The 230,686-nt window shown below is 64.9% G+C and carries 199 protein-coding genes, 2 tRNA genes and 1 pseudogene (1 of these 202 running past the window's edge); 108 read left to right on the forward strand and 94 right to left on the reverse strand.

The features are described 5' to 3' along the window. A protein-coding gene (gene lipA / locus ACWPWT_RS17535; RefSeq protein ID WP_261269521.1) for a lipoyl synthase crosses the window boundary here: on the forward strand, positions 1-582 show its 3' portion. It extends 342 nt beyond the left edge of the window; 582 of the gene's 924 nt are visible here — the last part of the coding sequence; its start codon lies off the left edge, out of view; its stop codon occupies positions 580-582. Further along, positions 582-1,040: a type II toxin-antitoxin system RatA family toxin gene (locus ACWPWT_RS17540; RefSeq protein WP_261269522.1), complete on the forward strand. Its 459-nt coding sequence runs from the start codon at positions 582-584 to the stop codon at positions 1,038-1,040. Before lipA ends, ACWPWT_RS17540 begins: the two co-directional genes overlap by 1 nt. Here ACWPWT_RS17540 and ACWPWT_RS17545 read toward each other — a convergent pair. The 3 genes from ACWPWT_RS17545 to ACWPWT_RS17555 are packed head-to-tail and all read right to left on the reverse strand — an operon-like array spanning position 1,001 to position 3,200. Continuing rightward, positions 1,001-1,501 carry a CinA family protein gene (locus ACWPWT_RS17545; RefSeq protein WP_454280762.1) on the reverse strand — a complete coding sequence of 167 codons (501 nt, stop codon included), beginning with the start codon at positions 1,499-1,501 and terminating at the stop codon, positions 1,001-1,003. The two genes, ACWPWT_RS17540 and ACWPWT_RS17545, sit on opposite strands and share 40 nt — an antisense overlap. Continuing rightward, positions 1,501-2,031, reverse strand: coding sequence for a hypothetical protein (locus ACWPWT_RS17550; protein WP_454280763.1), 531 nt, complete (start codon positions 2,029-2,031; stop codon positions 1,501-1,503). The genes ACWPWT_RS17545 and ACWPWT_RS17550 overlap by 1 nt, the downstream gene beginning before the upstream one ends. Next, positions 2,028-3,200 (reverse strand): bifunctional 2-C-methyl-D-erythritol 4-phosphate cytidylyltransferase/2-C-methyl-D-erythritol 2,4-cyclodiphosphate synthase, encoded by a 1,173-nt coding sequence (locus ACWPWT_RS17555; protein WP_454280764.1) that lies wholly within the window; start codon positions 3,198-3,200, stop codon positions 2,028-2,030. Before ACWPWT_RS17555 ends, ACWPWT_RS17550 begins: the two co-directional genes overlap by 4 nt. A gap of 90 nt (positions 3,201-3,290) precedes the next feature. Between ACWPWT_RS17555 and dusB the strand changes: the two genes are divergently transcribed. The 7 genes from dusB to hflX all read left to right on the forward strand — a co-directional run bounded on the left by dusB (position 3,291) and on the right by hflX (position 12,396). Continuing rightward, entirely contained in the window at positions 3,291-4,292 is a 1,002-nt protein-coding gene (gene dusB, locus ACWPWT_RS17560; RefSeq protein WP_261269526.1) for a tRNA dihydrouridine synthase DusB, read from the forward strand. Then, positions 4,276-5,343, forward strand: coding sequence for a two-component system sensor histidine kinase NtrB (locus ACWPWT_RS17565; protein WP_454280765.1), 1,068 nt, complete (start codon positions 4,276-4,278; stop codon positions 5,341-5,343). Before dusB ends, ACWPWT_RS17565 begins: the two co-directional genes overlap by 17 nt. Continuing rightward, positions 5,340-6,782, forward strand: coding sequence for a nitrogen regulation protein NR(I) (gene ntrC / locus ACWPWT_RS17570; protein WP_454280766.1), 1,443 nt, complete (start codon positions 5,340-5,342; stop codon positions 6,780-6,782). The genes ACWPWT_RS17565 and ntrC overlap by 4 nt, the downstream gene beginning before the upstream one ends. A 61-nt stretch (positions 6,783-6,843) precedes the next feature. Beyond that, positions 6,844-9,090 (forward strand): ATP-binding protein, encoded by a 2,247-nt coding sequence (locus tag ACWPWT_RS17575; protein ID WP_454280767.1) that lies wholly within the window; start codon positions 6,844-6,846, stop codon positions 9,088-9,090. 6 nt (positions 9,091-9,096) lie between these two features. Beyond that, positions 9,097-10,473, forward strand: a complete 1,377-nt coding sequence (gene ntrX, locus ACWPWT_RS17580; RefSeq protein ID WP_261269530.1) for a nitrogen assimilation response regulator NtrX — start codon at positions 9,097-9,099, stop codon at positions 10,471-10,473. Between the two features lie 31 nt (positions 10,474-10,504). Continuing rightward, positions 10,505-11,107 (forward strand): RNA chaperone Hfq, encoded by a 603-nt coding sequence (hfq, locus tag ACWPWT_RS17585; RefSeq protein ID WP_261269531.1) that lies wholly within the window; start codon positions 10,505-10,507, stop codon positions 11,105-11,107. Further along, on the forward strand, positions 11,104-12,396 hold the full coding sequence (gene hflX / locus ACWPWT_RS17590) for a GTPase HflX (protein ID WP_454280768.1): 1,293 nt from the start codon (positions 11,104-11,106) through the stop codon (positions 12,394-12,396). The genes hfq and hflX overlap by 4 nt, the downstream gene beginning before the upstream one ends. Here hflX and mazG read toward each other — a convergent pair. From mazG to radA, 10 genes are all read right to left on the reverse strand, one after another. Continuing rightward, positions 12,377-13,117, reverse strand: coding sequence for a nucleoside triphosphate pyrophosphohydrolase (gene mazG, locus ACWPWT_RS17595; RefSeq protein ID WP_454280769.1), 741 nt, complete (start codon positions 13,115-13,117; stop codon positions 12,377-12,379). The two genes, hflX and mazG, sit on opposite strands and share 20 nt — an antisense overlap. A 43-nt stretch (positions 13,118-13,160) precedes the next feature. Next, positions 13,161-13,736, reverse strand: a complete 576-nt coding sequence (locus ACWPWT_RS17600) for a retropepsin-like aspartic protease family protein (RefSeq protein ID WP_454280770.1) — start codon at positions 13,734-13,736, stop codon at positions 13,161-13,163. Continuing rightward, positions 13,733-14,497 carry an MBL fold metallo-hydrolase gene (locus ACWPWT_RS17605; protein WP_454280771.1) on the reverse strand — a complete coding sequence of 255 codons (765 nt, stop codon included), beginning with the start codon at positions 14,495-14,497 and terminating at the stop codon, positions 13,733-13,735. Before ACWPWT_RS17605 ends, ACWPWT_RS17600 begins: the two co-directional genes overlap by 4 nt. Then, a complete protein-coding gene (locus ACWPWT_RS17610; RefSeq protein ID WP_261269536.1) occupies positions 14,494-15,270 on the reverse strand; it encodes a TatD family hydrolase in 777 nt (258 codons plus the stop codon). The genes ACWPWT_RS17605 and ACWPWT_RS17610 overlap by 4 nt, the downstream gene beginning before the upstream one ends. Beyond that, on the reverse strand, positions 15,270-16,826 hold the full coding sequence (gene metG, locus ACWPWT_RS17615; protein ID WP_261269537.1) for a methionine--tRNA ligase: 1,557 nt from the start codon (positions 16,824-16,826) through the stop codon (positions 15,270-15,272). The genes ACWPWT_RS17610 and metG overlap by 1 nt, the downstream gene beginning before the upstream one ends. Before the next feature lie 51 nt (positions 16,827-16,877). Further along, positions 16,878-17,207 carry a DUF423 domain-containing protein gene (locus tag ACWPWT_RS17620; protein WP_261269538.1) on the reverse strand — a complete coding sequence of 110 codons (330 nt, stop codon included), beginning with the start codon at positions 17,205-17,207 and terminating at the stop codon, positions 16,878-16,880. A 2-nt stretch (positions 17,208-17,209) separates the two neighbouring features. Then, positions 17,210-18,958, reverse strand: a complete 1,749-nt coding sequence (locus ACWPWT_RS17625) for a cation:proton antiporter domain-containing protein (protein ID WP_454280772.1) — start codon at positions 18,956-18,958, stop codon at positions 17,210-17,212. Beyond that, positions 18,948-19,394, reverse strand: a complete 447-nt coding sequence (locus tag ACWPWT_RS17630; protein WP_261269540.1) for an iron-sulfur cluster assembly scaffold protein — start codon at positions 19,392-19,394, stop codon at positions 18,948-18,950. Before ACWPWT_RS17630 ends, ACWPWT_RS17625 begins: the two co-directional genes overlap by 11 nt. After that, entirely contained in the window at positions 19,391-19,957 is a 567-nt protein-coding gene (locus ACWPWT_RS17635; RefSeq protein ID WP_261269541.1) for a CvpA family protein, read from the reverse strand. The genes ACWPWT_RS17630 and ACWPWT_RS17635 overlap by 4 nt, the downstream gene beginning before the upstream one ends. Positions 19,958-20,049: 92 nt before the next feature. Then, positions 20,050-21,423, reverse strand: a complete 1,374-nt coding sequence (radA, locus tag ACWPWT_RS17640; protein ID WP_261269606.1) for a DNA repair protein RadA — start codon at positions 21,421-21,423, stop codon at positions 20,050-20,052. Between the two features lie 98 nt (positions 21,424-21,521). Here radA and ACWPWT_RS17645 point away from each other — a divergent pair, with 98 nt between their 5' ends. Beyond that, on the forward strand, positions 21,522-22,667 hold the full coding sequence (locus ACWPWT_RS17645; protein WP_454280773.1) for a glycosyltransferase family 4 protein: 1,146 nt from the start codon (positions 21,522-21,524) through the stop codon (positions 22,665-22,667). 1 nt (position 22,668) lies between these two features. Here the strand turns inward: ACWPWT_RS17645 and ACWPWT_RS17650 are convergent, their stop codons facing one another. Further along, a complete protein-coding gene (locus ACWPWT_RS17650) occupies positions 22,669-22,959 on the reverse strand; it encodes a DUF2218 domain-containing protein (RefSeq protein ID WP_454280774.1) in 291 nt (96 codons plus the stop codon). Beyond that, positions 22,956-23,585, reverse strand: coding sequence for a PadR family transcriptional regulator (locus ACWPWT_RS17655; protein ID WP_454280775.1), 630 nt, complete (start codon positions 23,583-23,585; stop codon positions 22,956-22,958). Before ACWPWT_RS17655 ends, ACWPWT_RS17650 begins: the two co-directional genes overlap by 4 nt. Before the next feature lie 118 nt (positions 23,586-23,703). Between ACWPWT_RS17655 and ACWPWT_RS17660 the strand changes: the two genes are divergently transcribed. The 13 genes from ACWPWT_RS17660 (at position 23,704) to ACWPWT_RS17720 (ending at position 35,694) form a co-directional block, all read left to right on the forward strand. After that, positions 23,704-25,050, forward strand: a complete 1,347-nt coding sequence (locus ACWPWT_RS17660) for a replication-associated recombination protein A (RefSeq protein ID WP_454280776.1) — start codon at positions 23,704-23,706, stop codon at positions 25,048-25,050. Further along, positions 25,025-25,894, forward strand: a complete 870-nt coding sequence (locus ACWPWT_RS17665) for a hypothetical protein (protein WP_454280777.1) — start codon at positions 25,025-25,027, stop codon at positions 25,892-25,894. Before ACWPWT_RS17660 ends, ACWPWT_RS17665 begins: the two co-directional genes overlap by 26 nt. A gap of 17 nt (positions 25,895-25,911) precedes the next feature. Further along, a tRNA-Thr gene (locus tag ACWPWT_RS17670) sits at positions 25,912-25,987 on the forward strand. A gap of 64 nt (positions 25,988-26,051) precedes the next feature. Then, the gene (locus tag ACWPWT_RS17675) at positions 26,052-26,747 is read left to right on the forward strand and encodes an endonuclease/exonuclease/phosphatase family protein (RefSeq protein ID WP_261269547.1); all 696 of its coding nucleotides are present in this window, start codon (positions 26,052-26,054) and stop codon (positions 26,745-26,747) included. Next, positions 26,747-29,029, forward strand: a complete 2,283-nt coding sequence (locus tag ACWPWT_RS17680) for a patatin-like protein (RefSeq protein WP_454280778.1) — start codon at positions 26,747-26,749, stop codon at positions 29,027-29,029. The genes ACWPWT_RS17675 and ACWPWT_RS17680 overlap by 1 nt, the downstream gene beginning before the upstream one ends. Positions 29,030-29,127: 98 nt before the next feature. Continuing rightward, the gene (locus ACWPWT_RS17685) at positions 29,128-29,445 is read left to right on the forward strand and encodes a hypothetical protein (protein ID WP_261269549.1); all 318 of its coding nucleotides are present in this window, start codon (positions 29,128-29,130) and stop codon (positions 29,443-29,445) included. Positions 29,446-29,452: 7 nt separating this feature from the next. Continuing rightward, positions 29,453-30,127 carry an orotidine-5'-phosphate decarboxylase gene (pyrF, locus tag ACWPWT_RS17690; RefSeq protein ID WP_261269550.1) on the forward strand — a complete coding sequence of 225 codons (675 nt, stop codon included), beginning with the start codon at positions 29,453-29,455 and terminating at the stop codon, positions 30,125-30,127. A 40-nt stretch (positions 30,128-30,167) separates the two neighbouring features. Continuing rightward, positions 30,168-30,809, forward strand: a complete 642-nt coding sequence (locus tag ACWPWT_RS17695) for a phosphoribosylanthranilate isomerase (protein WP_261269551.1) — start codon at positions 30,168-30,170, stop codon at positions 30,807-30,809. Positions 30,810-30,856: 47 nt separating this feature from the next. Next, complete coding sequence (gene trpB, locus ACWPWT_RS17700; protein WP_261269552.1) at positions 30,857-32,089, forward strand: tryptophan synthase subunit beta; 1,233 nt, start codon at positions 30,857-30,859, stop codon at positions 32,087-32,089. Continuing rightward, positions 32,086-32,898, forward strand: a complete 813-nt coding sequence (gene trpA / locus ACWPWT_RS17705; protein ID WP_454280779.1) for a tryptophan synthase subunit alpha — start codon at positions 32,086-32,088, stop codon at positions 32,896-32,898. Before trpB ends, trpA begins: the two co-directional genes overlap by 4 nt. Next, complete coding sequence (gene accD / locus ACWPWT_RS17710) at positions 32,895-33,749, forward strand: acetyl-CoA carboxylase, carboxyltransferase subunit beta (protein ID WP_454280780.1); 855 nt, start codon at positions 32,895-32,897, stop codon at positions 33,747-33,749. The genes trpA and accD overlap by 4 nt, the downstream gene beginning before the upstream one ends. A 103-nt stretch (positions 33,750-33,852) precedes the next feature. Then, entirely contained in the window at positions 33,853-35,172 is a 1,320-nt protein-coding gene (locus ACWPWT_RS17715; RefSeq protein ID WP_454280781.1) for a bifunctional folylpolyglutamate synthase/dihydrofolate synthase, read from the forward strand. Between the two features lie 93 nt (positions 35,173-35,265). Continuing rightward, positions 35,266-35,694, forward strand: a complete 429-nt coding sequence (locus ACWPWT_RS17720; protein ID WP_261269556.1) for a DUF6628 family protein — start codon at positions 35,266-35,268, stop codon at positions 35,692-35,694. Here the strand turns inward: ACWPWT_RS17720 and ACWPWT_RS17725 are convergent. Together ACWPWT_RS17725 and ACWPWT_RS17730 are read right to left on the reverse strand one after the other, a co-directional pair. Beyond that, positions 35,684-37,012, reverse strand: coding sequence for an AmpG family muropeptide MFS transporter (locus ACWPWT_RS17725; protein ID WP_454280782.1), 1,329 nt, complete (start codon positions 37,010-37,012; stop codon positions 35,684-35,686). The two genes, ACWPWT_RS17720 and ACWPWT_RS17725, sit on opposite strands and share 11 nt — an antisense overlap. Before the next feature lie 72 nt (positions 37,013-37,084). Further along, positions 37,085-37,471 (reverse strand): response regulator, encoded by a 387-nt coding sequence (locus ACWPWT_RS17730; RefSeq protein WP_454280783.1) that lies wholly within the window; start codon positions 37,469-37,471, stop codon positions 37,085-37,087. Positions 37,472-37,625: 154 nt separating this feature from the next. Here ACWPWT_RS17730 and ACWPWT_RS17735 point away from each other — a divergent pair, with 154 nt between their 5' ends. Both ACWPWT_RS17735 and rsmD read left to right on the forward strand, forming a co-directional pair. After that, complete coding sequence (locus ACWPWT_RS17735) at positions 37,626-38,867, forward strand: pseudouridine synthase (protein WP_454280784.1); 1,242 nt, start codon at positions 37,626-37,628, stop codon at positions 38,865-38,867. After that, a complete protein-coding gene (gene rsmD, locus ACWPWT_RS17740; RefSeq protein ID WP_454280785.1) occupies positions 38,867-39,403 on the forward strand; it encodes a 16S rRNA (guanine(966)-N(2))-methyltransferase RsmD in 537 nt (178 codons plus the stop codon). The genes ACWPWT_RS17735 and rsmD overlap by 1 nt, the downstream gene beginning before the upstream one ends. On the opposite strand, the gene ACWPWT_RS17745 is transcribed toward rsmD, so the two are convergent. Both ACWPWT_RS17745 and ACWPWT_RS17750 read right to left on the reverse strand, forming a co-directional pair. Beyond that, positions 39,394-40,665 carry an MFS transporter gene (locus ACWPWT_RS17745; RefSeq protein WP_454280786.1) on the reverse strand — a complete coding sequence of 424 codons (1,272 nt, stop codon included), beginning with the start codon at positions 40,663-40,665 and terminating at the stop codon, positions 39,394-39,396. The genes rsmD and ACWPWT_RS17745 overlap by 10 nt on opposite strands. Positions 40,666-40,734: 69 nt before the next feature. Then, positions 40,735-42,375: an inorganic phosphate transporter gene (locus tag ACWPWT_RS17750; RefSeq protein ID WP_454280787.1), complete on the reverse strand. Its 1,641-nt coding sequence runs from the start codon at positions 42,373-42,375 to the stop codon at positions 40,735-40,737. 213 nt (positions 42,376-42,588) lie between these two features. Here ACWPWT_RS17750 and ACWPWT_RS17755 point away from each other — a divergent pair, with 213 nt between their 5' ends. Both ACWPWT_RS17755 and ACWPWT_RS17760 read left to right on the forward strand, forming a co-directional pair. Beyond that, complete coding sequence (locus ACWPWT_RS17755) at positions 42,589-44,880, forward strand: ATP-dependent helicase (protein ID WP_454280788.1); 2,292 nt, start codon at positions 42,589-42,591, stop codon at positions 44,878-44,880. A gap of 115 nt (positions 44,881-44,995) precedes the next feature. Next, positions 44,996-45,556 (forward strand): glycine zipper 2TM domain-containing protein, encoded by a 561-nt coding sequence (locus tag ACWPWT_RS17760; protein ID WP_454280789.1) that lies wholly within the window; start codon positions 44,996-44,998, stop codon positions 45,554-45,556. Positions 45,557-45,607: 51 nt separating this feature from the next. On the opposite strand, the gene ACWPWT_RS17765 is transcribed toward ACWPWT_RS17760, so the two are convergent. Both ACWPWT_RS17765 and ACWPWT_RS17770 read right to left on the reverse strand, forming a co-directional pair. Next, a complete protein-coding gene (locus tag ACWPWT_RS17765) occupies positions 45,608-45,967 on the reverse strand; it encodes a hypothetical protein (RefSeq protein ID WP_261269565.1) in 360 nt (119 codons plus the stop codon). A gap of 92 nt (positions 45,968-46,059) precedes the next feature. Continuing rightward, positions 46,060-48,177, reverse strand: a complete 2,118-nt coding sequence (locus ACWPWT_RS17770; protein WP_454280790.1) for a prolyl oligopeptidase family serine peptidase — start codon at positions 48,175-48,177, stop codon at positions 46,060-46,062. Positions 48,178-48,415: 238 nt separating this feature from the next. Here ACWPWT_RS17770 and ACWPWT_RS17775 point away from each other — a divergent pair, with 238 nt between their 5' ends. Next, entirely contained in the window at positions 48,416-49,240 is an 825-nt protein-coding gene (locus ACWPWT_RS17775; protein ID WP_261269567.1) for an alpha/beta fold hydrolase, read from the forward strand. Between the two features lie 37 nt (positions 49,241-49,277). Here the strand turns inward: ACWPWT_RS17775 and ACWPWT_RS17780 are convergent, their stop codons facing one another. After that, on the reverse strand, positions 49,278-49,568 hold the full coding sequence (locus tag ACWPWT_RS17780) for an FtsB family cell division protein (protein WP_261269607.1): 291 nt from the start codon (positions 49,566-49,568) through the stop codon (positions 49,278-49,280). Between the two features lie 56 nt (positions 49,569-49,624). Beyond that, positions 49,625-50,905, reverse strand: coding sequence for a phosphopyruvate hydratase (eno, locus tag ACWPWT_RS17785; protein WP_454280791.1), 1,281 nt, complete (start codon positions 50,903-50,905; stop codon positions 49,625-49,627). 156 nt (positions 50,906-51,061) lie between these two features. Between eno and ACWPWT_RS17790 the strand changes: the two genes are divergently transcribed. From ACWPWT_RS17790 to ACWPWT_RS17810, 5 genes are all read left to right on the forward strand, one after another. Beyond that, positions 51,062-51,601 carry a hypothetical protein gene (locus ACWPWT_RS17790; RefSeq protein WP_454280792.1) on the forward strand — a complete coding sequence of 180 codons (540 nt, stop codon included), beginning with the start codon at positions 51,062-51,064 and terminating at the stop codon, positions 51,599-51,601. Beyond that, entirely contained in the window at positions 51,598-51,951 is a 354-nt protein-coding gene (locus ACWPWT_RS17795) for a phage holin family protein (protein ID WP_454280793.1), read from the forward strand. The genes ACWPWT_RS17790 and ACWPWT_RS17795 overlap by 4 nt, the downstream gene beginning before the upstream one ends. Further along, positions 51,948-52,199: a DUF3618 domain-containing protein gene (locus ACWPWT_RS17800; protein ID WP_454280794.1), complete on the forward strand. Its 252-nt coding sequence runs from the start codon at positions 51,948-51,950 to the stop codon at positions 52,197-52,199. The genes ACWPWT_RS17795 and ACWPWT_RS17800 overlap by 4 nt, the downstream gene beginning before the upstream one ends. A 53-nt stretch (positions 52,200-52,252) precedes the next feature. Beyond that, positions 52,253-52,708, forward strand: a complete 456-nt coding sequence (locus tag ACWPWT_RS17805) for a hypothetical protein (protein WP_261269572.1) — start codon at positions 52,253-52,255, stop codon at positions 52,706-52,708. Between the two features lie 138 nt (positions 52,709-52,846). Next, a complete protein-coding gene (locus ACWPWT_RS17810) occupies positions 52,847-54,670 on the forward strand; it encodes a DUF885 domain-containing protein (protein WP_454280795.1) in 1,824 nt (607 codons plus the stop codon). A 17-nt stretch (positions 54,671-54,687) separates the two neighbouring features. Here the strand turns inward: ACWPWT_RS17810 and ACWPWT_RS17815 are convergent, their stop codons facing one another. Genes ACWPWT_RS17815 through cyoA form a run of 7 tightly spaced genes read right to left on the reverse strand, consistent with a single transcriptional unit; the run spans position 54,688 to position 61,489 of the window. Then, positions 54,688-55,221 carry a response regulator transcription factor gene (locus ACWPWT_RS17815; RefSeq protein ID WP_454281003.1) on the reverse strand — a complete coding sequence of 178 codons (534 nt, stop codon included), beginning with the start codon at positions 55,219-55,221 and terminating at the stop codon, positions 54,688-54,690. Then, positions 55,221-56,534, reverse strand: coding sequence for an ATP-binding protein (locus tag ACWPWT_RS17820; protein ID WP_454280796.1), 1,314 nt, complete (start codon positions 56,532-56,534; stop codon positions 55,221-55,223). Before ACWPWT_RS17820 ends, ACWPWT_RS17815 begins: the two co-directional genes overlap by 1 nt. Continuing rightward, positions 56,531-57,241, reverse strand: a complete 711-nt coding sequence (locus ACWPWT_RS17825; RefSeq protein WP_454280797.1) for an SURF1 family protein — start codon at positions 57,239-57,241, stop codon at positions 56,531-56,533. Before ACWPWT_RS17825 ends, ACWPWT_RS17820 begins: the two co-directional genes overlap by 4 nt. Next, the gene (cyoD, locus tag ACWPWT_RS17830) at positions 57,241-57,648 is read right to left on the reverse strand and encodes a cytochrome o ubiquinol oxidase subunit IV (protein ID WP_405051360.1); all 408 of its coding nucleotides are present in this window, start codon (positions 57,646-57,648) and stop codon (positions 57,241-57,243) included. The genes ACWPWT_RS17825 and cyoD overlap by 1 nt, the downstream gene beginning before the upstream one ends. After that, positions 57,645-58,283 (reverse strand): cytochrome o ubiquinol oxidase subunit III, encoded by a 639-nt coding sequence (gene cyoC, locus ACWPWT_RS17835; protein ID WP_007403230.1) that lies wholly within the window; start codon positions 58,281-58,283, stop codon positions 57,645-57,647. Before cyoC ends, cyoD begins: the two co-directional genes overlap by 4 nt. A gap of 3 nt (positions 58,284-58,286) precedes the next feature. Further along, positions 58,287-60,281 carry a cytochrome o ubiquinol oxidase subunit I gene (gene cyoB, locus ACWPWT_RS17840; protein WP_261269577.1) on the reverse strand — a complete coding sequence of 665 codons (1,995 nt, stop codon included), beginning with the start codon at positions 60,279-60,281 and terminating at the stop codon, positions 58,287-58,289. 11 nt (positions 60,282-60,292) lie between these two features. Next, entirely contained in the window at positions 60,293-61,489 is a 1,197-nt protein-coding gene (gene cyoA / locus ACWPWT_RS17845; RefSeq protein WP_261269578.1) for a ubiquinol oxidase subunit II, read from the reverse strand. 171 nt (positions 61,490-61,660) lie between these two features. Here cyoA and ACWPWT_RS17850 point away from each other — a divergent pair, with 171 nt between their 5' ends. From ACWPWT_RS17850 to ACWPWT_RS17860, 3 genes are all read left to right on the forward strand, one after another. Beyond that, a complete protein-coding gene (locus tag ACWPWT_RS17850; RefSeq protein ID WP_261269579.1) occupies positions 61,661-62,995 on the forward strand; it encodes an MFS transporter in 1,335 nt (444 codons plus the stop codon). A gap of 123 nt (positions 62,996-63,118) precedes the next feature. Further along, complete coding sequence (locus tag ACWPWT_RS17855; protein ID WP_454280798.1) at positions 63,119-63,550, forward strand: DUF2147 domain-containing protein; 432 nt, start codon at positions 63,119-63,121, stop codon at positions 63,548-63,550. Between the two features lie 64 nt (positions 63,551-63,614). Next, positions 63,615-63,887 carry a DUF1488 family protein gene (locus ACWPWT_RS17860; protein ID WP_454280799.1) on the forward strand — a complete coding sequence of 91 codons (273 nt, stop codon included), beginning with the start codon at positions 63,615-63,617 and terminating at the stop codon, positions 63,885-63,887. Between the two features lie 529 nt (positions 63,888-64,416). Here ACWPWT_RS17860 and ACWPWT_RS17865 read toward each other — a convergent pair. Next, positions 64,417-66,222, reverse strand: a complete 1,806-nt coding sequence (locus tag ACWPWT_RS17865) for a glycoside hydrolase family 15 protein (protein WP_454280800.1) — start codon at positions 66,220-66,222, stop codon at positions 64,417-64,419. A 133-nt stretch (positions 66,223-66,355) separates the two neighbouring features. Between ACWPWT_RS17865 and ACWPWT_RS17870 the strand changes: the two genes are divergently transcribed. The 10 genes from ACWPWT_RS17870 (at position 66,356) to ACWPWT_RS17915 (ending at position 80,906) form a co-directional block, all read left to right on the forward strand. After that, positions 66,356-67,492 (forward strand): Gfo/Idh/MocA family protein, encoded by a 1,137-nt coding sequence (locus ACWPWT_RS17870; RefSeq protein ID WP_454280801.1) that lies wholly within the window; start codon positions 66,356-66,358, stop codon positions 67,490-67,492. A 91-nt stretch (positions 67,493-67,583) separates the two neighbouring features. Next, the gene (locus ACWPWT_RS17875) at positions 67,584-67,865 is read left to right on the forward strand and encodes a DUF2934 domain-containing protein (protein WP_454280802.1); all 282 of its coding nucleotides are present in this window, start codon (positions 67,584-67,586) and stop codon (positions 67,863-67,865) included. A 119-nt stretch (positions 67,866-67,984) separates the two neighbouring features. Then, positions 67,985-70,087, forward strand: a complete 2,103-nt coding sequence (gene glgX, locus ACWPWT_RS17880) for a glycogen debranching protein GlgX (RefSeq protein WP_454280803.1) — start codon at positions 67,985-67,987, stop codon at positions 70,085-70,087. Further along, positions 70,084-71,778 (forward strand): malto-oligosyltrehalose trehalohydrolase, encoded by a 1,695-nt coding sequence (gene treZ, locus ACWPWT_RS17885; RefSeq protein ID WP_454280804.1) that lies wholly within the window; start codon positions 70,084-70,086, stop codon positions 71,776-71,778. Before glgX ends, treZ begins: the two co-directional genes overlap by 4 nt. Further along, positions 71,775-73,673 (forward strand): 4-alpha-glucanotransferase, encoded by a 1,899-nt coding sequence (gene malQ, locus ACWPWT_RS17890; protein WP_454280805.1) that lies wholly within the window; start codon positions 71,775-71,777, stop codon positions 73,671-73,673. The genes treZ and malQ overlap by 4 nt, the downstream gene beginning before the upstream one ends. A 28-nt stretch (positions 73,674-73,701) precedes the next feature. Next, positions 73,702-76,107 carry a malto-oligosyltrehalose synthase gene (gene treY / locus ACWPWT_RS17895; RefSeq protein ID WP_454280806.1) on the forward strand — a complete coding sequence of 802 codons (2,406 nt, stop codon included), beginning with the start codon at positions 73,702-73,704 and terminating at the stop codon, positions 76,105-76,107. Between the two features lie 3 nt (positions 76,108-76,110). Beyond that, a complete protein-coding gene (locus tag ACWPWT_RS17900; protein ID WP_454280807.1) occupies positions 76,111-76,698 on the forward strand; it encodes a DNA-3-methyladenine glycosylase in 588 nt (195 codons plus the stop codon). Positions 76,699-76,792: 94 nt separating this feature from the next. Continuing rightward, positions 76,793-76,981, forward strand: a complete 189-nt coding sequence (locus ACWPWT_RS17905; protein WP_261269590.1) for a hypothetical protein — start codon at positions 76,793-76,795, stop codon at positions 76,979-76,981. Positions 76,982-77,073: 92 nt separating this feature from the next. Then, positions 77,074-77,700, forward strand: a complete 627-nt coding sequence (locus ACWPWT_RS17910; RefSeq protein WP_454280808.1) for a retropepsin-like aspartic protease family protein — start codon at positions 77,074-77,076, stop codon at positions 77,698-77,700. 89 nt (positions 77,701-77,789) lie between these two features. After that, positions 77,790-80,906, forward strand: coding sequence for a PAS domain-containing protein (locus ACWPWT_RS17915; RefSeq protein WP_454280809.1), 3,117 nt, complete (start codon positions 77,790-77,792; stop codon positions 80,904-80,906). Positions 80,907-81,270: 364 nt separating this feature from the next. On the opposite strand, the gene ACWPWT_RS17920 is transcribed toward ACWPWT_RS17915, so the two are convergent. Genes ACWPWT_RS17920 through ACWPWT_RS17935 form a run of 4 tightly spaced genes read right to left on the reverse strand, consistent with a single transcriptional unit; the run spans position 81,271 to position 85,987 of the window. Then, positions 81,271-82,602 (reverse strand): ATP-binding protein, encoded by a 1,332-nt coding sequence (locus ACWPWT_RS17920; RefSeq protein ID WP_261269593.1) that lies wholly within the window; start codon positions 82,600-82,602, stop codon positions 81,271-81,273. Then, the gene (locus tag ACWPWT_RS17925) at positions 82,599-83,309 is read right to left on the reverse strand and encodes a response regulator (protein WP_230480527.1); all 711 of its coding nucleotides are present in this window, start codon (positions 83,307-83,309) and stop codon (positions 82,599-82,601) included. Before ACWPWT_RS17925 ends, ACWPWT_RS17920 begins: the two co-directional genes overlap by 4 nt. Before the next feature lie 9 nt (positions 83,310-83,318). Then, the gene (locus ACWPWT_RS17930; RefSeq protein WP_454280810.1) at positions 83,319-83,888 is read right to left on the reverse strand and encodes a gamma carbonic anhydrase family protein; all 570 of its coding nucleotides are present in this window, start codon (positions 83,886-83,888) and stop codon (positions 83,319-83,321) included. Continuing rightward, on the reverse strand, positions 83,888-85,987 hold the full coding sequence (locus ACWPWT_RS17935) for a malate synthase G (RefSeq protein WP_454280811.1): 2,100 nt from the start codon (positions 85,985-85,987) through the stop codon (positions 83,888-83,890). Before ACWPWT_RS17935 ends, ACWPWT_RS17930 begins: the two co-directional genes overlap by 1 nt. 115 nt (positions 85,988-86,102) lie before the next feature. Here ACWPWT_RS17935 and ACWPWT_RS17940 point away from each other — a divergent pair, with 115 nt between their 5' ends. Together ACWPWT_RS17940 and ACWPWT_RS17945 are read left to right on the forward strand one after the other, a co-directional pair. Next, a complete protein-coding gene (locus ACWPWT_RS17940) occupies positions 86,103-86,975 on the forward strand; it encodes a LysR family transcriptional regulator (RefSeq protein WP_454280812.1) in 873 nt (290 codons plus the stop codon). 78 nt (positions 86,976-87,053) lie between these two features. Continuing rightward, positions 87,054-87,989 carry a DUF808 domain-containing protein gene (locus ACWPWT_RS17945; RefSeq protein WP_454280813.1) on the forward strand — a complete coding sequence of 312 codons (936 nt, stop codon included), beginning with the start codon at positions 87,054-87,056 and terminating at the stop codon, positions 87,987-87,989. Positions 87,990-88,012: 23 nt separating this feature from the next. On the opposite strand, the gene ACWPWT_RS17950 is transcribed toward ACWPWT_RS17945, so the two are convergent. After that, positions 88,013-88,222 carry a DUF5818 domain-containing protein gene (locus tag ACWPWT_RS17950; protein WP_454280814.1) on the reverse strand — a complete coding sequence of 70 codons (210 nt, stop codon included), beginning with the start codon at positions 88,220-88,222 and terminating at the stop codon, positions 88,013-88,015. 45 nt (positions 88,223-88,267) lie between these two features. Beyond that, the gene (locus ACWPWT_RS17955; protein ID WP_454280815.1) at positions 88,268-91,300 is read right to left on the reverse strand and encodes a ligand-binding sensor domain-containing diguanylate cyclase; all 3,033 of its coding nucleotides are present in this window, start codon (positions 91,298-91,300) and stop codon (positions 88,268-88,270) included. 165 nt (positions 91,301-91,465) lie between these two features. Here ACWPWT_RS17955 and dinB point away from each other — a divergent pair, with 165 nt between their 5' ends. Then, positions 91,466-92,596 (forward strand): DNA polymerase IV, encoded by a 1,131-nt coding sequence (dinB, locus tag ACWPWT_RS17960; RefSeq protein WP_454280816.1) that lies wholly within the window; start codon positions 91,466-91,468, stop codon positions 92,594-92,596. Positions 92,597-92,612: 16 nt separating this feature from the next. On the opposite strand, the gene ACWPWT_RS17965 is transcribed toward dinB, so the two are convergent. The 4 genes from ACWPWT_RS17965 to glmU form a co-directional block, all read right to left on the reverse strand. Continuing rightward, a complete protein-coding gene (locus ACWPWT_RS17965) occupies positions 92,613-94,394 on the reverse strand; it encodes an ATP-binding protein (RefSeq protein ID WP_454280817.1) in 1,782 nt (593 codons plus the stop codon). A 65-nt stretch (positions 94,395-94,459) separates the two neighbouring features. After that, entirely contained in the window at positions 94,460-96,361 is a 1,902-nt protein-coding gene (locus ACWPWT_RS17970) for an EAL domain-containing protein (protein ID WP_454280818.1), read from the reverse strand. Positions 96,362-96,435: 74 nt separating this feature from the next. Beyond that, the gene (gene glmS / locus ACWPWT_RS17975; protein WP_454280819.1) at positions 96,436-98,259 is read right to left on the reverse strand and encodes a glutamine--fructose-6-phosphate transaminase (isomerizing); all 1,824 of its coding nucleotides are present in this window, start codon (positions 98,257-98,259) and stop codon (positions 96,436-96,438) included. 5 nt (positions 98,260-98,264) lie between these two features. Further along, positions 98,265-99,629 carry a bifunctional UDP-N-acetylglucosamine diphosphorylase/glucosamine-1-phosphate N-acetyltransferase GlmU gene (glmU, locus tag ACWPWT_RS17980; protein ID WP_454280820.1) on the reverse strand — a complete coding sequence of 455 codons (1,365 nt, stop codon included), beginning with the start codon at positions 99,627-99,629 and terminating at the stop codon, positions 98,265-98,267. Positions 99,630-99,692: 63 nt separating this feature from the next. On the opposite strand from glmU, the gene ACWPWT_RS17985 reads away from it, so the two are divergent. Beyond that, the gene (locus ACWPWT_RS17985; RefSeq protein WP_454280821.1) at positions 99,693-100,385 is read left to right on the forward strand and encodes an HAD-IA family hydrolase; all 693 of its coding nucleotides are present in this window, start codon (positions 99,693-99,695) and stop codon (positions 100,383-100,385) included. Here the strand turns inward: ACWPWT_RS17985 and ACWPWT_RS17990 are convergent. The 4 genes from ACWPWT_RS17990 to ACWPWT_RS18005 are packed head-to-tail and all read right to left on the reverse strand — an operon-like array spanning position 100,345 to position 102,926. Then, a complete protein-coding gene (locus ACWPWT_RS17990) occupies positions 100,345-101,373 on the reverse strand; it encodes a nucleotidyltransferase domain-containing protein (RefSeq protein ID WP_454280822.1) in 1,029 nt (342 codons plus the stop codon). The two genes, ACWPWT_RS17985 and ACWPWT_RS17990, sit on opposite strands and share 41 nt — an antisense overlap. Continuing rightward, complete coding sequence (locus ACWPWT_RS17995; RefSeq protein ID WP_454280823.1) at positions 101,358-102,203, reverse strand: HprK-related kinase A; 846 nt, start codon at positions 102,201-102,203, stop codon at positions 101,358-101,360. Before ACWPWT_RS17995 ends, ACWPWT_RS17990 begins: the two co-directional genes overlap by 16 nt. Continuing rightward, positions 102,200-102,484: an HPr-rel-A system PqqD family peptide chaperone gene (locus tag ACWPWT_RS18000; protein WP_454280824.1), complete on the reverse strand. Its 285-nt coding sequence runs from the start codon at positions 102,482-102,484 to the stop codon at positions 102,200-102,202. The genes ACWPWT_RS17995 and ACWPWT_RS18000 overlap by 4 nt, the downstream gene beginning before the upstream one ends. Positions 102,485-102,488: 4 nt before the next feature. Continuing rightward, positions 102,489-102,926, reverse strand: coding sequence for a hypothetical protein (locus tag ACWPWT_RS18005; protein ID WP_454280825.1), 438 nt, complete (start codon positions 102,924-102,926; stop codon positions 102,489-102,491). 111 nt (positions 102,927-103,037) lie between these two features. Here ACWPWT_RS18005 and ACWPWT_RS18010 point away from each other — a divergent pair, with 111 nt between their 5' ends. The 8 genes from ACWPWT_RS18010 to ACWPWT_RS18045 all read left to right on the forward strand — a co-directional run bounded on the left by ACWPWT_RS18010 (position 103,038) and on the right by ACWPWT_RS18045 (position 110,636). Next, positions 103,038-104,282: a sensor histidine kinase gene (locus ACWPWT_RS18010; protein ID WP_454280826.1), complete on the forward strand. Its 1,245-nt coding sequence runs from the start codon at positions 103,038-103,040 to the stop codon at positions 104,280-104,282. A gap of 72 nt (positions 104,283-104,354) precedes the next feature. Continuing rightward, positions 104,355-105,401, forward strand: a complete 1,047-nt coding sequence (locus ACWPWT_RS18015) for a substrate-binding domain-containing protein (RefSeq protein ID WP_454280827.1) — start codon at positions 104,355-104,357, stop codon at positions 105,399-105,401. Then, entirely contained in the window at positions 105,398-106,774 is a 1,377-nt protein-coding gene (gene pstC / locus ACWPWT_RS18020) for a phosphate ABC transporter permease subunit PstC (protein ID WP_454280828.1), read from the forward strand. The genes ACWPWT_RS18015 and pstC overlap by 4 nt, the downstream gene beginning before the upstream one ends. Further along, positions 106,767-108,023 carry a phosphate ABC transporter permease PstA gene (pstA, locus tag ACWPWT_RS18025; RefSeq protein WP_454280829.1) on the forward strand — a complete coding sequence of 419 codons (1,257 nt, stop codon included), beginning with the start codon at positions 106,767-106,769 and terminating at the stop codon, positions 108,021-108,023. The genes pstC and pstA overlap by 8 nt, the downstream gene beginning before the upstream one ends. After that, positions 108,017-108,781 (forward strand): phosphate ABC transporter ATP-binding protein PstB, encoded by a 765-nt coding sequence (gene pstB, locus ACWPWT_RS18030; RefSeq protein ID WP_261268221.1) that lies wholly within the window; start codon positions 108,017-108,019, stop codon positions 108,779-108,781. The genes pstA and pstB overlap by 7 nt, the downstream gene beginning before the upstream one ends. Before the next feature lie 11 nt (positions 108,782-108,792). Next, entirely contained in the window at positions 108,793-109,476 is a 684-nt protein-coding gene (phoU, locus tag ACWPWT_RS18035) for a phosphate signaling complex protein PhoU (protein WP_454280830.1), read from the forward strand. A 13-nt stretch (positions 109,477-109,489) separates the two neighbouring features. Beyond that, complete coding sequence (phoB, locus tag ACWPWT_RS18040) at positions 109,490-110,182, forward strand: phosphate regulon transcriptional regulator PhoB (RefSeq protein ID WP_261267735.1); 693 nt, start codon at positions 109,490-109,492, stop codon at positions 110,180-110,182. A 106-nt stretch (positions 110,183-110,288) separates the two neighbouring features. Then, positions 110,289-110,636: a hypothetical protein gene (locus ACWPWT_RS18045; RefSeq protein ID WP_454280831.1), complete on the forward strand. Its 348-nt coding sequence runs from the start codon at positions 110,289-110,291 to the stop codon at positions 110,634-110,636. Between the two features lie 55 nt (positions 110,637-110,691). Here ACWPWT_RS18045 and ACWPWT_RS18050 read toward each other — a convergent pair whose 3' ends face one another. Then, positions 110,692-111,024 carry a DUF2794 domain-containing protein gene (locus ACWPWT_RS18050; protein ID WP_261267737.1) on the reverse strand — a complete coding sequence of 111 codons (333 nt, stop codon included), beginning with the start codon at positions 111,022-111,024 and terminating at the stop codon, positions 110,692-110,694. Next, positions 111,024-111,707 (reverse strand): serine O-acetyltransferase EpsC, encoded by a 684-nt coding sequence (gene epsC, locus ACWPWT_RS18055; protein ID WP_261267738.1) that lies wholly within the window; start codon positions 111,705-111,707, stop codon positions 111,024-111,026. The genes ACWPWT_RS18050 and epsC overlap by 1 nt, the downstream gene beginning before the upstream one ends. A 157-nt stretch (positions 111,708-111,864) precedes the next feature. Between epsC and ACWPWT_RS18060 the strand changes: the two genes are divergently transcribed. Next, complete coding sequence (locus ACWPWT_RS18060; protein WP_454281004.1) at positions 111,865-112,629, forward strand: sulfite exporter TauE/SafE family protein; 765 nt, start codon at positions 111,865-111,867, stop codon at positions 112,627-112,629. A gap of 120 nt (positions 112,630-112,749) precedes the next feature. On the opposite strand, the gene ACWPWT_RS18065 is transcribed toward ACWPWT_RS18060, so the two are convergent. Beyond that, positions 112,750-113,271, reverse strand: a complete 522-nt coding sequence (locus tag ACWPWT_RS18065) for a carboxymuconolactone decarboxylase family protein (protein WP_261267740.1) — start codon at positions 113,269-113,271, stop codon at positions 112,750-112,752. 118 nt (positions 113,272-113,389) lie between these two features. After that, entirely contained in the window at positions 113,390-113,935 is a 546-nt protein-coding gene (locus ACWPWT_RS18070; protein ID WP_042488670.1) for a peroxiredoxin, read from the reverse strand. A gap of 155 nt (positions 113,936-114,090) precedes the next feature. On the opposite strand from ACWPWT_RS18070, the gene ACWPWT_RS18075 reads away from it, so the two are divergent. The 3 genes from ACWPWT_RS18075 to ACWPWT_RS18085 all read left to right on the forward strand — a co-directional run bounded on the left by ACWPWT_RS18075 (position 114,091) and on the right by ACWPWT_RS18085 (position 116,420). Next, positions 114,091-114,993 carry a hydrogen peroxide-inducible genes activator gene (locus tag ACWPWT_RS18075; RefSeq protein ID WP_261267741.1) on the forward strand — a complete coding sequence of 301 codons (903 nt, stop codon included), beginning with the start codon at positions 114,091-114,093 and terminating at the stop codon, positions 114,991-114,993. Between the two features lie 74 nt (positions 114,994-115,067). Then, a complete protein-coding gene (locus ACWPWT_RS18080; RefSeq protein ID WP_454280832.1) occupies positions 115,068-115,691 on the forward strand; it encodes a fasciclin domain-containing protein in 624 nt (207 codons plus the stop codon). Further along, a complete protein-coding gene (locus ACWPWT_RS18085) occupies positions 115,692-116,420 on the forward strand; it encodes a fasciclin domain-containing protein (protein ID WP_454280833.1) in 729 nt (242 codons plus the stop codon). Between the two features lie 47 nt (positions 116,421-116,467). Here ACWPWT_RS18085 and ACWPWT_RS18090 read toward each other — a convergent pair whose 3' ends face one another. Genes ACWPWT_RS18090 through pgsA form a run of 3 tightly spaced genes read right to left on the reverse strand, consistent with a single transcriptional unit; the run spans position 116,468 to position 117,722 of the window. Beyond that, positions 116,468-116,920 carry a molybdenum cofactor biosynthesis protein MoaE gene (locus ACWPWT_RS18090; RefSeq protein WP_454280834.1) on the reverse strand — a complete coding sequence of 151 codons (453 nt, stop codon included), beginning with the start codon at positions 116,918-116,920 and terminating at the stop codon, positions 116,468-116,470. Continuing rightward, positions 116,917-117,168 carry a molybdopterin converting factor subunit 1 gene (gene moaD, locus ACWPWT_RS18095; protein WP_454280835.1) on the reverse strand — a complete coding sequence of 84 codons (252 nt, stop codon included), beginning with the start codon at positions 117,166-117,168 and terminating at the stop codon, positions 116,917-116,919. The genes ACWPWT_RS18090 and moaD overlap by 4 nt, the downstream gene beginning before the upstream one ends. Then, the gene (gene pgsA / locus ACWPWT_RS18100) at positions 117,168-117,722 is read right to left on the reverse strand and encodes a CDP-diacylglycerol--glycerol-3-phosphate 3-phosphatidyltransferase (RefSeq protein WP_261267746.1); all 555 of its coding nucleotides are present in this window, start codon (positions 117,720-117,722) and stop codon (positions 117,168-117,170) included. Before pgsA ends, moaD begins: the two co-directional genes overlap by 1 nt. A 114-nt stretch (positions 117,723-117,836) precedes the next feature. Between pgsA and ACWPWT_RS18105 the strand changes: the two genes are divergently transcribed. Next, on the forward strand, positions 117,837-119,147 hold the full coding sequence (locus tag ACWPWT_RS18105; protein ID WP_454280836.1) for an MFS transporter: 1,311 nt from the start codon (positions 117,837-117,839) through the stop codon (positions 119,145-119,147). Here the strand turns inward: ACWPWT_RS18105 and ACWPWT_RS18110 are convergent, their stop codons facing one another. The 5 genes from ACWPWT_RS18110 to ACWPWT_RS18130 all read right to left on the reverse strand — a co-directional run bounded on the left by ACWPWT_RS18110 (position 119,148) and on the right by ACWPWT_RS18130 (position 124,632). Then, complete coding sequence (locus ACWPWT_RS18110) at positions 119,148-119,315, reverse strand: hypothetical protein (RefSeq protein ID WP_261267748.1); 168 nt, start codon at positions 119,313-119,315, stop codon at positions 119,148-119,150. Positions 119,316-119,413: 98 nt separating this feature from the next. Then, the gene (locus ACWPWT_RS18115; RefSeq protein ID WP_454281005.1) at positions 119,414-121,084 is read right to left on the reverse strand and encodes a cation acetate symporter; all 1,671 of its coding nucleotides are present in this window, start codon (positions 121,082-121,084) and stop codon (positions 119,414-119,416) included. A 29-nt stretch (positions 121,085-121,113) separates the two neighbouring features. After that, entirely contained in the window at positions 121,114-121,419 is a 306-nt protein-coding gene (locus ACWPWT_RS18120) for a DUF485 domain-containing protein (protein WP_261267750.1), read from the reverse strand. A gap of 73 nt (positions 121,420-121,492) precedes the next feature. Then, positions 121,493-122,809: a sigma-54-dependent transcriptional regulator gene (locus tag ACWPWT_RS18125; protein WP_261267751.1), complete on the reverse strand. Its 1,317-nt coding sequence runs from the start codon at positions 122,807-122,809 to the stop codon at positions 121,493-121,495. Further along, the gene (locus tag ACWPWT_RS18130; RefSeq protein ID WP_454280837.1) at positions 122,806-124,632 is read right to left on the reverse strand and encodes a sensor histidine kinase; all 1,827 of its coding nucleotides are present in this window, start codon (positions 124,630-124,632) and stop codon (positions 122,806-122,808) included. Before ACWPWT_RS18130 ends, ACWPWT_RS18125 begins: the two co-directional genes overlap by 4 nt. Positions 124,633-124,804: 172 nt before the next feature. Between ACWPWT_RS18130 and ACWPWT_RS18135 the strand changes: the two genes are divergently transcribed. From ACWPWT_RS18135 to ACWPWT_RS18145, 3 genes are all read left to right on the forward strand, one after another. After that, complete coding sequence (locus ACWPWT_RS18135; protein WP_454280838.1) at positions 124,805-126,127, forward strand: dicarboxylate/amino acid:cation symporter; 1,323 nt, start codon at positions 124,805-124,807, stop codon at positions 126,125-126,127. A gap of 104 nt (positions 126,128-126,231) precedes the next feature. Further along, on the forward strand, positions 126,232-127,722 hold the full coding sequence (locus ACWPWT_RS18140) for an alginate export family protein (protein WP_454280839.1): 1,491 nt from the start codon (positions 126,232-126,234) through the stop codon (positions 127,720-127,722). 37 nt (positions 127,723-127,759) lie between these two features. Then, on the forward strand, positions 127,760-129,052 hold the full coding sequence (locus ACWPWT_RS18145) for an MFS transporter (RefSeq protein ID WP_454280840.1): 1,293 nt from the start codon (positions 127,760-127,762) through the stop codon (positions 129,050-129,052). A 3-nt stretch (positions 129,053-129,055) separates the two neighbouring features. Here ACWPWT_RS18145 and mtnP read toward each other — a convergent pair whose 3' ends face one another. The 4 genes from mtnP to ACWPWT_RS18165 all read right to left on the reverse strand — a co-directional run bounded on the left by mtnP (position 129,056) and on the right by ACWPWT_RS18165 (position 135,940). Beyond that, positions 129,056-129,934, reverse strand: coding sequence for an S-methyl-5'-thioadenosine phosphorylase (mtnP, locus tag ACWPWT_RS18150; protein WP_454280841.1), 879 nt, complete (start codon positions 129,932-129,934; stop codon positions 129,056-129,058). A 115-nt stretch (positions 129,935-130,049) separates the two neighbouring features. Further along, positions 130,050-131,519: an efflux transporter outer membrane subunit gene (locus ACWPWT_RS18155; protein ID WP_454280842.1), complete on the reverse strand. Its 1,470-nt coding sequence runs from the start codon at positions 131,517-131,519 to the stop codon at positions 130,050-130,052. Next, a complete protein-coding gene (locus ACWPWT_RS18160) occupies positions 131,512-134,730 on the reverse strand; it encodes a multidrug efflux RND transporter permease subunit (protein WP_454280843.1) in 3,219 nt (1,072 codons plus the stop codon). Before ACWPWT_RS18160 ends, ACWPWT_RS18155 begins: the two co-directional genes overlap by 8 nt. A 19-nt stretch (positions 134,731-134,749) precedes the next feature. Further along, complete coding sequence (locus ACWPWT_RS18165; protein ID WP_454280844.1) at positions 134,750-135,940, reverse strand: efflux RND transporter periplasmic adaptor subunit; 1,191 nt, start codon at positions 135,938-135,940, stop codon at positions 134,750-134,752. Between the two features lie 129 nt (positions 135,941-136,069). Between ACWPWT_RS18165 and ACWPWT_RS18170 the strand changes: the two genes are divergently transcribed. The 4 genes from ACWPWT_RS18170 to ACWPWT_RS18185 are packed head-to-tail and all read left to right on the forward strand — an operon-like array spanning position 136,070 to position 140,455. Continuing rightward, complete coding sequence (locus ACWPWT_RS18170) at positions 136,070-136,702, forward strand: TetR/AcrR family transcriptional regulator (RefSeq protein WP_261267759.1); 633 nt, start codon at positions 136,070-136,072, stop codon at positions 136,700-136,702. A 38-nt stretch (positions 136,703-136,740) separates the two neighbouring features. Further along, entirely contained in the window at positions 136,741-137,856 is a 1,116-nt protein-coding gene (locus ACWPWT_RS18175) for a glycoside hydrolase family 130 protein (RefSeq protein WP_454280845.1), read from the forward strand. Beyond that, the gene (locus ACWPWT_RS18180) at positions 137,853-139,448 is read left to right on the forward strand and encodes an alpha-amylase family glycosyl hydrolase (RefSeq protein ID WP_454280846.1); all 1,596 of its coding nucleotides are present in this window, start codon (positions 137,853-137,855) and stop codon (positions 139,446-139,448) included. Before ACWPWT_RS18175 ends, ACWPWT_RS18180 begins: the two co-directional genes overlap by 4 nt. Next, positions 139,445-140,455, forward strand: a complete 1,011-nt coding sequence (locus tag ACWPWT_RS18185; protein ID WP_454280847.1) for a glycosyltransferase family 4 protein — start codon at positions 139,445-139,447, stop codon at positions 140,453-140,455. The genes ACWPWT_RS18180 and ACWPWT_RS18185 overlap by 4 nt, the downstream gene beginning before the upstream one ends. On the opposite strand, the gene ACWPWT_RS18190 is transcribed toward ACWPWT_RS18185, so the two are convergent. After that, positions 140,444-140,908 carry a MarR family winged helix-turn-helix transcriptional regulator gene (locus ACWPWT_RS18190; RefSeq protein ID WP_454280848.1) on the reverse strand — a complete coding sequence of 155 codons (465 nt, stop codon included), beginning with the start codon at positions 140,906-140,908 and terminating at the stop codon, positions 140,444-140,446. The two genes, ACWPWT_RS18185 and ACWPWT_RS18190, sit on opposite strands and share 12 nt — an antisense overlap. Positions 140,909-140,971: 63 nt before the next feature. On the opposite strand from ACWPWT_RS18190, the gene hppD reads away from it, so the two are divergent. From hppD to ACWPWT_RS18210, 4 genes are all read left to right on the forward strand, one after another. Then, positions 140,972-142,036: a 4-hydroxyphenylpyruvate dioxygenase gene (gene hppD, locus ACWPWT_RS18195; protein ID WP_454280849.1), complete on the forward strand. Its 1,065-nt coding sequence runs from the start codon at positions 140,972-140,974 to the stop codon at positions 142,034-142,036. Between the two features lie 106 nt (positions 142,037-142,142). Beyond that, a complete protein-coding gene (hmgA, locus tag ACWPWT_RS18200) occupies positions 142,143-143,417 on the forward strand; it encodes a homogentisate 1,2-dioxygenase (protein ID WP_454281006.1) in 1,275 nt (424 codons plus the stop codon). Then, the gene (maiA, locus tag ACWPWT_RS18205; protein ID WP_454280850.1) at positions 143,414-144,046 is read left to right on the forward strand and encodes a maleylacetoacetate isomerase; all 633 of its coding nucleotides are present in this window, start codon (positions 143,414-143,416) and stop codon (positions 144,044-144,046) included. The genes hmgA and maiA overlap by 4 nt, the downstream gene beginning before the upstream one ends. Beyond that, positions 144,043-144,402 carry a Rieske (2Fe-2S) protein gene (locus tag ACWPWT_RS18210; RefSeq protein ID WP_454280851.1) on the forward strand — a complete coding sequence of 120 codons (360 nt, stop codon included), beginning with the start codon at positions 144,043-144,045 and terminating at the stop codon, positions 144,400-144,402. The genes maiA and ACWPWT_RS18210 overlap by 4 nt, the downstream gene beginning before the upstream one ends. On the opposite strand, the gene ACWPWT_RS18215 is transcribed toward ACWPWT_RS18210, so the two are convergent. Beyond that, positions 144,392-145,255, reverse strand: coding sequence for a PEP-CTERM sorting domain-containing protein (locus ACWPWT_RS18215; protein WP_454280852.1), 864 nt, complete (start codon positions 145,253-145,255; stop codon positions 144,392-144,394). The genes ACWPWT_RS18210 and ACWPWT_RS18215 overlap by 11 nt on opposite strands. A 108-nt stretch (positions 145,256-145,363) precedes the next feature. Between ACWPWT_RS18215 and ACWPWT_RS18220 the strand changes: the two genes are divergently transcribed. From ACWPWT_RS18220 to ACWPWT_RS18230, 3 genes are read left to right on the forward strand one after another with little or no spacing between them, the layout of a single operon-like run. Next, positions 145,364-145,639, forward strand: a complete 276-nt coding sequence (locus ACWPWT_RS18220; protein WP_454280853.1) for a metal/formaldehyde-sensitive transcriptional repressor — start codon at positions 145,364-145,366, stop codon at positions 145,637-145,639. 18 nt (positions 145,640-145,657) lie between these two features. Further along, entirely contained in the window at positions 145,658-146,599 is a 942-nt protein-coding gene (gene dmeF / locus ACWPWT_RS18225) for a CDF family Co(II)/Ni(II) efflux transporter DmeF (protein ID WP_454280854.1), read from the forward strand. Positions 146,600-146,634: 35 nt separating this feature from the next. Further along, entirely contained in the window at positions 146,635-147,270 is a 636-nt protein-coding gene (locus ACWPWT_RS18230; protein WP_454280855.1) for a L,D-transpeptidase family protein, read from the forward strand. 40 nt (positions 147,271-147,310) lie between these two features. Here ACWPWT_RS18230 and ACWPWT_RS18235 read toward each other — a convergent pair whose 3' ends face one another. Then, a complete protein-coding gene (locus tag ACWPWT_RS18235; RefSeq protein WP_454280856.1) occupies positions 147,311-150,199 on the reverse strand; it encodes a TonB-dependent receptor domain-containing protein in 2,889 nt (962 codons plus the stop codon). Between the two features lie 580 nt (positions 150,200-150,779). On the opposite strand from ACWPWT_RS18235, the gene ACWPWT_RS18240 reads away from it, so the two are divergent. Beyond that, positions 150,780-151,871 carry a TonB-dependent receptor plug domain-containing protein gene (locus ACWPWT_RS18240; RefSeq protein ID WP_454280857.1) on the forward strand — a complete coding sequence of 364 codons (1,092 nt, stop codon included), beginning with the start codon at positions 150,780-150,782 and terminating at the stop codon, positions 151,869-151,871. Here the strand turns inward: ACWPWT_RS18240 and ACWPWT_RS18245 are convergent. Together ACWPWT_RS18245 and ACWPWT_RS18250 are read right to left on the reverse strand one after the other, a co-directional pair. Continuing rightward, positions 151,868-153,039 (reverse strand): IS3 family transposase gene (locus tag ACWPWT_RS18245; protein ID WP_454280858.1). Its coding sequence is split into 2 segments (ribosomal slippage): positions 151,868-152,775 and positions 152,775-153,039, totalling 1,173 coding nucleotides; the frame shifts between segments, so codons are not numbered across the junction. The genes ACWPWT_RS18240 and ACWPWT_RS18245 overlap by 4 nt on opposite strands. 60 nt (positions 153,040-153,099) lie before the next feature. Beyond that, a complete protein-coding gene (locus tag ACWPWT_RS18250) occupies positions 153,100-154,173 on the reverse strand; it encodes a hypothetical protein (protein ID WP_454280859.1) in 1,074 nt (357 codons plus the stop codon). Between the two features lie 74 nt (positions 154,174-154,247). Between ACWPWT_RS18250 and ACWPWT_RS18255 the strand changes: the two genes are divergently transcribed. Next, a protein-coding gene (locus ACWPWT_RS18255; protein WP_454278138.1) for an IS5 family transposase occupies positions 154,248-155,005 on the forward strand; the annotation gives its coding sequence in 2 pieces (ribosomal slippage) (positions 154,248-154,581 and positions 154,581-155,005; 759 coding nt in all). A gap of 711 nt (positions 155,006-155,716) precedes the next feature. Here ACWPWT_RS18255 and ACWPWT_RS18260 read toward each other — a convergent pair. The 5 genes and pseudogenes from ACWPWT_RS18260 to ACWPWT_RS18280 all read right to left on the reverse strand — a co-directional run bounded on the left by ACWPWT_RS18260 (position 155,717) and on the right by ACWPWT_RS18280 (position 163,964). Then, positions 155,717-157,750, reverse strand: coding sequence for a DUF6538 domain-containing protein (locus ACWPWT_RS18260; protein ID WP_454280860.1), 2,034 nt, complete (start codon positions 157,748-157,750; stop codon positions 155,717-155,719). Between the two features lie 146 nt (positions 157,751-157,896). Continuing rightward, positions 157,897-157,970 (reverse strand) — tRNA-Gly (locus ACWPWT_RS18265). A 276-nt stretch (positions 157,971-158,246) separates the two neighbouring features. Then, positions 158,247-159,720, reverse strand: a pseudogene (locus tag ACWPWT_RS18270) (glucoamylase family protein). Between the two features lie 91 nt (positions 159,721-159,811). Further along, positions 159,812-162,895: a TonB-dependent receptor gene (locus tag ACWPWT_RS18275; protein ID WP_454280861.1), complete on the reverse strand. Its 3,084-nt coding sequence runs from the start codon at positions 162,893-162,895 to the stop codon at positions 159,812-159,814. A gap of 4 nt (positions 162,896-162,899) precedes the next feature. Then, complete coding sequence (locus ACWPWT_RS18280) at positions 162,900-163,964, reverse strand: LacI family DNA-binding transcriptional regulator (protein ID WP_454280862.1); 1,065 nt, start codon at positions 163,962-163,964, stop codon at positions 162,900-162,902. A gap of 246 nt (positions 163,965-164,210) precedes the next feature. Between ACWPWT_RS18280 and ACWPWT_RS18285 the strand changes: the two genes are divergently transcribed. Beyond that, positions 164,211-166,466, forward strand: a complete 2,256-nt coding sequence (locus ACWPWT_RS18285; protein WP_454280863.1) for a glycoside hydrolase family 3 N-terminal domain-containing protein — start codon at positions 164,211-164,213, stop codon at positions 166,464-166,466. A 17-nt stretch (positions 166,467-166,483) separates the two neighbouring features. Here ACWPWT_RS18285 and ACWPWT_RS18290 read toward each other — a convergent pair whose 3' ends face one another. The 5 genes from ACWPWT_RS18290 to ACWPWT_RS18310 all read right to left on the reverse strand — a co-directional run bounded on the left by ACWPWT_RS18290 (position 166,484) and on the right by ACWPWT_RS18310 (position 175,458). Next, positions 166,484-168,016 carry a tryptophan halogenase family protein gene (locus tag ACWPWT_RS18290; protein ID WP_454280864.1) on the reverse strand — a complete coding sequence of 511 codons (1,533 nt, stop codon included), beginning with the start codon at positions 168,014-168,016 and terminating at the stop codon, positions 166,484-166,486. Beyond that, a complete protein-coding gene (locus tag ACWPWT_RS18295) occupies positions 168,013-169,050 on the reverse strand; it encodes a cupin-like domain-containing protein (RefSeq protein ID WP_454280865.1) in 1,038 nt (345 codons plus the stop codon). The genes ACWPWT_RS18290 and ACWPWT_RS18295 overlap by 4 nt, the downstream gene beginning before the upstream one ends. Continuing rightward, positions 169,043-169,747 carry a SapC family protein gene (locus tag ACWPWT_RS18300; RefSeq protein WP_454280866.1) on the reverse strand — a complete coding sequence of 235 codons (705 nt, stop codon included), beginning with the start codon at positions 169,745-169,747 and terminating at the stop codon, positions 169,043-169,045. The genes ACWPWT_RS18295 and ACWPWT_RS18300 overlap by 8 nt, the downstream gene beginning before the upstream one ends. Before the next feature lie 59 nt (positions 169,748-169,806). Beyond that, entirely contained in the window at positions 169,807-173,058 is a 3,252-nt protein-coding gene (locus tag ACWPWT_RS18305; RefSeq protein ID WP_454280867.1) for a TonB-dependent receptor, read from the reverse strand. 138 nt (positions 173,059-173,196) lie between these two features. After that, entirely contained in the window at positions 173,197-175,458 is a 2,262-nt protein-coding gene (locus ACWPWT_RS18310) for a beta-glucosidase (RefSeq protein WP_454280868.1), read from the reverse strand. Between the two features lie 316 nt (positions 175,459-175,774). Between ACWPWT_RS18310 and ACWPWT_RS18315 the strand changes: the two genes are divergently transcribed. After that, complete coding sequence (locus tag ACWPWT_RS18315) at positions 175,775-176,785, forward strand: LacI family DNA-binding transcriptional regulator (RefSeq protein ID WP_454280869.1); 1,011 nt, start codon at positions 175,775-175,777, stop codon at positions 176,783-176,785. Positions 176,786-176,953: 168 nt separating this feature from the next. Here the strand turns inward: ACWPWT_RS18315 and ACWPWT_RS18320 are convergent, their stop codons facing one another. Beyond that, on the reverse strand, positions 176,954-177,931 hold the full coding sequence (locus ACWPWT_RS18320) for an SDR family NAD(P)-dependent oxidoreductase (RefSeq protein ID WP_454280870.1): 978 nt from the start codon (positions 177,929-177,931) through the stop codon (positions 176,954-176,956). A gap of 176 nt (positions 177,932-178,107) precedes the next feature. Then, complete coding sequence (locus ACWPWT_RS18325; RefSeq protein WP_454280871.1) at positions 178,108-178,878, reverse strand: competence/damage-inducible protein A; 771 nt, start codon at positions 178,876-178,878, stop codon at positions 178,108-178,110. Between the two features lie 50 nt (positions 178,879-178,928). On the opposite strand from ACWPWT_RS18325, the gene map reads away from it, so the two are divergent. The 3 genes from map to purL are packed head-to-tail and all read left to right on the forward strand — an operon-like array spanning position 178,929 to position 183,559. After that, positions 178,929-179,756 carry a type I methionyl aminopeptidase gene (gene map, locus ACWPWT_RS18330; RefSeq protein ID WP_261267790.1) on the forward strand — a complete coding sequence of 276 codons (828 nt, stop codon included), beginning with the start codon at positions 178,929-178,931 and terminating at the stop codon, positions 179,754-179,756. A 7-nt stretch (positions 179,757-179,763) separates the two neighbouring features. Next, positions 179,764-181,275 (forward strand): ABC1 kinase family protein, encoded by a 1,512-nt coding sequence (locus ACWPWT_RS18335; RefSeq protein ID WP_454280872.1) that lies wholly within the window; start codon positions 179,764-179,766, stop codon positions 181,273-181,275. 58 nt (positions 181,276-181,333) lie between these two features. Continuing rightward, complete coding sequence (gene purL / locus ACWPWT_RS18340) at positions 181,334-183,559, forward strand: phosphoribosylformylglycinamidine synthase subunit PurL (RefSeq protein ID WP_454280873.1); 2,226 nt, start codon at positions 181,334-181,336, stop codon at positions 183,557-183,559. Here the strand turns inward: purL and nhaA are convergent. Next, positions 183,556-184,962 carry a Na+/H+ antiporter NhaA gene (gene nhaA / locus ACWPWT_RS18345; RefSeq protein ID WP_454280874.1) on the reverse strand — a complete coding sequence of 469 codons (1,407 nt, stop codon included), beginning with the start codon at positions 184,960-184,962 and terminating at the stop codon, positions 183,556-183,558. The genes purL and nhaA overlap by 4 nt on opposite strands. Positions 184,963-185,038: 76 nt before the next feature. Here nhaA and ACWPWT_RS18350 point away from each other — a divergent pair, with 76 nt between their 5' ends. Further along, positions 185,039-186,280, forward strand: coding sequence for a DUF418 domain-containing protein (locus ACWPWT_RS18350; RefSeq protein ID WP_454280875.1), 1,242 nt, complete (start codon positions 185,039-185,041; stop codon positions 186,278-186,280). A gap of 91 nt (positions 186,281-186,371) precedes the next feature. Further along, a complete protein-coding gene (locus ACWPWT_RS18355; RefSeq protein WP_261268223.1) occupies positions 186,372-186,542 on the forward strand; it encodes a (2Fe-2S)-binding protein in 171 nt (56 codons plus the stop codon). A 28-nt stretch (positions 186,543-186,570) separates the two neighbouring features. Here the strand turns inward: ACWPWT_RS18355 and ACWPWT_RS18360 are convergent, their stop codons facing one another. Together ACWPWT_RS18360 and ACWPWT_RS18365 are read right to left on the reverse strand one after the other, a co-directional pair. Further along, complete coding sequence (locus ACWPWT_RS18360; RefSeq protein ID WP_454280876.1) at positions 186,571-187,035, reverse strand: PilZ domain-containing protein; 465 nt, start codon at positions 187,033-187,035, stop codon at positions 186,571-186,573. 156 nt (positions 187,036-187,191) lie between these two features. Further along, positions 187,192-187,488, reverse strand: a complete 297-nt coding sequence (locus tag ACWPWT_RS18365) for a hypothetical protein (RefSeq protein ID WP_454280877.1) — start codon at positions 187,486-187,488, stop codon at positions 187,192-187,194. Positions 187,489-187,662: 174 nt separating this feature from the next. Here ACWPWT_RS18365 and ACWPWT_RS18370 point away from each other — a divergent pair, with 174 nt between their 5' ends. From ACWPWT_RS18370 to ACWPWT_RS18380, 3 genes are all read left to right on the forward strand, one after another. Then, complete coding sequence (locus tag ACWPWT_RS18370; protein WP_454280878.1) at positions 187,663-188,253, forward strand: polysaccharide biosynthesis/export family protein; 591 nt, start codon at positions 187,663-187,665, stop codon at positions 188,251-188,253. A gap of 14 nt (positions 188,254-188,267) precedes the next feature. After that, on the forward strand, positions 188,268-189,815 hold the full coding sequence (locus tag ACWPWT_RS18375) for an outer membrane beta-barrel protein (RefSeq protein ID WP_454280879.1): 1,548 nt from the start codon (positions 188,268-188,270) through the stop codon (positions 189,813-189,815). A gap of 109 nt (positions 189,816-189,924) precedes the next feature. After that, a complete protein-coding gene (locus ACWPWT_RS18380) occupies positions 189,925-191,295 on the forward strand; it encodes an O-antigen ligase family protein (protein WP_454280880.1) in 1,371 nt (456 codons plus the stop codon). On the opposite strand, the gene ACWPWT_RS18385 is transcribed toward ACWPWT_RS18380, so the two are convergent. The 5 genes from ACWPWT_RS18385 to ACWPWT_RS18405 all read right to left on the reverse strand — a co-directional run bounded on the left by ACWPWT_RS18385 (position 191,178) and on the right by ACWPWT_RS18405 (position 199,060). After that, entirely contained in the window at positions 191,178-193,253 is a 2,076-nt protein-coding gene (locus tag ACWPWT_RS18385; protein ID WP_454280881.1) for an acyltransferase family protein, read from the reverse strand. The genes ACWPWT_RS18380 and ACWPWT_RS18385 overlap by 118 nt on opposite strands. Before the next feature lie 256 nt (positions 193,254-193,509). Continuing rightward, a complete protein-coding gene (locus tag ACWPWT_RS18390) occupies positions 193,510-195,498 on the reverse strand; it encodes a right-handed parallel beta-helix repeat-containing protein (protein WP_454280882.1) in 1,989 nt (662 codons plus the stop codon). Between the two features lie 297 nt (positions 195,499-195,795). Continuing rightward, a complete protein-coding gene (locus ACWPWT_RS18395) occupies positions 195,796-196,536 on the reverse strand; it encodes an Ig-like domain-containing protein (RefSeq protein ID WP_454280883.1) in 741 nt (246 codons plus the stop codon). Positions 196,537-197,228: 692 nt separating this feature from the next. Then, positions 197,229-198,803, reverse strand: a complete 1,575-nt coding sequence (locus ACWPWT_RS18400) for a hypothetical protein (protein ID WP_454280884.1) — start codon at positions 198,801-198,803, stop codon at positions 197,229-197,231. Continuing rightward, a complete protein-coding gene (locus tag ACWPWT_RS18405; protein WP_454280885.1) occupies positions 198,800-199,060 on the reverse strand; it encodes a spike base protein, RCAP_Rcc01079 family in 261 nt (86 codons plus the stop codon). The genes ACWPWT_RS18400 and ACWPWT_RS18405 overlap by 4 nt, the downstream gene beginning before the upstream one ends. 174 nt (positions 199,061-199,234) lie before the next feature. On the opposite strand from ACWPWT_RS18405, the gene ACWPWT_RS18410 reads away from it, so the two are divergent. The 5 genes from ACWPWT_RS18410 to ACWPWT_RS18430 all read left to right on the forward strand — a co-directional run bounded on the left by ACWPWT_RS18410 (position 199,235) and on the right by ACWPWT_RS18430 (position 206,542). After that, complete coding sequence (locus tag ACWPWT_RS18410; RefSeq protein ID WP_454280886.1) at positions 199,235-200,740, forward strand: lipopolysaccharide biosynthesis protein; 1,506 nt, start codon at positions 199,235-199,237, stop codon at positions 200,738-200,740. A gap of 255 nt (positions 200,741-200,995) precedes the next feature. Then, on the forward strand, positions 200,996-202,708 hold the full coding sequence (locus ACWPWT_RS18415) for a type I secretion system permease/ATPase (RefSeq protein WP_454280887.1): 1,713 nt from the start codon (positions 200,996-200,998) through the stop codon (positions 202,706-202,708). Continuing rightward, on the forward strand, positions 202,705-204,060 hold the full coding sequence (locus ACWPWT_RS18420) for an HlyD family type I secretion periplasmic adaptor subunit (protein ID WP_261267807.1): 1,356 nt from the start codon (positions 202,705-202,707) through the stop codon (positions 204,058-204,060). Before ACWPWT_RS18415 ends, ACWPWT_RS18420 begins: the two co-directional genes overlap by 4 nt. A gap of 17 nt (positions 204,061-204,077) precedes the next feature. Then, positions 204,078-205,739 carry a TolC family protein gene (locus ACWPWT_RS18425; RefSeq protein ID WP_454280888.1) on the forward strand — a complete coding sequence of 554 codons (1,662 nt, stop codon included), beginning with the start codon at positions 204,078-204,080 and terminating at the stop codon, positions 205,737-205,739. 41 nt (positions 205,740-205,780) lie between these two features. Next, positions 205,781-206,542 (forward strand): glycosyltransferase family 25 protein, encoded by a 762-nt coding sequence (locus tag ACWPWT_RS18430; protein ID WP_454280889.1) that lies wholly within the window; start codon positions 205,781-205,783, stop codon positions 206,540-206,542. A gap of 6 nt (positions 206,543-206,548) precedes the next feature. On the opposite strand, the gene ACWPWT_RS18435 is transcribed toward ACWPWT_RS18430, so the two are convergent. Further along, positions 206,549-207,508: an endonuclease/exonuclease/phosphatase family protein gene (locus ACWPWT_RS18435; protein WP_454280890.1), complete on the reverse strand. Its 960-nt coding sequence runs from the start codon at positions 207,506-207,508 to the stop codon at positions 206,549-206,551. Between the two features lie 141 nt (positions 207,509-207,649). Between ACWPWT_RS18435 and ACWPWT_RS18440 the strand changes: the two genes are divergently transcribed. Beyond that, entirely contained in the window at positions 207,650-209,377 is a 1,728-nt protein-coding gene (locus ACWPWT_RS18440; protein WP_454280891.1) for a type I secretion system permease/ATPase, read from the forward strand. A 68-nt stretch (positions 209,378-209,445) separates the two neighbouring features. Here ACWPWT_RS18440 and ACWPWT_RS18445 read toward each other — a convergent pair whose 3' ends face one another. Together ACWPWT_RS18445 and ACWPWT_RS18450 are read right to left on the reverse strand one after the other, a co-directional pair. Further along, positions 209,446-209,886, reverse strand: coding sequence for a DNA polymerase III subunit chi (locus ACWPWT_RS18445; RefSeq protein WP_454280892.1), 441 nt, complete (start codon positions 209,884-209,886; stop codon positions 209,446-209,448). Between the two features lie 17 nt (positions 209,887-209,903). Then, positions 209,904-211,370, reverse strand: a complete 1,467-nt coding sequence (locus ACWPWT_RS18450) for a leucyl aminopeptidase (RefSeq protein ID WP_454280893.1) — start codon at positions 211,368-211,370, stop codon at positions 209,904-209,906. A gap of 181 nt (positions 211,371-211,551) precedes the next feature. Between ACWPWT_RS18450 and ACWPWT_RS18455 the strand changes: the two genes are divergently transcribed. The 4 genes from ACWPWT_RS18455 to rsmA are packed head-to-tail and all read left to right on the forward strand — an operon-like array spanning position 211,552 to position 217,068. After that, positions 211,552-213,792, forward strand: a complete 2,241-nt coding sequence (locus tag ACWPWT_RS18455) for an LPS-assembly protein LptD (RefSeq protein ID WP_261267814.1) — start codon at positions 211,552-211,554, stop codon at positions 213,790-213,792. Positions 213,793-213,850: 58 nt separating this feature from the next. Then, positions 213,851-215,233 carry a peptidylprolyl isomerase gene (locus tag ACWPWT_RS18460; RefSeq protein ID WP_454280894.1) on the forward strand — a complete coding sequence of 461 codons (1,383 nt, stop codon included), beginning with the start codon at positions 213,851-213,853 and terminating at the stop codon, positions 215,231-215,233. 13 nt (positions 215,234-215,246) lie between these two features. Beyond that, positions 215,247-216,242, forward strand: coding sequence for a 4-hydroxythreonine-4-phosphate dehydrogenase PdxA (pdxA, locus tag ACWPWT_RS18465; RefSeq protein ID WP_454280895.1), 996 nt, complete (start codon positions 215,247-215,249; stop codon positions 216,240-216,242). 1 nt (position 216,243) lies between these two features. Continuing rightward, complete coding sequence (rsmA, locus tag ACWPWT_RS18470; RefSeq protein ID WP_454280896.1) at positions 216,244-217,068, forward strand: 16S rRNA (adenine(1518)-N(6)/adenine(1519)-N(6))-dimethyltransferase RsmA; 825 nt, start codon at positions 216,244-216,246, stop codon at positions 217,066-217,068. A 128-nt stretch (positions 217,069-217,196) separates the two neighbouring features. On the opposite strand, the gene ACWPWT_RS18475 is transcribed toward rsmA, so the two are convergent. Genes ACWPWT_RS18475 through guaB form a run of 3 tightly spaced genes read right to left on the reverse strand, consistent with a single transcriptional unit; the run spans position 217,197 to position 220,396 of the window. Beyond that, positions 217,197-217,700: a tetratricopeptide repeat protein gene (locus ACWPWT_RS18475; RefSeq protein WP_454280897.1), complete on the reverse strand. Its 504-nt coding sequence runs from the start codon at positions 217,698-217,700 to the stop codon at positions 217,197-217,199. Positions 217,701-217,732: 32 nt separating this feature from the next. Further along, a complete protein-coding gene (locus ACWPWT_RS18480) occupies positions 217,733-218,920 on the reverse strand; it encodes an RsmB/NOP family class I SAM-dependent RNA methyltransferase (protein WP_454280898.1) in 1,188 nt (395 codons plus the stop codon). Positions 218,921-218,938: 18 nt separating this feature from the next. Next, positions 218,939-220,396 (reverse strand): IMP dehydrogenase, encoded by a 1,458-nt coding sequence (guaB, locus tag ACWPWT_RS18485; RefSeq protein ID WP_454280899.1) that lies wholly within the window; start codon positions 220,394-220,396, stop codon positions 218,939-218,941. A 125-nt stretch (positions 220,397-220,521) separates the two neighbouring features. Between guaB and ACWPWT_RS18490 the strand changes: the two genes are divergently transcribed. Both ACWPWT_RS18490 and ACWPWT_RS18495 read left to right on the forward strand, forming a co-directional pair. Further along, the gene (locus ACWPWT_RS18490) at positions 220,522-221,496 is read left to right on the forward strand and encodes an SPFH domain-containing protein (RefSeq protein ID WP_454280900.1); all 975 of its coding nucleotides are present in this window, start codon (positions 220,522-220,524) and stop codon (positions 221,494-221,496) included. After that, positions 221,493-221,942: an NfeD family protein gene (locus ACWPWT_RS18495; protein ID WP_454280901.1), complete on the forward strand. Its 450-nt coding sequence runs from the start codon at positions 221,493-221,495 to the stop codon at positions 221,940-221,942. Before ACWPWT_RS18490 ends, ACWPWT_RS18495 begins: the two co-directional genes overlap by 4 nt. 140 nt (positions 221,943-222,082) lie before the next feature. Here the strand turns inward: ACWPWT_RS18495 and ACWPWT_RS18500 are convergent, their stop codons facing one another. Then, on the reverse strand, positions 222,083-223,690 hold the full coding sequence (locus tag ACWPWT_RS18500) for a phosphoenolpyruvate carboxykinase (RefSeq protein WP_454280902.1): 1,608 nt from the start codon (positions 223,688-223,690) through the stop codon (positions 222,083-222,085). 213 nt (positions 223,691-223,903) lie between these two features. Between ACWPWT_RS18500 and ACWPWT_RS18505 the strand changes: the two genes are divergently transcribed. Genes ACWPWT_RS18505 through ACWPWT_RS18535 form a run of 7 tightly spaced genes read left to right on the forward strand, consistent with a single transcriptional unit; the run spans position 223,904 to position 229,017 of the window. Beyond that, complete coding sequence (locus ACWPWT_RS18505; protein ID WP_454280903.1) at positions 223,904-224,611, forward strand: response regulator; 708 nt, start codon at positions 223,904-223,906, stop codon at positions 224,609-224,611. Then, positions 224,580-226,145, forward strand: coding sequence for a stimulus-sensing domain-containing protein (locus tag ACWPWT_RS18510; protein WP_454280904.1), 1,566 nt, complete (start codon positions 224,580-224,582; stop codon positions 226,143-226,145). The genes ACWPWT_RS18505 and ACWPWT_RS18510 overlap by 32 nt, the downstream gene beginning before the upstream one ends. Continuing rightward, positions 226,145-226,594, forward strand: coding sequence for an HPr kinase/phosphorylase (locus tag ACWPWT_RS18515; RefSeq protein WP_454280905.1), 450 nt, complete (start codon positions 226,145-226,147; stop codon positions 226,592-226,594). The genes ACWPWT_RS18510 and ACWPWT_RS18515 overlap by 1 nt, the downstream gene beginning before the upstream one ends. 2 nt (positions 226,595-226,596) lie before the next feature. Continuing rightward, positions 226,597-227,508 carry an RNase adapter RapZ gene (gene rapZ / locus ACWPWT_RS18520; protein WP_454280906.1) on the forward strand — a complete coding sequence of 304 codons (912 nt, stop codon included), beginning with the start codon at positions 226,597-226,599 and terminating at the stop codon, positions 227,506-227,508. An 18-nt stretch (positions 227,509-227,526) separates the two neighbouring features. Continuing rightward, positions 227,527-227,934: a PTS sugar transporter subunit IIA gene (locus tag ACWPWT_RS18525; RefSeq protein WP_042482384.1), complete on the forward strand. Its 408-nt coding sequence runs from the start codon at positions 227,527-227,529 to the stop codon at positions 227,932-227,934. After that, positions 227,931-228,203: an HPr family phosphocarrier protein gene (locus tag ACWPWT_RS18530; RefSeq protein ID WP_454280907.1), complete on the forward strand. Its 273-nt coding sequence runs from the start codon at positions 227,931-227,933 to the stop codon at positions 228,201-228,203. Before ACWPWT_RS18525 ends, ACWPWT_RS18530 begins: the two co-directional genes overlap by 4 nt. A gap of 1 nt (position 228,204) precedes the next feature. Continuing rightward, the gene (locus ACWPWT_RS18535) at positions 228,205-229,017 is read left to right on the forward strand and encodes a TrmH family RNA methyltransferase (RefSeq protein WP_261267829.1); all 813 of its coding nucleotides are present in this window, start codon (positions 228,205-228,207) and stop codon (positions 229,015-229,017) included. Positions 229,018-229,186: 169 nt separating this feature from the next. On the opposite strand, the gene rmuC is transcribed toward ACWPWT_RS18535, so the two are convergent. Continuing rightward, entirely contained in the window at positions 229,187-230,656 is a 1,470-nt protein-coding gene (rmuC, locus tag ACWPWT_RS18540) for a DNA recombination protein RmuC (RefSeq protein WP_454281007.1), read from the reverse strand. Between the last annotated feature and the right edge of the window lie 30 nt (positions 230,657-230,686).

The raw sequence follows: 230,686 nt of genomic DNA on the forward strand, positions 1-230,686 counted from the left end.
CGCGACGACCTTCCCGATGGCGGCGCGTCGCAGTTCGTGAAGGTGATTCAGGCTCTGCGCCGGACGACGCCGGACACGACGATCGAAATCCTGACCCCGGACTTCCGCAACAAGGCGCAAGCGGCAATCGAGTCGATCGTCGAGGCGCGGCCTGACGTCTACAACCATAATCTGGAGACGGTTCCCCGGCTCTATCCGACGATCCGTCCGGGTGCGCGCTATTATGCGTCGCTTCGCCTGCTCGAGAGCGTCAAGCGCCACGATCCGTCGATCTTCACCAAGTCGGGCGTGATGCTGGGCCTGGGCGAAGAACGGCTCGAGGTCCATCAGGTGATGGACGACATGCGCTCCGCCGACATCGATTTCCTGACCATGGGCCAGTATCTCCAGCCAACTCCGCGCCACGCCAAGGTCGCCGAGTTCGTGACGCCCAAGGCATTTGACGCCTATGCTTCGATCGCCCGGGCCAAGGGCTTTCTGCTGGTCGCCAGTTCGCCGCTGACGCGTTCCAGCTACCATGCGGGCGACGATTTCGAGCGGCTGCGGTCGGCGCGTGAGGCGAAGCTGGCTGCCACGCGCTGATGCCCAAGCATAGCGAAACACGGCACCTGCCCTATACGCCGGAGCAGATGTTCGATCTCGTCGCCGACGTTGCGCGCTATCCGGAATTCCTGCCCTGGGTGTCGGCGATGCGCGTGCGGTCGGACTCGGACACCGAGACGGTGGCCGACATGATCGTCGGCTTCAAAGGGTTGCGAGAGACCTTCACCAGCCGGGTCACCAAGACGCGGCCGGAAGCGATCGATGTCGATTATCTCGACGGACCGCTAAAATATTTGCGTAACAACTGGCGCTTCCGCCCGGAGGGGCAGGGGTGTGCCGTCGACTTCACCGTCGACTTCGCGTTCAAGAACCGGGTGTTCGAGATGCTGGCGGGGCAGGTGTTCGGCACCGCGCTCCGCCGCATGATCGGCGCGTTCGAGGATCGCGCCGCCAAGCTTTACGGCAATAGCAGTTCCAGCGCCAACAGCGCCGCCTGAAGCCGAATCGCGCCCCGGCCGATATCGCCAAACTCATGGCGTTCGGCCTTCACATCCTCGGGATCGCCGTTACGTAGCGCCTGAGCGAAGACGACGGTCCCGACCGGCTTCTTCGCCGTCCCGCCGCCCGGACCCGCCACGCCGGTGATCGCCACCGCCACATCCGCTTCGCTGGCCGCCAACGCGCCCTGTGCCATGGCCCATGCGGTGGCGGTCGATACCGCTCCGAACGTCTCGATGACTTCGGGATTGACCTTGAGCAGACCGATCTTGGCCTGGTTCGAATAGGTCACGAACCCCGCCTCGACCACATCGGACGAACCCGGAATTTCGGTCAGGGCAGCCGAGACGAGCCCCCCGGTGCAACTCTCGGCGAGCGCGACTCGGCGACCGGCTGCACGGTTTTCGGTGACGACCCGATCGGCGAGTTCGACCAGTTCACGGGGCAGGAGCACGTCCATCAGCGGTTTCCGTTGGCGCAGAGCGGCAGGTCGGGCACGGCCACCTGCCGTCCTCGCGCCTTTTCCGTCTTGAGATATTGAAGCGCGGTCACGACGACCGATGCCATGTTGCGCGGGGGGAGGGGGGCAAGCTGGGTCACCAGCCGGTCGATCGTTCCGCAATCCTCCAGCCCGATCCGCCCAACGATGAACGGGACGAGCAGCGAGGTCAGCAGCGGCCGGGCATAGTCCGACTGTAGCAGCGTATCGATTGCCGGGTCGGACAGCTTGACGATCGCCGCGCGCGCGGCCGGCCAAGCCTGATCGGCCGCCCCTTCATATTTCGAGATCAGCGTGCCGCCACCCCGGATCAGGCTGGTGGCGGGCAGACGGCCCGCGCAGACGCGCCCAGTCTCGCGCAATATGTCGGGCATGGCGACCAGGGTCATCGCCTCGGCTTCCGGCGCGGTGATGCAGGCGTGCTGCTGGGCGCCGGCCACTTCCGGGACGGCCAGACCAAGAAGGGCGACGATCAGGCCGAAGCGCCTCATGCCGTCGCTCCGCTGGGCAGCCGCACCGTCGCGACCGCCTGGGTGGCGATCCCCTCACCGCGTCCGGTAAAGCCCAGGCGTTCCGTCGTCGTCGCCTTCAGACTGACGCGGCCCTCCTCGATATTCAGAAGCCCCGCGATACGCTTGACCATGGCGGCGCGATGCGGGCCGATCTTGGGGGCTTCGCAGATGATGATCAGGTCGACGAAATCGATCCGCCCGCCCTTCTCGGCGATCAGCTTGGCGGCATGCTGCAGGAACTGGCCCGACTCCGCGCCCTTCCATTGCGGATCGCTGGGCGGAAAATGCGTCCCGATATCACCCGCCGCGATCGTGCCCAGCAACGCGTCGGTCAGGGCGTGAAGCGCGACATCGGCGTCGCTATGCCCTGACAGCCCCTGATGATGGGGGATCAGTACCCCGCCCAGCCACAATTCCTCGCCATCTTCCAGCCGGTGGACGTCGAAGCCCATCGCGGTACGGGTCTCCCATGACAGTCGCATATCGGCTCCGGCCAGGTCGTCGGGATAGGTGATTTTCTCGAGCATGGCATCGCCCTGCACCAAAGCGACGCGTCCGCCAAGACGTCGCACCATCTGGGCATCATCGGTCGCCTCCGCATCGGCAGGCCAGGCGGCATGGGCGGCGATGACCGATTGCAGGTGGAACCCCTGAGGTGTCTGGACCCGAACGACGCCATCGCGGGGGACCACATCGCCAAGATAGAGGCCGTCCGCCCGGTCATCCGTCCTCGCCAGCGTATCGGCCACCGGCAGGACCGGCATGGCACCGTCCGCTGCTCCCAAACCGGCGAGCACGCGATCGATCACGTCGGCGGACAGAAAGGGACGCGCGGCGTCGTGGATCAGCACCTTCGTGACGCCCGCCACCGCCAGGTGACGAAGTCCGTTCGCCACCGACTCGCGACGGCGGCCCCCCCCGGCCTCGCACCAGGCACCCGGCAGCATGTCTCGGACCGTCTCTATCTGGTCCGGCGCGACCATGGTCAGAACGAGGTCGACCGCCGGGTGGCGGACCAATGCCGCGTGGCTCCAGGCGAGCATGGGCCGACCGCCCAGATCGCGGAACTGCTTCGGGACGCTACCGCCCATGCGGCTGCCGCCCCCCGCCGCGACGATCAGGGCCGCGACCTTTTCATTTTCGCTCATGCCCGGTGTCTAGCCGCTTTTCGCCACGCCCGCCAACCTTGCCTCCTGGCCCGTGTTCGCGTACAGGCTGCTCATTTTTCAGGCAGCATGATGCGTAATCTCGCCCCCATTCAGGTCGGTCCGGTGACGATCGACAGCCCCGTGGTCTTGGCACCGATGACCGGCGTCACTGATATGCCGTTTCGGACCCTGGTTCGCCGTTACGGATCCGGGCTGAACGTCACCGAGATGATCGCCAGCCAAGCCGCCATCCGCGAAACGCGCCAGTCGATCCAGAAGGCCGCATGGCACCCTCTGGAAGAGCCGGTGTCGATGCAGCTCGTCGGTTGCACCCCGCGCGAGATGGGCGAAGCGGCGAAGCTGAACGCGGATCGGGGCGCGGCGATCATCGACATCAACATGGGCTGCCCGGTCCGCAAGGTCGTCAACGGCGATGCGGGTTCGGCTTTGATGCGCGACCTGAAACTGGCCTCGGAGATCATCCGAGCGACGGTGGAGGCGGTCGATGTGCCGGTCACGCTCAAGATGCGGATGGGCTGGTGCCATGACAGCCTGAATGCTCCGGAACTGTCGCGGATCGCCGAGGATATTGGCGTCAAGATGATCACCGTCCATGGCCGGACCCGCAATCAAATGTACAAGGGGCAGGCGGATTGGGCCTTTATCCGCCAGGTCAAGGATGCGGTCTCGATCCCGGTCATCGCCAATGGTGATATCTGCTCGATCGACGATGCGGACATGGCGCTGGACCAGTCGGGTGCAGATGGGGTGATGATCGGACGTGGCGCCTATGGGCGGCCCTGGCTGCTCGGGCAGGTCATGCACTGGTTCGCAACGGGCGAACGGCGCGAGGACCCGCCGCTCGACGAGCAATATCGCGCCGTGACCGAGCATTATGATGCGATGCTCGATCATTATGGGACCGAGACGGGCGTCAACATGGCCCGCAAGCATATCGGCTGGTACACGCGCGGCCTCCATGGCTCGGCGGAATTCCGGAACAAGGTCAATCAGGAAGCCAGCGCGGATCGCGTAAAGGCGATGCTGTACGACTTCTATATGCCGCAGATCGAGCTTGCAGCCGCAGCCTGAGCCGACGCGCCACGGCAGGCCGGGCTTTGGGGCGCTGTTCGCCGCATTGCCGGTTGCGGTCGTGGTCGTCGATCCGGAGGATCGGATCGCCCACGCGAACGGTCTGGCGGAACAGTTGCTCAACCTGTCCGAGCGCCTGATGGTCGGACAGCCGCTGGCTGCGATCCTGCCGCCGCCGGATGCACCGCGCAGCCGCGACGGGCATGGGTTCGCCGTCTACGACACGGTCATCGCCACCCCACGAGGCCCCAAGATCCGCGTGGATTTCGTCGAGGCCCAGATTCCCGATCATCCGGGCTGGCGCGCGATCACGCTGCACAGCGCAGGCCCGTCGCGCCGTCTGGCCCATTCCTCGGAGCGCTCGGCCGGTGCAAGGGCGGCGGTGGGTGCGGCCGCGATGCTGGCGCATGAGATCAAGAACCCCTTGTCGGGGATCAGAGGCGCGGCACAATTGTTAAATGGCGGTGAGTTGACCACGCTGATCACGACCGAGGTCGATCGAATCGCCGCCCTGATCGATCGCATGCAGGATTTCAGCGATACCAGACCCTTGCCGCTCGCATCGGAGAATATCTATCCGCTGCTGACCCATGCGCGAAGCGTCGCGCTGGCGGGTTTCGCGAGGGGTATCCAGATCGAGGAGCGGTTCGATCCGTCTCTGCCGCCCGCGCGGATCAATCGCGACGCTCTGTTACAGATCGTCATCAACCTACTGAAAAACGCGCGCGAAGCGGTGCGTGTGGTCCGCAATCCCCGGATCATCCTCACCACCGCCTATCGGCATGGCATGTCGGTCAGCATCGGCGACGGGCAGGAGCGCCTGCCATTGCCGATCGAAATTTGTGTGATCGACAATGGACCGGGTGCTCCCCCCGACATCGCCGACCATTTGTTCGACCCCTTTGTGTCTGGCCGGCATGAAGGGCAGGGCCTGGGCCTCGCGCTCGTCGACAAGCTGGTTCGCGACATGAGCGGAATGGTTCAATATGCAAGAGAGGGTTCTCCCGAAATGACGGTCCTGCGCCTTTTGCTTCCTAGGGCCGTCCTATGAGCCATGTTCTGGTCGTCGACGACGATGCCGCCATCCGTACCGTGGTGGGGCAAGCGCTGCGCCGCGCGGGCCATGAGGTCACGGCGGTGGAGACGCTGGCCCGGCTCGACCGCGTATTGGCGGGCGGCGCGCCGGACATTCTGGTCACCGACGTCATCCTCCCCGATGGCGACGGCATCGACCATATCCGCAGCGTCGCCGATCGGTTTCCGGCGTTGCCGATCATCATCCTCTCCGCCCAGAATACGCTGACCACCGCCGTTCGTGCGGCGGAGGTCGGTGCGTATGAGTATCTACCCAAGCCTTTCGATCTCGACGCACTCACCAATGCCGTGGCGGGCGCGCTGGCGCGAGGGGGCGTGCTGGTCGAGGACGGACTGGCGGACGATGACCGCGCCCTGCCATTGATCGGCCGGTCGCAGGCGATGCAGAGCGTCTACCGCGTCATCGCTCGTGTCGTTTCGACCGACCTCACGGTGCTGATCTCGGGCGAGTCGGGGACAGGCAAGGAACTGGTCGCCCGCGCGATCCATGATCTCGGCCCACGCCGCGCCGCGCCTTTCGTGGCGATCAACATGGCCGCCATCCCACGCGAATTGATCGAGGCCGAACTGTTCGGCCATGAACGCGGCGCATTCACGGGCGCTGCACAACGCAATGCCGGGCGGTTCGAGCAGGCGGCGGGCGGCACGCTGTTTCTCGACGAGATCGGCGACATGCCGATGGAGGCCCAGACCCGGCTTTTGCGCGTTCTTCAGTCGGGCGAATTCACCACTGTGGGCGGCGCCCGGACGATCCGCACCGACGTTCGCATCGTTGCGGCGACCAACCGGGATCTCGCTCAGCAGGTTACATCCGGCCAGTTTCGTGAGGACCTGTTCTATCGCCTGAACGTCGTGCCGATCGCCTTGCCGGCCCTGCGCGAACGGCGGCAGGATATTCCACTGCTCGCGCGCCACTTCCTGGAGAATGCGGCGCTGCAAGGTCTGCCCAAGCGGCGGATCGACATGCAGGCGATCGATGCACTGGTAGCGCATGATTGGCCCGGCAATGTTCGCGAGTTGGAGAATATGATGCGCCGCCTCGCCGTGCTGGCGCGCGACGAGGTCATCGATGCCGACGCGATCCGCGCCATGATGGGCGAGGCTCGCCCGTCTCATGGCAGTGCGGCAGGGGCGAACGAGGGCGATCTTGCCACGGCGGTGCGTAGTTACCTGGCGCGACTTGCGGTAGAGCGTCCAGCGATCCTGGATGACGGCTCGCTCTATGACCGGGTCATCGGCGAAGTCGAACGGCCGCTGATCGAGGCGATGCTCGCCCGACACGGCGGCAATCAGTTGCGCACTGCCCGTGCGATGGGGATCAATCGCAACACGCTGCGCAAACGCCTGGACACGCTGAACATCATGGCCAGCAGTGGCGATGAGGCTGGCGACTGACCAACCAAATTTCTACGAATTGTGGCTTGCAGGTCACGCTTCACGTTGTACGATTGCAACGATGTTGGCGTTTCTAAAGCCTGCTGTTCCTGCCGAACCACCGCGATCCCGCTTCGCGGTGACGCCGGTGATGGAGATCGCGATCATCATCGGCGCGGTGGCGATCGCGGCAGGGACCTATTGGTTCATCGAACAGCGGCACGATGCGCAGGGATTGATCGCGCCGCCGGTCATCGCGGGGCTGCTGGCGCTTAACCTGGTTCCTGCCATCCTGTTGCTGATGCTGCTCGGCCGGCGGGTCGCGATGCGACGTGCGGCGGAGTCCGCCGTGGGCGGGGGCGGAAGGCTGCATGTCCGGCTGGTCGCCATCTTCTCGCTCACCGCCAGCGTCCCGATCCTGCTGACGGTCGTCACCGCGTCGATGATGTTCCAGTCGTCCGCCGAATTCTGGATCTCCGATCGGGCGCGCAAGGCGTTCAGCGACGCGATGGACATAGCCCGCCAGTCGCAGCAGCAGATCATCAACCGCTGGGTCTTTGCCGGGCGCGCCATGTCGCAGGACCTGGGCCGCAATCTTCCCGTGCTACGCGAGAATCGGCGCGACTTTCACGACTATCTGGTTCAGCAGACCATCGTGCGGGACATGGAGGAGGCGGTGCTCTTCTCCTATGATCCCAAGCAAGGCTTTAAATTCTACGACTTCTTCAATCAGCCGACCGACGCCAGCTTTCGTGAGCTGGTGACGCCGGAGATGATGGGCCAGGCCAGCCGTTCGAACCGCCCAGAGGTCGGCATCAACGAACAACGCGTCTGGGTGGTCACCCCCTTGCCCGACAGCAGCGGTATCATGCTCTATGTCGGGACCAGCGTGAACGCCGCGTTCCTCAGCAAACAGCATTTCGCCGCCGAGGATGTGGTCGAGGGGTATCGGGCGCTTCAAGGACGAGCACGGTCGCTCCAGCTCAAGTTCAACATCGCCCTGTTCTTCGTCGCCCTGCTCATCGTCGGAATCGCCGTCTGGATCGCGCTGGCGGTCGCCGATCGCCTGGTGCGCCCGGTAGGCGAATTGGTCGACGCGGCGCGACGCATCGCAGGCGGCGACCTGACCGCGCGCGTCCCCGACCCCCGGACCCGGGACGAAGTCGGTACGCTGGCCAATGCCTTCAACCAGATGACGGGACAGTTGGAGCAGCAAAATACCGAACTGGTGACCGCGAACGCGCAGCTCGACAATCGTCGCGCGCTGATCGAGGCGGTGATGGCAGGCGTGTCCGCGGGCGTCGTCGCTATCGGCGCCAATCGGCAGGTCCGCATCGCCAATAGTTCCGCCGACATGCTGCTGGGCACCGAGCCGGGCGGGTTGATCGGCCACCGGCTGGTCGAGGTCGCGCCCGAACTCGATGCGTTGCTCGATCAGGGCCGCCGTGAGGCGACGGTTCAGGTGGCGCTGCACGGCGACATGCGCACTCTGGCGGTTCGTATCGCACAAACCGCCGACGGACCGATCCTGACCTTCGATGACATCACCCAGCAACTGCTCGACCAGCGCCGGGCCGCCTGGTCCGACGTGGCGCGTCGTATCGCGCATGAGATCAAGAACCCGCTGACGCCCATCCAGTTGGCGGCCGAACGGCTTCAGCGCCGCTATGGCAAGGTCATCGATCCCGAGGATCAGACATTCGGACGCCTCACCGAGACGATCGTCCGCCAGGTCGGCGACCTGCGCCGCATGGTCGATGAATTCTCATCCTTCGCCCGGATGCCCAAGCCGGTATTCCGCGAAGAGGCGATTGCCGACATCTGCGCCCAGGCCATGTTCCTCCACGAAGTCGCGCACTCCGAGATCCGCTTCGAAATGGATCAGGACGATCCTGCACCGATGATGGTGTGCGACCGTCGCCAGATGAGCCAGGCACTGACCAACATCGTCAAGAACGCGGTCGAGGCGATCGAGGCGCGGCCCGAGGGGATGAAGGGCGGGCACGTCATGATGACCGTGGGGCAGCAGGGCGGCATGGTGACCATCACTGTCGCGGACAATGGCGTCGGCCTGCCACCCGAGCGCGATCGGATCATCGAACCCTATATGACGACGCGGGCGCGGGGCACGGGGCTGGGCTTGGCCATCGTCAACAAGATCATCGAGGAACATGCCGGCACGATCGGCTTTTCCGACAATCCTACCGGCGGCACCATCGTTTCGATGATGTTCGATGCCGGCGCCCTGGCGGCGCTGGATCAGGGTGGCGCCGAACCCGAACTGGCTGGGGAGGGCCAGCTCACCGCTTTGACTCGTACTCGGACGTAAAGAATCATGGCTTTGGACATTCTCGTCGTCGATGACGAACTCGATATCCGCGAACTCGTCGCGGGCGTGCTGGAGGATGAGGGCTATGACGCCCGCGTCGCGGCGGACAGCGATTCCGCTCTGGAGGCGGTGGCCGTTCGCCGTCCGTCTCTCGTGCTGCTCGACGTTTGGCTGCAAGGCTCCAAGCTGGATGGCCTCGAACTGCTGGACGAGATCAAGCGTCGCGATCCCTCGATCCCTGTTCTGGTAATTTCGGGCCATGGCAATCTGGACACGGCCGTGGCCGCGATCCGCAAGGGCGCTGCGGACTTTATCGAAAAGCCGTTCGAGGCCGAACGCCTGCTGCTGATGGTGGGTCGCGCGACCGAGACGGAGCGGTTGCGGCGAGAGAACGCCTCGCTGCGGGCCAGCGCCGGACGCGAAACCGATCTGACCGGTTCGTCTAGCGCCATCAATGGCATTCGCGCTACCCTGAAGCGGGTGGCCGCCACCGGCAGCCGCGTGCTGATCATGGGCGCGGCCGGGGTCGGCAAGGAGGTCGCGGCGCGGCTTCTGCATGGCTGGAGCAATCGATCCAGTGCGCCGTTCGTCGTCGTCAGCGCGGCGCGAATGACGCCCGAACGCGTCGACGAGGAATTGTTCGGGGTGGAGGAGGGGGGGGACCTCGTCCGAACCGGACTGCTCGAACAAGCGCATGGCGGCACGCTGTTTCTGGACGAGATCGCCGACATGCCGATCGCGACCCAGGCCCGCATCCTGCGTGTGCTGACCGACCAGAGCTTCACCCGTGTCGGGGGAACGCGCGTCGTCAAGGTCGATGTCCGCGTCGTCTCCGCCACCGCACGCGACCTGACTCAGGAGATCGCCGAGGGGCGGTTCCGCGAGGACCTCTATTATCGCCTCAACGTCGTGCCAGTCACCATCCCTTCGCTCTCCGAACGGCGCGAGGATATTCCGCCGCTCGTCGAGCACTTCATGGCGCACTACGCCACCGAACGTCGCGTCCGCACGCCCGAAATCGCACCTGACGCGATGGTGGCGATGCAGTCCTACGACTGGCCGGGCAATGTCCGTCAGCTACGTAACGTCGTCGAGCGTACCATCATCCTGGCGCCAGGAGACCGGGTTGGCCGGATCGACCTCGACCTTCTGCCCGCCGAGGTACTGGGCGAGGGGGCCGACATGGGGGGTGGGGGCGCCACCGCGATCATGGGGGCGCCGTTGCGCGAGGCGCGGGAGAGTTGGGAACGCGAATATCTGCGCGTCCAGATTCGCCGCTTTTCGGGCAACATCTCCCGTACGGCGAGCTTCATCGGGATGGAGCGCTCGGCGCTCCATCGCAAGCTGAAGCTGCTGGGGATCAGCGAGACGCGCGACGAATGATCGACATGCCCACCCCATCGCCTCTGGACGAATGGGTGCCGAAACCATAGATATTGGCCGCGCCCGGTCCACGGGCGCGGTTCCGACGCCGGGAAACGGCGCTATTCGCGGGCACGGACCCGCCAAGAACAAGGGCTCGACCATGGCCGACAAGACGGGTTCGCTCCAGGACCTCTTTCTCAACGCGCTGCGCCGTTCCAAGGCGCCCGTTACCATGTTCCTCGTCAAGGGTGTGAAGCTCCAGGGCATCGTGACCTGGTTCGACAATTTCTCTGTGCTGCTACGCCGGGATGGGCAGTCGCAGCTGATCTACAAGCACGCCATTTCCACCATCATGCCGTCCGGTCCACTGGATGTCGCCGCGATCGTAGACGGCGTCAACGAACAGCAGCGCAAGAACCCGCTTTTGCAGGAAATCTTCCTGAACGCGGTGCGGAAGTCGGAAGACCCCGTCACCATGTTCCTGATCAATGGCGTGATGCTGCAGGGGCAGATTGCGGGTTTTGACCTGTTCTGCATGCTGCTCCAGCGTGAAGGGATGGCGCAACTCGTCTACAAACATGCCGTTTCGACCATTCAGCCGGCACGTCCGCTGAACCTGGCCGAAGAGCAGGCAGGATCGGCCGAGGATTGAGCGCCGGTTTCGATCGCGATCGCGGTGAATTCACGCGCGGCGCCCGCACCGTTATCGTCCTGCCGGATCAGGGTGATGCAGCGCGGGACGCCGATGCACGCCTCGATGAGACGACGGGACTCGCCATGGCGATCGGCCTCGACGTGGTGGAGCGCATCGCGTTACGCGTCCGCGCGCCCAAGCCCGCGACCCTGATCGGTAGCGGCCAGGTCGAACAGGTCGCGCAACAGGTGCGGATGGAGGAGGCGCAGCTTGTCGTTTTCGACGGCGCACTGACCCCCGTACAGCAACGCAATCTCGAGACCGCGCTCGAGGCCAAGGTCATCGACCGGACCGGCCTGATCCTGGAAATCTTTGGCGAGCGTGCTGCGACGGCCGAGGGGCGGCTCCAGGTCGAACTGGCGCATCTGGACTATCAGGCAGGCCGTCTGGTTCGCAGTTGGACTCACTTGGAGCGTCAGCGGGGTGGCTTCGGTTTCCTGGGCGGTCCTGGCGAAACGCAGATCGAAGCCGACCGTCGGATGATCCGCGACCGCATGGCGCGGTTACGGCGCGAACTCGATCAGGTAAGCCGGACGCGCGGCCTTCACCGTGACCGACGGCAACGCGCCCCATGGCCGGTGATTGCGCTGGTAGGCTACACAAACGCCGGGAAATCGACGCTGTTTAATCGCCTGACGGGCGCTGACGTTATGGCGAAAGATCTACTGTTCGCAACTCTGGATCCCACATTGCGACAGATCAGCCTGCCGGGGATCGATAAGGCGATCCTGTCCGACACGGTCGGTTTCGTATCCGACCTGCCGACCCAACTCGTCGCCGCGTTCAAGGCGACGCTGGAAGAGGTCGTATCCGCTGACTTGCTGATCCATGTCCGCGACATCGCACATCCGGATAGCGAGGCGCAGCAGGCGGATGTCGAGGCGGTGCTGACCGAAATCGGCGTCGATCCCGAAACGCCGCGTTTTGAGGCCTGGAACAAGATCGACCTTGTTGAGGGCGATATCCGCGACGATCTGCTCGTTGAGGCGGAGCGCCGTTCTAATATCGTCGCGGTTTCGGCCATGACGGGGGAGGGCATCGACGATCTGGTCGAGCAGGTGGCGGCAGCGCTGACCTCCGGGCATCGTCGTTACCGCGTCACGCTGGATGCGGGCGATGGGGCCGGGGCCGCCTGGCTACATGCGCACGGCGAGGTACTGGATCAGACGATCGAAGGCGAGCAGGCCGTCTATGATGTCCGCCTCTCGCCGCCCGATTATGACCGGTTCAGCCGTCGCGGCGCTTGACGCGCTGCCATAGGGCTTCCTTGCCTTCCAGATCGAGCGCCGCGAAGCCTTCACCCGCTTCCTGTTCCATGGCGCGGAACCGGCGCTCGAACTTGCGATTGCCCGCCTGCAGGGCCGCCTCGGCATCGACTCCGCAGTGACGCGCCCAATTGACCACCGCAAACAGCAGGTCGCCAAACTCTTCCTCGATCGTGTCGGGCGTGGCTTCGGCGATTTCCCGCATTTCCTCGTCTATCTTTGCGCGGGGACCTTCGGTATCGGGCCAATCGAAACCGACACGTCTAGCGCGCTTCTGCAGTTTCTCTGCCCGCATCAAAGCCGGCAGCCCCAGGGCAACGCCGTCCAGCGTACCGCCCGCCGCCTTGGCCTGACGCTCCTCCGCCTTGATCTGCTCCCAAAGGTGATGGCCGCCCTCGGCCACGTCACCGAAGATATGTGGATGGCGGCGCTCCATCTTGTCGCTGATCGCATTGACGACATCCGGGAATGCAAATTGTCCCGCATCTTCCGCGATTTGCGCATGGAACACGACTTGGAGGAGGAGGTCGCCCAACTCGTCCTTGAGGTCCGCCATGTCGCCACGTGCGATCGCATCCGCCACTTCATAGGCCTCTTCGATCGTGTAGGGCACAATGCTTTCAAAGCTTTGTGCAACGTCCCATTCGCAACCCGACTGGGGATCGCGCAGGCGTTTCATGATCGTCAGAAGGCGGTCCACCATCCATGCTCCTTCCATTCGATAATATATATTATGTAAAACTACGTCACTTAGGAGCGTTGAGGATGAGCACCCCTTGCTCCACCTTCCAAGATCGAAGCCGACGCAGGACGTTCATACCGATCACATCCTGATCGCCGAAACTGGGCGATACGATTGCCCCCACATCGTTCAAGGTGATCGGTCCGATGACGAGATGTTGGACGCTGACATGGTCGGCGATGACCCTGCCATTGGCCGTTTCCACCATGCTAGCGAACGGACTTTCGCCCAAGTCGAGCCCGGCGGCCTTGGCCGTCGCCTCGGACAAAGCGGTCGTCGTTGCGCCGCTGTCGACCAGCATGTGGCGTTCAACGCCGTTGATGCGGACATCCGCCCAGAAATGTCCGTCGGCACCGATCGCGATCCTGACCGTCCCGTCTGGCGCCGTATTGCCCGGCATCATTTTCACGAGCCGATCGCGTTGCGCGATAACGAGAAACGCGACGCCGAAAATCCCAACCCAGATCAGCCCCATGCGCAGCGTCCGACCGATCGGGATGCGTCGCGCGACCAAGGCGCTGAGCGGCAGCAACGGGATCAGGCCATAATAGAGGAAGTCCATGGCCTGATCGCCGCTCATGGCGCGACTTCCATCCCGTCATAGCCCGGCCGAACGCGATTGGGGAGTTCTTGACACAAGGTGGTATAATCCATCGACTGATCCATATGGATCAGCACGCTTTCTCGGGGCCCTAACTCTTCGATCCAGGTCAGAACGGCCGAGAGATCGGCGTGGGCCGGATGCGGATAGCGGCGAAGCGCGTCGACCACCCACAAATCCACGCCGCGATACAGCTCAGCCATCTCCGGTGTTAAATCATGAAAATCCGTGGCATAGCCGACACTTTTATCACCGCAATCAAAGCGTAGGCCGGCGGAAAATATCCGCCCATGCGGCTGGTCAACCGATCGGATGCGGATGTCCCCGATGACGAGTTCGTCTCCCAACGTGGTCATCGTCGCGGTCGGCGGATAGCCGGTCTTGCCCTGAAACACATATCCGAAGCGACGTTCCAGCGCCTCCGCGGTACGCGGCCGCGCATAACCGGCTACGGGATGTCCGAGTGCGTGATAAATCTGCCGTACATCGTCGATGCCGTGGCAATGGTCGGCATGATCATGCGTCCAGATGATCGCATCGACCGTACCGATATTCGCCGCGAGCAATTGTTCACGCATATCGGGCCCCGTATCGATGAGAATGCGGGTCCCCGCATGCTCGATCAGGGCGGAGCAACGCATCCGTCTATTTCGCGGATCGCTCGGATCGCACAGGCCCCAGTCATTACCGATCCGGGGAACGCCCGACGAGGTTCCGCAGCCCAGGATCCGGATCTTCACGCGAGGGTCTTGGCGAACAGACGGTGAAAATTCTCGGCGGTCGCACGGGTCAGTGCGTCCAGCGATTCCCCTCGCAGGTCAGCCAGAAAAGCGGCGGTGTCCGCCACGAAAGACGGCTCGCCGGTTTTGCCACGATGCGGCACGGGCGCGAGGAAGGGCGCGTCCGTCTCGACCAGCAATCGGTCCAGCGGCAACCTTGCCGCCGTCGCCTGCAGCTCCTTGGCATTCTTGAATGTCACGATACCCGAAATGGATATATAAAAGCCTAATGACAGGGCCTTATCGGCAAAATCTCCACTGGCGGTGAAACAGTGGATGACGCCGGGAAAGGCCCCCTTCCCCATCTCGTCGGCAAGGATCGCAGCCGTATCTTCCTCGGCATCACGCGTATGCACCACCAGCGGCAGGCCTGTTTCCCGACAGGCGGCGATATGTGCGCGAAAGCTCGCCTGTTGGCGTTCGCGGTCGCTATGGTCGTAATAATAGTCCAGCCCGCTTTCGCCGATGCCGACGACGCGGGGATGCGCGGCTCGCTCGACCAGCTTGGCGGTGTCGACATGGCTATGCGCATCGGCTTCGTGCGGGTGAATGCCGATCGTGGCCCAGACATCTGCTTCGCGCTCGGCGGTGGCGATCACCGCATCCCATTCGCTTTCGCGCGTCGAGATGTTCAGCATCGCGGTGACCCCACGGTCCCGGGCGCGGCTCAAGATCGCAGCCTGGTCCTCAACCAGTCCCTTGTAATTGAGGTGGCAGTGACTGTCGGCGAGCATCAGGCTTCCGCCTCGGCGGGAATTTCCAGACGCGGGAAAGCCGGCGTAGGGGGCGAGAGTGCGATGCCGCTCGCCGCTCGCCGCGCATACCAGCCGTCATCATCGATGGCGGCATGATCGCGCTCGTCGACGCCCAGCGTATCGAGCACGAGCCCTGCCCCACGCGGCGTGACCGGCAAGATCGCGATCGCCAGCATTCGGATGGCGCGCACCAGCGTGCCCAATACCGCATGCATCCGCTCGGGATCGGTCTTGCGCAACGACCACGGTGCCTGCAGGTCGATATACTGGTTGCAGGCATAGACGCCGCGCATCCAGGCTTCGATCCCCTGGCTCAGCATCAGGTCCTCGAACGCCGACTTCAAACCGGCACAGGCGACCACGACTTCCTCGATCAACACCGCATCCGCGGGGTCGCTGCGCCCCGGCTCGGGAAGAGCACCCTCCAAGTTCTTCGCAATGAACGACAATGTCCGTTGGGCCAGATTGCCGAAGCTGTTCGCCAGTTCCGCATTGACGCGGGTCACGATCGCCTCTGCGGAATAGGAGCCGTCCTGGCCGAAGCTGACTTCGCGCAGGAAGAAGTAACGCAGGGCATCTACGCCGAACGCATCCGCCAGACCCATCGGATCGACGACATTGCCGACCGACTTCGACATCTTCTCGCCCCGGTGCAGCAGGAAGCCGTGGCCGAAGACCGATTGCGGCAAGGGCAAGTCCGCCGACATCAGGAATGCGGGCCAATAGACCGTGTGAAAGCGCACGATGTCCTTGCCGATCAGGTGCAGATTGGCTGGCCAGAAGCGCGCCAATTCGCTGTCCTTATTCGGATAACCGGTACCGGTCAGATAGTTGGTCAGCGCATCGACCCAGACATACATGACATGGCCAGGACTGTCGGGAACCGGCACGCCCCAGTCGAAGCTCGTGCGCGAGACGGACAGGTCGGATAGCCCGCCCTCGACAAAGCGCATCACTTCGTTCCGCCGGCTTTCCGGACGGATGAAGTCGGGATTGTCGCGATACAGGTCGAGCAAAGGCTGTTGATATTTCGACAGGCGGAAGAACCAGGTCTCCTCGGCCGTCCATTCCACCGGCGTTCCTTGCGGCGACAGCTTGGTGCCGTCTTCGCCGGTCGTCAGTTCAGCCTCGTCGTAGAAAGCTTCGTCGCGGACCGAATACCATCCTTCGTACCGGTCGAGATACAGGTCACCCTTGTCCTGCATCGCCTTCCAGATCGCTTGGCTCGCCGCATAATGATCGGCGTCGACCGTGCGGATGAAGCGATCGTACGAGATATCAAGACGATCGGCCATCACATGAAAATGGCTGGACATTTCGTTCGCGAACTCGCGCGTCGAAATGCCGCGCGCGCGCGCCGCCTGCGCCATTTTCAGGCCGTGCTCGTCGGTTCCTGTCTGGAACAGCACGTCACGCCCTGCCTGACGCTGAAAACGCGCAATGACATCCGCCGCGACCATTTCATAGGCATGGCCGATATGCGGACGGCCATTGGGATAGTGGATTGCGGTGGTGATATAGAATGGATCGGCCATACCCGGTCCCTAGAACATCGCTTCGTGCAGGTGAAGCCCGGCTTGCTTCGCTCAGCCGCGAAGCGTCCATGCCAGCCACAGCCAGCCGAGGATCAGGATGGTGCCGCCCAACGGCGTCACCGCCCCCAGCCAACGGGGTGCACCAAGCGCCATGGCGTAAAGCGTGCCCGCGAAAATGGCGGCACCGATGACGAAAGCCCAGGCCACACCGCGCGTATCCAGCCGAAGCGCGACGAGCGCGGCGACGGCATGGATCAGTTGATACTGCCCGCCGGTCCGCAACCACTCGACCGCGACCCCCTCCGCCCGGTGTGCGCCGAATGCCCCCGCCATGATCGCGATCGCACCCGACAGCGCCGCCAATACTCCCAGCAACCCCATGGTCAGCCCTTTCGTTCGTCCTGCGTGATGATCCGATCATTGGCGGCACGCAGATCGCCGGACGCCGCCTGCGCCGCCAGTCGTTCCTTGTCTCGCGAACGGTACATGGTCTCGACGCGATCGATCTCTGCGCCGTCGATCTGCAGGCTTCCCAACGCCAGCCGCGCCATCTTCACAGCGGATTCGAGGACCTCTCGGACGACATAGGACGCCGGACCGCCCTTTAACCTCAAGACCGCACGGCGATCATAGGCACGCACGACAAGCGAGGCCTTGGGAAAGGCCGCATGGACGCTTTCCAGCAGCTCCAACGAAATCTGGTCTTCATCCAGGCAGAACAGGATCAGTTCCGCCTCCGCCGCGCCGGCCTGTCGTAGCAGGTCCAGCCGGGTACCATCGCCATAATAGACTTTCGCCCCGAACTCGGCGGCGATGTCGATCATCTCGATGTCGCGGTCGATCAGGGTCACCGGAATGTCGCTGGCGATCAGCATCTGCGCCACCGTCTGGCCGAAGCGGCCATAGCCGACGATCAGGGCGTTGGCGCCGTCGGTGACGGGCCCTTCCCGCTTTTCGCCGCGCATGATGACCGGTTCTTCGCGAATACGGCGGGTTGCGCGCATCAGGAACGGCGTGGTCGCCATAGACAAGGTGATGATCGCTCCGAACAGGCTCGCCGCCTCCGGCGCGACCAGATAGCCTGCCTGCGCCTGCGCGAACAGCACGAAGCCGAACTCACCGCCCTGGCTCATCAGCAAACCCAGCGCGAAGGCGGAGCGCCAGTTCATCCGGAAGGCCAGCCCGATCAGAAAGATGACCAGCGTCTTGGTCGCGATCAGGGCCAGCGCCATCACCGCCACGAAGACCGGCCGCTCAATGATCGCCGGCAGGTTGAGCATCATGCCCACCGCCAGGAAGAACAGGCCGAGCAGGATCGAGCGGAACGGCTCCACATCGGCCTCGAGCTCGTGGCGATACGGACTATCGGCCAGCATTACTCCCGCGATGAAAGCGCCCAGCGCGGTGGATAGGCCCAGCAACTCCATCACTGCCGCACTGGCAATGACCGTGAACAGCCCGGCGAAGACGAACATCTCCCGCTCGCCCATATTGCCAATCAGGCGGAACAGCGGCCTCAGGAGGAACCGCCCCGCCACGATCAGACCGACGATCGCTCCCACCGTCTCCAGCGCCAGGATCCATCCCGGCGGCCCGGCATGATCTGCGGGATTGCGCGACATGGCGGCGACGATGGTGATCAGCGGGACGATCGAAAGATCTTGAAACAGCAGGATCGAAAAGGCCCGCTCGCCAAAGGGCGTGCGCAACCGGCCCGAGGATTGCAGCATCGGCAGCACCTGCGCCGTCGAAGACAAGGCCAGCGGCAGGCCGAGCGCCAGGGCAGCCTCCATCGAGAAGTGCGCAAGCAGCACGATACCGCTGATCGCCAGGCCGCAAGCCGCGACCTGGAGCAAGCCTAGGCCGAAAATCTCATGCTTCATGCGCCAAAGCCGGGCCGGATTGAGTTCCAGCCCGACGATGAACAGCAGAAGCGTAATACCGATCTCGGCGATACCCAGCTTCGACTCGGCGTCGCCGACCAGCCCCAGCACATGGGGGCCCACCGCCGCACCCGCGACGAGATAGCCCAGCGTCGCGCCCAGGCCCAGCCGACGGAAGACGAGGACAAAAGCCAGTCCGAAGCCGAGCAGGATCGCCCCGTCCCGCAACAGCGAGATTTCACCGTGCATCGGCGCAGGCCTTTGCGGCGGCTTCGTCGACGGCCTCGGCCGCGGCCTCGAATGCAAGGCGGATCGAGGGGTGACGAGCGCTATAGGTCAGAGCCGGTGCGAAGACATCCAGACCGGGCCATTCGGGCGCTTCGCCCCGCGTGCCCGCCAGCCAGCCGGCCAGAGCGTCGCGCGCTGCCGCCAATTCGCGAGCGTCACGCCCAATGATATGGTTCGACAGCAACGCCGCCGACGCTTGGCCCAAGGCACAGGCCCGGACGAGCATCCCGACCTCGCTCACCCGCCCGTCCGCATCCAGATTGACGTCGACCGTCACCCGGCTACCACAAATGGGTGAGCGTCGCTCGATGCTGCCCATCGGGTCGGCCAGACGCCGATCATGGGGAATGGCCGTGGTGAGACGCAGGATTTCGGCATTATAGAGGGGAGCGTTCATGATGGGGTCTCGCTGGCATTGGCGGGGCCGCTGTCCGTGGAGGGGGTCGGCGCGCCGAACACCGGCAGGCCGCGACGGCGACGATCGACAAAATCGGCAATGCCCGCACTGGTTGCGTTGAGCAGCTTGTAGGTCCGGCTCTTCACCATCCATTCGGGCCGCCGCGCCGGGCCGCCGCCGACCGTGTCGATCATCAGCGCGACCACGAGGAAGACGAGGCTGGCCAAGATCAGCCCCTTGAGCGCGCCGAAGCCGAAGCCGAGCGCCCGGTCGACCGGCCCGAGGATTGAGGTCCGCGTCCGGCTGCCGATCGCGCGGGCGACCATGCGGCCGCCGAGATAGGTAACGGCGACGATCAGGGCAAAGGCCAGAACGGCCGCGCCCGAGACCGTCCCGACGACCCCCGTCAGCGCTTGCGCCAAAGGAATATGGAATAATTTGAGCGCCGCGACGATCGCGATCCAGGCGAATAGCGCCAGAACCTCGGTCACGAAGCCACGCAGGAAGCCCTGAATGGCTGCTCCGAAAACCGCAATGAGGACAAGTATATCGAGGGCGGTCAATGCTTTATGTCCAATACCTTATCCCAAGCATGACGAGCGGCCATGTTCGCCATCAGGCGAGGGACGGACATGGCGGCACGCGCCCCTCTTCGCTACCCCCGCCCCAGCATATGGTCAACGAACTCGGCCAAGGTCCGAAACCCGGTCATTCGTAGCCCCCCTTCGTCCCCAGCCATTGCGCGCGGGACCATCGCCTTTTCGAAGCCGAGCTTGCCCGCCTCCTTCAAGCGCAGCGGCCCATGCGCGACGGAGCGGATTTCACCCGACAACGCGATCTCGCCGAAGACGATCGCATCGGCCGGCACTGGACGCTCCGACAGGGCGGATATCAGCGCCGCCGCCACCGCCATATCGGCGGCGGGGTCCTGCACGCGATAGCCGCCCGCAATGTTCAGATAGACTTCCGCAGAGGAGAAGCTCAGCCCGCATCTCGCCTCCAGCACTGCCAGGATCATGGCGAGGCGACCATTGTCCCACCCCACGACCGCGCGTCGCGGTGTCGCGCCCGATGCGAGCCGGACGGTCAGCGCCTGGATTTCCACCAGCACGGGCCTTGTGCCCTCGAGCGCGGGGAAGACGGTGGCTCCGGTCACCCCCTCTTCCCGGTTGGTCAGGAACAGAGAGGACGGGTTGCCGACCTCGGTCAAACCCTCGGTCTGCATGGCGAACACGCCGATCTCGTCGGTGCCGCCGAAACGGTTCTTGATCGCACGCAGGATACGATATTGATGGCTACGCTCACCCTCGAAGGCGAGGACCGTGTCCACCATATGTTCCAGCACCCGAGGGCCGGCGATCGATCCGTCCTTGGTAACGTGGCCGACCAGCACGACGGCGGTTCCACGTTCCTTCGCAAAGCGGATCAGTTCCTGACCCGACGCTCGGACCTGACTGACGGTGCCGGGCGCACCCTCGATCAGGTCCGAGTGCATCGTCTGGATGGAATCGATGATAAGCAGCGCAGGCGGCGTGCCGATCGATAGCGTGGTCAGGATGTCGCGAACCGATGTCGCCGCCGCCAACCGGACCGGCGCTTGCCCCAGCCCCAGCCGCCGGGCGCGCAGCCGGACCTGATCCGCCGCCTCTTCGCCCGACACATAGGCGACAGGCTTTCCCGCCATCGCCAGCTTCGCCGCCGCCTGGAGCAGCAACGTCGATTTGCCGATGCCCGGATCGCCGCCGATCAGTGTTGCCGATCCCTCGACAAAGCCTCCGCCCAGCGCACGATCGAGTTCGGCTATCCCCGTGGCCATCCGATCGGGCAGCGGAATATCCGCATCCAGCCCGACCAGTTGGATCGCACGGCCGCCGCCCTGAAGATTATGCTTCGCGGCAAAGGGCGTGACCTGCACCGGCGCTTCTTCCAACATCGTGTTCCATTCGGAGCAATCGGGGCATTGCCCCTGCCAGCGAGAGGAAACCGATCCGCAGGATTGGCAGACATAGCGCTTTTGAACCTTGGCCATGACGTGCATCTAATAGCCGTGGAACGAAAATGGAACATCGTTCATGGACAGGCAGTGGGATAGTTTTTGAGCGCCATGCCCGCTATGGGCCGACCGCCATGACCCCAGACCCGTTTCGCGTCGCCCTGTTCAGCGGCAACTATAATTATACGCGCGACGGCGCGAACCAGACGCTGAACCGGCTCGTCGGGCATTTGCTCGATCGCGGAGTGGCGGTGCGCGTCTATTCGCCGACCTCTTCCACGCCCGCATTCCCACCTGTCGGCGACCTGGTCGATGTGCCCGCGATCCCGCTGCCCTTCCGGGCCGATTATAAGCTGGCGCGCGGGCTACCGGCCAAGGTCCGGGCCGATCTGGAAGCGTTCGCGCCCAATATCGTCCATGTCTCCGCTCCGGAATTTCTGGGCCATGCCGCGGTTCGCTGGGCGCGGGAAAATGGGGTCGCGTCGATCGCCTCGGTCCATACGCGGTTCGAGACCTATCCCGCCTATTACGGGCTGGGCTTCCTCGAGCCCGCCATCATCCGGTTGCTGACGCGCTTCTATAACAAGTTCGACCGTGTCGTGGCCCCCAGCCCCAGCATGATCGCGCTACTTCGTGGATGGGGCGTGACGCCACCCATGGGTATTTGGTCACGCGGGATCGACCATGACCGGTTCCGCCCCTCGCGTCGCAGTGTCGAATGGCGGCGTTCGCTGGGGATCGCGGACGACGAGGTTGCGATCGGCTTTTTGGGAAGGCTGGTCAAGGAAAAGGGCCTCGACGTCTTTGCGGATGCGCTGGCCGAGCTTCGTCGGCGCGGGGTTCCGCACAAGGTGCTGGTGGTCGGCAAGGGCCCCGCTCAGGACTGGTTCGCCAAGGCGACCCCGGATGCGATCTTCGCGGGCTATCAGACCGGCAACGATCTGGGCCGGGCGGTCGCGTCGATGGACATCTTCTTCAACCCCAGCGTCACCGAAACATTCGGCAATGTCACGACAGAGGCGATGGCGGCGGGCGTTCCCGTGGTCGCGGCCCATGCGACGGGCGCGATGGATCTCGTGGTGAATGGGGAAACGGGCTATCTGGTCGGCGCACGGGACATTCGCGGCTATGCCGACGCACTCGAGCGGATTGCCAGCGATGCCGCGTTGCGCCGCCGGTTCAGCGAAGCGGGACATGCCCGCGTCGCCGATTACCGGTGGAACAAGGTGAACGACGCGGTGATCGAGGCGTATCGCGCGCTCTTTACCGGAAACTCCTGACCTAAGCCTCGCGCCAGTCGAAGGTCAGCGGTGCTTCGCGAAAGGCGAAGCGGTCGAGATGGCTCGAAACGACTTCGCGCATCCGCGCGATGTCCTCGGCTTCCGGCACCGTCAGCACGATGTCGAGCGTGTCGCTGTCGGCACGCATTTCCAGCTTGGAGCCGTTGGGAAACAAGATCGTCCCCTCCTCCGGTGTGAAATCCACCTCCATCTTGTGCAACCAATGTTTGGCAAGTTGCTGAAGATAGCGGCTGGCCGAGCGGGTCGGCACGCGGGCGACGGACTGGTTCATTTTAGGCGTTCCACTTTCTGGGCAAGCTCATCGATCATCGCGGCGATGTCGTGCAGACTCTCCTGCGACAGATCACTCCGGGCGAAGCGTTGGCCGAGGGCGACCTTAAGACTGCCCATCGCACGGCGGATCGGCGCGGCGTCGATGCGATCCCGATGCTCGCCCAACGCCCGCAGACGGGCAATCAGGGCCTCGACCCGTTCGCTATTCTGCGTCAGGTGCGCGCGGCCCTCGTCAGTCGCGGCGAACCGTTTCTTGGAGCCTTCGGAATGCTGCTCCGCGATGAAGCCCATCTCGTCGAGAAGGGTCATGGTCGGATAGATGACGCCCGGGCTCGGGGCATAGGCGCCGCCGGTCATGGCCTCGATCTCGCGGATCAGATCATACCCATGCCGGGCCTCGTCGGCGATCAGCTTGAGCAGAACGAGACGAAGCTCGCTTCCGTCAAACATGCGCGAGCGACGCCCGCCGCCGGGACGTTCTCCGCCTGCAAACCAGTCGCCGCCAAACGGGCCTCGCCGCCCGCCGCGCGGCCCCTGCATCCCGACGTCGAGGTCATCCCAGCCGAAGCCAGGCGATCCCGCATGCCTGTGGCCGTGCATCCGGCCCAAATGATGATGTTGCATGAAATCTCCTATTGCGATAGCATCAAGATATATCGCAGAGGGCTTAAGTCAAGATAGATTGAGATATATCTTAAGACGGGTTGGTGACGATCGAGCTTCGATCTCCTACATGATGGGCATGGCCGATCTCTTTGCGGGTATGGACCCCGCCCCTGTCGCTCCTCCCCTATCGCCGGACGCGCCGCTGGCGGATCGGCTTCGGCCGAACCAGTTAAGCGATGTCGTCGGGCAGGATCATCTCACCGGGCCGGAAGGAGCAATCGGACGGATGGTCGCGGCACAGCGTCTATCGTCGATGATCCTGTGGGGACCACCAGGCACCGGAAAGACCACGATCGCCCGCCTTCTGGCCGCAGCAGTAGGCTTGCGGTTCTCGTCGATTTCGGCTGTGTTTTCGGGTGTGGCGGACTTGAAAAAGGTCTTTGCCGAAGCTCGCGACCATGCCCGACTGGGACAGCGCACCCTGTTGTTCGTAGACGAGATTCACCGTTTCAACCGCGCGCAACAGGATGGGTTTCTGCCCTTTGTCGAGGACGGCACCGTAACGCTGGTCGGCGCGACAACCGAGAATCCCTCCTTCGAACTCAACGCCGCGCTGCTCAGCCGTGCGCAGGTCCTGATCCTGCACCGTCTCGGTCAATCTGCGCTGGAACAATTGCTGACCAGGGCGGAGACGGAGATGGCCCGCCCCCTACCCCTCCAGCCGGCGGCGCGTGAAGCCTTGCTCGCCAGCGCTGATGGCGATGGACGGTTCCTACTCAATCAGGCTGAGACGCTGTTTGCGGTCGATCTACCCGAACCGCTCGACGCCGCCGGGCTGTCCGCCTTCCTACAGCGACGGGTCGCGGTCTATGACAAGGATCGGGAGGGGCATTACAACCTCATTTCTGCGCTTCACAAGTCGATCCGGGGGTCGGACCCGCAAGCCGCGCTTTACTACCTGGCGCGGATGCTGACGGCGGGCGAGGAACCGCTCTATGTGCTGCGCCGGCTGACACGCGCCGCCGTCGAGGACATCGGGCTCGCCGATCCACAGGCCTTGAGCCAATGCCTTGCCGCTAAGGACGCCTATGACTTTCTAGGCTCACCGGAGGGTGAATTGGCGATCGTCCAAGCCTGTCTCTATCTCGCGACCGCGCCCAAATCGAATGCCGCATATATGGCCCAAAAACGGGCCTGGCGGTCGGCGAAGGAAACCGGATCGCTGATGCCGCCAACCAATATCCTGAATGCCCCGACCAAGCTGATGAAGCAGATCGGCTATGGTGCGAATTATCAATATGATCACGATGCGGACGGCGGCTTTTCGGGCGCGAACTACTGGCCGGACGAACTGCCGCCCCAGGATTTTTACGAGCCGTCCGGGCGAGGGCTGGAAAAGCGCATCGCCGAACGGATGGCATGGTGGGAAGAGCGTAGGCGCGCGTTGCGCCGACAGGATGGAGAAGACAGCCATCGCGCCTGACCGCTTTACCGGCTTCGTCGCAATCGACTGGTCCGGCGCGCATGGCACGTCCCATCCGGGTATCCGCATGGCGATGTGCGGGAGTGGCCGGGCGCCGCCCGAACTCGTCATGCCGCCTGGTCGAGCCTGGTCGCGTGAAGGCGTCGCGGCCTGGTTGCTGGAACGCGCCGCCGAGCCGCTGTTGATCGGTTTCGATTTCAGCTTTTCCGCCCCTTTCGTCGCCCGTGGCGCGCATCTGCCCGGCGACCGGCCGACCGTGGATGCGCGCGCGCTATGGGATTATGTCGATGATAGCAGCAACGATCCCGACCTGGGCGCTCGCAGCTTTCTGGAGGCCCGGCGCGGGCGGCATTTCTATTTCGGGGCGGCGGATGGGCAAAAGGCCGACTTCCTTCACTGGCGCGCATGCGAGATCGCGCCGGATGGCGGTCGCAAACCGTCGACCGTCTATGATGCGATCGGCGCGTCGCAGGTCGCCAAGGCGAGTTTCGCTGGGATGCGTCTGCTTCGACGGATCGATGGCCATGTCGCGATCTGGCCGTTCGATCCCATCCCCTCCACTGGGGCGCTGGTCGTCGAAATCTACACTTCGATCGCCGCGCGCGACGCCGGGCGACCGCGCGGGCGAAGCAAGATCAGGAGCGCCGAAGCTCTGGACGACGCCCTCATGGCCTTGGGGAGCGAGCGGCATCGCCCCCTCGACCGCTATGACGATCATAGCACCGATGCGATCCTGACCTCGGCTTGGCTACGCAAGATGGCCGTTCGCGATGATCTATGGCACCCAACCGGGCTTTCTCCGCTGATCGCGCGAACGGAGGGCTGGACCTTCGGCGTATCTTGACGCATGGGGACGGCAATGCCGGTTTAGCACAGTTGGTAGTGCACCTGATTTGTAATCAGGGGGTCGGGGGTTCGAGCCCCTCAACCGGCACCATTTCCCGCCGGTCGCGCTTGATCCATGTGGCACCAAAGCCGTTGGGGTGCGTTACATTCGCGGAATGATCAAGGTCGCCAGCTATAATATCCGGAAGGGGATCGGTGCCGATCGACGCCGCAATCCCGACCGCATCCTCGATGTCCTGCGCGAAGTCGATGCCGATGTCATCGCGCTCCAGGAAGCGGACCGTCGCTTCGGTGACCGGGAGGGCGTGATTCCCCTTCACATGCTCGACGATCACAGCGACTGGAAGCCGATCGTCTATGGTATGAAGGCCAGGTCCCTGGGCTGGCACGGCAATACGATCCTCGTCCGCAAATCGACCCAGATACTCGACTTCGAGGCGATCCACCTTCCGTCGCTGGAGCCGCGCGGGGCCGTGATGGCCGATCTGCGGACCGCAGGCGGCGTGATCCGCGTCGTCGGCATGCATCTGGACCTGTCCGGGCTATGGCGGCGACGCCAGGCGGCGGCGATTCTGTCCCATTTGGCGAGTTGCCTGCATCGCCACCCCACGGTGATGATGGGTGACCTGAACGAGTGGACCCGCGGTTCGGGCTGCCTGCGCGATTTCTGCCGCGACTTCACCATGGCCGATACCGGCCCGAGCTTCCACGCGCGTCGCCCGATCGGACGGCTGGACCGGATCATGGTGTCCCCCGATCTCCGCATTGCCGAATGCGGGGTTCATGCCAGCCCGACCTCTCGAAAGGCATCGGATCACCTGCCCATCTGGGCGAGGATCGGACCGCGCTGATGCGGGAGAAAGAGTTACGGCTGGCGCTGGTCTGTTATGGCGGGATCAGCCTGGCCGTCTACATGCACGGCATCACCAAGGAGATCTGGCGCGTGGTTCGCGCCAGCCGAGCCTCGCATGAGGGGGATCCACCCGCCTCGGCCGTCGATGCGGTCTATCATGAATTGCTCGACGAAATGGCCGCTCGCGGCGGCGTGCGGGTTCGCATCCTGGCAGACATTATCGCAGGCGCAAGCGCGGGCGGCATCAACGGCATCTTTTTGGGGCAGGCACTGTCCACCGGCCAGTCGCTCGATCCCCTGACCGATTTGTGGCTGGAAGCAGCCGACATCGAGTCGCTGATCGCACCGGATGCCGCGCCGACGTCGCGCTTCTCCAAGATGTGGGCGCTCCCCATCGCCTGGATGGCCGCCGGGCGCAGCGGGGACAAGATCGAAGGGCTGGACGAGGAAACCCGCGAGGAGGTTCGCCGCAAGCTGGGCCATCTCATCCGCTCACGCTGGTTCGAGCCGCCCTTTGCCGCCGACGACTTTACCGGTCGGTTGCTGGAGGCGTTCGACCGGATGGCCGCAGCGCCAGCGGGCAAGCGGCTTCTGCCGCCCGGCCAGCCGCTCGACCTGTTCGTCACCGTTACCGATTTTACCGGCCAGCCGCAGCGGCTCCGGCTGCATTCGCCCGGCGAGGTGGTGGAGACCGAGCATCGCATGGTGGTCGACTTTACCGACAGCGGAGACGGCAAGCTGGCGGCCGTCCCCGAACTCGTCTTTGCCGCGCGCGCGACCTCCAGTTTTCCGGGGGCCTTCCCGCCGTTCACTGTGGCCGAACTCGACCGCGTCCTCGAAGCACGCGATCAGTCCTGGCCCGAGCGGGACGCCTTTCTGCGCCGGGTGCTGCCACGCCATCATGCCGCCGGAGCAGCGGACAAGGCGGTGCTGATCGATGGTTCGGTGCTGGTCAACGCGCCCTTTCGTCCCGCTATCGACGCACTCGGCCGCCGCCCGGCGCGTCGGCAGGTCGATCGGCGTTTCGTCTATATCGACCCTTTTCCGGGCATGCATTTCCGCCTTCCCGGCGGCGGCGGTCATCCCGGCTTCTTCCAGACGATCATCGGCGCGATCAGCGAACTTCCCCGACAACAGCCTATCCGCGACAATCTGGAAGCGATCGCCGCCCGGTCCGGGCGGATCGACCGGATGCAGGCGATCGTCGCCGCGATCCGCGAGAATGTCGAGCAGGAGATCGAACAACTGTTCGGCGGCACCTTCTTCCTCGATCGCCCGACCGCCGCCCGTCTCGCCTCCTGGCGGGTGCGAGCGCAAGCGGCCGCCGCCGCGAAGGCTGGGTTCAGCTATGCCGCTTATGGTCATCTGAAGATCGCGGGCGTCGTCGATATGATTGCGACCATGCTGGCGGAGGCCACCGGCGACGACGGGACCGCGAGGCGCAGTCGGCTTCGCGCGATGGTCGAGCGGACGTTGGCCGCGCGAAGCGGCAATGGCGAAGCGATTGGCTTCACCGGCGGCCCCAGTGAAGGGGCAAAGGCATTCCTTCGTGGCTTCGACCTGGGTTATCGCATCCGCCGCCTGCGGCTGCTTGCCCGCCGCCTGACCGAACTCGAGGGTGAGCATAGCGAGACGGAACTCGCTCCCGTTCGCGACGCCCTCTACGAATCGCTTGCCGAATTTCTGGAACGGCAAAATGGCGGCGCCTATGCCGACATGGCACATGACGTCCGTTCCGTACGGAGCGACGGCGGACGGGTCCTCGAGGAATTGCGGACAAGGCTCGACCTGACACGCCTGGACGGCGAAACGGATGCGCGGTTGGCGAGCGCCTTTGCGGGCCTACCCCGCGCGGCGCGGCGCACATTGTTGCTGACCTATCTTGGCTTCCCCTATTTCGACGTGGCGACCCTACCGCTTCTGCAGGGCGAGGGTCTGGACGAGTTCGACCCGATCAAGGTCGATCGCATATCCCCCGACGACGCGACCGCGATCCGCTCGGGCGGCGCGGAAGCGACGCTGAAGGGCATTCAATTCCTGACCTTCGGGGCGTTCTTCAGTCGCAGCTACCGCGAGAACGACTATCTCTGGGGACGGCTGCATGGCGCGGAGAGGATGATCGACATCGCCGTTTCCACCCTCCCCCCGACCATCCGCCTCAAACCCGGTGCGGTCGCGGCCTTCAAGCGGCGAGCTTTCGTGGCGATCCTGAACGAAGAAGAGGATCGCCTCACCGCGATCGCACCGCTGATCGCCTCGCTTCGCCGCGAGATCGGCTGAAGGCTGGTCATGCCGGACCAACGCGGCTAGACCGCGTCGCGCAAGCGATGTCCGGCCGCCTCTTGCGCGGTTCGGTTATAGGTTAGGCGGAGAAGCGCATGCAGTTCCTGAAAATGCTGTTCTGGTGCCTGCTGGCCTTCCTGGCCGCGGCCTTCACGCTGGGCAATTGGACGACTGTGCCGATCCGGCTGGTTGGCGGCCTGGTGGCGGATGTGAACCTGCCGCTTCTGCTGTTCCTGACCTTTCTGCTCGGGCTGGTCCCCACGCTCATCTGGCAGCATGCGGCGCGCTGGCGCTTGCGGCAGCGGTTGAACGCAACCGAACGCGCGCTGGCGACCGCCACCTCCTCGACCGAGACCGGCCTCTATGCCGCCCCGGTCGAGCCCGCCCCCCTTTCCACCCAGCCCATGGTCTGATCCCCTTATGAGCAATCGCATCTATGTCGCGATCGACACGCCCGATCTGGCCCGCGCGCAGGCGCTGGCGCAAAAGGTGCGTCATCATGTCGGCGGCCTGAAGCTCGGCCTGGAGTTCTTCTGCGCGCATGGCGCCACGGGCGTGCGGGAGATGGCGCATATCGGCCTGCCGATCTTCCTCGACCTGAAGCTGCACGACATTCCCAATACCGTCGCTAAGGCGGTGCAGTCGCTGGGTCCGCTCGCGCCTGCGATCCTGACGGTTCATGCGGCGGGCGGTCGTGCGATGCTGGAGGATGCCAAGGCGGCAGCACCGACGGGAACCAAGGTCGTGGCCGTCACCATGCTCACCAGCCTGGATGCCACCGACCTGACCGATACCGGCGTGACCGGGAGCCCCGCCGATCATGTCCGTCGCCTCGCCGATCTGGCGGCGGAGGCGGGCGTAGACGGCATCGTCTGCTCCGGCGAAGAAGTCGCAGCGGCACGGAAAGCTTGGCCGAAGGGCTTCTTCGTGGTCCCGGGCGTCCGCCCGGCCAATGGCGTGGTCGGCGACCAGAAGCGGGTGGTTACCCCGCGTGCTGCGGTGGACGCGGGCGCGTCCATCCTGGTCATCGGTCGCCCCATCACCCAGGCCGATGATCCCGACGCCGCCGCACGGGCCATTGCCGCCACGCTTTGACGCCTTTCTCCGTCGATTTCCTCTCATCCCGGAACAGGCCATGCCGACCACTGCCAAGATTTGCGGACTGACCACGACCGCGACGCTCGACGCGGCACTGGGCGGCGGGGCGAGCCATGTCGGCTTCGTCTTCTTCCCGGCCTCGCCCCGGCATCTGACCTTCGATGCCGCCGCCGGGCTCGCGGGGCGGGTGCCGGATCACGTCCGACGAGTCGGCGTCTTCGTCGATCCCGACGACCAATTGCTCGAAGCCGCCGTTCGGGCAGGGACTCTCGACGCCATCCAGCTTCATCGCACGGCCCCCGCCCGCGTGGCGGCGATCCGTGCCCGGTTCGATAAGGAGGTCTGGGCCGCGGTCGCCATCAAGGTGCGTGACGATGTGGACAAGGCGCGCGACTATGCCGGTGCCGCCACCCTGATCCTGTATGACGCGAAGACGCCGGACGAGGCCTCGCTGCCCGGAGGCATGGGATTGCGGTTCGACTGGAGCCTGCTCGACGGCGTTCGGCATCCCTTGCGCTGGGCGCTGTCGGGTGGACTGGATGCGGGCAACGTTGCCGAAGCCATACGCCGTACGGGCGCGCCGCTGGTCGATGTTTCGTCCGGCGTGGAAAGCGCGCCCGGCGTCAAGGATATGGACAAGATCGCCGCGTTCCTTAAAGCCGTTGCGACAAATCAGTGACAGGATCGTTTGCAGGGCTCGCCCCGCAAATGCTCAAGGGATACGAAATGAACGCCCCCAACTCCTTCCGCGCCCAGCCCGACGAGCGCGGCCATTTCGGTGAATTCGGCGGCCGCTACGTCGCCGAGACGCTGATGCCGCTGATCCTCGACCTCGAACGCGAATATCGCGCGGCGCAGGTCGACCCGGCTTTCCAGGCCGAATTCGACGGCCTGATGACCCATTATGTCGGGCGTCCCAGCCCGATGTATTATGCGGAACGGCTGACCGCGATGCTCCGCGAGACCGCGCCCGAAGGCAAGGGGCCCAAGGTCTATTTCAAACGCGAGGAACTGAACCACACCGGCGCGCACAAGATCAACAACTGCATCGGCCAGATCCTGCTTGCCAAGCGGATGGGCAAGACGCGGATCATCGCCGAGACGGGCGCCGGCCAGCATGGCGTCGCCACCGCGACGGTCGCCGCGCGCTTCGGCCTGCCCTGCACCATTTTCATGGGCGCACGCGATATCGAGCGGCAGGCGCCCAATGTCTTCCGCATGAAGCTGCTCGGCGCGGAAGTCCGCCCGGTGACGTCGGGCGCACAGACGCTCAAGGACGCGATGAACGAGGCGCTGCGCGACTGGGTCGCCAATGTCCACGACACGTTCTACATCATCGGCACGGCGGCGGGACCGCATCCCTATCCGGAGATGGTGCGCGACTTCCAGTCGGTGATCGGAACCGAATCGCGCCGTCAAATCATGGAGGCGGAGGGCCGCCTCCCCGACCTGCTCATCGCGGCGGTCGGGGGCGGGTCGAATGCGATCGGCCTTTTCCATCCGTTCCTCGACGATCCCGACGTCGCGATGCTCGGGATCGAGGCGGCAGGCCATGGCCTTGCCACCACGCAACACGCCGCCAGCCTGACCGGCGGCAAGCCCGGCATCCTGCACGGCAACAAGACTTATCTGCTTCAGGACGAGGATGGCCAGATCACCGAGGCGCATTCGATCTCGGCAGGTCTCGACTATCCGGGCATCGGGCCCGAGCATAGCTGGCTGAACGATACCGGCCGCGTGGTCTATGAGGGGATCACCGATACCGAGGCACTGGAGGCATTCCAGCTTTGCTGCAAGATCGAGGGGATCATTCCCGCTCTCGAAAGCAGCCATGCGCTGGCGGGTCTGATCAAGCGCGCGCCGTCGATGGATCGCGACCAGATCGCACTCGTCAACATCTCGGGTCGCGGCGACAAGGACATCTTCACCGTTGCCGATGCCATGGGAGTGAAGATGTGAGCCGGATCGCCGACCGCTTCGCGCGCTGTGCCCAGTCTGGCCGCGCCGCGCTGGTGACCTTCGTGACGGCGGGCGACCCGACACCGGGCGATACCGCCGCGATCCTCGACGCCCTGGTCCAGGGCGGAGCCGATGTGATCGAACTCGGCATGCCCTTCACCGATCCGATGGCGGACGGGCCCGCCATTCAGAAGGCGAACATCCGCAGCCTTGGCGCTGGCACCCGCACCGCCGACGTCCTGTCGATCGCTTCGGCCTTTCGCGAACGCCATCCGGACGTGCCGTTGGTCCTGATGGGCTATGCCAATCCGATGACGGTGCGCGGCCCCGAGTGGTTCGCCAAGGCTGCAGCCGAAGCTGGCGTGGACGGCGTGATCTGCGTCGACGTTCCGGCCGAGGAAGACGATGCATTGGGCGTCGCGTTGCGCGCCGAGGGTGTGGCGTCGATCCGGCTTGCCACCCCGACCAGCGACGCCGCCCGTCTGCCGACGATCCTGACCGGCGCCGATGGTTTTCTCTATTACGTCTCGGTCGCGGGGATCACCGGACAGCAACAGGCTGCGCAATCCTCGATCGAAGAGGCGGTTGCCCGGTTGAAGGCGGCGACGCAGTTGCCCGTCGCGGTCGGCTTCGGCGTCCGCACGCCTGAACAGGCCGCGGCGATCGGTCGCGTGGCGGACGGCGTCGTGGTCGGTTCCGCCATCGTCGATCTGGTCGGCGAACATGGCGCCGCTGCACCGGCGCCGGTCCGGGCCTATATTGAAACTCTGTCGTCGGCACTGGCCGATGCACGCAAGGAACTCGCATGAGCTGGCTCAACAGCGTCCGTAACGTCATCCCCTTCGTCGCCAAGCGGGAAACGCCCGACAATCTCTGGCACAAGTGCAAGGGATGCGGGCAGATGGTCTTCACCAAGGAATTGGAAGACAATCTGAACGTCTGCCCCAAGTGCGACCATCATGATCGCATCGGTCCAAAGGCACGCTTCCGTCACCTGCTGGACGAAGGGAGCTGCAACGAGCTTCCCCCCGCCAAGGTACCGGAAGATCCGCTCAAGTTCCGCGACTCAAAGCGCTATGCCGACCGGTTGAAGGCCGCCCGCGCCAATGCGGCGGAGAATGACGCGCTCGTCAATGCGCGTGGCACGATCCTGGGTCACAAGGTCGTGATCGGGGTACAGGATTTCGCCTTCATGGGCGGGTCGATGGGCCTTGCGGTGGGTGAAGCCTTTGTGCGCGGGGTCGAGGCGGCGATTGCCGACCAATGCCCCTATGTCATCTTCACCGCATCGGGCGGCGCGCGGATGCAGGAGGGTATCCTCAGCCTGATGCAGATGCCGCGCACCACTGTCGCGATCCAGATGCTGCACGATGCGGGCCTGCCCTATATCGTCGTGTTGACCGATCCGACCTCGGGCGGCGTGATGGCCGCCTATGCCATGCTGGGCGACGTCCAGATCGCCGAGCCGAAGGCGACCTTGGCCTTCACCGGCCGCCGGGTGATCGAGAACACGATCCGCGAAAAGCTACCCGATGATTTCCAGACGTCGGAATATTATCTCGACCACGGCATGCTCGACATGGTCGTCCACCGCCACGATCTGCGCGAGCGTCTGGCGACCGTCATCGGCTATCTGACGGGATCGCGCAAAGCCGCCTGATCCGAACAGTCGCGAGCGTCGCCTTTGAAGGGCGATGTCTTTAGAAGGGCGGGCCGAGAGGTCCGCCCCTTTCATATCCCCCGCCCCTATGCGAGACCGGCCGATGCCCGATCATGCCCGCTCCCAAAACCCGGCCGTACAGGCACAGCTCGATCGCCTGTGGTCGCTGTCGCCCGGAGCGGACATATTGGGGCTGGAGCGGATCACGCAATTGCTGGCACGGTTGGGCGATCCGCAGAACCATCTGCCCCCCGTCTTTCACGTTGCCGGCACCAACGGCAAGGGTTCGACCTGCGCCTTTCTGCGTACCGCGATCGAGGCGTCCGGTCGGCGAGTCCATGTCTATTCGAGCCCGCATCTGGTGCGCTTCAACGAGCGTATTCGCATCGCAGGCGATTTGATCGAGGACGACGCCCTCGCCGCCCTGTTGGATGAGGTGCTTGGCCAGGCCGAGGGGATCGGGGCCAGCTTCTTCGAGGTGACAACGGCGGCGGCCTTTTTGGCCTTCGCGCGTACGCCAGCGGCTGCGACGATCGTCGAGGTCGGTCTGGGCGGGCGTCTGGACGCAACGAACATCCTGCCTCCGCCCGCCGTCTGCGGGATCGCGGCGCTCGGCATCGATCATGAGGCGTTTCTGGGCCGCAGTCTGATCGGCATCGCGCGGGAGAAGGCGGGCATCGCCAAGGCCGGGACACCGCTCGTCACGATGGACTATCCACGATCTCTTCGCGAGGCGATCGCGCAGGTGGCGGCAAACGCCGGTGCGCCTTTGGTGTCGCGTGGTCGGGATTGGTTCAGTCGTTCCCGGCCGGGCAAGGTCGATTATCGCGACGAGCAGGGAGAAATCACCCTGCCCCGCCCCGCCCTGATCGGCGGGCACCAAGCGCGGAATCTCGCGCTGGCAACGGCGATGATCCGGCACCAGGACAAGCTGTCCATTCCCGACGAGGCCTTGCAGGCTGCCGCGACGCAAACGCACTGGCCTGCCCGCATGCAGCGCCTGGGTGATGGCCCTCTGACCGCCCGCCTCCCCAGCGGGAGCAACTGCTGGCTCGATGGCGCGCACAATCCCTCGGCGGCCGGCCCCGTCGCCCGTGCCATGATGCACTGGCAATCGCAGGGGCCGAGCGCTCTGGTGTTGGGAATGCTGGCGAACAAGGAAGCAGGGCCGGTCCTGCAGAAGCTGGGCGCGATGGTCGATTTCATCGTGACGGTACCAGTCCCCGATCACGCCACCCACGCCCCCGAGGAACTGGCAAGCCAAGCGCGGCAACTTGGTATCGAGGCGCTCGCGGCAGCCGATCCGGCAGAGGCTCTGAAGGTGATCGCCCATCGCTTTCAGAAGCCGGTCCGTGTTCTGATCGCCGGGTCGTTGTATCTCGCAGGGCATGTGTTGGCGCTCAATGACGAAGTGCCGCAATGATGCGACGAAGCGCCGCAGCGAACCCCTTCATTTGCGATTGACTATCAATAGCGAGCAATTAGCATGGGCTCCATCATCACGGAGTCCCAGCCGATGGCCGAAACCACGACCCTTTCCACCACGCTTCCCCACATGCTGCCGGCCTGCCCCTATGCGCGGATAGCGTTGTTCGCGGTACGTCGAATGGGCGCCCACGGCCTGGGGGATGCACGCGCCGCGCATACGCTGTTCACCGTCTTTGGCCAGGACTTCCGGCGGCCCTTGTTGCTCATGCGGACGTTGATGGCCGATCTCGCCGCGCATGCTTCGGGCCAGATCGCGATCGCGCCGTGCTGCTGCGCCCGAATGACCGCTGCCGAAGCCGCGCTCATCACCATATTGGCGCAGATGGAAAGGGCGCCGGACAAGGCGCGCTATCTGATGAGCGACCTGCTCGGCGTGCGGCGGGTGGACGGCGTACTCGCCAGCGCAGCCGCCGTCAGCGCCGCCTTTGCCGATGAGGGGCGCCCGATCACTGGGTAACGGGCACCTCGCGACGGGCGTCGCCCTCTCCTTCGACGCCCGCGCTACCGATTGAACGGTCAACCAGGCCGGAGCGCGCCATCCACCAGAACAGGATGACCCCCGGCACCGCGGCGACGGTCGTAAGTAGATAGAAGTCGACATAACCGAACCGCTCGACCAATGCCCCGGCGGTCGTCCCGCTGAGGATTCGCCCAACGATGCTGGCCGCCGCGGAGATCAGGGCATATTGCGCGGCGGTGAAACGCAGATCGGTCAAGGCGGAGAAATAGGCCACCACCGTCACGCCACCGATCCCGCTGGAGAAATTCTCGAACCCGATCGCGCCCGCCATGCCCCAATTGGAATGGCCGAGCGCCGCAAGACCGGCAAAGGACAGGTTAGACACCGCCATCAGGATCAGGCTGATGATGACCGACCGCTTCATGCCCAGACGCGCGTATAGCAAGCCGCCGACGAAGACACCCACCAAGAGCGCCCAGAAACCGACCCCGACGTCATAGAGCGCAATCTCGTCCTTGCTGAAACCCAAGTCGTTGAACAGCAGCCGAAACGTCAGATTGGCCAAGGTGTCGCCGATCTTGTGGACGAGGATGAACGCCAGGATGATGGCCGCGCCCTGACGCCGGAAGAATTCGGCGAATGGGCCCACCACGGCCCGGACGATTCCTTCGGTCGGGCGTTTCGCCGTGATCTCGCTATGACGCGCGGGCTCACCCATGACGAGGGCCGTCAGGATCGCGGGCAAGGCGAAGGCGCAACTGACGAGATAGGCGACGCTCCATCCCGCCCGCGTCGCCACGACCAGCGACAGCGACGCCACCAGCGCAGAGCCGATGCGCCAGCCATATTGGCCCATGCCCGCCCCTACGCCGAGCTGACGGGGTTCGAGGAGTTCGATGCGATAGGCGTCGATCACGATGTCGAAAGTCGCGCCCGCAACCCCCAGTGCGATTGCGGCCAAGGCCGTTTGCGCCAGGGAAACGCGCGGATCGGTCAGCCCCAGGCCGACCGCCGCAAGACAGACCAGTGCCGCGACGACGAACAGCCAGGACACACGCTGGCCGAGCCGATGCAGCACGGGGATTTTAACGCCCTCGACGATCCAGGCCCAGAGAAATTTGAAATTATAGGCCAGGATGACGAGCGCGAAGGCCGTGACGCTCTTCTTCTCGATCCCCGCTTCCGCCAACCGGCTGGCCAGCGTCGCGTTGATCATCGTCAGCGGGAAGGCGGAAGATATGCCGAGTGCCAGAGAGGCCAGCGGGGCTGCCTCAACATACGGCCGCACTCCGTCCAGCCAACGCGCACTCGCCATATGAAACAGACCCGCCCTATCGCAAAGCGCGGACCGTAGTGCGCTTGCCGTCGCCGGGCAACGGGGCGCGGATCAGGCGCGGGCGAACAATCGGAAACCGGCGGGCAAGCGACTGGGCGCCTTACCGGTCCGCCGTTCCTCGATCGCGGCAATGGCGCCAAGCAAGTCCCGCGCGCCATAAGGCTTCATCAATATTCCCTCGGCGAGATTCTCCACGCCATCCGGCGGCGTGCCCGTAAGGAACAGGACGGGAATATCGCGTTCGTGCGCCGCCCTGGCGACATCGACGCCACTGCCGTCCGCCAATTGCACATCGGCCAGGACTAGGTCGATCGCGGTACCGCCCTCGATCAGCGTGATGGCCTTGCTGACCCGGTCGACCGTCCCCACCACTTCGTAATCGGCATCGCTCAGCACATGCTCGGTGTCGAAGGCGACCAGCGGTTCGTCTTCGACCACAAGCAGCCTGACCAGCTGCCGCTTTTTCCGCCCGAAGAATTTCATCCCTCTATCGGCCCGTCTTTCTTGCCCCACTCATCGCCGTAACGCTTTGTCCGGCGGAAACGACGCAATTAATTTCCTTTGGCCTACACCCTATGTATCAGCGTCGATCATGACATCAGATCAACGTATCGCCAAGCTGCTGGCCCGGGCCGGTGTCGCATCGCGTCGAGAGGTCGAGCGGATGATCGCCGAGGGGCGTATCGCCCTGAACGGCGTCGCGATCGACACGCCAGCGACCCTGCTTTCCTCGCTCGACGGCATCACCGTCGACGGACAGCCGGTCGCCGCGCCCGAGCCGACCCGACTGTTCCTCTATCATAAGCCCAACGGCCTGCTGGTGACGGAACGCGATCCCAAGGGGCGGCCGACCATCTACGACCGGCTGCCCGCGGACCTGCCCCGGCTGGTGCCGGTCGGACGGCTCGATCTGAATACCGAGGGGCTGCTGCTGCTGACCACCGATGGCGGCTTCAAGCGCCAGTTGGAGTTGCCCGCCACCGGCGTCGAGCGGACCTATCGCGCGCGCGCCTATGGCGACATCACGCAGGCGCAGCTCGAGGAACTGATCCACGGGGTCGAGATCGACGGGATCCGCTATGGCCAGATCGACGCCAATCTGGAACGACGGACCGGGGCCAATGTCTGGATCGAGATGACCTTGCGAGAGGGCAAGAATCGCGAAGTCCGCCGCGTTCTCGAACATCTGGGGTTGCAGGTCAGCCGGTTGATTCGGCTACGCTATGGCCCGTTCCTGCTCGGCGATCTCCCGGCCGGTGAGATCGGTGAGGTGAAGGGATACGAGATCGTCGAGTTCCGCAAGACGTTGGAGGGCGGCATCCCTGCCGATGCCGTACGGCCGGCACCACGCGCAGGCTTCCGCACGCCCCCGACACGAACCGCACCGGCGCGTGCCCGCACGGAGCGGGACGGCGAGGTACGCCGGGACGCCGTCCCCGCGCGCAGCCCACGCCCCTCCGCAAACCAGGGCGACCGGGCGAAACCCTTCGCTAAGCGCCCCCCACGGGCCGATGATCGCCAGGACCGCAGCGAGCGTCCGGGACGCGCCGCCGCCTCGCCGAACGCACGTCAAGGGCGGTTCGCCCCGAATGAGCGCGGTGGCGACCGCCCGACGGGCCGAGCAAATTCCGGCGAACGAAAGCCATTCGGCAAGCGGCCGACGGAAGGTCGTATGGAGCGTGGGGACCGGACCGAGCGCGGCGCTTCCCCCACCCCACGGGGTCCAGCGCGTCCCAGATCCGACGGGCGGAATGGCGATCGGCCTTCCGGGCGGCCGGGTGGTCGACCGGGCGGCGGCGGATCGCGGCCTGGCCGCCCGCGAGGAGATCGTTGATGCGGGTGATTGCTGGACAATGGCGGGGTCGCCCGCTCGTCGCGCCAAAGGGTGACGTCACCCGCCCGACCGCCGATCGGACGCGGGAGGCCTTGTTCTCGATGCTGACCGCTCGGCTGGGTGATTTCGACGGGCTGGCCGTGGGCGATTTCTTCGCGGGCTCGGGCGCGCTGGGGATCGAGGCCTTGTCGCGCGGGGCGGCGTCCTGTCTGTTCGTCGAGCAGGATCGCGGCGCGCTGGACGCTCTCCGTGCCAATCTCGAAAAGCTGGGTGCCAAGGCGGACGTCCGCGCCGCCTCGGTCATGGCGCTGGGGCCCGCTCGCCAGCCGCTGGACCTGATCTTGATGGACCCACCTTATGGCACCGGTGCGGGGAGCGTGGCGCTCGACAAGCTGGCGCGGCTCGGCTGGGTCGGCGCCGGAACGTGGATCAGCATCGAAACCGCCAAGCAGGAGGAAATCGAGCTGGCGGGCTTCACCGTCGACGCCTCACGCGTCCACGGCAAGGCTCGGCTGACCCTGCTGCGTCAGGCCTGAACGCTTTTCCCGCGCATCAGGGCAAGCCCGGCGAGGCTGAGCAGACCGGCGGCGACCAGATAGCCGCCGACAAAGTTCAGCCCGCCACGCTCGGTCAGGGCCTGCGCGGCGATGGGGGCGAGCGCGCCGCCGATGATCCCACCCAGATTGAACGTCATCGACACCCCCGTATAGCGCACACCGGCTGGGAACAGCGCGGGCAGCCATCCGCCGAGCGGACCATAGGCAAAGCCCATTACGAACAGCGCGAGCGCGAGCCAGACGAACACCACGACCAGCGATCCTGCACCCAGCATCGGCCCCATGACGAGGCCGACCAGAACGCAACCCGCAAAGCCAAGAGTCAGCATGGCGGGGGCTCCACGACGGTCCGCCATCACGCTGGAGATGATGACCCCCAGCGCTAGGAACAGGATCGCGATGAGCTGAATGCCCAGAAAAGCCTCGCGCGGATAGTTCAGGACGGTCGTGCCATATCCAAGCGCGAAGGCGGTCGCGAGGTAGAAGATCGCGAAGCAGGCAACCACGCCGCCGGTCCCGACCAGCAGCGCGCGGCCATGATCCTGCACCAATGTCGCGAAAGGAATGCGGGGCAAGGCTTCGGACCGCTTGGCCTCGGTAAAGTCATGCGTTTCGGTCAGACGAAGCCGAACCCAAAGCCCCAGTATCACCAGCACCGCGCTTGCCAGGAACGGCAGCCGCCAGCCCCAGGCGCGGAACTGCGCGTCGGTCAGGACAAGGCCCAGCAACAAAAAGAAGCCATTGGCCAGGATGAAGCCTACCGGCGCGCCGAGCGGAGGAAACATGCCCCAGGTGTTGCGACGCCCCGGCGGCGCGTTCTCGACGGCCAGCAGGGCAGCACCACCCCATTCGCCCCCCAAACCGAGCCCCTGCCCCAATCGCGCGATGCACAAGAGTAGCGGGGCGATCCAACCCGCCTGCGCATAGGTCGGCAGGAAGGCGATGGCGACGGTGGATCCCCCCATCAGCATCAGGCTGACGACCAAGGTCGACTTGCGGCCCACTCGGTCGCCGAAATGACCAAAGGCAATCGCACCCACGGGGCGCGCGACAAAGGCCAGGCCGAAGCTGGCATAGGATAGCAGCAACTGGGCGGTCGCGGATGACGCCGGAAAGAATAGCGGTCCGAAGACCAGCGCCGCCGCCGTCGCATAGATGTAGAAGTCATAGAACTCGACCGCCGTACCGGTCAGGCTGGCCAGCAGGATATGGCGGTGCGACGGGGGCGATGCGTGAGTCATGCTCCGCCCGTGCAGAAACGAAACGAATACGTAAAGGCCTATCCCGACCAGAACGCTTCGATCGCGGACTTAGCGCACGACCACGCCAGCCAAACCCAGCAGCATCCAGTAGAGCAAGCCGGAAAGCAGCATCGCGGCCGGCAGGGTCAGGACCCAGGCCAGGATCATGTTGCGGATCGTACGAACCTGAAGCCCCGCTCCGTTGGCGACCGACGCGCCCGCCACGCCGGACGTCAGGATATGGGTGGTGGACACGGGCCGCCCCATGAACTCCGCGATCATGATGGTCGCGGCGGTGGTCAACTCGGCCGCGGCTCCCATGCCATAGGTCAGATGCGTCTTGCCGATCCGTTCTCCGACCGTCGTCACGATCCGTTTCCATCCCACCATGGTGCCAAGGCCAAGTGCCAGCGCGACGGTCACCTTTACCCACAGGGGAATATAGCGCGTGCCGCGCTCCAGCTGTGTGGCATAACCGTTGAGCGATTCGATCTCGGTTGCGGTGAAGCGGCTCTTGGCCGTCTCGCTCTTCGTGATCATGCGCGTCGTATCGAGGACGAGATACATGTCGTTGCGCAAATTGGGTACGATTGCGGCGGGCACGCGGCTGAGCGCCCCGTAATTGCCGATCCGCTCGCCAATGTCGCGGGAAAGGACGGAAAGGCCGGTATAGACTTCGGGCTTGTCTACCGCCTTGGCGCGGACGCCGGCGACGACGATCGCACGAGCCTGGTCGATGGTGGGATTTCCGCCCGCGCCATGGGCGGCATAGGCAGCGGAGCCGGTCTGCGCGCTTCGTACGAATGCGGGCATAGCGCTTTCCGGCAACGTCCGGTTCAACGCATAGGCGGTCGGCGCGCAGCCGATAAGGATGAGCATAATGAGGCCCATGCCCTTTTGCCCATCATTGCCGCCATGCGCGAAGCTGACCGCCGTACAGGTGAAGATCAACAGTGCGCGAATGCCACGCGGCGGCGGCGTATCGCCTTCCGGCTCACGATACAGCCGATCGTTGCGCAGGAAACGCTTCATGACAAGGAGAAGCAGCAGCGCAGCGCCGAAACCGATCAGCGGACTGAACAGCAGCGCGGAGAGCACCTTCTGCACCTGTGCCATGTCCACCCCCGACGTGCCGGGAATGGTGGACAGCATCTGGTTGGCGAGCCCCACGCCCAGGATCGATCCGATCAGCGCATGGCTGGACGAATTGGGCAGGCTGACCGCCCATGTCGCCAAATTCCACAGCACTGCCGCCAACAGCAGCGCGAAGATCATCGCAAAGCCCGCCCCCGACCCGACGTGCAGCATCAGATCGATCGGCAGGAGCGTGATGATCGAATAGGCCACTGCCCCCGTCGAGCAGAGCACCCCAAGGAAATTGAAGAAGCCGGACCAGACCACCGCCAGCGGCGCGGGCATGGAATGGGTATAGATCACCGTCGCGACCGCATTCGCGGTGTCGTGAAAGCCATTCACGAACTCGAAACCCAGCGCGATCAATAGCGCAAGGCCCAAGAAGGCGAAGACGCCGATCGCCATCGGCTCTCCGACCCGCGCCGTGTCCAGCGCGATGCTGTAGCCCGCATAGGCCAGCCCGCCGACCAACAGGCCCGCGAATATCCAGCGCCCCATGGGATGAAGGCTGGCATCGAGACGGGGACCACGAGCGCGCGATTCGGATTGGCCACCGGCGAGTGCAAAGGATGTCATGGTGATCCCCCGTTGCGCTTCTCTGGTGACAATTTGATGACGCCAGACTTGGCGTATTCCCATCCCGGAACGTGCCGCGGAGTTTGCAGGTCGCATTCTGAGGCGGCGGTGCCCAGAAGGATCGGGTTCGGTAAGGCTCGCAGCCGGGGAAACAATTCTTCCGATGCACACTGGATGGTTGCCCCGCCTGCAAACGTTCCCTAACTGTTCGCGATGACTCCTGCCCACCCCGATCCCGCCGCCCAGCTCGCCGATTATCCCTATCTGCGGACACTCAATCCGGCGCAGCGAGAGGCGGTCCTGACCACGGACGGGCCGGTCCTGGTTCTGGCGGGGGCGGGTACGGGCAAGACGGCGGCGCTGACCGCGCGGCTGGCGCATCTGCTCTACACGCGCAAAGCCTGGCCTTCCGAGATCCTGTCCGTCACCTTCACCAACAAGGCGGCGCGCGAGATGCGGGAACGGGTCGGTCGGCTGGTCGGCGACGCGGTGGAGGGGATGCCGTGGCTAGGCACCTTCCACGCCATCGGTGCCAAGATGTTGCGACGCCATGCCGAACTGGTCGGGCTGCAATCCAACTTCACGATCCTGGACACTGACGATCAGCTTCGTCTGCTCAAGCAGTTGATCGTCGCTGCGGACATCGACGAAAAGCGCTTCCCCGCCCGCGCGCTGGGCGGCCTGATCGACGAATGGAAGAATAAGGGGCTGGTGCCCGGCGACATCGATGCGGGCGAGGCAGAGCGTTACGCCAACGGGCAAGGCGCCGAACTCTACCGGCAGTATCAGGAGCGGCTGCGCAGCGTGAACGCCTGCGACTTCGGCGATCTGCTGCTCCACATGTTGACCATATTGAAGACCCATCGCGACGTGCTGGAGCATTATCAGCAGCGTTTCCGCTACATCATGGTCGACGAGTATCAGGACACCAACAGCGTCCAATATCTCTGGCTGCGGCTGCTTGCGCAGGCGCGCAAGAATATCGCCTGTGTGGGCGATGACGACCAATCCATCTATTCGTGGCGCGGTGCGCAGGTCGAGAATATCCTGCGGTTCGAGCGGGATTTTCCCGGCGCAAAGGTCATCCGGCTGGAACAGAATTACCGTTCCACGCCCCATATCCTGGGCGCAGCATCGGGCGTGATCGCCAACAATGGCGGGCGTTTGGGCAAGACCCTCTGGACCGAATTGGATGTCGGTGAAAAGGTTCGCGTGCTTGGCGTATGGGACGGCCCCGAGGAAGCGCGGCGTGTCGGTGAGGAGATCGAGGCGGCGAAACGCTCCGGCACATCCTATGGCGACATCGCCATTCTGGTTCGCGCGTCGCACCAGACCCGCGAATTCGAAGATCGCTTCATCGCGATCGGCATGCCGTACCGCATCGTCGGAGGCTTCCGCTTCTACGAACGCGCCGAAATCCGCGACGCGCTCGCCTATTTACGCATCGTCAACCAGCCTTCGGACGATCTGGCGTTCGAACGGATCGTCAATGTTCCCAAGCGCGGCCTGGGTGACAAGGCTTTGGCAAAGATTCACCAACTTGCCCGGGCGGAGGGATTGCCGTTGACGATCGCCTCGGCCCGTATCCTTGATACCGACGAACTGACGCCGCAGGCGCGCCGCAGCCTGGGCAACCTGGTCGGCGACATCGCCCGGTGGCGCGACATGGCCCGCGACCTCGCCCATCCCGAACTTGCCCGGCAGATGCTGGACGAGAGCGGCTACACTGCGATGTATCAGAACGAAAAATCCGCCGAGGCGGCCGGGCGGCTGGAGAATCTGTCCGAACTCGTGCGCGCCATGGAGGATTACGAGTCGCTCGGCGCCTTTCTGGAGCATGTTTCGCTGGTCATGGACCGGGACGGCGACCAACAGGAACCCGAGGTGACGATCATGACGATCCACGCCGCCAAGGGCCTGGAATTTGATACCGTTTTCCTGGCGGGATGGGAGGAAGGGCTGTTTCCTTCGCAACGCGCCATTGACGAAGGCGGCACCCGCAGTCTGGAAGAGGAACGACGGCTCGCTTATGTCGCCATCACTCGCGCGCGTCGCAAGGCGGTGATCCTGCACGCGGCCAACCGCCGCATCTATGGCCAGTGGACCTCCAGCCTGCCCAGCCGGTTCGTCGGCGAACTCCCGCCCGAGCATATCGACAGCGAGACCAGCATGACCGGGGGCGAAAGCCTGTGGCGGGCCAACTGGTCCGAACATGCCGATCCCTTTGCCGATGTCGCACGAGGGACCGGCCGGGGGCCGGGGTGGCAGCGCGCCGCCGCCAGCCCGCAGGGGGTGCCGGGCCGTAACGCGCGCGTGGTTGAGTCGCGGGCGCCCTCCGTGGGACTGGGCCAGAAGGGCCGCGACGATCTCAGCCTGGGCGAACGGGTCTTCCACCAGAAATTCGGTTACGGCCAGATCGCGACGATCGAGGGCAACAAGCTGGAGATCGATTTTGAACAAGCGGGCCGCAAGCGCGTAATGGATAGCTTCGTCACCAAGGGATGAGCGATCGGCGTATGGTATCTTCGGCGACCGGGGCGGAAGCCCGTTCAGGAACCATATCAATTCGCAGCCGTATCGGTCGCATCGCCCGATTGTCCGGGCATGGAGGATAGGATCGATGGGCTTTCGTCATTTGGCCATCGCTGCAATCACGACTGCCGTCATCACCACGGCCGTTCCCGCCGCCGCGCAATCCGCCGCCGACGATGCGCGGTTCCGCGCGGCGCAGGCCCGTTTCGATCGCGAATATCAAATCTATCGGCAAGAGGTCGACCTATACCAGTCCCGTCGCGACCGGGGCGGCTATGATGACGGCGACTATCGCCCCGCCCCGCCCCCCGGCGGGCCCGGCGGCCATCGTGTCGCGCCCCCCATCCCCGCCCGAGGGTATAGCAGCAATGCGGAGCCCTATTATGATCCCGTGGGCGATTATCGCGACGGTCCACAATATCGCGAACGTGTGCTGCAGCCGCAGGACCGTGTCTATGCGGGAACCGATGGACGCTATTACTGCCGCCGTTCGGACGGGACGACCGGCCTGATCATCGGCGGTGCTGCGGGCGGCATCCTGGGCAATCTCGTCGGCGGGCGGAGCAGCACCATTGCGACGTTGCTCGGCGCGGCAGGCGGTGCGCTGGCCGGACGTTCGATCGACCAGAACCAGGTTCGCTGCCGCTGACGGGATCGGCGCCGCTCCCATCATGTGTGGGGCGGCGCTGCCCGGAAAAAATTAGGCGGGCTCTACCATCATCAGTGCGGCGTCACGATATTTGTCCGCATCGCGCTCGAACAAGGCGCTGGCGGTGAAGCGGCGCGGTGTCAGCCGCAACGAGCCCAGCCCCGCCAGCTTGAAGGTCCCCATTTTTTCCTCGCGCGGCGGCTTTCCATCACGCTCGATGGTCGTCGCATCGACATATAGCTCATCGTGACGCGTAAAGATCACATGAGGCGCGAGCACCACTTCCCCGCGATTGTACATGGCAGACACTGCCTGCATCTTGACGATCGCTTCGAAGATGATGGCGGGAGCGCCTGCCGCCGGCTCAGCCGGACGGCGCTCGGTCGTCGTCATATCGGTCATGCCTTGCATTTGCCCATCCTGCCGCACCGCAGCAAGACCTATATTTACGCATAGGTCATACAGGCAAAGGCCGAGCGGCTCCAGCGCCCGGCCTCCGGCCCTTACCGCTTCGGCGTATCCATCAGTTTTTGCGCGAAATAGACCATTTGCTGGGCGCTCAACCGGGCACCCTGCGCGATGTCGGCGTCGCCCGAATGACCACCCGCCGTATCCTCGTAGAAAAGATAGGGGATGCCATATTCAGACAGGCGCGCGGCGAATTTGCGCGCATGCTGCGGCCCGACCCGGTCGTCCTTGGTCGTCGTCCAGATATAGGGCTCGGGATAGGCCACGCCTTTGCGGATATTGGCATAGGGCGAAATTTTGCGGAGGAACGCCGCCTCTTCGGGCACGTCGACCGAGCCATATTCGTCCTTCCACGAATCGCCCGCCGCAATCTTCTGGTACCGCACCATGTCGAGCAGCGGGACCTGGATCGTCACCGCCTTCCACAATTCGGGATGCTGGGTCAGTTCGACCCCCATCAGCAGGCCGCCGTTCGAGCCGCCATAGATGCCCAGCTTTTGGGGACTGGTGATCTTCCGCGCGAACAAATCCTTCGCCACCGAGGCGAAATCGTCATAGATGATCTGCCGCTTGGTCTTGCGACCGGCATCATGCCATTTGGGCCCGAACTCGCCACCACCCCGGATATTGGCCAGCACATAGGCGCCGCCCCGTTCCGTCCAGATTTTGCCGGTCGATCCCAGATAGGTGGGCAGCCGCGCAATTTCGAAACCGCCATAGGCGGTCATCAGCGTCGGCGTGCTGCCGTCCAGCTTCGCACCCTTGGGCAGCACGACGAAGTAGGGGATTCTGGTCCCGTCGGTCGAGGTCGCTTCATATTGGTGGACCGTGGTGCCGGCCGCGTCGAAACGGGCAGGAAGAGTCTTCAGCACCTGCAATGCGCCAGGACGGCTGGCGTCGAAGCGTGACAGGACGGTCGGCGTGGTGAAGCCCGCCGTGGACAGGTAGACGATGTCGGAACGATCGCTGGTGCTGACCACATCGACCGCCATATTGTCCGGCACCTGCACCGTCGCCGAAGACCATCCGCTTTCCTGCGGCGCGAAGACGCTCGCGCGGCCGCGGACATTGTCGATATAGGTGATGACCACCCGATCCCTGGTGGTGGAGACGCCTTCCACCGCCTGACGGTCGGTAGGCGTGAACAACGCCTGCGGTGCGATCGTCCCGGACTCCAGTTCCGACAGCGGCGCCCAGACGACCGCCCCGGCGGGATGGTCACCCCAGGCGTCGCTGGTCTGGAAGATCACGCGGCCATCGACCATGCCTGCGGGGAACGCGCGCGCCGGCATCGTGAGCGGCTTGGCGCCGCCCTTGGGCGTCCAAAGCAGCTTGTCGCCGCCGAAGAAGGTCTGCCGCCGCTCGATCACCACGGCACGGTTGCCCTTGGCGTCGATGAGCACACCCGCATAGGTGCCCAGTTCGTCCGTCGGCGCGCCCCGGAAGATTTCGGTCGCCTGCGACAGCGGCGTCCCGCGCTTCACCATCTTCACGACAAAGGGATAGCTGGACTTGGTCAGCGTGCTCTCTCCCCAGTCGCGGCTGACCAGCAGCGTATCCTTGTCGAGCCATGCCGCTCCTTGCTTGGACGTCGACAGGCGGAAGCCACCCGGTACGAACTGCCCGGTCTGCATGTCGAACTCACGATATTCGATCGCGTCCTCACCGCCTTCCGACAAGGCGACCAGGCACAGGCGATCTTCGGGACTGAGGCAATTGACGCCCTTCCAGACCCATTTCTTCCCCTCCGCCTTGCTGAGCGCGTCGAGGTCGAGCAACGTCGTCCAATGTGGATTGGCCGAGGCGTAATCCTCCTCCGTCGTCCAGCGCCACAGACCCTGCGGATGGTCCGCATCGCGCCAGAAATTGACGATCCGGCCATACATCTGGCCCGGCATTGGAATGCGATCCTTGGCGGATGCGATGGCGAGCGCCTCGCCATAAAAGCTGTGGTAGCGCGGATCGTTCTGAAGACGCGGCAGGGTTTTGGCATTCTCCGCCTCCACCCAGGCGAGCGATTTGGGCCCGTCCTTGTCCTCCAGCCAGACATAGGGATCATTCTCGGTCATCTGGTTCGTCTGCGCCATCGCCGCTCCCGTCACAAGCTGGCTGGCCAGCATCGAGCCCGCCAGCATCCACCGCCATCCCCGCATTCGCTACGCTCCGTCCTACGCTCTAGTGGGCGGAATGTGACTTCATCACGCGAGGCTGGCAATGCTTCCCCAAGGCTTTTCCCAATTATGTCGCTCGCTGGCGTTCCGTTATTCCACAGGCGAAGCCGCTGAAATCGATGGCATTTGGGGCAGTGTGCTTCCGTCACGCAGACGGAACGGCTTACCCACCGGTCCGTTCAGCCTGCTCATTCCCCGCACGAATGCTCAGGAGCAGACGATGCCATATGTAAAAACCCGCGACGGCACCGACATCTATGTCAAGGATTGGGGCGAAGGTCGTCCGGTCGTCCTTCTCCATGGCTGGCCTCTGTCCGCCGATATGTGGGATGCGCAGATGATGGCGCTTGCGGAAGCCGGTTTCCGCGCCATCGCCTATGACCGGCGCGGCTTCGGGCGTTCGGGACAGCCTTGGTCGGGCTATGACTATGACACGTTGTCGGACGATCTGGCCGATGTTCTGGAAGCGACCGGCGCGCGCGACGCGGCGATCATCGGCTTCTCGATGGGCGGTGGCGAAGTCGCGCGCTATATGAGCCGTCATGACGGAAAGGGCGTCATCGCCGCAGGACTGATTGCCTCGGTCGTGCCCTATATGCCCAAGACCGACGATAATCCGCAAGGTACCGACCAGTCGGTGTTCGACCAGATCGGCCAGGGCCTGCGCGACGATCGCGCACATTTCCTGCGCCACACCTTCTTCAAGCAATTCTTCGGTGTCGGTTATATCACCAGCCCGGTGAGCGACGAGGTGCTGGACTGGGCGACCAGCGTCGCGATGCAGGCGGGCCTGAAGCCTACCCTAGCCTGTGCCGAAGCGTTCAGCCAGACCGATTTCCGGCCGGACCTGTCGGCCTTCCGCGTGCCGACGCTGATCGTTCACGGCACGGGTGACCAGACCGTGCCCATCGATCCGGCGGGCCGGGCGGCGGCGGCCGGGATCGCCCATTCGCAATTGGTCGAATATGACGGAGCGCCGCACGGCCTGAACGTCACGCATAGCGATCGCCTGACCGGCGATCTGCTGACGTTCCTGGGCCGCTGACAGGAAAAGGGCGGCCCGGATAACCAGGCCGCCCTTCCTATTTCAGTGGGACGATCACTTCGTCCGGATGGGCGACATTCAGTTCCTTGCGCACCATTTCGTCGACCATGTCGGGATTGGCATGGTCCGGGTCGAGCAAGGCGACGCGGTTCTTCAGGATCGTCCGCTTCTTGTCGAGCGCGGCATAATCCTGTTCGCGTTTCACCAACTGGCGCTGATACTCGCCATAAGCGAGCAGACCGTTGCGCCCCAGCACCGCATAGGCGCCAAAGAACGCAACGATCGTCAACCCAAGGGCGGGCAGGGCTGCCCGCCGCATGGTCCGCATGAAGGGCGTCGGCTTTCTGGTCACGATCGCCATTGTCGTACCGACACCCTTCAATTTCAAGCGCGTATCAACACGTCACGGCCCGCATAGCGCGCCGAATCGCCCAGCTCTTCCTCGATACGGATCAGTTGGTTGTACTTGGCGAGCCGGTCCGAGCGAGCGAGCGAGCCCGTCTTGATCTGGCCGCAGTTCGTGGCCACTGCCAGATCGGCGATGGTCGCATCCTCGGTTTCGCCCGAACGGTGCGACATGACCGCCGTGTAGCGCGAACGCTGCGCCAGCGACACCGCCTCCAGCGTCTCGGTCAGCGTGCCGATCTGGTTGACCTTGACCAGCAGCGAGTTGGCGTAGCCGCCGTCGATGCCCTGCTTCAGACGCTTGGGGTTGGTGACGAACAGATCGTCGCCGACCAGCTGAACCTTGTCGCCGATCATGTCGGTCAGCGCCTTCCACCCTTCCCAATCGTCCTCGGCCATGCCGTCCTCGATCGACAGGATCGGGTAGTTGCGGGTCAGGTTGGCGAGATATTCAGCCATCTCATGGCTCGACAGGATCTTGCCTTCGCCCGAGATATTATACTTGCCGTCCTTGAAGAACTCCGTCGCGGCGCAGTCGAGCGCGATCATCACGTCGTCGCCGGGCTTGTACCCGGCCTTCTCAACCGACGCCATGATGAAGTCGAGCGCTTCGGTAGTCGAGGCGATGTTCGGGGCGAAGCCGCCCTCGTCGCCCACGCCGGTCGCCAGACCCTTGTCGTGCAGCGCCTTCTTCAGCGTGTGGAAGATCTCCGAACCGCAACGGACCGCTTCCACGATGCTGGTAGCGCCGACCGGCATGATCATGAATTCCTGGAAGTCGATCGGATTGTCGGCATGCTCGCCACCGTTGATGATGTTCATCATCGGTACGGGCAGCAAGTGGGCCGAGACGCCACCGACATATTTATAGAGCGGCAGGCCGCGTGCCTCGGCCGCCGCCTTGGCCGCCGCCAGGCTGACGCCCAGGATCGCGTTCGCGCCCAGCCGGCCCTTATTCTCGGTGCCGTCCAGCTCGATCATCGTGCGGTCCAGATCGGCCTGGTCTTCTGCGTCCAGCCCGATGATCGCATCGGCGATCTCGTCGTTCACCGCCTCGACGGCGGCTTCGACGCCCTTGCCCATCCAGCGGCTCTTGTCGCCGTCGCGCTTCTCGACTGCTTCATGCGCGCCGGTCGACGCACCCGAGGGGACGGCGGCGCGGCCGAAGCTGCCATCGTCGAGCAGAACGTCCACTTCAACGGTCGGATTGCCCCGGCTGTCCAGGATTTGCCGCGCATGGATGTCGATGATTGCGGTCACGTAACGATGCTCCTACATCAGCCTTGAAGGTCCCGGCGGGCTCTATCGTGTGACCGCGCGAAGGGCAATTGCGGGAAAGCATGGAACCGTGGTTCCGCTGCCGGGGTTAAGAGGCGCACTGCCCGGTCATCCGGGCCAAAGAGGAAAGGGTTTCCCATGGCCGACACGGACAATAACTTCCCACTGTCGCAGGACGTTACGCCCAACTTCGGCGGCAACGTCGCGGTCGCGCCCGAAGTGGCCGCGCCCGACGCGGCGCCCGGCACGTTCGACGCCGAAGATTCCACAAAGAGCAAGGCGACCCTGTCGGATGCCAAGCAGCAGGTGAAGGACGGCGCCACCAAGGTCCAGCAGCAAGCTGTGGACAAGGTTTACGCACTCGCTGGCGACGGCAAGGCCAAGGCCGGTTCCGCGCTCGATCAGGTCGCGCAGCTCTTGAACGATGCCGCTGGTCAGGTGGATGAAAAGCTGGGCGCCCAATATGGTCAATATGCCCGTTCGGCCGCCGATACCGTCACATCCTTCTCGGGTGCGATTAAGGACAAGGATGTCGAGGAACTGATCGGCGACGCCCGCGCCTTCGTGGCGAAGAGCCCGGCGGTCGCGATCGGCATTGCCGCCGCGCTGGGCTTCGTACTGGCGCGCGTCGTTCAGTCGGGCGTGGAAGCCCGCCCATCGGCCGACACTGCGGCGTGACCAGGGTCACCACCCCCTTGTCGGCAACGCGACCGGACCCGGAAACGCTAACGTCGCTGGTGTCACAGCTGGTCGATGACGGCCGGTCCTATATCACGGCGGAAATCGATCTGGCCAAGGCACGGGCCTCGGACAAGATCGGGCGTTATCGTAGCGCCGCGATCTTCATTGGGGCCGCGGCCGTATTGGCATTGGCGGCACTGATCGCCCTGCTCGTCGGGCTGATCTTCGCCTTGGCACCGGCGACCGGTCCGCTGGGGGCGACGTTGATCGTCGTCGGCGTGGTGCTGGTCGCGGCGGGTGTGCTGGCCATGGTCGGCAAGTCCCGCCTGACGGGAGGAGCCGCATGACCGTCGTCGAAGCCGAGGTTCGCGCCGCTGCCGCCCGTGAACGGATGAACCAGACCGCCTCTCGCTTGCAGGCCCGGTTGGAACCCCATGCCCTGGCGTCGCAAGCCAAGGAAGCCGGGATGTCCGCCGCAAAGTCGAGCCTGGACTGCGCGAAGAGCAACCCGGCGGCCGTCGCCAGCGGGGTCGCGGTTCTTGGCCTGTTGCTCAATCGTCGGCGGATCGCCCGCCTGTTCAAGCGCAAGCGCTGATTTGGCCCGCCGATGGGCAACCATCGGCGACATAGCCCAGAAGGATGTTCGCAATGACCACCGAAACCCAGAACGAACAGCAAAATGACCGCTTCCGCGAGAAGCTGGATCATGGTCGCGAAACGGCATCGCAGGCCTATCACGATGCCAAGGACAAGGCGGGTGAACTGGCGCATAAGACCGCGCAGACCATCGAAGCCAACCCGCTCGGCATTCTGGTCGGCGGTCTCGCCGTCGGTGTGATCGCGGGGGCATTGCTCCCCCGTTCGTCGCGCGAGAAGGAATTGCTGGCCCCGCTCGGCAAGAAGCTGGGCGAGACCGTGCGTCAGGCGACGCAGGCGGCACGCGAAGCCGGCCTGCGCGAGCTGGAAGATGCAGGGCTCACCAAGGACGCCGCGAAGGATCGCGCCCGTTCGCTGTTCGACGATGTCGTCAAGGCGGCAAGCAACGCCGGTTCGGCCGCGGCCAAGGCGGCGACGAACAAGTCGTCATCCGAACCGGCCATCTGATGATGCCATGAAGGGCGCCCCGCGATCCATGACGGACGCGGGGCGCCCTTTGTGACATTGGGCGGCAGACGGTGGCTTGCGGGCGACGGACGGGCTTTCTACCAAAGCGGTTCGTCAGCTTTTGAACGGGATACTCGTTTGCGCCACCTCCCTCTCGCCGCCCTTCTCGCCTCCTTGGCGCTGCCTGCCACGCCGCTTGCGGCGCAAGCCATTCCCCCCTCTCCCGCACAGCCCGGCGAAGGTCAGCAGGACGCCCGGCTGAAGCAGCTTTTCCATGACAGCGACGAGGCCAGCCTGGCGCGCAACCCGATCAACGGGTTGTTCCGGGGCGATATGCGGCGGGCCGATCGCATCGGCGACTTTTTCTCGGACGCGTATATTGCTGCGGAACGCGCGGCGGCCGAGAACGACCTAAAGCGCCTGGATCAGATCGATCGGGCCAAGCTCACGCCGACGAACCAGATCGCCTATGACGTATTTCGCCAGCAGACCGAGACGACGCTGAAAGGCTTTGACCCCGCCCTGGTCGCGCTGACCATCGTGCGGCCGATGGACCATTTCTTCGGCATCCAGACCTTCTATCCCGAATTCGCATCGGGCCAGGGCGCGGCCCCGTTCAATACGGTGGCGGACTATGACAATAATCTGAAGCGCAATGTCGAATATGCTAATCTGCTCGACGAGGCGATCGGGCGGTTCCGGCAGGGCATGGCGACGGGCGTCGTCCAGCCCAAGCTGGTCGTGCGCAACATGATCGCCCAGTTCGACAATCTGCTGGCGGGAACGGTCGAGGATTCGACTTTCTATGGCCCGGTCAAGCGCTTCCCCGCCGCCATTCCAGCGGGCGAGCAGACGCGCCTCAAGGCCGCCTATGCCGCTCAGATTCGCGACGTCATCATTCCTGCCGAGAAACGGATGCGGACGTTCCTGGCCGACACCTATCTTCCCGCCGCCAGAGAGTCGGTCGGTCTCGTCGGAATGCCGGGTGGTGCCAAGTTTTATTCATATCTGATCGAACAGAACACCACCCTGCCCCTCCAGGCGGACGCGGTACATCAGCTCGGCCTGTCCGAAGTCGCCCGCATCCTGAAGGCCATGGAGGTCCAGAAACAGACGGTCGGGTTCAAGGGCAGCCTGCCCGAATTCTTCACCTTCCTGCGCACCGATCCGCGCTTCCAGCCCAAATCGGCCGCACAGCTTCGCGAGGGTTACGAGGCGATCGGGCGGCGGGTCGACGCGCGCATTCGCGAGCAATTCTCACTGATCCCCAAGACGCGGCTCGAAATTAGCCCCGTTCCGGCTTTCAAGGAAAAGACCGACGCAGGCGGCTCCTATCAGGGCGGCACGCCGGACGGTACACGGCCCGGTGTATTTTACTATAACACCTACGACCTGCCCTCGCGCTATATGTGGGAAATGGAGACCCTCTATCTGCACGAGGCAGTGCCGGGGCATCACTTCCAGATCAGCCTGGCGCAGGAGAATGCGGCCCTTCCCGCCTTTATGCGGTTCGGTGGCAATACCGCTTATGCGGAGGGCTGGGCGCTTTATGCCGAAACCCTATGGCCGGAACTGGGTATGGAGACCGACCCCTATCAGCGTATGGGAGGCCTGAATGACGAGATGCTGCGCGCGATGCGCTTGGTCGTCGATACGGGTATCCATGCCAAGGGTTGGACGCGCGACCAGGCGATCGACTATATGCTCGCCAACTCCCCCATGGCACGAACGGACGCGACCGCCGAGGTCGAGCGCTATATCGCCATCCCCGGTCAAGCGCTGGCGTATAAGATCGGCCAACTGACGATCAGCCGCCTAAAGGCGCAGGCCGAGGCGGAACTCGGTTCGGAATTCGATCCGCGTCGCTTCCATGCGGAGGTACTGGACACGGGTGCACTGCCGATGCCGGTCCTGGAAAAGAAGATCGCGGACTGGATCGCGGCGGAGAAGCGGCGCGGCTGATCGGCAAAAGCGCCACGTCAGGGGACGTGGCGCTTTTCCAGCTTCCGAGCCAGCGTCCGCCGGTGCATCCCGAGCCGCCGCGCGGTTTCGGAGATATTGAAGTTGGTTTCGGCCAGCGTCTCGTTGATCCGCTCCCATTCAAGGGTCTTGATCGAGCTCGGGCGGTCGGTGATCGCCGTGGTCGTATCGCCCGCCGCCTTGTGAAAGGCCGCCTCGATGTCGTCGGTATTGGACGGTTTGGCGAGATAGTGGCATGCCCCCAGCTTGATCGCCTCGACAGCCGTCGCGATGCTCGCAAAGCCGGTCAGGACCACGATCAACATTTCCGGATCATGCGCGTGCAATGTCTGCACGCAGGCAAGGCCCGACGCCTGTCCAAGCTTCAGATCGACCACGGCATAACGCGGTGTCGTCTCCGACAGGATGGCGACCAGCGCATTCGGGCTCTGCGCGACCCAGACACGATAGCCGCGCCGCTCGAAAGACCGCTGCAGCGTGCGCGCAAAGGTCTCGTCATCCTCGACGATCACGAGCGATCGTTCTTCGTCCATCATGCCTCCCGATCCGATAAGCCGATCATACTCAGAGGTAGGGTCAGCGTGACGACCGCGCCACCCTCCGGGCGATTGCCGGCTTCCACCCGCCCACCCAGCTTGCGAACGACGCTCGACACCAGGAACAGGCCGACACCATGTCCCTCGCCCTTGGTCGATTGCTGAGGGCGTCCGACCTGCGACAGTGTCGTGGAGGTGAATCCCGGCCCGCGATCGGTAACCCGCACGGCCACCGCGCCGCCTTCGCGCGCAACGGTCAGGCCGACCCAGCGCGGCGATGCCTCCGCCGCATTGTCGAGGACGTTCCAGACTGCCTGTTTGATCGCCGGGTCGGACACGATCGTGGCATCGTCGTCAGTCCGCTGATAGTCCAGCACAACCTGTGCATGGCTTTGCCGCCATTCGCCGACGATCGCGTCGATGAACCGCCCGACCTCCGACAGTTCCGCAGCCTCGCCGCGCGGCTCCCCGGCCGATTGCAGGATGCGGGTCACGATCGCCTTGCAGCGCTGCACCTCCGCCTGCATCTCCGCAATCTCTCCCATGAGTTCGCTATCGTCGCGAAGCTTGGGCACTCGTCGCCAGTCGCTCAGGATCACCGACAGGCTGGCGAGCGGCGTGCCGAGCTCATGCGCCGCGCCCGACGCGAGCAAGCCCATGCGTACGATATGCTCCTCCTCCGACGCCTGTTCGCGCAGATCGGCAAGGCGTGCCGCGCTCTGGCGCAGATTGTGGCTGATCCGGGTGACGAACAGGATCAGCAGCCCCGCCACCAACGCAAAGCCCAGCCAATTGCCCAGCGTGTGAAGCCCAGCAATATCCCCGAACAGCCATGGCGGGAATGCCAGTGGCCGATGATGGAGCGACAACAGCCCGAAGCAGACCCCGGTAATCCCCGCCAGCGCCCAGGCGGACCATGTCTCCAGCAGGACGGCACCGAGTACCACCTGGATCAGATAGAGCGAAATGAAAGGGTTGGTTGCACCGCCCGCGAGGAAGAGCTGCAACGTCAGCGTGCCCACATCAAACATCAGCGCGAACAGCAATTCGGTATTGGTGATGCGGTGGAAGCGAAGGCGAAAATGGCTGAGCAGGTTGATCGCCACCGCCATGGCGAGCACGCCCATCATCGCCGCGACCGGAAGCTGAACCCCCATGACCCGGTTGACGATCAGGATCGTCCCCAACTGTCCCACCACCGCCATCCAGCGCAGGTGGATCAGCTGCCGCATATTGGCCGTCCCGGCCGTCACGTCCGGTTCCCGCGGGCGGACCGTGAAGGGCAGGAACGGCGGGACGCCGGGTGTCACTCCCGTCCTCGCCGCCAAAAGATGACCAGACCGACACCGGTCAGGATGGCCAGCGCAAACCAGGTCAGCGCGTAGGAGAGATGGCTGTTGCGAAAGGCGACGACCGTAAGCCCGCCGACCGGATACCCGCCGGGATTGGCCGTCGAATCGGCATCAATGAAGTAGGGCGCGACCCGACCCAAATCCTTGGCCGCCGCGATGGCCGGAACATCCCGCGAATACCAGCGATCGGCAGCCGGATCATTCGAGCGGAGAAACGCGCCCTTGGGCTCACTCATCCGGATCAACCCTGTGACGCGAACCGTTCCGCCGGGCCGGTCATGCGCCTTGCGGTGCTCGGCTGGCACAAAACCGCGATTGACGAGGATGGTGAAACGCGGGGTCACCAGCGGCGTCAGGACCCAGTAACCTGGGCCCCGCTCGGTCACTGCCTGAACGAAGCTTTCCCGATCATTGCGAAAGACGCCTGTTGCGGTCACCCGTCGATAAACGTCTTCAGGATCAGCGAAAGGGGGCGCCATGACGGCGGGTGCGTGGAGCCGTGCATCGACCTTGGCGATCAGGTCCAGCTTCCATAGCCGGCGCTGCAACTGCCATACGCCGAGAGAAACAAACGCCGCGATCAGCGCAACGCCGATCGCGGTCAGGATCGCCAACACCAGCGGCGAGCGGCCGCGCCGCTCACCACTCGTGCCGGCATCCGTCATTACATGCCACCGCCCATCTGGGCGGCCATGTCCGGCATCATGTTGCTGTTCATGTGATACATGACCCAGATCGACCCGCTCAGCGTGATGACGACCAGCACGGCGGTAAACACCAGCGCCATCATCGTCCAGCCACCCTCCGACTTGGTGTTCATGTGGAGGAAGTAGATCATGTGGACGACGATCTGGACGAAGGCCAGACCCATGATGACGAGCGCGGTCGTCTGGGTATCGCCCAGCGCGCCGGTCATGACCGCCCAGAACGGGATGGCCGTCAGGATCACCGACAGCACGAACCCGATCATATAGCCCTTCATCGAGCCGTGACCATGCGTGTCGCCATGTGCGTGGAGGTCATGGTCCAGATTGGCGTGGTCGCCATGACCATGGGGAGGATGAGCGCTCAACGGAGAACTCCCAGCAGATAGACAAAGGTGAAGACGCCGATCCAGACAACGTCCAGGAAGTGCCAGAACATCGACAGGCACATCAGGCGCCGCTTGTTCGCCTCGATCAGGCCGAAGCGGCCGACCTGGACCATCAGCGTGACCAGCCAGATCGAACCGAAGGTGACGTGCAGACCGTGCGTGCCGACCAGCGTGAAGAAGGACGACAGGAAGGCCGAACGCTGCGGACCCGCGCCCTCATGGATGAGGTTGGCGAATTCGTAGAGCTCGATCGACAAGAAGGCGAGACCGAACAGGCCGGTGATGCCCAGCCAGATCAGGGTGTTCGACTTCTGGTTCTTCTCCATCGCGATCATGGCGAAGCCATAGGTTATCGACGACAGCAGCAGCATCGAGGTGTTGAGCGCAACCAGCGGGAGCTCGAAAATCTCCCGCGGGGTCGGCCCGCCCGCATAGCTGGTGCCCAGCACGCCATAGGTGGCGAACAGGATGGCGAAGATGAGGCAGTCGCTCATCAGGTACATCCAGAACCCGATGGCGGTCGAGCCACCGGATTCGTGATGATGATCCTCGTCCTCGACCAGATAATAGGTCGGGTTCTTTGCCGGATCGGCGCTTAGAACGTCGGTCGACATGGATCAGGCCCCCTGACCGAGCAGGCGACGCCGCTCGTTTTCCGTTGCCACGACTTCATCGACGGGGATGTAGTAATCGCGGTCATAGTTGAACGTGTGCCAGATGGCGACGACGACGACACCGATCAGGCCGAGAGCGGCGAGCCACCACATGTACCAGATCATGCCGAAACCAGCGGCGGTCGACAGTCCGGCGATGATGACGCCGGTGCCCGTGTTCTTGGGCATGTGGATCGCCCGGTAGCCTTCGATCGGCGCCTGCGCCTTCTTGTCCTTCATGTCGTACCAGGCATCCAGCTCGTGGATGACAGGCGTGAACGCGAAGTTGTAATCCGGCGGCGGCGACGAGGTCGCCCATTCCAGCGTGCGGCCGTCCCAGGGATCGCCCGTCACATCGCGCAGTTCTTCCTTCTTCCAGATCGACACGCCGATCTGAACCAGGAAGGCCCCGATGCCGCCCGCGATCATCAGCGCACCCAGCAGCGCGACGACGAAGTAGATCTGCAGCGACGGATCGTCGAAGTGATGGAGGCGACGCGTCACGCCCATCAGGCCCATGATGTAGAGCGGCGTGAAGGCGACCCAGAAGCCGATGACCCACAGCCAGAACGACACCTTGCCCCAGAACTGGTTGAGCTTGAACCCAAAGGCCTTGGGCCACCAGTAGTTGATCGCGGCGAAGGCACCGAACAGCACGCCGCCGATGATCACGTTGTGGAAGTGCGCGATCAGGAACAGCGAGTTGTGCAGAACGAAGTCGGCGGGCGGAACGGCCAGCAGAACGCCGGTCATGCCACCGATGGTGAAGGTCAGCATGAACGCGATGGTCCACATCATCGGCAGCTCGAACCGGATGCGCCCCTTATACATGGTGAACAGCCAGTTGAAGATCTTTGCCCCCGTCGGGATCGAGATCACCATGGTCGTGATGCCGAAGAACGAGTTGACGCTGGCCCCCGAGCCCATGGTGAAGAAGTGGTGCAGCCAGACGAGGTACGACAGGATCGTGATGACGATCGTGGCGTAGACCATCGAGGTGTAGCCGAACAGACGCTTGCCCGAGAAGGTCGAGGTGACCTCCGAGAACACGCCGAACAGCGGCAGGATCAGGATGTACACCTCCGGGTGGCCCCAGATCCAGATCAGGTTCACGTACATCATCGGGTTGCCGCCGAGATTGTTCGTGAAGAAGTTGGTGCCGACATAGCGGTCGAGCGACAGCAGCACGAGCGTGGCGGTCAGCACGGGGAAGCTCGCGACGATCAGGACGTTCGCGCACAGCGAGGTCCAGCAGAACACCGGCAGCTTCATCATGGTCATGCCCGGCGCGCGCATCTTGATGATGGTCGCGATCAGGTTGATGCCCGACAGAGTCGTACCGACACCGGCCACCTGGAGTGCCCAGATATAATAATCGACGCCGACATCGGGACTGAAGTCCAGTTCCGACAGCGGTGGGAAGGCCAGCCAGCCGGTCCGCGCGAACTCGCCGATGAACAGCGACGCCATGACCAGCACAACGCCGCCCGCGGTCATCCAGAAGCTCAGATTGTTGAGATACGGGAAGGACACGTCGCGCGCACCGATCTGGAGCGGTACCACATAGTTCATCAGGCCGGTGATGATCGGCATCGCCACGAAGAAGATCATGATGACGCCGTGCGCGGTGAACACCTGATCATAATGGTGCGAGTTCAGGAAGCCCTGATTGTCGCCGAAGGCGATCGCCTGCTGCCCGCGCATCATCAGCGCGTCGGCAAAGCCGCGCAGCAGCATCACGATGCCAAGGATCATGTACATGATCCCGATGCGCTTGTGATCGACGGTGGTGAACCACTCCTTCCAGAGATAGCCCCACAGCTTGAACTTGGTGATGAGCGCCAGGACCGCGATACCCCCGACCGCGACACCCAGGAAGGTGCCGACGACGATGGGCTCGTGGATCGGTAGCGACTCGATCGATAGCCGTCCGAAGATGGTCTTTATGATGTTGTCCATGATGGCGTGCCTCAGCCGCGACCCGCGCCGGCATGGCCGGGGGTCTGCGGGATGGAAAGGAAGGACATGCGGCGATTCTTCATCTCGCCCGGTTCCTGCACGCCGTTCGAGGGCACAGGCTCCTTGCTCTGATGCGGCGAGGTCTGGATTTCCTCGGGCGACTTTTCGAGTGCGCCCTTGGTCCGCTCACCATGCATCGGCCCGGTGTTGTTGACCGGCGGATTGCCCTCACCGACTTTCATCTTGTGGGGATCGCCGCCACCGGTCATCCGATCGTGCATCATCACGTCCGACATGCACGGCGTGTTGTCCGCGACGCAGCGATTGACCACGCGGTCGAACAATCCGCCCTGCACGCCGTTGAAGTACATGGCGGGCACATATTCGCTCGGCTTTTCGATGGTCAGGAAGGACGCGCGGGTCAACTGCCCCTGCCCCTTCTGCTGCCCTGCCTGCGAAGACCGGACCTTGTCGACCCACTGGTCGAAGCCGCTCGACTGCAATGCGTAGACCGGGAAGTGCATGCCAGAGAAGCCCGCGCCGCTATAGTGCGACGACAGACCCTTGAACGTGCCCTCGCGGTTCAGGACCGCATGAAGCTTCGTCTCCATGCCGGGCATGGTATAGATCATGCCCGCCATCGCCGGGATGTAGAAGGCGTTCATGACCGAGGTTCCGGTCAGGCGGAACTCGACCGGGCGATCGACCGGCAGAGCCAGTTCGTTGACCGTCGCGATACCCTGCTCCGGATAGATGAACAGCCATTTCCAGTCGAGCGCGACGACCTGAACCTCCAGCGGCTTGACGCCCGCAGCGATCGCCTGGCCTGGCGCGGTCCGCTCGATCGGGCGATAGGGATCGAGCAGATGGGTGCTCGTCCACGTCACTGCGCCCAGGCAGATGATGATCAGCAGCGGGGCCGACCAGATCACCAGTTCGAGCATCGTCGAATGGTCGAATTCGGGATCATATTCGGCTTGCGTGTTGCTCTTGCGATAGCGCCAGGCGAACAGCACCGTGAGCGCCATCACCGGAATGATGATGAGCAGCATCAGGGCAGTTGCGATCAGCACCAGATCGCGTTGCTGCACGGCGACGTCACCGGCAGGGTTGAGCACGACCGCGTCGCATCCCCCCAGCATGGCCAGGAGGGGCAAGGCGGCCCAGCGAAGAGGGCGCAGGCGCGCAAGGCTCGACGAATGAGACATATGGGAAGGGCCGCTACGCCTTTGCTGCACCTGCGCACATTGGACAGTTTGTCCAATCCCCCCGGACGATCGAAAGGCGCATAGGCGCAGCAGAATGGCGGTCATGCGCGGTCTTTTTGCACCGCAACCGACCTGCCTCAATAACTTGGAAGAAGTCAGGACTGGCAGCCGATGAGCGCAGAGTTAACCGCATCGACCTCGACGCCCCTTGAGCGGGACGCGCGGCTGGTCAATGCCCGCGATCCGCACCATGTCGCACCGGGCGACATCGCCATCGGCGTCATCATTGGGCGTACGTCGGAGTTCTTCGACTTCTTCGTCTATGCCATCGCCTCGGTGCTGGTGTTCCCGTCGCTCATCTTCCCCTATGTCGATGCGCTGACCGGCACGCTCTATTCGTTCGCCCTGTTCTCGCTGGCGTTCATCGCGCGTCCGATCGGCACCTTCATTTTCATGGCGGTCGACCGTAATCTGGGACGCGGGGTCAAGTTGACCATCGCGCTGTTCCTGCTGGGCGGATCGACCATGGCGATCGCCTTCCTGCCCGGCTATGCGCAGATCGGCACATCGGCCGCCGTCCTGCTCGGTATCTTTCGGATCATGCAGGGGCTGGCGCTGGGTGGCGCCTGGGACGGCCTGCCGTCGCTCCTGTCGTTGAACGCGCCGGAGCGCCGTCGCGGCTGGTATGCGATGATCCCGCAGCTGGGCGCCCCCCTTGGCCTGCTGGTCGCCAACGGGCTGTTCGCATTCTTCCTGACGACGCTGAGCACCGCAGACTTCCTGGATTGGGGCTGGCGCTATCCGTTCTTCGTCGCCTTCGCGATCAACGTCGTGGCGCTGTTCGCCCGCCTGCGGATCGTGGCGACGCCGGAATTCCAGCGCCTGTTCGAGACCCGCGAGCTTCAGCCCGCGCCGGTCGGCGAGACGCTGAGCACCGAGGGTCGCACCGTCATCCTCGGCGCGTTCGCGCCGCTCGCCAGCTTCGCGATGTTCCACATCGTGACGGTGTTCCCGCTGTCCTGGGTCGTGCTGTTCAACCGCGAAAAGCCGCAAGACTTCATGATGATCGAGATCATCGGCAGCATCGTCGGTGTGTTTGCGATCCTCGCCTCGGGCAAGATCGCCGACCGTGTTGGGCGTCGCACGCTGCTGGGCTTCTCGGCCGCCGCGATTGCCGCCTATGCGGGCTTCGCGCCGCAGCTTCTGGATCAGGGCGGCATCGGCGAGACGATCTATATCGTGCTCGGCTTCCTGCTTCTTGGTCTGGGCTTCGGTCAGTCTTCGGGCGTCATCAACTCGGGCTTCTCGCCGTTGCGTCGCTATACCGGTGCCGCGATCACTTCGGACCTGGCATGGCTGCTGGGTGCCGGCTTCGCCCCGCTGGCCGCGCTGCTGCTGTCAAGCAATTTCGGTTTGCTGTCGGTCGGCGTCTATCTGCTGTCGGGGGCCGTCGGCACGTTGGCCGCGCTGGGCATCAATAAGGAACTGGCCAAGCGCGCTTCCTGATCAGGTGCCTCTAGCCTGCTTTCCAACGAAACGGCCGGTGGAGCGATCCACTGGCCGTTTTGCTTTGTGCGTTTCGCTTCCTACATTCCTGACGAATGGGATTGGGCTGGGAGTAGAGCCGATATGAGGATAAGCAACTGGCGCAGCGCCTTGCTCGCCGTGGCGACCACCGGTGTAGCGATGATCTCGGGCGTGGCGGATGCGCGTGTCCCGGCCGGTATCTGGGCCAACCCTTCCAAGACTGTACAGGTTCGCTTCGCGCCATGCGGGCGTGGTCGGGACGCGCAGCGGATGTGCGGAACAGTCGTCTGGGCCAGCGAGCAGGCCAAGGCCGACGCCGCGCGTGGCGGCACCGACCGGCTGGTCGGTACACAGCTATTCGCCGACTTCGAGGAGGAGGAACCGGGTCGTTGGGCCGGGACCGTCTTCATCCCAGACATCGGGCGCGAGGTCGAGGGCACCATCACCCAGATCGACGCCAGGACACTGGTCGGCGAGGGTTGCCTTTTCGGCCGGCTGGGATGCCGCGAGCAACGTTGGCAGCGCGTCAAATGATGAAGGCGATGGAACCGGAGCCCGTCTGCCGCGTCCCGGACCCAGGCAATAGGGAAGGAACGCCATGGCTGACGATGCGCTAACGGTCATCAAGGATACGGTCGAGGACAATGTCTCCGAACGGCAGGTCGAATTCGTCGGAGAGGTGGAGGGCGAGGAATACCAGTTCGCCGTGCAATATGATCTGCTCGAAGCACTGAGCGGCGACGTCCCGGATGGCGATGCCGTTGAGCTGTTTGAACGCTATTCCGATGACATATTGGAGGCAGCCCTGACAGCGCTCGGGCGCGATATGGAGCAAACGTTGATCGTCGTCAGCGAGAACGATCTCGACTGACGCACGTCCGCCGGGCCAGCGGGTCGATCAAGACGCGGATGACGGCCAGCAAATTGCGGCAAATGTGCGCGATGCTGGTCGTCAACTGGTGATAGCCCTCTGTTTTAGACGGTGTTACAGTTGGTTTTGGGTCGCGCGCAGCGCGCCCTCGTTGCCCTTTATCGGATGATGTGCCGACCGACCGCGAGGACTTTGGATGCGGTGATCCGATGATCCAGGCCCTTCACACGGCATCGCTTCGCACGGCGCGTGCGAGGTTCGATACGCGAGATTCCGCTGCCGACCGACATGACCTGCGTATCGAGAGAAGGCCAGCGCATCCGCCCAGATTGAGTCGAAGCGGGTGGAAGGGGCCAGAGCGCGCGGTGGCCTAGATCAGAAACATCGATTCCGGCCAAATGGGACGCTAAATCCGAGGTTGACCAGTCGCGCGAGGCTTACGCATGCGGCCTCTCCCTTCGTCCGGAAGGGCTTGTTCCCGACGATTGTGAACTCGGTTCGCTACTAATCCACGGCCGACCGCCATATCTCAGAGCTCTTCGCCAGCCAGAGTCGCGGCCGCCTGGATGACGGCGAGGTGGGTCAGTCCCTGCGGCATGTTGCCCAGATAATGGCCGGTCCCGGCATCGATCATCTCCGCATAGAGCCCGCAGCCGCGGCTATCGAGCGCCTCCGTCGCGGCATCGAACGCAGCCTTCGCTGCGTCATGCTGGCCCAGGATCGCACGCGCCTCGATCATCCAGAAGGTGCAGGCGAGGAAGCACGCTTCCTCCTTATGGACGCCGGAATAGCGATAGTGGAACGCCCCCTCGCCCAATTCCCGGTCGAGTGCGTCGAGCGTCCGCGCCAGACGGTCCTGCCCGTCGAAGCGAAACCGTACCGCCAGCGCCAGGCTGGCGTCGAGCGCGTCGCTGTCGGGATGCATCAGATAGGCGCCGCGCTTTTCCGACCAGCAATATTCGCCGATCCACGCTTCGATCCGGTCGCGTTCGCGTGCCCATCGGTCGCGGCATGTCGTGGGGATTTGCCCGTCGTCGGCCAGTTCCACCGCGCGCGCCAGCGCCTGCCAGCAACTGATCTTCGACATGGTATAGTGACGCTGCTCGGGCAGTTCCCATATGCCCGCGTCGGGCAGGCGCCAGCGATCGGCGCAGCTGTCCGCCAGGTGCGACAAGGTCTCGGCGCTGGAAGTGTCGAGAAAATTGCCGCACGCCACGAAACGGCTCGCCGTCTCGAAAATATCGCCGTAAATGCCGTGCTGATGCTGGCTGCCAGCCAGATTGCCAACCCTGACGGGGCGGGAATGGCGATAACCGGATACCGCAATCTCCTGCTCGGCGGGGACGGGCTGCCCCTCCAGCGTGTAGCAGACCTGCGGCTCGCCCTCTCCCAGCCGCTTGAGCAACCAGGTGAATGCCGCCTTCGCTTCGCCATAAGCGCCGATGCGCAGGAACGCCTTGATCGTATAGCCCGCATCGCGAACCCATGCGTAGCGATAGTCGTAGTTCTTCGAGCCCCCGATCCCCTCCGGCAATGAGGTCGTCGCCGCCGCCGTGATCGCGCCGGTCGGTGAGTAGAGAAGCAGTTTGAGCGCGAGCGCGCTCCGCAGGATGCGGTCGCGGTGCAGGTCCGGTACCTTCAAATTGCCCGACCATTGCCGCCATTCGAAGTCCGAGAGGTCGATCCGTGCGTCGATCTGTTCGATGTCCTGACAGACCAGGGGCTCGTCCTCGCCCGCGATGATCGCGATGCGGGCCCGGTCACCCGGCCCGACCGCCGCCGTGCCGGTCACCAACCCATCCTCGACCCGGTCGATGGTCACATGCGCACAGTGGCGAAATATGCCGAGCACCCGGTCGACGTGAAAAACATTATGCCCACCCGCCGGCGCGAAATAAGGGCTGACCGTGTCCGCCCTTCGGCTGAAGCGCAGCGTGATCGCGAAGCGGACATGTCCGTCCAGCCCTTCCACCCGCCGCGCCAATTCCGCCCAAGGCAAACGCCCCGCCGGCCCGCTGTTGATCGACTCGACCAGCTTGGCGCGGCCGCTTGCGGTGGTGAAGATCGTCTCCAGCACATTGCTGTCGGGGCGGTAGGTGCGCGCGACGGTGAAGGGCTCGACCGGGGTAATCGAAAAGCATCCGCCACGCTCACCATCCAGCAGTCGGTCGAACAACGGCGCGGAGTCCATATTGGGCACGCACCACCAGTCGATCGAACCGTCCGCACCGCTCAAGGCGACGCTGCGCCCATCGCCCAGCGCGGCATAATTTTCCAGATCCAGGAACCCGTCGGCGTCGCGGAGCGGATCGGCATGCTGATCGGGCAATGTCACGGGGATGCTCGCTCCAGATATGGGTAATGATGCAGGTTAGTCTGTGGAAACTCGCCAAATGCATTAAGTCTCCGTGGGACCTTCCCGGCATTTGCGCGTTGCAGCATCCGTATCGACATTTGGGAGCATCGGCATGAGCCTGGCATCGGCATTGGGATTCGGTTCGAAAAAAGTTCGCTATGCCGTTGTCGGCGCGGGCGACATCACTCAGTCGGCGATGCTCCCCGGCATCAGCCACACCGGCAATTCCGAACTGACCGCCATCGTCACCGGCGACGCCGAAAAGGGTCGCCTTCTCGCCAGGAAATATGGCGTCGAGCATGTCTACTCCTATGCCGAGTTCGACAAGCTGCTGACCGCCAATGTCTGTGACGCCATCTATCTCGGCACTCCCAATTGGCGTCATGCAGAGTTCGCGATACCGGCGCTGGAAGCTGGCATTCACGTCCTTTGCGAAAAGCCGCTCGACATTTCGGTCGAGAAGGCACGCGCCATTCAGGATGCAGAGCGCCGCTCGACCGCAAAGCTGATGACCGCCTATCGCCTCCACTTCGAGCCCGGCACGCTGGATGCGATCGAGAAGATCCGGAACGGCGAACTGGGTGAATTGGTCGGCTTCACTTCCTGCTTCGGGCAGAAGCTCGATCCCGACAATCACCGCGCCAAGCATGGGCTGGAAGCCGGGCCGTTGTTCGACATGGCGCCCTATCCCATCAACGCCATCCGCTATCTCTTCGGTGCCGAGCCCGTCGCGGTCGAGAGCGCGGTCGCCACGCGACAGCCGAGCGCCGGGCTGGGCGACCTCGACGATACCTTTGCGGTGGTATTGCGGATGCCGGGCGACAAGCTGGCCAGCTTCACCGTCAGCTATGTGATGAACAATATCGACAGCCTGATCGTGGCGGGCATGAAGGGCTCGATCCATATGAGTCCCGCCTATGGCTTTCAGTCGGCGATCGAACAGAATGTCACGATCGGCGACAAGCAGAGCCATGAGAAATTCAAACATACCGATCACTTCGGCGGCGAGATGCGCTATTTCTCCGATTGTATCCTAAACGACCGCGATCCCGAGCCGGACGCCGAAGAGGGATTGTCGGACCTTCGCGTGATCGAAGGCATCGTCAAGGCGTTGCAAACCGGTGGGCGCGTGGAGCTGCCGCCGTTCACCCGCACCCGCCGTATCGACCCGGCGAGCCAGCGCCAGACGCTCTCGGCGGTCAGTGCGCCGGAGCCCGTGAAGGCGAAATCGCCGACCGGCGCGCATTGATCGTATTTAGGCCATTTCAGACGGAGCGGAATGACGGCATCAATCGTTACGCTCACGATGACATATCTGGTGTTACGTTAGGGAGGTGACGGTGGAAGATCGGGACGAAAAGCTTCGCCAACGGGCCTATGACATCTGGCAGGCTGAGGGCGAGCCGCATGGGCGCGACCGTGAACATTGGGAGATGGCCGAACGCGAGTTCACGCCGGCTTCCGACGACGCGTCTGCACCGGTGACGGAGGATGCCGCCAAGCCAAAGACGACCGCGCCACGTCGGAAGAAGGCCGTCTCGTCCGCCCCGTCGGAGGCGGAAACTTCGGAACCTGCCGCCAAGCCCAGGACGCGAAAGCCACGGGTCGCCAAACCGGGCTGACGATTTGCCCCGATGATGCGCCACCTTAACGGCGGTCGTCGGGGCCCCTCCCCGCGTGTTCCGCAATCCTGCCGTGTTGACCTGTCGCATAGTCGTCCGACTTTTGCCGGAGAGCTTCCTTGACCGCATTGCCCGACCAGATTCTTTCCGGTTCCGCCCATCCGCTGGGCGCCACCTTCGACGGTGAAGGCGTGAATTTCGCCGTATTCTCGGCCAATGCCGACAGGATCGAGCTTTGCGTGTTCGATTCCCAAGGCAAGCGCGAACTCAAGCGCTACACGCTTCCCGAGTGCACCGATGAGGTATGGCACGGCTATCTGCCCGATGTCGGCCCCGGCCTATTATACGGATACCGCGCGCATGGCCGCTATGAGCCGGAGGCGGGCCATCGTTTCAACCCCAACAAGCTGCTTCTCGACCCCTATGCACGCAAGCTGCATGGCGAGATCAAGTGGACCGATGCGCTGCACGGCTATCAGATCCGGTCCAAGAAAGAAGATCTCAGCTTCGACAAGCGGGACAGTGCCGCCGCCATGCCCAAGGCGGTCGTGGTGGACGATCATTTCGACTGGTCGCGCGACGTCAAACCGAACACCCCCTGGTCCGAGACGGTCATTTACGAAGCGCATGTCAAGGGCCTGACTAAGCTGATGGAGCTTGTGCCCCCGCGTGAGCGCGGCACGTATGCCGGGCTCGGCCACCCGGCGGTCATCAAGCATCTGAAGCGGATCGGCGTCACGGCGATCGAGTTGCTGCCGATCCATAGCTTCACTCAGGATCGCTTCCTTCAGGAAAAGGGGCTGCGCAACTATTGGGGCTATAACACGCTGGGCTTCTTCGCTCCCGAGCAGGCCTATTTCGCGAGCGATACCCAGGACGAGCTGCGCCGGGCGGTGCACCGCCTCCACAAGGCGGGGATCGAGGTGATCCTCGACGTCGTCTACAACCACACCTGCGAAGGCTCGGAAAAGGGCCCGACCCTTTCCTGGCGCGGCCTCGACAATGCCAGCTATTATCGGCTGGTACAGGATCAGCCACGCTACACGATCAACGATACCGGTACCGGCAACACGCTGAACCTGTCCAAGGCGCGCGTTATCCAGATGGTGGCGGACTCGCTGCGTTACTGGGCGACCAGCTTCGGCGTGGACGGCTTCCGCTTCGACCTTGGCCTGACGCTGGGGCGTGAGGTGGACGGGTTCGACCCCGGCTCGGCCTTTTTCGACGTGCTTCGGCAGGACCCGGTCCTGGGTCGTCTCAAGCTCCTGACCGAGCCATGGGATGTGGGCCCCGGCGGCTATCAGCTCGGCAACTTTCCGCCTGGCTTCTCGGAGTGGAACGACAAATATCGCGACACCGTCCGTAAGTTCTGGCGCGGCGATGCGGGGCAGCGCGGCGAACTCGCGGCGCGGCTGTCCGGCTCGGGCGACCTGTTCGACCGCCGGGCGCGGCGCCCCTGGGCCAGCCTCAACATGCTCGCGGCGCATGACGGTTTCACTTTGGCCGATACCGTGATGTACGAGGAGCGCCACAACGAAGCGAACAAGGAAGACAATCGCGACGGCCATTCCGAAAACTATTCCCGCAACTGGGGCGCCGAAGGGCCGACCGAGGACGCAAGCATCAACGCCGCACGCGGGCGCGTGATGCGGTCGATGATGACCACCTTGTTCGTGTCGCTCGGAACGCCGATGATCGTGGCGGGGGACGAGTTCGGCCGGACTCAGCAGGGCAACAACAACGCCTATTGCCAGGATAACGAGATCAGTTGGCTCGATTGGAAGGCCGCGGCGTCGGAAGAGGGCGAGACGATGATCGCCTTCACCGCCAGGCTGGCCGAATTACGCCGCCGCTATCAGGTCCTGCGCGCGCCGCACTTCCTGTACGGTCAGGATACGCCGGGCCATGGCATCAACGACATCGAATGGTGGGACGAGCGCGGCGAACAGTTGAGCCCTGGGGATTGGGACAATCCCGATGGCCGCGCGCTGATGATGCGGCGCGCCACCGCGACCGAGGATGGATCGGTGGAGGCGGTATCGCTGCTGCTCAACGCCTCGCCCGATCCGATCACCTTCACCCTGCCCCCGCCCCACGCCACCCGCACCGTCCTGATCGACAGCGCCAAGCCCGAACAGGGCGAGGTCGAGATTGACGACAGCTATGAAGTCGGGCCGCAGAGCGCGGTGCTGATCACCTGGCGCGATGTGGTCGCGGCATGACGCATTGGGGCCCCCAACTACGCGAGGGCGCGGACACCGTCTTTCGCCTCTGGGCGCCGGACCGGGATGCGGTGACGCTGGAAATCGATGGTGCTCCCTCGGTTCCCATGCGCCGCGATGGCGAAGGCTGGTTCCACGCCGACGCGCCTGCCGGAGCGGGGACGCGCTATCGCTTCCGGCTGGACGCCGAGCTGGCGGTGCCCGATCCCGCCTCGCGCCTTCAGTCCGGCGGCGTCCATGGCTGGAGCGTGGTCGTCGATCCGGCCTTTGCCTGGAGCGCGACCGAATGGCGCGGACGGCCGTGGGAGGAAACGGTCCTGTTGGAGGTCCATGCGGGCGCGCTAGGCGGCTTTGCGGGCATCCGCGATAGCCTGCCCGCCATCGCCGCGTCCGGGATCACCGCGATCGAACTGATGCCGGTCAACGCGTTCGGAGGCACGCGCAACTGGGGTTATGACGGCGTGCTGCCTTATGCCGTGGCGGAGCCTTATGGCTCACCCGCCGAGTTGAAGACGCTGGTGGACAGCGCCCATGCGCTGGGCGTCTCCGTCTTCCTCGATGTGGTGTATAATCACTTCGGGCCCGACGGAAATTACCTGAACGCCTATGCCCGTGCCTTTTTCGACCCGGACGTGGACACGCCCTGGGGCGGGGCGGTGGCGGTGGATGCGGACCCGGTGCATCGCTTCTTCGTCGATAACGCGCTGATGTGGTTGCGCGACTATCGGATCGACGGACTGCGCTTCGACGCGGTTCATGCCATCGCCAATGACGGCTTTCTCGATCGCATGGCGACCGAAATCCGTGCTGCCCTGCCCGAACGCCATGTCCATCTGGTGCTGGAGAACGAGAAGAACGATGCCGAGCGGCTGGGGCCAGGACGCTATGACGCGCAGTGGAACGACGACTTCCACAATGTCCTGCACGTCCTTCTGACTGGCGAGACGAGTGCCTATTATGGCGACTTTGCGGATCGCCCGGCGGAACGCCTCGCACGCTGTCTGAAAGACGGGTTCATCTATCAGGGCGAAGGCTCGGCCAATCATGACGGCGCGCCCCGTGGCAAGCCTTCCGGCCATTTGCCGAGCACGGCCTTCGTCGCCTTTCTGCAAAATCACGATCAGGTCGGCAACCGGGCCATGGGCGAGCGGCTGATCCACCTGACCGATCGTGACAAGCTGCGCGCCGCCACGGCCCTGCTGCTGCTCGGCCCACAGATACCCCTGTTGTTCATGGGCGAGGATGAAGGGAGCGAGAGCCCGTTCCTGTTCTTCACCGATTTCCACGACGAACTTGCCGACGCGGTGCGTGAAGGGCGACGCCGCGAATTCGCCAAATTCGACGCCTTTGCCGACGCGGAAGCGCGCGAGAAAATCCCGGACCCCAACGCCCTCGCCACCTTCGAGGCGTCGATCCCCAAACCGGGTCCGGCCGCCGGCGAATGGCGTGCATTGTATCGCGAATTGCTGAGCCTGCGTTGCGCCCACATCGTACCACGCTTGCAAGGCGCGGTCGGTCTGGTGGCGGACGTCCATGGCACCGCAGGGGTCAAGGCGCGCTGGCGAATGGCGGACGGCGCGATCCTGACCATCGCCATCGACCTCAGCGATACGCCCGTCCTCCCCGACGGCGAAGACGGTGACCCGATCTTTCGTGAAGGCGATCGCTTCGCGGCATGGATCGCGACATGAGCGATCTCCTCGCCCGCGCAGAGGCGGCAGGACTGTCGCTCGAATGGGAAGACGCCAAGGGAAAGACCCAGCGCGTGTCTGACGATGTGCTGTCGGCCATCCTCGAACGGTTGGACATCGAAACGGGGGAAGTGACCTTCGTCTCGGGCGATGCGGAACAGAGTGTCGCACTGCCGCATGGGTGGCGGGCCGGAGCCGCGCAGTTGACGCGGGAAGACGGCGTGACCCTGTCAGTCATGCTGGAAGAGCATCGAGATGGCGTTCGCCCGCCGGCGCAGGCCATATGCGGCTATCATAGACTGGAACAGGCGGGGCGTGCGCTGACGCTCGCCATCGCGCCGCCGCGATGCCCCGCTCCCCCGTCGGGACGGCATTGGGGAAGCGCGGTCCAGATCCCTTCCCTGCGCGAAGGGGGCGGGGCTTATGGCGACTTCGCCAGCCTCGCCGCCGCCGCCTCGACATTGGGGCGGGCCGGGGCCGCCGCGCTGGCGATCAGTCCGGTTCATGCGTTGTTCCCGGCGGATGCGAGCCGGTTCAGCCCCTATGCCCCGTCGAGCCGCCTGTTCCGTAACATCTGGCTCGCGCCCGCTGGCGAGCCCGTCCCGCAAGACGATGACCTGATCGACTGGCCCAGCACCGCGCCCGACCGGATGCGGGATTTGCGATTGGCCTATGATCGGCTTTCCGGGTCGGAAGAGCAGGCCTTTGCCGAATGGCGGCGACAGGCGGGCGAACGGCTGGCGGCGCAGGCGCTTTACGACACGCTGCACGCCTATTTCCATCAGCGCGACCGCGCCGCCGGCTGGCCCGACTGGCCAGTCGCCTATCGCGATCCCAACGGGGACGCCGTGGCGCGCTTCGCCGAGGAGCATCAGGATGCCATCCGCTTCCATGCCTTTGCGCAGTGGCATGCGGAGCGCGCGCTGGAGGCAGCGGCGGAAGCGGCACGACAAAGCGGCATGGCGATCGGGCTGATCGCCGACCTTGCGATCGGGGTCGCGGCCAACGGCGCCGACGGCTGGAGCCGACCACAGGATTTGTTGACCGGCCTGTCGATCGGCGCCCCCCCCGATCCTCTGGGGCCGGACGGGCAGAATTGGGGGATTACCGCCCTCTCCCCCTTCGCGCTGCGGCGTCAGGGTTTCGCGCCCTTCATCGACACCCTCCGCGCCGTCTTAGCCCATGCTGGCGGCATTCGTATCGATCATGCGCTGGGGCTTTGTCGCCTCTGGGTCGTTCCCGATGGAGCCCCTGCCGATCAGGGTACCTATCTGGCGATGCCGTTCGCCGACATGCTGCGCATCCTGAAGATCGAGGCGCACCGGGCAAATGGCGGGCGCGGCGCGATCGTGATCGGTGAGGATCTGGGCACCGTCCCACCCGGCTTCCGCGACGTGATGGCGGGTGCCGGGATGCTGGGCATGCGCGTCCTGCCGTTCGAGCGCGATCAGCATGGCGGGTTCACGCCCCCCGAACGCTGGGACGAACAGGCGATTGCGATGACCGCGACCCATGACATCCCGACCGTTGCGGGTTGGTGGCAGGGCCGCGACCTGACGTGGCGGGCTCGGATTGCCGGAAAGCCCGTTTCTCCCGACGACGAACAAAATCGCGGCAAGGAACGAACGTCACTCTGGGACATGGTTGGTCAGGGCACACCTCAGCCCGACGATGCGACCCCGGTCGTCGAAGCGGCGATCCACGCGGTGGCCTCGACGCCCTGTCCACTTGCCATCGTGCCGGTCGAGGATTTGCTGGCGCTGGAGGAGCAGCCCAATCTGCCCGGCACCACGGACGAACATCCCAATTGGCGCCGTCGCCTCCCCGGCGATCTCGCCACTCGCCTGGCCGACCCCGATGCGGCGCGCCGTATCGCCATTCTCAACGCCCGCTGATCCGCTTCTTGCCCAAAGGATTGCGCCCATGACGCCGCGCGCCACTTATCGGTTCCAGTTCCACAAGCGCTTCCCCTTCGCCAGGGCGGAGGCCTTGCTACCCTATCTGGATCGGCTGGGAATCAGCCATGTCTATGCCTCGCCGATCACCACCGCGGCGGCCGGGTCGATGCATGGATATGACGTGATCGATCCGACACGGATCAACCCCGAACTGGGTGGCGAAGCGGCGTTCCGCAGCCTGTCCGAAGCGGCCCGCCGCCGCGCTATGGGCGTCATCATCGATATCGTTCCGAACCATATGGGCGTGGCGGGCGGCGGCAATCGCTGGTGGAACGACGTGCTGACCCATGGCCAGGCCAGCCGCTATGCACGCTTCTTCGATATAGACTGGTCGAGGAAACTCGTTCTGCCGATCCTGGGCGACCCTTTGCCGAAGGTCATCGACGACGGACAGATCATGGTCGAACGCCAGGACGGACGCGCCTGGATCGTCGCCTATGGGGAACATAGACTGCCGATCCGCGACGAGGATCAGGACGGGGCGGAGACGGCGGATCTGGCTGATTTGCTGGAGCGCCAGCATTACCGCCTCGCCTCGTGGCGGGTGTCGAATGACGAACTCAACTGGCGGCGCTTCTTCACGATCAACGATCTTGCCGGACTGCGCGTCGAAGATGACGAGGTTTTCGAGGAAAGCCACGCTCTGTATTTTCGCCTCTATCGCGAGGGGCTGATCGATGGCGTGCGGATCGATCATGTCGACGGGCTGACCGATCCGATCGGATATTGCCGAACGCTGCGTGCACGCTTCGACGCCATCGATCGAGACGACGGCAATCGCGCCTATATCGTAGTCGAGAAAATCCTCGCCGCCGACGAGGCGATGGGCGATGATTGGGGCGTCGACGGAACCAGCGGATACGACTTCATGGAAGAGGTCGCCGCGCTTCTCCATGCCCCGGAAGGGACGCGCCCGCTCGGCGAATTATGGGGCCAGTTGAGCGGTCGACCGGTCGAATTCTGGCCCGAGGAACTTCAGGCGCGGCAGGATCTGCTGGCCTGGCAATTTGCGGGGCAGATGGATCAGTGCGTCGCCTCGTTCGCGGCGCTGCTTGCCTCTGTGCCCGATCTGACCGGCACGATCACTACTGCGATGTTGCGTCGGGCGATCGAACGATTGCTCTGGGTTTTTGCGGTCTATCGCACCTATGGCCCGAACGCCCCCGCCACCGATGAACCCGTTCGTGCCGCAGTTCGCCAGCGCGTCGAGCGCCACGTGCCGCCGGGTGAGGGGTTTGTCGTGGACCGCGTGCTGGAATGGCTGTCCGGTCGCGGGCCGGGCGACCGCGTCCTGCTGGCGGAGGCCGTCAGGCGGTTCCAGCAATTGTCCGCGCCCATCGCGGCGAAGGCGGTAGAGGACACCGCCTTTTATCGCCACGCCATTCTGCTTTCGCGAAACGATGTGGGCTTCGACGCCGGGCGGTTGAGCCTGTCCGTCGCCGCCTTTCATGAACGCATGGCGGGTCGGGCCAAGCGCTTTCCCCACGCCATGCTCACCACCGCGACCCATGACCATAAGCGCGGCGAGGATGTTCGCGCACGACTGGCAGTGCTGAGCGCGATACCCGATACATGGCGCGAGCAGATCGAGCTTTGGCAGCGACAGACCATGTCGCTTTCGGAAGGGGTCGATCCCGCCGACTGGTATATGCTGATCCAGACACTGGTCGGCGCATGGCCTGCCCCCAAGGACATGGGCGATTTCGCCGAGCGTATCGCGGCATGGCAGGAAAAGGCGCTGCGCGAAGCCAAGCTGCGATCATCCTGGGAAGCGCCCGATACCGATTATGAGGCCCGCTGCAACGCGCTCGCCAAGACCTTGATCGAGGACGAGGCGGGTGCCGCTTTCCGAGAAGGGGTTGAAGCCCTGCTGACCCGTATCGGTGCGGCGGCGGAGGCAAACTCGTTGGTTCAAGTTGCCTTGCGCTATACGGCGCCCGGCATTCCCGATTGCTATCAGGGAACCGAATTCGCCGACCTGAGCCTCGTCGATCCGGACAATCGCCGACCGGTGGATTATGAAGCCCGCGAAGCCGCGCTGACGGATTGCAGCGTCGCCAAGCAAGCGCTGATCGCCGATCTTCTTGGCTTGAGGGGCAAGAACCCCGACCTCTTCACCACTGGCGAATATCGGCCTCTTTCGATCACCGGCCATGGTCGCGACCGCGCAATCGCGTTCGAACGGCGGCTTGGAAATAGCACGCTTCTCTGCGTCTTCGGATTGCGGCTGGCTGGATTGGCGGACGCGGATGGATTTGTGGATTGGCGCGATACGGAGGTCCTGCTGCCCGAAGGGTCGAAGCGTATCGCTGACCTTTTGAGGGACAAGCCCGTGTGGTACGAAATGCGCTCGCTCTCCAATCCAGGCTAAGTCGTGCAGGCCCTGCCCCCGAATTTCTATACGCAGGATGTCGACGCCGTGGCCCAGGCGTTGATCGGGGTGACCCTGACCGTCGATGGCGTTGGCGGCCCGATCGTGGAGACCGAAGCCTATGACGCGGCCGATCCTGCCTCGCACAGCTTTGTCGGCCGGACACGGCGCAATGCGGCGATGTTCGGGCCGGTCGGCCGCGCCTATGTCTATCGCATATATGGCCTGCACCGCTGCGTGAACATCGTTTGCGGCACGCCGGGTAGCGCGGTCCTCATCCGCGCGATCGAGCCGCGTTTCGGTCTGGACGTGATGCGGCAACGACGGGGCCTGGAGATGGCGTCCCGGCTCCTATGTTCCGGTCCCGGACGGCTTTGTACCGCGCTGGCTATTGATCTGACGCTCGACGGTGCCTCGCTGAACGAGCTGCCGTTCCTCCTGACGGATGCCGGTGAATCGCCCCAGATCATGACCGGACCGCGGATCGGGATTTCCAAGGCCGCGGACCGGATGCGACGCTATGGTCTGAAACATTCGCCTTGGCTTAGCCGCCAGTTTCCTGATGAAAGCGCTGCATTGCACCATGACTGAAGCCATATTTTGGCCGCACTGCAAAAACTTATTTTCTTGATACCGACCATATTTCCAATCAGCCTCGCTCCATAACAAGAAAAAGGGCGAGTCGATGGAGTGGATCAAGGTCCTGGCAGTGGTCGCCATGGTCTATGGCATTTGGGCAGCCTATCGTTCTCTCGGCGCACCGGTCCGCCATGACGGTGCCCTATATTACCGGCAGCCGGATGGAAGCTTTCGCCGCTGGTACGGGGGGCGTCGTTTCAGCGCGTCGGAAGTGGGCATGCACGATCAGGGCTGATTTTCCCGCGGTCAGCTATTGTACACACAGGATCGGCTAAACATCTGTCCTCAGGGCCCGGTCTTCGGGTCGATCAAGGACTTCGGACAATCATGTTTGCCGATCTGGGCGTTCCGACGCCCCTGGTCATCATCGTCATCGCGGTCGTCGTCGCCGGTATCGTCGCGCGCCGTGTGCCGGTCCTCCGCGTGGCGATCAATCTGGTCAGTTGGGTGTTGCTGGCGGGCCTGCTGTTCGTCGTGCTGCAACAACGCGAGCAGTTCGATCCCTATATCCAGCGGGCGATGCAGATCCTCAATCTTCAGGATCAGAGCGTCGTCGGGGATACCGTGCGCATTCGCATGGCGCCGGACGGTCATTTCTGGGCGCGCGTGACGATCGATGGCGTGACCCGCCGGATGCTCGTGGATAGCGGCGCGACCCTGACCGCGCTGTCGACGGAAACCGCGCGCGCCGCCGGATTGCGCCCCTCCGCGCCCGTCTTTCCGGTGGTGCTCAATACCGCGAACGGCATGATCCGGGCGCAGACGGGGCGCGTCCAGTCGCTACGTATCGGGACGATCCGCGCCGATAATGTGCCGGTGGTGGTGTCGGCGGCATTCGGAGAGACGGATGTCCTGGGGATGAACTTCCTTTCCCGACTGAAAAGTTGGCGGGTGGAGGGATCGACCCTGATCCTGGAGCCCCATCGTCCCCAAATGCCCGCCGAGCGCGCATGAGGTTCACCGGGCTGAAATCTGACGGAAATCAGCGTGATTGGCCTCCGTGCCGATTGACTTGAAGATGTAGCTTTCTCATGCCGGAAACCATGACCACTTCCCAGTCGCGCATGCTGTCGCTCCCGCCGCAGCTCGACCGATATGTTACCCACGCCTTGGATACGGGCCAGTTTCCGAGCGAGCAGGCGTTGCTGCTCGCCGCGATCGACCGGCTGCGCGCCGAAAGCGTGCCCGCGGACCTGAAGGCCTGGCTGGTCGGTGGCGGCGAATGCGGGCAGCGGGTGCGCGACCTTGATTGGTCGACGACGCCGCTCGGCTCGATGTGCGAATGGCCGGGTGAATTGCGGACTACGGTCGCCAACATCGTGCATTCGCCCATCGCCAAGGTACTGATGTGGGGTGACTCCCATGTCATGATCTATAATGACGCCTATCGGGCCATCGCAGGTGCCCGTCACCCGGCAGCGTTCGGCGGCCTCGTGGCGGATGTCTGGCCGGAAATCTGGGACTGGAACCGTGACATATTGGAGCGCGGTTTCCAGGGCGAGGAGATCGCCTATCGCGATCAGAGGATGATCGTCACGCGAGCGGGCGTTCAGGAAGAGGTGGTGTTCGACCTCTATTACACGCCGGTCTATTTCAACGAGGGTGATGTCGGCGGGGTTATGTGCACCGTCGTCGAGAATACGGGCCGGGTCGCGGCGGAGCGACGGCTGGCCGAGAGCGAAGCGGAATTGCGGACGATCACCGATTCGATGCCGGTGCTGGTCGCGTTCGTGGACCGGGACCAGCGCTATCGCTTCGCCAACAACCATTATCGCGAATTTCTCGGCATCGATCCCGAGGCTATGATCGGCACGCGGATCGGCGATGTCCTGACAGATGCCGATTATGCCGATCGTCTGCCGCTGATCGAGCGTGCGCTTGCCGGCGAAGAAGTGGTGGCCGATGTGCATCTGCATCACCGCGACGGCAGTCGGCGGCGCGCAGAGACGCGCTACATCCCGCGCCGCGATGCGGCGGGCAGCGTGATCGGCTTCCATATCCTGGTCTTCGACGTGGACGAACGGATGCGCCACGCCGAAGCGATCGAGCGCAGCAATCGCCGCTTCCGCGCGGCCATGGACGCGGTGCACGGCGTGCTGTGGACCAACAGCGCGGATGGTCGGATGGTCGGCGAACAACCCGGCTGGGCGGCGATCACCGGGCAGACCTATGAAGACTATCAGGGCTTCGGCTGGGCGAACGCGGTTCACCCCGACGATGCCGAGGCTTCGATCGTCGCCTGGAATGAGGCGGTCGCGGTCAAGGGCATGTTCGTCCACGAACATCGCGTCCGCCGTCACGATGGCGAATGGCGTACCTATGCGATCCGTGCGCTGCCGATTATCGGGGCGGACGGCGAGTTGATCGAATGGGTCGGCGTCCATACCGACATCACCGAACAGCGCGCCGCCGAGCAGGCGCTTCGCGATCAGGCCAATGTGCTGGCCCGACAGGTCCATCACCGCGAGCGTGCCGAGGCGCAGCTTCGCCAGCTCAACGAGACGCTGGAGACCCGCGTCATCGAGGAGATCAGCGAACGCCGCCAGGCTGAACAGGCGCTGGCCCAGGCCCAGAAGATGGAGACGATCGGCAAGCTGACCGGCGGCGTCGCGCACGACTTCAACAATCTGCTCCAAGTCGTCTCGGGCAATCTCCAACTGCTGGGCAAGGACGTCGCCGGCAACGACCGCGCCGAACAGCGGGTCGCCAATGCGATGGCCGGCGTCTCGCGCGGGTCGAAGCTCGCGGCGCAATTGCTGGCCTTCGGACGGCGGCAGGCCTTGGAGCCCAAGGTCGTCAACGTCACCCGTTTCGTTCAGGGGATGGACGATATGCTCCGCCGCGCAATCGGCGAGGGCGTGGAGATCGAGACGATCGTCGGTGGCGGTCTGTGGAACACCTTTATCGATCCCAACCAGATCGAGAATGCGCTGCTGAACCTCGCGATCAACGCACGCGATGCCATGGAGGGTCAGGGCAAGCTGACCATCGAGTTGAGCAATGCCCATCTCGACGACGAATATGCCCGCAGCCATGACGAGGTGACGCCGGGGCAATATGTCATGCTCGCCGTGTCCGACACAGGCAGCGGCATGTCGGACGACATCATCGAAAAGGTCTTCGAACCCTTTTTCTCGACCAAGGGCGAGGGCAAGGGATCGGGGCTCGGGCTGTCGATGGTCTATGGCTTCGTCAAACAGTCGGGCGGCCATGTGAAGATCTATTCCGAGATCGGCCATGGCACGACGATCAAGCTCTATCTGCCCCGCGCGATGGAAGCGGAGGATGTCGAGGTCGCGGTCGACACCGGCCCGATCACCGGTGGATCGGAAACAGTGCTGGTCGTCGAGGACGATGCGGAAGTGCGCGCCACCGTGGTCGAATTGCTGTCCGACCTGGGCTATCGCGTCTTGAAGGCGGTGGACGCACAAAGTGCGCTCAACGTCATCGAAAGCGGCATTCCGATCGACATGCTCTTTACCGATGTCGTCATGCCCGGCACGCTCAAAAGCCCCGAACTGGCCCGCAAGGCGCGCGAACGCCTACCCGACATCGCGGTTCTGTTTACCTCTGGCTATACCGAAAATTCGATCGTTCATGGCGGTCGCCTCGACAAGGGTGTCGAGCTGCTGTCCAAGCCCTATACCCGCGAAGCCCTGGCGCGGAAGTTCCGCCATGTGCTGGGCAACCAGAAGCAGCGCCGGATGGCCTCGCTTGGCGTATCGCAGGACAAGAGTGCGCGTGAGGTCAAGGGTCCGGAAGAACCCTCCCCCCGACCAATGCACGACGGGCGCACGATCCTGCTGGTTGAGGATGACGATCTGATCCGCGCCAGCACCGCCGAGGCCTTGCAGGATGCGGGTTTCGTCGTGGTGCATGCGGTCACGGCGGAAGAGGCGATGACCGCGCTTCAGACCGCGCAGATCGACGTGCTGGTGACCGATCTCAACCTGCCCGGCGAGTCGGGTATCGAGCTTGCCAAGCGCTCTCGCCAGCTCCGGCCGACCTTGTCGGTGGTCTTCGCGACTGGGGATGGCGGCATGGCGGTGGAAGCGGCGGACATGGGCGCCGCATTACTGACCAAGCCCTATTCGTCGCATCGGCTGATTGCCGCCATTCGTGGTCAGTTGGAGATTATGGAGCAGACGACCCGGCCATGAGCCGGGTCGCCTACCCCTTTCCGGTCGGGTTCATGCCGGAGGGGGGCGGCAGCGGAACCCTTGCGAAACCTTGAAGTCGGTTAGCGGGCCTTCCAGCCCTCGATAGCGGCGAAGGTGATGATCACCGCCAACACGAGCAGGGCACCCTGCAATTCCAGCGCGGTCAAATCGAACTCCATCGTCATCGGCTATCTCCCGAGTGATGTCACAACCCAAAACGCTGTCCGTCACCGTTTCGTTGGCGGGCGGCGAACACCTATCCGGCGAAGCCGGACCTTCCATCGCGCCATTGCGACGGCGTCCAGCTTCTGCACTCAGTAGATACGCTGCGAGTTTTGCTGTCGTGCAGCGAAAACGTGACAAATCATGTCCGACAATGCGGAAGTCGAATTTCCGCGCAAAGCCCCCCCTCCGGGCGGTTGGCGAGGGTCAGTTCGCCGCCTTCCGCCGCGACGACCCGCGCGACGATGGACAGACCTAAACCAAACCCCACGGTGTCGCGCCGCCGCGCGGTATCCAGCCGGACGAAGGGTTCCAGCACCAGTTCGAGCGACTCTTCCGGGATGCCGGGGCCGTCGTCTTCGACACGGATAGATACATCGTCCGCCGGATCGGCCCTTAAGGTGATGATCGCGTGCTCCCCGTAATGGAGTGCATTCTCGACCAGGTTGGTGAGCGCGCGCTTCATGCCGAAGCGGCGCAGGCGACAGTCGAAATGGTCGGGACCGACATAGCGAACGTCCCGGCCATGATCCGCGGCATCATCGGCGAGATTGGCGCAGAGGATCGCCAAGTCGGTCAGTTCGGGTTGCTCGGCATCGCCCTCGCCGCCCAGAAAGGCCAGAAGCGAGGAAACCATCGCCTCCATCTCTTCGATGTCGGTACCGATGGCCTCGCGAACGTCGTCGTCTTGGATCGCGTCGGCGCGAAGACGCAATCGTGCGAGCGGCGTGCGCAGGTCATGGCCGACCGCCGCCAGGGCACGGGTTCGCTCGTCGATCAACCGACCGATTCGTGCCTGCATCCGGTTAAACGCGCGGGTGACGTGACGAACCTCGCCGGGCCCACGTTCGGGGACGAGAAGGGCCGCTCCCTGGCCCCCGCTTTGTCCGCGTCCCAATGTGTCGGCGGCGCGGGCGAGCGTTCGCAGCGGATGAAGGATACGCCCGATCAGCGCCCCGCTGAGCAACATCAACGCGATCGCGGGAATGAGCGCGAGCAGCACGCGCCCGAAGGCGAGGTCGAGGGTGCGAACCCCCTCCCGCATTCGGAAGCTGAGCAACGAGCCATCGTCCAGCCGCAAATCCCCTGACACGACCGAGGTTCGTCCCGGCGAGGTCAGGCGCAGGTGAATGTCGGTCGCCGCCAGCGACGGTTCCCAGTCGACGATCTGGCGTCGCATAGAGTCCATCGCCGGCGCGATGGTGGGCCGGGGCGGCGCCTCCGCCGACCAACTGACGATATAGCGGTCGGTGGTCAGCTCCCCGGCCACTTCGGGGCGCTCGATCCGGGGACGCTCGTTCAGGACGCGGCGCGCGACGATCAAATGCTCCGCCAGACGCCGTGCCTCGTCGTCACGGACCGAGACATGGCTGGCGCGCTCGTAGAGATAAGTGGAGACCGCAAACTCGATCGTCACCGCCAGCAGCAGGATCGCGACGATCCGGCCGAGCAGGCCGACCGACGGGCGGATCACCGCCGCTCCACCGGCACGTTGAGCATATAGCCGACCCCGCGGACCGTGACGATGGGGGCGGCTCCCCCAGCCCCCGACAATTTGCGACGCAGACGGCTGACCAACACGTCGATGCTGCGATCCGAGCTGTCCCCAATCCGCGCGCGCGACAATTCGATCAGCCGCTCGCGCGCCACGACCCGCTGCGCATTGTCGAGGAAGGCGACCAGCAGATCGAACTCGGCACCGGTCAATTCCACCTGCGCGCCCGAGGGCGACATCAGCTCGCGGCGTGGCAGGTTCGCGGTCCAGCCGTCAAAGCCCAATATACCCGCTTCCCGCTCGCCCGGTGCATTCTCCAGGCCGCCGCGACGCAGCACCGCCCGGATTCGCGCCACCAGTTCGCGCGTGCCGAACGGCTTGGCGAGGTAATCATCCGCCCCCAGTTCCAGCCCGACGACGCGGTCGACCTCGCTGCCCTTGGCGCTGATGAAGATGATCGGAACGGCATTCTTCTGACGCACCTGCCGACACAGATCGATGCCGCTGGTGCCGGGCAGCATGATGTCGAGCAGGATCAGGTCGATCTGCCCGACCTCAAGCGCCTGCCACATTTCGGGCGCGGCATTGGCCAGCTTCACGGCGAATCCGTTCTCCTGAAGCGCGCGCGCGGTCAGGGTGCGAAGGGCGGGATCGTCCTCGACGATCAGGATGGTAGGCGGGGTCACCCTGCTTGGCTAGGCAGCCGAACCGCGCACGTCAACGACCGGCTCGGCCTGATCCGCGTCAAGCCGCTGCAGATGCACGGCATATCGCGCGGCGCGGGCGGCATAGCCCTCCGCCGACAGACCCAGCCGGGCGACTTGATCGGGCTCCAGCGCCCGAACCGCGCGGGCCGGCACACCGACGATCAGGCTATGGGGCGGAAATATCTTTCCTTCCGTGACCAGCGCGCCGGCCCCGACCAGCGACCCGCTGCCGATCACCGCATCGTTCAATATGGTCGCCCCCATGCCGATCAGGCAGCCATCCTCCACCGTGCAGCCATGCAGGATGGCGCGGTGCCCGATGGTGCAGTCCGCCCCGATGGTCAACGGGCTACCCGGATCGGAATGGAGGACCGCGCCGTCCTGCACATTGCTGCGTGGGCCGATGTGGATCGGGCCATTGTCGGCGCGCACGATCGCACCGAACCACAGGCTGACCTGCTCGGCGACAATCGCCTGTCCGACGACATCGGCAGACGGGGCGATCCACGCTGATGGATCGATGACCGGGCGTTGTTCGCCCATGACGTAAAGCGGCATCAGCCTGTTCCCTGCTGCTTGGCGAGCTGACGATAGCGATGAAGCAGCGGCTCGGTATAGCCGTTCGGTTGCTCCCGCCCCTCGAAAATCAACGCGCGGGCGGCCTGCAAGGCCAGGCTGTCACCCTGGGAATTGAGCAGCGGACGATAGCCGGGGTCGTCACGATTCTGCTCATCGACCTTCGCCGCCATTCGGGCCAGCGCCGCCTCGACCTGATCGGACGTGACGATGCCGTGATGCAGCCAGTTGGCGATATGCTGGGACGAGATGCGCAACGTGGCGCGATCCTCCATCAGGCCGATGTCGTGCAGGTCGGGCACCTTCGAACATCCCACGCCCTGATCGATCCAGCGGACGACATAGCCGAGCAGCCCTTGCGCATTATTGTCGAGTTCGTCGGCAATATCCTGCGCGGCCCAGTCGGGCGCGAGCGCCACCGGCGGGGTCAGCAGACGTTCGATCGCCGCCACCGGTTCGGCGCCTCGCGCGGCTTGGCGGGCCGAAACGTCGACGCGGTGGTAATGCGTCGCGTGGAGCGTCGCCGCGGTCGGGGACGGCACCCAGGCGGTGGTCGCGCCGGAACGCGGATGCGCCTCCTTCTGCGCCAGCATATCGGCCATACGGTCCGGTGCCGCCCACATGCCCTTACCGATCTGCGCCCGCCCCGCAAAGCCGCACGCCAGACCGATTTGGACGTTTCGGTCCTCATAGGCCGCGATCCAGTCCGCCTCCTTCATCGCGCCTTTGCGGATCATCGGCCCGGCCTGCATCGCGCTATGGATCTCATCCCCGGTCCGGTCGAGGAAACCGGTATTGATGAAGACGACCCGGTGCCGCACCGCATGGATGCACGCCGCCAGATTAGCGGAGGTCCGGCGTTCCTCATCCATCACGCCGATCTTGATCCGATGTCGATCGAGCGCCAGCATATCCTCGACCGCATCGAACAGCCGATTTGCAAAGGCCGCCTCTTCGGGGCCATGCATCTTGGGCTTCACGATGTAGATGGAACCGAAGCGCCCGTTGCGGGGCGGCTGGCCGCTCCGCCCATCGCGCATCGCGATCAGGCTGGTGACGACGGCGTCGACAATACCCTCCGGGGCCTCGCCACCGTTCGGAAGGCGAATGGCGGGCGTGGTCATCAAATGCCCGACATTGCGCACGAACAACAGGCTGCGGCCAGGCAATGTGAACGCTTCGCCATCCGGCCCGTGATAGGATCGATCCGGTGCCAGCCGCCGGATCACGACTTTGCCGCCCTTCTCGACCGGGGCGGTGAGGGTCCCCTCGATCAGGCCGAGCCAATGCGCATAGCCCGCGACCTTGTCCTGCGCATCGACCGCCGCCACCGAATCCTCCAGATCGCAGATGGTGGTCAGCGCAGATTCCAGCAGGACGTCGGCAACACCCGCCGGATCGGTGCTTCCGATCGGGTGCGCTACATCGACGACGATCTCGACGTGCAGGCCATGATGGCGGAACAGCCATCCTTTCTCGTTGCGCCCGCGAAACTGTGCGGGCTCGCGCAACAGGCCGATCGCGGTTTGCAGGTCGGATATGGTCGCCCAATCCCCCTCGATCGGCAGAGCGTCATTCAGAAAAGCACGTGCCCAACGAATGACGACGGCTCCCCGATCCGGGTCGTATCCCGGAGCACGAGATGGCGGTGCGATCGCATCGGTGCCGTAAAGCGCGTCGTAAAGACTGCCCCAGCGCGCATTGGCCGCGTTGAGAAGGAACCGGGCGTTCAGCATCGGCACGACAAGCTGAGGTCCCGCCAGCCGGGAGACTTCGTCATCAACCCCGGTCGGCGAAATGACGAAGGGTTCGGGTTCGGGCACCAGATAGCCGATATCGGTCAGAAAACGCCGCTGCGCCTCGCCGTCGGTGGCGCCATCCAGTCGATACCAGTCGTCAATCTGTTGCTGGAGAGCATCGCGACGGCGCAGAAGCTCGGCGTTTTCGGGCGCGAAGCGCTCCAGGATGCTGGCCAGTCCTTCCCAGAATTGCCGCGGTTCAATTCCGCTGCCCGGCAGCGCCTTATCCTCGAGGAACCGGACCAGCGCGGGTGCGACGGACAGGCCGTAGCGATCGATCATGTTGCTCTCCTCAACCATGGCTTCACTCCGCCCTGCTCTCATGCCGGTGATAGGGAGTCGCCATACCCTCCGGTAGTGGGCATAATCGAACCGCTGTCGATCGCCGGAGGAACGAATGGACCCGGACATTGCGCTGTTCGTGGATGTGGTGCGGGAAGGGAGTCTGGCGGCGGCGGCGCGGGTGTGGCGGCTGTCCCCGGCGATGGTGTCGAAACGGATCGCACGTCTGGAGGAGCGGTTCGGCGTGCGCCTGCTCCACCGAACGACCCGCAGGCTGGCGACGACGCCCATTGGCGCGGCCTTCCATGCCGAGGTCGCGCCGCTGGTCGCGAATTTACGCGCTGCGCAATCACGCATGATGCAGGCCGCGGCGGAGCCATCGGGCCCGTTGCGCATCAGCGCGCCAACTTCTTTCGGTCGGCTCTGGATCGCGCCTTATCTTCCCACCTTTCTGCGACGCTATCCGGCCGTTCAGTTGCAGATCGATCTGGCCGATAATTTCGATGATCTGATCGGCGGACGGATCGATGTCGCTTTTCGTATCACCGCGACACCGCCGGGCGGCGTCGCCGCCCATCGGTTGATGGCCAATCGTCGGATCCTTTGCGCCAGCCCACGCTATCTTGCCGAAGCGGGACGACCGGAAAGCCTGGAAGACCTTGCCGGACACCGTCTGCTTGCCGCGTCGGGGCAGTTGCCATGGCACCTGGCGGGCGTCACCGTGCCCGGCCGGAGCTGGATCGAGACCAATTCCAGCGAAGTCGTGCGGGAACTGGTTATGGCGGGGGCGGGCATCGCGTTGCGTTCGCTATGGGACGTGGCGGACACACTCGCCGATGGGCGGCTGGTGCGGGTCCTGCCCGAGCATGAGGGCGCGCAGTCCGTGGCGCTATGGGCCCTGCATGCCCAAGCCGGAGCCCCCGCCGCCGTGGCTGCCCTCATCGATCATCTGATCGCGATCTGGCGCGCAGCGCCATGGGCGACATGACGACTTCGTCATTTTTCCGTGCATCGCCCGGCGTCCGGCTCTAGGCAGAACAAAAGCTTTACAGGGAGTAGAAGGTCGATGGCAGGGGGTCTGGTCGCATTGCTCGACGACGTGGCGGCGATCGCCAAGCTGGCGGCGGCGTCGCTGGACGACGTGGCGGGCGCATCCGCGCGCGCCGGTGCCAAGGCTGCCGGGGTCGTCATCGACGATACGGCTGTCACGCCGCGCTATGTCGTCGGCCTGGCACCACAACGGGAATTGCCGATCATCGGCAAGATCGCCTTGGGTTCGCTTCGCAACAAGCTGCTCTTCCTGCTGCCCGCCGCCCTGTTGCTGAGTGCCTTCGCACCATGGGCGATCACCCCGATCCTGATGGCGGGCGGCGCATTCCTGTGCTTCGAGGCGAGCGAGAAGATTCTCGAGAGCCTGATCGGCGGCCATGCCGAAGCCGAAGAGGCGGGGGCCGTCGATCCCAAGACGCTGGAGGACCGGCAGGTTTCGGGCGCGATCCGGACTGACCTGATCCTGTCGGCGGAGATCATGGCGATCGCCCTGTCGGAGCTGCCCGACCTGTCGATCGGAACACAGGCGATCGCGCTGGCGCTTGTCGGGATCGCGATCACGGTCGGCGTCTATGGGCTGGTCGCGGCGATCGTGAAGATGGATGACATCGGGCTCCACCTGGCTCAGCGGGAGAGCAGCGCGGCGCAGGCGATCGGGCGCGGCCTCGTCAAGGCTATGCCGGTGGTCCTGCGCGTGCTGGCGGTCGTCGGCACTGCCGCGATGGTCTGGGTCGGCGGCGGGATCATCGTGCATGGCATGGAGGAGTTCGGCCTCACCACCCTGCCCCACCTCATCCACGACACCGCGCATCACGCCGGAGAAGCAATACCCGTCGCGGGGTCGGCCGTGGCCTGGATCGTCGGCGCCATCGGGTCGGCCATTGTTGGTCTGATCGTCGGGGCGGTGATCGTGGGCATCCTGCACCTCATTCCCCGTAAGACCGCCCACTAAGCATGTCGGAAGGGGGCGCGCGGTCAGGCGCCGCGAACCCCCTCCGCCTCCATCAGCGTCGGGCCGAGCATCCGCCCCACGACGCACACCGACTTGCCGACATGATCGACCGGTACGCGCGGCAGGCGCAGCTCCAATTCCCCGCCTTCGTCGCATTGCAGAATGAAGGCACCGTGGCGACGCAATAGGCGACCCGTGACGGCCCGCTGGGCTTGGGAATGATCAATATCCATGACGCTCTGCAATCGCCCGCTAGTCTCTCGGGTTCCGGCAAGCCGTCACATCGCCAGTCCTACCCGGTCGCGGCCCAACCCCTTGGCGTGATACAGCGCATGGTCGGCGCGCCGGATGGTCGTCTCGATATCCTCGCCATCGCGCCATTCCGCCACGCCCCCGCTGAACGTGACCGGAATCGACCGGCTCTCGACGACGATCGGTCGCTCCGCCACCGCCTTGCGCAACCGCTCGACCACGCCCGCCGCCGCATCGATCGAGGCCGCCGGGAAAAGGATGGCGATTTCCTCGCCGCCATAGCGCGCGATCATGTCCCGACCGCGAACGCCCTGTCGCAACCGGGCGGCCGTCTCGATCAGCACCTCGTCACCGGCGCCGTGGCCATATTCATCGTTGATCCGCTTGAAATGATCGAGGTCCAGCAGCGCGAAGGAAAAGGCCTCTCCCTCTTCCACCGCATGGTCGCGCGCATCCTGGATCGCGGCCATCAGGGTTCGGCGGTTGGCCAGCCCCGTCAAGGGATCGGTACTTGCCAATAGATCGAGCTGTGCGTTCGCCGCGCGAAGGGCTCCGGTGCGCTCTTCGACCATCACTTCCAACATCCGAGCCCGGCGGCGAATGACCGCCGTCACCAGCAGGATCACCCCCCCCAACGAAACGATCGCGAGGATGGCGAGCCCGACCCGGGCGGGCCAGCTTTCATACCATTGCGGCTCGACGATCAGGCGTAAGCGGCGGCTCACCACCTTGGCGGCAAAGCCGGGAACATTGGCGCGCAGGTCCAGCCAATATTGGCCTGCGGGCAAATTGGTGTACGTCGCACTGGCGGGTGTCCCCGGGGGCACGATCATCCATTGCCGATCGAAACCCTCCAGCCGATAGCGATATCGGATCTCATCCGGTGCGGCGTAATCGGTCAGCGCAAAGCCGACGCGGAGCGTCCGCTCATCCCCGTTCAGCCGCAGGGCGAAGTCCGGCGAGACCGGATCACCGGGCAGCGCATGCCCATCCAACTCCGCCCCGCTGACGATCATTCGCGCGGGATCCACCGCCGCCTTCTGCCCCAGCAAAAGATCGGGCTGCAGCACCAAAAGCCCATCCGGAGAGCCGAACAGCAAAGAGCCATCGGCGGTTCGCGCTGCCGCACGCTGATTGAACGCGCCCATGGTCAGGCCGTCGCGGCGGCTCATCACCCGGACATGACGACCCGCAGGATCGATCAGCGAAATGCCGCCCGTACTCGCGACCCACAAGCGGTCCCGGCGATCCCGGACGAGGGAGGCGACATTGTCCCCCGCCAATCCTTGCGCCTCGGTAATCGCACGAAACCGCCAGCCGCCGGGCACCGCCTGGCCATATCCCACGCCCCCATAGGTGCCGACCCAGATGTCGCGGCCAAAGGGAATGATCGATCCCGCATAGTCCTGCGGCAGGCTGGTCGCGTCCCCCGCACGGCTGGCGAAATTGGTGAAGCGCCCCGTTCGCAGGTCGAGCCGGCCAATGCCCCCCGGCGTGGCGATCAACGCCACGAACCCCGGTTGGACGACGATATTGATCACTTCGTTGTTGGGCAGGCTGTTCGGATTCCCGGCGTCATGCTGCAAATGCCGGACCACGCCGTTGGCCCGCCGCCGGACAAACAGTCCCTTGTAAGTACCGATCAGCAGCAAATCCGGCGTCTCCGCCAGCGAAATGACGGGAAGATCGTCCAAGCCCGTAACCGGGACGGGCCGCTGGCGCAGGCTTTTCGGGTCGATCGCCACCACGCCGCGCGCACCTACCAGGATGGTGCCGTCATCGGATTCGAGCAGCGCTTTTATGTCCTGTCCGGCATGACGGCCCTCTAGTGCGATACGGCGCACTTCGCCCGCTGCCCGGTCTAGCCGGTCGACCCCGCCCTTGCTCAAGCCCAGCCAGATCCGGTCGTGCCGATCGACCATGATCCCCCGCACATTCTCGTCGGACAGCGACATATGCGGGTCGGGCATGGCCGAACCGATGCGAAGTACGCCGCCGCCCGGCCCCTGCGTCCGCGCCGCCCCCAGTTCGGTCGCTGCCCATATCCCGCCCGATCCGTCCAGCGCCAGAGAACGAACCGTGTCTCCCACCAACGAAAACGGATTGGCGGCCAGATGTCGAATCGGCTTTCCGGCAAAGTCCTGAGCCGGATCGATCAGGATGATCCCCATGCCGTCGGTGCCGACCCATATCCGTCCCCGCCCGTCCTGAACGAGCGCGCGGACGGTACGGTGGCCGACCAGCGCAGACGCACCGTCCAATCCGGGCAAGACGCGAAATGGCTGATCGCGTCCGGTCGAAAGATACAGGCCATCGGCCCCCGTCCCGATCCAAAGCCGTCCCTGGCCATCGCGCAAGATCGACCATATGTCGCTTTTGCCGCGATCTTTGCCCAGTTCCACGAGCTCGAAGCGGCTCGCCCCGGGGCGACGCATCCACAACCCTTCTTCGCATCCTGCCCATAGCGTGTCGTCGGAATCGCGGTGGATGGAGAAAGATCCTTGCGGCCGTCCATCCTGCGAATGGATCGCCTGCTCGGCCATCGGGTCGATCGCGTCGGCCTGGCGGACATAGTGATGCACACCGCCATCGGACCCGATATAGGCCCCCCCGCGACCGTCCGGCGTGAAGCCATAGACTCGCGCTCCGATCCGCCCCCTTATCGCTTTCAGGCGTCGAAACTGGCCGGTACCAGGGTCGTAACGCGCGGTTCCGCCGACATTGGTGCCGACCATTATGCTGCCATCTGGCAGGGCCAGCAGCGAGCGGATATAATTGTCGGGTAGCGAATGCGGGTCGGCCAAGCGCTGTTTGAAGCTCCGGAGCCGCTGCCCGTCATAGCGGACCAGTCCGCCACGCGTCCCGATCCACATCGTCCCATCCGGCGCGCGGGTGATCGCGGTGGCGGTGACATGGGGCAGTCCCGCATCGCCGCCTATCCGCGAGAATGCCGCCCATTGCCATTTCGCCCATGCATCGCCCCCCTCGCCCCATGCCAATGACGGCAACAGAGCCAGGAACAGAAGGGCGACGGCGCCAAAAGATCGAGCGAGGGTCAAAGGGTTCGTCCAACCGCCTTTTTGCCATCCGACAGGTGAAAGTGTCGTTAACCCTGGTGCGGCAGGACGCAATGATTTTGAGACCTCTCGCCTCGTGCAGGCTTGACCTCGCCTTCATGTTCCTGTTTCGTTTCAGAGCTCGCAGGTCGCGGGCCACGGGACGATATGGGCTTGCCGGTGCCACCCCCTACCTCAGACGCCGATCCGTCATCGGCACATGATGGTCGCAAGATCATCCATGTCGACATGGATGCCTTTTACGCATCGGTCGAACAACGCGATGACCCGTCGCTTCGTGGGCGGCCGGTAGCGGTCGGCGGGTCTCGCGCGCGGGGCGTCGTGGCCGCAGCAAGTTACGAAGCCCGTGCGTTCGGCGTCCGCTCCGCCATGCCCTCCGTCACGGCATCGCGGCGGTGCCCGAAACTGATATTCGTGCCGCCCCGGTTCGAGGTCTATCGCGAGGTCTCGGGCCAAATCCGCGCGATCTTTGCCCGCTATACCGAATTGATCGAGCCGCTGTCGCTCGATGAAGCCTATCTGGATGTGACCGAGGATCGCGCCGCCATGGGCTCGGCAACGGCGATCGCCAATGCCATTCGTACCGCCATTCTGGACGAAACGGGCCTGACGGCATCCGCCGGGGTGAGCTACAATAAGTTCATCGCCAAGCTCGCCTCGGACCAGAACAAGCCCAACGGCATCTGCGTCATCCCACCCACTCTTGGCGCGTCGTTCGTCGCCGGGTTGCCGGTCAAACGCTTCCACGGGGTCGGACCGGTTACCGCGCGCAAGATGGAGGCACTTGGCATCCTGACCGGCCAGGATTTGCGCGATCGGCCTCTGGCGTTCCTGCAACGCCATTTCGGCAGCTATGCCGACTATCTGTTCGGCGCGGCGCGGGGGATCGACCATCGCCCGGTCCGCGCCCAGCGCATCGCCAAGTCGGTCGGCGCGGAACGGACGTTCGAGAACGACCTGACCGAGCCGGACGCACTCCACGCCGCCCTCGAACGGGTGGTGGACGCGGCCTGGACCCGGATCGAGCGGAGCGGCGTGGCGGGCCGCACGGTAACGCTGAAATTGCGGCACAGCGATTTCCGGACCATTACACGGGCCCGATCGATCACGCATCCAATCATGGACCGGACATCCTTTGCGAGCATCGGGCGCGAATTGCTCGATCTGCAATTGCCGGTCGTCGGTGGCGTCCGCCTCCTGGGCCTGACCTTGTCGGCGCTGGCCAAGGCGGATGAGGCAGGCAAAGCCGCCGCCACACAGGCGGAATTGCCGCTTTAAGGGCAGGACACCGGGATCAGGCCGCCAGCCCGGCAGCTTCGCCTGATCCGGCATCCGCATCCAAGGTCAGGATCGCCATGGCGCCCGTTCCGGGCCCCGCGCTGCGGAGTTCCAGCGTCCCACCCATCGCCGCTGCCGAGTTCGCGCACCAATGGAGACCGAGCCCCCCGGACTTGTCCGTCCGCGTCGAATATCCGGGCTGGAAAAGTCGCGTCACGACAGCGGGATCGAACCCTTCGCCATCGTCGACGATCCGCGTCGCGATGCGTCCTCCGACGGGGGCCAGCAACTCGACCAGGATCGCGCCATGGCCGCGCCCGGTCGCCACGATCGCCTCGACCGCATTGGACAGGAGGTTGCCGATCACCTGGCTCAGGATCACCCGATTGGCCAGGACATAGGTGGAATGCGCCGGAAAGGTGAAGCCGATCGATACCGACTGGGCATAGCGCGCGATGGTCGCGTTGCGTGCGACGATGTCGGTGATGTCGCAACGCTCGCGAGGCGGCCGTTCATGGGCGCGGGCCTGCTGTGCGCCGATGATCTCCAGCGTCTGGCGCATGGCGTCGCGTCCGACCTCCAACTGACGGCGGACAGCGTCGCGCGCCATGGCGTCCGCCCCCAGCGCGGCGCGGACGAATTCCACCAGCTTCGCACGGCGATCAGGCGCGACATCGCCCCGCGCCAGTTCGGCCAGCGCGCGTTCTACCAAATGACGATCGGCTGGACCGTTCGGGACCATACCCGCGCTCAGGATCGTACCGAGCGGCGCCAATGCGTTGCGGACATTGTGAAGCACCGCGACCGCGCTCTCCGATCGCCCGAGCGCGAAGCTTTGAATTTCATTCTGTTCGCGCAAATCCTTCAACTGACTGAGCATCGCATTGAAGCTTTGGCCGAGGGCACCGAACTCGTCATCGCGCCGCTCGTCATACTCGAAGGCATGTAGCGCGCCCGAGGCCTGCACGCGCCGCATATGGCGCTCCACACGGTGGAGCGGCGCCAGCACGAGCCTGCCCAGTGCGCGGCGCAGCATCAGCAGCATGAAGACCAGCAGGAAAATTGACCCCGCGACGGCGAGCAGAAGAACTCGGCGACCAAGCAGCACGACTTCCCGCGACACTTGAAATATCGTCGTGGCAAAGGGCCGCCCATCGGGTCCCCGAACCGGAACGGCGATCTCGATGACGCGCGAATGGCGGCGGATCGTATCGACCGCATCTGTTGCAGGCTGTTCGATCCGCGCAAGCTTCCCCAGCGCCGCCGATAGAAGCTCTGGGGTCAATTGGCGCGCGACAACGAGATGGCCGAGCAGATGCCCCTCCCCGTCCTTCATCGCGACCAGTCCCAGCGCCACGACATCGCCGTCAACCGGCAGGTAGAAATGGCTCGCCCCCTTCAGTCGGTCGAACCCTATCCGGGCAAGTGCGCGCGCCAGGCTCGTTTGCCGGATCGCATGTCCGCCTTGCCTGGCGGCGGGTCGCATTCGGACGATCCATGAATTCGCCGACACCGGACGATACGCAATCGCATCGACCGGATGCGCGTCGAAGATCGCCTGTGCCCAGCGATCATATGCGCGGCTCGAGCCTGCCGAAAAAGGAGGGCTGGCGGCGTGGGCGGCCGCAATCCCGCTCATTGACGCGGAGAAATTGGCAAGGGCGCCCCGCAGGCGGTTCTCATAGCCGGCGGTAGCCTGCTGTTCCAGTTCGGAGAAGCCTGGCGAGATGACGAAGGCGAGCAAGGTCGCCAGCGCTACCGCGCCGCCTATGCCCGCCAGCGTCAAGACCGAGACCATGGTATCGCGCAGTGACCGCGGCCTTATCCGCGCGCCGAACCATCGCCGCAAAGGGTTCACGCCGTTCAGGCCTGTACGCTTTCGGCCATGTCCTCGGTGCTGCCGCCGCTCGACAGGGACAGCCATTGCTGTGCGGCCAGCGCCCGTGCCTCCTCGGCGGGAACCGGGTGAGAGAAGAGGAATCCCTGCAAATGGCTGGCCCCAGCGACGCGAAGGGCCTGGGCCTGCGCCTCGGTCTCGACACCTTCCGCCACGACGCCCAGACCCAGGGCACGGCCGAGATGGATGATCGAGTGCACGATCGCCGCCGACTCCCGTTCACGTCCCATGCCGTCGATGAAGCTGCGGTCGATCTTCAGACAGTCGAGCGCGAATTTGCGGATATTATAGAGGCTGGAATAGCCCGTGCCGAAATCGTCCAGCGCGATGCGGAACCCCAGATCCCGCAAGTCGCACAGGGTCTTCGATGCCCGCTCCGCATCGTCGAAGATGGCCGTTTCGGTGATTTCGATCTGGACCCGCCCCGGATCGATACCCGCGCGCTTCACGCTGTCCATGATATGACCGACAAAGTGCGAACGGCGGAACTGGATCGGGCTGAAATTGACCGAGACATATTGGCCGGGCCAGTGGCGCAGTTCCGCGAGCGCATGGTCGAGCACCCAATCGCCCAGATCGTGGATCAGGTGACTTTCCTCGGCGATGGGGATGAAGATTGCCGGGCTGACCGCGCCATGCTCGGCAGTGTGCCAGCGGACGAGCGCCTCGAAGCCCACGACATCCAGGGCACCGCGACCGACGATCGGCTGGAAGCATAGGCTAAGCTCGTCGCGCGCAAGCGCCTGGGTCAGCCCCTCCTCGATCTCCCGCCGGATTCGAATGCCCTCATCCATGTGCGTGTCGAATACCCGGACCACGCCGCGCCCCGATCGCTTGGCATCGTTTAGCGCCATGTCGGCCCGGCGGACCAAATCGATCGGGTCGCGCTCACCGGTCGCGCCGCCCATCACCAGGCCGCACGACGCGCCACAACGCACCGCGTGCCCCAAGATGTTGAAGCTGGTCGCGCAGGCGTGGACCACCTTCTCGCATGCCGCGACCGCGGCTGCTTCGTCCTCGCTATCGAAGAACAGGCCGAACTCGTCACCACCCAGTCGGGCCACCATCGTGCCCTGCGGCACTGAGCGTTGGATAGTCCCGCACACCTCGCGAATCAGCTCGTCCCCGGCCAGATGGCCGAGCGTGTCGTTGACCAACTTGAACCGGTCGAGATCGAGCATCGCGGTCGCGAAACCCCGCGCCTGCCGACAGCGCTCGGCCAGTGCGCGGAGGAAGGCGACCCGGTTCGGCGCATCGGTCAGGGCGTCGTGCATGGCGATGTGCATCGCCAGACTTTCGTTCGCGGCCAATTCCGCGCTTTTTTCCTCCAGCGTTTCGACCTGGGCGGCCAGGAGCGCACGGGCTGCGGCCAATTCCCGATCATTTTGCCAACGACGGCAAAGGGCGAGCGCCATCTGGGAGATTTCCGCGACCTCGAAGGGCTTCGGGATATAGAAGATCTTGTCGGCGGGCCCGGCGACCTTGCTGATCTCGACGGGCGAGAAATCCGAATAGCCGGTGACGATCACCAGATGGATGTCCGGGTCCAGCGCCCGGATACGCCGCGCCGTCTCGCGCCCGTCGATCCCCGGCGGCATGCGGATGTCGATGAAGGCGACGGCAAAGGGGTGATCGTCCACAATGGCACGCTCGACCGCCGCCACCGCATCAATACCCTGATGGCAATGATGGGGTTCGAAGGCGAACGCCGCGTCGTCGGCAGCATCCGGCTCGCCCGCCCCGAACAAGTCCGTCGCCATTGCATCCAGCGCATCGCGCGTTTCCGCAGGCACACCGCGCCCGCCTGAGAAGCAGAAACGATAGCTGTCATGAACCGCTGGTTCGTCGTCGACGATCAGAATGCGCATCGGGTTACCATCGGTCCATCCATATTTGGCGACCGATGGTAAGCATCCATGCTTAATCTGATGTAAACGGCCCGTTATTCGACCGTGACGCTCTTCGCCAGATTGCGCGGCTGGTCCACGTCGGTACCCTTCGCCACCGCCACATGATAGGCCAGAAGCTGCACCGGCACGGCATAGACGATCGGTGCGATCAGCGGATGCACCTTCGGCATGGTGATCGTCGCGATACAGCCCTCGCCCGCCGCCTCGATCCCGTCATAGTCCGAAATGAGCACAACCTTGCCGCCGCGCGCCTGCACTTCCTGCATGTTCGACACGGTCTTTTCGAACAGCGGGCCCGACGGCGCGATGACGATGACGGGCACGGATTCATCGATCAGGGCGATGGGGCCATGCTTCATCTCGCCAGCGGCATAGCCCTCGGCATGGATATAGCTGATTTCCTTGAGCTTCAGCGCACCTTCCAGCGCCAGCGGATAATCGGTGCCACGCCCGAGATATAGCACGTCCCGAGCACCCGCGATGGCACCCGCCATGCCCTCGATCGCTTCATCATAGGCCAGTGCGCCGTTGATCGCGGCGGGTGCCTCGGCCAGATGGCGGACAATCTGCCTTTCCTCATCGGCGGTCAGGCGCCCCTTGGCCTTCGCCAGATTGGCGGCCAGCGCGGCGAGCACGCTCAACTGACAGGTGAATGCCTTGGTCGAGGCGACGCCAATTTCCGGCCCGGCATGAGTCGGCAGCAGCAGGTCCGCTTCGCGCGCCATCGAACTGGTCGGCACATTGACCACCGCCGCGATCGTCTGCCCCTCCGCCTTCGCATGGCGCAGGGCGGCCAGCGTGTCGGCGGTCTCGCCCGACTGGCTGATGACGATCATCAGCCCGCCCGACTCCATGACCGGCGCGCGGTAACGGAATTCCGAGGCGACATCGAGGTCAACCGGCACGCGCGCGAATTGTTCGAACCAGTATTTGGCGACCATGCCCGCATAGAAGCTGGTCCCGCAGGCGACGATGGTGACGCGCTTGATCCCCGACAGGTCGAAGTCCGGGATCGGCAGCGCGATCCGGCCCTCCAGCCTGTGCAGATAGGAGCGCAGCGTCTGGGCGACGACGATCGGCTGCTCGTAAATCTCCTTCTGCATGAAGTGGCGGTGATTGCCCTTGTCGATCAGCGCACCGGTGACGCCCGACAGGGTGACCGGCCGGTCGACGGGATTGTTGTCACGATCATAGACCTGAGCCCCTTCGCGCGTGCAGACGACCCAGTCACCCTCGTCCAGATAGGCGATACGCTGAGTCAGCGGCGCGAGCGCGAGCGCGTCGGACCCCAGATAGGTTTCGTCATCGCCATAGCCGACCACCAGCGGCGAGCCGAGCCGCGCGCCGATCAGCAGGTCGGGCTGGTCCCGGAACAGGATGGCGAGCGCGAAGGCGCCGTGCAGGCGGGGCAATATCTCGCGAACGGCGGCGACGGGATCGAGGCCCTGCTCGACCTTTTCGCTCACCAGATGCGCGACGACCTCGGTATCGGTTTCGCTGGTGAAGACACGGCCGCGTCCGATCAGTTCGTCACGCAGGGCCTTGAAATTCTCGATGATGCCGTTGTGGACGACCGCTACGTGATCGGTCGCATGAGGGTGGGCATTGTTGGTCGTGGGGCCGCCATGCGTGGCCCAGCGGGTATGGGCGATCCCGATCGAGCCTGGCAGCGGATGCACCGCCAATTCCTTGGCGAGATTGACCAGCTTGCCCGAAGCGCGCCGCCGTTCGATCTCCCCATGATCGATGGTCGCGATCCCGGCAGAGTCGTAACCGCGATATTCCAGGCGGCGCAGACCGTCGAGCAGCCGCTCCGCCACATCGTCTCCGCCCAGGATCCCTACGATACCGCACATAAGCCTTACTCCCCGCCCTTCTTCGCAGCCTTCTTGGCCGTCATCATCTCACGAAATCGTTTCGCCCAGCCGGGCTTGCTCCGCCGCTCCGCGCGAACGAGCGCGAGGGCATCGGCCTCCACATCGCTGGTCACCACGGACCCCGCGCCGACGATCGCGCCCGCGCCGATATTCACCGGCGCGACGAGCGCGGAATTGGAGCCGACAAACGCCCCCTCCCCGATGGTCGTGCGATATTTGAGGAAGCCGTCATAATTGCAAGTGATGGTACCCGCGCCGATATTCGCACCGGCACCCACCTCCGCATCGCCCAGATAGGTCAGATGGTTGGCCTTCGCGCCCGGGCCGAGCACGGCCTTCTTCATCTCGACGAAATTGCCGACCCGCGCGCCCTCGCGCACGTCCGCGCCGGGCCGCAGCCGGGCATAGGGGCCGATGTCCGCACCAGTCGCGACGGTCGCGCCCTCCAGATGGCTGAAGGCGTGGATCGTCACCCCGTCCGCGACGTGAACGCCAGGGCCGAACACGACATGGGGTTCGATCACCACGTCGCGGCCGATCCGGGTGTCGTGCGAGAACCACACCGTATCCGGCGCGATCAGCGTCGCACCGTCCGCCATGGCGCGGGCGCGGCGACGGACCTGCCACTCGCCTTCGACCCCCGCCAGCTCGGCGCGGCTGTTGACTCCGGCGACTTCGCCCGCATCGGTTTCGATCACGGCGGAGTGATGCCCGTCCTCCGCCGCCAGCGCGATGATGTCGGGCAGATAATATTCGCCCGCCGCATTGTCGTTGCCGACCCGGTCGAGCAAGCCGAACAATTGCGCCGATGGCACAGCCATCAGACCCGAGTTACAAAGCTTTACGGCACGCTCTTCAGCATTCGCATCCTTATACTCGACGATCCTGTCGAGCCGTCCGCTCGCATCGGCGATCACCCGGCCATAGGCGGCAGGATCGGCAGGACGGAAGGCCAGCACAACCGCCGCAGGCTCGTCCGCCTCGCGCAATCGGTCGATCATCCGCCGCATCGTCGCCACCTCGACCAGCGGCACATCGCCGTACAGGACCAGCACATCGCCATCGAAGCCCTTGAGCGCCTCGCGGGCCTGCGCGACCGCATGGCCGGTGCCCAGTTGCTCGGCCTGAAGCGCGGTACCGATGCCCAACGGCGCAACCGCTGCCTCCACCTGCTCGCGCCCGGCCCCGGTCACCACGACGACGCGTTCGGGGGACAATTGCCGCACATTGTCGACCAGATGGAGCAGCATGGGCCGCCCCGCGATCGGATGAAGGACCTTGTGGAGGTCAGATTTCATGCGGGTGCCCTTGCCCGCGGCGAGAATGATGGCGGCGACCGGTCTTGTCATGATGGTTGCGCCTGCCATGCTTTTCTTGCCAAGGCCAGATACAGAGTGGCACCGGAACAGATCATGGACGCAATTTCACCTCGTGGTTTCCCCTTTTCCATCGTCGGGTTCGATCTGGACGGTACGTTGCTGGACACCAGCGGAGACCTGGCCGCAGCGGTCAACCATGCGCTCGCCTCGATCGGGCGACCATTGCTCAGCGTCGAGGCGGTGAAGCCGATGATCGGCGGCGGGGCACGGGCGATGCTCCGCCATGGCCTGGATGCGACGGGCGGATGCGATACGGAGACACTCGACGTGCTTCATCGCCGGCTGCTCGATTATTACGAAGCCAATCTGGCCGTCCATACCGCTCCCTTTCCCGGCGCGCTGGACGCGCTGGACGCGCTTGCGGCGCGGGGCGTGACCATGGGCATCATGACCAACAAGCTGGAACGGTTCGCGTGCGGCATTCTCGAAACGCTGGGGCTGACCGATCGCTTCGCGACGATCATCGGGGGTGACACGCTGGGGGTCGCCAAGCCTTCACCGGTGCCGATCCAGGCACTGGTCGATCGATGCGGTGGTGGCCCGGCGGCGTTTGTCGGCGATTCGATCTTCGACGTGCAGGCCGCAAAGGCCGCCGGACTGCCGGTCGTCGCCTGCGCCTTCGGCTTTCTCAGTCAGCCGGTCGAGACGCTGGGTGGGGATGCGATCATCGACGGCTATGATGATCTCATAGCGACGCTGGAGCGTCTTTCCGTTTCCGCCATTTGATCCACAAATGCCGGGCGAGCAGCGGCGCGGGCATTCGGATGGCATGGGAACGCAGATAGAAAATCGCTCGCGTCAGGGGCTTGCACCCCCGCCCCCAACCGTCCCGTGCGATCATTCGGCGGCGATAAAGCCGGTCGGTCATGGTCAGTCGTCGACAAGCGGGCGGAACCGGCGTCCCATAGATGGCATAGCTGAGCCGCAATGCCCGAGCGACCGCGCTCGACAGATCGTGATGCGCGGCATGGCCTTCCACAGCGTCGTATCCCCGCTCTTCTATAAGGGCGTGAATATCCCACAGATTGCGCAGGCCGCCGCTGAGATCGCCGTCCGCGAACAAATGTGCGGCGGCGTGGACGATCATGTCGGGATGCGACAACACCGCCAACCCGCCGCCCAGCGGCTCGGCCCCCGCGATCAGCGCCGCGGCATCCGGCCGGGACTTCGCGGTCGGCGGCAGGATGGTGTGATGCACATCGAGCATCCGGTCGCGCTCTCGGTGGATCAGCGGGGGGAGTTCGTGCATCCACTGACGATAATAGAAATCGTCATACGGGTCGGTCTTCACCCATTCCCACCCGGCTTGCGCGAGCAGCGCCTCAGCCTGCGCCAGCATTTGACGGGGAACGAGAATATCGCAATCGCCGATCGACCGCCCGATGCCCGCCGACAGTCCCGCCGCGACAAAGGCCGTGCCCTTCAACAGGATCACGGGCATGCCTAGCGGCGCCAGTGCGCGAGCCACGCGATTGGCTTCCCAAAGGGCAACACGCCGCGTTTCCATCGCTTCCGCGCGGGCGTCGTCCAGGACCTGCCGAACCGGCTGCGGCAAATCCAGCCCGTCGAGTCGATGTGCCAGCGTCCCCAACAGCAACTCCGCCCGCGCCACGGTCAGCACATTGGACCAATCGGCGACCGCAATAGTCCGTGCATCGCCCGGATCGCGCAGCAGGCCGATCAGCCGCTCGACCGCCGTCACAGTGCGTCCCATAACGCCTCGACCGCTGCCACGCCTGCCTCGCCGTCAGGATAGTCGAGGGCGATGGCCGGGACCTCCGCCCGCAACCTCGTGATTGCTCGAAATCCGGCCTCTCCCATCGCGACATAATTGGTCGACGCCTGGGTCAGGCGGACAAAGGCTTCCGCCGGGGGAAGGACACGGGTGGCCGCCGGAAAGCCAAAGCGGGGAAAGACCAGCAGGACCGGCCTGGCCGCGCGGCCCATAGCCGCAATGTCGTGCGCGCCGGGGGCGACGTGGCGGATGTCACCCTTTGGCGTGCCCGACAGATGCGGTCCAACTACACTGTCGAGCGGAATGGCGGACAGACTTTCATTCTTCAAGCTGATCGGGCGGGGAAAGGGACAGGCCAGGCCACTCTTTGGGTCGATCAGGGCGAACTCGTCGCCCAGGAATCGCCATCCCCGTTGCGCCAGCAACAATGAAAGCGTCGACTTGCCCGCTCCCGAAATGCCGCTCAACAGCAGGGCCCGATCCTCCCGCGCCACGACCGCCGCGTGGAGCAGCAAATGGCGGCGATGCCCCAGCGCCATCTGGAGGTTCATTCCCAGCTCCGCCGCCAACAGCCCCTGTGCCAAAGGCAGCGGCGCGGCTTCGGGCAGCCGGTAATCGCCCGCAATATGGATGGACGGCCGAAACCAGCGTCGCAGCATCGACTTCGCCTCCAACCGAACCGTGTAATCGGCAAAGTCGGCGCGCGGATAATCACGATAAAGAGACGAGATCGCCTCGATCGGACTGGCCCAATCCGATCCGATCCGGAAGCCGACCGGCCCGACGCGCACGGCAATATGATGCCTCACCGCGCCTCGATCAGCCCGGCTGCCTCCAATTCTTCCAGCCGTGCCCGCAGCATGGCCGGGCCCTCGTCCTGCGCATCGCCCAGATCATAGTCTTGCGACAGCCGCTGGAGCAGCCGGTCAGCGCTCATCGCTTCGGTGGCCAGCACCTGCAATATCTGGGGTGCCGGCTCAGTCAGCAAATGCGTTATGCCGGAGGGGCGATGGAAGACCGCCGTGAACAGATCGAGCGGCTCGACGATCAACAGATCCGGCCCCGCCGCGCGGTAGCACGGACCCGTCATCGCCTCAATTGCCGGGCATCTGTAACGAGGCATAGCAGGTAAAGCCGCCCTGTCCGCGCTGCAGTCGCCGGATATAGTTTAGATAGGCCCGGTTGCTCAGGAAGTTCGAATTGGGCAACATCCCGCCTTGCAGCGCCTGCTTCACCTCTTCGCCGGTATAGGGGCGGCTGGGCGGGGCAAATGAACCGAGCGTTCGCGCTGGAACGGTCGATCCATCTAGAGCGATATAGCTGCCCGCGCGACCGGGATCGGGCACGGGTATCTGGCAGGTCAGAACCGATCCTGCCGTCTGCGCCAGGGCCGGGCGGATCGCCACTACGGCGCTCGCTCCCACCGCGCCGAGCATCAGCATCCGCCGACTGGTCGTGGTGCGCGTTACGGGATCCGGCGCGGCCCCATCGGCGGAGATCGGAGGTTCGGGGGATGGAAATATGTCATCCATGACGGCGTGATGTCCCATATTCGCGCCCGCTCGACAAGCGCTCGCAGGGCGAGCCGCTGACCCAAGCTGGGAGGAAGACAGGCCGCGCGTCGCCCGCTACATCGGCAAGCCATGGGATTCGGCATTCGCACCTTATGGGCTATCGTCGTCGTCGTCGTCGCCGCGGTCGTGGTGTTCCTGACCGGCGGCCCAGCCCCCGCGATCATTACCCTTGTCGGCGGGATCGCGGCCGCGCTGGTCGCGAGCGAGGGCGTCGCGGACGCGGATGACGACGTGCCCCAGGCGGAGGATAGCCGGGGTCCGCTCTCCCCCCTTCTCGAAGAGGCGCTGGACGCGATCGTCGAGCCGGTATTGGTGATCGAAAAGGGACAGGTCGTCCTCGCCAACCGCTCGGCCCGGACGCTGCTGGGCGCACATATCGTCGGCGAGGACGCCCGCATCGCCATTCGCCACCCCGCCGCCGCCGAGCGCCTGTTGGCCAAGGAAGCGGCGACCGAGCCGGGGCAGCCCATATCGCTGGTCGGGCTGGGGTCGCTGGAGCAGCGCTGGGAAATGCGCGTCGCGGACACGACCGGCGGCCAGCGCATCGTCCATCTGATCGACCAGACCGCGCATGACGCGGCGGAGCGCATGCGCGTCGATTTCGTGGCCAATGCCAGCCACGAGCTCCGCACGCCCCTCGCCTCCATCCTGGGGTTCATCGAGACGCTCAGCGACGAGGCGGGGGAGGATGCCGAAATCCGGGCCCGCTTCCTGAAGGTCATGTTCGACGAAGCGCGACGGATGCAGCGTCTGGTTGAGGATTTGATCTCGCTCAGCCGGATCGAGGCGGACAAATATCGCCAGCCCGCCCAGCCCGTCGATCTGGTCGACCTGATCCACGATGTGCACGAGGAATTCCTCGATTCGGGCTCATCCCGCGCGGCGGACATCGTCTGCGACCTGGACGAGGATTTGCCGGAGGTGGTGGGCGACCGGGCGCAATTGTCGCAAATGCTGCACAATCTAATCGGCAACGCCATGAAATATGGCCGACCCGACACCCCCGTCCGCGTGACCCTGAGCCGCGACGACGCCCGGCTGCGACTGACCGTTGCGGACAAGGGCGAGGGAATTCCGGCCAACCACCTGCCCCGGCTGACCGAGAGATTCTATCGGGTGGATTCGGGGCGGAGCCGCAGCATCGGCGGAACCGGCCTGGGTCTCGCGATCGTCAAGCATATCGTCGAGCGGCATCGTGGTCGGCTGGAAATCGCCAGCGAGGTCGGCTTGGGGACGACTATCACCGTGCGAATTCCGATCGTGAAGGGCCCGAACAAATCCGCTTCGGAGAGCACTGTCACAAAAGCGCAATAGAAATGTCACACGGGGGTATGGCGAGCATGGCAGCGCCCGGTTCGCACCCGTTTCGGTGGCCTAAGGATTTCGATGCGTCTGCCCTGCCTTCTCGCCGCGATGTTCGCGCTGGCGGCCTGCCACGATCAGGCCAATGGCGGCGGCGCGGGCGTGCGCGAGCAGATCACGGCGGTGGGATCGTCGACCGTCTATCCCTTTACGACCATCATCGCCGAGCGTTTCGTCGCCAGTGACCCGCAGGCCAAGGCACCCGTCATCGAGTCGACCGGCACCGGCGCGGGGATGAAGCTGTTCTGCGCGGGGATCGGGGCGGCGCATCCCGATATCGAGGACGCCTCGCGCCGGATGAAGGCCGGCGAGTATCGTGATTGTGCGGCGCACGGCGCAGCGGAGATACTGGAGATCCCGATCGGTATCGACGGTATCGCCTTTGCCGAGTCGAAGCGCGGGCCGCGCATGGCCCTGTCCACCGTGGACCTCTACCGCGCGCTGGGCGCGCATCCCGGCGGCAAGCCCAATCGCGCACGGACCTGGCGGGACGTGAACCCCGCGCTACCCGCCATTCCGATCCAGGTCTATGGTCCGCCCGCGACCAGTGGCACGCGCGATGCCCTTGCGGAACTGATCCTGATGCGCGGCTGCGATCAGGTCGAGCCGCAGGCGCATGCGCTGTCGCTTCGCGATCCCGACGCGCACCGGCTGCTCTGCACCCCCGTCCGCGAGGATGGCGCCTATATCGACGCGGGCGAGAACGATAATCTGATCGTCCAGAAGCTACAGGCAAATCCGGACGCGCTCGGCGTCTTCGGCTATTCCTATCTGGAGGAAAATCGCCAAACGGTGAACGGCGTCACCATCGACGGCATCCCGCCGACCTATGACGCCATCGCCGCCGACCGTTATCCGGGATCGCGGCTGCTCTATATTTACGTGAAAAAGGCGCATCTGGACGCCATTCCCGGCCTCAGGCGCTTTCTGGCGCTCTATGCGCAGAATTGGGGTGCAGGCGGACCGCTGACCCGGCGCGGGCTGATCGCATCGCCCGCTCCCGTCCAGGCCCGTGCGCAAGCGATCATCGCGAACGAAATCGCGCTCGACCCGGCCAGGCTGCCGTCGTGAACGGCATCATTCTCCTGATCCTGATCCTGGGGCTGGGCATCGTCGCCTGGGCCTCGACACGGATGCGCGCGCTCGGCTTTCGGCGACGGTCGAGCGTGCGGGTCAGTTCGCTGCCCCATCATCATGGCTGGTATGTCGCATTGTGGACGGCAGTGCCGCCGCTGATCTTTCTTATCATCTGGTCCGCCACCTCGCCTGCGCTCGTGACCGACATGGTCCTGCGCGTACCCGCCGCCGCGCAACTACCCGCGCCAGGTTTCGAGCGGGCGGCGATCCTGTCCGAAGCGCGAGCGCTGGCCGCCGGGCGCGCGCAGGGCGCGTTCCATGCTCTGTCCCGCACGCTGGCCCCGGCCTATGACCGGGCGCAGACCCGGTTCGACTGGATCGCGACCGCCATCGTCCTGCTCCTCGCGCTGGCGGGAGGCGCCTATGCCTATCTGCGTGTGAAGCCCGACTTCTCCGCGCGAACCCGGATCGAGCGGGTGGTGCTGGGATTGCTGCTTGCGGCGTCGTTGATCGCGATCCTGACCACCGCCGGCATCGTGGCGTCGCTACTGTACGAGGCGGGGCGCTTCTTTTCGGTGGTGCCCGTCACCGACTTTCTGTTCGGAACGCATTGGAGCCCGCAGGTCATCGACCCGCGCGATCCGGGCGCGTCGTTGGGCGCGGTGCCGCTATTCTGGGGCACCTTCTTCATCGGCGCGGTGATCGCCATGGCGGTCGCCATTCCCTTCGGCCTGATGAGCGCCATCTACCTGACGCAATATGCCCAGCCGCGCGCGCGCCGGATCATGAAGCCGGTGCTTGAGGTGCTCGCGGGTATTCCGACCGTGGTCTATGGCTATTTCGCCGCGCTGACCGTCGCGCCTGCTGTCCGCCAGTTCGCGGTCGCCATTGGCATCGACTGGGCATCCTCCGAAAGTGCACTGGCGGCGGGACTCGTCATGGGTGTGATGATCATCCCCTTCGTCTCCTCCATGGCTGATGACAGCCTGGCTGCGGTGCCCAGCGCGATGCGCGACGGCAGTCTGGCGATGGGCGCGACGCCGTCCGAGACGATCACCCGCGTCATGCTGCCTGCCGCATTGCCCGGCGTCGTGGGCGGCGTATTGCTGGCCGTCAGCCGCGCGATCGGCGAGACGATGATCGTCGTCATGGCGGCGAGCGGCGTCGCCACTCTGACCGCCAATCCCTTTGCGAGCACGACGACGGTGACGCGCCAGATCGTCGATCTGCTGACCGGAGAAGCCGAGTTCGACAGCCCCAAGACGCTGGCGGCCTTCGCGCTGGGCCTGACGCTGTTCGTCATCACGCTGCTTCTCAACATCGTCGCGCTGAGCGTGGTGAAGCGCTATCGGGAATCCTATGAATAGGCCGTCCTCCCCCAAAGGTTGGGACAGCCCGGCGATGGAGCGCCGGTTGCGCCGTCGCCATGCCGCAGAGCGTCGCTTCCGTCGGATCGGCGCGGCCGCCGTCGCGCTGTCGGCGGCGTTCCTGGCCTTTCTGTTGGTCACGATGATCGCACAGGGTTACCGCGGTTTCACCGAGACGCGGGTGACCGTGCCGATCGACCTGGCGAAAGCCCGACTGCCGATCGAGCCCGCCCGGCTGAAGGGGCGCGGGGCGGATCTGGCGCTGGCGGGCGCAGGGCTGGAGGATGCGGTCGACCGGGCCGCGACGAGCGCCTTCGGGCCGGACGGGGTCGACCTGTTGTCGCCGGGCGCGTGGATCGTAGTGCGCGATGCCGTCAAGGCCGATCCCTCGCTGCTTCATCGCACAACCAGCTTCGCCCTGCCCGTCGCAAGCCCCTATGACGTCGCCGCCAAGGGCGAAGGCACGCCGGAGGCCGAGCGCGTCATAGGGCGGTTGCAGGCGCGCGGATGGGTGTCGAGCGGCTGGAATAGCGGCTTTCTGCGCAATGCCGACGCCACCGATCCGACCCGGGTGGGCATTTGGGGCGCGGCCAAGGGCTCGTTGCTGACCATGCTGGTCACGCTGGCGCTCGCCTTTCCCATCGGCGTGCTCGCGGCCCTCTATCTCGAGGAATATGCACCCAAGAATCGGTGGACCGACATGATCGAGGTGTCGATCAACAATCTGGCCGCGGTCCCCTCGATCATCTTCGGCCTGCTGGGGCTGGCGGTGTTCCTCGGCAGCTTCGGCCTGCCGCGCTCGGCACCTTTGGTCGGGGGGCTGACGCTAGCGCTGATGACGATGCCGGTGATCGTCATCGCGGGGCGCAACGCGATCAAGGGCGTGCCGCCGTCGATCCGCGATGCCGCGCTGGCGGTCGGCGCGTCGCGGGTGCAGGTGATCTTCCACCATGTCCTTCCCCTCGCCTTGCCCGGCATCCTGACGGGCACGATCATCGGCATGGCACGCGCATTGGGAGAGACCGCTCCGCTGCTGATGATCGGGATGCGCGCCTTCATCGCCGCCCCGCCGCAGGGGCTGACCGACCCCGCGACCGTCCTGCCGGTCCAGATTTTCCTCTGGTCGGATCAGGTCGATCGTGGCTTCATCGAAAAGACCTCTGCCGCGATCATCGTTCTTCTCGTCTTCCTGCTCGCGATGAACGGGCTGGCCATCTATCTTCGCAATCGGTTCGAGACACGCTGGTGACCACCCCCAAGATTAGCGCGCGCAATGTCAGCGTCTCCTATGGCGCCAAGCAGGCGATCCACGGCATTTCGATCGATGTTGATATGGATCACGTCATCGCCTTTATCGGCCCCTCGGGCTGCGGCAAGTCGACCTTCCTGCGCACACTGAACCGGATGAACGACACCATCGCATCGGCGCGGGTGACGGGCGACGTCCTGCTCGACGGCCAGGACATCTACGCGCCCGAGATGGACGTGGTGCAATTGCGCGCCCGTGTCGGCATGGTGTTCCAGAAACCCAATCCTTTCCCGAAGTCGATCTTCGAGAATGTCGCTTATGGCCCGCGAATCCACGGCCTGGCATCATCCCGGGCCGAGCTGGACATGATCGTCGAGCGCTCGCTGACCCGTGCCGGCCTGTGGAACGAGGTCAAGGACCGGCTGTGGGAAAGCGGCACCGCCTTGTCGGGCGGCCAGCAGCAACGGCTTTGCATTGCGCGCGCCATCGCGGTCGACCCGGAAGTCATCCTGATGGACGAGCCGTGCAGCGCGCTGGACCCCATTGCGACCGCGCGGATCGAGGAACTGATCCACGATCTTCGTGGCCGCTATGCCATCGCGATCGTCACCCATAACATGCAACAGGCCGCCCGCGTCTCCCAACGGACAGCCTTTTTCCACCTCGGCACCTTGGTCGAGTACGGGAAGACGTCCGACATCTTCACGAACCCGAAGGAAGAGCGGACGAAGGACTATATTACCGGCCGTTACGGCTGAGGACGAGGATCATGGATCACACCGTAAAGGCATTCGACAACGATATCGGCCGCTTGCGCGGGCTGATCAGCCAGATGGGCGGATTGGCCGAGGAAGCGATCGCCAATGCGATCCGCGCGCTGCAACGCTCCGACCTGGAGCTGGCGCGCAAGGTTCGCGAGGACGACAAGGCGATCGACCTGATCGAGGCGGAGGTCGAGCGGCTGGCGGTGCGCACCATCGCGCTGCGGGCGCCGATGGCCAACGACCTGCGCGAGGTCGTCGCCGCGCTGAAGATCGCCAGCGTCGTCGAGCGGATCGGCGATTATGCCAAGAACATCGCCAAGCGCGTGCCGATGATCGAGAGCGAGGACCGGATCGAGCCCGTCTCGATCCTGCCCGCCATGGCCAAAATCGCCTCGGCGATGGTGCATGACGTGCTCAACGCCTTCGCCGCGCGCGATGCCGAGGCGGCGGTCCGGGTCCGCGACAGCGACAACGCACTCGACGATTTCTACGATTCCATTTTCCGCACGCTCGTCACCCATATGGTCGAGAATCCCAAGACGATCGGCCAGGTCGCGCACCTGCTGTTCATCGCCAAGAATCTCGAACGCATCGGTGACCATGCGACCAACGTCGCGGAAATGGTCTATTTTGCCGCCACCGGCACCCAGATGGGTGAGCGGGACCGCGGCGGCACTTGGCCTTCTTGAGGGAACAGGCACGATGGCACGGGTAAAGATGTTGCTGGTCGAGGACGACGCCGCGCTCGCGGAGCTGCTCGTCTTCCATTTCAAGCGCGAGGATTTCGAGGTTGCCCACACGCCCGATGGCGAGGAGGCGCTGTTGCTGGCGCGCGAAAGCACGCCCGACATCGTCCTGCTCGACTGGATGGTCGAGGGGATTTCGGGGATCGAGGTGTGCCGCCGCCTGCGCCGTTCGCCGGAAACCGCGAACGTACCCATCATCATGCTGACCGCGCGCGGCGAGGAAGAGGACCGGGTGCGCGGGCTGGAGACGGGCGCGGACGATTATGTCACCAAGCCCTTCTCCCCGCGCGAACTGGTCGCCCGCGTCGGCGCGGTGCTGCGCCGGGTCCGCCCGGCACTGGCGGGCGAGGCGCTGACCTATGCCGATATCGAGATGGACACGGTGGGCCACAAGGTGCGCCGCGCGGGCGAGGTCGTCTCGCTCGGGCCCACCGAATTCCGGCTGCTCAAGCATTTTCTGGAGCATCCGGGCTGGGTCTTCTCGCGCGAACGGTTGCTCGACGCCGTCTGGGGGCATGACTCCGACATCGAGAGCCGGACCGTCGACGTGCATATCCGTCGCCTGCGCAAGGCGATCAATATCGGCGATCGTCCCGACATCATCCGCACGGTCCGCTCGGCAGGTTACTCGCTCGACGCGGGCGGCTGAAAAAAGTGTCAGGATCGGGTCGCAAGCGAAACGAGGGAGCCAAGTGGGGTATGAGGCGTTCTGCCCCACGCGCTAACGCACTTGCGCTTCCGAACAGGAGATACGCATGAAGCTCGTTTTTCTGGCCGCCACCGCGCTGATGGCCATGCCCGCCGTGGCTCAGACCACGCCCCAGACCGACACCACCACGCAGGCCGGGGTGCAGGCCGGAGCCTCGACCGACACCTCGGGTTCGATGCAGGCGAACGCCGCCGCGTCCGCCGCGACGATGACCGCCGGTGGCTATCAACCCGCGCAGCCGCCCATGGCCTCGCCGCCGGTCCCGGGTGCGCCGGTCGTGTTCCAGCAGGCGCCGAGCCCGTCGCAGGCCTATCCGGCCCCGGCTCCGCTCAAAAGCTATCCGATCTGTAAAAAGGGTCAGTTTGACCAATGTCGCCAGCGCGGCGGCAAGTAACCGCCCCGCACTGTCGCGACAAAGCAACGCCGGTCCCTCGCGGGGCCGGCGTTTTCTATTCCTCGACCAATTTCATCAATCGCCGCTCGACCGGGGCCAGGACCGGCCCGAGTTCGTGCCCGCGCTTGAGTACCGCCCCGCCCTCGCCGATCAAGGCCCACATGCCCTGGCGATTGCGAAGCGCGGGCCGCTTCTCGATCCGATACTCGGGACGCTCGGCTGTTCGGCGAAATGCAGAGAATATGGCGGCGTCGCGGCCCAGGTCCATGGCGTAATCGCGCCAATGTCCGGCTGCCACCATCCGGCCGTACAGGTCCAATATGCGGTTCAGTTCGCCGCGGTCGAACCCGACCTGACCGGGCGACTTGGGGAAGGGAACGACTCCCATCAGGCGCGGTCGCGCTCCTCTTCCCGCTCGGCCAGTACCGCATCCAGCCGCCGCCGCATGGTATCCAGTTCGCAGCGCAGCATCTCGATCTTCTGCGTCTGCGGGTCGAACATCTCGGAGCATGGCGTGCCATAGGGGACGAAGCGCCGCTCCGGCGCCACCCCGCCCTCGACGACGGTCGGACGCGCGGGGATGCCGACCATCACCGCGCCTTCGGGCACATCGCGAGTGACGACCGCATTGGCCCCGACACGCGCTCGCGGCCCGACGGTGATCGGGCCCAACACCTGCGCACCGGAGCCGACAATGGCTCCGTCCATCAATGTCGGGTGGCGCTTGCCCGCCACGCCATTGTCGGGGCTGGTCCCGCCCAGCGTGACACATTGATAGATGGTGACGTCATCACCGATCTCCGCCGTTTCCCCGATCACGACGAAGCCATGATCGATGAAGAAATTGCGACCGATCTTGGCACCGGGGTGGATGTCGATCGCGGTCAGGAAACGGGTGAAGTGATTGACCAGCCGCGCGAGAAAGAAGGCGCGGGCGCGGTACAGCCGATGCGCGACCCGGTGACCCGCCAAGGCCCATACGCCCGGATAAAGCAGGATTTCCGCCCGCGAATGCGGTGCAGGGTCGCGGGCCCGGATCGAATCGAGATAGGCGGCCAAACGGCTCGGCATGAGCATGTCCCCAGATGCGATAGGTGCATTTAAGCACAGCATTCCCTGAAATCCAGATAGCCGGTCGAGACATGGCTTCGCGACAAACTCTATCTTTGTTGCAGCGTTGGTTTCGACACGGCATGGCCTCCCAGCCGCAAACCCCCTAGGAGACATGATGGACCCGACCAGTAGCGAACTGATCCACATCCTGCCGTTCGTGGCTGTCGGCTTTGCCGCGCAGGTGGTCGACGGTGCATTGGGCATGGCGTTCGGCGTGATCTCCAACACGCTGCTCATCAGCCTGGGCGTGCCGCCCGCTGCCGCCTCGGCCGGAGTCCACAGTGTCGAGACCTTTACCACCGCTGTGTCGGGGATCAGCCATGCGGTCCAGCGCAACGTCAACTGGCGGCTGTTTCTGCGCCTGATGATCCCGGGCGTGATCGGCGGGGCGCTGGGTGCCTATGTCCTGTCCAATGTCGACGCGGCGGTCGTAAAGCCCTTCATCCTCGCCTATCTGACCGGCATTGGCGTTTATCTGCTGATCCGCGCCTGGCGGCACAAGACGCATGTCCGGGAGCCCAAGGTGGTCGAGCCGCTGGGCTTTCTCGGCGGTTTTCTCGATGCGGCGGGCGGCGGTGGCTGGGGGCCGGTGGTGACGTCCAACCTGCTGGCGCAGGGCGCCGCGCCCCGAACGACTATCGGTACGGTCAACACCGCCGAATTCTTCCTGACGACCACGATTTCGGCGACGTTCATCAGCCAGTTGGGATGGGGAGCCTTCACCATGGCGACGGTCGGGCTGCTGATCGGGGGTATTTTCGCCGCGCCGTTCGGGGCGATGCTGGCCAAGCGCGTCCCGCCGCGCGTGCTGCTGGCGCTGGTCGGGATCATCCTGACGCTGACCAGCTTCTGGGGATTGTATCAGGCGGTCAGCGACTGAACCGTTCGTCCGGTCTCGCCCGCAGACAGGACGAAGGGGCGGACCGATCGCGGAGCCGCCCCTCCAACCACCGCTTTGCGGAATCCGCGCTCCCCAAGCACCGCTTGGGAAGGATCGGGTTCACGCGATGGCCGAATGGACCGTCGCCACGGCCTGCATCACCGCTGCGATGCGCACCGCGGTCTGGATGATCTCCGCCGAGGCGCCCGCCTTCTTCAGCACCGCCTCATGCGCGTCGATGCACATGCCGCAGCCATTGATCGCCGACACGGCCAGGCTGAACAATTCGAAGTCGATCTTGTCGATGCCCGGTGCGCCGATCACATTCATGCGCAGCTTGGCGGGCATGTTGCGATATTCCTGGTTTCCGGCCAGGTGGGTGAAGCGATAATAGACGTTGTTCATCGCCATCACCGCCGCCGCCGCCCGCGCGGCGTTCGCCGCCTCGGGCGACAGCTTCGGCGCGCATTCGGCTTCGGCGGCCTCGACCAGCGGCTTGTGACCCGTGCCGTGCGCACAGGCGAGCAGCAGGCCGTATTTGCGCTGATCGTTGAGCACCGGCTCATTCAGCAGCGAGCCGACATTCAGGCGAATGTCCTTGGCGAAATCGGGCAACTGCCCGGCGAATTCCTTGAGAGACATGGGATTGCTCCAGATACACGACGCCCCAGTCCGGGCCGCCGATCGCAATGGATCGGCAACCCTCGCCGGGGCGTCGGAGATAAGGGCCGGACGGCGATCGCGCCCCCGGCCCTGGTGATTACTCGGCGGCCAGCTGGAGGACGTCGTCGCCCTTGTTCCAGTTGCACGGGCAGAGTTCATCGGTCTGCAGCGCGTCGAGGACACGCAGCGTCTCGGCCGGGTTGCGACCGACGTTCAGGCCGTTGATCGTCACGTGCTGGATGACATTGTCGGGGTCGATGATGAAGGTCGCGCGATAGGCGACATGCTCATTCTTGTCGACGATGCCCAGCGCGTCGGCCAGAACGCGGCCATTGTCCGCGATCCAGGGGAAATCGGCCGCGGCGAGATCCGGGTCCGACTTGCGCCATGCCAGGTGGACGTGCGCGGTGTCGGTCGACGCGCCGATCAGCACGGCGTCGCGATCCTCGAAATCGCCCTTCAGCTCGGAATAGCCGACGATCTCGGTCGGGCAGACGAAGGTGAAGTCCTTCGGCCAGTAGAAGAGAACCTTCCACTTGCCCTCGTACGAGGTGTCGCTGATCGTCTCGCCGGCGGGGAGCGCGTTGGTCCCCTGCTGGACGGGGACGGTGAATGCGGGGAGCTTGTCTCCAACGGTCAACATGGCAATATGCCTCCTTTTCTTCAAAAGTTCGGCTTCAGCCATCCTCTCACGCGATCGGCGGTAACCCGCCTGTATTCGTTGCACCGACGGATATGGGGACTGGCGCGTTCGATCCAACAAGCTATTTGTCAAAACGCAATCGACTGAGACGATCAATGGCCGCGACCTACCTACCGACGCTGAAACAACTCCAATATCTCGTGGCCTTACAGGACCATGGGCATTTCGGCCGGGCGGCCGACGCTTGCTTCGTGACGCAATCCACTTTGTCGGCGGGCCTGCGCGAGCTGGAGACGCTTATCGGCGTGACGCTGGTCGAGCGGACCCGGCGCGTGGTGCGCTTCACGCCGCTGGGTGAACGCATCGCCGACAAGGCGCGGCGCGTGCTGCGCGAGGCGGACGAACTGGGCGACATGGCGCGCGCCGCCGGGCGCCCCTTGTCGGGGGAGATGCGCATGTCGGTCATCCCGACCATCGCTCCCTTCATGCTGCCGCGTATCCTGCCCCGCTTGCGCCGCGACTATCCGGACCTCAAGCTGTTCCTGCGCGAAGAGCCGAGCGGCCCGGCCTGCGAGCGGCTGCATAATGGTCGCACCGATTGCGTCCTGCTCGCCCTGCCCTTCGCCTGTGGCGAGGTAACCGCCGAGCCTTTGTTCGACGACCGGCTATTCGTCGCCTTCCCCACCGAGGACGATCTCACGCCACCACCCGCCATCGCGGCGGCCGCGATCGATGAGAATCGCCTGCTGTTGCTGGAAGACGGCCATTGCCTGAAGGATCATGCGCTGGCCGCGTGCAACCGCCCCGAATTACGGGCGGAAGCGACGATGCTCGGCACCTCGCTCCACACGATCGTCCAGATGGTCGATAACGGTCTGGGCATGACGATGCTGCCCGAGATGGCGTTGAAATCCGGCATTTTGGACAACACCCATATCACCGCGCGTCCGCTGGATGCCGAAAATGCGATGCGAAAAATCGCGCTCGTCTGGCGCCGGGCGAGCCCGCGCGAAAAGGATTTCCGCCTGCTCGCGCAGGTTCTGGCCGAGGCCGGCTAAACCCCGGTCGTCCATGGAGCGTGCACCCCGGGCTTTGCGTTCCGCCCCCATTCCACCGTTCGAGGAGATATTCCATGACCCTGACCGCACGACGCCTGCTGGCCGCACTGCCGCTCGTCGCCCTGATCGGGTTGGGTGCCTGCGGGCGCGGCGGGGACCAGCGGGAGGCGCCGGCCACGCCATCGACCGCCGCGGCATCCGCTCCCGCCGAGCCGCCGGTCACCCCGGACCAGGCCATGGCCCCGACCCGGACGATCCTGGACAATGCCGCCGCGACGCCGTCGCTTTCCTCGCTGGTCGCAGCAGTGCGCGCATCGGGGCTGGCCACCACCTTGGCGGGTCCCGGCCCCTATACGCTGTTCGCCCCCTCGAACGAGGCGTTCGGACGGCTGGCGCCCGGCGTGCTGGAGCAATTGCTGCAACCCGCCAACCGCGACTCGCTCGTGCGGCTGCTGCGCTTTCACATGGTGCCGGGAACGCTCGGTGTCGCCGAGTTGCAACGGCGGATGGCGGCGGGCGGCGGCACCGCGCGGATCATGACCGTGCAGGGTGAACCGCTGACCGTCACCATGTCGCAGTCGGTGATCACCCTGACCGATGGGGGCGGCAACAAAAGCTATATCGAGGCGGGCGATCTGGCCCAGGCCAATGGCGTGATCCACATCGTGAACGGCGTCTTGGTGCCAAAACTGGATTAAGTGCGTTACTCCCGACAGACCAGCCGTTTCGCCTGCGCATCGGCCGGTCTGCCCTTCACCATGCGGCGCGACGCGAACCCGCTCCGCCGCCAGAAGAACGGGAGTAACTATTCCATGCTGAAGACCTTCGCGATTCTCGCCACCGCCACCGCTTTGACCGGCGCCGGGATGGCGATGGCGCAAACGACGCCGGCCCCGACGCAGAGTGCGCCCGCCCAGACGATGACCGCACCAGCCACGCCTGCCGCCCCGGCACAGGCGACACCGGCTGCCAGCGGCACGATCCTTCAGGTGCTTGCCGCGACACCGGACCGCAGCACGCTAGCGCGGCTGGTCACGACGGCGGGCCTCAATACCGATCTGGCGGGCCCCGGCCCCTTCACCGTCTTTGCTCCCAGCGACGAGGCGTTCAGCCGTATGCCCGCCGGTGCACTCGACACGCTTAGCCAGCCGGCGAACAAGCCGACGCTCGCCACGATCCTGAAATACCATGTCGTTTCGGGCAAGCTGACCGCCGAGCAGTTGAAGGCCCAGATCACCGCCGGAAACGGCACTGCGACGCTGACCACGCTGGCGGGACAGCCGCTGACCGCACAGATCGGCCCCAACGGGAATATCATGCTGACCGATGTCAACGGTCAGAAGGCCTATGTCGACAAGGCCGACGTGAACGCCACCAACGGCGTCGTCCACCTGACCAACGGCATCAACGTACCGAAGATCGGCTGACCTCTCGTCGATGATAGAAGGAAGGCGGGGCTCCGGCTCCGCCTTTTCTACGACGCTTCGTCGTTCTGCCAGCGCTCGGACGCGGCATGATCGCTGTCACGCGCTTCGACCCATCGGGCCTGGTCGCCGCGCGTCTCCCGCTTCCAGAAGGGGGCATCGGTCTTGAGCCGGTCGATCAGATAGGCACAGCCATCGAGCGCGTCGCGGCGATGGGGCGCGGCGGTGACGACGAGGACGATCCGCTCGCCCGGTCGCATCGGACCGACGCGGTGAACGATGGTCGCTGCCTGCAACGACCAGCGCTGTGTCGCGGTCTGTGCGATCCGTTCGAGCGCAGCCTCGGTCGCGCCCGGATAATGCTCCAGTTCCAGCACATCGACGCCATCGTCCGCGCGAACGAGGCCGCAGAAGCTGGCGAGTGCGCCGACATGGCTTCCTTCGACGCGCGCCATTTCCTCGGCCAGATCAATCGGATCGGTTGAGACGCAAATCCGGATCATCCGCCCGTCACCGGCGGAAAGATCGCGACTTCGCGCGCGCCGTCAAGCGACGCGTCGAGACCGACGAACGTCTGGTCCACCGCCGCGCGCAGCCGTTCGGGTTCGGCCAGCGCCTCGGCATAGCCGTCGCCGCGCGCCGCCAGCCAGCGGATCAGCTCGGCTACGCTCGTCACGCCATCAGGCAGGGTCAGCGCTTCCTCGGCCAGACCGATCCGCTCCCGGACCCAGGCGAAATAGAGAATGGTCATCAGCTATCCATATGCTTGAGGCCGACGCGCAGATAATCCCAGCCGGTGATCAGCGTCAGCACCGCCGCGCCCCAAAGCGCCGCAAGCGAGGCGATGTGCACCCAGGCCCAGCCCGGCAGCGCGCCACCGAGGATCAGCCCGCCCAGCGCGATCAGTTGCAGCGTGGTCTTCCATTTGGCGAGCCGCGAAACCGGCACCGACACCTGCAACTGCGCCAGAAACTCGCGCAGGCCCGACACCGCGATTTCGCGCAACAGAATGATAAGCCCCGCCACCACGCTGAGCCCGCTGATGACCTGCACCGCGACAAGGACGAGGATGACCGAGGCGACCATGATCTTGTCCGCGATGGGATCGAGGAAGACGCCCAGTTTCGACACCGCCCCCTGCGCACGTGCGAGATAGCCATCGAAATAATCGGTGATGCCCATCAGGCAGTATAGCGCGAAGGCCACGCCGTAACCCCATTCCCAATGGGGTTGCCATAGTAGCCCCGCGAGCAGGGGTACGGCCACAATTCGCGAGAGCGTCAACAGGTTGGGCAGCGTCAGCATGACGCCTTCTAACCGCTCGCCCGTCCATGACAAACCGCTTTAAGCGGTTGGCGATGCGGACGGGGGTGGCTATGTTGTCGTCATCCTATTGCCACGATCGGGCCATTTTTCGTTATGCTCAACGCCCTCGGGCTTCTCAAGCGGCGGCGGTTCCTGCCGTTGTTCACCACCCAGTTCCTCGGCGCGTTCAACGACAATCTGTTCAAGACGTCGATGGTGCTGTTCGCCACCTATGCGATCTTCAACGACGCCCATGCCGAAGCGAACTTCAACGCGCTGGCGACCGGCCTGTCGATCGTGCCCTTCGTCCTGCTCTCCGCGCTGTCGGGGCAATTGGCGGACAGTCATGACAAGGCGCGGATCATCCGCATCGTCAAGACGGCGGAGATCGGGATCATGATCATCGGCGCGCTGGGCCTGATGGTCGCGAAGGCGGGCTATACCAATATCGGGCTGGGCATGATGCTGGGCACCGTCCTGGCGCTGGGCGTCCATTCGACCTTTTTCGGACCGATCAAATACGCGATCCTGCCACAGCATCTGGAGCCCGACGATATTCTGGGCGGGACCGGGCTGGTCGAGGCGGGGACGTATCTCGCCATCCTGCTGGGCACGGTCACGGCAGGATGGGTCCCGATCGAGGCCGCCGCCGCCGGTGTCCTGATCGTCGCGGGTCTGGGCTGGTTCACCGCGCGTCAGGTTCCCCCCGCCCCGCGCGAGGGGCCGCCGCTCAAGCTGAACTTCAATCCCTTCACCGCCTCCTGGCGACTGATCGCCGCCACGCTGCATATCCGGCGGCTGTTCCTGGCGATCGTCGCCATCAGTTTCTTCTGGACGATCGGATCGGTGCTGATCATCGTCTTCCCGCCCCTCGTGAAGAACGTGCTGACCGCCGATAAGGAAGTCGCCAGCCTTGCCATCGCGATCTTCTCGATCGGCGTCGCGATCGGATCGGTGGTCATCAATACCATGTTGAAGGGCGAGATTTCGGCGCGCTATTCGCCCGTTTCGGTCATTGCGATGGGCGCGTTCGTGGTCCTGTTCTCGATCCTGTGCCGCAACTGGGCCCCTGCCCCCGATGGCGGCCTGTATAGCTGGCAGGCCTTTCTCGCCGAACCGCGCGCGATCGGCATTTTGGCGACGCTGCTCGCCATCGCGACGACCGGCGGGATGTTCGTGGTGCCGCTCTATGCCTTCCTGACGACCACGGTCGGCAAGGATCAGACGGCACGGACGGTGGCGGCCAACAATATCGTCAACTGCTTCGCCATGACGATAGGATCGGCGGCGGTCCTGGCCATCAGTGCGGCGGGTGTGACGCCGGAGGATATGCTGTTCCTCGTCGCCGCCATGTGCCTGGTCTCCGCCTGGCTGGCGCTCAGGTTGCACCGGGCCTGCGACGACGGATGCGTCGACCCGGCCTGATCAGAGCAGGAAGCTGTAGATACAGATGAAGAAGGCGGTGAAGCTGAGGACGAACAGGCGGAGATCCTGATCGTCCCGGCGCCGCTTCGGCATGATGGCGGGAGGCGGAAGCGAACGCCGAAAGGGGTGGCGGGCGGCTTCGTTGGTGAGGATGAGGCGGCGTCTCATGATGAGAATGTTAACGCCGCGTTCACCATTTCGGCATCCGTCGATATTGCCGCTGGAACCGCCTCGCTGCCCCGTTCCGAGACAGCGAGGACAGTTGGTCAGTGCTGGTGCGCCGACGCGGCACCGATTCCGGTTTCGGACCGGATGCGCTGGGCCGGATAGCCCGCCTTGTCGATCGCAGCGCGCCCGGTGCGATCTGTGATCGACACGATCCATATCGTCAGGAAGGCCAGCGGCATCGAGAAGATGGTCGGCGATCCATAAGGGAAGATCGGCGCGTCATAGCCCAGCACCTTCACCCAGATCGCGGGCGACAGGATGGTCAGGACCAGAGCGGTCAGCAGGCCGACCAGTCCCCCCGCGACCACGCCCCGCGTCGTGCATCCCGACCAGAGCAGCGATAGCAGCAGCACCGGGAAATTGGCCGACGCCGCCAGTGCGAAGGCCAGGCTGACCATGAAGGCGACATTCTGCTTCTCGAAGACGATGCCCAGCAGGATCGCCACCACCGCCAGTACCAGCACGGTGATCCGGGAAACCCGCAATTCGGACGCCGAGTCCGCCTTCCCCCGCTTGATGACCGTCGCATAAAGGTCATGGCTGACCGCCGACGCGCCCGACAGGGTGAGGCCCGCCACCACGGCCAGGATGGTCGCGAAGGCCACCGCCGAGATGAAGCCCAGGAACAGATTGCCACCGACCGCCTGCGCCAGATGGATCGCGGCCATGTTGCTGCCCCCACGCAACGCCCCATCGGCGTCGAGAAAGCCCGGATCGGTGGCGACCAGAACGATCGCGCCGAAACCGATGACGAAGGTCAGGATATAGAAATAGCCGATCCAGCCCGTCGCCCACAGCACCGAGCTGCGTGCTGCCTTCGCATTGGGCACGGTGAAAAAGCGCATCAGGATATGCGGCAATCCCGCCGTCCCGAACATCAGCGCCGCCCCGATCGAAATGGCAGAGATGGGGTCCTTGATGAAACCACCAGGGCCCATGATCGCGCTGCCCTTGGCGGCGGCCTCCTCCGGCCCCGCCCCGGCCAGCGCGGCGAGCGCAGTCTTGACGTCGACCGCGCGCGCGAACAGCGCCTCCGGACTGAAATGGAAACGGGCGAGCACGGCGATCGCCATGAAGCTGGCCGCGCCGAGCAGCATCATCGCCTTGACGATCTGTACCCAGGTCGTGGCCGTCATGCCCCCGAACAGCACGTACAGCGTCATTAGCACGCCGACGATCACCACCGCATAGCCATAAGGCAGGCCAAAGAGCAGCCGGATCAACTGCCCCGCCCCTACCATTTGCGCGATCAGATAGAAGAGGACGACGAGCAGGGTCGAGCACGCCGCGACCATCCGAACCGGCGTCTGGGCAAAACGGAACGAGGCGACATCGGCAAAGGTGAACCGTCCCAGATTGCGCAGCCGCTCCGCCATCAGGAACAACAGGATCGGCCAACCGACCAGAAAACCAATCGAATAGATCAGTCCGTCATAGCCGTCGGCGTAGATCTGTGCGGAGATACCCAGGAACGACGCCGCCGACATGAAGTCGCCCGCGATCGCCAATCCGTTCTGAAAGCCGGTGATCCCGCCACCCGCGGTGTAGAAGTCGGAGGCCGTCCGCGTGCGCCGCGCCGCCCATCGGGTGATTGCCAGGGTCAGCGCCACAAAGGCCGCGAACATGCCGATCGCGGTCCAGTTCGTCGCCTGCTGCACAGCCGGGCCGATCGCATGGGCGTTCGCCCCCGAGACGGGAAGCATGGCCATGGGCAGGGTGAGCGCCAGAATAGCGCGCCTCATGCCTGTTCCTCCGAGCGCAATTGGTCGATGACGGGATCGAAGTCCCGGTTGGCGCGCCAGACGTACAAACCGGTCAGAAAAATGGCGAGCGCGATGACGCCCAGTCCGATCGGAATACCCCAGCTTGTCGCGCCACCGCTGATCGACCGGGCGAGCAGCGCCTTGTCGAAGGCGATGGTCAGGATGAACCCGAAATAGGCGATCAGCATGATCACCGTTAAGATGACGGTAAATCGTCCACGCCTGCGCACCAGCGCCAAATAGCGCGGATCGCGAGCCAGCCGGGCGGCGGCATCCTCCATGGCATTCTCCTAAACCCCGTCGCGCCGGTTGTCGGCGTCGTCCGGGCCATGCTCCCCCGCCCCCGGCGCGGCGTCAAGCGCGATTGGGGCGATAGGCGTTCAAGTCGATGCCGTGGCGGGCGACCTTGTCGTAAAAGGTCTTGCGCGGAATGCCCAGAATGGCGAGCGCGGCGCGGACGTCGCCCGCCACCTCCTCCAGAACGCTGCGGATCGTCGCGCCTTCGAACTGTTCGACCCGCTCGGGCAATGGCAGGGGGTCACCCGTCTCCGCCACCTCGCCGCTCAGGCCCAGGGCGACGCGATTGGCATAGTTGCGTACCTCGCGGACATTGCCCGGCCAGTCGTGCGACAACAATCTTGCCTGGATACCGCCATCGATCATCGGCACCGGCCGCCCGAAGCGCTCGGCCGCTTCGCGCAGGAAATGGGCAAAGAGCAGCGGCACATCGGCGCGTCGCTCGCGCAAGGGCGGGACGCGCAGACGCACGGCGTCGAGCCGGTACAGGAGGTCGGCGCGGAACCGCCCCTCCTCCACCGCGCGCGCCAGATCGGACTTGGCCGCCGCGACGATGCGCAGATCGAGCATTTGCGGGTCCTCTGCGCCGATCGCCCGCACCTCGCGCTCCTCGACGACGCGCAGCATCCGCCCTTGAAGAGCCGGGGCCATGCTGTCGACCTCATCCAGGAATAGGGTGCCGCGATGCGACGCGGCGATCCGGCCCGGCGTTCGGCCATGCGCCTGGCCGAACAGCTCGTCCTCGGCGATTGCCTCGGGCAAGGCGGCACAATCGACCGCAACGAAGGGCCGCGTCCGCCGCGCGCTCCAGCGGTGGAGCAACAGCGCGACCAATTCCTTGCCGGTCCCCGTCTCGCCCTCGACCAGCACATCGACATCCGCCTGCGCCACTTGTCGCACCGTATCGCGCAGCCGCATCATCACCGGCGTTTCGCCGATCAGTGGATAGGCCCCCTGTGCCTCTTCCGCCGCCAGGCGCAGCCGGCGATTGTCTAAGATCAGCCGCCGCATTTCCAGCGCCCGCTCGGCACTGGCGATCAGATGGTCGGCGGCAAAGGGCTTGGCGACGAAATCAAAGACCCCCTGCTTCAACGCGGCGACCGCCATCGGTACATCGCCATGACCGGTCATCAGGATGACCGGAATTTCCGCGTCGATCGCCGCGATCCTCTTGGCAAGTTCGATCCCATCGATCCCCGGCATCCGGATGTCCGAGACGACCATGCCGGGAAATTCGGGCGAGATCGTCGCCAGTGCCGCCAGCGGATCGCCATGCGCCTCGACATCGATGCCGGCGAGTTCGAACGACTGCGCCAGCGCCTGACGAAGCACGGTATCGTCATCGACCAGGAGAACACGCTGCCCCTCGCTCATGCCCGGCGCATCCCGATCCGGAAGCCCGCGCCGCCCAGCGAAGACGCTGTGGTTTCCAACATGCCCCCAAACTCCGTCATGATGTCCCTCGCAATCCCCAGCCCGAGCCCCAGCCCATCGGGCTTGCCGGTCACGAAGGGGGTGAAGATGTCCGATGCGATCGCGGGGTCCAGCCCCGGCCCATTGTCCTCGACCGTCAGTTCGACCCGGTCCGCATGTTCGGTGACGGTCAGGCGCACCCGCGGGTCCGGCCGCCCCGCGACCGCATCCAGAGCGTTCTGCAAGAGATTGACCAGCACCTGCTCCAACCGGACCCGCCCCGCCAGCACGATGGGCAGCGCGCCACCCATGGGTCGCTCCAGCGCGACGCCCGCGCTACGGAACCGGTCGCCGATCAACAGCATCGTGCCGTCCAGCACCTCGTCCAGCGACACCTGCCCCAGCCCCTGCGTGCCCCGCCTCGCAAAACGTCGCATTTCCTGAACGATCGAGCCGATCCGCTCGGTCAGCGAGACGATGGTGGTCAGATTGCCGTCGGCCTTGTCCGGCTGGCTGCGCGACAGGAAGGTTCGCGCATTGTCGGCCAGCGTCCGGATCGCCGCCACAGGCTGGTTGATCTCGTGCGCGACGCCAGCGGTGATCGAACCCAGCGAGCCCAGCCGATTGGCCTGAGCCAGCTCCTCGCGCGCGGCGCGGAAGCGCTGGTCCGCGCGGATGCGCTCGGCGATTTCGACCGTCAGGCGGTCATTGGTGGCGCGCAATTCGGCGGTACGCCGGGCCACCTCGGCCTCGAGCGACTCTCGTGCCAGCGCCGCGCGCTCGGCCCGCGTGCGTCGCCAGATGGCGAGCAGCGTCAAGCCGATCAGTCCGACCGCGATCAGCGCCGTGGCGGACCGGACCCAGCTATCGGCCTCGCGAAGCGCTTGGGCGGAGGGCAGGATATGGACCAGCTGCCAACGCGGCAGCGGCGCCGCGATCGCGCCGACCACATAGCGGGTGCCGTCACGATCGACCGCGCGCTCGCCGGTGATACGGAATGGGCTGGGCCGGAGCCTGCGCTCCCCGAATTGCTGGCTTTCTGCGATCTCGCCTCGCGCGGTCGGAGTGAGCGGGCGCATGATGGTGAATTGCGCCTGGGGATCGGTCGTCACCACGACGACGCCGTGATCGTCCAGCAACAAGGTCTGCCCCGGATCGCTGGTCCAGGCCTGGACGATCCGCGCGAACTCGACCTTCACCACCACCACGCCGTCCGGCGCTTCGGCGGGCCCGATGCGCCGCGCGAGGAACAGGCCCGGCCTGTGGCTGGTGTTCCCCAGCGCGAAATATTCGGATGTCCCGGCACGCAGAGCCTGCCGGAAATAGGGGCGGAAACTATAGTCGCGGCCGACGAAACTCTCGCGTTCGCCCGCATTCGAGGCCGCGATGGTGCGCCCCTGGCGATCGATGGCGTAGATCACCGGCGCGCCGGTCCGCTCCGCCAGGCCCCGGAGCTTTTCATTCAGCCGTTCGACCGCCTTGCTCGACCCGTTGCGCAGGGCCGCGCCCACATCGGGATATTCGGCCAGCACGATGGGCAGGAGCCGAAAGCGTTGTAGTTCGCTGTTCAGCAGGCGCTCCTGTTGCCGGGCGATACGCGCCGCGTCGGAGCGGAGCCCCGTCATCGCCTGTCGATGGGCATAGACGCGCAGTGCCAGCGACGCAGCCATGGCAAGCAGCAGGACTGCCAGCATCGGCATCGCATAGCGCCGCACATAGCGACGGGTCAGGGAAGGCGTGTCGGCCATATGTGCGGAATATCGCAACAGGCCATGCGACGCCATGCGGAATTTCGCGCGCAATCTATGACTTTCAGATTCTTTATCATTTATTATCAATGTCTTATGAGCGATTTAGGGAGATTTGGATTCCCGTACGCTTGCCCGCACACTGTGCTCAACTCGGAGCGTGGCCCACCACGCCCGGAGCCCATTTTTGCAGAGGATGACGAAAGCGATGATCGCTCAGGATTATGCCGTCGCGGAGGCCCCCAAGCGGGCCCGCGTCTGGTCCCATCTCTACGTACAGGTTCTGTTCGCCATCGCGCTGGGTGCGATCATCGGACATTTCTGGCCCAGCTTCGGCGAGGCGCTGAAACCCCTGGGTGACGGCTTCATCAAGCTGGTGAAGATGATCATCGCCCCCGTCATCTTCCTGACGGTGGTCACCGGCATTGCCGGAATGCGCGAGCTCGGCTCGGTCGGTCGGGTCGCGGGCAAGGCCTTCTTCTATTTCATCAGCGTCTCCACCCTGGCGCTGATCGTCGGCCTGATCGTCGCCAATGTCGTCCAGCCGGGTGCGGGCATGAATGTCGACCCCGCCACGCTGAACGCCGGGTCGGTCACCGAATATGCCGCCAAGGCGCATGACACGACCATCACCGGCTTCCTGCTGGGCATCATTCCCGATACCTTGGTCAGCGCCTTCACCCAGGGTAACATCCTGCAGGTGCTGATGGTGGCGATCCTGTTCGGCATCGCCATGGCGCTGGTCGGCGAACCCGCCAAGCCGCTGCTGACCAGCCTGGAGCGGCTGAGCATCGTCGTTTTCCGTCTCGTCGGCATCCTGATGCGCGCCGCGCCCATCGGTGCGTTCGGTGCCATCGCCTTCACCATCGGCAAGTATGGCGTAGGCAGCCTGGTCAGCCTCGGCGCGCTGGTGGCAACCTTCTACCTCACCTCGATCCTGTTCGTCTTGGTCGTGCTGGGCACCATCGCCCGCCTCAACGGCTTTTCGGTCCTGAAGCTGATCCGTTATCTCAAGGCCGAGTTGCTGCTGGTTCTCGGCACCTCGTCCTCCGAGGCGGCGCTGCCCAGCCTGCTGCAGAAGATGGAGAAGGCCGGTTGCGAAAAGTCGGTGGTCGGCCTGGTCGTGCCGACGGGCTATTCGTTCAACCTGGACGGTACCAACATCTATATGACGCTGGCGGCGCTGTTCATCGCGCAGGCGTGCGGCGTGGACCTGACGCTGGGTCAGCAGTTGATGCTGCTGCTGGTCGCGATGCTCAGTTCGAAGGGCGCGGCGGGTGTCACCGGCGCGGGCTTCATCACGCTGGCCGCCACCCTGTCGATCGTGCCGACCGTGCCGCTGGCGGGCATGGCGCTGATCCTGGGCATCGACCGGTTCATGTCGGAATGTCGCAGCCTGACCAACTTCATCGGCAACGCGGTCGCCACCGTCGTCGTCGCTCGCTGGGAAGGCGCGCTGGACAAGGACGCACTGGACGCGGCACTGGAGAAGAAGCCCGCCCTTCCGGCGGCTCAGGCGGTACTGGCCTGACACGCATCCTGATCCAGCCGATCCCGGTCGGCTGGATCGGCCGTCTACACGGATGCGAAAGAAGACCGACTGTATGACAGATCGGTCCGATTGAGGGGATTGTTATGAAGAAGTTTCTTGGGCTCGCTGGAACGGCCGTCATCGCCGTGATGGCGCCGCTCGCCGCGCCAGCCCAGGCCCAAACCGCCACGCCAAAGGCCGCCGCCGAACCCGCAAGCCTGGCCAGCACCGCCTATCCCAGCACGGCGGCGGGCGATGGCAATACGGTGGGTGGCTATAACCAGTCTCGCTGGGCGGAGGACTGGCGCAAATTGTGCGATCCGGCCAAGCGCGACGATCCCATCGACGCGCTCAAATGCGTGAAGCTGACCCAGGATGGCAAATCCTATATCACCTTCTCGGGCGAGTTGCGGACGCGGGTGAACCTGACCACCAACCCCAATCTGCGCGAGGTCGAGCAGCAGCGGCAGGATATTGCCCGCATCGTCGGCGGCGCCGACGTCCATCTGGGCGATCATTTCCGCGTCTTCGGTGAATTGGGCCGGGCCGAACTACAGGGCATTAACCTGGGCTCACCGGCCGGCAATCTGCGCAACCAACTGACCGTGCAGCAGCTTTTTGCAGAGGTGAAGGGCAAGGCCCTGGGGTTGGACGTGGGCGTTCGTGCGGGACGCCAGGAGTTTTTCGACGGGCCGCAGCTTCTGACGGTCGGTCGCGACAACAACACGCTCTACTTCGTGCTCGACGGGGTGCGCGCCTATGCGCGCGGCAAAAATGCCCGCGTCGACCTATTCGACCTGAATTACGTCAATTACGGTTTCGGCGGCATCAGCGACGACAAGACCAATCCCGATGTTCGATTCACCGGCGCCACTTTCGGCTTTCGCCTGTCGCCCAAAGTGTTCGGCGGCTCGAAGCTGTTTCTCGACCCCTTCATCTGGCGGCTGCGCAATCGCCGCGCGACCTGGGGCGGCGTGATCGCGCCGGAGGAACGGTATTTCCTCGGCCTGCACGCCTATGGCGATGCCGGGCCGGTCAATATCGACTGGACCCTCAACAATCAGCGCGGGACGTTCGGCAATCGCGACATCTCCGCCTGGCAGGCTTTCATCGCGCAGACCTATCGCCTGGGCAAGAAGCCGGACGCGCCGCGTGTGGGCTTCCATGTCGACTATGGGTCGGGCGGCGGCTCCTATGACCGCAGCGGCGACCTAAACACCACCAGCGGCCTCTTCGGCAACAATATCTATTACAGCTATGGCCTCTTCCTGACGCCGACCAACCTGCTGTACGCCGCGCCGAATTTCACCTTCACCCCGTTGAAGGGCGTGCGCCTCGCGACCGAATATGGCTTTGCCTGGCGGCCCGACGAGTTCGACGCGGTCTACCGTGCCAGCGGCGCGGCGTGGCCGGGTACGCAGAATGTGCGCGGGAAGAAAATCGGCGAGGTCGCGCGTTTGCAGGCGGTATGGACCATCACACCGCGCCTGTCCTTCACCGGCCGCTACGAGCATTTCCAGGCGGGCGAGGTGCTGGACCGCGCCAATCTGAAGAGTTCCGACTTCTGGGCGGGCTGGCTCAGCTTCCGCTTCTAAGTCCTTCACCATCGACACGAACATAAGGGAGAGCATCATGTCGAACAGCACGACCGATCCGGGACGGCAGAGGCTGAAGTCCATCATCGGCGGATCGACCGGCAATCTGGTCGAGTGGTTCGACTGGTATGTCTACTCGGCCTTCACCCTCTATTTCGCGCCGCACTTCTTTCCGTCCGAGAACCGCACGGCGCAGTTGTTGAGCGCCGCGGCGGTGTTCGCGGTCGGCTTCGTCATGCGTCCGGTGGGCGCATGGGTGATGGGCATCTATGCCGATCGCAAGGGGCGTAAGGCGGGTCTCAGCCTGTCAGTCACGCTGATGTGCATGGGATCGCTGATCATCGCGGTCACGCCCGGCTATGGCAGCATCGGCATCGCCGCGCCCGCGCTGCTGGTCATCGCGCGTCTGATGCAGGGTCTGTCGGTCGGCGGCGAATATGGCGCCAGCGCGACCTATCTGTCGGAGATGGCCGGCAAGGATCGACGCGGTTTCTTCTCGTCCTTTCAATATGTCACGCTGATCTCCGGCCAGTTGCTGGCGATCTGCGTGCTGCTGATCCTGCAATCGACGTTGAGCGAGGCGGCGCTCGACGAATGGGGCTGGCGCATCCCCTTCGCACTGGGTGCGGTGCTGGCGGTCGTCGTCTTCTACATTCGGCGCGGCCTGTCGGAGACCAAGAGCTTCGAGAACGTCAAGAAGGAGGGGCAGCCGCAATCGGGGCTGATCCAGCTCTTCACCAAGCATCCCAGGGAAACGATGACGGTCATGCTGCTGACCGCCGGGGGTACGCTCGCCTTCTATGCCTATTCGATCTACATGCAGAAGTTCCTGGTCAACACCAGCGGCTTCAGCCGCGAGGTGGCGAGCCAGATCAACGCCGTCACCCTGTTCGTCTTCATGCTGCTGCAGCCGGTGGCGGGCGGCCTGTCGGACCGGATCGGTCGCAAGCCGTTGATGGTCGCGTTCGGCATTGCGGGCGTGCTGTTTACCTATCCGATCTTCTCGACGCTGGAGACGACGCGCGATCCGATGGTGGCGGGCGCGCTGGTGATGGCGGCGCTGATCATCGTGACCGGCTACACCTCGATCAACGCGGTGGTGAAGGCGGAGCTGTTCCCGGCCCATATCCGGGCTCTGGGCGTCGCCCTTCCCTATGCGCTGGCCAACACCATCTTCGGCGGCACGGCGGAGTCGCTCGCCCTGCTGTTCAAGAAATGGGGCTTCGAACAGGGCTTTTACTGGTACGTCACCGCGATGATCGGCATCTCGCTCATCGTCTATCTGCGGATGCGCGATACCGGCAAGAACAGCCAGATCGTCGAGGACTGATCCTCACCCACCCCGCGTGGCCAGGAGCCGCGATACGATCGGGCCAAGGCTTTCCACCTTGGCCCGATCCATATGGGAGACATGGGTGATCAGCGCCTGGTCGAGCACGGTGTCGATCGGTGACGGCGTTCGCCCCTCGGGCAATAGGCGCGCGAGTTCCACCACCAGCGCACGGGCGGTCGCCGCATTGGCCGATAGTTGCGCCAGCACCGCATCCACCTCGACATGCGCCTCGCCCTCGCGCCAGCAATCATAGTCGGTCACCATGCCGATCAGGGCGTAGGGCAGCTCCGCCTCGCGTGCGAGCTTGGCCTCGGGCATGGCGGTCATGCCGATCACGTCCGCGCCCCATTGACGATAGAGATGGCTTTCCGCCCGCGTCGAGAATTGCGGCCCCTCCATCGCCAGATAGGTGCCGCCATGCGCGACCGACGCCCCTGCCCGCTCCGCCGCAGTGGCCGCAAGGCCGGACAGGCGCGGGCAGACCGGGTCCGCCATAGAGACATGAGCGACCAGACCCGCTCCGAAGAAGCTGGTATCCCGGTGCACCGTCCGGTCGATGAACTGGTCCACCGCGACGAAACGGCCCGGCGGCAGTTCCTCGCGCAACGATCCGATGGCGGAGATCGCCAGCACATCGGTACAGCCCGCCAGCTTCAACGCATGGATATTGGCGCGTGCATTGACCTCGGTCGGCGACAGCCGGTGTCCGCGACCATGGCGTGGCAGGAAGACGAAGCGCACCGCCCCGATCCGCCCCCGGACCAGCGTGTCGGACGGCGCGCCCCAAGGCGTGTCGACGACCAAGGGCTCGACATCCTCCATCATGTCGATCGCATAAAGGCCCGAGCCGCCGATGATCCCGATCGTCCAGCCCGTCATATCATGTTCCTGTTCCACCGGGCGTCGGTTAGACTCTTCGCCCCGCAAAGCAAAGGGGCGTGAACGGTTGCCCGCCACGCCCCTTCTCCAACAGGCCGACCAGGGAGGGGGGGATTCAGCCGGCCGTCGGAACCGTGGTCGCCGAACCCGTTTCGCGAAGGCCGCCGCCCAGCGCGACATAGAGCGTCACGTCGTTCTGGAGCGCGGCGCTGCGCAGGGTCAGCAATTGCTGTTCGGCGGAGAACAGATTGCGCTCCGCGTCCAGCACTTCGAGATAGATGGCTATGCCATTGGTGTAGCGAAGCCGCGCCGTGCGAGCCAGGCGGCGCTGAGCCTCGACGGCGCGGTTCTGCGCCTCGATCTGCTCGGCATAGCGACGACGGGCGACCAGGGCGTCCGCCACCTCGCGGAAAGCGCCCTGAACGGTTCGCTGATAGGCGGCGGTCAGTTCCTCGGCCTGCGCGCGGCTCAACCGCAGCTGGGCATTGCGGCGGCCCCAGTCGAAGATGGGCAGCAGCGCGGCCCCCTGAACCTGATATTGCTGCGAATTGCCGTCGATCAGGCTGCTGAGCGCGGGCGAGACGAAGCCCGCCAGACCGGTCAGCGAGATGCTGGGCAGGAATGCCGCGCGCGCCGCGCCGATATTGGCATTGGCGGCGAGCAATTGCTGCTCGGCCTGAAGCACATCGGGCCGGTTGACCAAAAGCGCCGAAGGGAGACCGGGTTCGATCGCGGCAAACTGGTTCTGATCGCCCAGGCGCCGTCCGGCAGGAAGCGCGTTCGTGATCGGGCCGCCGACCAGCACCGTCAGCAGATTCTGCGATTGCGCCACCGTCCGGCGAAGCTCGGCCAGTTGCGTTTCGGCCTGGGTCAGCAGAGCCGCCGCCTGATCGTAATCGACGCTGGAGGTCACGCCCGCATCCATGCGCCGCTTGGCGATGCCCAGCCCTTCGCGGCGGCTGGCCACGGTGCGTTCGGCCAGCGCAATCTGTTCTTCGGCAGCGCGAATTTGAAGATAGGTCGCGGCGACCTGGCCGACCAGAGACAGGCGGAAGGCGCGCTCGGCCTCCACCGTCGCCAGAAACTGCCGCCGCTGCGCCTCCGCGAGATTGCGGACCCGACCCCAGAAATCCAGTTCGAAGCTGGAGACGCGGGCCCCCAGCGAGAACTGGTTGTAGGTGATCGAGGTCGGGCTCTCGGAATCGCCCGCACCCGGAATCGCATTGCCGAGGCCCAGCGAATTGAGGGGAACCCGTGTCCGCGACGCCCCGGCCTGCGCATCGAGCGCCGGCAGGCGTTGCGCGTCCTGAATGCGATATTGCGCGCGCGCCTGCTCCACCCGGGCCACGGCCTGGGCGAGATCGCGGTTATTGGTCAGCGCGGCGGCGATATAGGCCTTGAGTTGTTCGTCGGCGAAGAACTCGCGCCAACCGATCTCCGCCGCCGTGCGGCTGCCGGTCCCGGCATCGGGATAGGTGGCGGAGACGGGTGCGATAGGCTGACGATATTGCGGTGCCAGGTTACAACCCGACAGCGCGCTCGTCAGCGCCAGGGCGGCAGCGACGCGGGGGAACGACTTACGCATGGGCCGGGCCCTCCTCGTCGCCCCTTCGTTCATTCGCCTCGCGCTGCCGCGCTTCTTCCTCTGCATCTTCGGCCTCATGGTCGTTTTCGCGCGCCAGCCACTTCTTGGCGGCAATGTAGAAGACCGGAGTGAAGAAGATGCCGAATGCGGTGGCCGCGATCATGCCGCCCATCACGCCAGTGCCCACAGCACGGCGGCTGGCCGCACCGGCACCCGTCGCGATGAACAGCGGCACCATGCCCAGGATGAAGGCAAGGCTGGTCATCAGGATGGGGCGCAGTCGCTGGCGTGCGGCCTCGACCGTCGCCTCGAAGGGGGTGCGGCCCGCCTCCTGATCCTCGATCGCGAATTCGACGATCAGGATGGCGTTCTTGGCGGCCAGACCGATGATCGTGATGAGACCGACGTTGAAATACACGTCCGCCGAGAAGCCCCGGAAGATGGTCATCAGCACCGCACCCAGCACGCCGAACGGCACCACCAGCAACACCGCGAGCGGGATCGCCCAGCTTTCGTACAGCGCCGCGAGCAGCAGGAACACGACGACCAGCGACAGGCCGAGCAAGAGGCCGATCTGGCCGCCCGCCTGTTGCTCTTCATAGGCGGTGCCGGTCCATTCGAAGCTCATGCCCGCCGGCATCACCTCCCGCGCGATCTTTTCCATTTCCTTCAGGGCCGTGCCGGTCGACTGGCCCTGTGCCGCCATGCCCGAGACGGTAAGCGACGGATAACCGTTATACCGCTCCAACTGCTGCGGGCCGTTCTGCCAGCGAACCTTCGTGAAGGCCGAGAAGGGCACCATGTTGCCCTGCGCATTGCGGACACGAAGCGCCAGCACGTCCTCGGGTGACATGCGCTGCGGCGCATCGGCCTGAAGATAGACGCGCAAGACATTGCCTTCGCGGACGAAGTCGTTAGCATAGGCCGAACCGAACGCGATCGATAGCGTCTGGTTTACGTCCGCGATCTGGAGGCCCAGCGCGCGGGCCTGAATGCGATCGATGTCGACATAGAGCTGCGGCGCGGGGCCCAGCCCTTCGGGACGAACGCCCATCAGCGCCTTGTTCTGCGACGCCTTGGCCAGGATCGCCCCCTGCGCCTGTTGCAGCGCGGCTTCGCCCAGACCGGAGCGATCCTCGATCTTCATCGAAAAGCCGGTCGCATTGCCCAGCGCCTGGATCGGCGGCGGGTCGAGCGCGAAGATGGTCGCTTCGGGGATCGACTGGACGAAGCCCATCGTCTTGCCGACCAAGGTAGTGGAATTATTCTCCGTCCCCTTGCGATCGTGCCAGGGCTTGAGATTGACGAACGAGATGCCCGCCGCCTGGCCCTGACCGAAGAAATTGAACCCGGCGACCGACACGATGTCCGACACCTGCGGCTGGGCATGGAGGAACTTCTCGACCTTGGTGATCGCCTCGCCGGTCCGTTCCAGCGTCGCGCCGGGCGCCGCGTCGTAGGACACGAAGATATAGCCCTGATCCTCGGTCGGCAGAAAGCCACCGGGGATGCGGGTGAACATCAGGCCGGTGATGACGACGACCACCGCGAACACCGCCAGCCAACGGACCGGGCGCGCCATCATCCGCTTGACGCCGCCGCTATATTTATCCGTTCCCCGGCGGAAACGGTCGTTGAACCCGTTGAAGAAGCGTTGCGGCAGGCCCCGAATGCCGGGCTTCGGCTCGGGGCGATCCTCCAGATGCGCATCTTCCTGCTTCAGCAAGGTCGCGCACAAGGCGGGCGTCAGGGTCAGCGCGAGGACCGCCGAGAAGAAGATCGACACCGCCAGCGTCACCGAGAATTGGCGATAGATGCCCCCCGTCGATCCGGGAAAGAACGCCATGGGGATGAACACGGCGACCAGCACCAGCGTGATGCCGATGATCGCACCGGTGATCTGCCCCATCGCCTTCACGGTCGCGCGGCGGGGACTCAGCCCCTCCTCGGACATGATACGCTCGACATTTTCGACGACCACGATCGCGTCGTCGACCAGGATGCCGATCGCCACGACCATGCCGAACAGCGACAGGGTATTGATCGAGAAGCCGAAGGCCAGCAGGCCGATACAGGCACCGCCCAGCGCGATCGGCACGACGATCGCGGGGATCAGCGTCGCGCGCCAGTTCTGAAGGAACAGGAACATCACCAGGAAGACGAGGATCATCGCCTCGACCAGCGTATGGATCACGCTGTCGACCGAGGCGGTGATGAACGGGGTGGTGGTGAAGGGCACGCTCCACGTCACATCGGCGGGGAAGCTGGATTGCAGTTCCTTCATCCGCGCCGCGACCGCGTCCGCCGTTGCCAGCGCGTTGGCGCCGCTCGCGAGCTGGACCGCCAGACCGACCGTCTCCTTGCCGTTCAGGGTCAGGCGGAAACCATAATTGTCCTTGCCCAGTTCGACCCGCGCGACATCGCCCAGCCGGATCGCCGACCCATCAGGATTGGCGCGGATGATGATCTGGCGGAACTGCTCCGGCGTGGCGAAGCGGTTCTGGGTAATGATCTGCGCGGTGAACTCGGCGGTGCGGGTGATCGGCTGCGCGCCGATCGAGCCGCCTGCCGTCTGGCTGTTCTGCTCCTGCACCGCCGCGAGCGCTTCCGACGCGGACAGGCTGTAGCCCGCCAGCTTCTGCGGATCGAGCCAGATCCGCATCGCATAGGGCGAACCGAATAGCTGCACGTCGCCGACGCCGTCGATACGCCGCAGTTCGTTGCGGATATTATTCTCGGCGAAATTGCCCATTTCGACCGGGCTCGTCTTGCCCGACTTCGAACTGAGCGTGATAACCTCCAAGAAGCCCGCCGAGCCCTCGGTCACCTGGATGCCCAGCGCGCGAACCTCCTGGGGCAAGCGCGGCTCGGCGCGGCTTAGCCGATCCTGAACCTGCGTGCGCGCAACGTCCAGGTCGGTGCCGGGCTTGAAGGTAACGGTAATCTGCGCAGTGCCGTTCGATCGGCTGGTCGACGCCATGTAGAGGAAGTTGTCGACGCCGTTCAGTTCCTTTTCGATGACGGCGGTCACCGACCGGTCCATCACCTCGGCATCGGCGCCGTTATAGCTGATCGCCAGGTTGAGCGCGGGCGGCGCGACCGACGGGTAATTCTCGATCGGCAATAGGCGCAGCGCGATCACGCCGAACAGCGCGATGAAGAGCGCGATCACCCAGGCGAAAACCGGGTGATAGACGAAAAAGCGGTTCATGATGATGTGACTCCGGCGATCAGCGGGCCGTGACGGGCTGACCGCCCGGTTGCCCCTGTCCCTGCGCCTGTTGACCGGCCTGTGGCTCGGGTGGCTGGATGCGGACCTTCTGGCCCGGCTGCACCTTCTGCCACCCCTCGGTCACGACCTTTTCGCCGGGCTTCAGACCCGACAGGATCACCCAATTGCTGCCGACCTGTCCGCCCAGCGTCACCGGGCGGGACTGAACCGTACCCGATCCGTCGACCACCATCACCGACGCGGCTTGGTTGCTCAGCTGGACCGCCCGCTGCGGCACCGAGATGCCGTTGCGGATCGTCCCGGCATTGACATGCGCGCGCACGAACTGCCCCGGCAACAACATGCGGTTCTGATTGGGGAAGCGCGCACGCAGCTGCTGGCTGCCCGTCGTCGGATCGACCGTCTGTCCGGCAAAGTCGAGCTGCCCCGTCGGCCCATATTCGCGACCGTCCTCCAGCGTCAGGCGCACGGTGATATGCGACAGGTCGGGCAGCGCCAGCCCGCCCGAGCGCGCCTGCTGGATCAACGCGCTCAACGCCGCGCTCGACTGGGTGAAGACGGCGTAGATAGGCGACATCTGGTCGACCTGCGTCAGCGGCGTCGCCTGGGTCGCGCTGACCAGCGCACCTTCGGTCACCTGCGCACGGCCCACCCGGCCCGCAATGGGTGCGCGGACGATGGTATAGCTCAACTGCAACTGTGCCCGCGACAAGGCTGCGCGAACATCGGCGACGCTGGCGTCAGCCTGTCGCAGCTCCGACTGGGCGGCATCGAATTCCTGCGCGCTGACCGCCCGTTCGGCGACCAGCGGCTGATAGCGACGCACGATCGACGCGGCATTGGCGCGCGCGGCCTGGGCGCGGGCCAGCGTCGCCTGCGCCTGGACGACTTGCGCGCGATAGTCGCGCTGGTCGATGCGGAACAGCGGCTGCCCCTCGGCGACGTCGGAGCCTTCGCGATACAGTCGCGCCTCGACGATGCCATCGGTCCGCGCGCGCACCTCGGCGGTGCGAATCGCCTCGATCCGGCCGGGTAGTTCGATGACATTGGGGACGGCGCCCGCATGAACCGTGATGGCGGCGACGACCGGTGGCGGGGGCGCGGCCGGTTGCTGCTGATCCCCTTGCCCGCACGCCGCGAGCGCAAAAGCCATCGCCAAAGACGACCCGAAGCCGGAAAATTTGAACACCCGGTAAAACCCCCTGAACCTGATGACGTTTAAGTCATTCATATTCCCTGTACCTCGCACCTGCAAAAAAGCAACGATAGGGTGCAATAAAATTTGACCTATGCCGCGACTGGTCGCAGAGAGGGGATCATGGCCACGATCAAACGGACCGCTGGACGCCCGACGCGAGAGCAGGCCCAGCATATTGACGATATTATCCTGACCGGCGCGCGGGCGGCGTTTTGCTGTCGCGGGATCGAGGGCACCTCGATGGAGGAGATCGCCCTGTCGGTTGGGGTCAGCAAGCACACCATCTATCGTCGCTATGCCGGCAAGATGGCGTTGCTGGATGCGGTGGTCAGTCGAGATCTGGAACGGTTGAGCCGTGCCGTACTGGATGTCGCCAGCGATCCCGATCCACTGGAGCGGCTGCATACCGCGGCCCGGCGATTTTTCTTTTTCTGTGTCGAGCCGGAATCAATTCGGTTCATGGCATTTCTGACATCCGAGGCGGTCTTCTCGGACGAATTGCGCGAGCGCTTCGCCACCTGGGACCGGATCATTTCCGACCCGTTGATCGCCTGCATGCGCGACGCGCAACAGGCTGGCGCGTTGCGACAGGATGAAACCCCGCTCAGCCTGTTCAACCTGCTGACCGACATGCTCGACGGCCCCAGCCGCCGCATGCAGTTCTCCCTGCCCGATCCGTTCGGCGGATTGGATCCCGCCGCCTTCTTCGAGCATCGCTGGTCGGTGTTCCTCAAGGTCGCCACGGCGGCTTGAGCGGGAACGCGACAGGCGGCGCGGACGTTGGCGGGCCCATGGCCGACGACCTGCTGATCTTTCGCCCCGATGATGTCGATCTTTCGCGATCCCCGCTGCGGCGCGGGATAGCCGAGCCCACCTATGTGCTGGGCGCGTTCAATCCTGGGATGACCCGGCTGGCCAATGGCAATCTGCTGCTGATGGTCCGCGTCGCGGAGGCATTGAGCCAGCCCGTCGATGGCGCCCATGTCCGCGCGATCCGCTGGACGGCGGCGGGTTATGTGCTCGATCGTTACCCGCTGGACGCCGTCGATATGACCGATCCCCGGCAATTCGCCATCCGGGGCAGCGCGCATCGTATCCTTGCGCTCACCTCGCTATCCTGGCTGTTGCCGGTCGAGCTCACCCCAGACGGAACGCGGATCGTCGCGGTCCATTACGACAAGGCGATCGAACCCGCCGCCACCTATCAGGATTACGGTGTCGAGGACGCCCGGATCAGTCGCGTCGGGGACCGCTGGTACATGACCAGCTGTTCGGTATCGGCGGAGCGGCATTCGACGACGCTTCACATTTCCGACAATGGTCTGGACTATCGGCTGGCGGGGATCATCCTCGACCATCAGAACAAGGACATGCTGTTCTTCGAAGGGCTCATCGATGGGCGGTTCATGGCGCTGACCCGGCCGCTGGGCGAAGTCTATTTCGCCTATCCGGACGACAGCCCCTTTGTCGGCGGCCCGTCGATCAACTTCGCGACCTCGCCCGATGCGCTGCATTGGAAGCCGGTCGAGACGCCCGGCATCCGTGCTCGCAAGACATCGACCTCCGCGATGAAGGTCGGCGGGGGCACGCCGCCGATCCTGACCGAGCGAGGCTGGCTCACCTTGTATCACGGCGTCGAGCGGCGCGAGGCGGTCGGTATCTATCGCAGCTTTTGGGCCTTGTTTGACAGGGAAGATCCCACCCGTATCCTGCGACTGGAAGACAATCGCCCGGTTCTGGAGGCCGACCCCGGCCTGACCGCCTCGATCGCGCATCAGATGTATCTGCCGACTCCAGTCGTCTTCTCGACGGGCATCGTCGACATGGGCGACCATTATCTGGTCGCGAGCGGGGAAGCTGACCTGGCCTGTCGCATGACCCGCCTGCCTAAGAGCGCCTTCGCATGACGGCGCGCCCCTGGTGGCAGTCCGCCGTCCTCTACCACATTTATCCCTGGTCCTTTCAGGATAGCGATGGCGACGGGATCGGCGACCTGAGCGGGATCGAGGCGCGGCTAGACTATCTGGTCGAACTGGGCATAGATGCGATCTGGCTTTCGCCCATCTTTCCGTCACCTATGGCTGATTTTGGATACGATGTCGCAGATTATTGCGGGGTCGATCCGCGATTTGGAAGCCTTGCGGACTTCGAATCCCTGCTCGCATCGGCGCATGCCCGCGGATTGAAGCTGCTGCTGGATTTCGTGCCCAATCACAGCTCTGACCAGCACCCCTGGTTCGTCGAAAGCCGATCCTCGCGCGATAATCCCAAGCGGGACTGGTATATATGGCGCGATCCCGCTCCCGATGGTGGGCCACCTAACAACTGGATCAGCGATTTCGGGGGCCCCGCCTGGACTTGGGACGCCGAGACCGGCCAATATTATTACCACGCCTTTCTAAAGCAGCAGCCCGATCTCAATTGGCGCAACCCGGAGGTGCGCGCGGCGATGCTTGACGTGCTCCGCTTCTGGTTCGCGCGCGGGGTCGACGGGTTCCGGATCGATGTACTGTGGCATATAGTCAAGCATGCGGGCTTTCCCGACAATCCGCTCAACCCAGACTGGGACCCGGCGACCGGCGAGATGAACCGGGTGTTCCAACTCCATTCCACCGACCAGCCCGAAGTGCACGACATTGCCGCCGACATGCGCGCCATTGCGGACGCGTTCAGCCGCGAGGGGGATGACCGCGTCCTGATCGGCGAAATCTACCTGCCCGTCGAACGGCTGATGCGCTATTATGGACAGGCAGGCGAAGGGGTGCATCTGCCCTTCAACTTCCAGTTGATCGACGCGCCCTGGGATGCACGCCATCTGGCGCGCATGATCGCCGAATATGAAGCCGCCCTGCCCCCCGGCGGCTGGCCCAATTGGGTGCTGGGCAACCATGACCGCCCCCGTAGCGCCACCAAGCGTGGCGCGGGCCAGGCACGGGTCGCGGCAATGCTTCTCCTGACGCTACGGGGCACGCCGACGCTTTATTATGGCGACGAACTCGGTATGGAAAATGGCAACATTCCCGCCGACCGGGTCCGTGATCCCCGCGAACTGCGCGAACCGGGACTGGGGCTTGGCCGCGATCCGGTACGTACACCTATGCCGTGGGACGACAGCGCGAATGGCGGTTTTACCAATGGCGAACCTTGGCTGCCGCTGGGGCAGGACTGGCAGCATCGCAACGTGGCGACCGAGTTGGCGGAGCCTGGCTCGATGCTCGCGCTGCACCGCGAACTCCTAGCGCTGCGCCGGGTTACCCCCTCGCTGGCTACGGGTTCGATCCGGCTGATCGAGGCGACAGGCCCTGTTCTGGCCTATGAACGTGAGCAGGATGGCGCGCGCTTCGTGATCGCACTCAATCTCGGTCACGAGCCTGCTGCCGTCGATCTGCCGCATGGGCGTCCGCTGCTTTCCACCCTGCCCGGCCCGCTGCCGGATACCAGCCCTGCCCTGCTTCGCCCCGACGAGGGGCTGATCCTGAAAGTCGACAATCCCGCATGAAAATCGCGATGATCGCCCCGATCGCGTGGCGCACCCCGCCGCGCGCCTATGGTCCCTGGGAGTTGGTGACGAGCCTGTTGACCGAGGCATTGGTCGAACGCGGTGTCGATGTGACGCTGTTCGCAACGCAGGACAGCGTGACCCGCGCGACGCTCGCCGGGACAGTACCCGCACCCTATTCCGAGGATCCGAGCATCGATGCGAAGGTCTGGGAAATGCGCCACCTCGCGGCCGTGTTCGAGCGGGCGGACGAGTTCGACTTGATCCACAACCAGGCGGATTTCCCCGCCCATGCCTTTGCCGGTCTGGTCGATACGCCGATGGTCACGACGATCCACGGCTTTTCGTCCGAGCGGATCGTCCCGATGTACGAGCCCTATCAGGATCGGGTTCACTATGTCGCCATATCGGACGCCGATCGCCATCCGCGCCTTCGCTATGCCGAGACCATCCATCACGGCATTCCGATCGACGATTTCCCGTTCGATCCCGCGGGCAGCGACGACCTGCTCTTCTTCGGACGCATCCACCCCGACAAGGGTGCTGTGGAGGCGATCGCGGTGGCGCAGGCCACCGGCCGGAGGCTGGTCATGGCCGGGATCGTCCAGGATCAAGGCTATTGGGAGCGAGAGGTCGCGCCGCATGTCGATGGCGATCGGATCGTCTATCGCGGGCCCGTCGGTGGCACGGACCGTGTCGCCGCGCTGGGCCAGGCAAAGGCCTTGCTCCATCTCATCAATTTCGACGAGCCGTTCGGCCTGTCGGTGGTGGAGGCCATGGCCTGCGGCACGCCGGTGATCGCGATCCGGCGCGGATCGATGCCGGAGCTGATCGAAGACGGGGTGAACGGCTTTCTGGTCGACACCGTGGACGAGGCCGTCGCGGCGCTGGCACGGATCGACACGATCGACCGCGCCGCATGCCGAAATATCGCCGCGACCCGCTTCTCGGTCGATCGAATGGCCGATCGCTATCTGGCGCTGTATCGCTCCATCCTAGGCCGATAGTCGGCCGCGTAGCGACAGCGCGATCGCGTCGATCCGCTGGAGCATCGTGACGAAACGGTCCAGTTCCTCGGGTTCGAATCCGGCGAAGAGTTGCGCCTCCAACTCCAAAGCCTTGGGCGCGACATCGGCGTAGAGCGTGCGTCCGGCGTCGGTCAGGACCAGCAAATGCGATCGCCGGTCGCCGTCATGCGCCGTGCGCTCCAGCAACCCGCGCCCGACCATGGCGATGGCGGCGCGTGAAACCGTGACCTTGTCCATCCGGCTCCGCTCGCACACCCTCGACTGGGCGACCCCGCCCTCCTCCGCCACGATGGCGATCAGCCGCCACTCGGGGATCGTCAGCCCGAAAAGCTGTTGATAGGCGCTGGCGATATGGTCGCTGACGAGGTTCGAGGTGATCGACAGGCGATAGGGAAGAAAGGCGTCCAGCCGCAATTCGCGAGATCGTAACATTTGACACCAATTCTCCGTTCTGCGATCTAGTTTCTCACGATACTGGATCAGGAGTTGGACGTCATGGCAACCACCCCGAACAATCCGCTGGGGCTGGACGGCTTCGCTTTCTGCGAATTCACCACCCCAGAGCCCGATATGCTGGCGCGTCAGTTCGACATGATGGGCTTCGTGCCCACCCATCGTCATCCGACCAAGGCGATCACCCGCTACAAGCAGGGGCGGATCACGCTGTTGCTGAACACACAGGGGGGTGGACAGGCCGCCGATTTCCGTGCGGAGCATGGCCCCTCGGCCAGCGGCATGGGCTTTTACGTGGCCGATCCCGCCAAAGCCTTCGACCATGCGGTGCGCGGCGGTGCGGTGCCGGTCGATGCGTCGCGAGGATGCCTGACCCCCGACGCCAAGGCGATCGAAGGGATTGGCGGCAGCTATCTCTACCTCGTCGAGGCAGGCCGTGACCTGTTCGCCGATTGGAACGAGATCAGCGGATGGCAGCAGGCGGAGGCCGAGAAGAATGTCGGGCTCGATCTGCTCGATCACCTGACCCACAATGTCCGGCGCGGCGAAATGCGGACCTGGTCGGGCTTCTACTCCAAGCTGTTCGGGTTCGAGGAGCAGAAGTATTTCGACATCAAGGGCAAGGCGACGGGCCTGTTCAGCCAGGCCATGATCGCCCCCGACAAGGCGATCCGTATTCCCCTGAACGAAAGCCAGGACGAGAAGAGCCAGATCGAGGAGTTCATCCGCGAATATAATGGCGAGGGCATCCAGCATCTCGCGCTGACCACCGACAATATCTACGAAACGGTCGAAAAGCTGCGCGCCAACGGCGTCCGGCTTCAGGACACGATCGAGACCTATTACGAACTGGTCGACAAGCGGGTGCCCAACCATGGCGAGGACCTCGACCGGCTGAAGCGCAATCGTATCCTGATCGACGGGTCGGTGGAGAATGGCGAGGGCATTCTGCTCCAGATCTTCACCGAAAACATGGTCGGCCCGATCTTTTTCGAGATCATTCAGCGCAAGGGCAATGAGGGCTTCGGCAACGGCAATTTCCAGGCGTTGTTCGAAAGCATCGAGCTGGACCAGATCCGGCGCGGCGTGATCCAGGTCGACGCATAGGCGTCGACCGATCCGCACGCGAAGATGCGCAAGCGCGCCCGGCCGGTGCGCAGGACAGAAGCTGTCCCGTCCTACGCGCCGGCCTGTCGTGGAGAGGAGAGACATGATGACGTCCTACATCCCCGGCTTCGGCAACCATGTCGCGACCGAAGCAGTCCCCGGCGCCCTCCCCATCGGTCGCAACGCGCCGCAGCGCCCGGCCTATGGCCTTTACGCCGAACAGCTGTCCGGCACCGCCTTCACCGCGCCGCGGCACGAGAATCGCCGATCCTGGCTCTATCGCTTGCGCCCCACCGCCGAGCACCCGCCGTATCGGCCGTATGACGGTGCCCCGCGCTTCGCCCCCGGCACCAGCGGCGCGCCCCTGCCCCCCAACCGCTTGCGCTGGGACCCGATGGCGATGCCGCAGGCGGGGACGGACTGGATCGACGGGATGACGACGATGCTCGCCAATCGCGATCCGGCCGATCTGGAAGGCGTGGCGGTGCATGTCTATGCCTGCAACCGCGACATGGATCGGGTGTTCGTCGACGCGGACGGCGAGCTGGTGTTCCTGCCCCAGGCGGGTCGGCTGACCATCCTGACCGAATTGGGTCGCCTCGACATCGCGCCGGGCCAGATCGCGCTGGTGCCCCGCGGCGTTCGCTTCCGGGTGGTACTGCCCGATGGCGAAGCGGCGGGCTATGCCGCCGAAAATCATGGCAGCCTGTTTCGCCTGCCCGATCTGGGGCCGATCGGCGCGAACGGGCTGGGCAATTCGCGCGACTTTGAGACGCCGGTCGCGTGGTTCGAGGATCGTGACGAGCCCACGCCCGTCGTGCAGAAGTTCCTCGGCTCGCTCTGGACGATGACGCTCGACCACAGCCCGCTCGACGTGGTGGCGTGGCACGGCAATCTGGCACCGTGGCGTTACGACCTGTCGCGTTTCAACACGATCAACACGGTCAGCTTCGATCATCCCGATCCGTCGATCTTCACCCTGTTGACCTCGCCCAGCGACGTGCCCGGCCGCGCCAATGCCGACCTGGTCCTGTTCCCGCCCCGCTGGATGGTGGCGGAGGATACGTTCCGCCCGCCCTGGTTCCACCGCAACGTCATGTCGGAAGCCATGGGGCTGATCACCGGCGCCTATGACGCCAAGGCCGAAGGCTTTCGACCCGGCGGCCTGTCGCTCCACAATCTGATGGCGGGCCACGGCCCCGATCATGCCAGTTGGCAGGCGGCGAGCGCCGCCGAGTTGAAACCGCACCGGATCGAGGGGACCATGGCCTTCATGGTCGAAAGCTGCTGGCCCTATCGCCCGACCACGCACGCGCTGGCCCATGCGCAACTCGACTATGACGCGGTGTGGAAGGACTTCCCCAAGGCGCGATTGCCATGAGCCTGACGCTCCATGGTTATTGGCGGTCGAGCGCCGCCTATCGCGTGCGCCTGGCGCTGGCGCTGAAGGGGCTGCCCTATGCCGGTATCGCGCACGACCTCCGGACGGGTGAGCAGCGGACGGATGCGTTTCGCGCGCTGCAACCCCAGGGCCTCGTCCCCGTGCTCGAAGGCCCCGATGGCGTCCTGATCCAGAGCCCCGCCATCCTCGAATGGCTGGAGGAACGCTATCCGGATCCGCCACTGCTCCCCGGCGATGCCGCCGGGCGGGCCATGGTTCGGGCCATGATGGCGATTATCGCCTGCGACATTCATCCGATCAACAATCTGCGCGTGCTGACGATGTTGCGGACGGAAATGGGCGCGGGCGAAGACGGCATCCGCCGCTGGATAGCGCATTGGGTGGAGCAGGGCTTCGCGGCGCTGGAGACGCTGATCGCGCGTCACGGCGCAGGCTATGCCTATGGCGATATGCCGACCCTGGCGGACTGCATCCTTCTGCCGCAGGTCTATAATGCCGAGCGTTTCGTGATAGACCTGTCCCCCTATCCCCGCCTGACCGCCGTTGCGGCGCAATTGCGCCGACTTGTGCCCGAAGCGGCGCCCGAGGCGCAGGGAGACGCAGGGTGAGCGACCAAAGGCTGACCGTGACCCCGCCCGGCATCACGCTGGGCCCGCTCGAGACGATCGCCGATGGGGCGGCGCGCAACTTCGTCCTGCAAATGCGGGCGGGGCGTTTTCATGGGTTCGTCGTGCGGCGTGGTGATGACGTGTATGGCTATGTCGACCGGTGCCCGCATATGGGATTGCCCCTCGCGCAGGTGCTCGACGGTTATCTGACCCCCGATGGCGAGCGGATCGCCTGCTCGTGGCACGGCGCGATCTTTGCGGTAGAAGACGGCGCATGCCTGGGGGGTCCCTGCATGGGTCAGCTTCTTACTCCATGGCCGGTCACCGTGTGCGACGGGGCCGTCGTCACGGCGTGACGTTCGTCACCTCGGCATGCGCGATCGCCTGCAATCGCCGAACGAGCTGGGGGTCCAGCCCCAGGTCGCGTGCCGCCCGCTCCTGTTCGCCCAGCCGCCGCACGTCGAAGCCGGTCACCTTCCCGAAGATCACCAGCGCCTCCAGATAATATCCCGCCGCGCTGGCGTGATACTGGTCCCAGGTCCACAGATCGACCTGGCCGAATGCGATGCCGTCATAGGGATTGGGATCGGCGACCCGCTCCGCCCAGGCGCGGTTCCATGCCTGCCCCACCGGGATGGTGCCCGAAATCTCGGGGAAGCGGCGCACCGCCCCGACATTCGCCGCCGCCAGATCCTCGGCCATCGCGGCGATCGGCTTGCCCCGCCACGGGCTGGGCGACCGATAGGTCAGGTCGGCGCGGCTCCAGGTCGACACCAGCTCCACCCGGACATTCGGATTTGCGCGGCGCAGCATGGCCGCGATCAGCCCGGCCGCCTCGGCGTGACGGGCCGGGTCGCCAGGGCGCTTCGCGTCCAGGGTGCTATACCCCTGAAGGATGACCACATCCCACCGCGCATCGATCTCACGCCGCTTCTGCTCATAATGATAGGCCAGGTCGCGACCGCCAGCGGTCTCCAGGCTAACGGTCCAATCCTGCCCCGCTTCCTCGGCGAAAGTCTTGAACAAGGCGGGCACGCCGCCAATCCCCTCACGATTGAGATCGCGGACCAGATCGGGGCGATAGCGCATGACCGGCGAATTCGCGCCGAAGGTGAAGCTGTTCCCCACGAACAGGATCGACTCGGCGCTGGCGGGCACCGCCATCGCCAGCGCCAAACCCATTCCGATCCAGCTTAGTGCCGTCCGCATCCCATCTTTCCCCTAATCGCCTTGTGGCCGCCATGTGGCCCAAGCGAACCGGGGCAGGCAAGCCGCCTCTTGTCGGCCATAGGAATATACCCTATACCCCTATCCATTATGGCGCACGTCACCACCAGCAAGGAAAAGATCATCGCGCGGGTCCGGCGTATCGCGGGGCAGGTCGCCGCGATCGAGCGATCGGTCGGCGCGGATGCTGATTGCGCCGAGACGCTGCACCTCGTTGCGGCGGTGCGCGGTGCGGTGGCCGGCCTGATGGACGAACTGGTCGAGGATCACCTCCACGCCCATGTCGCCGCGCCTGGCCAAAGCGATGCGGAACGCAATGCCGCCGCCACCGAACTCGCCAAGCTGCTCCGCCGCCATTTCCGTTGATCCCCGAAGGACGAAGTCGTGATCACCCATAGCCATGATTATCTGGGCCATGCCCATGACGAAAATGCGCGCCGCACTCGGTTGGTGGTCTGGCTCTCCGCCGGAATGATGGTGGGCGAGATCATCGCCGGATACCTGACCGGATCGATGGCGCTCCTCGCCGACGGCTTCCACATGGCGACCCATGTCGGGGCGCTGGGGATTGCGGCCATCGCCTATTCCTATGCCAAGCGACACGTCGCCAATCCGCGCTATAGCTGGGGCACCGGCAAGGTCGGGGAACTGGCCGGGTTCGGGTCGGCGATGGTGCTGGGGCTGGTCTCGCTCGGAATCGCCTATGAATCGATCGTCCGGCTCGGCGATCCGCATCCCGTGGCGTTCGGAGATGCGATCTTGGTTGCCGTGCTGGGCCTGCTTATCAACCTGGTCAGTGCCTGGATGCTGGGCGGTGGACACGGGCATAGCCATGCGCATGACCATGGTCATCATCATGGTCATGCGCACGACCATCATCACGGCCACGGCCATATTCATGATCGCCATGGCGGCGATACCAATATGCGCGCCGCCTATATCCATGTGCTGGCCGATGCGCTGACCTCCGTGATGGCGATCCTCGCGCTGGTGGCGGGACGCTATCTGGGCTGGCTGTGGCTCGATCCTGCCGTGGGGCTGCTCGGTGCAGTCGTCATCGCCAACTGGTCGGTGGGGCTGATGCGGCAGGCTTCGTCGGTGCTGCTCGACGCCGCCGACCCCGTGCTGGCAAGCGAGGTCCGGAACCGGGTGGAGGGACCGGGCGACCTGCGCATCCATGACTTCCACATCTGGCGGATCGGGCCGACGGCGCATGCCGTGGTCCTGGCGGTCGAGGGCCTGGGCCATGTTCCCAGCAGCACCAGCGTCCACCAGCGACTCGACGGGATGAGCGCGCTTGGCCATGTCACTATCGAAGTGCGATAACGCTTCGTTCAGCGCGGGACGGTAAGAGGCTGGTCATGCGAGCCTTGCAACTTTTGGCGGGCGCCATTCTTATCGGCGCAGTGGGAGGCGGCGTGATGTTGTCGCGCCATGCCGGGCGACAGGACACGGCCATCGACCGCGCACAACCCCCAAGGGCCGCACCCTCGCCGACGCCACCCGCGCCCTTCCCCGCGCCCACCCCGACCCCGACGCCCTTCGTCGTCCGGCACATCCTGCCGCTGACCAAGCCGCTGCATCATGGTGATTATGTCTGGGACGAAAGCGGCGCACCGCAGGGGCCGATCGTCATCACCGTCGATCTGGCGGCCCAAGTCGTGTCGATCTTCCGCGACGGGTATGAGATCGGGACGGCGGCGATGATCTATGGCGCGGACAACATGCCGACGCCGCTGGGCGTCTTTCCGATCCTTCAGAAAGATGCCGATCACGTCTCCAACCTCTATGACGCGGCGATGCCCTATATGTTGCGGCTGACCAACGATGGTGTCGCCATCCATGCCAGCGACGTCCGCTACGGGAACGCCACCCATGGCTGTATCGGCGTACCGCTGGGCTTTGCGCGCAAGCTGTTCGCCGCGACCCGCCTGGGCGACCGGGTCATCGTCACCAACGGCAAACGGCTGGAAATGGGGCAGAGCATCGTCGGCTGACGATGGAAAGGCGGCCGGGTTGCCCCGACCGCCCCAATTCTTAGAACTTGAAGCCGATACGGGCATAACCAAACTGGCCCGGCAGATCATAGGTCGTCGGATCAAACCCGCCGCAGCTCAGGCAATCCGGCGCACGCTGACCCAGCAGATTGTTGACGCCGGCGGTCAGCGTCAGGCGCCGGTCCATCCACGGCAAGGTCCACCCGACCTGCGCGTCGAGATACAGGATCGGTTTCATCTCGCGATTGTCATAGGCGGGCTCGGTCACCTTGCCGATATAGCGACCGGTAAGCGACGCCAGGAAGGTCTCGCTCGACCAGTCGATCGTCGCCACGCTCTTGAAACGCGGATAGGCCTGATCGCCGCGCTCCGTGCCCTGGCGTTCCAGCTTCTCGCTGCCCGTCGCGGACGGCAGCGTCGTGGAATATTCCAGCAGGACATTGCTCGCCCAGGTCAGCCCGATCGTCCCCGCTCCCACACGTGGACTGCGGTAGGTCAGCGTTACGTCGATACCCTCGCTCTTGAGCGAAGCGATGTTCTGCAACAGGCCACGGATTTGCGTGATCTGTCCGCTGCCCGTGGCCGACCGGGTGATCGCACCGCAACTCGCGGCGTCGTTCTGATTGATGCAATTGGCGAGCAGCACGTCGGCGCCGATCGACGAGATCGCGTCATCGACCCGGATGGTGTAATAATCGGCCTCCAGACTCAACTGGCTGGCCAAGCCACCCTCTCGCGCCCAGCTTGGGCTGTACACGCCGCCCAGTACCCAGCTTTCCGACCGCTCGGGCTTCAGCGCGCGGTTGCCGCCGGTCAGGATCGGCAGTTGCAGGCCGTTCTGGACATAGTTCAGCGGTACCCCCTGGGCGAGGCAGTTCTGACGAACCGTGCTGTTCGCCGGCAGGCTGGCCAGGCCCGAACAGGGATCGATCACGCCGCCGTCGAAGCGCGACGGCGTGCCGAACAACTCGCCGATGCTGGGCGCGCGGAAGCCTTGCGCCCATGTGCCACGCAGACGCAGATCCTCGAAAGGCTTCCAGCTCAATCCGCCCTTCATCACCGTCCGGTTGCCGCTGGTCGAATAGTCCGAATAGCGGGCGGCGAAGCTGCCCTCCAGCAGGCGGAAGAAGGGAACGTCCTTCAATACCGGGATGCTGAGTTCGCCATAGACCTCGTTGACGTTGAACGCGCCGGAGGTCGGCTGCGCCGGAATGTCGGAGCCCAGGCCGGCCGCGACGATGGCGTCAGGTGTGAAGGAGCCTGTCTGGCGGCGAAACTCATAGCCCGCCGCAAGCCCCAACGGCCCCGCGGGAAGCTGCAAAAGCGTGCCGGTCAGGTTCAGCGTCGCGTCGGTCATCGTCTGTTCCGACCGGTCGCGCTGGGTGAAGGTGACGTAATCGATCATCGCCTGCGTGATCGAGCCCGCCCCGCCGAAGATGTTGAACGGAACGCAGGTACCGGTGCAATTGGCGACCGGGCCCAGCGCCAGCGCAAGATTGGCCGCGTTCACATTGCCGTGCGCCACCTGCTTGGCCTGATTTTCGGCATAGATGAGATTGGCGTCCCAGTACCAGGTCCCCTCGCCGATCCCGAACTGCCCGTCGAGGGTGCTCGACATGTACATGGTGTCGACGCGCTGGCTGTAGTGGCGCGGTCCGTTCTCGACGAAGCGGCGGCCGATAAAACCGTAATTGGCGGGCGTGCCGTTATTGCCGGCGCTCAACGTCACCCCGAACGGGTTGAACGGATTGGTCCGGTCGATCGAGATGGTATCGAGCAGATTGCCGTTGCCCGCATCCGGCCCGACGAACAGCGGCAGCGGTGCCGCCTGATTGTCCGACGTCCGGCGGTTGTAGATCAGCTTGGTGCTGAGGCGGACACGATCCGACAATTGCCCGGTGAAGTTGACGAACGCGCCGACGCGTTCCTGCGGCGTGAGAAGATAGTTATAGGGTCGGAAGTTGAACCGGTCCGCCACCGTGAAGGATTTGAAATCGCTGTTCGCACCCGTGGGATCGCTGGGGTCGAAACGGGGACGGCTCAGCGGATTGCTCTTCAGCGTCAGGTTCATCGACTCCCCCGTCACCGGGTTGTTGATGATGAACCTGCCATTGGGCGTGCCCGAGCTACAACTGCTGGTGCAGGCCGTCGCGCCCGGATCGGGGAAGGCGTAATAGGGGCGATCCCCGGCGAAGACCGAGCCCTGCTTGATGTAATTGGCCCCTACGACCAGTGATACCCGCTGATCCTCGGAACGATGACCCCAGCTCAACTGGTAGTTCTGGGTGACGCCGTCGCCCTCGTCATAGGCACCGAGTTGCGCGGTCGCCAGAAAGCCGTTCTGCCGCTTCTTGGTGATGATGTTGACCACGCCTGCGATCGCGTCCGAGCCATAGATGGTGGATGCGCCGTCACGCAGCACGTCGACCCGCTCGATCATGCCATCTGGAATGGCATTGAGGTCGACCGCGCCAGGCACGCCGCTGGCCGCGCTGCCGTTGATGAAGCGCAGGCCGTCGACCAGTACCAAGGTCCGGCGGCTGCCCAGATAGCGCAAGTCGATTTCGGCCGAACCGGCACCCACGCCGCCGCCATCGGGGGGATTGCCGTTGTTGCCGGACCGATTGAAGCGGGAATTGAGGCCGCCCGCCGCACCGGGCAGCCTTTGCAGCACGTCGCCGATCGAGGACAGGCCGGTGCGAGCGATGTCCGCGCTGTCGATCGCGGTCAGGGGTGCACTCTGGTCCAACGGATCGCGACGAATACGCGATCCCGTCACCACGATCGTCTCGTCGCTGGTCGCCGCGGTGGTCGCGCCGCTTCCCTCCGTCGGCGCGGTCTGCGCCTTTGCCTGCGCACCCACGATCAGCGCACCGATCGCCACGCTCGCCAGCCGCCAGTGTCGCAGACGACCCGTTCCATTAGCCATGATCTGTCCCCTTCTTATCTTTCCTGATCTGCCCCCGTTCCTGCTGCGGATTTTCGACGGTCTGTTTATGCCGCCTTGAAATGACTTAAGTTCGTCGTTGAGGTTGGTGGGTCAGCCCAAGCCGATTTCAGGCCAGGCCCCATCGACATTCCCGAAATTCCCCGGTGAGATGGAAAGTCGCGTCCCGTGCGCGCCGATCCGGCCTAGCACCCCCACCCGTCCGTCACGCCGCGATTTCCGGCCCAATGCAACGAATCGATCGCTGACACCCAAGGGGCACCAATACGGCGAAGTAACAGGTTCGATGCGCCATGCGTCCCTCATAGCCCCTGACGATTTGTATACGATATTATGCCGTGATGCTTGTCAATCGGGATGATGTCTGTTCGCGAAAATGCCCGGCGCGTGTTGCTCATATACGCCACCTGATCGGCAGAGAGAGCAGGAGCGGTAGCGTTGAGCCCCATACCCTCGCCTCCTCACATCCTTGCCCTTTAGGTAATGCGAGTCATTTGCATATTTATGAATGCAGTACTAAAGGGCGTTGCGAATGATTATCGATAGCTGAAAGGGGTTTGAGATGCTTTTGACGCTTGCCATGGTGGCAGCGCTCGGAGAGCCTGTCCGCGAGCCTAAGGATGCGGGGGATCAGAAAGAGGTCGTAGTGACCGCCACCCGCGCGCCGATCCAGGCACAGGACGCGCCGGTCACCATTTCGGTCAAGAATGCCGATCAGATCGCGGACGAGCTGGCGACCGACATCAAGGACCTGGTTCGCTTCGAACCGGGGATCAGCGTGCGCCGGGCGCCCACCCGCTTCGGCGCGGCGGCGGGGTCGACCGGTCGCGCGGGCAATGAAGGCTTCGTCGTCCGGGGGATCGGCGTCAATCGGGTGCTGATCCAAGTCGACGGCGTCCGCATACCCTATGGCTTCAGCTTCGGCGCACAGGATGTGGGGCGTGGTGACTATGTCGATCTCGGCCTCATCAAGTCGGTCGAGTTTCTGCGTGGCCCCGCCTCCGCGCTTTATGGCAGCGATGGTCTGGCGGGCGCGGTCAGTTTCACGACGAGCGACCCTGGCGACATATTGGGCGACGCGTCCGTCGGTGGATCGCTTCGCACCCAGTATAATTCGGCGGATGACGAGTTCACCCAGTCGGGCATCGTCGCCGCGCGTTCGGGGACGGTCTCGGCGATGCTCGCCTATACGCGGCGCGACTTTTCCGAGCTGAAGAACCAGGGCGATGTCGAAGGCACCGGCGTCACCCGCACCGCACCCAATCCGCAGGACGGCCAGTCCAACGCGCTGCTCGGCAAGTTGGTGTGGAACGTCGCACCTGGGCATCGTCTTCGCGCAACCGGCGAGTATCTCGACAACCGGGTCGAGACCGACGTGCTGACCGGCATCAACACCAGCGTCGCGGGGTTGCAGGCACGCGATACCGGCAAGCGCTGGCGCGGTGCGCTCGACTGGACCTATGACGGTGCAGGCCTCGTCCAGTTCGCACGCGCGGCCGCCTATATCCAGGATGCCGACGATCGCCAGTTCAGCGCGGAGGATCGCCGGACGCTGGCCGACCGCACCCGGCTGAACACGCTGGAGAACCGGGTCTATGGCGGATCGGGCGAGATACTGAGCAGCCCCCACCGGGTGGTCCGGCTTGTTAGTTAGTGCATTGTCGTCTCCGCCGCCATTGCCGGGCGTAGGTGGAGCGAAGCGGAACCGGAGGCCGGTAATGGCGGTGTCACCGCTTCCGGGGCCGGCGGGCGGTAGCCCAGGCTGCTGTGCGGCCGGACGGTGTTGTAGTGACGGCGCCACGCCTCGATCAGCACCCTGGCCTCCGCGAGGCTGTAGAAAATCTCGCCATTGAGCAGTTCGTCGCGAAGCGACCCGTTGAAGCTCTCGTTATAGCCGTTCTCCCATGGCGAGCCCGGGGCGATGTAGAGCGTCTTCACGCCGATCTGGCCGAGCCAGGTCTGGACGGCGGTGGCGATGAACTCGCTGCCGTTGTCCGACCTGATGTGCGCTGGCGGACCGCGTTCGATGAACAGGTCGGCCAACGCGGCCAGCACGTCTTCGTGGCGCAGCTGACGTGACACGACCAGTGCCAGGCACTCGCGACTGGCCTCGTCGATGATGGTCAGGATGCGGAACTTGCGCCCATCGTGGGTACGCTCCTCGACGAAATCATAGGCCCAGACATGCCCCGGATACTCTGGTCGAAGCCGGATGCAGGAGCCGTCATTGAGCCAGAGCCGACCGCGTTTCGGTTGGCGCTGCGGCACTTTCAGCCCCTCGCGCCGCCAGATCCGCTCGACCCGCTTGTGGTTCACCGACCAGCCCGCCGCATGCAGCAGTGCGGTTACCCGACGGTAACCGTAGCGCCCATACTGCTTTGCCACCGCGACGACGTCGTCGGTGAGCGCCTGCTCATCATCTGCCCCGCACGGCACTTTGCGCTGCGTTGACCGGTGCTGGCCAAGCACGCGGCACACGCGCCGCTCGGACACGGCCACCACCTCCCGGACCTGGTCGATGCAGCGCCGGCGCCGTGCGGGGCTCAGAAGTTTCCCTTCGCCGCCTCCTGCAGGATGAGCTTGTCCAGCGTTAGATCCGAAATCGCACGCCGCAGCCGGGCGTTCTCCTTCTCCAGATCCTTCATCCGACGCGCCTGATCCGTCTTCAGGCCACCATATTCCTTGCGCCAGCGATAGTAGGTCTGCTCGCTGACCGCGATCCGCCGGCATGCCTCCGCGGTCGTGCCGCCCTGGCCCAGCACGATCTCCACCTCACGCAGCTTGCCGATGATCTCCTCCGGCTTGTGCTTCTTCGCAGGCATTCGTTGTCCCTTCCTTGGTCCAGACTGTCATAGTCGATGGACCACTCAGAAGGGGGCAGCTCAATCAAGGCCGCCCACCTCGCTGCTCCTGAAGTCAAGCCCCCCCTTCGCCGACAGGTTTGTGCCATACATCCTGCCTTCGACGTGCAAATTACTCATCGAGAGGCTGCCGCCGAACTTGCCGTGATCAAGCCTCACTGAGGCACCCGATCTGTTAGCGTCGACCGCTAGCTTCTGAGCGACAAGATCGTTTGCCACGGTCAGATGCGGCAAATTGATCGGCCCCCGCACACGTGCTTCGCTCAGGAACAGGTTTCCGCGGCACTCGACCCCAACGCCGTGTATCGCGTTCCCTTCATCGCAGGCGACTTCCACTTGGGCAAACTCGATATCGTTGGCGACGTTCAAACGATTGAGCACCACGCGACCGAGGGCGTCGAGTCCATTGGCGATCAGACGACCTTTCACAACTGTGTCGACGACACTCAGCGACGCCTCGCGCCGCGCCCTGATCCTGGCTCCATTGATGTCGAGGTGCTCACCGACGATGCTCCGGTGAACGGTGATACCGCGCACGCTGCGCAGCGGTTTGCCCGGCTTGTGGTGATGATCCCGGTGCAGGAGCAGCGAACGCCCAATATTAGTTCCAACTACGATTAGCGCTGGACCCGTGTGAGCGTTTAGATGCGCGCCTTGGAAGTCGAGCGATCCGCCAATGGTAGTTTCAAAAATTCTCACGCGCCCAAGTGCCCGAAATGGCGCCCGTAGCAGCACCGATCCCGATACGGATGCTTGTTCGAGCATCAGTGCAATGCCTTTCCGGGCAACGACACTGCCCATGCATTCGATTCCCCGCGCAGAGATGCCGAACAGCCGCAACATGCCCTGAGCTAAGAACTGCGAGCCGCTAAACTGTAAAATACCTTGAACGTGCGCGCCTTCAAGGTTGATCGCGATCTCGGCATCGGACAAGACTCGGCTGTCGGCGAAGCGTACGTTGCCGCCCGCGCGCATGCCTTGGAAGTTCACCGGGCCTCGAAACACCGATTTGCTTAGAATTATCGAGCCGGTCACCTGCAGCTGAGGGGCTTCCAACGACAACAACTCGCATTGGAACAGTCTCAGCGTCGGCATACGAGCGAAGCTTAGGGTCAGGACCCATTGATGTGAGCGTCGCGATCTGATTCAGGCTCCGCAAGGAGACCGAGATGAGTGACCTGTTTTGGCTGACGGACGAGCAGATGGAGCGGCTGCGGCCCTTCTTTCCCAAGAGCCATGGCAAGCCGAGGGTGGACGACCGGCGGGTGCTGAGCGGCATCGTATTCGTCAATCGCAACGGGCTTCGCTGGCGAGATGCGCCTAGCGAGTATGGCCCCCACAAGACGCTGTACAATCGGTGGAAGCGTTGGGGCGAGGCCGGCGTGTTCACGCGAATGATGGAAGGTCTGGCTGCAGCTGGCGCCGAGCCGCAGACGGTCATGATCGACGCAACCTATCTGAAGGCGCACCGCACGGCATCAAGCCTGCGGGTAAAAAAGGGGATCTTGGCCGCCTGATCGGCCGCACCAAAGGCGGTATGAATACCAAGCTACATGCCGTCGCCGATGCAAACGGGCGCCCCTTAAGCTTTTTCATGACCGCGGGCCAGGTCAGCGACTACACCGGCGCGGCAGCGCTGCTGGATGACATGCCGAAGGCGCAGTGGCTGCTCGGCGACCGCGGCTACGACGCCGACTGGTTCAGGGACGCCCTCCAGGCCAAAGGCATCCAGCCCTGCATCCCGGGCCGGCGATCACGCAACGAGCCGGTCAAATACGACAAGCGCCGCTACCGGCGCCGCAGCCGCATCGAGATCATGTTCGGCCGCCTCAAAGACTGGCGTCGGGTCGCTACCCGCTACGATCGCTGCCCCACTGCCTTCTTTGCCGCCGTCACCCTCGCTGCCACCGTCATCTTCTGGCTGTGATCAACGAGTCCTGACCCTAGGTTGATATGGGTGTTGAATACGCAATGCTCGAAAATGAGCGGGAAACCGCAGTCGACATACTGCAGGTCGAGCTCGCCGGAAATTGATGCGCCGAATATTCGAATGCCACGTGCGGTCACTAGCTTGCGCACGTCGCTTGAAGTGCACAGGCAGCTTAATACTTTGGACCTGATCGTCGGGCGTACGTCTGCCTCGCCTGCGGCAGGGCGAAAATCCTTGCCCAATACTATGCTACACAACAGGTTTCGTTCGTCATCCGAAAGGTCGGGGACTGCTTGTACAACTACATCTACTAATTCGTCCCTGCCCAAAACGCACCTCCTTGTTCAGCTTCGTTGATCAAGCAGATAGAGGCAATATGCAACTGCGAGTATCCGGTAGAGCACTGACCCTGCCTCTGCTTCAGCAATTCACCCTGCGACCGAGCAGATTGGTCCGTGAGCACGACCGAGACGGTGACATCGTACTCATCGAGAAGTCTTCCATGCCTAAACAATCGTCAAGAATGCCGACGCACCGTCTATTCTGCCGCGAAGCTGCCGTTCGCGGGTTCCGTCGGAAACGATAGCTAAGCCCCACTTCTTCCTATCCAGCAACCGTCTGCGGTCCGACAGAGAGGAATCGCACACATGAACGGGTGTCCGCTTCCGGGATGGGTCGCACGGGCTCCGAATGACCGGATATGGGTCATCACGCCTTCCGCCGCGATGCGCATTCCCTGTACGATCCCGTCCGCGACCGTTTTTCGAGCGGCAGCAGGGCCAGCGGTGCAGGCGTGAGATGCGCAGTCAGGTTCGGCGTCGCGTCGCACATCAGACTCAGCCGCTTCTGAATGATCGCCGCACCACCCTTCACGAACCATGCCTTGCAGTATTTGCGCGGCCCCGTTCCCTCACGGACATGGCCCAGAATGTCATCCATATAGACCTGCTTCGCGTCTGAATCCTCCAGGAAACTCGCCCCGGCGGTACGCATCGAATGGAGGTCTGCGCGCTTGCCCGAGGAGGTTCGCAGGAGCGGTACATTCTGATCGACATAGTCGAGCAGGTACCGACCAGCGCCCGCGTAGAAGCGGGTTCCACCACGCTTCTTGAGATCACCCCGGTACAATTCCGGGAACAGCATACAGTGACCTTCTGCCTCGATCGCTGTGACGTACTCCTGGAAGCCGAGCCGCAGCAGTTCCGGATGCAGAGGGATGATACGGTGGCGCGAACGGCGTTTCAGGCCCGCCGCGGTCTCGCCATTCTTGCTTTTCGTCATGTTGGCTTTGACGATTAGGAAGGGCGTCTCGACGTCGAACACGATCTCGCTGCACTCGAGCCCGCACGCCTCTTCGCGGCTCATGAAGGTGTAGGCCAGCAGCAGCGGAACCCAGTATGCAGCGTCCTGCCACACCTTGTTGTCGGAACCGGTCTTGAACCGTCGGCTGCACCCGCCGCCGCCCGTATAAATCGGAGCCTTGAAGGCGCAGACCAGTTGCTCCTCCGTCCACGGCATCCGGTCAGGATCGGTGGGATCATCTTGGACCTTGGCGGTGTGCTCGTTGAAGTCGACGATGAGGTCCTTGCCGAATCTCGGCCGCCACGACGCCTTGGCCAGTTCCCGCGAGAAGCGCGCCATGATCGTCAGATCGCGATTGTACGTGCGATCGCTGCGCGGCGTCTTCTTCGCCATTGCATCGACCTCCGCAAGTACCTCCTTCAGCGGACGACTCATGGCGCCCGCCTCGGGCGTTCCCCAGCGGAATTCGGTCGGTAGTTTCCTGAGTGTCTGAGCGTAATGCAGGGCATCGGCGGGGCCATAATCGCATAGGCGCTTGTCGCCGGTGATCCACCCGAAGCTGCGTATCACACGCCGGCGCTGGTCCAGATCCTCGTCCCAGTCGCCCGCGCTCTGGATCATCTTGATGGTGTCCTCGATGATCTCGCTGAACCGTCGGGTGTCCTGGGTGAGAAACGGGGAGTCGACCGGCGCCGCGCTGGAGAACCGATGCGGATCAGCCTGATCGGATGGCGCTAGGGCCGAAGGCGCAGCCGGCTGACGCCGGATCGCAGCGACCACATCGTCGTCGAGCAGTGCCGTGTACGGATCGCCCCGGCTGGCCGCGTGCGGGTGATCGGCAAGCGCTGCGCGCGCCTGCGCCTCTGCCCGTGCCCGGAGGAGTTGGACGCGCGCGTCATCGATCGCGCGCGTGGTCGTCGGTGCCGACATCGCCGTGAGGGCGCTCTCGGCATCTCGTTGCGCACTTTTATGGGGCGCCAGCGACCGGAGCATCATCACGACGGCTGTACGATCTTGATCCGAGAAGCCGTCGGTCATTTCGTTGACGACGGTTTCCGGCACGCTGTCCGCATCGGCGGGCAGACGCGCGGCGATGCGATAGGCCGCCTCGAGCACCCGCAAGGTGCGGCGGTTCCCTTCCAGCGCGTCGGGGGCATCGAAATGGCAGGCCATCGCCAGCCCCAACTCCTCATCGAGCCCTGCGCGGAAGATGCGCGTCAACTCCTGCGCATGGAGGAAACCGCGGCTGGTCCGGTTGAACATCTGCATCGCCATCATCTCCCATCGGGCGGACAGCCGGGGGACGAGGCGACGTGCCTCGACCGGATCGGCCGTACCGAGCGAGATGCTTATAGGATGATTGACGACGCTCCGCTGGTACAGGCGGCGGCGGTAGTAATAGCGCGCACCACGCCGGCACAGATAGGTGATAGAGGCCACGTCCCACGTCTCGTCCGGTCGCCGGCACGGGCTTCGATTGCGGGCGGACGACGGCGGCGTGTGTGCAGCTTGGTGCTACAGCCAAGTGTCCCGCGAAGCGCGGCCGGACGCCGGAATGGCGGAAATCCGTGGGTTCAGTGCGGAGATGGAGCGGGTGAAGGGAATCGAACCCTCGTCGTAAGCTTGGGAAGCTTCTGCTCTACCATTGAGCTACACCCGCGAAACAACGACTTATCGTTGCTCTCATCGCTCGCGACGCCCCGGGCCAGAATCCCGGTTTGCAGACCCGCTTGCGATCTGACGGCCGAGTGCCACATTCCTGGCGTGGTCGTCAACGCAGTTCGTCCCAATTCACCGGATTTCCTCGAATGACCAGATCAGCGCCGCATCGATGCCTCCCACAGGCAAAATTGCAGAGCTGCGAACCGCTGGAGGCAAGCTCTACCTGTTCGTCGCCGTCGACCGCAGCCGAAAATACACCATGGGCGCCAATCACCTATGCCGATGAAAGCCAGCCGCCCGTAAACCCGGCACGCGTAAGCCCGGCGCGGATATACGGGTTTTTCTGCATCGTCTTCCAGATCAGCCCGCTGCGCCAGTTTTCGATCATGCACGCGATCGGTCCTTGGTCGATGCCAAGATAGTCATCCGCGACCCAGCCGATATAGGGCACGACCTTACCGTGTTGCAGCTTGACGTCTCTCAGCGTCATCGTGGGATTGAAGCTGTCGCGAACCGTAGCGATCGTAGATCGCGGTGCCATAGGTGGAATACATCGCACGCGCCGCAGGCAGCACGATTTCCGGCGCGAACGCCACCGAACCGAGCGCGGCGGTGGGTGCGATCGTCCCGTCGTCGCGGTCGCCGGGGCCGCGAGCCGAATAGGAAAAAAACTCCCGGTTCCGGCCGTCGATCTTCCGGACGAAATCCCCCGGCCCGTCGCATGCGGTCAGCCCCCAGACATTCTCGCCATAGCCGCGCCAGCCCGCCGGATTGTTGATCGCATAGCGGCGCTGCGCATAGGTCGCCCGGCGGCTATTCTCGAAATAATCGAACCCGCGCCGCTTGGAATAGCTATCCATCAAGCCACGAAAATCGATCCACACCTGGCTGTACTGATGCCCGAACAGCGGCGGGAAAGCCGTAAACGGATTGTCGTATTTCTCGTCCCAGGACGGGTCGAACTTGGCGGTCCACTCGTCCCATGTCGTGGGCGGCAGCGCATGCGTCGGCGAGCCGAGCGCCAAAACGTACAGGATCAGGCTTTCGTTATAGATATTCCAGTCCGAACCGATGAACCCGCTTTCCGGATGCCAGCCCATCGAGACGAACGGCTTGCGCGGCGTGATCCAGTCCCATTCGACCGCACGGTAGAGTTGGTCGGCCAGCGCCCGGATTTCCCGCTCCGCAGGGTCGGTCTCGTCGTCGAACCATGTCTGCGCGAAGAGGACGCCGCCCAGCAGCAGCGCGGTGTCGATCGTCGACAACTCGGTCCTGGCGAAGCGATGCCCCTTGGTGACGCCCAGGAAATGGTAGAAAAAGCCCTTATAGCCGCTCGTGCCGTCCTTCGCCGGGCCTTGCGGCGCATTCGCAAAGAAGCGCAGTGTCGCCAAAGTGCGTTGCGCGGCGGCGGCCCGCGTGATCCAGCCACGCGTCGCCGCGATAGGATACGTTGTAAGCGCAAAGCCGACCGCGGCGATCGATGCGAAACTCGGCGTCGGCCACCGATCGGGCGCGAGCCCCGTAACCTGATCGGTGGTATTCCAGAAATAGCTGACGGTGCGCCGCTGAATGTCGTCCATCAGCGGGTCGCTGGCACTTGCCGGGGTGGTGCCCACCTTCGGCAGCACGCCAGGAAACGCCATTGGCGGCGCTCGTTTGGGCGCAAGCGGCCCGGCGGTACACCCCACCAGCCACCCTGCCCCGCCAAGCGCGGCGGCGCGCACGATATCGCGTCGGTCGAACGTCATGCGGTCAGCCGTCCTCTCCTGTCATTATCGACCGTCTCTGCGGCCTGTCAGGGCCGTCACCCCGGCCCTAGGCCGGGATGACGACGGATCATCAGAAGTTGAAGCCGGCCGACAGCTTCACCGTGCGCGGCGGATTGCCGCCGATGCTGTAGGTCGACACTTCACGGTAGATGCTCGGCGAGCCCGACGTGCGCGTCGTATCGCTGGGGTCGTTGTTATAGTCGACATAGTTGCGGTCGTTCATCGCGTTGATGATGTCGACGCGGAAGCGGATGCGCGTCGCATCGCTGATGAACTTCAGCGGCACATATTTGGTGAATGCCAAGTCGAGCTGGCGACGGCCCCAGCGATCCCCCAGCCCGAACACTTCCGAGCCGACCAGCGTCCGCTGATACGGCGTCGACGTATCGAGCAGGGCGCGCTGGAAGGTCGGGCTCTCGATCTGGAACTTCGCCGACATCGTCACGCCCAGCGGCGTGTCGACGCTGCCCGCGACTACAAACCGATGACGCGGGACCACGCCCGAACGCAGCATCGGATAGTCCGAGGCCTTGGGGAAATCGAGCAGGAAGTAGGACGACTGGTCGTTGTTCGGCCGGTTGTCGACCGCGGCCGTGAAGGTATAGGTGGCGTCGATGCTCCATGGCGAGGCCGCCGAATAGGCCTTGGTCAGCTTGGCATAGGCCGAGTCCGCGCGCGTCTCGAGCCCATTGTCGCCCAGGATGATCGCGCCATAACCCGAAGGTGCGAAGCTGGTGTTCGGCCCCTGCGGCGCGCCTGTGGTCGGCGACGGCGCGAAGAACGACCCGTCGGGGCGACGGGTGCCGAGCAGATAGACGAACCCGTCCTTGCTGACGATCCGGGTATAGCCGACTTCCAGCTCGACCGGGTTGAACCGCCCGCGTACCCCCAGGCTGAACTGGTCCGAATAAGGAACCTTGAGGTCGTTCTTGATGAAGCGGAACTCGCGCCCGCCAGGACCGCCATTGCCGATCAGCTGCTGACGGCCCGCATCGGTCAGATAGATCGGATTCCAGGGAATGCAGTTCGGTCCGGGCGTGCACGGATTGATCGTGTCGGCGCCCTGGAAAAGGAACTCGCGACGCTGGAAACGGCCATTGGCCAGTTCCTGCTGCAGGAAGTCGAACTGGTTGCGATCGTACGACCGGCCATAGCCGCCGAACACCGCGAACCGGCCCTGTTCGTCCAGGCGATAGGTGAAGCCGACGCGCGGCTGCCACGCCCCCTTGAACGCCTTCCGGTTGCTGCCGGTCGAGATATAGTCGCCGATCTTGTAGTCGGCATTCACAAGGTTCGGATAGTTTGCGGGCGACACCGCGTTGACGTTCTCGGCGGACGTTACATAGTTGAGGAACGCCGGGGTCCGCTCATAATCCCAGCGCAGGCCGAGGTTCAGCGTCAGCCGGTCGGTCACGTCCCAGTCGTCCTGCGCATACAGGCCGAGCTGGAAGTTCTTCGAACGGATGCGCGGATCGCCCAGGCTGCCATTCGCGCCGAATTGCAGGCTGTACGGGATCTGGTCGTTGAAGCCGCTCGCCGACGGCAAGGTGGTGTCGTAGAGATAGAGCGGGTTGATCAGATTCTGCTCGAGCGAGTTGAGCGTCACCCATTTCGCCTTCGCCCCGACCTTGAACGTGTGGTTCTCGACGCCGGTCCAGGTGAAATCGTCCTGGACGGTCCAGCCCTTCTGCCCCTTGTCCTGGAAGCCAAGCCCGGCACCGGTGCGGAACAGGTCGAAAGTCGACACGCTGTTGCCGTTGCGGGTGGTGGTCCGGAACTGCTGCCCGATGCCGTTCTCGGCGGGCTGCGGCGACCAGGCGACATCCTCATAGGAGACGCGCACGTCGTTGATCCACTTGTCATCGGTATGCTGCCAGCGCAGCATCCCACGCTTCTCGTTGACCTTGCTCAACGTGCGGGTCGAGAAGGCGGCATTGCCGTTGCCGATCTGCACGCCGGTCTCGTTGCGGTATTTGCCGGTGAGCTCGACCAGGTCCTTGTCGGTCGGCTCGAGGTCGATCTTGCCGAAATACAGGTCTTGGCGGAAGCTGGAGTTGTACGAGCCGAAGATGTCGCGATACTGCGCGGGCAGGCTGGACACCGCCACGCCGTTGGTCGGCAGGATATCGATCGGGACCTGCCGCCGCTTGCCCTCATAGCTGACGAAGAAATGCGCGACGTCCTTGACGATCGGTCCGCCCAGCGCGACGCCGAACTGCTTGTCTTCCGAGGGGATCTTGGTGATCTTGGTGGGGAAGATCTCGGTCGGGCGACGGTCGCGAAGATTCTGGTTGGTGAAGTCGAAAAAGCCTTCGCCGTGGAATTCGTTGGTACCCGACTTCGTGCCCGCGATGATCGCGACCGAGCTGACCTGGTCCAGCTCCGCCTTATAGTTCGACGACAGCACCTGATATTCGCCGATCGCGAGCTGCGGGAACGGGTTGCCCGGCGAGCTGTCCTGCCCGGTCAGGCCGCCGCGCAGCACGTAATCCTTCTGGCTGACGCCATCGATGAAGACGTTGACCGAGTTCGACCCCTGCGCGCCGCCCTGGATGCGCGAGCTGCCGTCCGAGCTTTCGATGAAGCGGACGCCGGGCGCGAGATCTGCAAAGGCCAGGAAGTTGCGGCTGTTCTGCGGCAGCTGCTCGATCAGCCTGGGGGTGATGTTGACCCCAACCTGCCCGCCGGACAGCGAGCGGATGCGGCTGCCGGTGACGATGATGTCGCCGGCCTGCGCTTCGGCCGGGGGCGGCGTGGTCTCGCCTGCGGTGTTGTCGCCGGGCGCGGGTTGCGCGGGTGCCGGGGCGGTGGTCAGGTCGAGGTCGAGCCCGGCATTCTGCCCGACGCGCAGCGTGAACTCGTCCGAATTGCGCGTGCCCTTCTGAAGGCGGATTTCCAGCCGATATGCACCGGCTCGCAGCGACGGGAAATTATAGCTGCCGTCCGCGCCGGGCACGACGGTACGCCGAAAGCCGGTGTCGACCTCGACCAGGGTCACATCCTGCAAGGGGTTGTCGGGCGCGGTACGGATCACGCCGCGCAGCGCCGCCTGCCCGGCCTGCGCCGATGCAGGCGCGCTCCACATCGCCCCGGCGCCCAGCCCCGCCAGCATCGTCGCCCCGGCAAGCGCCAGCCTGAATGCGTTCCTTTTCATAATCCTATCCCCTGTCTGCTTCTCTTGTTGTTTCACGCACCATCAGATGCGGGACGATCACCTCGTCCGCTTCGGTCGTTGCGTCTCCCGAAGATCCCTCGCGGAAACCTTCGATCTGCCTTGCCAGCCGGGCCACCGCGCGGGCGCCCATCGCCGCGATATCGACCGCGACGCTGGTCAGCGCCGGGCTCACCAACCTAGCCAGCGGAATGTCGTCGAAACCGGCGACCGCGACCTGCCCCGGCACCGCGACGCCGTGGCGCTTCAACGCCGTCAGCGCGCCGATCGCCATCATGTCGTTGGCCGCGAAGATCGCATCCGCCTCCAGCGTCCCCGCCCCGATGCGGTCGCCGACCGCAACGCCGCTCGCCTCCAGGAAATCGCCCTCGATCACACTGAGCGCGACGCCCGCTGCGGCGGCGGCGTCCTGCGCGCCCGCACAGCGCTCCTGCGCGTCGAGATTGCCCAGGGGGCCGGAGATGTGGACGATCCGCTTCGCACCGCCCGCCGCCAGATGCGCGACCGCCGCGGCAGCCCCGGCGCGATTGTCGATACGCAGGTTCGGACTGCCCTTCTGCGGCACGCAGGCGAGGAACACAGCGGCCAAGCCGCGCGGCATATTGTGTGCAAGCACATCGGGATCGAGTTCGGGCGCCATCACCAGCAGCCCGTCGACCTGCCCCCGCAGCGCCGCCAGCGTATCGAGCCCGCGCCCGTCATGGAGCACGGTCAGCAACAGCCCCAGTCGACGCGTGCTCGCCTCCCTGTCCATGCCCCGTAGCAATTCGGAGAAGAACTCGCCATGCAGATCGGGCAACACCACCCCGATCGCCCCGGTCCGCGCCATGCTGAGACTGCGCGCACCGGCATGGGGGACATAGCCAAGCTGCGCCGCCGCCTCCTCGACGCGGGCCCGCATTTCGGCGCGCACATGGTCCCGACCGTTGAACACCCGCGACACCGATGCGACGGAGACACCCGCCACCCGCGCGACGTCGTGGATCGTCGCATGCGCACCCCGCGCCGCCGGGGCGGCAACGGGCGCAGAATCGGGTTTGTCGGGCAACATGGCCGTCGAAGCATCCTCTCTCGATCGCGGGCTTGTAACCGCTTACAGAAACCGCTTACATGAACTAGGAATGACAATCAATCGGTCGATTGTTCGGCTGGGCGCCATTCCGATCGGCGGCTGGAAAGTGATCCAATGCCCTATACGTGCTGACCGCAGCGATCGCGGTGGAGACAGGGTAGAAAGTCGGATCGCCTTCCCGGTCACGACGTGAATGACGTATAAATGAGAACGAAAGGGAGCAGGATGAACGGTCAGGATCGACGGATATCGCGGCGTGCATTGTTGGCGGGAGCTGGTGCGGCACTGGCATGGTCGGCTAGTCCGGCACGGGCTCTGCTCGCCATCGTCGGCGAACGCCCACTTCCCGCGGCGGTCGAGGCGCTGATCTCCCGAATGACGCTCGTCGAGAAGGCCGGGCAACTCAATCTCCTCGCGGCCGCCTGGGCGGGGGGAGCGGCGATTTCGCTCAACCCGGCGGGCGCGGCGTCGAGCTTCGATGCGCAGTTGCGCATGGTCCGTCGGGGCGAGCTGACCGGCGTGTTCAACGGCAATGGCGCAGAGATGGCGCGGCGGATGCAGACCGAGGCGGTGCGCCATTCGCGGCTTAAAATTCCGCTGCTATTTGCCGCCGACGTCATCCACGGCCTGCGCACCGTCTTTCCGGTGCCGCTCGCCGAAGCGGCGAGCTTCGATCCCGATCTGGCGCGCCGGACCGCTCGTGCCGCGGCGGTCGAGGCGTCGGCCTCGGGGATCGACTGGACCTTCGCGCCGATGGTCGACATCGCCCGCGATGCGCGCTGGGGGCGAGGCGTCGAGGGATCGGGGGAGGATGTGCTGCTCGGCCGCTTGATGGCCGCAGCGCGCGTCGAGGGTTTTCAGGGCAGCGGTCTTGCCGCGCCGGATGCCGTTGCGGCCTGTGCCAAGCATTTCGTCGCCTATGGCGCGGGCGAGTCCGGGCTCGACTACAACAGCGTCGACGTATCGGAACGCACGCTGCGCGACGTCTATTTCCCGCCCTTCCAAGCGGCCTTCGCGGCGGGTGCGCCGACCGTGATGGCATCGTTCAACGATCTGTCGGGGGTGCCCGCGACGGCGAACCCATGGCTACTCGACACGATCCTGCGCAAAGAATGGGGCTTTGGCGGGCTGGTCGTCTCCGATTATACGGGTGACGAGGAACTGATCGCACATGGCTTCGCCAAGGATGGCCGTGATGCCGCGCGCCTTGCCTTCCTCGCGGGCGTCGACATGTCGATGCAAAGCGGGCTGTATCTCCAACACCTCCCCGATCTGGTCGAGAAGGGCGAGGTGCCAATGGCACGGCTCGATCAGGCGGTGCGTCGCGTGCTCGCCCTCAAGGTCGCGCTCGGGCTGTTCGACGATCCCTTCCGCCGCATCGACCCGGCGCGCGAGAAAGCCCGGCTGCGTACCCCCGAGACGCTGGCGCTTGCGCGCGAGGCGGGCGGGCGCAGCATCGTCATGCTTCGCAACGAAGGCGACGTGCTCCCCCTGCCCCGCTCGGGAAAGAAGATCGCGCTGATCGGGCCGTTCGCGGGCGGCGGCCATGATCTGATCGGGCCATGGAATGTCTACGGCACCGATCGCGAGGCGGTGGACCTCGTTACTGCGGTGCGTGAGACCGTCCCCGACGCGACCCTGGACGACGGCAGCGATTTGACGCGCGCGGTCGCCGCAGCGCGTGCCGCCGACATCGTCGTGCTGGCGATCGGCGAAACGCAGAACATGTCGGGCGAGGCGCAGTCGCGTACCGAGATCGTCGTGCCCGCCGAGCAACAGGCGCTGGCCGAGGCGATCGCCGCGACCGGCAAACCCTATGTCGTGCTGTTGCGCACCGGGCGGGCGCTCGCGCTGACCGGTGCGGTGGCGAAGGCACCCGCCTTGTTGGTGACGTGGTTCCTGGGCTCGCAGGACGGCCCGGCCATCGCCGACATCCTGTTCGGCGCGGTTTCCCCCTCCGCGCGGCTGCCGGTATCCTTCCCCCGCGCCAGTGGGCAGGTGCCCTATTATTATGCGCATCGCAGCACCGGCCGCCCCAACCCGCCTGGACCGCTACAGCCCTATAAGGCGCACTTTCGCGACTATCCGAACAGCGCATTGTTCGCGTTCGGTCACGGCCTGACCTATGGCAAGATGGACTATTCGGACCTTCGGCTGAGCACTGCCACGCTGGGCGACACGCCGCTGACGATCCGCGCGACCATCGCCAATACGGGCCGCATGACGGCGACGGAAGTCGTCCAGCTCTATGTCCACGATGTCGTCGCCAGCGTGACCCAACCGGTGCGTGTGCTGAAAGCGTTCACCCGCGTCACCCTTGCCCCGGGGGCGCGGCAGGATGTGACCTTCACCCTCACCCGCGCCGACCTGTCCTTTATCGGCCGCGACCTGACGCCGACGACCGAACCCGGCACTTTCCGCTTATGGGTCGCGCCATCGGCCGAAGCCGAAGGACTGGCGGGCACATTCACGCTGACGTGAACTCCAGCGACGTCAGGTCAGAGGGCCGTGTTCGCCGGCTCCGTCCTGACGTCCGCCCGGACCGGCGCGGCACAATAGCCCTTGATGAACGCCAGGTGGTCCGGGATCTGCTGCAATTGCCGCGAAAGCTGTTGATCGAGGCCGTAGAAGGAGTCGCGCAGGGCGGGCGGACCGATCATTCCCGGAATGCGGTGATGGGCCGTGGGAACAAGTCCCTGCCCCAGCATGACCGAAACCCACGAATCGATCTTGAACAGATCATCCTGCCCCTGCCAGGCCCCCGCGCTTTCGACGAATAGTGCAATGCGTTGCGCGAGCGCCTCGGGCACGTCCATCGTTGAACGGCGTTGCCAGAATACCGAGTCCGTCCGCCCGGTCTGCGCATAGTGCAGGATTATGAAGTCGCGGATATGCTCCCATTCGTGACGCGACTGGGCGTTGAACCGTGTCCGCAGCGCCGCGCTGTCTTGCCCCTGAAACGGAAAGCCTTGGATCAGGCGCATCACCGCGATCATGACCAGATGGATGCTGGTCGACTCCAGCGGCTCGATAAACCCGGCGGCAAGTCCAAGTGCCACGCAATTGCTGTTCCAGGCCTGCCGACGCATTCCGGCGCGGAATTGCAGAGCACGCGGCTCGAATAGCGGCGTGCCCTCGATCCCGGCGAGTAGCGTGGCGGCCGCCTCATCCTCGCTCATGTCGGCCGAGGAATAGACCAGCCCGTTACCCACCCGCGTCTGAAGCGGGATGCGCCAGCGCCAGCCCGCCCGATGCGCGATGGCGCGGGTATAGGGAACCGGCGCAGAGACGGCTTCGGTCTGAACCGCCAACGCGCGGTCGCAGGCCAGCCATTCGCTCCAGTCCTCGAAGCCCGTCTCCAGCGCACCCTCGATCAGCAGCGCACGAAAGCCGGTACAGTCCAGGAACAGGTCCCCCTCCACCCGGTCGCCCGATACCAGATGCAGCGCGGCGATATCGCCGCCCTCGCCATGACGCTCGATGCGGGCGATGCGGCCCTCGACCCGGCGCACCCCCGCCGGTTCGGCGACACCGCGCAGGAAGCGGGCATAGGCCGTCGCGTCGAGATGATAGGCATAGGCCAGGGTCCCTGCCTCGTCCCGTCCGAACCGGCTCGCCTCCGCTGCCCGCGCCTCGAGCGAATAGTCGGTATACGCGCCGCCGAACCCGTGACGCTTGGCCTCCAACCAGAAATGCTGGAAATCGGCGATCGCCACTGACCGACCGACCGTTCCGAACGGATGGAAATAGCGCGCGCCGTCCGGTCCCCAATTCTCGAACGCGATACCGAGCTTGAAGGTCGCCTGGGTCGCTTTCATGAATTCGGCTTCGTCGAGCCCAAGAAAGGCATGGAAGCTGCGCGCCGTCGGGATGGTGGACTCGCCGACGCCGACCGTGCCGATCTCGTCCGATTCGACGAGCGTGACGTCGACCAGCGGTCCCAACTGCCGAACCAGCGCCGTCGCCGCGAGCCACCCGGCCGTCCCACCCCCGGCAATGACGACACGGGTCGCCGGATAGGGCTCGCTCATCGGTTCAACCTTTGCAGAAGATAGGCGCGAAGCCGCCGCGCCATGGCCTCGTCGAGCGGCGCTAGCGGGCCGTGCGCCGCCGGCGGCAAATGGTCGGTGACCGCGTCACTCTCGCCGAAGATATAATGGTCGAAGATCGCCCGCCAGGCCTGTTTCTCCGCCGCCGGGCGGTCGCGCAGCGACAGCATGGCATGCATCACACTATCCATCGGCGTGTCGAGATAGTCCGGTGCGGCGTTCCACCAATAATTGACGAGGATGTTGAACGCCTCCAGCGCCTCGACATGGTGCCACCACAGCGCCGGGTAGATCAGCAGATCACCGGGCTCAAGGTCGGCCACCACGGCCTGGCCCATGGCATCGGCAAAACGGGGATAGCGGTCGAGATCGGGCCGGGCGAAATCGACCATGCTGACCACCTGCCCGCCCGGCGTCGGGGCAAGCGGACCGGGATAGAGATTGCCGATCTGGTCGGGCGGAAACAGCGTGAAACGACGCCGGCCAACGGCGCAGATCGCCGCATTGTTCGCCATGTCATAATGCGCCGAGGCGATGGTCCGGTTGCCGATCCAGATACTGGCCAGTGGCGGGTGTCGGTCGAATAGCCCGTCGGACGGGACCAGATCATTCTCGACGCGAAAGCCCGGCAGATAGGCGTCGAGATCGGTCGACCCCATGTAGAGCGCGGGCATATCCTCCGACCCGTCGCCTCCATCCAGCAGGCGCGCCATGAAGTCGCGCAGGGACAGGGTCTGTGTCTGGAAATTCAGTCCGGTGACGCTTTCGTCATAGTGAAAACGTCCGCGTATCGCCGCGTCACCCACATAGCCGGTCACCGGTCGCCCACGGTCGAAGCGCAGGAGATAGTCGGCTGCCGCACGGTAGGAAACTTGCCCTGCCTGGACCAGCGGCCAATGCGCCGCATAGCCTCGCAGGATGACCGGTTCGTTGCCTTCGACGAGCGAAGCCAGGTCGGGCGCCCCCGTTTCCGCCAGTTCGCGGGCATGACGCCCGGTGGGCAGATGGTCAGCCATGGGGATCCAGGCTCAGCTTGCGGTCGATCAGATGGCGAAGATTGCCCAGCGAAGACGCGATCCAGAATGCCGGTCGCAAATATTCCTGCGCATGGAGATCGCCCAGGGCCCCGGCCTCCATTGCCGCCAGCCGAGCGGTGTCGATCGTCAGGCAATCCGGCACATTGTACCGCCGCCCCTCGTCCAGATCGAGTTGCAGGACGGCGGGCGTCAGCAGGTCGAGCGCGGCCCAGCTCTCGTACATGGCCTGCTCGGTCTGCACGCCTGCATAAATACGTTGCAGCATGACCGAGACATGATCGAGCAGCGGCGCGTTGCCGCCATGCTCGCGAAACACGGGAATGCCCTCGGGGGACAGTCGCGGATGCTCGGGATCGATGAAGACCATGGGCTCCCCGGTCGGGTCGTGGCCGATCGAAAACGGCCCGCGCGAACGGGTCGCCGGAACGTAGCGGGCCTCCCAGCGATCGCCCTTCAGGAACAGGTTTTCGTCCGGGTCGAGGCCGAGCAGAACGGTAGCGTAAAGCGCTCCACCCTCGTCGCGCCGCAGCACGATGGCGTATTCGCGCTGAAGCTCCTCGAACTCGGTTGGAAACACCCGCGTCTGGTTGATGGCATCGCCGAAGCGGGCGTGATGACCGATCGCAACACGAAGGTCGCGATGGTCGACATTGTTGAGCAGTACAGGTGCGGCCATGATCGCCCCATGTACCCGGAAGACCGCAGGGGGGACAGCGGCCTTCCGAGTTTCAGAAATCAGAAGCGATAGCGTGCGCCGACCAGATAGCGGGCGGAACCTTCGGCCAGATACCAGGTGTTCATGCGATCGCGGCCATAGGTCTGGACACCCTCCTCGGTCAGGTTGATCGCCTCGAAGCCGAGCGCGAAGCGTGGCGTCAGGTCGAAACTCATCGACAGGTCGAACTGGCCATAGGGCGCGGTGAAGACCGGATTGCGATCGCCGCCGCGGTTGATATCGCTCAGGAACTTGTCGCGCCAATTGTATGACAAGCGGACCGAAATGCCGCTCTTGTCATAGATCAGCGTGGCATTGGCGGTGTCCGACAGGCCGACCAGCGCAAAGGTGTTCACGCTGGGATCGGCCGCGATGTCGATGCCGATATTGCCGCGAACCAGCGTATAGCTGGCCGCGACGCCGAAGCCCGTCTCGCCCAGGAAATACTGCCCTGCCAGCTCGACGCCATAGATATGCGCGTCGCGGTTATTGATCGGCGTGTTCACCGCAAAGTTGAACAGCGGGTCGCTGGCATTCGGACTGATGTCGACCTGGCTGAGGATCGAGTCGACGAAGCCCTGGTTCAGGGCACGGCTCTGCGTGTTGTAATTGGCCGCGAACTGCGCGTTCGCCGCCGCAACATTGCCGTTATTCTGCTGAAGCAGCGCGGTATAGGTGAACAGATTGACGTCGGTGATGTCGGCGCCGAACGTGTTGGTCAGTTGCTCGCGCGCTGTGCCCGACCGCGTGCCGGCCTGACCCGATGTGGCGTCGCGCAGGCCGAACAGGTTGCGGTTCACAACGGTGTTGCCGATGAAGTTGTGCACCCGCTTGTCGAAGAAGCCCGCCGACAGGAAGACGTCCTTGCGCGGATACCATTCGACCGACAGGTCGATATTGTCCGACGACAGCGGCAAGAGGCCGGTATTGTTGGACGAGCCCGTCGCGATGCCACCGATCGCGGTCGGGCGTCCGGGCGCACCGACGCCGGTCGAGGCGAACAGGTTGCCGTAAGGGGCACGCGAGATCGTCTTGCTGTACGAGGCGCGGGCGAACAGATTGTCCAGCACCTCGATCTTGGCGTCCACCGCGGGCAACCAGTTGCTATAGGATCCGCGCGCGGAGATCGCCTGCTGATCGGTGCTGTTCTGGACGACGAAGTCGTTGTCCGCCGTCCACACGATCGCCAGCGGCACGGGTTGCAGCGACACCGCTCGCACCTTGGTATTCTCGTAGCGCAGGCCGGCGACGATCTGCACGTTGCGGCCGAAAACTTGCCCGTTCCAGCTGCCCTGGAGGTATCCGGACCAGATATTCTCGCGCACCGAATTGTCGCTGTTCGCATCGATATTGTTGCGGTGATCGACGCCGTCGTTCGTCACGCCGGAATAATAGTCGAACAGCGTGTTGTAGAGCTTGGTCGCATCCTCCGTGCGGAAGGCGATTTGCGTGTTTGGATCGGCGTTCGGATTGTTATGCTCGAACTTGCAGGTGTTGCAGAACTGGAAGACCTGCCCCGGTGCCAGCCGCGCGATGTCGGGCGGCAGCGAGTTGCCCCAGTCGCCCAGCACCTGACGCGTGTTGAACTGGGTCTGGCGAGTGGTGGTGGTGCGGTAATCGGCGCCTGCGTCAAAGCGGATCTGGTCGGTGAATTCCCAGGCGGCATCGGCGCGCAGCTCGCGGATCCGCTGCGTCTGGTTCGAAGCGAATTGGCGCTGCACCGCGCTCGCCAGGTCGCCGACGTCCAGTATACCGTTGTTGTTGCCCTTGATGAAGGACTGGCCGGTCGGGGTCGTGCTTTGCGTACCATCGTTGATCGTCAGCGTCTGCTGCGGAAAGCCCTTATCGGTCCAGCGCAGCGTATGCCCGGTGACGACCGGCGCGTTGATCGCGACGGTGGTCGAGGTCTGGCCATTGGGATTGTCGGGCAGGCTCTGCGCCTCGCCGATATGACCGTCGATCGACAGGGTGAAGCGGTCGCTCGGCTTCCATTCGATATTGCCGCCGACATCGTACAGCCTGTTCTTCTGCGCGCGATAGGCCTGTTCGAAGGCCGCATCCTTCACGCCGTTGATCGTCTCGGCCAGGAATTGGGTGGTGGCGATGCCGTTGCTGGCATCGTCGAACGTCACCTCGCTGAACGGCCGGTTGAACCAGTTGGACTGGCTCGAGCGTCGCTCGGACTGGCGCAACTGGGCATAGAGACCGTCGGCGGTGAAGGTCAGCGTGTCAGTCGGGCGGAATTGCAGGATCGCCTGGCCGTTGATCCGCTCGCGGCTGGCCTCGGAGAAGTGATAGCGGAAGTCGTTGGGCACCGAAACCAGCGGGTTGCCCGTCGGACGGTTGTTGATCTTGGTCGCGCCGTTCACGAAGCCGTTGGCCGGGTTCAGGAAATCGTTGAGCGAGCGGATATTCCAATTGTCCGGCGCCACGCTCGCAAAGCTGAAATTGCGCTTCTGGTAGCTGCCGAACAGCGACACGCCCACGCGCTTTTCGCTGTCGGACCAACTGACCGTGCCCGAGGCTTCGGGCGTGACGCGCGCGCCGCAGTCTATGCAATCAGCGGAGCTGTTGTCATAGCTGCCCTTGACGCCCATCGACCCAACCAGCCCGGTATCGGCATTGTCGAGCGGGCGGCGGCTGACCACGTTGACCGTCGCGCCGATGCCGCCCGAGGGGATCGCCGCGCGCCCGGTCTTGTAGACCTCCAGCGTCTTCACCCCTTCCGAGGCGAGGTTGGAGAAGTCGAACGAGCGCCCGAAGCCGCCCGCACCGTCACCGCCTTGGTCGCCGCCGACCGCGACGATGTTGGATGTCGCGAGCTGGCGGCCGTTGAGCGTGACGAGGTTGTACTGCGCGCCGAAACCTCGGACCGTGACGGTCGAGCCCTCGCCGTTGCGTCGGTCGATCGAAACGCCGGTGATGCGCTGCAGCGACTCGGCGAGATTGGTATTGGCGAACTTGCCGATATCCTCGGCGCTGATCGCGTCGACCACGCCGTTCGAATCGCGCTTGATCGCGATCGAGCGTTCCAGTGACGCACGAACGCCGGTGACGACGATGTCCTCGGAACTGGTTTCGGGCTGGGGATTGGTCGGGCTGGCCTCACCCGGCGGGAGCGTCTGACTGCCCGTATCCGCCTGGGGAGTGCCCTGTTGCGGGTCGATCGGCGCGGTCTGCGCCTGGCCCTGCGAGGCCAGCAGCAACCCCGCCGTCAGGCTCAAAACTGATGTCGAGCGCACGAGCACGCGCGCAAGCGTCTTCCCCTTCATCCCACCTCTCCCATTTACGGCAATGTCACGCCGCCTGTTCGCCGACTATTTCGGCTAATTATTTTCTTTATAGTTCATTGCTATACCGACCGACATCGGTGTCAATCAAAATGCCGTGACGGCGTGGCGCCCGATCAATCAACCGGGCGACTGTGCTTCTGCCGCAACACTCACCTCTCCATTCGCGACCGGGCTCTGGGCATCGGTGGCGAGCGTCAGGCGGTAGCGGCCGGGCGCGATTGCCCAACCACGGCCTGCCGTCCAGCGCGACAGGATCCGGGGATCGACGGGGATCGCCAATTTCCTCGTTTCGCCCGGTGCCAGCGAAACCCGCTGGAATCCCGCCAGACGCATGGGCCCCTGCCCCGTGCCCGTCAGATAGAGTTGCGGGACGATCACGCCCTGCCGCTTGCCGATATTGGTCACGGCGACCTCGACGGCCGGGGCCGCGCCGCCCGTGAACCGGGCATCGCCGAAGCGAAAGCGCGTATAGCTGAGGCCATAGCCGAAATGATAAAGCGGCCGGTCACCGCGTGCGGCGTACCAGCGATACCCGACGTTGCTGCCTTCCGAATAATCGACCGGGAACGGGGCGAGATCGCCGGTGTCGACGACGCCCGCGTTGCTCGACGCGTCTGTCAAGGCGGTCACGCCAGCGGGCAGCACCGGGTTCGGTCGGGGCAGTTGGGCGGCACGGACCGGAAAGCTGATCGGCAGACGGCCCGAAGCGTCGACCTGACCCAATAGAACACGCGCGATCGCTTCTCCCCCGCGCTGGCCGGGATACCAGGCCTGGACAATCCCCGCGACCTGATCGGCCCAGGGCATCAGGACCGGCCCGCCTGTCTCCAGCACGACGACGCTGCGCGGGTTGGCCTTTGCGACCGCCGCGATCAGCGCGTCCTGATTATCCGGCAGCGACAGCGAAGTCGCGTCCTGCGCTTCGGTCTGCCACTGGGTCGCGAACACGATCGCGATGTCGGCCGACTTGGCCGCCGCAGCAGCAGCAGCGGGATCGCGTCCATCGACGAAGGTGACCTGCGCACCGGGGACCAGCGCCCGCATCGCACGCAGCGGTGAGGAGGCGTGATAGGTGATCCGCGCGAACGACGCCGCCGCGCCCTTGGTCAGCGGAATCTCGATCGGCGCGCCGCCGACCGAGCGAACCTGGCTCGACCCGCCGCCCGACAATACGCCGACATCGGCATGACCGCCGATCAGCACGATCCGCCGCGCCGTCGCCGCCAGCGGCAGGACCTCGCGGTCGTTCTTTAGCAGCACGATTCCCGCCTCCGCCGTGCGCTGTGCGACATCGGCATGGGCGGCATAGTCGATCGCCTGTGCGGTCGTGGGCGTCGGATCATCGTACAGCCCGCTGGCGATGACGCCGGTCAGGATCCGCGTGACCATCTCATCCAGCCGCGCCTCGGGCACGCGACCGCTGGCAATCGCATCCGCCAGCGGCTTGCCGAAATAGATCTGCTTGTCGAGTTCCTGTCCCGATTCCTGGTCCAGTCCGGCCAGCGCCGCCTTCTCGGTCGAATGGACGCCGCCCCAGTCGCTCATGACGAAGCCGGGATAGCGCCATTCGTCGCGAAGGACCTGAGTCAGCAGGAAACGGTTCTCGCAGGAATAGTCGCCATTGACCTTGTTATAGGCGCACATGACCGATCCGGGCCGCCCCCCGTCAATGGCGATCTTGAACGCGAGCAGATCGCTTTCGCGCAGCGCCTTCTCGTCGATCCGCGCGTCCAAGATGTTGCGCCCGGTTTCCTGCGCGTTCAGCGCATAATGCTTGACCGTGGACACGATGTGCTGGGACTCGACGCCGCGGATCGACGCGCCCGCCATGATTCCGGCCAGCAGCGGATCCTCGCCCAGATATTCGAAGTTCCGCCCGTTCCATGCATCACGCGTCAGGTTGACGCCGCCTGCCAGCAGCACGTTGAAGGTCTTGGCGCGTGCTTCCGCTCCGATCGTCGCTCCCCCGGCATAGGCGATGGCGGGATCGAAACTGGCCGCCGTCGCCAGGCTGGAGGGCAAGGCGGTGGCGGTGTCGCCCTTTCGCTGTTCGACCTGATTGGCGACGCCCAGGCTTGCATCGCTTTCCCGCAACGTCGGGATGCCCAGGCGCGGCACGCCGGGCACGTAGCCAGCCGAGGGTATCATGTCGGCATGACGTTCCTTGGTCATGGGCGGGAACAGGCCATGGACATAGGCCAGCTTTTCGGCGCGGGTCATCGCCTTGACCAGCGCGCGGGCGCGTTCGACCGCCGGAGCCGCCTTGTCACGCCATACGCCCTCAGTTGCCTGAGGCTGCGACGAGCTTTGCTGCGCCGACGCGACAACCGGCGCGGCCCCCGCAAGGAGCGCGACGACAAGGGCGTGACGATAGGACATGGTGGCGCTCCGAACAGGGGTTCGGGAAACCCGGCCGAGGCATATGGAGCACGGCCCGATGCGCGGCGCGCATCGTCGGCGTGACGATCCTCTCCCGGTCTTCCCGTTTTCAGCGCCTGTTGTCCGCAAGACTGACAACGATGTCAACGGTCAATCCTCCGCCGTCGCCTTCGACCGCCCGTAGCGACCCGTAATGGCACCCTGCACCCGATTGCATAAGATCGCGGCATGTGGGACGCTTTGCCGTCGTTCCGCACCTCTCATCGGCTAGGCCGATCCAGCATGCCGCTTTTTTGTCTTTCGACCGGATGTTTCCATGAAGGCGCTTACCATCAAGGACGTGGCCCGACAGGCCGGCGTTTCCCCCAAGACCGTTTCCCGCGTCATCAACGGCGAAGCGCATGTCCGACCGGCGGTACGAGAGGCTGTCTCGCGCGTGGTGGCGGAGATGAATTACCAGCCGAACGCCTTTGCCCGTAGCCTGTCAAGCGCGCGCTCATTCCTGATCGGCCTGTTCTTCGACGATCCGGCATGCAGCTATGCCAATGACGTGCTGCTCGGCGCGATCGACCGCGCGCGGTCGCTGGGCCGCCACGTCGTCATCGAGACCGTGGCGCTCGACCGTCCGGATTGGCAGGCTCGGCTGGAGGAAAGCCTGGTCGGGTTGAAACTGGGTGGGGCGATCTTGACGCCGCCGATCTGCGACTGCGAGGACCTCATCGCCATTTTCGAGCGGCACGGTGTGCCGTTGGTACGGATTGCTCCGGGTACCGACGTTGATCGCACGCCCCATGTCAGAATTGACGACCGCGCGGCGGCGCGCACCATGGCGGAGCATCTGATCCATCTCGGCCACCGCGACATCGCTTTCATCAAGGGCAACCCGACCCATCATTCCGCCCATCGCCGTTGGCTCGGGTTTCAGGATGCCTTGGATGCTGCCGGTATGACGCTCGATGACCAGGCGGTGTTGCAGGGGGATTTCACCTTCCGATCCGGCATCGTCGCCGCCGAGGCACTGTTACATGGTGCACGCCCACCGAGCGCCATTTTCGCGAGCAACGATGAAATGGCCCTGGGCGTGCTGGTGGCTGCGATGCGGGCACAGATCGCGGTACCCCAGAAATTGGCCATTGTGGGGTTCGATGATGCCCAGCTGGCACGCATGGCCTGGCCACAGCTGACGACGATCCGGCAACCCAATAGCGAGATGGCGGCTGCCGCCGTCAGCCTGCTGGCAGAACGAAGCGATGGTCCCGATGGCGCAAGATCCTCGATCGAACTCCCCTATGAGCTGATGGTCAGAGCGAGTTCCTGTAGCCCGTGATTGGGTAGCGCGAATGCCAGTATCGCTATGTAGTGCAGGCCGGGTGGAAGCTGGCCGGAACGAGGCCGAAGCAGTCGGACAAGCTATTTTCCGCATCCGGCCCGAGCCCGGAGAGCTGGTTCCCGTTTTGCGGGAAGGCAAGGGCCCATCCTTGCCATCTCGCTTGCCTCAAAGCCGGTGATAGTCCCGGAACCACGCAACGAACCGCCCCAGTCCCTCTTCCAGGGCAACCTGGGGCCGATAGCCGGTGATCGCGTGGAGCCGAGACGTGTCGGCATAGGTCGAGGTGACGTCGCCAGGCTGCATCGGCTTCATGATCTTGATCGCCTCGCGTCCGATGGCGGTCTCAAGCGTAGCGATCATGCTCATCAGGCCGACCGGATGGCTGCCGCCGATATTGAGGATGCGGTGTTCGCCATTCGCATGAGGGCGGTCCAGCACGCCCAGGATGCCGTCGACGATATCGTCGATATAGGTGAAATCGCGCGCCATTCGCCCCTCGCCGAAAATCTCGATCGGCTCGCCCGCCAGGATGCGCCGGGTGAAGGAGAAATAGGCCATGTCGGGCCGCCCCCATGGGCCATACGCCGTAAAGAAGCGAAGCCCCGTCTGCGCAAAGCCGTAGAGCGTAGCATAGGACTGGCTCATCAACTCGCCTGCCCGCTTGGTGGCGGCATAGAGCGAGACGGGCGAGACGGCGGGTTCGTCCTCCCGAAAGCCCTGCCCGCCCATCGGCTTGTCGCCATAGATCGAGCTCGACGAGGCATAGACGAGATGCGCGAAGCCCGGCTGGTGGCGGCACGCCTCCAATATGGCCAGATGCCCGGCAAGGTTCGACCGCTCATAGGCGAAGGGCTGATCGATGCTGTGGCGGACGCCCGCTTGCGCCGCCAGATGAACGACGCGGGTGATGCCGTGCCGACGCATCACGGCGGCGACAGCATCCGGCTCGGCTATGTCCAATTGGTGGAAGGTGAAACCGCGGGTCTGCGCGAAGTTGGCCAGCCGCGCCTGTTTCAGGGCCGGGTCATAATAATCGTTGAGAATATCGACGCCGATCACCGTCTCCCCGCGCGCCAGCAAACGCTGGGCGGTGGCATGACCGATAAAGCCGGCGGCGCCGGTAACGAGGATGGGAGACGTCATGCCGTTCAGCGTCCGACGATCCCGTCACGACAGGAAGACCGTTTCATCATTCGGCCAACAACGCGCATTAAAGACCACTCCATATCATCTGGGGGAACCGCCGCACCGCCCGTCGGACGGGCAAGCGACGCTTCCTTAACCCTGCCGTATCAAGACTAATGAAAAGATACCGGCGCTCAGATGCCGTCCGGGACGACACGATGCCCGGCCTTCTCCAGCGCCTGGGTCAGCGCGTGGATACAGGCCTCCGCCACCGCCGGGTCGGCGCTCCGCACGACGAAGTTCGCCCCGGTACGGCCTTCGCGGAAAAAGGGGTAGCTCCCGATGGCGACGCCCTCATGCGCCTTTTCAGTCGCGCCCAGCAGGTCGGCGACTTCGCTTTCGCCCACCCAGCAGCCGATCGTCCGGGATATGACCGGTCGGCCACCCTCCAGCGTGCCGGTCAGCGCATCGAGCATTCCGGCGGTGATATGCGGAACCCCCGCCATGACGAAGATATTGCCGATCCGGATACCCGGCGCGCCCGAGACGCGGTTCGGGATCAGCGAGGCCCCTTCCGGCGTCCGCGCCATGCGGGCCCGGGCCGCAGTCACGCCGCCCCGGTCCTGATAATAATGGTCCAGGATCGCACGGGCCTCCGCATGTTCGATCACGGGGACGCCCAGCGCCTCGGCGATCGCATCGACGGTGATGTCGTCATGCGTGGGGCCGATGCCCCCGGTGGTGAACAGATAGTCGTTGCGCACGCGCAGGATATTGACCGCCTCGACGATTGCTTCGGTCCGGTCGGCGACGACACGCACTTCGGCCAGGCGAATACCCTGAACGTTCAACCAGCTCGCCAGCTGCGCCACGTTCCGGTCCTGGGTGCGACCCGACAGGATTTCGTCACCGATCACGACCAGCGCGGCGGTCCAGATACGCTCTTGATGGGGCAGGGATTCCATGGGCAGGACATAGCCTCGCAAAATCGCCCGCGCCACGCTATATCGCGCGCATGACCGATTATGTGACCGTTTCCGCCGACGCGCCCCAGGGGCGGACCGGCGCGATCAAGCTGTGGGGCCGCGAGGCGTTCGAGGGCATGCACAAGGCGGGCCGTCTGGCCGCCGAGACGCTGGATATGCTGGTGCCGCATATGGTGCCGGGCGTCTCCACCGCCGAGATCAACCGCCTAGTCCATGAATTCATCGTCGAGCGCGGCGGGGTTCCGGCCACGCTGGGCTATCGCGGCTATGCCCATTCGACCTGCATCTCGATCAACCATGTCGTCTGCCACGGCATCCCGTCCGAAAAGACGTTGAAGTCGGGCGATATCGTCAATGTCGACGTGACCCCGATCGTCGATGGTTGGCATGGCGACACCAGCCGCATGTACCTGATCGGCGATGTGCCGCTAAAGGCGCGCAAGCTGGTCGAAGTAACCTATGAATGCCTGATGCTGGGCATCGAGCAGGCCAAGCCCGGCAAGCATATGGGCGACGTCGCCCATGCCATCCAGCAGCATGCCGAAAAGCATCGTTACGGGGTCGTCCGCGATTTTTGCGGCCATGGCCTGGGCCTGTTGTTCCACGACGCGCCGGAAGTCGTCCATGTCGGTCGCCCCGGTACCGGCCCGGAGCTGAAACCCGGCATGATCTTCACCATCGAGCCGATGATCAATATCGGCCGCCCCGACGTGAAGCTGCTGGATGACGGCTGGACGGCGGTGACGCGCGACCGGTCGCTGTCGGCGCAGTTCGAGCATTCGATCGGCATTACCGAAGAGGGCTGCGAGATTTTCACGCTCAGCCCGGCGGGCTACACCCAGCCGCCCTATATCTGAGGTCGTGATGCTGGGCGCGATCCGGGTTGCGGCGCGCGACCGCGCCCGGCTGGCCGAGGTGATCGCGACCGCGTCGCGCTTCGGCCTGGACGTTCTATTGGCACGGTTGGGTCTCGACCCGTCCCGTCGCGATCCCGACGCCCTGCCCTTCGACCTGCCCGTCCGTACGCGACAGGCGATGGAGGCACTGGGCCCCGTCTGGGTCAAGCTGGGCCAGATCCTGGCCACGCGTGCCGAGCTCCTGCCGCCAGAATGGATCGCCGAACTCGAAAAGCTGCATAGCGCCGCGCCCCGCCTGCCCTTCGACTCCCTTCGCGGACAGGTGGAGGCGGCATTGGGTGAGGCACCGGAGACGGCCTTTTCTCGCTTCGACCCAGAGCCGCTGGCCGCCGCGTCGATCGCACAGGTGCATCGTGCCGCGCTTCCCGACGGTACCGAGGTCGTCCTGAAGATAAGGCGGCCCGGCATCCGCCCCGTCATGGAAGCCGACCTCCGCCTGCTGACCCAATTGGCATCGATGGCGGAGGCCGCCAATGCCGAAGCCCGGCGCTATGGCGCGACCCGGATGATTCGCGAGTTGGGGCGCGACATTCTGGAAGAACTCGATTTTACCAATGAAGGGCGCAACGCCGACCGGCTGCGACAGGATTTCGCGGGCGACCGCCGGGTCCTCGTCCCCGCCATTCACTGGAGCATGTCATCCGAAACCCTGCTGGTGATGGATTATGTCGAGGGCGTGTCACCTCGTAACGCTGCGGCGCTGGAGGCGGCCGGTATCGACCCGGCCGCCATCGCGTCGGCCGGGGCGGACATCGTGCTCGACATGACGTTGATCAACGGCCGGTTCCACGGCGATCCGCATCCCGGCAATCTTCTCTGCCTGCCCGGCAACCGCATCGCGATGCTGGACCTGGGCCTGATCGGCCATGTCAGCCCACGACGCCGGGAAGAAGTGATCGCCTTCACCCAATCCATCGCCAATAGCGATCCCGCGCTGCTTGCAGAGACGCTCAAGCAATGGTCGCAAACCGATGATATCGCGCCTGAACGCTTCCAGGCCGTGGCCGACCGGCTGGTGGTCCGCCATGGCGGTGGCGCACTTCGGCTGACCGCGATCCTCGCCGACATCTTCCCCGTGCTGCGCGAAGAGCGGATCGTCCTGCAACCCGACATGCTGCTGCTGTTCAAGGCGCTGATCACCATCGACGGCGTGTTGAGCGGCATCCAACCCGATTTCGATCTGTCTGCCGCGCTGCGTCGCGCGAGCGCCAAGATCGTCGAGGCGCGGCTGTCCCCCGAACGATGGACCCGGCGCGCCGCCGCGCTGGCGCTGGAGTTGGATCGACTGGGCGACGACCTGCCCCGCCTGATCCGCGCCACGACGCGCAAGCTGGAAAGCGAGAATGCCGTGGTGCCAACCAGTGGGATCGAGGCCGCGATCCGCACCGGCACGGGCTGGATCGCCGCCGCCCTGGCGCTGTCGGGCGTGGCGATCGCCATCGCGATCCATCTGGGGTAGCAACTTCGCGCGAGAGCGATAGTGACGAACCCGCGACACCACGTTAAAGGCGCGGGCCATGACCGAGATCACGCCCCAGATCGTCGCCGACCACGGCCTGTCCGAAGAAGAATATCAGCGCGTCCTGAGCGCGCTCGGCCGCGAGCCCAACCTCGTCGAGCTTGGCATCTTCTCGGTGATGTGGTCCGAGCATTGCAGCTATAAGTCGAGCCGCATCCACCTGAAGAAGCTGCCCACCGAGGGGCCTCAGGTGATCTGCGGGCCCGGCGAGAATGCGGGCGTCATCGACATCGGCGACGGCCAGGCCGCCATCTTCAAGATGGAGAGCCACAACCACCCCTCGTACATCGAACCCTATCAGGGCGCGGCGACGGGCGTGGGCGGCATCCTGCGCGACGTGTTCACCATGGGCGCGCGGCCGGTCGCGAACCTGAACGCGCTGCGCTTCGGGCGGCCCGATCACCCCAAGATGCGCCACCTGATCTCGGGCGTGGTGCACGGCATCGGCGGCTATGGCAATTGCGTCGGCGTGCCGACCGTGGGCGGCGAGGTGAACTTCCACCCCGCCTATGACGGCAACATCCTGGTCAATGCGATGACCGTCGGCGTCGCCGATCAGGACAAGATCTTCTATTCGGCCGCCAGCGGCGTCGGCAATCCGATCGTCTATGTCGGGTCGAAGACCGGTCGCGACGGCATTCACGGCGCGACCATGGCCTCGGCCGATTTCGGCGAGGATGCGGAGGCCAAGCGCCCGACCGTGCAGGTCGGCGACCCCTTCACCGAAAAGCTGCTGATCGAGGCGTGCCTCGAACTCATGGCCTCAGACGCGATCGTCGCGATCCAGGATATGGGCGCGGCGGGCCTGACCTCGTCGTCGGTCGAGATGGCGTCCAAGGGCGGCGTCGGCATCGAATTGATCATGGACGATGTGCCCCAGCGCGAAGAGGGCATGACGGCGTACGAAATGATGCTGTCGGAAAGCCAGGAGCGGATGCTCATGGTGCTGAAGCCCGGTCGCGAGGATTTCGCCGAGGCGATCTTCCGCAAGTGGGAACTGGACTTCGCGGTCATCGGTCATGTGACCGAGACCGGCCGCATGGTCCTGCGCCATAAGGGCGAGATCGTCTGCGACATCCCACTCGCGCCGCTGGCCGATGACGCGCCGCTTTACGACCGTCCGCATGTCCCGACCGAAGTGCCTGCCGCGATCACCTCGCCGGGCTGTAAGGACCCGGCGGCGGACCTGCTCAAGCTGATGGGCTCGCCCGACATTGCCTCGCGCCGGTGGATCTGGGAGCAGTATGACCATATGGTCGGCGGCGACACGGTGCAGCGCCCCGGCGGCGACGCCGCCGTGGTCCGCGTCCATGGCACGCAGAAGGGGCTCGCGATGAGCACCGATTGCACCCCGCGCTATTGCTATGCCGATCCCGTCACCGGCGGCATGCAGGCGGTGGTCGAGACGTGGCGCAACATCACCGCGGTCGGCGCCAAGCCGCTCGCCATCACCAACTGCCTCAACTTCGCCAATCCGCAGCGCCCCGAGATCATGGGCCAGATCGTCGGCTGCCTCGAGGGCATGAGCCAGGCCTGCCGCGCGCTCGACTATCCGATCGTGTCGGGCAACGTCTCGCTCTACAACGAATCGAAGGCGACCGGCGGCGGCTCGGCGATCCTGCCGACCCCGGCGATCGGCGGCGTCGGCCTGCTGGCCGACTGGTCGAAGTCGGCGACCGTGGCCTTCAAGGGCAGCGGCGACGTCATCGTCCTGATCGGTGCCCCCAAGGGTGAGATCGGCCAGTCGCTCTGGCTGCGCGAAGTCCATGGCATCGAGGGTCGCGAAGCCGGTCCGCCTCCGTCGATTGATCTGGATGCCGAGCGCCGCACCGGCGATCTGATCCGCGAATCGATCACGGCCGGACATCTGACCGCCGTGCACGACGTGTCGGATGGTGGCGTCGCGGTCGCCGTGGCCGAGATGGCACTGGCGGGCAATATCGGCGCATTGATCCAGTTCCCGACCCAGGGTGAGGCTTGCCGCCAGCTCTTCGCCGAGGATCAGGGCCTCTACATCGCCACCGTCGAGGATACCGCGCTGATCGACTTCCTCGCCAACGCGCATCTGGCAGGCGTCGAGGTGGAGCGGATCGGTCGCACGGCGGGCAGCCGCCTGATCTTCGAGCGCGAGGATGGCGACTTCGTCGTGTCGCTCGACGAATTGCGCCGCGCGCATGAGGGCTTCTTCCCTGCGCTGATGGGCGCCGACGCCGCCCTGGCCTAAGACGATGCCGGAGCCTCGGCCGCGTGCCGGGGCTCCGCGCAACGCCGCAATATTCCATAGCCGATCGCCGCGGCCAGCAGCGATGCGATCAATATGCCCAGCGACGCCGCCTCGCGCATCTCGCCAGCACCAAAGGCGAGCCCGGCGATGAAGAGCGAGATCGTGAAACCGATCCCCGCCAGCGCCCCCACGCCCACCACCATCGGCCAACTGACCCGATTGGGACGCTCGGCCAGACCCAGCGCGCTTGCCGCCCAGGTGAAGCCCAGAAAGCCCAGCGGCTTGCCCACTACCAGCCCCAGCACGACGCCCAGGACGAGCGGGCTACCGATCATCGACAGCAGATCGGCGGAGAAATGGATGCGGACATTGGATAGGGCGAAGAGCGGTAGCACGACATAATTCACCCAAGGCGTCAGTATCTCGATCAACCGGCTGCTCGCCACGCGGGTCGCCGATGCCATTTCCTGCAGATAGCCCAGACGCTCCTCCGCCTGCTCGCGCAGTTGCCGTTCCTCCTCGCCATCGTCCGCGCTCTCCGCCGCGCCGTGCGCGCTTTGGAACTCGTCGACCCGGCGCTGGACCCGCTGGGCGAAATCGCGCTGGTGGAGCCGCGGCGCGACGGGCACGGTCAGTCCGATCATGACCCCGGCGATCGTCGCATGGATGCCCGATTCCAGCACCCCGCCCCAGACGATCAGCGCCAGCAGCACATAGGGAACCGACGATACCCAGCCGATCCGGCGGAGCCCGACGATCCCCGCCAGCGCAACCCCCGCCGTGATCAAACCACGCGGGTCGATCGCATCGCTATAGGCAAAGGCGATCACGAGCAGTCCGCCAACATCATCGACTGCGGCAAAGGCCAGCATCAGCACCCTCAGGCCCGCCGGCAGGCTGGTCGCGAACAGGGCGATCAGCGCCAGGCCGAAGGCGGTGTCCGTGGTGATGACGCTGCCCCATCCGGGCGCGGCGGGCGTCCCACCAGCGACCAGCAGATATAGCCCGACCGGAACCAGCATCCCGCCGACCGCGCCGGCCAGCGGAAAGGCCGCGCTACGCCAATGCGCCAGCGGCCCGGCAACCATCTCCCGCTTCACGTCCGCGCCGACGATGACGAAGAACAAGGGCAAAAGGGCATGGTCGATCCACTCGGCCAGCGTGTGCGACACCCCCGCCGCACCGAAGCGGATCGCGACGGACGTATCCCAAAACCCCTCCACCGCGCGAGCCCAGGGGCTGTTGGTCAGGACCAACGCCAGGATCGTCGCCAGCAGCAGCGGACCGCCGGTCACGTCGGACCCGGCGAAAAACGGCTCGATCTTGCGCAGGAATGCCATGGCAGCCGGCGAGGAATGCGCGCGCGCGCTGGCGCGGCCGGTCAGGCGAGGTGACAATCCCATGCCAAACCAATGCTTCGCCGGTCAGGCGGTTGCATCCTGCGCCTTGGCGGGTAAGCCCGCCCGATCTGTATGGAGCATGTCATTGGCCGACGATCCCGCCCCCGCCCCTTTGCCTGCCGCCCAGATGGTGGGCGGGCGATGGGTAACGCTCGACGTGCTGAGGGGCGTGGCGGTGATGGCGATCCTGCTGGCGAACCTGCCTGGCTTCGCCCTGCCCGATCCGGCCTATTCCAATCCCATGGCCTGGGGTGGGAGCAGATCGATCGATCTGGCCGTATGGTTCCTCACCGAGGTCTTCGTCAACGGGCGGATGCGCGGCCTCTTCTCGCTCTTGTTCGGGGCCTCGACCCTGTTGATCCTTCAGCGCGCCGACGCCGCCGGGCTGAACGGCGCTTCGGTCCATCTGCGCCGCATGGCCGTACTGTTCCTGTTCGGGCTGGCCCATCTGACCTTCATCTGGTCCGGCGATATTCTGGCGCATTACGCGCTGGTCGGGGTGGTCGCTCTGGGCTTTAACGGGTTGAGCGCACGGACATTGTGCTGGACCGCGATCGCCATGGCCGGCTTGTCGATGGCGATGGGATGGCTGGAATGTTTCGGCCTTTTCGCCGCCGCGGCGCGGGACACGCCGCGCTCGGTGGCGCTGTGGGACCTTTATCAACTCGCGTTCGGCACGCCTGATCCTGCACAGCTTGCCCCTGAAATCGCGGCGATGCGCGGCCCCTGGGCGGTCTCGACCGCCTATCGGCTGGCGCACAACGGCAACCCCCTGTTCGACCTTATTCAGATCGGGCCGGACACGCTCAGCGCGATGCTGTTGGGCATGGCGGCACTCAAATCGGGTTTCCTGACCGGGCAATGGCCGCGACGAAGCTACAAGCGCTGGGCGATCATCGCCCTGCCCCTGTCCTGCGCGGCCTATGGCGGGATGGCGGTGGCAGTCGTGGCGAGCGACTATGACGTGCGTGCCGTGACGCTGGTCGAATTGTTCCTCAATGTGCCGTTCCGGCTGATCGGAACGATCGGCTATGCCGCCCTCATCCTGCTGCTGTTGAGGCCGGGTGGCTGGTGGACGGGGCGAGTCGCCGCCGCCGGACGGATGGCCTTCACCAATTATCTCGCGACCAGCGTCGTGATGACCTTGGTCTTCTACGGCCATGGATTGGGGCAGTTCGCGCATTGGACACGGGCCAGCCTGTATCTTCTGATCCCTCCGATGTGGGGTGCGATGCTGCTCTGGTCCAAACCCTGGCTCGACCGTTTCGGACAGGGGCCGCTGGAGCGGTTATGGCGTCTGGCGGTCCGGGCGCGTCTCTGACCTGCGACCTAATATTTGCAAACGCATCGCAACAGCCTTGCGATCCACTCTCATTAGCGCTAGACAAAGGATGCTGTTGATGGAGAGCACCTTGGTCGTTTGCGTTTGCAATGCCATCCGGGAATCGCAGGTTCGCGATGCCGCACGGGCAGGTTCGATGACTCCCTGTCAGATGTATCAGGCGCTGGGGCGGCAGCCCAAATGTGGCCAATGCGCCGTCATCGCCCGCGCGATCATCGACGAGGAACGCACCGCCGCCTGATCTGGGCAGCGGCGAATTTGCCAAACGCTCAGACGGTGATCAATACCGCGGCGGCGATCACGCCCCAGGACAGCACGCACGCCCCCCCAAGAACCATCAGCCGGGTCCGCACCCGCAACTTATAGGGCCCCATAGCCCGATCGTTCGCCATATCCTCGCCGGAAAGGGACAGGACATTGGTCGGCCCCTGCGCCGCCGTGATGGCGCCCGAGGGCAGCGCCCGATCGAAGACACACCCCAGCCCCTCAACGCCCTGCCACACCGCGGTCGCCCGAACGCGACCGATATTCGCCAGCCCGATTTCGATCCGGGATCCTTCGGCGATGGGCAGCTTGGTGTCGATCCGGCATCCCTCACGCGTCAGGTCGAGGACAACCACGTCATAGGGGCGGACATCGCCATCGATCCGAAGTACGCCGCGACGCTCCAGCAGCGTCCGCTCCTCGGAGCGATCGTCCTGGCCGAAAGTGTCGACGACTTGAGCGAGTTTCATGCCCGTTAACCTTTGAAGGATGCTGCGTGAGGCTCGGGAGGGGAGCCGAGGGTGACGAAGCCGGATCGCGACGCAAGGTGGAAGCGATTCCAGCCTCTTGTCTCGATCCGGGACATAGCAGAAATTTGGGCGTGCCCCCACGCCCGGCGGAAAAATTCAGTAAAGTCCGGCAATCGACCCGGCATAGAACAAGGCCCAGCCGCCGACCGCGCCGGACAGGACCAGCACCGGGGTCTTCAGCCAGTTCGTACGCGATGGCGCCACCGCCTGCTTCGCGCTGAAGCTGTCGAAGACCGCCTGCTCACGCTCACTATCGAACTCGTTCCAAAGCCTTTCCTGAAGGCTGTGGACCGGCGAACCCGAATTGGGGCCCTGCCAGACATCGGTGCGCTCGCCCGCCTTGGTTGCGGTCGCAGCGTCTAGCTTCTTCGTTTGGGCCAGGTTGTTTCGCATGACGATTTCCAGACGGTCTAGTGCACTGAAACCGATTTAGCCGTTTGCGCTTAGACGAGGCTTAATCCGGCTGGTTAACGCAAAATTAGCTACGAATTGGCTTATCCTGGATCGCCTTGTCGAGCGATGGTCTTCTATGCCATTTGCGGATCAGAAACGGATCAAGGGGATTCCATGTCGACCTTTCAGCGGCTTACCCGACTGCGCCCGGCGATGATCGCACTGCTGACCGCCAGCGTCGCCCTGGCCGGCTGTGCTTCGACCAGCGCCCCGCCCCTGCCCGCGTCCGAGATCGGCAAGGCCCGCCAGCCCTATACATTGGGGGTCGGCGACAAACTGCGCGTTAACGTTTATCGCGAGCCCGAATTGAGCGGTGAGTTCGCCGTGGGCGGAGCCGGATCGATCGCCATGCCGCTGATCGGCGAAGTCCCCGTCAAGGGCATGACCCGCGCACAGGTCGAGGCGGAACTGGCCCGGCGGCTGGGCAACGGGTTCGTCCGCAATCCCAGCGTCTCGGTCGAGGTCTACGACTTCCGCACCTTCGCGATCCTGGGCGAAGTTCAGCGTCCCGGCGCCTATCCTGCGCGCGAAGGCACGACCCTGACGTCGGCGGTCGCGCTGGCGGGGGGCTATACCTATCGCGCCAACGAGCACCGCCTGTTGCTGCGCCGGGCCAATGGACCGACTTTCTACAGTGTCGATGCCGACGCCGATGTCGAGGTGCAGCCGGGCGATACGATCCGCGTGCCCGAGGTTCATTTCTGACAAGGGGTTATCGGGTGATCCGTTCTCCCCTGGCAGGCTCCGCCACGCTGATGCTGATGTCGTCGCTCGCCATGCCCGTCATGGCGCAGACGACGCCGACGCCCCGCCCGCGCTCGACGGTGCCGGGGCGGCTGACATTGCCGGCGCAGAGCGACCCGATGGCGACGCAACAGCCCGCCACGCCGGTCCCGCCGCCGCTGGTCGATCCCCAGACCGGGCGGCCGGTCGACACGACGCCGCGCGCCAGCGGTGTCGCGAACGAGACGGCGGCGGATGCGACCCCGGCGAGCGACGTACCCCCCGTCCCCGCCTATATCCCCCTTCCCTCGGGTTCGACGCAGCAGACCGAACTGCCGACCGCCCGCGTGGCCGATCGCGCGCTGAGCGCCACGCGGCTGCCTGGTGACACGGTATTGCTGCGACGGCGGCCCGGCTATGACGCACCCGGCCTTCGCGTCGGTGGGCTGGTCGTGCACCCCTATATCGATGCGGGTCTGGCCTATGACGCGAACGTCTATGCCGAAGAGAATCCGCGGACCGACATTTTCGCGCATCTCCTGACCGGCTTCGACGCCGCGTCCGATTGGGGGCGGCATCGCGCGGTGATCAGCGGCTATATCCGCCGCCGCGAATATGCCCGCTACACCTCGGAAAACACGACCACCTATCGTCTGGTCACGGCCGGACGCTATGACGCGACCTCGCACGTGTCCTTCACCACCGAGGCCTCGCACCAGCGGATCCAGTTGGAGCGCGGCGCGGTCGAGGAAGTGTCGAGCCTGGCGCTGCCCAGCCTCTATGATCTGACTCTAGGCCAGTTGGGGACTAGGATCGAATATGGCCCGACGCGGCTGACCGCCAGCGGCGGCGTGTCGCGGACCGATTTCACCGACAACCGCTCGCTGACGGGACAGCTCACCGATCAGCGTTTCCGTACCTTCACCGGCTATACCGGCGAGGCGCGGATCGAACATGACGTATGGGGCACCCGCGCCCTGTACGGCCAGTTCAACTTCGAACGACGCCGTTTCGAGACGGCGGAGGCCAAGCGGCTGAGCAATGCCGATGTCTATGCGCTGACCGCCGGTCTGCGCGGGGCGCTGACCCAGTTGATCCGTGGCCATGTCGGTGTGGGCATCATCCGCGTCGACTTTCAGGATCCCAGCGCCAATTCGATCTCCAGCCTGACCTTCGACACCCAGGTCGACTGGCTGGTCCGGGACCGCACGACCATCTCGCTGTCGGGCGCGCGCGAGTTGCGCACCGCGGCGCAGCGTGGCGTGCGGGCGGCGCTTTTCTCCAATCTGACGATCAGCGCCAATGAGGAGGTTCGCCGCAATCTGGTCCTGTCGCTGGGCATTCGTCAGCAATGGACGGACTATATCAACGACATCCGCCGCGCTTCCGCGACGGGCGTGACGTTGGGCGCGAACTGGTTGCTCGACCGGCATTGGACGATCAAGCCCTTGATAAGCTATCTTCGCCGTACCGACCGAGGCTTCAACCTCGATCTGGGGCCGGAGGATGCGCAGGTCGCGGTCAGCGCTTCCTACCGGTTCTGATCCAGGATCGGCACGAGGCCCTTCGTGGTCGGATGAAGTTCGCCGCGCGGCGGTGTCGCGATAGCCTGTGGAGGTTGGATTGACGGATCAAGCACTAGCGGCTCCGGGGGTGACGACGGCCGAGCCCTGGCGCCGTGCCGAGTCCGCGCGTGCCGCGCAGATCGCAAAGTTCGTGCGCCTCTATCTGGTGCTGCCCGCCGCGATCATCGCCATCTATCGCAGCACGCAAATGTGGTATGGATACCCCACGTCGCAGACGGAAAACGCATCCAACGATCCGTTTCTGATGCAGCTGGTGCTCTATTCGCTGGTGCCGCTGACGGGCCTCGCGACGGTCTTGCTTCCGCGGATGGCGGGGCGTGCCATGATACGGATGGGGCCGCTCGTGGCCTTGCTGGGCATATTTCTTATCGGATCGATCGTAGCGTCCGATGACCGGATGAGTTCGTTGCGCGGCTTCATCGCCATGATGCTCATCGTCATCCCGATGCTCTATCTCGCATCCTGCTTCGGCGCGAAGGCATCCTTCGATCTCGTATGGCGGGTCATGGCGGTTCTGCTGGTCGTGAACTTCGCCTATTCGATTCTGTTTCCCCACTTCGCGTTCATGAGCGGATCGTTGAACGGCGCGATGCGAGGGATGTTCAGCCACAAGAACGCCTTTGGCGCCTATTGTGCTCTGACCTTCGTCATGCTGCTGCCGCCCGATTTCGACATTCGGCGCTGGGACCGACTGCTTCGCCTCGTGCTTTGTGCGGTCGCGGCCGTGGGGGCCAAGCTCTCGCTGTCCTCGACGGCGATCGTCCTCCTGATCGTCGGCACCGGGATGGTGGTCGTGACGGGGTTCCTGAGCCGTATCGAACAGCGCACGCTGCGCGCGCTCGCTTTCGCCTTCGCGCTCTCCTTCGTCATCCTGCTTGCCAGCGGCGCCGGGGTCGCGCTTCTGGGCGAGGTGGCGGGCAGTTTCGGCAAGGACGTTACCCTGTCGGGGCGCGCCGAGATCTGGGAGGTGCTTTGGCCGGTGGCACTGGACAAGCCCTGGCTGGGCCATGGCTTCGCCATCTTCCGCCAGACCAGCTATTTTCAGCAATTCACCAGCACCATCGCATGGGGCCCGCGCTCGACGCATAACACCTATCTGGAGATCGCGCTGAATTCGGGCTTTCCGGCGTTGTTCGTCTGGCTGGCGATCATGCTGGCGGCGATCTTCCGCGGCATCCTGCTGATCGATCCGTCCTCACCGGATTATCGGCCCATCCAGAAAGGGATCGCGGCGATCGTGATGGCGCTGCTGGTCTCGACCAGCGAAGCAGGGCAGATGCTGGCGCCTCTATCGACCTGGCCGATCCTGGTGCTTTCGCTTTATTGCATTGCGATTTCGGACGGAACCCGACGCGTGCGGAGGGCCAGTTCGCTCGCACCCCGCGGCGAGGGAATGTCGAAGGCCGCCTGGACCTCCGCAAACCGGCGAGCGGTGTAGATCGCCCCGGCCTTTGAGAGGTGATGCGTGTCGGCGTAGAAGACATGACGCTGACCAGCGCGGAATTTACAGCCGAGCCGATCGCACAAGGACGGCACGGGATCGAGCAGCAAGACGCCTGATCGTCCCGCCGCCACGTCGGCAACCGCCGGGCGCGCCGGATCAGACACCACGGCGCTCCATGGAAGCCGGTCCTGCCGGGTCCTGTTTGGCCAAGTGGCGAACCTGTCGGCCAGTGCCGTTCGGACCGGCATCAGATCGTTCAAGGCCGCGCTGTAGGGATTGACCGAAAAACGCGGGACATCCTGCATGACGATAACCGTCCGCCCCATCCGGCGGAGGGCGGTGATCATCCGATCGAGCCCGGACGCGAGGGTCATTCGCCTTTCCGCCACGCTGACACCGTACGAATTCCCGCCCCCCATTGCGCCGACGGCAGGGGTTTCCAGCATCGAGGACCAGTAACCGGCCAGAATGACGACCCGGATACGGGGCTGCGTCCGAATGATCGACAAGGCCTTTGTCAGGAAGGCGGCACATTCCGCCGCATGGGTCGGATGATTGACCAGGAAATGATCGTAACCCAGGATCGGCTGACAGGCCGATTTGGTCATCTGATACAGCGCCAATGAATGATCCGCGGCCAGTCCGGCGATCCCCGCCGCCATGGCATTGGCATGGCTGTCACCGACCAGGGCGACGGCTGACCCCCTGCCCGACGGCAGGCATGCCTTGGTCGAACGCGGAGACGATGCGCCATAGGCAACGAGACAGTTGTTATCCAAAGCACCGCGAACGTCCGCGTCCAATTGTCGGACCGGGAGCGAAGCCCAGCGCGTCACCCCGCCGCTGATGACCAGCAGAACGAGTGCGGCGACGCCCCCGCCCCAAAGCGGAACATAGCGCCGCAGGCTGATACCGCCGCCGGTTCGCCCGTGCTGGAACGACAGTTCGATCGCATAATAGCTCGCCACGGCGACGAGCAGCGTTCCGATCATCAGGGCAGCCCGAACGACCGGGCTGGCATCGATCCCCAGTATATGCAGCGCCGCGACGGGCGGCCAATGCCACAGATACCAGGAATAGGAGATACGGCCCAAACCGACCAAGGGGGACGACCCCAATATCCCAGGGGCTGTACCGGATACGCCCGGCATGACGATCATCGCCGCCGCCGCGACGGCCAGGACCTGCCGCAGCAACACGGGCTGCCCCTCCGGCAGGAACAGCGCAAGCGCCAGAAGCACTGTGGCCGCCACCATCCTGTGTTGCCGCATCGGCAGGTGCGCAAAGCTCGGTGACGGATGAGCCGATCGCAGTGCGATCAGTCCACCCACCCCGATCTCCCAAAAGCGGAACGGCATGAGATAATAGGCCGCTGCCGGCCGATAGAGCTGGATCAGCGCGGCCAGCCCGAAAGACAGGACGACCGCAGCCAGCATAGCCGCGCGCAGCCAATGGCCGCCCCGTCGAACACCGATCAGAATGAGGGGCGGCAGGACGAGATAGAATTGCAATTCGACCGAGAGCGACCAGCCCATCAACAGCAATTGCCGAACGGCCTTGGGCGAAAAATAATCGGTGAACGCCACGAAAACCACGTTGGAAACACCGGTCAACGTCCCAATTGCCGTGATCGCGTAAATCTTCAGTTCATATGGGGTCGAAATCACATATGCGATAAGTGTCGTGAAGATGACGACGCATAATAAGGCCGGCAAGAGCCTGCACGCGCGGCGAGTGTAGAAGTCGCGGTAGCGAAACCGCCCGGCCTGTACCGATCGAAAAAGAATATCGGTGACCAAAAAACCGCTGATGACGAAGAATATATCGACACCGATATATCCCGCCGAGGATGACGGCGCTTCATAGTGAAACAAAACGACCAAGAGAATGGCAATCGCACGCAAACCATCCAAGTCGCGGCGATAGGCCGTATCGATCGCTTTCGGCGCCACGGCCTCCATTCCCTATCGTCCCGTCTAAGCGCCCGACCTGTCTATCTGTTCCTCTCAGAGACGGCGATTTTCGTCCATGTGCTGGAGCAATCCTGCCCTGTGCTATGGCCGAAACGATACACCACTTGCCGCACCGGAGCGTGGCAGGGGCTGCAAGGCGTCGCCAAACGGCAATGGGCGAGCCGGCATTGCCGGCTCGCCCACCCCTTCAATTGCGAATGACCGGCGAGGCTTGCCCTCGCCGGCGCGACGCGCGTTACAGGACCAGCATGTCCCCGGTATTCAGATGCGGGGTCAGGTCGATGACCAACGCGCCCTGATCATAGCTTCCCCCCAGCGCCGCCTTGTAGACGAAGCTGTCGCTCGTCTTGTGGTCGGCCACCATCCGCGCATTGGCGTCGGCATCCAGCGTATAGGTGAAGGCACCGGTGCCATCGATGTGCAGCGTGCCATAGGCGCCCTTCAGATCGACCGCGCCCTTGTTCAGCTGTTGTCCGCCCACGGTACGCAGCGACAGGGTGCTGCCGTCCGAGGTCAGGTCGTTGGTCGAGACATTGCCGACGACCGTCTGGCTGTTGGCGGCGATCTTGTAGAAATCGTCCACCGCCTTCGCCTTCTCGATCGGCTGCCCGGCCTTGAGCGCGGCCTTGGCGGCGGCGCTGGTCGGGTCCTGCGTCCGGATATAGGCCGACAGATCGATGGTCAGGTTCGACGAGACGACCTTGCCATTGTCATTGGCCTTATACTGGAAGCTTTCGGTCGGTGCGCTGACATTCTTCAGCTTGGCGAGCGCATTGCTGTCCAGGCTATAGGTGAAATGGCCATTCTGGTCGACGTGCAGCGTACCGAAGCTGCCCTTCAGGTCGAGGCCATTGGTACCGATGCGGGTGCCGTTGAACGAGCTGAGCGACAGCTTGCTACCCGCCGCGTTGACGTCATTGTCCATGATGTTGCCGGCAACCTTGGTGCCCGACACGTCCACGGCATAACGGTCGGCATTGATCCCGACCTTCAACGCCTTGTTCAAATTCTCGCTATAGCTTTCCTGAAGCAGCTTGGCGGCAGCAGCATCAGCCTGTGCCTTGGCAACCGCCTCTGCCTGAGCCTTGGCGGCGGCATCGACCTGCGCCTTGACCGCGGCCGCGGCTTCGGCTTGCAACCCGGCGGGGGCCTGTGCCGCCGTCGTCAGGACGTTATTGGCCACGTTGAACGCCCCGGTCAGGCCGCTGCCCTTAATCTGCGACACGGTGCTGTCGATCACCACATTGTCGTGGAAGGCGCCGGTCGCCTGCTTGTCAATCTTCAGCGCGGCGGTCGCGACGCTGACGAAGGTGTTCTTGCTGATGTCGATATTCTGGCGTGTCACGTCGCCGTCGCGCGACAGACCGGTCAGCGCGACACCAAAGTTCGATCCGACGATCTCGTTGCCCGAAATCTTGTAATTGCCCAGGTTGATACCCGCGCTCGCCATGATCGCCGACGACCAGCCATATTTGTTCTGGCCGCTCAGCTTGTTGTTCGTGATCTCGACGTCCCAGCCGTTGATCGCAATGCCGAAGCTGCCGCCCTTCACCTCGTTGCCCGAGGCGACGACGTTGGACGAGGACTTGACGATGATCCCGCCCTTGGTCGAATCGGGCGACGTGCTCTGGTCGATGACGTTGCCGGTCATGCGCACGTTCGACGACCCGGTGACCTGGATGCCATCGGCGGTGCCGCCCTTCAGGTTCGTCATGACATTGTTGACGATCTTCACGTCAGTCATGTCGACGACGTAGATGCCGTCATTCGACACGTGATCAAACTTGCTGTTCGAGATCGTGACGTTCTTGCTCGTCTTCATCGAGATGCTGCCGGTGCCCGTCCCGGCGCCGGCGTTGATCAGCGAGACGTGATCGATCACCCAATTCTCCGCCTGCGCGGCATAGATGGCGTTCGAGCTGGTCGAGAAGGTCAGGTCCTTGATGACGATGTTCGTCGCCTTGGTCCCGTAAATGCCCTGCTTGCCGACGAAGGTCGGATCCGTTCCCTGGCCATAGGCGCCGATGGTGATCGGTTGGTCGGTCGTGCCCGAGCCATTGATGGTCAGCATGTCGGCAAAGCTGCTGCCGCGCGCCAGCAATATGGTGTCGCCGGCCTTGAGCTTCATACTGGAAATCTTGGCGACGGACTGAAACGCCGTGCCCGCACTCGTGCCGCTGTTCTTGTCCGAACCGTTGGCGGCATCGACATAATAGGTCGTCATTTTCCGGCTTCTCCGGGGAAGAGAGCAGAGGTCTTCCCGATGAGGAGCGTGTGCCAGCGACGGTGGAAACGACGGGTTACATCCTAGGGTTAACGTTTCGTACACGGTAAAACATTGCCGAAACGCGGTAAATTTCGTGAAAGGCAATCCGTATTAAGATCTGTCACCGGCGCGCGAGCGGATCGCCAGTGACGCGGCGGACGCGTGCCGTGCGCCGGACGCACAAACGCCGGCGACCTTTCGGTCACCGGCGTTCGGCATATCCATATCGGCCGCCATGGGGCGGCCGATCGGGACTCAGAGGGCCGGAGCAGCCGAGTTGAACGCGATGTTCAGCAGGGCATAGTCGGTGTTGTTGCCTTCACCGTTCTGGCCGTCATGCGGCTTGTAGGCGAACTTCTCGACGCCCTGCGCGCCGTTCAGCGCGACGGTGTCGGGGTCGGTATAGTCAACCGCATAGCTAAAGGCGCCATTGCTGCTGATCGTCAGGGTGCCGTACACGCCCTTGATCTGCACGTCGCTCATGCCGGTGATGTGATAGTTGGTGTTGGTGGCGAGATCGATCACGCCGCCGACATGCAGCGTATCACCATCGGGATCGCTGTCGTTGGCAAGGACGTTGCCGCCAACGACGCCCGAGTTGGTCGAGACGAAGTCATCAACCGCGACCGGCTTGCGGTTGGCGGCACCGGCGATGTCGAAGGTCAGGAAGGCCTGATCGTACATGCCGCTGCCGTCGCGGATCTTGATCTTGAAGTCTTCGACCATGGTCTGGCCGTTCTTGATGTTCAGGCCAGCGTTCAGCTCATAGGTGTAGCTGCCGTCCTGGGCGATGGTCAGCGTGCCATACTTGCCCTGGAACACGTTGCCACCCTTGCCGCCGCCGATCTGGCCGGCGACATAGCCGTCGTTGACGCGTGCGACAGTGATCGTGTCACCATCGGCATCGGTCGCGTTGCTGAGGATGTTGCCCGACATCGTACGGGTGTTTTCGTTGAACGAAATCGTCTGGTCAGGAAGGTTGGGCTTGCTCGCCATTGTTCGGGACTCCCCTTGTTCTGCTTATCAAAGCATTTGGATTGCAGTGCTGGCCACGAGGCCGGTGTTGATGACCAGATGGTAAGCGATCCGTTAACCAAAAACAGCGAAAATGTTTCCCACTTTTTGGCGGGTGTCCCATGATGAGGCGGATGACGATCGCAGCCCAAATGCTTCGCGGCGCACAATTAATTCGGACGGAACAAGGTGCCAATTGCTGGGTTTAACGGCCCTTTTTGCCTGTCTCATCTGGTGCTTGGGAAACGTCGACACCCCGCCTCGGCGCAAACGGCGACAGAACTCGTGTCGACACCGTAAGGACGGCGGTTTTCTGCGGACTTCGACCGCATGATATGCGTAACGATGCCGTAACGGATAGCCGCTATGATCCTGAACAACAGCTGTCTGACGCGGCGATTTATGCCATCAAAGGGGTCGTTTATCCCTGAAATGACACCGCCTGCCCCCGTCGATGAAAATAAAGTCATGGACGATGAAAACAGCGTCATTTTTCGCCACCTAGCCGAACAAACGGCGCAATTTTTAATTGCAAAAAAGATGTGGCCGAGCTGTTCCTCGCCTTGGCGCTCAAATACCTCGCTTTACCGCAACGCCTTGATTCGGGCCGATTCGAAAAAAATGGGCCCGGCATCGAGATTTTCGGTGCCGGGCCGTCAAAAGCCGTCATTCCCTTATCGCAACTGGGCCTTGCCGGATTGCGGCACCCGTTCGGCGATCGCTCTGATCATCCGGGGCCTGGGGTGGGTGCCGGTACGCGGCGAGCCCGCGCCGTCATTGGCATTGGGTGCGAACACCTCTCCTCCCGCCGCCACGACCGTACGCGATCCGTTATAGTGAAGCTTGCAGGTCCAGTTGCCCGGCTGGCCACTGATCCCGATCACCGTTGCGAAGTCCGACGTTCCGCCCGCCGCCCATTGAAGCGTATCGCCCAATTCCGGCGCGTCGGCCAATATGATCGTGTCATAGGTGGCCGCGCCATCGGTCCCCGCCTGCTGAGCCAGGGTCGTGACGAAGAAGGGCTCGGGCCATTTCCCTTGTGTATCGGCCAGGCCGCTGGCGCGCATGACCTCTATATAGCCGGCCAGCGAGCCGTCCATTCCAGCTTCCTTGTCCGCCTCCAGTTGATAGCGGACGCCGCTCGGCCATTCGCCACCGGCCTGGTAACCCTGATTGGCGAGCGTGCGGAACCCGTCGGTAGAATTGGGATGGATGACCTGCCCCACCGCGACGATCGGTATGCCCGGATGACGCGCGAGGATACGGTCGTTCAACGCCTTCCAGTTGCTGCGGGTCGTCGCATAGCTGCTGCTGTCATAGTCGTTACGCCCCATTTGGTTGAGGATACAGGTGAAGGGCCGCCGCCCGCCGTTCATCGTCACCACCTGATCGACAATGTCCCAGCGCTTGGCGGAATTGGTCGAGATCAGTTCGCGCTTCGATGCCGCACCGGGCATGCCGATCACCATATGCGGAATACGGCCATAGGCCCCATCGCGATCGAGCCAACGGCGCAGCCAGCCCATATTGCGCCGCGCATCGGCCGCCAGCGGGTGGTCGGACTGCCGCTCGCCAATCGAATCGCAGACGACCAATGGCACCGGCCGCCCGTCCCATCCCTTGGCGACCATCAAATCTGGGCCGTAATAGGCCGGAAAGGATGGCCCATCCAGCGAGGCGGTGCTGGCCGTGTCGGTCCCGATCAGTGCGGTCAGCGCCGCCGCATTGTCCGCGCCCCAGACGCGCTCGCCCCGCTGTCGCATGATCTGATGCACCGGGATCTGCTTTTCCCCGGCGGCGGTCATATAGAGCGTGTAGACCGTCACCTGCGCAAGCGGCGGAACCGCGAGCGAGAGGTCGTCGGTCCAGGCCCCCAGCGCGCCGCTGGCGATGCTGGTCCCCGCCGCCCCGCCGAAACCGCACGACAGGGCCGGACCGCCATTTACCGCGATCCATACGCCATGGATCACGGTGGCGTTGCCCGGCAGGACCGTCTCCTGCGGGCTATTGCCTCCTTCGGTGCAGGCAAAGCCCGAATAATGAAGTCGCAGATGGTCGATCGCATATTGCGGCGAACCGAAGATCAGCTTCGTCATGACGAAGCGCGTGTCCGACTGCGCGGTCAGCAACGCCCCGGACGGCATCCGCGCGCCGGTCGCCCAGAACATATAGCGGTCCTGGTCGGCCGGCATGCGCGGATTGCCAAAGGCCGGGCGATTGCCCGTATAGGCCCCTGCCATATCGCTCATGCCTCCCCGATCAGGTCGGCCGCCGTGGTGCCGGTCGCGCGGACGAAGCCGGGGCGGACGTTCAGATATACGCCGCTGGCGACATTGCGATAGACGACGTCCGCCACGCCATCGACGCCGCGAAGCGTGACATGCCCTCCGGTCCCGACAAAGAGACGCTTGGGCACGATGGCCAGGGCCAAATTGTCGTTGGGAATGATGGCGAAGGGTGCGCGCGATGGCGCGCTGAGGCTGTCGATGTTGAACGGATCGGCCATGGCTGTTCTTCCCCCCTATAAAGGCCCGGACACGATGGTCCGGGACAACGTTCCTCTTATGTTCCTTTTATAGCTGTAGGAAAGCCCCGACAGAGCGGGTATCGGCAGCGCGTCACATCAGGGTCTTCGGGTCAGCCAGCGGCGCCATTCCAGCCGCAGCGGGAATAGGATAGCATGAGCAACACAGCCGGGGGTGTCGGAAAGCGGATCGCCAAGGGGAGCATGTGGCTGTCGGCCGCTCGGGTGGTCGTCAATCTTTCGGGCATGGTCAGCACGGTGCTGCTCGCGCGACTGCTGGTCCCGGCGGATTTCGGCCTGGTCGCGATCGCGGCGACGTTGATGCAGATCGTCACCTCGATCACCGAAATGTCATTGTCCCAGGCGCTGATCCGGCTGGACGAGCCGACCGATACCGATTTCCATTCCGCCTGGACGCTGTCGATGCTGCGCGGCGTGACGATCGCGGTGGTGTTGTCCGCCTCGTCGCCGTTCGTCGCGCATCTCTATGGCGATCAGCGGCTGATACCGATCCTGATCGTGCTGGGAGGCGGCGCGCTGCTGTCCGGTCTTGCCAATCCCTGGCTCGCGGTATTCCAGCGGCGGCTGGTCTTCTGGCAGGAGTTCGTCCTGTCCACCGCATCGAAGATGAGCAACGTCATCGTCGCGGTCGGGGTCGCCTGGTATTTTCAGAGCTATTGGGCGATCGTGGCGGGGATCGTGGCGATGTACGCCTCCAACGTCATCGTTTCCTATTGCATCCTGCCCCGCCTGCCCCGTTTTTCGCTGGCGAGCTGGCGGACCCTGTTGTCCTTCTCGGTCTGGACCAGCGCGTCGCAGCTGGTGAACGCGCTGAACTGGCGTGCCGACCAGTTGATGGTGGGCAAGATCGCGACGCCCACGGTGCTCGGCTATTATAATGTCGGCTTCAACCTCGCCAATCTGGCGACGCGTGAGACGACGCTGCCGCTGACGCAGACGCTGTTCCCCGCCTTCGCCTCGATCAAGCACGACAAGCCGCGGCTGAAGACCGCCTATATCAAGGCGGACCACCTGCTGGTCGCGCTCGGCGTGCCGGTGGGCGTCGGCTTTGCGTTGGTCGCGGAGCCGATGGTGGCGCTGTTCCTCAACACCAAATGGCTGCCCGCCGTCCCCATCATCCAGGCCTTTGCCGTGATCTTCGGCCTGCAAGGCGTCGCCGGGCTGGTGACGCCGCTGGGCATGGCGATGGGACAGGTACGGATGCTCTTCCTGCGCGACGTTCAGGTCCTGCTCGTCCGCCTGCCGCTGATGGCGTTGGGAGCCATATTCTTCGGGGTGCCGGGTCTTGTCGCCGCGCGGGTCGTAACCGGACTCTATCAGGTCGGCATCGCGATGCAGCTTGCGCGCCGTCTGGCCGGGGTGCCGATCCTGCGCCAGTTTGCGACCCACCTCCCCACCTTTATCGGATGCGTTGCCATGGCACTGGGCGTCTGGGCGGTCGCGGATCGGGGGCTGCGCGTGATCGCGGGCTTCGATCTGGCGCAGGAGCTGGTCTTGCGCGTGCTGGTCGGCGGCCTCGTCTATCTGGTGACCCGCTTCGCCATCTGGTTCGTGACGGGTCGTCCCGAAGGGCTGGAGCGGGACGCGCTGGCGATGCTCGGCAAGCTACGGCGCAAGCGGGCGGCGGCCACCATGGCATGACCGCCCCGTCAGGGCCGTGTCATTTGGGGACACAATTGACCCGGGAGTCGATTCCCCGCGTGGCGAAGCGCGCCTAGACCTGCGAATATCGTGGCATTGCGACCAGTTGGGGTAGTGCACGCATGGGCCCGTTAACCAATAGGGCCTATAGCCCATGGACATGACGGCGCCGGGGACATCTGGCGCGGCGTGACATGTGGCGTAAGGAAGGGCCGGGTTTTGCGTACAGCCGACGGGGGACAAGACGATCTGCGCATGGCCATGCGCCGGTTTCGATCGGTCTTCGGCATGATCGTGGCCGTCAGCGCCATATTGAACGTGCTGTTGCTGGCCGGGTCGATCTACATGATGATGGTCTACGACTCGGTGCTGCCGGGCCGGTCGATCCCGACTCTGGTGGGCCTGCTGATCATGGTCACGCTGGCCTATGCCTTTCAGGGGTTGTTCGAGAATTTGCGCGCCGGCCTTTTGTCCGATGTCGGCAACGGGCTGGACCGGGCGCTGTCCCGCCGGGTGCAGGGCGCGATGGGGCAGATGTCGCTCGACGGGCGGGTGACGCAGGGCGACGGCCTGGGCCCGATGCGCGATCTGGACCAGGTGCGCAGCTTCATCAGCGGCACCGGCCTGGCGACGATGATCGACCTGCCTTGGATCCTGTTCTTCCTGGGCGTGCTATTCATGCTGCACGTCTGGCTGGGCGTCACGACCCTGATCGGCGCGCTGGTCCTGCTGGCACTGACGCTGGTGACCAACCGGGTGATGAAGAAGCCGTCGGCCGATCTCCACCAGATGTCCTCGGTCCGCAACGCCATGGCCGAATCGAACATGCGCCATGTCGAACTCTTTGCTGCGCTGGGCATGCGCGAGCGGATGCGCGACCGGTGGGAGCGGGTGAACAACCAATATGTCACCCTGTCCAACCGCGTCTCACGCGAAAGCGCCAAGCTGGGCGGGGTCAGTAAGGTCCTTCGCCTGCTGTTGCAATCGGTCATCCTTAGTGTCGGCGCACTGCTCGTCATCAACGGCAAGGCCAGCGGCGGCGTCATCTTCGCCTCGTCCATCCTGTCGGGCCGCGCACTGGCGCCGGTCGACCAGGCGATCGCCAATTGGCGCAATCTGGTCGGCGCGCGTCAGGGTTGGGCACGGCTGAAGCAGCTTTTCTCGCGCGTCCCGGCCGCCGATCACGGCATGACTCGCCTGCCCGCACCGCATCAAAGCCTGCTCGTCGAAAATCTGGTCGTCGGCCCACCGGGCACGCAGCGGGTCACCCTGCACGGCGTCCAGTTCCGGCTGAACCCTGGCGATGCGCTAGGCCTGATCGGGCCCAGCGGCGCGGGCAAGACCACGCTCGGCCGCGCGCTGATCGGCTTGTGGCAGCCTCAGGTGGGCGCGGTGCGGCTCGACGGCGCGGCACTCGACCAGTGGTGGCCGGACGATCTGGGTCGGTGGCTCGGCTATCTGCCCCAGTCGGTGGAACTGGTCGGCGGCACCATCGCACAGAATATCGCCCGCTTCGATCCAGAAGCCACGTCGGAAGCGATCATCGCCGCCGCGCGCGACGCCGGAGTCCATGCGCTGATCACCAGCCTGCCCGCCGGCTATGACACCCAGATCGGCGAGGATGGCCGCGAGCTTTCCGCCGGTCAGCGGCAGCGTATCGGGCTGGCACGGGCGCTTTATGGCGATCCCTTCCTGATCGTTCTGGACGAGCCCAATTCCAATCTCGACGCCGAGGGCGAGGCCGCTCTGGCCGCCGCGATCGGCTCGGTCCGCAACCGTGGCGGCATCGTCGTCGTCATCGCCCATCGTCCCAGCGTTTTGGGACAGGTCAACAAGATCATGTATTTGCGCGACGGCCGTATCGAGCTATTCGGCCCCAGCGATCAGGTCATGGACCATCTGACGCGCGCGGCGCTGCCCAACGGCACGCCCACGCCCGAGCGTACCCTTGAGGAAAGCAAGTCATGAACGGCATCGTCACCACCGGCGGCCCCGGCACGCGCCTGACCGCGATCGACGAAGAGGCCCCCCTCTATGATCCGCTGCGGAGTGCGAAGCGGCAGTTCCGCATCGCGCTGACCGCGATCCTCGTGCTGGTGCTGGGCTTCGGCCTGGCGGGTGCGCTGATCCCGATCGGCGGCGCGGTCATCGCGCCCGGCCAGGTCGGGGTAAAGAGCCGGATCAAGCGGATTGCGCATCCCGCGGGCGGCGTCATTTCCGAAATCCTGGTCGAAAATGGCCAGCGCGTGCGCAAGGGCCAGGTGCTGATGCGCTTCGACGACCGCGTCACTGACGCCGATGCCCGCTATTCCAGCCTCAGCGTCGACCAGTTGCTGGCCCAGCGCGCGCGGCTGGAGGCGGAGCGTCTGGGCGCGCCGAGCATCAGCTTCCCCGCCGAACTGGTCAATGGTGGCGAGGGTGCCCAGCGCGCCATGGCGGACGAGCGCAAGCTTTTCACCATCCGCAAGACCGAACAGTCGGGCCTGATCGCCCAGCTCGAGTCGCGCGTGCGGCAATATGAACAGCAGATCGGCGCCTATCGCGCGCAGATCAACGCGCTGGAACAGCAGACCGCGCTCATCAATCCCGAGCGTCAGGGCGTGAAGGATCTGTGGGAAAAGGGGCTGGTCACGATCAGCCGCCGCAACCAGCTCGAACGCACGGCCGCCGATCTTCAGGGCAATGTCGGGGCGCTCCAGGCCAATATCGCCTCGACCCAGGCGCGTATCACCGAGGCGCGCGAACAGATCATCCAACTGGGCGAGACCCGCCGTTCGGAAGCGGGCACGCGCCTGGCCGAGATCAACAATACGCTGAACCAGCAACAGGTGCGCAGCGTCTCGGCGGTCGATGCGCAAGACCGCAGCGTCCTGCGCGCGCCCTATGACGGCGTGGTCGACAAGCTGGCCTTCAACACCATCGGCGGCGTCGTTCGCGGGGCCGAGGTCATCATGGAAATCGTGCCCGACAGCGACGAGCTGATGGTGGAGGCGGGTGTCTCGCCGCTCGACATCGATCAGGTGCGGGTGGGCCAACAGGCGCGTATCCGCTTCAGCGGACTGAACTCCACCGCGACGCCGGAAATCCATGGTCGGGTGGTGACGGTGGCCGCCGACCGGTCCATGGACCAGGAGGGCAAGCAGGCCTTCTACCCGGTCCGCGTCGCGATCGAGGAGGCCGAGTTGCGCCGCTATCCCGAAATCCAGCTGCGCCCCGGCGTGCCGGCCGAGGTGTTCATCGAAACCGGCCACCGGACGATGATCTCTTACATCACGAAACCCCTGCGCGATCAGTTCGAGCGGGCTTTCCGAGACAATTAATTCGACGGAGTGGGGCAATGATGGTGAACAGGGGGAAGGCGCTGGGGCTGCGCGCCGGTTTGACGATGCTGGCCCTGATGGGATCGGCATCGGGCGTCGCGTTGGCGCAGGTGCCGACCGCTGCCGGCATGCCGCAGCCACTGGAGCCGCAACTGCCGCGCGAGACGCCCGAGGGCGCGCTGGCGGCGAATGCGACGCCGACGCTGACCACGCTGGAGGCCGCGATCGCGCGCGCCTATTGGAGCAATCCGACACTGGTGGCGGAGCGTTCGACGCTGAAGTCGGTCGACACGCTCTATCCGCTAGCGCGGGCAAGCTATGGCCCGCAGATCACGCTCCAGGGTTCGCACCAGTTCACCCGTACCCGCAGCGAGATCTACCCCGGTCTCTTCAACCGGCCCGAGGGTTTCTCGAGCACCGCGCAACTGGTCTTCTCGCAGCCGGTCCTGTCGTTCGGGCGGCGCGCATCGGCGGAACAGAATGCGCTCGCGCAGATCGCGCTGGAGCGTGAGCAGCTTCGGCTGGTCGAGGCATCGACCATGTACAACGTGATCTCGGCCTATGTCGGGGTGATCCGCGACCGCAATATCGTGGAACTGGCGCGGCAGAACCTGGCGCTGCTCGAGCGCCAATATAGCGATGGCCGCGCGCGGTTCGCGGTGCGCGACATCACCTCCAGCGATTTGCAGCAGGTACAAACGCGCGTCGAATTCGGCCGCGCACAGCTGCTGAACGCGCAGGGGCAATTGGGTTCGAGCCAGTCGCTGTTCCTCCAGGCGACGGGCGGCCTGCCCGGCGATCTGGCGGTGCCGCCGCAACTGGCCCTGGGTGTCGGTTCGCTCGACGCGGCCTACGGCATCGCCGAAAATGCCAGCCCGATCATCCGCGGCGCCCAGTCGCGCGAAAAGGTGTCGCGCGCCGCCGTCGCCGCCGCCAAGGCCGAGCAGAACCCGAATGTCTCGCTGGAAAGCAGCGGCACCTACGGCCCGACCTCGATCTACCAGAACCAGCTTCGCACCACCGACCTGCGCTCGTCGGTGGTGGTGACGATGCCGCTGATCGACTCGGGCACGCGCCGCCTGTCGATCGAGCGGGCGCGTCAGCAGAATGACGCCGATTGGCGATTGGTGGATGCGGCCCTGCGCGAAACGCGCCAGTCGGTTGCCCAGGCCTGGGACGCGCACCGCGCCGCGCTGGCCTCGCTCGAACATCTGCGCGCCGCCTCCGCTGCGGCGCAGGCGGCCTATGACGGAGCCGTCATCCAGGAAAAGGCCGGCGACCGTACGACCCTCGACGTGCTCGACCTGGCGCGCGACCTGCTGAACATCCGCACCAGCTATGCCACGGCCGAGGCGAACGAGTATATCGCGCGGGCGCAGCTCCTGTCCGCCATGGGCAATCTGGAGGCGCCCAAGCTGATCTCCAGCCTGCCCGCCTATGACATCAACGCCAATTTCGATCGCGTGAAGCGGCGCGGCGACGTGCCGTTGCTGACCCCGCTGCTGTCGGGGGCGGACAATCTGGTGAGCGGCAACGTGATCGCGCGGGAGCGTCCGATCCGCGACCCGTCGGGCGCGCTGCGGGTCGAAACGTCGGTCACGCCGCTGGAGGTGCCGCCCGCGCCCCCGGTGACGGAGCCGACGACCCCCGCTATCGTGAAGCCACGAACGGGGCGTTGAACGCCTGACGCCTGCCCATCGCGAGACGAAAAGGATTGCCTGTGGACTCCGCCAAGACCGATGCGCGCACCCAAAGCGCCATGACGACGCCGATCCACGTCATCAGCCTGACCAGCGCAACCGATCGGCGGGAGTCCTTTACCCGTTCGATCGAGGGTCAGGATCTCGACTGGCGCTTTTTCGACGCGCACCGCGAGCCCGTCGGCATTCATTATGACGAGGTGGCGGCAATCCGTCATCATGGGCGGCCGCTTCAACCCGGCGAGATCGGGGTCTATTCCAGCCATGCGGCGCTGTGGCGGCAACTGGTCGCGGACCCCACGACCAACCAATATCTGATCCTGGAAGACGACGTCATCGCGGATTGGGCCGCCATACGCATGCTGTGCGCGATCGACTATGCTGCGGAGGGTATGGAGTATCTGAAGCTCTTCTATAAACTTCCCTCCCCGCATCTGCCCGACCGTCGCAACTGGCCCGTGCCCGGTTTCTACGTCGTGCGCCTCTATGGAAAGCCCTATGGCGCGCAGGGCTATTTCATCACGAAGAAGGCCGCCGCGCGCTTCCTGGAATTGTACAATGACGCGGTGCGTCCGATCGACGATCAGACCGATCGCTTCTGGGAAAATGGCATCCCCAACCGATGCATCTTCCCCTTCCCCATCATGGAGGCGTATCGCCCGTCGACCATCGGGCCGGCACGATTTGCGGGGAAGCAGACCCGGGCCGCCAAAATGCGGCTGGGCGCCGACCGGATGCGGCGCAAGATCGCCTTCATGCTCGATCGCACGCTCAAGCGCTGACCGCGATCAGGACGGGTCGGGCTGGACGAACAGCTCGGCCCGGATCGCGCGGTGGTCCGACCCGGTAAAAGGCAGGGTATCGACGCGCCCCGCGACGATGCCGCGCCCGACGAAAATCTGATCGATCGGCAGGAGCGGCACGGCCCAGTCACGCCCGGCGACCCGTGCCGGAAAGCTGAACATCGCGCGCGTCACACGCGTCATCGGCCACAGCCCCCGGTCCAGCATCGCCATCCCCTGCCCCCAGGGCGTCAGGTTGAAATCGCCGGTCAGGACCAGATGGTCGGTCGGTCCCTGCCGAACGGCATCGATCAGCGACGACCGGAACCGCGCCTGCGGCCCCGGCGGGAAAGGCCATGGTGCATGAACCGTCGCGACAGTGAGCGATCCCAGGCCCCGTAACGGGATTTCGGCGCGGAACAGCGCGGGACCGACCAGGCCGCCCTGTCGCCCTGGCAGACGCCAGCGAACGGGCCCCATCGGCCGCCGCGACAGGATCGCCAACTGGCAGCCCCGGCACGCGCTGCGATAGGGAAAGACGTTCGAGAGCTTCTCGAACAGCGGCTCGGCCCCGCCCGCCTCCTGAAGCAGCAATATGTCCGCGCCGCTGTCGATCAGGACATTCGCGGCCCGATCGGGGCTGGTCCGACCACCGTGAAGGTTGTGGGTGACGAGGACGATCCTCGCCGCCCCAGTGGGCACCGCGTTGACCGAGGGACGTTCCGCGATTTCGCGCGCGATCGGCCAGGCGATCAGCGCCGTCGCCCCGATCGCCCCCGCCACGAAGGGCCAGTGCCTGCGATGCGGCGACACCAGGAGCCCCGCGATCAAGGGAATGGCCGCCAGCGGTAGAAACGAGGCGAAGGCATCCGCCCCGGGCCAGACTCCTCCCAGCCAAGGGCAAAGTGCCAGGCCCCATGCCAGGGCCAGGAGCATCCAGCCGACCATCGCGCCAAGCCGTTTCAATCATTGACCCCTTGCCAATCGCCAACGCGCTATAGAAGGGCCCCGGATCGTGTCAAACCGAGCCGCCCGTCCATCCCGCCGCCGCTGTCGGAGCTTGCGGGAGCATGTTACAGCCGGGCCGGAAAAAAGGACCAAAGACCAATGGCACGCGTAATCTGGGGTGAGAGCACATCGGCCTTGTCGGCCGCGCCGGACGACCGTGCGGTCCTGTCCTCGACCCTGCGGCGGGGGGTGATGGCGGCGGTGGCCATCGGCGTGGTGTTGCAAGTCATGCTGATGTTCGGTGCGCTGCTCGTCGGGGTGCTGGCCGATGCGGCCGTGCCGGGACGCAATGTCGCGACGCTGTGGGGCCTGCTGTTCCTGGGTGTCGTGTTGTACGGTGTGTTCGGCCTGCTCGACACGCTGCGGGCGCGTCTGCTTTTCGACGTGGCCGGGGCAGTCGACCAGCAACTGGCGCCGCGCATCCATGACGGGGTCGCCTTCGTCGCGCGGACCGGTGTGCTGGAAGGCGACGGGCTGGGTCCGGTCCATGACGCCGATCGCTTGCGCCACTTCCTGACCGGCCCCATGCCCGCCGCGCTGATCGACCTGTGCCTCGCCCCGATCGCGCTGATCATGCTGTTCGTCCTGCATGTCTGGCTGGGCGTGGCGGGCCTGGCCGCCATGATCCTGATCGCCCTGATCGGCTGGGCGATGGGCGGATCGGCGGGGCGGCGAGCCGAATGGCTGGCCGAGATGCGCCCGCTGCGCTGGTTGTCGGCGGAGGAAGGACGTCGCCACGCCCTGACCGCCCGGGCCATGGGGATGGAAGGGCGTCTGCGCCAGCGCTGGCTGGGCATGGCACAGGATATGATCCTGACAGAGCGGGCGATGCACCGGCGCTCGGTGGGGCTGGCCGGTGCCGCGCGCGGCCTGCGGCTGATGATGTTCATCACGCTCTTGTCGATCGGGGCAGGCTTGGCGTTCAGCGACCGGGCGGCCTGGAGCACGGCCCTGATCGCCGCGCTGCTCTTCTACCAGTTGCTCGCACCGCTGGATCAGGTGGTCAGCGGCTGGGGTGCGGTAAAGACGGCGCGGATGGTGCTCGATCGCCTGAACGTCCTGCTCGGCCAGTTGCCGATGCGCGACGTGACCACCCTTCTGCCCCGTCCCGAGGCGGAGATGTCGACCGACCAGTTGTTCGTGCTGGCGCCGGGCGTGCAGCGTCCGGTCGTCAGCAATGTCGGCATCGCCCTGAAGGCCGGGGACTCGCTCGGCATCATGGGTGCGCCGGGATCGGGCAAGACCGCGCTGCTCAACGCCTTGGCCGGCGTCTGGCCGGCGGCGCGCGGCGTGATCCGCCTGGACGGCGCGGCGCTGGATCAATGGGATACGGAGGAACTCGGCAAATATATCGGCTATGTTCCGCAGCAGATCGAACTAATCGACGGCACGGTGGCGCAAAATATCGCCCGCTTCGATGCCGATGCCTCGACCGACGCGATCATCGCCGCCGCGCGGCGGGCCGATGTGCACGAACTGATCCTGCGCCTGCCCGAGGGGTATGAGACGATGGTCGGTCGTGACGGGCTGCACCTGCCCGGTGGGATGCGCCAGCGTATCGCCGTCGCGCGGGCGGTCTTCGGCAAACCGTTCCTAATCCTGCTCGACGATCCGACGTCGAACATGGACGGCGATGGCGAGAAGATGCTGTGCGAACTGATTGCCGATATGTGCGACGAGGGCAGTATCGTGGTCGTCGTGACGCACCGGCCGCCGCTGCTCAACCGCGTCGATCACATCATGCAGATGGAAGGCGGATCGATCGGCGCCTTCGGTCCTCGCGGACAGATCATGCAATTCCTGCAGGATCAGCGCGCCGCCGGATGATGCCAAGGGGCAGGTCCGGATGCTTTCCGGCCTGTCCATCACTGTGGAAGACCGGTATCGACCGGTGATCAGGCCGCCTGTTCCCAGCGGCCCTGATCGTTCTGCTTCCAGTAACGGCGCTCCACCCCCTCGCGCTCCGCCAGAGCGCGCCAGGCGGAGCGGGCCTCGCCGATGCGATCGCCATCGAAGAAATGGAAGGCCCGGTCGAAGGTCAGCGCTTCGTCGCGCCAGACGCCATCGGCCAGCGCGACATGACGCGCGCCGTTGCTGGCATTCGTATCCGGCGCGATCAGCACCGGCTGGGCCGCATCGTCCCCCTCGCCCGCCTGCGCATGGGGAAGAAAGCCGTCCGCCGGGATCATCCACAATTGCCGGTCCAGCGCCGCCCGCTGCTCCGCATCGCCGCTGACGATCAGCAGGCGGTTTCCGCCCGCCATTACCCGTTCGGCGATCACGGGCAGCAACCGGTCGAGCGGCGCGATCGTCAGATGATAAAAGTCGACCTGCACGACCGCGCCGTTCCCGTTCAGGCCTCGAACCGGTCCGCGACGAACCGGTCGAGCAGGCGCACGCCATAACCGGTTGCGCCCTTGTCGTGGTTGACGCCCGGCTTGTCCGACCAGACCATGCCCGCAATATCGAGATGCGCCCAGGCGACGCCCTCATTGATATAGCGCTTCAGGAACTGCGCCGCCGTGATCGAGCCGCCGCCGCGCGGACCGACATTCTTCATGTCGGCGATCTGGCTGTCGATCAGCTTGTCATAGGCATCGCCCAACGGGAAACGCCACAGCTTGTCGCCGGTGGTCGACCCCGCGGCCAGCAGCGCCTCGGCCAGCGAATCGTCATTGGCGAACAGTCCGCCATGCTCGTTGCCCAGGCTGATGATCATCGCACCCGTCAGCGTGGCGAGATCGACGATGGTCGAGGGCGAATGCGTCTTCTGAACCCAGGTCAGTGCGTCGCATAGGACCAGGCGGCCTTCCGCGTCGGTGTTGATGACCTCGATCGTCTGGCCCGACATGGAGGTGACGACGTCACCGGGACGCTGCGCATTGCCGTCGGGCATATTCTCGACCAGGCCCATGACGCCGACCACATTCGCTTTGGCCTTGCGGGTGGCGATCGCCTTCATCGCGCCCGCCACGGCACCCGCGCCGCCCATGTCCCACTTCATGTCTTCCATGCCGGCCGCAGGCTTGATCGAGATGCCGCCCGTGTCGAAGGTCACGCCCTTGCCGACCAGCGCCAGCGTCTCGGCATCCGCGCCGCCGCCATTCCATTTGAGCACCAGCAGCCGCCCCTCGCGGACCGACCCCTGGCTCACGCCGAGCAGCGCGCCCATGCCCAGGTCGCGCATCTGCGCCTCGTCCAGCACGGTGACTTCCAGCCCGAGCCCCTCGACATCGGCCAGCACACGCTCGACGAAGCTTTCGGGATAGAGCTTGTTCGGCGGCTCGGACACCAGAGTACGGGTCAGCTCCAGCCCGCCATTGACCGCATGGACTCCGGCAAACGCCGCTTCGGCATCCGCGCCGGCATCGACGATCGCGATCCGGGTCAGGGTCGGCTTCGACGTCTCGGGCAGCTTGGTCCGGTACACGTCGTGGCGCCAGCCGCGTTGCACTGCCGCGCCCGCAAAGCCCGCAATCGCCTCGGCCGAAGGCTTCGTACCCAGCCCGGTCAGCACGACCGCCGCCGAGGACGCGCTGGTCAGCAGCTTGGCGGTCAATGCGCCGCCCGCCTTGCGCCATTCGGTATCCTTGCCCTCGCCAACGCCCAGCAACAGAACGCGACGCACGCCGCCATCGACGGGAGCGAAGACCTCGACGATCGTTCCGGCCTCGCCCTTGAAGCGCGCGGAGTCGGTCGCCGCCTTGGCGATCGCCGCCATCTCCTCGCCACCGATCGATCCGGTGGCCGCGCCGTCCTTGGGAATCGGAAGGACGAGAACGTCACTCGCATCGGCGGCGGAGGTAAAGGCGATCTGCATGGGAAACCCCTGATGAACTGGTAACTGATGCTATCATCTAGGCCGAAAGCCCCGTGTGGCAAGCGCGCGATTGCAGCAAGCCGCCGGTGATGCGATAGGCGGACCCTTCACGGCGTCGCCCTGCCCGGGGTGGCTTTCTCATCGTGTCGGCAAGGACGGACCAGATATCATCGTGTTGCGAATGACGCTTCTGACCGGCAGCGCCCTGCCCTTCACCCTGTCCCTGGCCCTGCTGGCGGCCGCACCCGCTGTCGCGCAGGACCTGCAGGACCGCGCCGTCTCGCCCCCGCCATCGGAAGGCCCCGCGCCCGAAGACCCCAACCAGGTGCGGTTCAGCGCGAACCAGCTCGAATATGACATCGACGCCGACATCGTCACCGCGACCGGCGAGGTGCGGATGTTCCGCGAGGGCGAGCGTCTGCGCGCCGAGAAAGTCACCTGGAACCGCAAGACGGGCAAGGTCCTGGCGACCGGAAACATCGCCATCACCAACCCAGAGGGCGACATCGCCTATGGCGATCAGATCGAGCTGACCGATTCGCTGAAGGACGGCGTGGTCGACAATATGCTGGTCGTGCTGGAACAGGGCGGGCGCCTGGCCGCCGATCGCGGCACGCGGCAGGCGGACGGCACCGTCAATCTGGAACGCGCCGCCTATACGCCTTGCGCGGTCGAAACCTCCGAAGGTTGCCCCAAGGAGCCGTCCTGGAAGATCACGGCGGTCCGCGTCACCTATCGCCCCGACCGCGAGCGCGTCTATTTCAACGGCGCGCGGCTGAACCTGTTCGGCCTGCCCACCATTCCGCTGCCGCGTCTGTCGGCCCCCGTCGGATCGGGGGGTGATAGTGGTTTCCTGACCCCCGATATTCGGCTCGACCGGGTCAACGGCGTCGAAGTGGCGGTGCCCTATTACTGGCGGCTGGCTCCCAATAAGGGGCTGACCGTCACGCCCCATGTGTTCACCGCCGTGCTGCCGATGCTGGAGGCACAATATGAGGCGCTGAGCACCAAGGGCGCATTCCGGGTCACCGGCTATGGCACCGCCAGTCGCCGCAGCGACGACCTGAACACGCTGAACCCCACCGACACCACCCAGGCGTTTCGCGGCTATCTGGATGCGGTCGGGCGCTACCAGTTCTCACCCGAATGGAGCCTGTCGGGCTCGATGCGGATCACCACCGACCGCACCTTCCTTCGCCGCTACGATATTTCGCGCGACGACCGGCTGCGCACCACGGCCAGCCTGGAGCATATCGACAAGGACAGCTATTTCTCGCTGACCGGATGGTATGTCGAAACGCTGCGCGTCAACGATCCGCAGGGACAGCAGCCGATCGCGCTGCCCGAGATCGACTATCGCCGCCGCTTCGACGACGGCCTGCTCGGCGGCAAGTTCGAGATGCAGCTCAACACCCTGGCGATCAGCCGCACGGCGGGCCAGGATACGCAGCGTGCCTTCGCCAGCCTGCGCTGGGACCTGCGCCGTCTGACCAACTGGGGCCAGGAGGTGACCTTCACCGCCTATGGCCGCGGCGATGCCTATAATTCCAACAACATCGTCTCCACCCCGCTCGTCTATCAGGGGCTGGAAGGATTTCAGGGGCGCGCGATCGGTGCGGTCGCGGTCGACGTGAAATGGCCGTTCGTCGGCGAACTCTGGGGCGGCAGCCAGCGCTTCACCCCGCGCGTGCAGATCGTCGCCAGCCCCAAGATCAAGAATATCGAAATCCCCAACGAGGATGCCCGCTCGGTCGATCTGGAGGATTCGAACCTCTTCGCGCTGAACCGCTTCCCCGGTTACGACCGATTCGAGGATTCGACCCGCATCACCTATGGCGCGCAATGGTCGCTGACCCTGCCGGGCTTCACCTTCGACACGATCGTCGGACAGAGTTTTCGCCTGAACGACCGCCCGACCATCCTCTATCCGGGCACCGGCCTGTCGGATCGCTGGTCGGACATCGTCGGGCGGACCGAGCTGCGGTTCCGCGATTTCGTCTCGCTGACCCACCGCTTCCGGCTGGACAAGGACAGCTTCGCCGTCCGCCGGAACGAGATCGACGCCACGGTCGGCTCCCGCTCCACCTATTTCCAGGCGGGCTATCTGCGGCTGAACCGTAACATCTTCACATCAATCGAGGATTTGCAGGATCGCGAAGAGGTCCGGTTGGCGGGCCGGGTCCAATTCGCACGTTTCTGGTCCGCCTTCGGGTCGACCGTGATCGATCTGACCGACCGGGCGGAAGACGCATTGTCGCTGTCCAACGGCTTCGATCCGATTCGCCACCGGCTGGGCGTGCAATATGAGGATGACTGCCTTCGCCTGGGCTTCACCTGGCGGCGGGACTATGTGAACACCGGCGACGCGCGCGCAGGCAACAGCTTCCTGTTGACGCTGGCGTTCACCAATCTCGGCCGCTAAGCCGGTATTCAGCATGGTCGAGCCATATCGCGACGGTTACGCGCCCCATTCAGGCGCGATGAGGATCACAGACACGGTGAAGAACGACATTCGTACCAAGGGCCGCTTTCTTCGCGCGGGCGTGACGATGATGATGGCCGCTGCGGCGGCGAGCACGCTGGCGCAGACCGTGCCGGATCAGGCCGTGCCGGATACCGGCGGGCTAAACATCCCCTCCAACCTGCAATTGTTCGGCAAGCTGGACCCCAATGTCCGCAAGCCCACCGCCATCGTCAACGACACGGTGCTGACCCAGACCGACATCGATCAGCGGATGGCGCTGGCCATGGCGCTGAACAACGTGACGAACCTCTCGTCGGAGGATCGTGACCGCCTTCGGATGCAGATCCTGCGTCAGTTGATCGACGAAACGCTGCAGATCCAGGAGGCGAAGACCGCCGACATCACGGTCACGCCGGACGAGATCAACCAGGCCTATGCCCGTTTCTCGCAGCAGTTCGGCAAGACGCCGACCGCGATGACGACCTTCCTGCGCTCGGTCGGTTCGTCGGATCGTTCGATGCGCCGCCAGATCGAGGGTGAACTGGCCTGGAGCCGCTACCTGCGCAAGCGGGTCGAACCGTTCGTCAATGTCGGCGACGAAGAGGTGAACGCGATCCGCGCCCGCCTCGAAGCTGCCAAGGGGACCGAGGAATATAACCTCAAGGAAATCTTCCTGTCCGCCAACGAGGCGACGCAGCAGCAGGTCTTCGCCAATGCGCGCCAGATCATCGCCGAGATCCAGAAGGGGCAGCAGCCCTTCGAATATTTCGCGCGCAGCTTCTCCGAGGCGTCGACCCGCGCGGTGAACGGCGACCTGGGCTGGGTCCGCGCCGCGCAGCTTCCGCCAGAGCTTCAGGCGGCGGCGCAGCAGATGCAGGTCGGCCAGGTCGCTGGGCCGATCCAGATTCCGGGCGGCTTCTCGATCCTGTACCTGACCGACAAGCGTCAGGTCCTGACCGCCGATCCGCGCGACTCGCGCCTGTCGCTCAAGCAGCTGACCGTGAAGTTCCCCGCCGGCACGACCCAGGCTCAGGCCAGCGCCCGCGCGGCGGAATTCGCCAAGGCGACGCAGGCGATCCGCGGCTGCGGTGACGTACAGCGGGTCGCGACGACCCTGAAGGCCGAAGTGGTCGATAACGATCAGGTCACCATCCGCCAGCTCCCCGCCCCGCTCCAGGAAATCCTGCTGAAGCTGCAGATCGGGCAGGCGACCCCGCCCTTCGGTTCGCCGGAGCAGGGCGTCCGCTCGCTGGTGCTGTGCGACCGCGAGGAACCGCGCTCGGGCAATCTGCCGACCAGCGACCAGATCCAGAATCAGGTCGAGCAGCAGCGGGTCAACCTGCGCGCCAACCAGAAGATGCGCGACCTTCGCCGCGACGCGGTGATCGAATATCGTTGATGAGGATAGGGCGATGATCCGGCCACTCGCGATCTCGATGGGCGACCCGGCCGGGATCGGGCCGGAGATCATCGCCAAGGCCTGGGCCGCACGCCACGAAGCCGGATTGCCGCCCTTCCTGGCGGTGGGGGACGCGCGCGCGATCGAACGGGTTTGGAGCGGTCCGACCGCCCGCGTATCGGACATGGCGGCCGCCGTCGCCGCGTTCGACCAGGCGTTGCCGATCCTGTCGGTCGATGATGGTGGCGAAATCCATCCCGGTCAGCCCGACGTGGAAGGCGCGCGATGTGCCCTTCATGCGCTGGAACTGGCGGTGGGGCTAGTCCGATCGGACGCGGCCTGCGCGCTGGTAACCGGCCCGGTCAGCAAGTCCCAGCTTTACGGCATCGGGTTCACTCATCCCGGCCAGACCGAGTTCGTCGCGGAGCGTTGTGGCGTGGCGGGTGCCAATGCGGTGATGATGCTGGCGGGGCCGTCGCTTCGCGTCGTGCCGATCACCACCCACGTCCCGCTTGCCGCGGTTTCCGGGCTGCTCTCGATCGACTTGATCGTGGCCAAGGGACGCGCCACCGCGCGAGGGCTGTGCCGTAATTTTGGCATCACCGCCCCACGCCTGGCGTTCGCCGGGCTCAACCCCCATGCGGGCGAAAGCGGGGCGATCGGTCGCGAAGAGATTGAGTTGATGGAGCCCGCGATCGCACAGCTTCGCGCCGAGGGGATCGACGCGACCGGCCCCTTCGCCGCCGACACGCTGTTCCATCCGCGTGCGCGGGAGGCCTATGACGCGGTGCTGTGCTGCTATCACGACCAGGCGCTGGTGCCGCTCAAGACGTTGCATTTTGTTGAGGGCGTGAACATCACGCTGGGCCTGCCGATCGTTCGCACCTCGCCCGATCACGGCACCGCCTTCGGCATCGCCGGGCAGGATCGCGCGCATCCGGGCGCGATGATTGCTGCGATCGCGATGGCGGGTGATGCCGCCAAACGCCGGGCCGAAGCCGCCGCCTGACATGGATCCCGTCACGCCCCTGCCGCCCCTGCGCGAGGTGATCGCGCAGCATGGCCTGTCCGCCTCCAAGTCGCTCGGACAGAATTTCCTGTTCGACGGACAATTGCTGGCCCGCATCGCCGCGATCCCCGGCGACCTGACCGATCAGGAGGTGCTGGAGATCGGTCCCGGCCCCGGTGGCCTTACCCGCGCCCTGCTGATGGCGGGCGGGCGGGTGACCGCGATCGAGCGCGACCGCCGGTGCATTCCCGCGCTGGCCGAATTGGCTGAGGCTTTCCCTGGCCGATTGAAGGTGATCGAAGGCGATGCCCTGCGCATCAACGCGCCGGAGCTGTTCGAGACCAAACCGCATATCGTCTCCAACCTGCCCTATAATGTCGGCACGCCGCTGCTTGTTGGCTGGCTGTCGGGCGCGTGGTTGCCCTGGTGGCAGTCCTGCACGCTGATGTTCCAGAAGGAAGTGGCGGAGCGGATCGTCGCTGCGCCCGATCAGTCCGCTTATGGCCGTCTGGCTGTTCTGACCCAGTGGCGGAGCGAATCGCGGATCGCCATGCCGGTCCATCGCTCCGCCTTCACGCCGCCGCCCAAGGTCATGTCGGCGGTAGTGCACATCACCCCCAAGCCCGCCCCCGAGGGCGTGAGCTTCCGCACGCTGGAACGCCTGACCGCCGCCGCCTTCGGCCAGCGCCGCAAGATGCTGCGCCAGAGCCTCAAGCCGGTCGCGGGTGCGGTCGAGGTGATGGAGTCCATCGGCATCGACCCGGCCCGCCGGGCGGAGACGCTGTCGGTGGCGGAGTTCGTCGCCCTGGCGCACGCTTTGGGTTGAGATATTCCTCCCCTGCGCGGGGAGGTGGCACGCCATAGGCCCGGCGCAGGCGTATCGTCCCCCCGCAATGGCGGGATACCGTCACCCGCGTCGCCGCTTACCTGTCACGTATAGGGGGAGGACAAGCCTTACGGCTTGGGCGGTGCCTTCGTGTCGACCTGCGCGGTCGTCACTGGCGCGGGCGGCCCCTTGGCGATCTGCGCGGCGAGAGCGGTCGCATCGGCGCAGTCGGATTTGCACAGCGTCTTGATCTTGGCGAGATTGTCCTTGGCGCGCGCAACGGCACCGCGCTGGACCAGCGCCTCGCCCTGCCCGCGCAGCGCCCGCAGGTCGTTGGGGTCGAGCAGCAGCGCCTCGCGATACAGCCGGATCGCCTTGCCCGGCAGGCCACGCGCATCCGCGACCTCCGCCAGCAGCACGAAGGCGGCGCGATTGCGCGGATCGACAGTCACCGCCGTCTCCAGAATGTCCGTCGCTCCCTCCAGATTGCCTGCCGCCTTCAGACTGCGTCCCTGCTCGAGCAATTGCAGCGAACGGGCATCGATCTGGCTGTCGGGGCGCTGGCCGCTGAGCGAGGTGGAAACCGAAACCACTGCCAGGGCGGCGGCGGCGGCCAGGGACGTCAAACGCATGAGGAACTCCGGACTGGGCACTGAACCGGATGCTAGCATGGCGCCCGGAGGCAGGCGACAAAAAATCCGTCGGTGCCATGGGTCGCCGGATCGAGTCGATAGCCCGGACCATGCGGCGTTCCGACCGCCGCCTCGATCGGCTCGGTCGACCAGCCGGGATGGCGGGCCAGGAATGCCGCGACCTGGTCGCGCCCTTCCGCATCCAGCAGCGAGCAGACGATATAGACCATCCGCCCGCCCGGTTTGACCAGCAAGGCCCCGACGCCGAGCACCTGCTCCTGCATCGCGCGCAACCGGTCGAGACGCTCGGGCGTCAGCCGCCAACGGGCCTCCGGATTCCGGCGCCAGGTGCCGGTGCCCGAACAGGGCGCGTCGATCAGCACGCCATCGGCCCTACCCGTCCAGTCGGACAGCATGTCCGCCTCATGCCCGGGATTGAGCAAGCGGCTTTCGACGATCGTCGCCCCTGCCCGTTCGGCACGCGGGGGCAGCTTCTGCAAGCGCGCGCGGTCGATGTCGCAGGCGAGCAGCGCGCCGCGATTGTCCATGGCCGCTGCGATCTGCAATGTCTTGCCACCGGCACCGGCGCACAGATCGACCAGCCACTCTCCCGGTTTCGCCGACAGCGCCGCGCCGACGATCTGGCTCCCCTCGTCCTGCACCTCGACCAGTCCGGCACGGTAGATGTCGGACTGTTCGACCGCCGTCCCATTGGTGAGGCGAAGCCCCAGCGGGGACAGGGGTGTGGGCGCGGCGTCCGGCCACTGCGCCAGCACCGCGTCGCGGGTGGTCGCAAGCGTGTTGACCCGCACATCCAGCGGAGCACGGTCGACCAGCGCCGTCTGTTGCACCGCGTCCAGCCCCGATGCCGACAGTGCCTCGACCAGCCAGGCAGGAGCGATCCCGCCCTGGGCACGGGGCTCATCGGCGGTGATCGGCGCCGGTCCATGGCCCTGACCGTCGAAGGTCGCGGCGATGGTCGGATCGCTATCCGCCACCGCTACCATTGCGGCCCGGCCCGATACCGGCACCGGCCCGGCCTGGCGGATGGCGGCATAGACGAGCTCGCGCACCGCCCGCCGGTCCTTCGACCCGGCATAGCGACGCGTCGCGAAATAGCGGGCGATCAGCGTGTCCGCCGCCGCCCCGCCGCTCGCCGCAGCGGCGACGATCGCGTCGAGCAACTCGATCGCCGCCTGGGTACGTGCGGCAGGCGTCATGCGCGAATATCCCTAGGATCAGCGGGTCGGGTAATTGGGAGCCTCACGCGTGATGGTCACGTCATGGACGTGGCTTTCCTTCAGGCCCGCCCCCGTGATCTGGACGAACTGCGCCCGCTCGCGAAGGTCCTTCAGCGTCGCCGAACCGGTATAGCCCATCGCCGCCTTGATACCGCCGACCAGCTGGTGGATGACGTCGCGAGCCGGCCCCTTATAGGCGACCTGGCCCTCGATCCCCTCGGGCACCAGCTTCATCTGATCCTTGATGTCGCCCTGGAAATAGCGGTCCGCCGAACCACGCCCCATCGCGCCGACCGATCCCATGCCGCGATAGGATTTATAGGCGCGGCCCTGGTACAGGAACGTCTCGCCCGGCGCTTCCTCGGTCCCCGCCAAGAGCGAGCCGACCATGCAGGCGCCAGCGCCCGCCGCCAGTGCCTTGGCCAGATCGCCCGAGGTGCGCAGGCCGCCATCGGCGATCACCGGCACGCCCGACTTCCAGCCTTCCTCGGCGCAGTCCATCACCGCGGTCAGCTGCGGCACGCCCACGCCCGCGACCACGCGGGTGGTGCAGATCGAGCCCGGCCCGATGCCGACCTTCACCGCATCCGCGCCTGCATCGATCAGCGCGCGCGTGGCGGCGGCGGTCGCGACATTACCCGCGATCACCTGCACCGTGTCGGACAGCTTCTTGGCCGCCTCGACCGCACGGGCGACGTCGCGGTTATGACCGTGCGCGGTGTCGATGATGACGCAATCGACTTCCGCCTCGATCAATGCACGGGTCCGCTCGAACCCCTTTTCGCCCACCGTCGAGGCGGCGGCGACGCGAAGGCGACCGGCCGCATCCTTGGTGGCGGATGGATAGGTGACCGCCTTTTCGATGTCCTTGACGGTGATCAGGCCGACGCAGCGATAGCTTTCGTCGACGACCAGCAGCTTCTCGATCCGACGGCCGTGGAGCAGGCGACGCGCTTCGTCCTGCCCGACGCCGACCTTGACCGTCGCCAGGTCTTCGCGGGTCATCAGCTCGGACACCGGCTGTTGCGGGTTCTCGGCGAAGCGCACGTCGCGGTTGGTCAGGATGCCGACCAGACGGCCGTCGAACTCAACCACCGGAATGCCGCTGATCCGGTGCCGCGCCATCAGCGCTTGCGCCTCGGCCAGCGTCGCGGTCGGCGAGATGGTGATCGGATTGACGACCATGCCGCTTTCGAACCGCTTGACCTGCCGCACGGCGGCGACCTGCTGCTCCACCGTCAGATTGCGGTGGAGCACGCCCATGCCGCCCAGCTGCGCCATGACGATCGCCATGTCGGCCTCGGTCACGGTGTCCATCGCCGCCGACAGGACGGGGATGTTCAGCGCGATCGATCGGGTCAGTTGCGTGCGCGTGTCTGCGGTGCTCGGCAGAACGTCGGACCCCTGGGGCACGAGGAGCACGTCGTCGAAGGTGAGGCCGAGGCGGATATCCATAAGGCTGCCAAATCCTGCGGAGGGAACAAGTGGCGGGCCATGTAACCAAAGCAAGCCGTTCCCGCTAGGCCCTTGCTGCACCGCCATGCTAGAAGGGCCCCGGATCGAGTTGGGGGAGTGTATCCATGGGCCTGATCATCGCCGCGCTGGCCGTGTTGCTGGTGCTGCTGTACCTGATGATGTCGATCAAGATCGTCCGCCAGGGCTATCAATATACCATCGAGCATTTCGGCCGCTATACCGGCACCGCCATACCGGGCTTCAACTTCTACCCGGCATTCTTCTATCGCGTGGGCCGCAAGGTGAACATGATGGAGCAGGTGATCGATATTCCCGGGCAGGAAATCATCACCAAGGACAATGCGATGATCTCCACCGATGGGGTCGTCTTTTTCCAGGTTCTGGACGCGCCCAAGGCGGCCTATGAAGTGTCGGACCTGTATGTTGCGCTGCTCAACTTGGTGACGACCAATCTTCGCACCGTCATGGGATCGATGGATCTGGACGAGACCTTGTCGAAGCGCGACGAAATCAATGCACGGCTGCTCAACGTCGTCGATCATGCCACGACGCCCTGGGGCGTGAAGATCACCCGCGTCGAGATCAAGGACATCCGCCCGCCGGTGGACATCGTCAACGCCATGGCGCGTCAGATGAAGGCCGAGCGCGAGAAGCGCGCCAACATCCTGGAGGCCGAAGGCTCGCGCGCGTCCGAGATTCTTCGCGCCGAGGGACAGAAGCAGGCCCGCATCCTGGAAGCCGAAGGGCGCCGCGAGTCGGCCTATCGCGACTCCGAAGCCCGTGAGCGCGCCGCCGAGGCGGAGGCCAAGGCGACCCGTGTCGTGTCCGAGGCGATCGAGTCGGGCGGTACGCAGGCGATCAACTATTTCATCGCCCAGAAATATGTCGAGGCGATCGGCAAGTTCGCCACCAGCCCCAATGCCAAGACGATCCTCTTCCCGGTCGAGGCGACCCAGTTGATCGGGACATTGGGCGGTATCGGTGAACTTGCCAAGGAAGCACTCGCCCCTAACAAGTCCGACGCCGCCACCCCGCGAGTCACGACCAAGCCGGGGCCGTTCGACCAGTCGCCATCGTGACGATCGGCGAACTCGATCCCGCCGCACTGTGGTTGGCGGCGGGGCTGGCGCTCGGAATTGCCGAGTTGCTGGTGCCGGGGGTATTCCTGATCTTCCTGGCCATCGCGGCCGGTGTCACCGCACTGACGGCTTGGGCTATCCCGGACCTGCCGATCGGGCTTCAGCTCGCCGAATTTGCCGTGTGGAGCGTGGTCTGTGTCGTGATCGGGCGGCGCTGGTACCGGGACTTTCCGGTCGAAAGCGACGCGCCGGTGCTCAATGCGCCCGCGCTTCGGTTGCGGGGACAGGTCGTGACCGTGACGACGCCGATCGTCGGTGGCGAAGGCCGGGCACGGCTGGGCGATGGCGAGTGGCCGGTGCGCGGGCCGGATGCGCAGAGCGGCACCCGCTTGCGGGTCGCGCATGTCGATGGCGGCGTGTTGCTGGTCGAGCCGATTGGCGATTGAGGCTGGTCACCGGACATAGCCTTCGACTTCGCTCAGGCTGAACGGAGTTTCGGAGGAAATCCATACCAACCGCCGTTCAGCCTGAGCGAAGTCGAAGGCCAAGGGAGGACGCTTACGACGAACGCCCTCCCCATCGTCGATCAGGCCGGGACCGAAACCTTCGGCGCGGCCGCCCGGACGCCCTCGTCGACATGTTCGGCGAACTGCTTGAAATTTTCGTTGAACAGATCGACCAACTTGGCCGCCGTCGCGTCATAGGCTGCGCTGTCCGCCCAGGTCTCGCGCGGGTTCAGGATCGCCGGATCGACACCCGGCACCGCCACGGGCACCTGGAAGCCGAAATTCGGATCGGTCCGGAACTCGACATGGTTCAGGCTGCCGTCGAGCGCGGCATTCAGCAGCGCGCGGGTCGCCTTGATCGGCATGCGATGGCCGACGCCATATTTACCGCCCGTCCAGCCGGTGTTGACCAGCCAGCAATCGACGCCGCCCTTGGCGATCCGCTCCTTCAGCAGATTGCCATAGACCGAGGGATGACGCGGCATGAACGGCGCGCCGAAACAGGTCGAGAAGGTCGCGTCCGGCTCGGTCACGCCGATCTCGGTCCCTGCGACGCGTGCGGTATAGCCGGACAGGAAATGATACATCGCCTGTTCGGGCGTCAGCTTCGCGATCGGCGGCAGGATGCCGTAAGCATCGGCGGTCAGCATCACGATATTGCGCGGCACGCCCCCCATATTGTCCTTGGACGCATTGGGGATGAAGTCGATCGGATAGGCGCCCCGGCTGTTCTCGGCCAGGCTGTTGTCGTTCAGGTCGAGCTGACGCGTGACCGGGTCCATGACCACGTTTTCCAGGACGGTGCCGAACCGCTTGGTCGTGGCGAAGATTTCCGGCTCCGCCTCGGGCGACAGGCGGATCATCTTGGCGTAGCAGCCGCCCTCGAAATTGAAGACCGCCGTGTCGGACCAGCCATGCTCGTCATCGCCGATCAGCGTGCGGCTGGCATCCGCCGACAGCGTCGTCTTGCCGGTGCCCGACAGGCCGAAAAACACCGCCGTCGATCCGTCCGCGCCCATATTGGCCGAACAGTGCATGGGCATCACGCCCGTCGTCGGCAGCAGATAGTTGAGCAGGCCAAAGACCGACTTCTTCATCTCGCCAGCATAGCGCGTGCCGCCGATCAGGATCAGCTTCTCGGTCATATTGACCGCGATCACGGTCGAGGAACGGCAGCCATGACGCGCCGGATCGGCGCGGAAGCTTGGCAGGTCGATGATGGTATAGTCGGCGACGAACGCGCGCAGCTCATGCTCTTCCGGGCGGACCAGCATGGTGCGGATGAACAGATTGTGCCAAGCGAGTTCGGTCACCACGCGGACGCGGACCCGGTGCTCGGGCTGCGACCCGCCATAGAGATCCTGGACGAACAGGTCTTCCTTCTGGCCGAGCGCTGCGAAGAAGTCGGCCTTCAGTGCGGCGAAATCGTCGGGGCTCATGGGCTTGTTGGTCTTGCCCCACCATACGGTGTCGCGGGTCTCGTCGTCGCGGACCATGAACTTGTCCTGCGCCGAGCGACCGGTGTGCTCGCCCGTCTCGACGACGAGCGGACCGTCGGCGGACAGCTTGCCCTCGCCGCGTGCGACCGCCGTCTCGATCAGCCGCGCGGTGACCAGGTTCCAATGGAGCGTGGCGCGGGTCTCGATCCCCTGCGCCTGCAAGCCGATCTCCGGAATCCGTTCGTTCATAGAGCCTCCTCGTTCCCCTTGATGCCGGTCGCGATGGCCCGGACACCATTTTCATCACACGCCCATCAGCCATGCGTTCACCATGTCATAGCGAATTTGTTTAACACGTCAAACACGCCGATGCGTGAAGACGGTTGAGCCGTGCCGCGCTTTGGCTTAACCGATGCGCATGGCGGTTCCTTCGCACGCAACGCTCAAGGCCAGGGTCATCGCATGACCGCGACGATCGCGCTGGTCGATGACGACCGCAACATCCTGACATCGGTATCGATCGCGCTTCAGGCGGAGGGTTTCGTCACCCGTGTCTATGCCGATGGCGAGGCGGCGCTGAAGGCGTTGATCGACAATCCGCCCGATCTGGCGATCTTCGACATCAAGATGCCGCGCATGGACGGATTGGAACTGCTCCGTCGCTTGCGTGAGAAGAGCCAGATTCCGGTCATCTTCCTGACCAGCAAGGACGACGAACTGGACGAGGCGCTGGGCTTGGCGATGGGGGCGGACGATTATATCGCCAAGCCCTTTTCCCAGCGCCTGCTGATCGCGCGAATCCGCGCCATCCTGCGCCGTTCGGAATATGTCGGCACGGCGCAGGGCGCGCCCGCCGCCGATGCGCAGGGTCCGCTGTCGCGCGGCGCCTTGTCGATGGACCCGGCCCGCCACCGCGTGACGTGGAAGGGCGAGCCGGTGACGCTGACGGTCACCGAGTTCCTGATCCTCGAAACGCTGGCGCAGCGGCCGGGCATCGTGCGCACCCGCAACCAGTTGATGGATGCCGCCTATCAGGACGACATCTATGTCGATGACCGCACCATCGACAGCCATATCAAGCGCCTGCGCCGCAAGTTCCGACAGGTAGACCCCGAATTCGACGCCATCGAGACGCTCTATGGCGCCGGCTACCGATTCTCCGAGGAGTGAAGCCCCCGACCTGGCGTTGCGCTGGTCGGGCCAGATTTCGCTGACGCAGCGGATTCTGGCGATCAACATCTTCGCCCTGCTGTTGCTCGCAGGCGGCTTCTTCTATCTTGACTCCTACCGCACCCGGCTGCTCGACAATCGCGTGGCGCAGTCGCTCCGCGAAGTCCGGTTGATGGGCGAGGCGCTGACCTCGGTGCGCAGCGAGGCGCGTGATCTGCTGATCGATCGCCTCGCCCGCGACACGGGGGCCCGTATCCGACTGTACGATGCGAAGGGACGGTTGGTCGGTGACAGCCGGGCGCTGGGGGTCCGCAATGTCGTGCTGCGGGATCCCGACAAACAGGATCTGGGGCAATCCATCGCCCGCTTCCTCGACGCCGGAATCGACACGGTGGTCGGCGCAGCCCGCCCGCCGCTCTATCGCGAACGGCGCGAGGGGGCGGAATGGCCAGATGTCCGCGCCGCGCGACAGGGTAACGTCTCCGCCTCGGTCTGGCGCGCGCCGGACCGCACCCCCGTCATCACCGCTGCGGCCCCCCTGCCCAGCGGCGGTGCGATCATGGCGACCGAAAATGCCCGCTTCATCACCGCGACCGTTCGGATCGAACGGTTCCGGTTGAGCGTAGTGCTGGCGCTCGTCTCGCTGATCTCGGTCCTGCTGTCGCTCTTCCTCGCTCGTACCATCGTCCGCCCCCTGCGACGTCTGGCGCGCGCGGCGGTCCGCGTCCGGCTGGGGCGTGCACGCGAAGTCGTCGTGCCGCGCCTACCCGATCGTCGCGACGAACTGGGTATGCTCGCCCGCGCGCTGTCGGACATGAGCCTGGCCCTGCGCGCCCGGATCGACGCGACCGAGGCCTTTGCCGCCGATGTCACCCACGAGCTCAAGAACCCGCTGGCGTCGCTTCGCTCCGCAGTGGACACGCTGGAGACGGTGCACGACCCCGATCTGCAAGCGCAATTGCTGGCGATCGTGCGCGACGATGTGCGGCGGCTCGACCGGCTGATTACCGACATCTCGGACGCGTCGCGCCTGGACGCGCAGTTGAGCCGCGCCAAATTCGACCCCGTCGATCTCCACGCCCTGCTCGCCGGGCTGATCGACCAGCGCGAGGCGCGCGGCGTTGAACGGGGCATCCGCCTGCGCTTCGATGCGACGGAGCCGGGGCCCGCCCTTATCGCCGGCGAAGGCGCACGGCTGGAGCGGGTGTTCGAAAATCTGATCTCCAACGCCCTGTCCTTCTCCCCCGACGAAGCCGTGGTGGCGATCAGCCTGTCGCGCGAGCAGGACGATCTGGTCGTCCGAGTCGAGGACGAAGGCCCAGGCGTGCCCGACGAGGCGCGCGAGGCGATCTTCCGCCGCTTCCATTCGATCCGCCCGAGCTCGGAGGGGTTCGGCCAGCATTCGGGCCTGGGCCTGGCCATCGCCCGCACCATCGTCGAGGCGCATCAGGGGCGCATCCATGTCGAGTCGCGCGAGGACCGGCTGAGCGGTGCGCGCTTCGTCGTCCGCCTGCCGCTCGCCCCAGTGGCATGATGGCGGATACTGACACACGGGACAGCGGCGAACTGGTCCATGCCTCCTGCGTGATCGTCGGCGAAACCGGCCTGCTATTGCGCGGCCCCTCCGGCGCGGGGAAATCCGATCTAGCGCTTCGGCTGATCGATCGCGGCGCGATGCTGGTCGGCGACGATTATGTGCGGGTCGAGCCCGTCGAGGGGCGGCTCCGCGCCACCGTAGCGGACAGGATCGCGGGGCTGATCGAGGTGCGCGGCGTCGGGATCGTCACTCTGCCCCATCGCCCGACCGCAACCATCGGGCTGGTGATCGACCTGATCGCCGACCCCATCGAAGAGGAACGCTTGCCCTTTGAGCGCGAAACGGTGATCGCAGGCGTCACACTTCCGCTTTATAGGCTCAATCCTCTCCCTGCTTCGGCGCCGATCAAGGTCGAACTATGGGTCACGCGCCTCAAGGATCGCTAGTGATGGATCGCAAACGCATATTGTTGGTCACCGGCATGTCCGGCGCCGGCACCTCCACGACTCTCAAGACACTGGAGGATCTCGGCTGGGAGGTGGTGGACAATCTGCCGCTCTTCCTGCTCGACGGGCTGCTGGAGGCCGCACCGCCGCGCGGCATGGAGGGCAAGAACCGGCCGCTGGCGATCAGCATCGGCGTGCGCACCCGCGACTTCGCGCCCAATCAGATCACCCAGAGCATCCGCCGCCTCAACGAGAGCCCCAATCTGGCGATCGAGACGTTGTTCCTGAATTGCGGTGGCGAGGAATTGAAGCGCCGCTATGCCGAGACGCGGCATCGCCACCCCCTGGCGATAGACCGCGCCGCCGATGACGGCATCGCGCATGAACGTGCCCTGCTGGCCCCGGTACGCGACATGGCGGACCGGCTGCTCGACACCACCAACATGACCAGCAACGATCTGGGCGGCTGGATCCGTGCCAATTACGCGGTCGAGGGATTGAGCGAGCCGGTGCTGACTGTGATGTCCTTCGGCTTTTCCAAGGGGCTGCCGCGCAACGCCGACCTGGTGTTCGACATGCGGTTCCTGCGCAACCCCCATTGGTCGGCCGAACTGCGCCCCGGCACCGGCCTGGATCAGGGGGTGATCGACTATATCCGGCACGACCCGGCCTATGAGACATCGCTGGAACAGATCGAGACGCTGCTGGACACGCTGGTCCCCCGTTACATCGCGTCGGGCAAATCCTATATCACCATCGCGATCGGGTGTACCGGAGGGAGACATCGCTCCGTCCATGTCGCCGAACGGATCGCGGAACGGTTGCGCCGGGGCGGTTTTTCGCCCACGGTGGTACATCGTGATTTGAGTGCCGTGCCAAAAGACTCACTGGAAGCCGGGCCGGCCAAGCAATGATGGATATGCGTGTCTGACATGATCGGTCTGGTTCTGGTGACGCACGGGCGGCTCGCCGATGAGTTCGTGACCGCGATGATTCACGTGGTCGGCCCTCAGGAGCGGATCGCGACCATCGCGATCGGGCCCGAGGACGATATGGAGGAGCGGCGCGCCGACATCGCCGCCGCCATCGCCACGGTCGATGCGGGTCGCGGCGTGATCGTGCTGACCGACCTGTTCGGGGGTACGCCCTCCAACCTTGCCATTTCGCTGATGGAACGCGGCCGGGTGGAGGTGATCGCGGGGATGAACCTGCCGATGCTGATCCGGCTGGGTTCAGCGCGCAAGTCGATGCAGGTGGTCGATGCCGTCGCCGCCGCGCGCGAGGCTGGGCGCAAATATATCTCGGTCGCTTCCGAAGTGCTCGGCGAGGCCGCCGCATGACGGAGCAGTCGCGGTCGGTCCTCATCACCAATCGCCGGGGCCTTCACGCCCGCGCCAGTGCGAAATTCGTCACCCTCGCCTCCGCACAGCCTTGCGAGGTGCGCGTCGGCAAGGATGGCAGCACGGTGACGGGCACTTCGATCATGGGGCTGATGATGCTGGGCGCCGCCATGGGTGATACCATCACGATCAGCGCGCAGGGCGATGGCGCGGACCAGACGGTCGAGGCCCTGGCCGCGCTGGTGGAAGCGAAGTTCGGCGAAGACTGACATGCCGCGCGAAATTACCGCTTACTCCAACCCGCTGATCAAGTGGGCCCGCGACCTGCGCGACAAGCGCCATCGGAAACAATATCGGCAGTTCCTCGCCGAGGGTCTGCGCATCCTGACCGAAGCGCGCGAGACGGGCCGCCTGCCCACCCTGCTATTCTACGCCAAGCCTTCCGCCGGCCATCCGCTGGTCCGGGAATTGATTGAGGCGGTCGAAGCGTCGGAGGGTGAGGCGATCGAGACGACGCCCGACATCCTGTCCAAGCTGTCGGGCAAGGACAATCCGCAGGCGGTGGTCGGGGTGTTCGAGGAATTCGCCGTTCCGCTCGATTCGCTCGATCGGTCCAAGGCGGGCATATGGCTGGTCGCCGAGCGGCTTCGCGATCCGGGCAATCTGGGCACGATCCTGCGCACCGGCGATGCGGTCGGCGCGGGCGGCCTGATCCTGATCGGCGAATGCGTCGACCCCTTCTCCGTCGAGGCGGTTCGCGCCAGCATGGGGGCGCTGTTCACCGTGCCGATCGTGCGCAGCGAATGGCAGCCTTTCCTCGACTGGCTGCGTCAGGGACCGGGCCAGTTGGTCGGCCTGAGCCTCGACACCGATTCGGACTATCGCGCCGCGCGCTATGCCGCTCCGACCTTCCTTCTGACGGGTAATGAGGCCCAGGGAATGCCGGACGACTATGCCGCCGCCTGCGACACGTTGGTCAAAATCCCGATGCTGGGTAAGGCGGACAGCCTGAACGCGGCGGTGGCGACCGCGGTCATGGCCTATGAGGTGCTGGCGCAACAGGGCGGCGCAAAGGCGGGCTGACGAGCCCGGCGTCGTTCGGTGGGGTAAGGGTGGTTGCCGCGGGGACAGCAATTCCCTTGCACTTCGAATTCGGTCAATGCGACCGGTGCTGAGGCTGTAGCCGCCGCCCCCCACCTTCGTCCAACATGAGCGAAGTCGAAGGCGATGCCCCGACCGACAGGGCCTCCCCCTACCCAGAGACTTCCTCCGCCTCGCCCGCACCGGCGAGTTCCGCCACCGGCATCAACTTCGTCAACGGCCGCACCGCCTGTTCGCCAATGGGCGGCGAATCGATGCTCTTGCCACCGGTGTCGATGTTCAGCGTCTCGAACCGTCGCGCGCTGGTCAGTACCTGGCTTTCCAAGCTGCCGACAAAGGCGTTGTAGGCCGTCATCGCGGTGTCGAGATTCTTGCCCAGCTTCGACACATGTCCGCCCATCACGGCGAGACGCGCATAGAGCTCCTTGCCCAGCGCCCCGATCTGCCGCGCTTCCTGCGCCAGCTTTTCCTGCCGCCACACGGCCGCGACCGTCCGCGCGATGGCGATCAGATTGGTCGGCGTCGCCAGCAGCACGCGCTTGTCGAACGCGAAATCCCACAGCGTCGGGTCATGCTCCAGCGCCGCCGACAGGAAATGCTCGCCCGGCACGAACATGATGACATAGTCGGGCGCATCCTCGAACTGGTTCCAATAGCTCTTGTTGCCCAGGCCATTGACGTGCGCGCGCATCGCGGCGGCGTGGCGCGACAGCCCGGCCAGCCGCTCGACCTCGTCCACCGCGCCGAACGCGTCCTGATAGTCGTTGAGCGAAACCTTCGCATCGATCACCAGCGCCTTGCCGCCCGGCACGCGCACGATCGCGTCGGGCCGCAGTCGCCCGCCCTCGCCATCATCCACGCTGACCTCGGTCTGAAAATCGGCATGTTCGGACAGCCCACAGCTTTCCAGAACGTTGCGCAACTGCTGCTCGCCCCAGCGCCCGCGTGCCTTGGGGGCGTTGCGCAGCGCATTGACCAGCTTGGCCGCCTCGCCCGACACCCGCTCCTGCCCGATCCGCATCGCCTCGATCTGGCCCTTGAGTTCACCGAACGCGTCGCGGCGTTCGTCCTCGACCTTGCGGACGCCTTCCTCGTAACGCTGGAGCCGCTGGTGTACGGGATCGAGCAGCGCCTTGAGCGTCTGCCCAGAGGCCTCTTCCGATTGGCGGAACCGGGCCTCGGCGCGCTCGAGGAACTGGCGTTGCGCCACTTCCAGCGCCCGGGCCGCCGCCTCGCCGAATTGCGTGTTGATCTGCTCGCGCGCCTTGCCCAGCGCCTCCAGCGTCAGCGCGTGCGCCGCCTCGCGCTCCTGCGCCCGCGCCTGAAGCTCGGCCAGATCGCGCAACGCCGCGTTGCGCTCGGCCTCCACCGCATCGCGTGCCGCCCGGATCACGTCCAGATCGGCCGCGCGACCGCGCAATTCGGCCAGCGCCTGGAGCGCCTCGCTCTTGTCGCGTTCGGCACTATCGCGGGCGGCGCGCAGCGGATCGATCTCCGCCGCGCGTGCCTTCGCCGTCGCCAGCTCGGCGGCCAGCCCATCGGCCTTTCGCCGTCCGGCCAGCCAGCCGGCCAGTCCCCCGACAAGGAACGCCAGAAGCACGACGACGATCAATTCGGGCATCATGTAAACCTGTCAGAACCAAGGACAGGT

This window comes from Sphingomonas sp. Marseille-Q8236 (assembly GCF_965112005.1).

What these genes read in the sequence shown, in the direction of transcription:
- ACWPWT_RS18015 (WP_454280827.1), top strand. Translation starts at nt 104,355, where the DNA reads ATGCGTCTGCCCTGCCTTCTCGCCGCGATGTTCGCGCTGGCGGCCTGC.
- ACWPWT_RS17745 (WP_454280786.1), bottom strand. Translation starts at nt 40,665, where the DNA reads ATGACTCACGCATCGCCCCCGTCGCACCGCCATATCCTGCTGGCCAGC.
- rmuC (WP_454281007.1), bottom strand. Translation starts at nt 230,656, where the DNA reads ATGCCCGAATTGATCGTCGTCGTGCTTCTGGCGTTCCTTGTCGGGGGA.
- ACWPWT_RS18155 (WP_454280842.1), bottom strand. Translation starts at nt 131,519, where the DNA reads ATGCGTAAGTCGTTCCCCCGCGTCGCTGCCGCCCTGGCGCTGACGAGC.
- radA (WP_261269606.1), bottom strand. Translation starts at nt 21,423, where the DNA reads ATGGCCAAGGTTCAAAAGCGCTATGTCTGCCAATCCTGCGGATCGGTT.
- ACWPWT_RS18060 (WP_454281004.1), top strand. Translation starts at nt 111,865, where the DNA reads ATGGACCCGACCAGTAGCGAACTGATCCACATCCTGCCGTTCGTGGCT.
- ACWPWT_RS18185 (WP_454280847.1), top strand. Translation starts at nt 139,445, where the DNA reads ATGAAAATCGCGATGATCGCCCCGATCGCGTGGCGCACCCCGCCGCGC.
- ACWPWT_RS18190 (WP_454280848.1), bottom strand. Translation starts at nt 140,908, where the DNA reads ATGTTACGATCTCGCGAATTGCGGCTGGACGCCTTTCTTCCCTATCGC.
- ACWPWT_RS18175 (WP_454280845.1), top strand. Translation starts at nt 136,741, where the DNA reads ATGGCCGACGACCTGCTGATCTTTCGCCCCGATGATGTCGATCTTTCG.
- mtnP (WP_454280841.1), bottom strand. Translation starts at nt 129,934, where the DNA reads ATGACGGGCTGGACGATCGGGATCATCGGCGGCTCGGGCCTTTATGCG.
- ACWPWT_RS18045 (WP_454280831.1), top strand. Translation starts at nt 110,289, where the DNA reads ATGAAGCTCGTTTTTCTGGCCGCCACCGCGCTGATGGCCATGCCCGCC.
- ACWPWT_RS18140 (WP_454280839.1), top strand. Translation starts at nt 126,232, where the DNA reads ATGAAGAAGTTTCTTGGGCTCGCTGGAACGGCCGTCATCGCCGTGATG.
- ACWPWT_RS17545 (WP_454280762.1), bottom strand. Translation starts at nt 1,501, where the DNA reads ATGGACGTGCTCCTGCCCCGTGAACTGGTCGAACTCGCCGATCGGGTC.
- ACWPWT_RS18420 (WP_261267807.1), top strand. Translation starts at nt 202,705, where the DNA reads ATGAACGGCATCGTCACCACCGGCGGCCCCGGCACGCGCCTGACCGCG.
- ACWPWT_RS18280 (WP_454280862.1), bottom strand. Translation starts at nt 163,964, where the DNA reads ATGTTGCCCGACAAACCCGATTCTGCGCCCGTTGCCGCCCCGGCGGCG.
- ACWPWT_RS18075 (WP_261267741.1), top strand. Translation starts at nt 114,091, where the DNA reads ATGGCCGCGACCTACCTACCGACGCTGAAACAACTCCAATATCTCGTG.
- ACWPWT_RS17775 (WP_261269567.1), top strand. Translation starts at nt 48,416, where the DNA reads ATGCCATATGTAAAAACCCGCGACGGCACCGACATCTATGTCAAGGAT.
- ACWPWT_RS18310 (WP_454280868.1), bottom strand. Translation starts at nt 175,458, where the DNA reads ATGTCCTATCGTCACGCCCTTGTCGTCGCGCTCCTTGCGGGGGCCGCG.
- ACWPWT_RS18525 (WP_042482384.1), top strand. Translation starts at nt 227,527, where the DNA reads ATGATCGGTCTGGTTCTGGTGACGCACGGGCGGCTCGCCGATGAGTTC.
- ACWPWT_RS17625 (WP_454280772.1), bottom strand. Translation starts at nt 18,958, where the DNA reads ATGCACGGTGAAATCTCGCTGTTGCGGGACGGGGCGATCCTGCTCGGC.
- dinB (WP_454280816.1), top strand. Translation starts at nt 91,466, where the DNA reads ATGGGCTTGCCGGTGCCACCCCCTACCTCAGACGCCGATCCGTCATCG.
- ACWPWT_RS18535 (WP_261267829.1), top strand. Translation starts at nt 228,205, where the DNA reads ATGCCGCGCGAAATTACCGCTTACTCCAACCCGCTGATCAAGTGGGCC.
- ACWPWT_RS18285 (WP_454280863.1), top strand. Translation starts at nt 164,211, where the DNA reads ATGAACGGTCAGGATCGACGGATATCGCGGCGTGCATTGTTGGCGGGA.
- hfq (WP_261269531.1), top strand. Translation starts at nt 10,505, where the DNA reads ATGGGTGCCGAAACCATAGATATTGGCCGCGCCCGGTCCACGGGCGCG.
- ACWPWT_RS17720 (WP_261269556.1), top strand. Translation starts at nt 35,266, where the DNA reads ATGGCCGAAACCACGACCCTTTCCACCACGCTTCCCCACATGCTGCCG.
- ACWPWT_RS17675 (WP_261269547.1), top strand. Translation starts at nt 26,052, where the DNA reads ATGATCAAGGTCGCCAGCTATAATATCCGGAAGGGGATCGGTGCCGAT.
- ACWPWT_RS18475 (WP_454280897.1), bottom strand. Translation starts at nt 217,700, where the DNA reads ATGCGTTTGACGTCCCTGGCCGCCGCCGCCGCCCTGGCAGTGGTTTCG.
- maiA (WP_454280850.1), top strand. Translation starts at nt 143,414, where the DNA reads ATGAGCCTGACGCTCCATGGTTATTGGCGGTCGAGCGCCGCCTATCGC.
- ACWPWT_RS18305 (WP_454280867.1), bottom strand. Translation starts at nt 173,058, where the DNA reads ATGAAGGGGAAGACGCTTGCGCGCGTGCTCGTGCGCTCGACATCAGTT.
- phoB (WP_261267735.1), top strand. Translation starts at nt 109,490, where the DNA reads ATGGCACGGGTAAAGATGTTGCTGGTCGAGGACGACGCCGCGCTCGCG.
- ACWPWT_RS18125 (WP_261267751.1), bottom strand. Translation starts at nt 122,809, where the DNA reads ATGAGCGAGGGGCAGCGTGTTCTCCTGGTCGATGACGATACCGTGCTT.
- ACWPWT_RS18360 (WP_454280876.1), bottom strand. Translation starts at nt 187,035, where the DNA reads ATGAAACTCGCTCAAGTCGTCGACACTTTCGGCCAGGACGATCGCTCC.
- ACWPWT_RS17935 (WP_454280811.1), bottom strand. Translation starts at nt 85,987, where the DNA reads ATGATCGATCGCTACGGCCTGTCCGTCGCACCCGCGCTGGTCCGGTTC.
- ACWPWT_RS18370 (WP_454280878.1), top strand. Translation starts at nt 187,663, where the DNA reads ATGTCGACCTTTCAGCGGCTTACCCGACTGCGCCCGGCGATGATCGCA.
- hmgA (WP_454281006.1), top strand. Translation starts at nt 142,143, where the DNA reads ATGACGTCCTACATCCCCGGCTTCGGCAACCATGTCGCGACCGAAGCA.
- ACWPWT_RS17660 (WP_454280776.1), top strand. Translation starts at nt 23,704, where the DNA reads ATGGCCGATCTCTTTGCGGGTATGGACCCCGCCCCTGTCGCTCCTCCC.
- ACWPWT_RS18005 (WP_454280825.1), bottom strand. Translation starts at nt 102,926, where the DNA reads ATGGATGACATATTTCCATCCCCCGAACCTCCGATCTCCGCCGATGGG.
- ACWPWT_RS18490 (WP_454280900.1), top strand. Translation starts at nt 220,522, where the DNA reads ATGGGCCTGATCATCGCCGCGCTGGCCGTGTTGCTGGTGCTGCTGTAC.
- ACWPWT_RS18135 (WP_454280838.1), top strand. Translation starts at nt 124,805, where the DNA reads ATGATCGCTCAGGATTATGCCGTCGCGGAGGCCCCCAAGCGGGCCCGC.
- ACWPWT_RS17860 (WP_454280799.1), top strand. Translation starts at nt 63,615, where the DNA reads ATGGCTGACGATGCGCTAACGGTCATCAAGGATACGGTCGAGGACAAT.
- ACWPWT_RS17760 (WP_454280789.1), top strand. Translation starts at nt 44,996, where the DNA reads ATGGGCTTTCGTCATTTGGCCATCGCTGCAATCACGACTGCCGTCATC.
- ACWPWT_RS17695 (WP_261269551.1), top strand. Translation starts at nt 30,168, where the DNA reads ATGCCGACCACTGCCAAGATTTGCGGACTGACCACGACCGCGACGCTC.
- ACWPWT_RS18505 (WP_454280903.1), top strand. Translation starts at nt 223,904, where the DNA reads ATGACCGCGACGATCGCGCTGGTCGATGACGACCGCAACATCCTGACA.
- ACWPWT_RS17805 (WP_261269572.1), top strand. Translation starts at nt 52,253, where the DNA reads ATGACCACCGAAACCCAGAACGAACAGCAAAATGACCGCTTCCGCGAG.
- ACWPWT_RS18180 (WP_454280846.1), top strand. Translation starts at nt 137,853, where the DNA reads ATGACGGCGCGCCCCTGGTGGCAGTCCGCCGTCCTCTACCACATTTAT.
- ACWPWT_RS18010 (WP_454280826.1), top strand. Translation starts at nt 103,038, where the DNA reads ATGGGATTCGGCATTCGCACCTTATGGGCTATCGTCGTCGTCGTCGTC.
- ACWPWT_RS17970 (WP_454280818.1), bottom strand. Translation starts at nt 96,361, where the DNA reads ATGCGCATTCTGATCGTCGACGACGAACCAGCGGTTCATGACAGCTAT.
- ACWPWT_RS18395 (WP_454280883.1), bottom strand. Translation starts at nt 196,536, where the DNA reads ATGGCGAGCAAGCCCAACCTTCCTGACCAGACGATTTCGTTCAACGAA.
- ACWPWT_RS17985 (WP_454280821.1), top strand. Translation starts at nt 99,693, where the DNA reads ATGGACGCAATTTCACCTCGTGGTTTCCCCTTTTCCATCGTCGGGTTC.
- ACWPWT_RS18120 (WP_261267750.1), bottom strand. Translation starts at nt 121,419, where the DNA reads ATGGAGGATGCCGCCGCCCGGCTGGCTCGCGATCCGCGCTATTTGGCG.
- ACWPWT_RS17945 (WP_454280813.1), top strand. Translation starts at nt 87,054, where the DNA reads ATGGCAGGGGGTCTGGTCGCATTGCTCGACGACGTGGCGGCGATCGCC.
- ACWPWT_RS17990 (WP_454280822.1), bottom strand. Translation starts at nt 101,373, where the DNA reads ATGGGACGCACTGTGACGGCGGTCGAGCGGCTGATCGGCCTGCTGCGC.
- ACWPWT_RS17725 (WP_454280782.1), bottom strand. Translation starts at nt 37,012, where the DNA reads ATGGCGAGTGCGCGTTGGCTGGACGGAGTGCGGCCGTATGTTGAGGCA.
- ACWPWT_RS18145 (WP_454280840.1), top strand. Translation starts at nt 127,760, where the DNA reads ATGTCGAACAGCACGACCGATCCGGGACGGCAGAGGCTGAAGTCCATC.
- ACWPWT_RS18400 (WP_454280884.1), bottom strand. Translation starts at nt 198,803, where the DNA reads ATGAGCGATATGGCAGGGGCCTATACGGGCAATCGCCCGGCCTTTGGC.
- ACWPWT_RS17555 (WP_454280764.1), bottom strand. Translation starts at nt 3,200, where the DNA reads ATGAGCGAAAATGAAAAGGTCGCGGCCCTGATCGTCGCGGCGGGGGGC.
- ACWPWT_RS18160 (WP_454280843.1), bottom strand. Translation starts at nt 134,730, where the DNA reads ATGAACCGCTTTTTCGTCTATCACCCGGTTTTCGCCTGGGTGATCGCG.
- ACWPWT_RS18220 (WP_454280853.1), top strand. Translation starts at nt 145,364, where the DNA reads ATGGCGCACGTCACCACCAGCAAGGAAAAGATCATCGCGCGGGTCCGG.
- glmS (WP_454280819.1), bottom strand. Translation starts at nt 98,259, where the DNA reads ATGTGCGGTATCGTAGGGATCCTGGGCGGAGACGATGTGGCGGAGCGG.
- ACWPWT_RS18460 (WP_454280894.1), top strand. Translation starts at nt 213,851, where the DNA reads ATGAGGATCACAGACACGGTGAAGAACGACATTCGTACCAAGGGCCGC.
- guaB (WP_454280899.1), bottom strand. Translation starts at nt 220,396, where the DNA reads ATGGATATCCGCCTCGGCCTCACCTTCGACGACGTGCTCCTCGTGCCC.
- ACWPWT_RS18105 (WP_454280836.1), top strand. Translation starts at nt 117,837, where the DNA reads ATGCTCAACGCCCTCGGGCTTCTCAAGCGGCGGCGGTTCCTGCCGTTG.
- ACWPWT_RS17855 (WP_454280798.1), top strand. Translation starts at nt 63,119, where the DNA reads ATGAGGATAAGCAACTGGCGCAGCGCCTTGCTCGCCGTGGCGACCACC.
- treY (WP_454280806.1), top strand. Translation starts at nt 73,702, where the DNA reads ATGACGCCGCGCGCCACTTATCGGTTCCAGTTCCACAAGCGCTTCCCC.
- ACWPWT_RS18090 (WP_454280834.1), bottom strand. Translation starts at nt 116,920, where the DNA reads ATGATCCGGATTTGCGTCTCAACCGATCCGATTGATCTGGCCGAGGAA.
- ntrC (WP_454280766.1), top strand. Translation starts at nt 5,340, where the DNA reads ATGAGCCATGTTCTGGTCGTCGACGACGATGCCGCCATCCGTACCGTG.
- ACWPWT_RS18250 (WP_454280859.1), bottom strand. Translation starts at nt 154,173, where the DNA reads ATGCCGACGCTGAGACTGTTCCAATGCGAGTTGTTGTCGTTGGAAGCC.
- accD (WP_454280780.1), top strand. Translation starts at nt 32,895, where the DNA reads ATGAGCTGGCTCAACAGCGTCCGTAACGTCATCCCCTTCGTCGCCAAG.
- ACWPWT_RS17910 (WP_454280808.1), top strand. Translation starts at nt 77,074, where the DNA reads ATGTTTGCCGATCTGGGCGTTCCGACGCCCCTGGTCATCATCGTCATC.
- ACWPWT_RS18410 (WP_454280886.1), top strand. Translation starts at nt 199,235, where the DNA reads ATGAGCAACACAGCCGGGGGTGTCGGAAAGCGGATCGCCAAGGGGAGC.
- pyrF (WP_261269550.1), top strand. Translation starts at nt 29,453, where the DNA reads ATGAGCAATCGCATCTATGTCGCGATCGACACGCCCGATCTGGCCCGC.
- ACWPWT_RS17755 (WP_454280788.1), top strand. Translation starts at nt 42,589, where the DNA reads ATGACTCCTGCCCACCCCGATCCCGCCGCCCAGCTCGCCGATTATCCC.
- cyoC (WP_007403230.1), bottom strand. Translation starts at nt 58,283, where the DNA reads ATGTCGACCGACGTTCTAAGCGCCGATCCGGCAAAGAACCCGACCTAT.
- ACWPWT_RS17715 (WP_454280781.1), top strand. Translation starts at nt 33,853, where the DNA reads ATGCCCGATCATGCCCGCTCCCAAAACCCGGCCGTACAGGCACAGCTC.
- map (WP_261267790.1), top strand. Translation starts at nt 178,929, where the DNA reads ATGACCGATTATGTGACCGTTTCCGCCGACGCGCCCCAGGGGCGGACC.
- ACWPWT_RS18290 (WP_454280864.1), bottom strand. Translation starts at nt 168,016, where the DNA reads ATGAGCGAGCCCTATCCGGCGACCCGTGTCGTCATTGCCGGGGGTGGG.
- ACWPWT_RS18325 (WP_454280871.1), bottom strand. Translation starts at nt 178,878, where the DNA reads ATGGAATCCCTGCCCCATCAAGAGCGTATCTGGACCGCCGCGCTGGTC.
- phoU (WP_454280830.1), top strand. Translation starts at nt 108,793, where the DNA reads ATGGATCACACCGTAAAGGCATTCGACAACGATATCGGCCGCTTGCGC.
- ACWPWT_RS18320 (WP_454280870.1), bottom strand. Translation starts at nt 177,931, where the DNA reads ATGACGTCTCCCATCCTCGTTACCGGCGCCGCCGGCTTTATCGGTCAT.
- ACWPWT_RS17735 (WP_454280784.1), top strand. Translation starts at nt 37,626, where the DNA reads ATGACATCAGATCAACGTATCGCCAAGCTGCTGGCCCGGGCCGGTGTC.
- ACWPWT_RS18450 (WP_454280893.1), bottom strand. Translation starts at nt 211,370, where the DNA reads ATGCAGATCGCCTTTACCTCCGCCGCCGATGCGAGTGACGTTCTCGTC.
- ACWPWT_RS18240 (WP_454280857.1), top strand. Translation starts at nt 150,780, where the DNA reads ATGCTTTTGACGCTTGCCATGGTGGCAGCGCTCGGAGAGCCTGTCCGC.
- ACWPWT_RS18350 (WP_454280875.1), top strand. Translation starts at nt 185,039, where the DNA reads ATGTCATTGGCCGACGATCCCGCCCCCGCCCCTTTGCCTGCCGCCCAG.
- hppD (WP_454280849.1), top strand. Translation starts at nt 140,972, where the DNA reads ATGGCAACCACCCCGAACAATCCGCTGGGGCTGGACGGCTTCGCTTTC.
- ACWPWT_RS17680 (WP_454280778.1), top strand. Translation starts at nt 26,747, where the DNA reads ATGCGGGAGAAAGAGTTACGGCTGGCGCTGGTCTGTTATGGCGGGATC.
- ACWPWT_RS18110 (WP_261267748.1), bottom strand. Translation starts at nt 119,315, where the DNA reads ATGAGACGCCGCCTCATCCTCACCAACGAAGCCGCCCGCCACCCCTTT.
- ACWPWT_RS18070 (WP_042488670.1), bottom strand. Translation starts at nt 113,935, where the DNA reads ATGTTGACCGTTGGAGACAAGCTCCCCGCATTCACCGTCCCCGTCCAG.
- ACWPWT_RS18480 (WP_454280898.1), bottom strand. Translation starts at nt 218,920, where the DNA reads ATGACGCCTGCCGCACGTACCCAGGCGGCGATCGAGTTGCTCGACGCG.
- ACWPWT_RS17825 (WP_454280797.1), bottom strand. Translation starts at nt 57,241, where the DNA reads ATGACGGATGCCGGCACGAGTGGTGAGCGGCGCGGCCGCTCGCCGCTG.
- nhaA (WP_454280874.1), bottom strand. Translation starts at nt 184,962, where the DNA reads ATGGGATTGTCACCTCGCCTGACCGGCCGCGCCAGCGCGCGCGCGCAT.
- ACWPWT_RS18000 (WP_454280824.1), bottom strand. Translation starts at nt 102,484, where the DNA reads ATGACGGGTCCGTGCTACCGCGCGGCGGGGCCGGATCTGTTGATCGTC.
- ACWPWT_RS18050 (WP_261267737.1), bottom strand. Translation starts at nt 111,024, where the DNA reads ATGGGAGTCGTTCCCTTCCCCAAGTCGCCCGGTCAGGTCGGGTTCGAC.
- ACWPWT_RS17870 (WP_454280801.1), top strand. Translation starts at nt 66,356, where the DNA reads ATGAGCCTGGCATCGGCATTGGGATTCGGTTCGAAAAAAGTTCGCTAT.
- ACWPWT_RS17815 (WP_454281003.1), bottom strand. Translation starts at nt 55,221, where the DNA reads ATGGACGAAGAACGATCGCTCGTGATCGTCGAGGATGACGAGACCTTT.
- ACWPWT_RS17550 (WP_454280763.1), bottom strand. Translation starts at nt 2,031, where the DNA reads ATGAGGCGCTTCGGCCTGATCGTCGCCCTTCTTGGTCTGGCCGTCCCG.
- ACWPWT_RS17610 (WP_261269536.1), bottom strand. Translation starts at nt 15,270, where the DNA reads ATGCTCGCCGACAGTCACTGCCACCTCAATTACAAGGGACTGGTTGAG.
- ACWPWT_RS17780 (WP_261269607.1), bottom strand. Translation starts at nt 49,568, where the DNA reads ATGCGGACCATGCGGCGGGCAGCCCTGCCCGCCCTTGGGTTGACGATC.
- epsC (WP_261267738.1), bottom strand. Translation starts at nt 111,707, where the DNA reads ATGCCGAGCCGTTTGGCCGCCTATCTCGATTCGATCCGGGCCCGCGAC.
- purL (WP_454280873.1), top strand. Translation starts at nt 181,334, where the DNA reads ATGACCGAGATCACGCCCCAGATCGTCGCCGACCACGGCCTGTCCGAA.
- malQ (WP_454280805.1), top strand. Translation starts at nt 71,775, where the DNA reads ATGAGCGATCTCCTCGCCCGCGCAGAGGCGGCAGGACTGTCGCTCGAA.
- ACWPWT_RS17790 (WP_454280792.1), top strand. Translation starts at nt 51,062, where the DNA reads ATGGCCGACACGGACAATAACTTCCCACTGTCGCAGGACGTTACGCCC.
- ACWPWT_RS17620 (WP_261269538.1), bottom strand. Translation starts at nt 17,207, where the DNA reads ATGGGGTTGCTGGGAGTATTGGCGGCGCTGTCGGGTGCGATCGCGATC.
- rapZ (WP_454280906.1), top strand. Translation starts at nt 226,597, where the DNA reads ATGGATCGCAAACGCATATTGTTGGTCACCGGCATGTCCGGCGCCGGC.
- ACWPWT_RS18415 (WP_454280887.1), top strand. Translation starts at nt 200,996, where the DNA reads ATGGCCATGCGCCGGTTTCGATCGGTCTTCGGCATGATCGTGGCCGTC.
- ACWPWT_RS18275 (WP_454280861.1), bottom strand. Translation starts at nt 162,895, where the DNA reads ATGAAAAGGAACGCATTCAGGCTGGCGCTTGCCGGGGCGACGATGCTG.
- ACWPWT_RS17905 (WP_261269590.1), top strand. Translation starts at nt 76,793, where the DNA reads ATGGAGTGGATCAAGGTCCTGGCAGTGGTCGCCATGGTCTATGGCATT.
- ACWPWT_RS18170 (WP_261267759.1), top strand. Translation starts at nt 136,070, where the DNA reads ATGGCCACGATCAAACGGACCGCTGGACGCCCGACGCGAGAGCAGGCC.
- ACWPWT_RS17665 (WP_454280777.1), top strand. Translation starts at nt 25,025, where the DNA reads ATGGAGAAGACAGCCATCGCGCCTGACCGCTTTACCGGCTTCGTCGCA.
- ACWPWT_RS18235 (WP_454280856.1), bottom strand. Translation starts at nt 150,199, where the DNA reads ATGGCTAATGGAACGGGTCGTCTGCGACACTGGCGGCTGGCGAGCGTG.
- metG (WP_261269537.1), bottom strand. Translation starts at nt 16,826, where the DNA reads ATGGCCGATCCATTCTATATCACCACCGCAATCCACTATCCCAATGGC.
- treZ (WP_454280804.1), top strand. Translation starts at nt 70,084, where the DNA reads ATGACGCATTGGGGCCCCCAACTACGCGAGGGCGCGGACACCGTCTTT.
- ACWPWT_RS18515 (WP_454280905.1), top strand. Translation starts at nt 226,145, where the DNA reads ATGGCGGATACTGACACACGGGACAGCGGCGAACTGGTCCATGCCTCC.
- ACWPWT_RS17630 (WP_261269540.1), bottom strand. Translation starts at nt 19,394, where the DNA reads ATGAACGCTCCCCTCTATAATGCCGAAATCCTGCGTCTCACCACGGCC.
- cyoA (WP_261269578.1), bottom strand. Translation starts at nt 61,489, where the DNA reads ATGTCTCATTCGTCGAGCCTTGCGCGCCTGCGCCCTCTTCGCTGGGCC.
- trpB (WP_261269552.1), top strand. Translation starts at nt 30,857, where the DNA reads ATGAACGCCCCCAACTCCTTCCGCGCCCAGCCCGACGAGCGCGGCCAT.
- ACWPWT_RS18500 (WP_454280902.1), bottom strand. Translation starts at nt 223,690, where the DNA reads ATGAACGAACGGATTCCGGAGATCGGCTTGCAGGCGCAGGGGATCGAG.
- ACWPWT_RS18365 (WP_454280877.1), bottom strand. Translation starts at nt 187,488, where the DNA reads ATGCGAAACAACCTGGCCCAAACGAAGAAGCTAGACGCTGCGACCGCA.
- ACWPWT_RS18130 (WP_454280837.1), bottom strand. Translation starts at nt 124,632, where the DNA reads ATGGCGTCGCATGGCCTGTTGCGATATTCCGCACATATGGCCGACACG.
- pdxA (WP_454280895.1), top strand. Translation starts at nt 215,247, where the DNA reads ATGATCCGGCCACTCGCGATCTCGATGGGCGACCCGGCCGGGATCGGG.
- ACWPWT_RS18405 (WP_454280885.1), bottom strand. Translation starts at nt 199,060, where the DNA reads ATGGCCGATCCGTTCAACATCGACAGCCTCAGCGCGCCATCGCGCGCA.
- ACWPWT_RS17850 (WP_261269579.1), top strand. Translation starts at nt 61,661, where the DNA reads ATGAGCGCAGAGTTAACCGCATCGACCTCGACGCCCCTTGAGCGGGAC.
- ACWPWT_RS17655 (WP_454280775.1), bottom strand. Translation starts at nt 23,585, where the DNA reads ATGCAACATCATCATTTGGGCCGGATGCACGGCCACAGGCATGCGGGA.
- ACWPWT_RS18300 (WP_454280866.1), bottom strand. Translation starts at nt 169,747, where the DNA reads ATGGCCGCACCTGTACTGCTCAACAATGTCGACCATCGCGACCTTCGT.
- ACWPWT_RS17645 (WP_454280773.1), top strand. Translation starts at nt 21,522, where the DNA reads ATGACCCCAGACCCGTTTCGCGTCGCCCTGTTCAGCGGCAACTATAAT.
- ACWPWT_RS18215 (WP_454280852.1), bottom strand. Translation starts at nt 145,255, where the DNA reads ATGCGGACGGCACTAAGCTGGATCGGAATGGGTTTGGCGCTGGCGATG.
- ACWPWT_RS17770 (WP_454280790.1), bottom strand. Translation starts at nt 48,177, where the DNA reads ATGCGGGGATGGCGGTGGATGCTGGCGGGCTCGATGCTGGCCAGCCAG.
- ACWPWT_RS17915 (WP_454280809.1), top strand. Translation starts at nt 77,790, where the DNA reads ATGACCACTTCCCAGTCGCGCATGCTGTCGCTCCCGCCGCAGCTCGAC.
- ACWPWT_RS17965 (WP_454280817.1), bottom strand. Translation starts at nt 94,394, where the DNA reads ATGGTCTCGGTCTTGACGCTGGCGGGCATAGGCGGCGCGGTAGCGCTG.
- ACWPWT_RS18425 (WP_454280888.1), top strand. Translation starts at nt 204,078, where the DNA reads ATGATGGTGAACAGGGGGAAGGCGCTGGGGCTGCGCGCCGGTTTGACG.
- moaD (WP_454280835.1), bottom strand. Translation starts at nt 117,168, where the DNA reads ATGACCATTCTCTATTTCGCCTGGGTCCGGGAGCGGATCGGTCTGGCC.
- ACWPWT_RS17540 (WP_261269522.1), top strand. Translation starts at nt 582, where the DNA reads ATGCCCAAGCATAGCGAAACACGGCACCTGCCCTATACGCCGGAGCAG.
- ACWPWT_RS17685 (WP_261269549.1), top strand. Translation starts at nt 29,128, where the DNA reads ATGCAGTTCCTGAAAATGCTGTTCTGGTGCCTGCTGGCCTTCCTGGCC.
- ACWPWT_RS18510 (WP_454280904.1), top strand. Translation starts at nt 224,580, where the DNA reads ATGGCGCCGGCTACCGATTCTCCGAGGAGTGAAGCCCCCGACCTGGCG.
- ACWPWT_RS18390 (WP_454280882.1), bottom strand. Translation starts at nt 195,498, where the DNA reads ATGACGACCTATTATGTCGATGCCGCCAACGGTTCGGACAAGAACAGC.
- ACWPWT_RS17940 (WP_454280812.1), top strand. Translation starts at nt 86,103, where the DNA reads ATGGACCCGGACATTGCGCTGTTCGTGGATGTGGTGCGGGAAGGGAGT.
- ACWPWT_RS18455 (WP_261267814.1), top strand. Translation starts at nt 211,552, where the DNA reads ATGACGCTTCTGACCGGCAGCGCCCTGCCCTTCACCCTGTCCCTGGCC.
- ACWPWT_RS18315 (WP_454280869.1), top strand. Translation starts at nt 175,775, where the DNA reads ATGAAGGCGCTTACCATCAAGGACGTGGCCCGACAGGCCGGCGTTTCC.
- mazG (WP_454280769.1), bottom strand. Translation starts at nt 13,117, where the DNA reads ATGGTGGACCGCCTTCTGACGATCATGAAACGCCTGCGCGATCCCCAG.
- ACWPWT_RS18080 (WP_454280832.1), top strand. Translation starts at nt 115,068, where the DNA reads ATGACCCTGACCGCACGACGCCTGCTGGCCGCACTGCCGCTCGTCGCC.
- ACWPWT_RS17575 (WP_454280767.1), top strand. Translation starts at nt 6,844, where the DNA reads ATGTTGGCGTTTCTAAAGCCTGCTGTTCCTGCCGAACCACCGCGATCC.
- ACWPWT_RS18115 (WP_454281005.1), bottom strand. Translation starts at nt 121,084, where the DNA reads ATGGCCATGCTTCCCGTCTCGGGGGCGAACGCCCATGCGATCGGCCCG.
- glmU (WP_454280820.1), bottom strand. Translation starts at nt 99,629, where the DNA reads ATGACAAGACCGGTCGCCGCCATCATTCTCGCCGCGGGCAAGGGCACC.
- ACWPWT_RS18440 (WP_454280891.1), top strand. Translation starts at nt 207,650, where the DNA reads ATGGCACGCGTAATCTGGGGTGAGAGCACATCGGCCTTGTCGGCCGCG.
- ACWPWT_RS18335 (WP_454280872.1), top strand. Translation starts at nt 179,764, where the DNA reads ATGCTGGGCGCGATCCGGGTTGCGGCGCGCGACCGCGCCCGGCTGGCC.
- ACWPWT_RS17650 (WP_454280774.1), bottom strand. Translation starts at nt 22,959, where the DNA reads ATGAACCAGTCCGTCGCCCGCGTGCCGACCCGCTCGGCCAGCCGCTAT.
- ACWPWT_RS18230 (WP_454280855.1), top strand. Translation starts at nt 146,635, where the DNA reads ATGCGAGCCTTGCAACTTTTGGCGGGCGCCATTCTTATCGGCGCAGTG.
- ACWPWT_RS17600 (WP_454280770.1), bottom strand. Translation starts at nt 13,736, where the DNA reads ATGAGCGGCGATCAGGCCATGGACTTCCTCTATTATGGCCTGATCCCG.
- rsmA (WP_454280896.1), top strand. Translation starts at nt 216,244, where the DNA reads ATGGATCCCGTCACGCCCCTGCCGCCCCTGCGCGAGGTGATCGCGCAG.
- ACWPWT_RS17930 (WP_454280810.1), bottom strand. Translation starts at nt 83,888, where the DNA reads ATGCCGCTTTACGTCATGGGCGAACAACGCCCGGTCATCGATCCATCA.
- ACWPWT_RS17765 (WP_261269565.1), bottom strand. Translation starts at nt 45,967, where the DNA reads ATGCAAGGCATGACCGATATGACGACGACCGAGCGCCGTCCGGCTGAG.
- ACWPWT_RS18295 (WP_454280865.1), bottom strand. Translation starts at nt 169,050, where the DNA reads ATGGCTGACCATCTGCCCACCGGGCGTCATGCCCGCGAACTGGCGGAA.
- ACWPWT_RS17750 (WP_454280787.1), bottom strand. Translation starts at nt 42,375, where the DNA reads ATGACATCCTTTGCACTCGCCGGTGGCCAATCCGAATCGCGCGCTCGT.
- ntrX (WP_261269530.1), top strand. Translation starts at nt 9,097, where the DNA reads ATGGCTTTGGACATTCTCGTCGTCGATGACGAACTCGATATCCGCGAA.
- ACWPWT_RS17800 (WP_454280794.1), top strand. Translation starts at nt 51,948, where the DNA reads ATGACCGTCGTCGAAGCCGAGGTTCGCGCCGCTGCCGCCCGTGAACGG.
- dusB (WP_261269526.1), top strand. Translation starts at nt 3,291, where the DNA reads ATGCGTAATCTCGCCCCCATTCAGGTCGGTCCGGTGACGATCGACAGC.
- cyoB (WP_261269577.1), bottom strand. Translation starts at nt 60,281, where the DNA reads ATGGACAACATCATAAAGACCATCTTCGGACGGCTATCGATCGAGTCG.
- rsmD (WP_454280785.1), top strand. Translation starts at nt 38,867, where the DNA reads ATGCGGGTGATTGCTGGACAATGGCGGGGTCGCCCGCTCGTCGCGCCA.
- pgsA (WP_261267746.1), bottom strand. Translation starts at nt 117,722, where the DNA reads ATGCTGACGCTGCCCAACCTGTTGACGCTCTCGCGAATTGTGGCCGTA.
- ACWPWT_RS18065 (WP_261267740.1), bottom strand. Translation starts at nt 113,271, where the DNA reads ATGTCTCTCAAGGAATTCGCCGGGCAGTTGCCCGATTTCGCCAAGGAC.
- pstA (WP_454280829.1), top strand. Translation starts at nt 106,767, where the DNA reads ATGAATAGGCCGTCCTCCCCCAAAGGTTGGGACAGCCCGGCGATGGAG.
- ACWPWT_RS17950 (WP_454280814.1), bottom strand. Translation starts at nt 88,222, where the DNA reads ATGGATATTGATCATTCCCAAGCCCAGCGGGCCGTCACGGGTCGCCTA.
- ACWPWT_RS18530 (WP_454280907.1), top strand. Translation starts at nt 227,931, where the DNA reads ATGACGGAGCAGTCGCGGTCGGTCCTCATCACCAATCGCCGGGGCCTT.